This is a genomic window from uncultured Algibacter sp. (assembly GCF_947490405.1).
Taxonomy (GTDB): Bacteria; Bacteroidota; Bacteroidia; order Flavobacteriales; family Flavobacteriaceae; genus Algibacter_B.
Genome location: NZ_CANLGU010000005.1, coordinates 57672 through 288357, shown reverse-complemented (window position 1 = coordinate 288357; position 230686 = coordinate 57672). Strand labels below are relative to the sequence as shown.

The following is a 230686-nucleotide window of genomic DNA, read 5'->3' as shown; positions in this document are numbered from 1 at the left end:
TAAAAAAGTTAAAAACCTTAGCTAATGAGTTAGGTGTTAACGATAAGATTAAATGGAAGAATTATATTGCTGATGAAGATTTAGCAAATGTATATCGTTCGGCAAATATATTTGTAATGCCATCTAGATATGAGCCATTCGGTATGGTTGCTATTGAAGCTATGGCTTGTGGCACACCTAGCGTAGTCACAGTACATGGTGGTTTAAATGATTTGATTGATTTTGGTAATCAAGCATTATTTGCAGATCCTCATAGACCAGTAGAGTTTGGTGCTATGATGGCTATGCCTTTATTGTATCCAAACTTGAGAAATGAATTATCAGTTGAAGGAGCTCGTTTTGCACGACGAAATTTTGGTTGGACAGGTATAGCTAAGCGTATGTTGCAAGTTTTTAGAAATTCTATCAATCAACAAACTATGGAGTCTAACATTTTCTAAATAACATTATGTCTAAAATTGTTTGTTTTGGTGAAGTATTATGGGATGTATTTTCAAATGGAAATAAGAAAATAGGTGGGGCACCCTTAAATGTTGCATTACGCTTACATGCTTTTAATAATGAGGTAACTATGATAAGTGCTATTGGTAATGACCAAAATGGAATTGAGTTATTAGATTATTTAATTGAAAACAATTTAAGTGTTGAAGGTGTTCAAAAAAAAGTAGGTGTTTCTACTGGAGAAGTTCAAGTTACTTTAAATAATAAAGGTTCTGCTACCTATAGAATCTCGCACCCAAGTGCGTGGGATAAGATTGAGCTTACTAATACTATAGTAGAAAAAGTTAAGAATTCTGATGCGCTAGTTTTTGGTAGTTTAATAACTCGAGATGAGGTTTCTAGATATACGCTTTTTGAGCTTATTGATTTATCTAAATATAAAATTTTTGATTTGAATTTACGACCACCTCACTATTCAAAGGATATTTTAATCGCACTCATGGAGAAAGCAGATTTTATAAAGTTTAATGATGATGAACTTTATGAAGTAAGTAAATATTTTGGTTCTAAATATAATGGTCTTGAACAGAATTTGAAGTTTATTGCAGAACAAACCCATACTAAACATGTTTGTGTAACTAAAGGCGAGCATGGAGCTGTCTTATTATATAATGACAATCTTTATTATAATAGTGGTTATAAGGTGTCGGTAGTAGATACTGTGGGAGCAGGCGATTCTTTTTTGGGTTCGTTAATTAGTGAATTAATAGATAAAACTAACCCACAACAAGCTTTGGATTTTGCCTGCGCTGTAGGGGCTTTGGTTGCCCAAAAAGAAGGTGCTACTCCAAAGATTAGTCTAGATGAAATAGGAGTATTTATTAATCCTTAATACTAATTTTTAATTTTTTAAAATGGTATATGGATTTAAATGACCACGTTTCAAATTTTGACACATAATCAATGCTTTATCTATTCTGGTTTGAATATTTTTATATCTTGAAATAGCGTAAATTATACTTCTTTTTTTTCCTGCTGTTAGCGTTTCGAAGACTTCAAAAGCTTCAACATCACTCTTGAAAACTACTTCTAGTTCTTCTGGAACATCAACTCCATATTTTGAATTATCTTCAAATAACTGCATTTCAAAATAATCATTTTGGAAAACGCCTAATTCTTTTTGAAGGCGTTTGCCAAACATTATCTTAAAATCTGTAGTTTCCATATCTCTTTTTACAGCAGCATAAAATTCTATTGTTTTACTATGGAATGAAGCTTTTACTCTTACACGGTTGAGTTTAGCCTCAGCAAATGGTTTGAATATATTTTCAGGTATGAAAATGTGATATTGATGTAATAGACCAACATCAAAAATATTAGTTTTCATGATTTACCAATTATCTCGAGATTTAATATTTGTTTTACAAAGTCTAATGATTTCTGCGATTCGTTTTTGTCTAGTAGCGTCACGTTTGGCACTATGTAGCCAAGACAAATAACCTTTTCTATACCCTTTTGCAAAATTTTGATAGTTTTCAAAAGCTCTATCATTTTTATCAAAAGCATTCTGCAAATCTTCAGGAATAATACCATTTTCAACATCATCCATGGCTATCCAAGTTCCTGTTTCTTTTGCTAAATCAATCATTTTATAACCCGCTTCATGAATTAATCCATTCAATTCTAGAGCTTCAACATATTTTTTATTAAGAGCACTCCAAGTACTTTTTGGATTTCTTGGGCAAAAGTATTGACGTCTTTTACCATGACCTAAACTTTTTACTGTAGAATCAATCCAACCAAAACAAATAGCAACTTTAACGGCTTCTTCCCAACGCATAGTTGGGATATTCATTTCAAGCTTATAAAAGATGAGGTATACACCTTTTTTTGTATTATGATTATTAAGTAACCAATCATACCAGTCGGTATCACGTTCAAAATAAAGTTCTGGTAAATCTTTCAAAACTTATAGTTTTTTAGACTCCACATAAAAATCAATATCTGTTTTAAAAGTATTTATTTTCGATTCTAAAGATTCCTCTTTCCATTCAGCTTTTGGAAATATCCATTTTTCTTCATCATTTATTTTTATTTGAATAGGCATATCAAAACCATCTACAATATTTGTCCACCTATACTTTAAGGTTTTCTTTTTAATCTGGTATTCTAATGTAGGTACTTTGGTTGTTCTTAAATATTGATTAAAAAACTCAGTTAAGTCATAACCTGTTTCTCTGCTTAAAAAGTTTTCTATCTGTTGCGATGTTACCGTTTGATGATAAAACTCAACATTCATTTTACGCAATATTTTTCGCCATTTTTCATCATCTTCAATGAGTTGCCTTAGTGTATGAAGCATGTTTGCACCTTTATAGTACATATCACTAGAACCCTCTTTATTAACATTATAATAGCCAATTAATGGTCTATCGTTTTGTATGTTTTTACGAGTTCCTATAACATATTCTGCCGAGGCTTCTTTTCCAAAATGATAATCCAAATATAAGTTCTCAGAATAAGCCGTAAATCCTTCGTGAATCCACATATCAGCAACATCTTTATTGGTAATATTATTAGCAAACCATTCATGGCCAGCTTCATGAATAATTATAAAATCAAATTTTAAGCCCCATCCGGTACCAGATAAATCATTACCTAAATAACCATTCATATATTTATTTCCGTAGGTTACAGAACTTTGATGTTCCATACCTAAATAAGGTACTTCAACAAGTTTAAAACTATCTGCATAAAAAGGGTATTGACCAAACCAATGTTCAAAAGCTTTCATCATCATAGGCGCTTGTTTAAACTGTTCTTTAGCTTTTTCAAGATTATAACTCAAAACATAGTAATCCATATCAAGATTTCCAGCCATACCATCATATACCTCAGAAAAGTTTACATAGTCTCCAATATTAATGTTTACTCCGTAATTGTTAATAGGGTTTTTTACAACCCAATGGTACGTTTTAGTATCGCCTATACGCTCTACAAGTTGTAATCTACCATTTGAGACGTTTGTTAATTTATCAGGTACATTGACACTAATCTTCATGCTATCTACTTCATCATACATGTGATCCTTACAAGGCCACCAAACACTCGCACCTAAGCCTTGACAAGAAGACGCTATGAAGTGATTCTCGTTTTTATCTTTTTTCCATGAAATACCTCCATCCCAAGGTGCTCTTACCGCTTCTCTTGGGTGTCCTTCGTAATATACTATTATGTCGTTTATGTCATCAACATTTTGACTATCCATTAAAGAGATAAAATGTGCATTTCCATCATGTTTGATTTTTAACTCCTTACCATTTTGTGTGGCTTTTAAAAGCTTCATTGGTGGTTGTAAATCAATCTGCATCGCAGAATTTTCTTTTAAAACCTTGTATTGAATGGTGTTTTTTCCGGAAATAAATTTGTTGTCTGGATCTACTTTTATGTCTAAATGGTAATAGGTTAAATCCCACCATTCTCGTTCAGGGGTAATACTTCCTCTAATACTGTCTTGTCTTGTAAATATGTTTTTTTCAGATAATAGACCTTGAGCATTTAAAACATTAATTGGTATTAGTAATATAACTAGAAGTAAGTAAATAATATTTTTCATGGTTTTAATTTTGTCAAAATTTAAATAAAAAGCAAACTAATAAATTATTGAATGAATGTAACTTTCGAGATTTTGCCATCATTCACCTCATATATAGCAATGGCGTAAAAAATACTGCCATTGTACAAAACTTTTTCTTTGTCAATCACTTTGTTTCCAAGCACCATTCTATTTACTATTTGCGCATTTAAATCTAATATGGTTTCAAACATAGTGCCATATTGTTTGCGCATACTATCATGACCTTCTGAAATTAATTGATTCGGAAAGAAGTAGAGTTTTATATCGTTTGAGTAAGTTTCTATGAAGTTATCAAGTTCCCGATTATTGTAAGCTAAAAGCTGTTTATTTACAATTGACTCCGGGTTAGAAGTTGTTTTTCTATTACTAACAAAAGTCATCGACTTTATTTTTTCGTTACCCGTATTATAAATAGTTATATGTCTATTTGTTGAGTTGTTTACCACCCCTAACTCTTCATCTATAACCCAATTTTTAAGGGTCATTCTATTTAAAATAGATACGTGAGATTTTTTATTATTCTCAAAGAACTTTTTATAGTTTTCTTTTAACATATTCTTTCCTAAATACATCGTATCATTAGGAAATCGTTTTACCAGAACATCTTCATGGAAAACACCTAAAAAAGAGTCCAAATCTCTGTTATTGAAAGGCTTTATATGCTTTTGTACAATTTTTGCGGAAGCGCTATTTTCTTGAACTGTATCTGCCTGCGAAAAAACTAAAATAGAGAAAAGGAAAAAAAATACTTTAAATGTAAGTTTCATTATGAATGAATTAATATCATAAAGATAATAAAATAAAAAAACGCTTCGAACACATGTTTCGAAACGTTTTTTAAATTTGAGTTAGTCACTCTATATGTTCGGTTAAGCGTTAAAAACAATACTTGTTTTCTTTAATCACTTTTTCAGCAATAATATGTCTTAACTCTATAATGTTAGGCATGTTTACGTATTTAATATAACGTTTTAATCCCATAAGCATCATACGCTGTTCATCACCAGTTGAAAACGAAATAATTGAATGTTTACCAGCAGTTTCAATAACATCAATGGCATGAAATAAGTTTAGTTTTGCCATAGCAATTTGTTCTTTAACCCTATCTTCACCTTCCTTTTTTGCCATTTTTTCAGCACGAAGAATAGCAGATTCCGCAAGATAAACTTGAATTAAAATATCTGATGCTGCCAACATTAACTGTTGTTGCTCTTCAATTTTTTCACCATACTTCTTTAATGCAGCTCCAGCAACCATTAAAAATAATTTTTTAAGGTTTTTTATAATACTTTTTTCTTCAGAAAATAATTCAGAGAAATCTGGTACATCAAAAGAAGGAATTCCAACAAGTTCTTCTGCTACTGCTTGTGCAGGTGTTAATAAATCTACATGACCTTTCATGGCTTTTTTAATAAGCATACCAATGGAAAGCATTCTGTTGATTTCGTTTGTACCCTCATAAATTCTGGCAATTCTGGCGTCTCTCCAAGCAGATTCAATTGGAGTCTCTTCAGAGAAGCCCATACCTCCATAAATTTGAATACCTTCATCAGAACAATTTTGAATAAATTCTGAAACAGCTACTTTAAGAATAGAACATTCAATAGCGTATTCTTCAACACCTTTTAATTCCGCTTCTTGGTGAGTATCTTTTCCATTATTCTTTCTTATTTCTATGCGGTCTTCAATATTTTTTGAAGCACGATATGTAGCAGCTTCACCAACCCAACAATTGGTTGCCATTTCTGCTATTTTTTGGCGAATAGCACCAAAACTAGAGATAGGTGTTTTAAATTGAATACGCTCATTAGCATATTTAACAGATTCAGAAATAACACGTCTTTGAGCATCTAAACATGCAGCAGCAAGCTTAATTCTACCAACATTTAAGGCATTCATAGCTATTTTGAATCCATTACCTCTATCTGATAACATATTTTCAACAGGAACTACCGTTTCATTAAAAAACACTTGTCTTGTTGATGATGCACGAATACCTAATTTATGTTCTTCTTCACCCATCGTAATCCCATTAGGATTTTCAGGATCATATTCAACTATAAATCCAGTAATGTTTTTATCATCTTCAATACGAGCAAAAACAATCATCAAACTACAGAACCCTGCATTTGAAATCCACATTTTTTGTCCAGTAATTTTATAAGTCTTTCCATCAGCAGATAAAACCGCTTTTGTTTTGCCAGAATTGGCATCACTACCTGCACTTGGCTCAGTTAAACAATAAGATCCAAACCACTCACCAGATGCTAATTTGGGAACATATTTTTGTTTTTGTTCTTCATTTCCATATAAAGTAATTGGCATGGTTCCTATACCTGTATGCGCACCAAACGCAGTACTAAAAGACCCTGTAGCTCCTGAAATATAATCGCAAACTAAAACAGTATCGACAAAGCCCATACCCATGCCTCCATATTCTTCAGGTACAGATACACTTAAAAAACCAAGTTCTCCAGCTTGACGCATACAAGATTCGGTTAAAGCATAATCTTTCTTTTCAAATTGTGCTTTTTTAGCCCAAACTTCTCTGTCTACAAATTCAGTTACAGCTTCTTTCATCATTTCTTGATCTTCATTGAAATCTTCAGGGGTGAAAATATCTTCACAATCGATTTCTTTGACTAAGAATTGACCACCACGTAAAATGTCTTTTTCCATTTCTTTACTTTATTTTTTAATTTAAAAATTCAAAAATTCCGCAGGCACCTTGTCCAGTACCTACACACATAGTCACGGCTCCATATTTACCTTTCATATCTTGCTTACGCATTTCATCAAATAGTTGAACTGAAAGTTTTGCCCCTGTACAACCCAAAGGATGACCTAGTGCTATAGCACCACCATTTACATTCACGATATCTGGATTTAATCCGAGTTCCCGAATTACTGCTAAGGATTGTGAAGCGAAAGCCTCATTAAGTTCTATTAAGTTTAAGTCGTTTTGGTTTAGTCCTGCTTGTTTTAGTGCTTTTGGAATGGCTTTCACCGGACCAATACCCATGATTCTTGGCTCAACACCCGCAGCAGCATAACTTACTAATCTTGCAACAGGTTCTAGATTTAGCTCTTTAACCATATCTTCACTCATTACCATTACAAAAGCTGCACCATCACTCATTTGAGAAGAATTACCAGCAGTAACACTTCCGCCTTGAGCAAAAACAGCTCTTAATTTAGAAAGTACTTCAATACTGGTTCCAGCACGAGGCCCTTCATCTTTAGTAACGGTATATTTTTTAGTAGCTTTTTTTCCATTAGAGTCAATATAAATTTGCTCTACATCAATAGGAACAATTTGATCTTGGAAACGATTTTCAGCTTGAGCTTTTAAGGCTTTCATGTGTGAGTTGTATGCAAATTCATCCTGATCTTTACGAGAGACTTTAAATTGATTTGCTACCGCCTCAGCAGTATTTCCCATACCCCAATAATACTCTTCATGGCCAGCTTTTACGGTGTCATAATTTAATTCGGGTTTAAAACCCGTCATAGGCACAGAACTCATACTTTCAGCGCCTCCAGCAATAATACAATCTGCCATTCCAGCTTGAATTTTTGCAGTGGCTATACCTATAGTTTCAATTCCAGAAGAACAAAAACGGTTTACGGTTACACCTGGAACATCTACACTATTCAGCCCTATTAAAGAAATAAATCGGGCCATATTTAACCCCTGGGAGCCTTCAGGCATAGCATTACCAACAATAACATCATCAATTCTTGAGACATCAAGATTTGGTAATTCTTTCATCATGTATTGAATGGTTTCTGCACCCAACTCATCAGCTCTTTTAAATCTAAAAACACCTTTTGGTGCTTTTCCAACAGCTGTTCTATATGCTTTAACTATATATGCTTGTTTCATTTTTTTTAGTTTCTTAAAGGTTTACCAGTTTTCAACATATGCTGAATACGTTCTAAGGTTTTACGCTCTGTACACAAGCTTAAAAAGGCTTCACGTTCTAAGTCTAATAAGTATTGCTCGCTGACTAGAGTTGGTTCTGATAAATCTCCTCCAGCCATAACATAAGCCAATTTATTTGCAATTTTATGGTCGTGTTCACTAATATAATTACTAGCTTCCATAGCATCGGTTCCTACCAAGAACATACCAAGTGCCTGTTTACCAAGAACTTTTACATCCTTTCGTTTAACAGGTTGCGTATAACCTGATTCAGCCAATAATTTTGCATGTGCTTTTGCTGTAGCTATTTGTCGGTCTTTATTAACAACAACAATATCTTTTCCTTTTTGAAGAACTCCTAAATCAAAAGCTTCATAAGCAGATGTTGATACTTTTGCCATTCCTATGGTTAAGAAATATTCTTGTAATACATTCAATTCCACATCTCCTTTTTTAAACATATCAGAAGCACGAAGTGCCATTTCTTTTGAACCTGCACCTCCTGGAATAACGCCAACACCAAATTCAACTAATCCCATATAGGTTTCGGCAGCAGCTACAACTTTATCGGCATGCATGGACAACTCACATGCACCACCTAATGACATGCCGTGAGGTGCAGAAATTGTTGGTATAGACGAATAACGCATACGCATCATAGTATCTTGAAAGTATTTTATAGCGCCATTTAATTCCTGATACTCTTGCTCTACAGCCATCATGAAAATCATACCTATATTAGCTCCTACAGAGAAATTTGCCCCTTGATTACCAATAACCAAACCTTCGAAATCTTTTTCAGCTAGATCTACGGCTTTATTTAAACCTGCTAGAACATCACCTCCAATAGTGTTCATTTTAGATTGAAATTCACAGTTTAAAATACCATCTCCTAAATCCTCAATAACTACTCCAGAGTTTTTAAAGACCTCGTTGGACTTTCTAATATTATCTAGTATGATGAAAGCATCTTGACCTGGAACTTTTTGTTGTGATTTTGAAGAAATATTGTAAAAATAAGTTGCACCATCCTTTATGGTGTAGAATGATTCATTATTAGAAGACAACATATCATTAACCCAATCTGCAGCTTGTAAACCTTCAGCTTTAATTAATTCTAAACCTTTTTTTATACCAATAGCATCCCAGATTTGAAAAGGACCATGACCCCATCCAAAACCAGCTTTCATAGCATCATCTATTTTGTATAACTCATCAGAGATTTCTGGAATTCTATGCGATACGTAAGCAAATAAAGCCGCGAACGTTTTTCTGTAAAATTCTCCTGCTTTGTCTTTACCATTGATAAGTATCTCAAAGCGGTCTATGACATTATCGACAGTTTTAGTAAGCTCTAAAGTGGCAAATTTAGCTTTTTTAGAAGACCTATATTCTAGTGTGTTTAGGTCTAATGCTAAAATCTCTTTTTTACCATCTGTGACTTGTTTTTTATAAAATCCTTGACCTGTTTTGCTACCTAGCCATTTATTTTCAACCATGGTACTTATGAAACCTGGAAGCTTAAATAACTCTAAACGTTCATCATCTTTACAGTTATCGGCGATACCATTTGCAACATGTACCAACGTATCTAAGCCAACAACATCTACAGTTCTAAAAGTAGCCGATTTGGGTCTGCCTATAACAGGGCCGGTAAGTTTATCTACTTCTTCAACCGTTAAATCCATCTCTTTAACAGCATGGAACAAACTCATGATACTAAAGATTCCTATTCTGTTGCCAATAAAAGCCGGTGTGTCTTTGGCAATTACTGATGTCTTTCCAAGAAATTGTTCCCCATATCCGTTTAAAAAATCTAAAATAGACTGGTCTGTTTTTGGACCGGGAATAATTTCGAATAGCTTAAGATATCTAGCAGGATTAAAAAAATGTGTGCCACAGAAGTGCTTTTGGAAATCTTCTGAACGCCCTTCACTCATAAATTTTATAGGAATCCCCGATGTATTGCTCGTTATAAGTGTTCCTGGAGTTCTGTGTTTTTCGAGTTTTTCAAAGACTTGTTGTTTAATATCTAGACGTTCTACTACAACTTCCATAATCCAATCTACATTGGCAACTTTAACAATATCGTCTTCTAAGTTACCAGTAGTAATTCTATTGGCAAATTTTTGATGATAAATAGGGGAGGGTTTAGATTTTAATGAAGCTTTTAGAGCATCATTTACTAATCGGTTTTTAACCACTTTGTCTTCTAAGGTTAAACCTTTAGCTTTTTCTTTTTCATTGAGTTCCCTTGGAACGATATCTAAAAGCAAGACATCTACACCAATATTAGCAAAATGGCAAGCAATGCCACTTCCCATAATTCCAGAACCAATAATAGCTATTTTCTTAATTCGTCTTTTGCTCATTTTTTTAACTATCAGATTGATTGTATATTTTTTTATTGCAAACCATGTCGTTAATAACTTCTGCAACTTCATAAAAGTTTTTTAGTTGTTCTTCTGAAACGTTATTTCTTATTGCTTCATTGAACATTAAAACTTTTTCTCTTGAGTAATCTCGTTTTTCTATGCCAAAATCGGTTAAACAAATAATGACCCCTCTTCCGTCTTTTGGATTTGGTTTTCTTGTTATTAAACCTTTTTCTTCCATAGTTTTTAAGATTCTTGATAAACTTGTTGCTTCCATTCCCATTTTTGGTCCCAAGGCTGTTGAAGGCGTTCCTTTTTCTGGATCTATACTTAATAGTGTGAAGCCTGTTGCCATGGTACTTCCAAATTTAGAAGCTTCTTCATTGTACATTTTCTGAACCGATAACCAAGTGGTTCTTAGTACATAATCAATGGTTTTGTCTTTCATGTTTGTTGATTGGATTCCAAATATAACAAAAAAATACTATGCATGCATAGTATTTTTTTGTTAAATTATATTTACTGCTTTTAAATAAAGTAAAATAATTTACTTATTCGCCTAATTTACCATTTAAAGCACCAATAACAGCACCAATAATTGAAGTCATGATAACCGATATGCCAACATCTAGCGCAGCCAGTTGCAATTCTGCTCCTGGAATCATAGCCATATTAAAAAAGTTGTAAAACAAGCCAATAAATAGTCCTATAATCGCACCAGCTTTTGCTCCAGTTGAAGCAGTGGTTATTTGTGCCCATTTTGTGTAAATATAAGCTACAAATAGACCAAAAGTTAAGCACCCAAGAAAGATAAATAACATTGTACTACTACTTTCTTCTGGTTGAGGAAAAACATCTTTAAAAATGATACCGTAAAAGAGCCATCCTAAAAGGAAATCAACAATACCTCCGACAATACCTGATACTAAGAAATTTTTAGTTTTCATTTTATTAGTTTTAATTGGTTATGTCTAAATATACTAAAAAATGATTAACTGCTTAAATGTCATTGAGTTGAAGTATTAATATGGAAATCTTATTAATAGAATAAGTTATCTAAGATGGACGATATATTCTTTCAATTAAGGTGGTATACATGCTTTTAATCACATCTCTTTTCATTTTCATTGTAGGTGTAAGATGGCCGGCATCAATAGACCACTCCTCAGGGGTAATTTCAAACTTTTTAATTTGTTCCCATTTGCCAAACTTTTTGTTGCATTTGTCAACTTCTTTTTGAATTCGTTTTCGAACAATTTCTGAGTTTGCAATGTCTTCAAAGGTATTTAAGACAGAAAGGTTTTTCCGTTCAATCCATTCTTGAACAAATTCAAAATTAGGTTGAATTAAAGCAGCAGGCATTTTTTCACCTTCTCCTATAACTATTATTTGTTCTATAAAACGAGATTGTTTTAATTGGTTTTCAAGAAGTGTTGGGATAATGTATTTACCACCAGAGGTTTTAAACATCTCTTTTTTACGCCCAGTAATTTTTAAAAAACCATCTTCGTCAATTTCACCTTTGTCACCAGTATGAAAATATTCTCCGGTCATAACACCAGTAGTTTTTTCAATATCTTTATAGTAGCCCATCATAACATTAGGCCCTTTACAAAGTATTTCTCCATCTTCAGCAATTTTAACTTCAACATCATCTATAACTCTACCAACATATCCAATTTTCCAACCTCCATTTCTTCTATCGCTAGCAGAAATACCCGGTGAGGTTTCTGTTAACCCATAACATTCCATAATAGGCATACCAGCCGCACCAAAAATTCTTCCTAACCTAGATTGAAGTGCTGCGCTCCCTGAAGCCATAAATACAATTTCACCTCCTAACGCATCTTGCCACTTACTAAATATAAGCTTGCGCGCTATGGATAGCTTTAGCTCATATAAGAACCCGTTTTGTTTATAGGGTTTAAAATGCGAGCCTAATTCTACAGCCCAAAAGAAGAGTTTCTTTTTTAAACCATCTAAATCTGTGCCTTTATCCATAATCTTATCGTATACTTTTTCAATAAGTCTGGGTACAACCGTCATGGTGTGAGGTTTGATTTCTTTTGCATTGTCTCCTATTTTATCGATAGCTTCTGCATAATAGGTTTCAATACTTCTATATTGGTATAAATACGTAAAAACACGCTCAAAAATATGACATATGGGCAAAAAACTCAATGCTCTATGTTCTTCGTTTAATGGGAATCTATTTGAAGCAGATAATACATTTGAAACTATATTGTTGTGAGACAACATTACGCCTTTGGGTTTACCTGTGGTTCCAGAAGTGTAAATTATTGTTGCTAACTCTTCAGCTTTTACATTAGATTTAATAGTTTCAACCTCTGTTTGGTTTGAATCATCTGCTCCTAATTTTAATAATTCAGCGTAGTTTTTACATCCATTAATTTCATCAAATGAGTAAACTTCTTTAAGATTTGTTTTCTTTTTAACCTTGTTGATTTTCTCTAGTACCTCAGAGCAACTAACAAAACAATAAATAGCTTCACTATGGTTTAAAACATATTCATAATCTTCAGAACTAATAGTTGGGTAAATAGGTATACTTTGTGCACCAACTTGCAAGATGCCTATATCTACAATATTCCATTCCGTTCTATTATTAGAAGAGATAACAGCAATTTTATCATTCTTTTTAACACCTAATTTTAGTAACGCTCTACTTATTGCATTTGCTTTGTATAAATATTTTTCAGTAGATGTTTTTATCCAAACACCATTAACTTTTGTGTTAAGCGAAGCTTCCAATGGATGGTTTTCTAGCTGATAATATGGGAAGTCAAAAAGTCTAGTAATCTCTGTCATAGTTAATATAGATTATATCAATGCAAAGTATGAAAATAAATAAGATTTTCAAATGGCATTAATCTTTAGAGCGTAAAATACACTTTACTTTTTTAAATAAAAGTTTTATTAAAATAAAAAAATAACATTTATTATATTATAAGATTAGCATTTTTTTAACTCAAAAAATTAAAATAATTTAAAAAAAAGGTTTCGTTAGAACCATATGTTTTAGTTTATGCATAATTTAATTCCAAGTTGAAAAAATATTCATTTTCAGTGGTTTACTGACAATTGTCATAATTTATCATCTATTCTGTTTTTACTTTTGGATAGTCAAGTACTGACTAAAATTTTACAAAATATAAAATATATAGAGATGGAAGTAAAAGCATTTAAACCTGGAATTTGGATTGAAAAAATTGATGTAAGAGATTTTGTGTATAATAACGTTACACCTTATTATGGAACAGATGGGTTTTTAGTAGGCCCAAGTTTAAGAACAGAGCGCTTATGGGATATCTGTAAGGCAGCAACTAAAGAAGAGCGTCAAAATAACGGTGTTAGATCTTTGGATACGAACACTATTTCTACCGTAAGCGCATTTAACGCAGGATATATTGATGAAGCAAATGAAGTGATTGTTGGTTTACAAACCGACGAATTGTTGAAACGTACCATGAAGCCTTTTGGAGGTTTTAAAGTGGTGCAAAAGGCTTTAGCAGAACAAGGCGTAAAACCTAATGATAATTTAACCGAATTATTTTCTAAATATGTAAAAACTCATAATGATGGTGTGTTTTCTGCTTACAATGCTGAAATTAAAAAATTCCGTTCTTTAGGGTTTTTAACAGGTTTACCAGATAACTATGCTCGTGGTAGAGTTATTGGAGATTACCGTCGTGTAGCACTATATGGTATTAACGCTTTAATTGAAGCTAAGAAAAAAGATTTAGCAAATATTACAGGACCAATGACGGATGCTGTAATTCGTTTGCGTGAGGAAGTTTCAGATCAAATTAAAGCATTAAAAGACATGATTGTTTTAGGTTCTAAATATGATTTAGATCTAACTCGTCCTGCTGAAAATGCTAGAGAAGCTGTACAATGGACTTACATGGGGTATTTGGCAGCTGTAAAAGAGCAAGATGGTGCAGCGATGTCACTTGGTAATGTTTCTACTTTCCTTGATATTTATATTGAGAATGATTTACAAGAAGGTTTAATTACTGAAGAAGAAGCTCAAGAATTTATCGACCAATTTGTGATGAAATTGCGTATGGTACGTCATTTAAGAATGAGTGCTTACGATGAGATTTTTGCTGGCGATCCAACATGGGTTACAGAAGCTATTGGCGGTATGTTTGATGATGGAAGAACTAAGGTGACAAAAACCTCTTTCCGTTTCTTAAATACATTATACAACTTAGGGCCTTCGCCAGAACCAAATATGACAATTCTTTGGTCTAAAGAGTTGCCTCAAAACTTCAAGGATTTTTGTGCAAAAGTGGCAATCGATACTTCTTCAATCCAATTTGAAAATGATGAAATGATGAGAACCAATCGAGGTTCTGATGATTACGGTATTGCGTGTTGTGTGTCTTACCAAGCTCTGGGAAAGTCAATTCAATTCTTTGGCGCACGTACCAACTTAGCAAAAACCTTATTGTTAGCTATAAACGGAGGACGATGCGAGATTACTGGTACGCAAATGGTGGAAGGTATTGAACCATGTAATTGTGAGGTTTTAGATTTTGATAAAGTCATGGCAAACTTCAAAATTGCCATGAAAGAGGTTGCAAGAGTATATAATGATTCTATGAATATTATCCACTACATGCACGATAAGTACTATTACGAAAAAGCACAAATGGCTTTAATTGATACTAATCCAGAAATTAATATTGCTTATGGTATTGCAGGATTATCAATTGTAGCAGATTCACTTTCAGCTATTAAATATGCTAAGGTAAAACCAATTAGAAATGAGGAAGGTTTAACGGTCGATTTTAAAATTGAAGGGGAGTTCCCATGTTATGGTAATGATGATGACAGAGTTGATGTTTTAGCAGCAAAAGCTGTTGCTGATTTTAATGATGAATTGAAAAAGTTATCTGTATATAAAAACGCAGAACCAACGATGTCTGTATTAACCATTACCTCAAATGTGGTTTACGGTAAGAAAACTGGCGCTACACCAGATGGAAGATCTAAAGGCATACCTTTTGCACCAGGCGCAAACCCAATGCATGGTAGAGATTCTCATGGTGCTATTGCTTCTTTAAACTCTGTTGCTAAAATAGATTATAAAGATTCACAAGATGGGATTTCAAATACCTTCTCTATAGTTCCTAAATCATTAGGAACCAATGAAGAAGAAAGAATTGAAAATCTTGCATGTATCTTGGATGGCTATTTTTCTAAAAATGCCCAACATGTTAATGTGAATGTCTTGGACAAAGAAACATTACTTGACGCTATGGATCACCCAGAAGAATACCCACAGTTAACCATTAGAGTTTCAGGATACGCAGTAAACTTTGTGAGATTAACTAGAGAACAGCAAATGGAAGTGATTACTAGATCATTCCACGAATCTATCTAAACTCTATATATTTTGTAAGCATCTGAAAAAATGAAGTATATAAGCTTCTTTTTTCAGATGCTAATTTTAAAACCTAAAGTTATCCAGCACAAATACAACATATTACGAGTTCATTCTATAGAATCCTTTGGCACACATGATGGTCCAGGAGTACGAATGGTGATTTTTTTACAAGGCTGTAAATTAAAATGCTTGTATTGCCACAATCCAGATACTATAGATACCCATGGCGGTAAGGAATATCAGATTGAAGAATTAGTACAAATGGCCATAAAGGAGAAACCTTATTTTGGAAAAAAAGGAGGTGTAACCGTTTCTGGAGGAGAGCCTTTATTACAATCAAAAGAATTGGTGCCGCTTTTTAAAAGATTAAAAGAAGAAGGTATTCATACAAATCTTGATACCAATGGTCGCTTACTCAATCATTTTTCTGAAGAGTTATTGGATGAGTATACTGATTTGGTGATGCTTGATGTAAAACACATGACTGAAAAAGGCTATCAATATATTACTGGGCAGAAAAACAAAGACACCACTTTCAATTTTGCAAAGTATAGAGAGACTTCAGGGAAACCTATGTGGTTGCGTTATGTGCTCATCCCAGAAATAACGAATAAACCAGAATTATTACATCAAATGGGAGAGTATTTTAAAGATTACAAAACCATTGAGAAAATTGAAATTCAACCTTATCACAAATTAGGTGTTCATAAATGGGCTGCTTTAGGTTGGGACTATAAATTAAAGGATGCAAGAGAAAATACACCAGAAGAGATTGATGCAGCTGTTGAAATATTACAACAGTATTTTAAAGAAGTTAGAGTAAATTAATGAGTATAGCGAGAGCGATCTCAAACAATGAATATTATGAGTACACAAAAACTAAAAAACCGTTGGTTAATTGCTGCATCTGCAGTGGGAATACATATTTCAATTGGATCAGTTTATGCCTATTCGGTTATGACTAATCCTGTTAAAGATATTTTTGATGTTGATGGAAGCGTTATAAAATGGGCTTTTAAAATAGCTATTTTACTATTGGGTTTATCAGCAGCGTTTTTGGGAAGATGGGTGGAAAAAGTTGGCCCCAAAGTAAGTGGTACAACAGCTGGTATATTTTACGGCGTTGGTATTTTGGGTTCAGGACTAGCTGTTCAATTAGAATCCTTATGGTTATTCTATTTATGTTATGGCGTTATTGGAGGTATTGGATTAGGTTTAGGTTATATAACGCCAGTAAGTACTTTGGTAAAATGGTTTCCAGACAGACGTGGTTTAGCTACAGGAATGGCTATTATGGGCTTTGGTTTTGCAGCTTTAATTTTTGGACCTGTAATGCAATCCTTGTTTGAATCAGTAGGTGTTTCAAACGCATTTTACATTTTAGGATTGATTTATATGGTACTTATTTTATCTTCTGCAAGATATATTGAAAGACCACCAGAAGGTTATTTACCAGATGGTTTTAAACCTGGAGAAGGGAAAACCATTAAGAAAGATATGGCAAACATTACGGCTAATGAAGCCTTAAAGACACCACGTTTTTATTATATCTGGGTGATGATGTTTATTAATATAGCATGTGGTATCGCTATTATTTCTGCAGCAAGCCCTATGATGCAAGAAAAGCTAAATTATAGCCCCATGGAAGCCGCAGCAATTGTTGGGTTAATAGGTGTGTTTAATGGCTTGGGTAGAATCATGTGGTCTACACTATCAGATTATCTTGGGCGAGCAAATACTTATATCATTTTCTTTGCATTTCAAATTTTAGCATTTTATTTCTTGCCACAAATATCAATGGAATTAGCCTTCTTAATTGTGTTATTTACGGTAATAACCATGTATGGTGGAGGTTTTGCAACCCTACCAGCATTTTTAGGAGACTTATTTGGCACAAAACAATTAGGTGCTATTCACGGTATGGTATTAGCTGCGTGGGGATTAGCAGGCGTTGTTGGTCCAACCATTTACGATATGGTTAAAACAGCTACTGGATCTCTGGATACAACCTTGAAAGTATTTGCAGGCTTATTTATAATAGCATTTTTAGTATCGTTACTAATGAAGCGTACCGTAGTAAAAGCTTATCAAAAAAAAGATAAAAACGTTAATAAGAAATTAAAGTTCGCTTAGCGTTGCGAGTTTTATGATTGATTGATTTGTCATTAATTAGTAAGTAACCCTAAAACATGTGATATGTTTTGGGGTTACTTTATTTCTGTTCAATCCATTTTCTGGCATTCACAAAAGCTTCTAGCCAAGGCGAAACGTCATCTTTTCTACTATCAGGGTAGTTTGCCCAATTCCATTGGAATGTAGAACGCTCAATATGTGGCATCGTTACCAAGTGTCTTCCAGTTTTATCACTCATCATGGCGGTATTAAAATCTGAACCATTAGGATTATGAGGATAGCCTTCGTAACCATATTTAGCAACAATGTGATATTGGTCTTCACTATAAGGTAGATTAAATTTACCTTCACCATGCGAAATCCAAACTCCTAATGTAGTGCCTGCAAGTGTTGAAAGCATTACCGAATTATTCTCTTGAATTTTTACTGAAGTAAACGAACTTTCGTGTTTTTGTGACTCATTATGATGCATTTTACCATGAACTTCATGGTCTGGATTGATGAGGTCTAATTCCATCCAAAGTTGACACCCATTACAAATCCCTACAGATAATGTATCTTCTCTAGCAAAGAAGTTGTCAATAACAGCTTTTGCTTTATCATTATATTTTATAGCACCAGCCCAACCTTTTGCGGAACCTAAAACATCAGAGTTTGAGAAACCACCAACTGCTCCTAAAAACTGAATATCTTCTAAGGTTTCACGACCAGAAATTAAATCGGTCATGTGTACATCTTTTACATCAAAACCAGCTAAGTACATAGCATTTGCCATTTCACGTTCAGAGTTTGAACCTTTTTCACGAAGTATGGCAGCCTTTGGTCTATAACTTCCAGTTACAGGTAATTTACCCGTAAAATGTTTTGGGAAAGTATATTGTAAAGGTTGATTTTTATAATTATCAAAACGGTCTTGTGCTAAACCATTCGCTGTTTGTTTTTGGTCTAATAAAAACGATGTTTTGTACCAAACATCACGCAATCTTGAAACGGTTAAAGTAAATACATCAGTATTGTTAATGATGCTTAACGTATCGCTTTCAGTAACGTTTCCTATGTTGAAAAACTCAATATTAGCATCAGTTAAGATGTTTTCAATTGAACTGTCTTTCGCCTGAATTACAATACCAGAATTTTCAGAAAATAATAGTTTAACAGAATCACTTTCATTTAATGCAGAAAGATCTAATGCGGCACCTAAATTCGTGTCAGCAAAACAAAGTTCTAATAACGTAGTAATTAAACCACCAGAAGCCACATCGTGTCCGGCAATAATTTGCTCATTCTGTATTAATTCTTGAATGGTATTAAAAACGGTTTTAACATACCCAGCATCTTTTACGTTAGGTGCATCGTTTCCAATTTTATTCAGTACTTGCGCAAAAGAGCTTCCACCTAACTTAAAATCATCTTGAGAGATATTTATGTAATAAATACCGCCACCATTTTTCTTAAAAACAGGTTCAACTACTTTAGAAATAGCGTTACAATTGGCTGCTGCAGAAATAATAACGGTTCCAGGAGAAATCACATCCTCATTAGGATATTTTTGTTTCATGGAAAGCGAATCCTTTCCAGTAGGCACATTAATACCTAAGTCAATCGAGAATTCTGAAATAGCTTCAACAGCCTCATATAATCTAGCATCTTCCCCTTCATTTTTACAAGGCCACATCCAGTTTGCAGATAACGATACCGATTGTAAACCATCTTTTAAAGGCGCCCAAATGATATTAGTCAAGGCCTCGGTAATAGAATTTCTACTCCCAGCTACAGGATTAATCAATCCAGAAATAGGCGAGTGCCCAATAGACGTAGCAATACCTTCTTTTCCTTTATAATCTAAAGCCATAACGCCAACATTGTTTAGAGGTATTTGTAACGCGCCAACACATTGTTGTTTGGCTACTTTACCACCAACACAACGGTCTACTTTGTTAGTTAACCAGTCTTTACAAGCCACGGCTTCTAGTTGTAACACCTGGTCTAAATAGTCATGGAAATTATCAGAATTATAAGCAACATCAGCATAATTACGCTGAATCGTTTGGTCTGTCATCACCGTTTTTGGCGAACTTCCAAACATGTCTTCCATAGCTAAATCCATAGGTTTGTTACCTTTAGTTTTAGACTGAAACGTAAAACGATCATCACCAGTAACATCACCAACGGTATACATTGGCGAACGCTCACGGTCTGCAATTTTATTAAGTGTTTCTAAGTGTTTTTCGCTAATAACCAATCCCATACGTTCCTGAGATTCGTTACCTATTATTTCTTTATCAGATAGGGTAGGATCGCCAACAGGTAAAGCATCTAAATCAATTTTTCCGCCCGTATCTTCAACGAGTTCAGATAAACAATTTAAATGGCCTCCGGCACCATGATCGTGAATAGAAACGATAAAGTTTTCATCACTTTCTACCATACCGCGTACTGCATTGGCAGCACGTTTTTGCATTTCTGGGTTAGAACGTTGTACTGCGTTTAATTCAATTCCAGAGGCAAATTCACCAGTATCAGCCGATGATACCGCTGCACCACCCATACCAATACGGTAATTTTCACCACCAAGAATTACTATTTTATCACCCGTTTTTGGGGTGTCTTTTAAAGCTTGATTTGCTTTGCCGTAGCCAATACCACCGGCTTGCATAATCACTTTGTCAAACCCTAATTTTCTAGCATCTTCTTCATGCTCAAAAGTTAATACCGAACCACAGATTAATGGTTGCCCAAATTTGTTACCAAAGTCTGATGCACCGTTCGATGCTTTTATTAAAATATCCATTGGTGTTTGGTATAACCAATCACGTTCTTTAACACCTTTTTCCCAAGGTCTATTTTCTTCCAAACGAGAATAGGATGTTATATAAACAGCAGTTCCTGCTAAAGGTAAAGAGCCTTTTCCACCAGCAAGTCTATCTCTAATTTCGCCACCAGAGCCCGTTGCAGCACCGTTAAAAGGCTCAACAGTAGTAGGGAAGTTGTGTGTTTCTGCTTTCAAAGAAATTACAGAATCAAAATCTTCAGTAGTGTAATAATCAGGAACATCGGCGCGCTTTGGTGCAAACTGTTCTACTTTTGGCCCTTTAATAAAAGCCACATTATCTTTATATGCCGAAACAATATCGTTCGGGTTTTGTTTTGATGTTTCTTTAATTAATTTGAATAACGATGTTGATTTCTCTTCACCATCAATTACAAACGTACCATTAAATATTTTATGGCGACAATGCTCAGAATTCACCTGAGAGAATCCAAACACTTCACTATCAGTTAACGGACGCCCAATTTTCTTAGCAACACCTTCCAAATACGCCACTTCTTCATCGCTTAACGATAAACCTTCCTGCACGTTATACGCTGCTATATCCTCAATATCAAGAATAGATTCTGGTGTAATGTCAATCGTAAAAGAGCTTTGGTTCAAGCCCTTAAATTTCTCCGAAATCATCGGGTCAAAATCCTTAAAATTTTCAGCAACAACTTTAAATTCTTCTATTCGAATTATATCAGAAACACCCATGTTTTGGGTGATTTCAACCGCATTGGTACTCCAAGGTGTAATCATTGCAGCACGAGGGCCAACAAAAAAAGCATCCAAAGATGCTTGCTCAATTTTAGGCTGGTTGCCAAAAAGCCATGTTAATTTCGAGATGGTTTCGGTTGATAATTCTTTTGTTGTTTGAACAGCAAATACCTTGCTATTTACGTTTCCAAAGAAATGAATCATTATGTTCGGTTTGTGTGTTTAAAGAAAGTGCAAAAATACACTTTTTTAACGATTTGATATGGCTTTTTTCAGGAAAGCAGACACTCTTATTAACAGTATTTCAACAAATGAATTAATTAGTCATCCGCATCCATTTCCATAATTAAATTGGCAATTAGCGCTGTCCAACCAGTTTGGTGGGAAGCTCCTAGGCCTTTACCATTATCCCCATCAAAAAATTCATAAAAAAGATGTAAATCTTTAAAATGTTCTTCTTTAGTAAAATGCTTACCTGTATTATCAGAATGGTATTGGAATTTACCATCCTCATTAGCCTCAAACAATTTCACCAACCGTTTTGTAAGCTCGTTGGCAATCTGTTTAAGATTCAATTTTTTACCAGACCCAGTTGGAAATTCATATTGGTACTCATCGCCGTAAAATGTGTAATACTTTCGTAACGACTGAATAATCATGTAATTAAGCGGCATCCAAATAGGTCCGCGCCAGTTAGAGTTTCCTCCAAACATATTTGATTGACTTTCGCCAGATTCGTACTGAATTTGATGATGCCCATGATGTTGAAATACAAACGGGTGTTTTTCATGGTATTTAGACAACGACCGAATTCCGTAATCAGATAAGAATTCATCCTCATCCAACAAGCGTTTCAATAAATGTTCTAACCTAAAACCACGCATAATGGCAAATAGGTAATTCCCATCTTCATTAGGTGCATTTAAATTGGTAATTAACGACGCCAAATCAGGACGTGTTCTTATAATTTTATTTGCTCTATGTCTAAAATCTTCTAATTCTTCAAAGAGGTCTTTGTGCATAATCTCAGCAGCAAACATTGGAATAACCCCTACCAGAGATCTAACCTTCAGGCGATCGGTAGCACCAGAATCCATTTCAACAACATCATAGTAAAAGTTGTCTTCATCATCCCAAAGCGAAATATCTTTTTTCCCAATGTGGTGCATTGCCCAAGCAATATTTAAGAAATGCCTAAAGAATTTTGCGGCAGATTCCTCGTATATTTTATTGGTTTTTGCCAACTCGAAAGACATGCGCAGCATATTAAGCGAGAACATCGCCATCCAACTAGTAGCATCAGATTGTTGCATTCTGGCAATTCCAGGAGGCATATGGTTTCTATCAAAAACCCCAATATTATCCAATCCTAAAAATCCACCTTCAAATAAATCGGTGCCGTTGGTATCTTTTTGGTTTACCCACCAGGTAAAATTGATTAGTAGTTTTTGGAAGGCTTTTTCTAAAAATTCAATATCGCCTTCACCCGTATTGTTTTTATCCTTTTCGTAAACATTCCAAACCGCATACGAGTGTACAGGCGGGTTTACATCACTAAAATTCCATTCGTAAGCAGGAATTTGTCCGTTAGGATGCATGTAATTTTCTTTTAAAACCAAAAGCAATTGTTCTTTGGCAAAAAACGGATCTATTTCTACAAACGATGCCATATGAAAAGCCAAATCCCAAGCCGCATACCACGGGTATTCCCATTTATCAGGCATAGAAATTACATGCCTATTTGTTAAATGTTGCCAATTGTAATTTCGCATGTTAGACCTATGGGGTTTCGCTTCACCAGGACCACCAAAAAGCCATTTATGCACATCGTTATAGTAAAACTGTTTGGTCCATAATAAACCAGAAAACGCACTTTTAGCAATCGCTTGGTGGGTTTCTGGAATATCAGACTTAATGGTTTCATGGTAGAATGCCTCACATTCGGTAATTCTATCATGAAAAATGGCATCAAAATCTGCCCAAGGATTATCCAGTTTCGTTTTACTTAAACGCACTCTTATCGTTTTTTCCTCGCCAGCCTTCAAATTAAATTTGTGCCAAACAGCCATTTTCGAGCCGCTTTTTTTCGGGTTTACCGTTGGTTTACCATCAACAACATGGTCGTTAATACCATCTTTAACATAAGGCACATCATTTTTAAAATTGTAAATACGCTTATTGTTGGTTTCGTTATCGCAAAATAACTGCTCGCCGTTTTCATTATAAAAATAGTAGTTCCCATTTCTCTTACTTTTAGTAAGCACAGCACTATCAGAAACCGATTTAATCGTTGGGCGCGAGTGGCGCGTATTATGTTTCCAGAAATTACGAAACCAAAGGTGTGGCAACACATGAATTTCAGCAGCAGTATCACCACGGTTTACCACCGTAACTTTCATTAAAATATCCTCAATATCAGCTTTAGCATATTCAATATAACAATCAAAATACGCGTTGTTTTTAAACGCAGGTGTATCTAATAATTCGTATTCAGGTTGGTCCCTACCTGTTCGGTTTCTATTAACCAAATCGCCATACGGAAACGCATCATGCGGGTATTTATAAAGATATTTGCTGTAGGAGTGTGTTGGTGAAGATACCTGATGAAAATACAATTCCTTAACATCCTCTCCGTGGTTACCTTGGTTGTTAGTTAACCCAAACAAACGCTCCTTTAAAATGGTGTCTTTACCATTCCAAAATGCAGGCGCTAAACATAAAATTTCTTTATTATCGGTAAAGCCAGCAATCCCTTCTTCTCCCCAGCGGTAGGCGTTACTTCGTGCTTTTTCGTGGTCTATAAACTCCCAAGATTCACCGTGTTCACTATAATCCTCGCGTACAGTTCCCCACTGCCTTTCGGCTAAATACGGGCCCCATTTTTTCCATGTTTTATAAGTGTCTTCAACAGCTAAACGTTGTGCTTCAATACCTTTTTGAATCATATATGTTATAAATAAAAAAATGCAATTTACTAGTAACTCTGTGCAACACAATCATGCACTGTTAAGTACTTGTGTTTTTAGAGTTTAGAGCAAAAATAATGTTAATTGTTAAGAAAAGGTAAAGACCTTTTAAAGTATTAACTGATTGATTTTTTTGAAGCCTTACTTTACGATTTCTATCAAAAAAAGGCTTGAAAATTACAGAACTGATAGTCTTAAAACAACACTCACTCAGAAATAGAGAGTAATTTTAGTTATTTGGGCGTTACCCGAAAAGGGTCGGGCTTTCCGCTATATCTTTTTTAAATGTCATTGCGAGGAGTGAGCGACGTGGCAATCCGTTTAAGCTTAGTTTTAAGTATTAATTTCTGGTGTTTTTCAAAAAAAGGATGCCGCTGCAATCCCTAACGCAACCTATTTGCTAAGGTGTTTTCTCTGCGATAGGTAGTTTTTATTTTTTGTATATCCGGTTGCGACTCATTTGAGTAAGCACGATTTACTTATTTTTATTTTTTTCGACTGAGCAAAAGTTCGAAGCAAAAGTTGAGTGTTGCTTTAGTCAGTTTTGAGTTCCGTAATATTTGTTAAAATCAATTTATAAACCTTTCCCAATTAATATTGTTCCTTAAAAACTTGTAAATCGACGGAATTAATATAATTAAGAATAAAGCTAATAGACCTACTTTTTCATTGAAAAAGTAAGTCAACAATGCATAAGGTAGGAATATCAAAAACGAACCAATTAATAGGGTTAAAATAATTTGAATGATTCCAATTAAAATTCCAATCAATTCTTTCTTATCCATTTTTAGGAGCAATTGTTTACAACCATGTAATATATAAAGTTACGGGTTTGTGTGCGAGGATTTTCCAAGAAAAATCAGATGTTACAAATACGCACTAACCCTTGATTAAGCATAAAACTAAGCATTGTTTTTATACATTGTTGTAAGCAGATTTTATTCACACATTGCATTCAAATAAAAACTCAAATTTTGTCCTCCTTTATTCCAACTGTCCATTGCTTTTTCCCTGAAATAGGCTGTGTGTGTTGGTGAACTTGCAGTTGAAATGGCAAAATATTTACTCTTTTCATTTGCTTTTACACTTTCAAGCCATTGAATTGTTACTGCAACATCTTCGATTTCTTTGTTAAAATGAATTTCATAAGGTTCTAAATCAACTGTAAACCAACCAACAAAGTTGTCTTTTATTTCGAATACAATGTTCTTTTGAACTATCAAACCTGTAGGAAGTCCGTCTTTAATTTTATAAAAGTTTACCCTAAATTTTAATGATTTGAAATCATTTGAAGTTATATTAAAATTCAAATCTTTGATATGGCAATTTCGTCTCATTTTAAATTTCATCCCTCTTTCTTTACTCAAACGATCATCGACATCCTTTTCATAATATGAGTAAAAATTCGAGTGCATTAATCCAAGTCCTTTTGATGTCCTTCCAATTTTTTTAGATTTTAGTTTTATCTTTTTTGAACTCACAACGACTTCATCTAATTGCATATTTATTGGATGAAGTAAAATCGGTTCTTTTATTTTATTTAGTTCCGATACCAAATATTTTTCGCTTTTAAAACCAATGTATGAAAAAACAATAGTGTCTTTTGATGATACTTTGTCATTTAATGAAAGCTTGAATAATCCATTATTATTAGAAACTGTTCCTACCGTTTTGTTTTTAATTCCAATATTAACATAGGAGAGAGGTTCATTATTCTCGAAATCCCAAACTTTTCCAGTTATTGTTTTTTCTTGAGAATGAACAATTATACTTATAATAACGGATATTATAGAGAAGAAAATTTTCATAAAAATCGCCGATTTTTGTTTAGTTAGCAATGTTAAAAAATCAGAAATAATTTTTAGTTAAGAATTTAATAATTGGGAAAATCTTAAGATTTAGATACTAAATTTGTTGATTTTGAAGCTGTTCTTAAATTGCTTAGAACGTGCTTGTATAAGAATAGTGCGTAGTTTGGGTGCGAGGATTTTCCGAAGGAAAATCAGAATCTAGAAAACGGGCAACTAACATTGGTTTAGCTAAAAATTGCAATTTTTTTTATACGGTGTTAGCAAACGTTTTTTTAATCAGGATAATAACCCCATTTTTCACTTCTATGATAGTAGGAATGAGTCGTACCCTTAGTTCCTATATAATATTGGAGCACGAAGTCTTTCGAATCCATATCATAAGAAAAATTATCTGTTAATTGGTGATTTTCAAAATTGTAATCAGAAATACTCTCAGGAAATTCTCCGTTTTCTTTTTGGTAACGATAAATATATTCAACTAACATTGAAGATTCTTTTTTTAATTCGACCCATTTAGTAACTAAGAAAATCTGATAAGGAATTAATATTAAACCAATTATTAATCCAATCATGAAAGAGATAGTTTTAATTCTATATAGATATAATATCAACGGTATAATATTTAGAGATAGAATTAAAATACAAAAGAATTGTTTGACTTCTCCTAAAGTATAGTAAGCATAGCAGCACGCTACTATTTCTAAAAGGAATAGAGTTAATAGAATTAGTTTGAAATTCAGGTCATTTTTTTTCTTTAGTTCCGATTTCATATTAATGTTTGCCAACTCGTTATATAATAACTTTTATGTTTCATATCCCGTAAACTTATCAGGATATAACAAGTCTATGTTACAGTTATCTCGTAAATATAATTAATTTTTCCTACGAATAAATCAAAAAAATCCTGATAGTTTTCTATCAGGATTTTTAATAATGCTCATATGAAGAAGTTATAAAATTGAAACTTCTTGAGTGTTAAAAAAAGTAACCCACACTTAATTGGAATACGCCATTTTTATTTGTTGTACCACCCACATCGTTAATATTAGTTAAACCTAAAACATAGCGTGCCGTAAAATTAAGCCCATTATCTAGTTTATAACCAAGACCAAAGTTAACGCCAAAATCTGTTGTTTTAAAAAGGTCTTTATAATCTTGGGTACCGCCTTTAGTAGAGAGTAAAAAACCTATTTGTGGTCCTGTTTCCAGACTCAGTTTTTTTGTAAGATAGTATTTGGCAATTACCGGAATGTTTAAATAGTTTAGTGCTATATTACCCTCAGAAGCAACGCCAGTATCATAGCCTTGTCCAGAGTATAATATTTCGGGCTGCAAAGCAAATTTTTCTGAAATTTTAATTTCGGCCATGGCACCAAAATTAAAAGCAGTTACAGTTTGATCTTTTGAGGTGTTGTCTCCAATAAGTCTGGCAAAGTTTAAACCACCTTTAACTCCAAAGTCAATGTCTTGGGCGTTAACATGCGCTAAACCTAAAATGCTAATAGCTGTTACTAGTAATAGTTTTTTCATTTGTTTTAAATTTTTGATTATTTAAAACAAATCAACCGCTTTTTGTGGGTGTAAAATTCTGTTTATAATAGCTTTAACGTTTTTAACTAGTATTAACAAAAAGGTTTCTTAATTTAAGAAAAGTATTTCTTAAATTTTAGATAAAGTATTATCCTTTAGGGGCTAACAAGAGCTATATAAACCTACTAAAACTAGATTTGAGAGTAGATATATTTTTGTTTTTTTAGAGGAGGCGATAAGTAACAGAAACTAATTTATATTCACTAGGTTGAGGGATGTTTGGTAATATTGGATACTCTTTATCAAGAGTAAAAGTACAACTAGAGTTTGCTGAAATTTCGTTACAACGTGAAGTAGCATCTTGTTGATAGCTTGAAGAAAACGCAATACCATCAGCTTCAATCCTTAAAATAGGAAGCCCTTTTGCAATAAAGTTATTGTTATTATTTAATTTTATTTCAAATTGGACTTTACTGGTGTTATTTCCAGTGTCTGGCGTATAATTGAAACTGATTACATCGTAGGTGAAATTTTCTAATTCACTTCCTTCAACTGCGTTAGGGTCAACTAACTCTGGTTCAGGAAAATCACAGGGAACTTCTTGTGTAATTTCAGGTATGAAAGTTGTGCCTGAAGCTCCAGATATAGTTTGTTCATGTTGAACAATGATATCTTTTTTACACTCATCTTTAGAAGAACAACTAAATAAAATTGATAAAGCAGCTATTGAAAATATATGCTTTGAAAATCGTATCATGATAAATATTTTTAAATTATTTAATTGGTATTGAAATTATGCTTTACGCTCCATTAACGCCATATAAAACCCATCATAACCATTTTCGTGAGCTAGAATTTTTTTGTCTTTTACCAACTCAAAATTTGCCCCACCTTCAGATTTTAAAAAGGCTTTTACTTGATCTTGATTTTCTGATGGTAAGACTGAACAGGTTGCGTAAACTAATTTACCGCCTGCTTTTACCATTCTAGAATATTGTTGCAACACCTCTTGTTGGGTTACTCTAATGTTATCTATAAACTCAGGTTCTAGTTTCCATTTAGCGTCTGGATTTCTGCGTAAAACACCTAACCCTGAACATGGCGCGTCTATTAAAACCCGGTCGGCCTTATTGTATAATTTTTTGATTGGTTTTGTAGAATCAATCACTTTTAAATCGACGTTGTGTACACCGTTTCTGCGTGCTCTTACTTTTAGTTTTTTAAGTTTACTCTCGTAGATATCCATAGCCACAATTTGCCCTTTGTTTTCCATTAAAGAAGCTATGTGTAGTGTTTTTCCGCCTGCGCCTGCACAGGTATCTACGACCTTCATACCAGGCGCTACGTCTAGAAAATCGGCCACCAATTGCGAGGAGGCATCTTGCACCTCAAAATAGCCTTTTTTAAAGGCATCAGTTACAAACACATTAGCACGTTCTACTAATTTTAATGCAGAGTCATAACCTTTTATGAATTCGGTTTCTATACCTGCATCAGCTAAAATGTTTTGTAAATTTTCCTTGGTGGTTTTAAGGGTGTTGGTTCTTAAAATAACTTCTGCTTGTTGGTTTTGCATTGCTATTTCTTTGGTCCATTTGGTTTCGCCTAATTCGGCTAAACCTATTTCGTCCATCCAATCTGGAATGGATTCTCTTAATTTTCTAACTTTCGAGAGTTCATCAAAACGCCCTTTAATTTTACGTAATGGTGTGTTTTCAAAATATTTCCAGTCTGGTAATTTGATGCCTTTTAGTGTTGCCCAAACGGCAAACATGCGCCACAAGTTATCACGATCAAAAGGTTCTTTTACTTCTGCTATTTCTGCGTATAGACGTTTCCAGCGTACGATGTCGTATGTGGTTTCTGCTACGAAGCCTCTGTCTCGTGCGCCCCAACGTTTGTCTCGCTTTAGGAGTTGTTGAATCACTTTATCGGCGTATTTGCCTTCGTTAAAGATTTGGGTTAATCCGTCTATAACGGCGAAGCAAAGGTTTCTGTGTAATCGCATGGTGTTTTATTGAGGGTGCAAAGGTACGTTTTAATGTTGAATTTTTGATTTTTTTAGTGTTTATAAATGATTGATTTTTAGGTTGAAATTTGGTTGTTTGTCATGTCGACGATAGGAGACATCTCATATTATTGCTCAGTAATTTAATATCTCGCTGACGCTCGATTATTGCATTTTCTATTACGTTCATTTTGGCTTGATCCAAAACGAACCAAAAGATCACACCCAAGCCGAGGAATTTTTTAGTTTTTTAGAAAAACTAAAAACCGATTTAAAAACTCCGCGTCGGACTGTGTCCTCCTGTTCTCGGAGCTTTTAAATCTATTCTGCGCCTTGGGGGTTCAATTCTTTGAATTGATTAGGGTGTTGATTTTTTTTGCTGGGTTCGTTTTAATTCTATTTGTTATTTCTTTACATTGCTTACTCTTGCGGATTGGGTTTGACTTTGGATTAAGAAACTGCTTTTGCAGACTTGCCCGCGTTAAGGATTGCAGTGGATAGCCCACAGCCCGACGTAGGAGGTGCGAGGACTTGTAACGGAAAGCCTGACCCTTTAGGGTAACGCCAAAAAAAAAAATATTTTGGAGTGTGCAAGTTTTAATTTTTTTAGACATCTAAACCTCTGGAGGTTTAATTTACATATTTGACGGAAAACGAATTTATAACGGGATTGCGAAACCATAATGCGAATGCGTATGGGAGGTTGCTGGATGATTTTCAGCAGAAGGTGTTTGCGACCTGTATATCGTTTGTGCCCAACAAAGAGGATGCAGAGGATATTGCGCAGGAGGTGTTTGTGGAGGTGTTTAATTCGATTGGGAAGTTTAAAGGCAATTCGACATTATCGACGTGGATTTACCGCATTACAACCAATAAGTGTTTGGAATTTATTAGGAAGCGTAACACGAAAAAGCGGTTTGGGTTTATGCAATCGATTTTAGGGAACGCGATTCCTGTGGATAAGACAAGCTATTTTACAGAGATGAATCATCCGGGGGCTATTTTGGAGAATAAGGAGCGGAGCGAAACTTTGTTTTACGCGATTAACCAGTTGCCCGAAGCACAAAAAGTGGTGTTTACTTTGCATAAAGTAGACGGGAAAAGTTACCAAGAGATTAGTGATATTACGGAAAAGAGTTTGAGTTCGGTAGAGTCTTTAATGTTTCGGGCGAAAAAGAATTTACAGAAGCTTTTAGAGAATTTTTATAAAAATGAAAACTAGCGCAAGTTTTTAAAACTTGCGGCATCTAAATATTTGACATGGACAGAGATAGAAACATACAAAGCCAAATTAACGAGACCTTAAATGTTTTAGATAACATGGAAACGGTTAATGTATCGCCTTTTTTTAAGGATAAAACTATGAACGTTTTGTTTGCTGAAAAAGTTGAGATGAAAAATACGGCATGGACTTGGTTTACGCCTAAATTGCAACTAGCTACTTTGGCTTGTGTGGTGATTTTGAATGTGTTTGCGTTTACAAAACTTGAAGCGGCATCGACATACGAGGAGAATGTAACTGAGTTTGCTTCGTCTTACGGTTTATCAACTAATGATGAGGATACTTCAATTTTAAATAATTAATTATGCAAAAAAATTTACCCTTATATATTTTATTGCTCTTTTTGATTGTGGTGAATGCTTTCTTTCTCTACAATTACCTAGGAAGCAATGAGAAAGTAGACCAACCAGAGGCACGGAAACCTCCTGGTGCTTTTTTGGTTAAAGAGCTTGGTTTTGATGATACCCAAAAGGAGGAATTTAGAGTTTTAACCCGAACGCATCGTAGAACCATGCGAGGTATTTCGGATGAGATTAGAGTGTTGAAAGATGAGCTTTTTAGTGGATTATCTGATGCTACTTTGGATGCTGCAAATACAGATTCTATAGCTGCTTTAATTGGTAAAAAGGAAGCTGCGAAAGATTTAGAAGTATTGCGCCATTTTAAACAGGTACAGAAATTATGTAATACCAAACAAAAGGAAAAATTTAGTAAAATAATTAATGATGCGCTTAGGCGCGGTGGCAGGGAACAAGGGCCACCAAGAGGAGGAAGACCAAATGGAGATAGGCCGCCAAGGCCAGATGGCCCTCGAGGAGATAGACCACCGCCAAATCATTAAATGATTAACAGCATTTAGACCTTCAAAAATATTGAAGGTTTTTTTTGTGAATTTTTTAACAAGAAGCATCACAAGTTTAAAAAAATACGAGCATCTAAACATTTATAACAATAAAAACTAAAGATATGAAGATGGTTAATTTATTTAAAGTAATGGTGAAAACATGGTTACTAGTATTTTGTTTAGTAGCGCATATAGCATGTAGTAATGACGATGCTACAACAGAAGAAATTATTGTTGAGGTAGAAGAGGAGGAAGAGGAGCATGAAGAAGTTGTAATTGATGATACAGATTTTGAAGCCACAGACTGGACTACAGAAACGCATACTAAAGATATAGATCCTAATTTTGATGAAGTATTTCAGGATAATGCTGTGAAAAGGCTAGATATAGTAATTACAGAAGCACGTTGGCAAAGTATGTTAGATGATATGACTAGTAATTATGGCACTTTTGGTTCTGGTGGAGGAGAACCTGGAGGTGGCGGTTTAATTGAAACCGATGAAGATCCAATATTTGTGCCTGCTGAGGTGTTTTATGGCGGTAAACAATGGTATCGTGTTGGTGTTCGTTTTAAAGGAAATTCTAGTTTGCAGTCTAGTTGGAGAAACGGTATTTTAAAGCTATCATTCAAATTAGATTTTGATGAATTTGAAGATGATTACCCGCAGATAAAAAACCAACGTTTTTATGGCTTTAAGAAGTTTAGTCTTAAAAATAATTTTGATGATAGGTCTATGCTACGTGAAAAAGTAGCTGGTGATGTATTTAGGAATTCTGGATTAGTAGGTTCGCATACAGCATTTTATACACTTTATGTGGATTATGGAGATGGTCCTAAGTACTTTGGATTTTATACATTGGTTGAAGAGGTAGATGGCAGTGTTTTAGATACACAATTTACAAGTGATGATGGTAATTTATATAAACCTGATGGTGATGCAGCGAGTTTTGCTGCTGGAACTTATAATGAAGATGAATATGTGAAGAAAACTAATGAGGATGACACAGATTTCTCAGATGTAAAGGCATTATTAGCAGCCATCAATGATGATATTAGAACCACTGAAGCAACTACTTGGAGAGCCAATTTAGAATCTATTTTTGATACGGATGTTTTTTTAAAATATTTAGCTGCCAATACAATTATTCAAAACTGGGATACCTATGGGCGTATGACACATAATTATTATTTATATAATAACCCAGAAACAAACAAATTAATATGGATTCCATGGGATAATAATGAGGCACTTCAAGAAGGAAAACGACAAGGGGCTGCTAATTTGGATTTTTCGAATATTTCTTCTGCACAGTGGCCTTTAATTGGCTATTTGTACCAAGATAAGGTCTATAAAGCTAAATATGATGCGTATTTACAAGAAGTGATTGATGGTCCTTTTAACGACAGTAGTATACAAACACTTTACGATTCTTATGCCGCTCTTGTGGAGACTTATGCAACATCAGAAGTAGATGGTTATACATTTTTAAATTCTAGTGCTGATTTTCAAACAGCGATTAATCAGTTAAAAAGTCATGTGATTTCTCGAAATTCTGCAGTAAATACATATCTGAATGAATAGATAATAATTTGATTGAGTTGGTTTTTTAAAAGCTTCGTTTAAATCGAAGCTTTTTTATTTCAAAACACAAGTTTTTATCTAATAAAGCATCCTAATATTCATAGCTAATAAGTTTAAAAATGAAACACATATATATAGTTGCTTGTTTACTTGTAATAAGTTGTAATAGCAATAAAATTTTGGCACAGCATAGTCATAGTCAGAACGAGCACAGTCATGACAACCATAATCATAATGAAATTGTTTCTAATCACCTCACGACTTATTTTGCTGATTATGTTTTAAAAGATGAAAGTTTTGGGACAAATACATCCGTTACAATAAAGGATAATACAAGAATGATGGTTACTAATGCCCTGCCAAATCATAAAACTGGAGAATTTCCGGGTCCGGGAAACCCAAATACTATTTCTGCTCAAAAACGAACGTATAACTTTCCTGTAAACCCAAAATATACAGGAAACCCTCAATGGGTTAGAGAACCAGGAGTTGCTTTAAATGGTGTTAAGTTCGAGCCAGGAACCGCAGAGGTTGTAGCCTGTGATACAGGAGAGAACTATCGTATAGAAGCATTTCAAGAATTGGTTAATTTAGGTTTAGATTTTAATAATGCACACGTACAACCTACGGGAGCTTATCATTATCATGGATCTCCTACTTCAGTTATTGAAAAGTTTGATTCTGGTAAAGATTTAGTGCATGTTGGTTTTGCTCATGATGGGTTCCCGATGTATTATTCAAAAAGCGATAGATATAAACCAAGTTACAAGTTAATGGACGGTACTCGTGATGGAGAAGATTGTACTTATGAAACCAGACGAAATACTCTTGATATTGCAGTTGGAGGACATCATGATGGTACATATACTTCAGATTTTGAATATGTTGAGGGTTCAGGTGATTTAGATGAATGTAATGGAATTACCATTGATGGTAAATACATGTATTTAGTTACGAATGCATTTCCTTATGTAAGTAGATGTTTAATGGGTGAAGTGACATTAAATGAAAGGCGAGGCAGACCAAGTTTAGCTCAACTACTTGAACGTATGGATTCCAACAATGATGGAAAACTATCTAAAACTGAAACTAAAGGCCCTTTAGCTTTAAAGTTTTCGGAGTTTGATAAAAATGATGATGGATTTTTAGTTGAATCCGAACTAAAGAACCTGCCTAGGCCAAATAGAAGCCAAAGGCGTAGACAATAATTTTTTAACTCAAACGCAAGTTTTTTGTTTTAAAAGCATCTATATAAACAGTTATTAATATTAGCTCCATGAAAACCAAGAAAAACCCTTTGGTTGTCATTATATTAGTTTTAGTAATTATAATACTCATATTGAATATGATTTTAATTTCTAACTTGTGTAATTAGCCAAAAGTTGACTATTTTAAATTAAAAACTATGAAAAACCTATTTACAGCTACAGCTACATTTATATGCATTGTATTGCTATTCTCGATAACATTTCTTTCGTGTAGTAGTGATGAATCAGATGATACCACTCAAGAAGAGCAACAGGAACAAGAAGAAATGGAAGAGGAAATAGAAACCGCTTATGATATTAGTAATATTTTATCAAAGTTTGAAGGTACTGGATTATCTTACGCAGTAAACGGGAATGCAGTAACATTTACGACGCAAGACCTACCAAATCATACAAGCCCATATTGGCCAACAAACAACCCTTTGTATGAAGCTTATAACGGTACTAATTCAAATTTCAGAATAAACCCAAATAGAATTTCAGCTCAAAATATTGTGTTTACTATATCGTTAAATCCGGAAGAAGCTACTAATAAAGAGGCTACCCCTATGGGACCTATAGGTATTTCTAGAAATGGTGTTGTGTTTTTTAACCAATATGCAGCTGGAGGATCGCCATTAACTAATGAAATTGACTCTTTCGATCAGTATTTAGGGCACCCTGCAGGACAAGGTAATTACCATTATCATATAGAGCCAACCTATTTAACGGAGCAATTTGGTGAAGGTGCATTTTTAGGATTATTGGCAGATGGTTTTCCTGTATATGGTCCTCTAGAAAACGGAGAAACTGTTACTAATTCAGATTTAGATGATTACCATGGTCATACAGGTGTTACAACAGATTTTCCAGAAGGTATTTATCATTATCATATCACTAGTGAGGATCCATACTTAAATGGTAATGGGTTTTTTGGTACACCGGGTAATATTTCTCGTTAGTTGCGGTATTGGGTTATTCTAAATATCGGCTTTCTATTTTTAATTTTTACTTCTTGTGAGAAGCAGGATGCCATGGTTTTAGATGTTTCAAATAAACATTTAAACTTAAATAATGGTATTCTAGAATTTAATAAAAAGCCTTTTACAGGTAAAATAGTAAGTTCTTTTATTGATGGACAATTACAATCTGAAGTTTTCTATAAAGATGGTTTAAAAGAAGGCAAAGAAAAGCAGTGGAATATAGATGGAGCATTAGTTGTAGAAAGACTTTATGCTGAAGGAATAAAAACAGGAATACACAAGTCTTGGTGGGACAATGGCAACTTAAAATTTGAATATCATTTTAATAGTAAAGGCGAATTCCATGGCATGGTCAAGGAATGGTATGCCGATGGTTTATTGTTAATGGATTTTAATTATAAGAATGGAAAAGAAACAGGAAGCCAACGTCTGTGGAAACCAGATGGCAGTATTAAGGCTAATTATGAAGTTGTAAATGGTGAGCGCTTTGGATTAATTGGTTTGAAAAAATGTTATACCGTAACGGTTGATAAAAATGAAATTAAGTAAATTATATTTTATAGTGATGCCTTTAGTTTTTTGCTTTATTTCATGTAAAAATGAAACAAAGGGAATCGCTTCTAAAAAGGAAATTACAGAATTACCATATTTTAATTCGGCTGATTTTACTCCAGAATGGAATACACCAAGACATAAAATCCCTGAGTTTTCATTTATAAATCAAAATGGTGAAACGGTTAATAATAAAACATTTAAAGGAAAAATATATATAGCAGATTTCTTTTTTACGAGTTGTCCAGGTATCTGTCCGAAACTCACAAAGAATATGCAAACTATTCAAGAAGCTTATAAAAATAATAATGATATTATGTTACTCTCTCATACGGTTATGCCGTGGCGAGATTCAATTCCTTTATTAAAAAAGTATGCCGAAACATACCATGTTAACCCTAATAAGTGGCATTTAGTAACAGGTGATAAAGATGCGCTTTATGATATTGCAAGAACAGGATATTTTGCAGATGAAGATTTTACCAAAACGCAAGATGAAAGTAATTTTATTCATACTGAAAACTTTATCCTAGTAGATAAGCAAGGTTATATTAGAGGTGTTTACAACGGTACGTTACCTATTGATGTGGAGCGTTTAAAACGACACGTTGAAATATTAAAGAAAGAGATTTGATTTGATTAATAGTTATTTTTTCATGTAAAGCTCTATGATTGTTCATAGAGCTTTTCTATTTTTAAGGAAATTATAAAAGTTATGAAACAGTTTTGCTTAATAGTATTCTCCTTAACGTTTTTGTTTTCAGAAGTAAATAAAGATGAAGTTACATCAAGAGATTTTAGTAAAGTTGAAATAGAAACACTTGTACAAGATTCTACTTTAAATGTTCGTGCCTTAGAAATTATTAAAGCTGAGTTTTCTGCCCCGGCGTATTTAACATCTATTGGAGAATTTGGAATCATCTTTCCAAACTCTATTTTTAAGCATGTTGATTCGTTAAAAGGAAAAGCGTTTTACAATCATAAAATAAACTTGTCAAATGATACTTTAAAGTTAAATTTTAGAGCGCTTGGTGTTACCAAAAAAGGAGGATTTGGTATTACTATTGGTTCTCCGGCTTTGCTTTATAAACTTGATGCAGATTTAGAAAAAAATAAAGTGGTATACCAAGAATCTCACCCTAGTGTCTTTTACGATTCCATGGATTTTTGGAATGACCAAGAAGGAATTGCTATTGGAGATTCAGTAGAGGGGTGTTTGTCAATTATAATTACCAGAGACGGAGGAAGTACTTGGGAGAAATTGTCTTGTGATAATTTGCCAAAAGGTATTGAAAACGAAGGTGCTTTTGCTGCAAGTGATACCAATATTGCAATAGTTGGAGATAATACTTGGGTTGCAACTACAGCAGGACGCGTTTATTATTCGCCAGATAAAGGGAAAACTTGGGAGGTTTTCGAGACACCAATAGTTAAAGAAAAAGATACAGAGGGTATTTATTCTATAGATTTTTATGATGAATTAACTGGATTTGCCATAGGAGGTGATTATACCAAGCCCGATGATAATGCTGCTAATAAAATTAGAACTAATGATGGAGGTAAAACTTGGGAGTTGGTGTCGCAAAATCAAAACCCTGGATACAGAAGTTGTGTGCAATATATTCCTAACAGAGGTGGAAAAGAATTGGTAGCTGTTGGTTTTAAAGGTATTGATTATAGTAGTGATTCTGGAAGCTCATGGAAACATATAAGTGATGAAGGTTTTTATACCATTAGGTTTTTAAACGATTCTGTGGCTTATGCAGCTGGAGCAAGAAAAATATCCAAATTACTTTTTAAGTAATCAGTTTATCTAAAAAAATTACACTTAAGTGCTTGTTTTTTAATCTGGTAAGTATTTTTTATACTTTTAAGTTAGTTAATTAATCAAATTAAAAACCTTAAGTATTATGAAAAAAATTACACTACTATGTTTATTAATTCTCTCTACAATTTGTTACGGTCAAAACCAACTATTGTCTTCTATTGAAGAAGTAGATATTGGAGGAGGTACTTGGATAAATAGTTCAGGTTACAACTACGAATATGAAAATGGTAATTTAATAAGTGAAACAGATTTTTTTTGGAATGGCTTAAATTGGGAAGTTTCGGGAAAAGTTTCTTATACCTATAACGGAAGTAATAAGGTAACTGTTGAGGTTTATCAGAGTTATAATTCATCTACTGGTATGTATGAAAACGATGAAAGAATAGTTTATACTTACAACGGGAATGGTGATTTATCTTTAATTGAAAGTTATACTTGGGATACTGGTGCATGGGTTGCAGAGTCAAGATCAACAATTCTATATTCTGGTACAACATTAACTGGTGGTATTTCAGAGGATTATGATGGTTCTGTATGGACAAATACGTTTCAATCTACCGTATCTTATAATGGCAATGGTACTATTGATGAAATTATTGAAGAAGAGTGGAATGGAACTACTTGGGTGTTGGAAGGTAGAGATAGTTTTACCTACGATGGTAATAATAGAATAGCATCTGTGAAATTCGATATTAGAAATGGTATGGCTTGGGAAGAGGTCTTTACTACTTCATATGTAGTTGATGGTAATGGAAATAGAATATCAGAGACTGATGCTTTTGCTGGTGGTGGAGGTGGAGACGAAACAATTACTTATGCTTATGATATGACAGCTTTAATGAGTAGTTTCGATAATCCATTTGCTGATGACAACGGATTTGAATATTTATATGAAGACTATCCATACTTTAATAAAATACTTTCTGAAACAAGCACAAATAATTACAGAACGACTTACGATTACAATAATGTCTTAAGCTTGAATAAGGCTGTAAATAAGCAGGTTTCTATGGATATATTTCCTAATCCATCAAGAGATTATGTAACTATTAAATCTTCAGAAGCTATTGAGAAAATAGATATATTTAATACAGTTGGGACTAAAATACTATCAACATCTGATTTGAAGATAGATGTTAGTAATTTTTCAAATGGGCTTTATTTAATGAGTATTATTCTAGATTCAGGAGTAACTGTTTCTAAAAAAATAATTAAAGACTAATTTTAAATTTGTTTTCAAAAAAGAGAGAGGTTAACTAACCTCTCTCTTTTTTGCGTTTTTTTAGCTCATTGAGCATTTTCTTTTTAAAGTCTTCTTCTGCAACTTTGAGTTTAATTATTTTCTTTGCAGGTATAATATTAGAGAGTTTTTGAGGTAATTCCGTTCTTAATTTATGCATACTGTTTTCTGCTTTATTTAATCGTTCAATAAGCGCATTAGCTTCTGCATCAGTCATGGTATCTAGGTTTTCTTTAATGTCTTTTCTGATGGCTCTCATTTCTTTAAACCTAATATTATTCTTTTCTTGCTCAAAGGCATTGTATACTGGCCAGAAACTCTGTGATTCTTTCTCTGTTAAATTGAGTTGTTCTGTAATAAAAGCTACTTTCAGGGCTTTTATTTGTTCTCTTTTGTCTTTTTGAGCCATCATAGTGAATGACACAAAGCATATGGCTATAAGTATTATCTTTTTCATTTATTTAAGTGTTACTCTATCATTAAAGCCTCAATATCAGCATTGTTTAATAGATATTCTTTAAGGTTTTCCTCATCAAAATCATGTTCGACGAAATCGCTCTCATTAAGTAAATCAGTACTAAATAAGGATGCTATTTCATAAGAACTTATATTTTCGTCTAAGATATAATTTTCAACAGTTTCGGTTTCTAAATTATCAAAAGATGGATGATTATCAAAAATAGTTAGATTGAATAAAATCAAAATAGCAGCAGCAATACTTGAAATATAAATAACCGTTTTTTTGTTGATTAGTGAAATTACTTTAGTGTCCTGATCTTCTTCTGATAACCTTTCAGTAATACGTGATTCAATAGTATCAAAATAATTTTCTGGTACTTTAAAACTATTAGATTTAATGTTTTTTAAAGTATAACCACCATCAATTTTATTAAGAACCTTTTTCTCTAAAGTATCAAAATATTCTTCAGGAATTTTAAATCCAGATGATTTAATATTATGTAGATTCTTGTTTTTCATTGAGTATGCTCTTGTTTATTTGACTTATAAATTGTTGAAAGGTTTAATTTTCAGTTAAGTACGCTTCTATTTTTTTAACTGCAATATGATATGATGCTTTAAGGGCTCCTTCACTAGTTTCCAAAATATGAGACATGTCTTTGTACTTTATATCTTCAAAATATTTCATATTAAACACCAATTGTTGCTTTTCAGGTAATGTTGAAATAGCTTTTTGGAGTTTCAATTGAATAGCGTCACCTTCAAAATAGACATCCGATATTAAATTGTTTATTGTTAATTGCTGAACCTCTTCGTTAGTTATTTGTAATTGTTTTGCTCTTTTATTTATGAAGGTAATAGATTCATTAGTAGCTATTCTGTAAATCCAAGAAAACAATTTACTATCCCCTTTAAATTTATCAATGTTTTTAAAGATTTTGATGAATGTATTCTGAAGCACGTCATCTGCGTCATCATGAGATTTTACGATGTTTCTAATATGCCAATATAAACGTTCCTTGTAAAGGCCTAAGAGCTCTTTAAAGGCTTCGTTCTTATTAGTTTTAGATTGTAGTTGTTTTATAAGTTGTGCTTCGTCAATCACAAACAATTGTTTGGTATTTAGACTACTAAATATACTAAAAGTTTAAAGGTGTTTTTTGAATTATTTTACTATTCTGTAAATCAGAGCATTAAATTATTTTTTATCGATTAAGTGTAAACAATATACGATAAAATGCATTTTTTCTTGTAGTATAGGTTTTTATGTTATATGTTTGTATCAGAAACCTACTTATGTGTTAGTCTTCCCCAAGTCTAGCAAAAACAGAAAAGGATAGACGCCCCCAAATCTCTATCCTTTTTTTTATTTATAAAATTAAGATTGCTTAATCTAAACTTTGCATATCAACAAGCTTTTTGTAGGCCCCATTTTTTGCAATAAGTTCATCATGCTTACCTTGTTCAATAATTTCACCTTTATTTAATACCACAATGTTATCAGCGTTTTGAATGGTTGATAGTCTATGTGCTATTACGATTGATGTTCTGTTTTTCATCATGTTTTCTAAAGCTACTTGAACAACGCGCTCGCTTTCTGTATCAAGCGCTGAGGTTGCCTCATCTAAAATCATAATTGGAGGACTTTTTAATACAGCTCTGGCTATACTTAAACGTTGTTTTTGCCCACCAGATAATTTGCTTCCAGCGTCTCCAATGTTTGTTTCAATGCCTTCAGATAAATCTTTAACAAATTCCCAAGCATTGGCAATTTTTAAAGCTTCAATAACATCTTCATCTGTGGCATCTTGTTTTCCAAGTTTTAGGTTATTTACGATGGTATCATTAAATAAAATAGCATCTTGTGTAACGATACCAAGTTTATTTCTTAGAGAACTTGTAGTTAAATCATTAATGTTTATGCCATCAATTAAAATTTCCCCTTCATTAACATGGTAAAAACGTGTTATGAGATTTGCAATCGTTGATTTACCGCTACCAGACTGTCCTACTAAAGCTACTGTCTTGCCTTTTTGAATTGTTAAAGAGAAGTTTTTTAAAACATATTCTTTATCATATTTAAATGAGATGTTTTTAAACTCTATTGTGCTATCAAAACCAGTTTTTTCAATGGCATCAGGTTTATCTTTTATAGGGTTAGGAGCATCTATAATTTCTTGAATACGCTCTGCAGCAGCTCCTCCTTTTTTGATGTTGTAAATACCTCGAGTTATGGCTTTTGCGGGTGTTAGAATTTGATATGAAAGCCCAAGATATACCAAAAACATACTGCCATCCAGTACAGATTTTTGGTCTCCACTTAGTATTAAATTTCCGCCGTACCAAAGGATGCCAGAAATCATTAAAATACCAAGAATCTCACTTGTAGGTGATGCTAAGTTTTGTCGGTTCAATAATTTATTCCTAAAATGATATGAGCGATTTGTAGATTCTTGAAACTTATCATTAAAAGTCTCTTCAGCATTAAAGCCTTTTATAATACGCAATCCTGTTAACGTTTCTTCAAGCGTAGATAAGAAAACACCTTGTTCTCTTTGAACTCTTGTAGACTTGCGCTTTAAGCTTTTTCCAATTCTTGAAATTATAAAGCTCATTATGGGTATAAATATAAAAACGAACAATGTTAATTGCGGACTTATTATAAGCATAGCAATTATGGTAAAAATTATAGTGAGAGGTTCTCTTACAATAAGTTCCAAAACAGGTAAAAAGGAATATTGTAAATCATTAACATCTCCAGTAACTCTTGCAATTATATCGCCTTTGCGTTGCTCTGAAAAGAAAGATAATGGTAACTCAACAGTTTTCTTATACACCCTATTTCTTATATCCCTAATAACACCATTACGTAAAAATACCATGAAGTAGTTTGCTAAATACCCAGCAATATTTTTTAGTAAAAACATGGAGATTATTAGTGCAATCACAAAAACTAGGGCTTTGGATTTATCGCCACCAGTAAAATCATCCATGTAATAGATTAGAGCCTCTTCTGCATAATCTTTTATGTTATTTAAACCTTTAAATTCTGGAAAAGACTTTGGAGCCAATGTTTTTTTGTCAAAAATAACATCCAACATAGGCTTTAACGCTATAAACGATAAGGTGCCAAACAAGGCATAAAACACATTAGCTATTATATGCCCTAAAGCATATTTTTTATAGGGTTTAGCATATTTTAATATGTTGGTAAAATGTCCCACTAAATGAGATTCATATCCTTGAGAATGGTTTCAGCTTTAGAATCTAATTCTGATTCTAATGTTTTAAAACCATTGGGGCTATCCAATTTTGAATTCACACTTACATAAAACTTAATTTTTGGTTCTGTTCCGCTAGGTCTCAATGCTATTTGGCTACCATCTTCAGTGTAATAAATAATTACATTTGATTTAGGAATATCTATTGCACTAGTTTCTCCTGTTATTAAATTTTTAGAAGTGGCAGATTCATAATCTTCTATTTTAACAACTTTAGAGCCATTTACAATAGTTAATGGGTTTTGACGTGCATCAGTCATCATTTGCTTAATTTCTTCAGCGCCTTCAATACCTTTTTTGGTTAATGAAATCAGTTTTTCTTTATAACAACCATGTTCAACATAGAGTTTAATTAATTCTTCAAAGAAAGAGCTCCCATTTGCTTTTGTAATGGCTGCAATTTCACAGGCTAGAAGTGTAGAAGTTACAGCATCTTTATCTCTAACAAAATCGCCAACCATAAAACCAAAACTTTCTTCTCCACCACCAACAAAATCCAACTCAGGATAGTCTTTAATAAGTTTTGCTATCCATTTAAAACCAGTAAGTACAATTTTATTTTCAACACCATAAGCATCAGCAAGTTTATTTAGCATTGGAGTAGAAACAATGGTGGTTGCAATAAACTCTTTACCTTTTATTTTGTTTTCGGATTTCCATTTTTTCAATAGAAAATCAACCATCATAATCATGGTTTGGTTACCGTTTAATAATTGTAGTTCGCCTTCAGAGTTTCTTACAGCAACACCTAATCTGTCGCAATCAGGATCAGTTCCTATAACAATATCGGCGCCTTCTTTTTCTGCAAGTTCTAAAGCCATTTTTAGTGCAGCGGGTTCTTCAGGGTTAGGTGATTTTACCGTTGGAAACCCACCATCTGGTACTTCTTGTTCTTTTACTATAGATACATTTTTATAGCCAGCACGCTTTAAAGTTTCAGGAACTGCGGTTATGGATGTTCCATGTAGCGATGTAAATACCACTTTTAGGTTATCTTTAGCGTTTTGTGTTGCTCCTACTGTGCCGTTTTCTACAGAGGCATTGATGAATACATTATCAACATCTTTTCCTATGTAATGTATTAAATCACTGTTTTCTTCAAATTTAATATCAGCATAATCCAACGCATTGATTTTATTAATTACTGCACTATCATGAGGAGGGACTAATTGTCCTCCATCTCCCCAATATACCTTATAGCCGTTGTACTCTGGCGGATTATGAGATGCTGTTAAAACTATACCACAGTGGCAATTTAAATGACGAACCGCAAAAGATAATTCTGGCGTAGCACGTAAATCTTCAAATAAATAAACTTCAACACCATTAGCTGAAAAAACATCAGCTACAACCTTTGCAAGTGTTTTACTATTATGTCTACAATCAAAAGCTATAACAGCTTTTGGAGTTTCATTTGGGAATTGCTCATGTAGATAATCACTTAAACCTTGCGTGCTTTTTCCTAAGGTATATTTATTAATACGGTTAGTACCCACACCCATTATACCACGCATTCCTCCAGTTCCAAACTCCAAGTCTTTATAGAAACTTTCTTGAATGTCTTTAGGGTTATTAGCAATACTATCTTTTATGGTTTTCTGTGTGTCCTCATCAAAAGTAGGGATTAGCCACGTATTAATTCGCTCTAAGATTTTTGGTTCAATGTGTATCATAATAGTATTAGTGTATAGTAAGACAAAAGTAAGCATTTGCCTAAAGATAATGTTTATAAAGTACTGTTTAAGATTTGATTTTTAAAGTAAAATTAAAATTAGTAATTTATTTTTTAAAATGTTAATAGAAGTTAAGAATTGTATTAGAGATTACGCATTGGTTAGTATTTTTGAACTGATCAAATTTATGAATGATTAGTATCTTATGACTTGTAAAATCCTTGTTAATTTGATTCATTTAGCTAATTCCAGAAGCATACTGGCAAAAGTTCTAACCATTGGGTAGTACTTAATTAATTTAATACATCTTTTACTAAATAACGTTTTTTATCGGTTCTATTTCTAAGAATTAGTTCACCTAAAAAACCAGCCACAAAAAATTGTGTACCTATAATCATAGTTGCTAAAGCGATATAGAATTGTGGACGTTGAGTAATAAGCCTTCCTGTGGGATTGAGGAATAATTTATCTACCCCTAGATATGCTGCAAACATAAAGCCAATGGCAAACATAATAAAACCTAGTGCTCCAAAAAGGTGCATCGGGCGTTTCCCAAAGTGTGATAAAAACCAAATGGTAATTAAGTCTAAAAACCCATGTATAAATCGATTCATTCCAAATTTAGTTTGTCCATATTTTCTAGCTTGATGTCGTACTACTTTTTCACTAATATTGCTGAAACCAGCATTTTTTGCGAGTAGTGGAATATAACGATGCATTTCGCCGTTAACATCAATATTTTTAACAACCTCTTTTTTGTAAGCTTTAAGACCGCAATTAAAATCATGAAGTTTAACACCAGATGTACGTCTTGCAGCCCAATTAAATAATTTTGAAGGTAAGTTTTTTGCTATAATAGAATCGTAGCGTTTCTTTTTCCAACCAGACACTAAATCATAATCATCATTTGTAATCATGTTGTAAAGCTCGGGAATTTCATCAGGATTGTCTTGTAAATCGGCATCCATAGTAATAATCACATCACCTTGTGCTTTTTCAAAACCTGCATGCAATGCTTGAGATTTTCCAAAATTCTTTAAGAATTGAATGCCTTTAACATGTGAATTCTTGATAGATAGATCTGAAATAGTGTTCCATGAATTATCAGTACTTCCATCATCAATAAAAATGATTTCATATGAAAAATGATTGGATTGCATAACCTTTGCAATCCAATCATGTAACTCTTTTAATGATTCTTCTTCGTTTAGTAGTGGTATAACTACAGATATCTGCATTTAGAATGATTTCAAAATAATATTCAAAAATACAGAATTTATGCTTCGTCTGGGTTATTTTTTTTCATAGCAGCAGCAGCAATTAATCCAATAATACTAAAAAGTACTAATTGAAAAGCTAAACTCTTTAATATCCCTACAATACCAAATTGATTTTGAGATTCCATTTGCTCTACAGTTTTATCAATAGCATCAACAGGAGCATTAAAGCCTTCCATCATTTGAACAGTTTGTTCAATAGTTTTTTGTTTTAAGGTTTCAGCTGCACCCGTATCAATAACATTGAAAATTAAAAAAGAAACCACAGTACTTATCAATAAACCTATAAGTACAGTGATGAAGAAAGATGTAAAGGATTCTTTAAATGAAGCAAATCCGTTTTGAGATTGTTTTACTTTGGCAACTGCAATAATTCCGAACACAACAATAACAAGTAGTATAGCAATACCCAACCACATATTGGTTAGAAGTTCTAAATTAACAGCATAAGCTATTACAGTAATTAGCGCTAAAAACACACCTAAATATAAACCGTAATTTGTAGCAATAGACTTTAAAGATTTTTCCATGATATTTTAATTAATTTGTTAGTTGAAAGGTTAGTAACCAAAGATAGTAAAACGTTACATTTGAAATCAAATTAAAAAATAATAAAAAACATTGTGCATTAGTAAAAAATGGTTAAATTTGCACTTCCAAAATTGAAAGTAATAAAAGTATTTAGCGATGAGAAAAGGTATACATCCAGAAAATTATAGAATAGTAGCATTTAAAGACATGTCTAATGATGATGTGTTCTTAACAAAGTCTACTGCAGAGACAAACGAAACTCTTGAAGTTGATGGTGTTGAGTACCCACTCATAAAAATGGAGATTTCAAGAACATCACACCCGTATTACACTGGTAAATCTAAATTAGTAGATACTGCTGGTCGTATTGATAAGTTTAAAACTAAATATGCTAAATTTAAAAAATAAGTTTAGTCTAAAAGATATTTATAAAAAGCCTTTCTACTATAGAGAGGCTTTTTTACTTTTACAACAATCTATTATTGTTTAAATATTGAGTTTTAAGTATAAAGTAATAAGATTTTAGACTTTTAGCTTCAAATTTTCAAATTTTACTATGAATTACATTCTATTTGATGGCCCTTCACGAAACAGTTTGTTACCATTCACATTCACAAGGCCTGTAGCTGATATCCGAGTTGGTATTTTAACCATAAGAGAAAAATGGGAAGCTTACTTAAAAACCACAACAACAACGGTTACAGAAGATTATCTTTCTGATAAGTTCCCTATGGTAGAAATGGATGAAAACATTATGGTAAATGCATCTTATTTGCCAAACTTACAGTTGGTAGAAATGGTTAAAGATTTAAAAGAAAACCAAGCTATTTTTAAAGATGATGAAGTTATTGCGTTTTTTACCAAAGAAGCCCAAGATGATATTAATTTTGAAAATTATGATGCAATTGAGTTTACTCAAGATATTATTAAAATAGAAAATACTTGGGATATTTTTTCTAAAAATGGAGAAGCCATTCAAGAAGATTTTAACGTAATTACAAAAGATAGGGTATCGCAGCCAATTCCAGCAAGTAATAATGTTATTGCTCCAGAAAACATCTTTATAGAAGAAGGTGCAAAATTAGAATTCACAACACTTAACGCTACTAATGGACCAATCTATGTTGGTAAAAATGCCGAAATTATGGAGGGGTCTATCATACGAGGACCATTAGCATTATGCGAAAGTGCCGGTATAAAATTGGGGGCTAAAATTTACGGTCCAACTACCGTGGGGCCACATAGTAAAGTTGGCGGCGAGGTAAATAACTCGGTTATTTTTGGATATTCTAATAAAGGGCACGATGGCTTTTTAGGTAATTCCGTTTTAGGCGAGTGGTGTAATTTAGGTGCAGATACAAATAATTCAAACCTAAAAAACAACTATGCCGAGGTACGTTTATGGGATTATCAAACAGAAGGTTTTGCTAAAACGGGACTTCAATTTTGTGGTCTCATGATGGGAGATCATAGTAAATGCGGTATAAACACGATGTTTAATACAGGTACTGTGGTTGGAGTTAGCTCCAATATTTTTGGCAGTGGCTTCCCACGTAATTTCGTACCAAGTTTTAGCTGGGGAGGTAATAGCGGCTTCACAACTTACTTGACTAAAAAGGCTTTTGAAGTAGCCAAAGTGGTTATGGCAAGACGAAAAATGGAGTTTTCAGAGCAAGATCAAGCAATTCTCGAGCATGTTTTTGAAGCAACTAAAAAGCACAGACGAAATTAGTTTTGGCGTTACCACAAGGGTCGGGCTTTCACAAGTCGCTCTCTGCGAGGAGCTCCAACAATTGCTCAATCCCTAACGCGCTAATCAACAAATAAAAAGTTAGGCCTAATGTTTTTAGGTTATTTAGCAACTAGAAACCATAAGAATACAAAATACTATGTTAGGAATTTTATTAATCTACTTTATAGGGAAACGATTCTACGATTTATCTATTGAATATGATAAAAGTAAGTGGTTATATGCTATTTTAAGTGTTATTGTATATTATGCAGCAGGATTTGTTTTTGGTATAGCTTTAGCTCTTCTAGATATTTATATCTTTAATTGGGGTATAGATTATGAAAATAATTTTGGTATTAATTTACTGGGTTTACCTGTAGGCCTCTTAGCCGTTTGGGGGTTGTATGTCTCATTAGAGAAGAAATGGAAGAAATCTATACTATTGGTAAAAGATGAGATTGAAGATATTGGTAAAACTGCAGAAGAAAATTAATCCTTGCTCACATATCTCAAGTCCAATAAATTTATAGGATTAATCCCTAATCCTTTAACGTTTTTTCTAGTAAAACGTACTACTTCATCATAAAACAAAGGCACCATTAACGCTTTCTCCATAGCTAATGAATCCATAGTTGTATACAAAAGCTTTCGTTCATTAATATCAGTAATACTAAACGCCTTGTTGTACAAGCTATCAAATTTTGTACTCTTATAATGAAAATAGTTAGAGCCGTTGGGGGCAAAGTTTTTACTATAAAAAATAGATAAGTAATTTTCAGCATCCAGATAGTCAGCAACCCAAGAACTTCTAAACATATCCACTTTCCCGTTAGAACGTGCAGATCTTAAAGTGGCTTCAGGCATCACATCAACATTAATTGTTAAACCTGTTTTTTCTAATTCTCTTTGAATAAATTCACAAAAACTTAAGTAGTTACTTGTAGTTACTAAACTAATTTCAGGGTTTTTAATACCGCTTTCTTTTTTAAATTGCTTAACGAGTTGTTTTGCTTTCTCTGGTTGATAGGTAAACCCAACAGATTTATTATAACCAGGAAGGCCCATGGGAATAAAACCTCCATTCGCCGGATTTCCTATGCCATTTCGTAAATAAATCATCATTTTTTTTCTATCAAAACCATAGTTAATAGCTTTTCGGATTAATGCTGATTGTATTTCAGGAGTTTCAGAATCTAAATAAAACCCAAGATATTCAGTATTTAAATAAGGTCCTCTTATCATGTTTACAGATTCTGTATATTGCGATCTAAGCTTTCCATCTGCGGTTAATAATTGATCTTTATACGAGGCGTCTAAACCAGAAACATAATCTATATTGTTTTGTGCAAATTGTAAAAATTCGCTTTGTTTATCAGGTAAAAAAGTAACAGCAACGGCCTCTAAATAGGGTAGTTGAATTCCATTCTTATCGGTTTCAAAGTAATTTTCATTTTTTCTAAAAACAAGTTTGATATTTTCTTCCCAACGCTTAAATTTAAAAGGGCCAGTGCCAATTGGTTGCGATCTAAACTCAGTGCCATAATGGGTAACAACCTCTTTAGGAACCACAGAGCAATATTTCATGGTAAGCAAACCAATAAAAGCAGGAAATGGTTGCTTTAAAGTAATCTCAAAAAGAGTGTCGTTAACAGCTTTAAAATCATTAACCTTGTTTAAAACCCAACTTCCAGGAGCTGCAATTTTTTTATCTCTTAAACGGTTTAAGCTATAAGTAAAATCATCAGCTGTAACTGTTCTGGTAGAGTCTTTCCCGAATAATTCATGTTTATGAAAATAGACGTCATCACGTAATGAGAATGAATATTTTAAACCATCATCAGAAATTGACCATTTTTTAGCTATGGACGGTAAAATATTTAATGCGCTATCCAATTGAACTAAGCCATTAAATAATTGATTACAAACAGAATTGTCTTGTAAAGTTCTGGAGAAGGCAGGATCTAATGTGTTTATGTTGGCATACTCGTTATACCTAAAAACAAGATGGTCTTTATTAGAATTTAAATTATTTCCACAAGAAAAAAGAAAAACAAGGATGCAACTAATTGATAAATAGTGTATTATTTGATTAAAAAACGGTTTTATCATCTAACTTATTAGTTGTAAATTTGCACGCTCTTGTTAATTTTGATTGTCACACTGAGCGCAGTTGAAGTGCAAGTTATAAATAGTTCATTCTTTGTTAGAATGACAAATATAAATATAAAGAGATTTCTGTTTTCACGGAAATGAAAATATAATGAACAAAAAAGTTGCATTTTATACATTAGGTTGTAAACTGAATTTTTCAGAAACCTCTACAATTGCAAGAAACTTTAATGATGAAGGTTTTGATCGTGTAGATTTTTCAGAAAAAGCAGATATCTATGTGATTAATACCTGTTCAGTAACCGAAAATGCTGATAAGCGTTTTAAAACCATAGTAAAGCAAGCACAAAAAGCAAACCCTGATGCTTTTATAGCTGCTGTTGGTTGTTATGCGCAATTAAAACCACAAGAACTTGCAGATGTTAATGGTGTAGATTTAGTACTTGGAGCAACTGAAAAATTTAAAATCACAGATTATTTAAACGACCTCTCTAAAAATGATTTAGGAGAAGTACATTCCTGCGAAATAGAGGATGCCGATTTTTATGTAGGTAGTTATTCCATTGGGGATAGAACACGAGCGTTTTTAAAAGTACAAGATGGTTGCGATTATAAATGTACGTATTGCACAATTCCTTTAGCCCGCGGTATTTCCAGAAGTGATACCATGGAAAATGTTTTGAAAAATGCGCAAGACATTTCTAAGCAAAATATAAAAGAGATTGTTTTAACAGGAGTTAATATTGGTGACTACGGCAAAGGTGAGTTTGGTAATAAAAAACATGAACATACGTTTTTAGATTTAGTTGCAGAATTAGATAAGGTAGAAGGGATTGAGCGTTTAAGAATATCATCTATCGAGCCAAATTTACTTAAAAATGAAACGATTGATTTGGTTTCTAAGTCTAGGGCATTTGTCCCTCATTTTCATATTCCATTACAATCGGGAAGTAATGAAATTTTGAAAAAAATGAAACGCCGTTACATGCGAGAATTGTATGTAGATCGTGTTGCTAAGATAAAAGAAGTTATGCCTCATGCATGCATTGGTGTTGATGTAATTGTTGGCTTTCCAGGGGAAACAGAAGAATATTTTTTAGAAACGTATAACTTTTTAACCGAGTTAGATATATCGTATTTACACGTGTTTACTTATTCTGAAAGAGATAATACCGAGGCCGCTGAAATGGATGGTGTAGTACCAAGTAATGTGAGAAGCAAACGAAGTAAAATGTTACGAGGTTTATCTGTTAAAAAGCGCCGTGCATTTTACGAAAAACAACTTGGAAGTATACGTACTGTTTTATTTGAAAGCGAAAATAAAGGAGGGTATATTCATGGATTTACAGAGAACTACGTGAAAGTAAAAGCGCCTTGGAATCCAGAATTGATTAATACATTACATCAAGTTGAACTTACTAAAATTGATGATGATGGCATAGTTAGATTTGAGTTTTTACAAGTGCTATCAAACTAGTGTCTACAGAATTTCGACGAATAAACCCTGTATTTAAGTCGTTTAGCTTATTTTTTGTGAGAATCTTTTCTCTGATTATACATTTACAAGTAATTAATCATGCCCCAATATGAAAAAATTACTTTTAAGCCTATGTTGCGCTATACTACTGGTTAGCTTTACCAGTTGTTCTACGGATGATACACAAGATTCTAATGATTCATCAATTGTTGGCGTTTGGACACTAAATGCTTGGAATATTGAAGATGGATTAGATATGAATAATGATGGTATAGCAAGTACAAATCTTTTAGATGAGATTGATTGCTCTAGAAACGAAACCTTGTTTTTTGATAAAAACGGTGTAGTTTCATTGAATACAACATTTAATCCTGATTTAAATATTTCATTACTAAATAGCGAAACCAACACATATAATTTTGAAATTACTTGTGATACTGATGGAATTGTAAGTTTAGCTACTGAGTACACTATTGAAAATTCAATGATTACAATTGGAGAAAGTGTAGCAGAGATTGAAGGTGGTCAAATATTTTTAGTATTTGAAGATAGAATAAAAATTTACAATGAAGATTTTACTCAAGTAATAGAAACAAAAGATTTAACTTTGGTTTACAATAAGTAATCATTAAGCAAATAAATAAAATAAAAAGCCGAAACTTAGTAGTTTCGGCTTTTTATTGATAAGGCGTTTAGTGCCTCTATATTCTAACACCTACTGGAAGCATGCGTTTATATTTTCTATTACTTCTTACAAATTTAGCAATGGAAGGGCATGTTGGCATAACGCTTAAATTGCGTGATGCAACTTCTTCAAAAACAAGCGATAAAAATTCTTTTTTAAAATCTTCACTTTGTATGGATGCAGGTATTATTAATTTGGTTAAAAAGATTTTTCGTTCTTGTAGAGAGTATTCAATTATTGCTAAATCATTATCAACTTTAATTTCGAATTGACGTAAAAAATCATTATCAATTAATTCTGCAGCTTCAACCATATTGTATATTTTTAGTTCTAGGAAATTTAAAATAGTGAGTACTATTTCTCTAACTTTGTGCAAAATTACAAAAAAAAATCATTAAAAGAAAGTAAGTTAAAGGTTAATCCCTTATGGTTCAGCAGATAATACATGTTTATTTAATGCCAGGAATGGCAGCAAGCTCCAAAATTTTTGAGCATATAGAATTACCAGAAAATGCATTCCAATTGCATTATCTGGAATGGATAATACCGCTTGATAATGAAAGCTTGAATGATTATGCAAAAAGATTATCTCAAAGCATAAAGCATAAAGATATTGTTTTATTAGGGGTTTCTTTTGGAGGTGTTTTGGTACAAGAAATGAGTCAACATGTTTCAGTAAAAAAACTTATTATCGTATCAAGTGTTAAGAGTATGCGAGAACTACCAAAAAAAATGCTTTTAGTAAAAGCGACTAAAGCTTATTTGTTGGCACCTACACAATTGGCTAGTAAAATTGATGTTTTTGAGAAATATGCCTTTGGTAAAAATATAAAAAAACGTTTAGAGCTTTATAAGATGTATTTATCAGTAAACGATAGTAAATATTTAAGTTGGGCTATAAAAGAAATGGTGTGTTGGCAACAAGTTGCATTTCGTTCAGATATCATTCATATTCACGGTGATAAAGATTCTGTATTCCCAATAGAAAATATTAAAAATGCTATTGTTATTAAAAATGGCACTCATATTGCTATCATCAATAAATACAAATGGTTTAATGAAAATTTACCTCGACTAATTCTAGGTAGCTAAACTATTTTTTTTAATTTTAGGAAAAACTTATTACAATGAAGATTATACAGAAAGCTCTGGCGTTTGTGGGATTATTAAGTTTGTGTGCGCTATTTATTTATGCACTTCAAGACGCGCCTACCGATGAAAATTTTGAAACTAAATTAATAAATGATTATAATGTTTATGCGCTACAAGTTCCTGGAGATTTGAATTTTGCTGGCGAGCCTATGCCACTAGAGAATCCAGATATCTTAGAGCGTATGGATAGAGAATTACTTGTTAATACTTACTGGCAATCAAACGGTTTATTAATGTTTAAACGTGCTAAAAAATATTTTCCCGTTATAGAACCTATATTGGCTAGACATGGTGTACCAGATGATTTTAAGTATTTGGCAGTTATAGAAAGCGGATTAACTAATGCTGTTTCCCCTGCAGGAGCAAGAGGAGTGTGGCAAATTATGCCTGCAACAGGAAGGGAAAACGGATTAGAAGTAAATAAAAATGTTGATGAACGCTATCATTTAGAAAAATCTACAGAAGTAGCTTGTCAATATTTATTGGAGGCTAAAAATAAATTGGGGTCTTGGACTCTAGCTGCAGCAGCCTATAATGCTGGTAATGCAGGAGTCTCAAGACGTTTAAAGGAACAAGGGGTTTCAAATTATTACGATTTGCTTTTGGGAGAAGAAACAGGTCGTTATTTGTTTAGAATTGTAGCCTTAAAAGAAATATTGTCTAACCCTAAAAAGTATGGGTTCAATTTTAGAGATAAAGATTTGTATTCTTATGTTCCAACATATAGAGTTGAAGTTGATACTGCTGTAACAGATTTTACACAGTTTGCAGCACGTTTTGGAATTAATTACAAACTCTTAAAATTACATAATCCATGGTTGCGAGAGCCACATCTTAATAACAAATCTCGTAAACAATATTATGTTGAGATTCCCAAAGAAGGTTTTTATTCCTTAAATTAAAATAAATTTTAAAGTATAAGAGTTATAAGTTAGAGTAAGGTTTACCTTGCTCTTCTTTTTTGCGACCTGATAGAGCCACCTGCACCAAAATGCTGGTTAGGGCCAACAGCTTGTTTCATATTTTGCTTCATCATTTTTATCTGATCTGTTAGCATACCCTGTTTGTCAAGTTTTTGTGCTTCAGCGAGTAATTTCTGTGCCTCTTGTTTTCTACGCTTAGAAAATGCAATACCAGCTAAGTTTAATTTAGCCATAGCTAAGTCATGATCCATAGATAATCCTAACGAAATAGCTTTCTTAAAATACTTTTCTGCTTCATTCATATTATCTTGGGAAATCATAATACCATGTAAATAATTATAATAACCTTGTTGTTTCTTAACAAGTGCGGCTTCAGGATTTTTAATTTTATTCAACCACTTTTTAGCACCGGGAAAATCTTGTTTACGCAATCTTAAAAATGCTAATAATATAAATTCATTTTTAAAGTATAAGAAAACAAAGATTAAAGCTAGAAAAATTAATGCAATACCATTTCCTATATAACTTTCAGTAAATTGATACACTGCATAACAAAGAATTCCAGCAGCTATAATAAGTTTTATATTTTTATTGAACATGACGTGTTTTTAATGTAATTAAAAGCATCTTTGTTTATAATACAAACTGCTTTTGAGTTTAAAGACTGCAAAGAAACTAAATTTTTATCAAAATAGGCGCATTGGTATTTTATTAAATGTATGCTAATCCCAAATAAATAAAGGTTTACTAAGGTGTTTTAAACAAGTAAAAATATTTATTATTTTTTTTAAAAAATGATTTGCAAAGTAATAAAGGCTTTGTATATTTGCCCTCGGTTTTGATAAAGCCATCTATTTTAGAAATTACAATCAGTTTTAAAGATACAAGATAATGAGTAAAAGAACATTTCAGCCTTCTAAAAGAAAGAGAAGAAACAAGCACGGTTTCAGAGAAAGAATGGCTTCTGCTAATGGTAGAAAGGTATTAGCGCGTAGAAGAGCTAAAGGAAGAAAAAGATTATCTGTTTCATCTGAAACTAGACATAAGAAATAATGATTAACAATTGTTGATAATTTAAAGGTGTTACTTAAGTGTAACGCCTTTTTTTATATCTGCTGATTACTATTTTTGCAACACATTATAAACAACATATATAACCTCTAAAAAATGCCGAAAAATCCTAAATTAAAATCGATATTAATTATTGGCTCAGGACCTATTGTTATAGGACAAGCGTGTGAGTTTGATTATTCAGGGTCTCAATCTTTAAGATCCTTAAGAGAAGATGGAATTGAAACCATATTAATTAATTCCAATCCAGCAACCATCATGACAGATCCTTCGATGGCTGATCATGTGTATTTGTTGCCTCTTAATACAAAATCGATTATAAAAATTTTAAAGGAGCACCCTCAAATTGATGCGGTTTTACCAACCATGGGAGGTCAAACTGCTTTAAATTTATGTATTGAAGCTGATGAGAAAGGAATCTGGGAAGATTTTAATGTAGAACTTATAGGTGTAGATATTAATGCAATTAATATAACCGAAGATAGAGAGCAGTTTAGAGAGCTGATGGGTAAAATAGGTGTTGGTATGGCTCCACAGGCTACAGCAACATCTTTCTTGAAAGGAAAAGAAATTGCTCAAGAGTTTGGGTTTCCTTTATGTATTCGCTCGTCTTTTACTTTGGGAGGCGCTGGAGCAGCCATTGTTTATGAGGAAAAAGACTTTGATAAATTATTGCGTCACGGATTAGAGGTGTCTCCGATTCATGAAGTAATGATTGATAAAGCAATGATGGGCTGGAAAGAGTATGAATTAGAATTACTTAGAGATAGGAATGATAATGTTGTAATTATCTGTTCTATTGAAAATATGGACCCAATGGGGATTCATACAGGAGATTCAATAACAGTAGCTCCAGCGATGACACTTAGTGATAAAACGTTTCAAAAGATGCGTGATATGGCTATAAAAATGATGCGTAGTATTGGTGATTTTGAAGGAGGGTGTAATGTGCAATTTGCTGTTAGTCCTGATGAAAAAGAAGACATTATTGCTATTGAAATTAATCCACGTGTATCGCGCTCGTCTGCTTTGGCAAGTAAAGCAACAGGTTATCCTATTGCAAAAATAGCAACAAAATTAGCTATAGGCTACACGCTTGATGAATTAGATAACCAAATTACAAAATCTACTTCAGCCTTATTCGAGCCAACTTTAGATTACGTGATTGTAAAAATACCACGTTGGAATTTTGATAAGTTTGAAGGATCAGATAGAACTTTAGGACTTCAAATGAAGGCTGTTGGAGAGGTTATGGGAATTGGACGTTCTTTCCAAGAGGCACTTCATAAAGCTACTCAATCTTTAGAGATTAAAAGAAATGGCTTAGGAGCTGATGGTAAGGGGTATAGTGATTATAACCAAGTTATTGATAAGCTAACTAATGCAAGCTGGGATCGTGTTTTCGTTATATACGACGCTATTGCTATGGGAATCCCATTGAGTCAAATTTATGATATCACAAAAATAGATATGTGGTATTTGAAGCAATATGAGGAATTATTCCAGTTAGAAAAAGAAATTTCAAAATATACTATTGATACATTAGATAGAGACTTATTACTTGAAGCTAAGCAAAAAGGTTATGGAGACCGTCAGATTGCTCATATGCTAGGTTGCCTAGAAAGTCAAGTGTATAATAAGCGAGATGAATTTAATATTCAACGTGTATTTAAATTGGTTGATACTTGTGCTGCTGAGTTTACAGCAAAAACACCATATTACTATTCTACTTTCGAAAATACTATAGAAACTCCAGAAGGAGAAACTTATGTGCATAATGAAAGTGTAGTTACAGACAAAAAGAAAATAGTAGTTCTTGGTTCTGGACCAAATAGAATTGGCCAAGGTATTGAGTTTGATTACTGTTGTGTACATGGTGTTTTAGCGGCTGCTGAATGTGGTTATGAAACTATTATGATTAACTGTAATCCTGAAACGGTATCTACAGATTTTGATACAGCAGATAAATTATATTTTGAGCCCGTATTCTGGGAACATATTTACGACATTATTCGTCATGAAAAGCCAGAAGGTGTTATTGTACAACTTGGAGGGCAAACAGCGCTTAAACTTGCTGAAAAATTAACCAAGTACGGTGTTAAAATTATTGGTACTAGCTTTGAATCTCTAGATTTAGCTGAAGACAGAGGAAGCTTTTCTAAGTTATTAAAAGAAAACAATATTCCTTACCCAGAATTTGGAGTAGCTGAAAATGCAGATGAAGCCTTGGCTTTAGCAGATGAATTGGATTTCCCTATTCTAGTAAGACCATCTTATGTATTAGGAGGGCAAGGGATGAAAATTGTAATCAATAAAGAAGAGTTAGTAGAACATGTTGTTGATTTACTCAGAAAAATCCCTAATAATAAACTCTTATTAGATCATTATTTAGATGGCGCTATAGAGGCAGAAGCTGATGCCATTTGTGATGCAGATGGAAATGTTTATATCATCGGAATCATGGAGCATATTGAGCCATGTGGTGTGCACTCTGGTGATTCTAACGCTACTTTGCCAGCATTTAACTTAGGGGATTTAGTGATGCAACAGATTATAGATCATACACATACCATTGCTAGATCTTTGAACACAGTAGGATTAATCAATATACAATTTGCTATTAAAGATGATACGGTTTACATTATAGAAGCTAACCCTAGAGCTTCTAGAACGGTACCTTTTATTGCAAAAGCTTACAAAGAGCCTTACGTAAACTATGCAACTAAAGTGATGTTAGGCGAGAAGAAGGTAACGGATTTTGATTTTAAACCACGATTAGAAGGTTATGCTATAAAACAACCTGTATTCTCATTTAATAAATTCCCGAATGTAGACAAGCGTTTAGGACCTGAAATGAAAAGTACAGGGGAGAGCATTTTGTTTATAGATAGTTTAAAAGATGATGAATTTTACGATTTATACTCACGTAGAAAAATGTATTTGAGTAAGTAAATTTTATTCAAATAAAAAAAGCCGCATTAAGCGGCTTTTTTTTTATGGTAGTATGATAGAATTGGGGCTACCTCTTTTTCAAATCAAACTTATAAGTAATTTGTACCTCTTCAGATACCTTATCTCTGACTATTCTGGGAATTTTTATATCAAAATCAGATACAAGAACTTTAAAATTTCCTGAAGCTGAAATTAAATCATCTTCCTTATTTAGGCTAATAACCACATCATTAACCTGTTTCGTTTTTCCATGAAATGTTAATGTGCCATCTAACTTAAATTCCAATTCAGAATTCAACATATCCATAGAAAAGTCTTTGATTTTTCCTTTAAATGTGGCCTTAGGATACATATCGGATTCAGCATAGTTTTCATTAAAATGTTCTTCCATTAAAGCATTTTTAAAACGGAAACCTTTTACAAAAACCAAAGCTGCAAATTCGCCATTATCAGAATTTAATATAGCTGTAACTGAATTATTTTCAGCCTTTACCTCTTCAACAGAAGGCACAGATGCTTCAAAATTTATAGTACCAGTTTTAGTTAAATATTTTGACTGAGCAAAACTATTTATACTAATTAAGGCTATGAGATAGATTATTTTTTTCATATCAATTTTATTGATTTACAGCAAATTACTTGCCAATATGTTTAAACTACTATTCTTCTAATAATCCATCATCTTTCCATTGCTTAATCATGTCCCTTAATTCAATACTCATTAAACCAGCACGAGGCATAGGATTTGATGCATTATTTGTACGGGCTATAATACGATCTATTCTACCACTTACCTGACTGTAAGTTGTTAAAGAAAACGGAGCGCCATTAGTAGTTGTACTTCCATGACATTGATTACAATTGTTAGTCATAATACTTCTAATATCAGCATTATAAGTAATAGCTGTTGGATTTGGATCCATTTCTTCTTGTTGTTCCTCTTGCTCTTCTTGCTCTTCTTGTAAATCATCATTACTATCGCTAGAACAGTTGAAGATTATTAGACACAATGCTAAAGCATAAATTAATTTTGTAGATTTCATAGTTATTGTTTTTATTGTTATTATTTTTTAATTAGAATCTCCTGCTTAGATTAAACCCAAAATATACGTCACCATCTAACCAGTCACCTGTTCCTTGGCCTAAAAAACCATTGGTATTCATAGCTTGAGCATTAGAAAAATGCATTTGGAAAACGTGCCCTCCTGTTTCTAAATCAAGCCCTATTGATAATGGATTTTTAAATGGGGAGTTACTAGCTCTATTTAGGTGTAAACCATAATCAGCATTCACAGACCATCGCTTTCCTAATTTGTAACGACCACCAAAGCCTAAAGCAAATTGAGAATTACTTTGTTCATCCATTTGTACATAATTATCATGGAAAAATGTTGGGGCTAGTTCAATAGAAAAATCGGTATTTATTTTTCTTGAAATTAATATCTGAGCAGTATATCCTAATCTGTGTTTAAACTTTAATAAAGGTAAATTTTCTTTCTCCAAAGCTGTATTAATCAATAATGCGTTAAATCCAACTATTGTAAAAGGAAAGCCATTTTCTTCTTGTCTTACCAATCGATATTTAGCTGTAACATCGTAAATTTTCAGAAAAGAACTTCTAGAAACCCCAATATTTATAGCATCAGTAATTCCATAAACAAAATGAATTCGTGTTACTGCTTCATCTAATCCAAAAAAGGTATCTATACCATTTTTTACGCTTCCAAACCTATGGGATACTATAAAAGTAAGTTCGTCTTTAGCTACTAATTTTGTGGATTCAAAATTTACAATTTTCAGACCTTTAAAAGCGGCAGTTGCATATTGACCTTCTGTTGCATTTGTATCTATTTCATCAAGTAAATCATCTTGAGCATCAACAAAAAGTGGTGTTAATAGGAATATTATTAATAAGTACTTCATAAAAAATTAGTGTTTATAATTTAATCAACTTCTTTGTTTTAGCTTGTCCAAGAGTAGATACTTCTAACAAATAAATCCCTTTTTCTAATTTAGAAATATCAGCTTTTTCTTTATTACTAATAGTTTTATTTTCTACTTGTTTACCTAATACATCATAAATCTTTAATGTAGCTTTAGAAATATTCTGTGGAAGACTTAAATGAATATAATTGTTTGATGGGTTTGGGTACATAGAAAAATCAGACAATAAAAATTTTTCAGTACTTAAAGTACTGTAATTAACAGTAAGTATTGGAGCAATACCAGAGTCTTTACTTCCCAATTGTCTTGCGCTTCTATTATTACTCTCGTCTCCAATTAATATTAATCCGTTATTCATGCTTGGTGTGTCTAACCAATTTTGGACAACCGAGACAAAAGTTGGATTGGTTAAAAAAGTATAGTTTCCTGTGTCAACAAAATTTAATGAAGCCATGGGAGTATTAGAAAAATCGCCTCCGGGTGTTGTCCAAGTTGTTGAGCCTTGCATAGCGCTATTCCATGTAGCATCATTTGCACTAGCAGTACCCCCAGTTCCACCACCTGTAGAAGTGCCTTCTCCCCAATCTCTTGTAAGTTGATGAATAGTATAAGTTTGAGTGCCTGCACCACCTGAAGGAACTTTATTGACGTTAACCGTTAGGCTTACACTGCTTATATTGGCTCCAGAAGGGATGGACGATAAATCAAATTTTATTAAAGCTCTCCTATTATTATTTCCATTTCTACCACCCGTTTGACCAGAAAATAAATTTCCTAATGCATTGGAATTATTGTTTTCACTGTAAATGGAATTGTCTTTTTCTGGAGTTAAGTTTGCCGTTTGACTTGGCAAGTTTACAGAACAGCAAATAGCTATTAAGATTAATGATTTAAGTAAAATTGCTTTCATAAGAGTTTTGGTTTAATTAATAATATAGCATTGATCGAGTTTAACCTGTTCCAACAAATCATCATAACCAATGCAACGTCCTTTAATTTTAATATTTGCGTTTAATGAAGCATTTTGGTTTTGTAAAAACTGGCAAAATACATCATGGTTTAAAGTTAAATCTTTGCTATTCGATTCTGTAACAATACCAGTTAATTCAATAGTTTTATTTAGGTATTTTTTTTCTGAATCTTTTAAATTAGTCTTGAAGGTATTTACAATTTGCTCTGGTGTTATTGAAAATTCCGGTTCCTCTGAAGCAATATCACGATGGTCTTGATACATGTAATTGTAGGCAAGAAGAGTAATGGCTAATAGGGTAATAATAATTAGGATTTTCTTTTTCATGTTTTAGCTTATAATGCCTTTAATAATTTATTTTAAATACTGCTCCAGTTAATTAAAACCGAAGCAGTTTTTAGCTAGTTCCAAGGATTTAGGTAAAACTTGGGTGATGTTTTTTCTTTTTCATAGAAGCAAATCACTAGCTTAATATTTTATTTAATCACAAATGTTATTATATCGTAACCTGTCACTATTACCAACTCTAAAATCAACTCTTTTATTTGTATACTCGGACATCTCGTGCAATCTCCAAACATTGTTACATAATGGCAAACCAGGAATGTTTATCGTAACATTTATGTTATTGTGAGAGCCAGTCGCTATCCAAGTGCCATAAGCACTTGTGTTTCCCCAATAAACGCCTAAACTTCCGTCTGGAGAGAAGTTAAATCTGTATCCATTATAAGCATTGTCATAGTTTGTATTATCACGATCTAATTGATCTACCAGCCAACCATTACAGTTTGTTAGTGTGTGTGTTAATTCTTCTACATTACATGAGTCACAATCATCGTCATTATAATCAAAGTCATCATCTTCATCACAATCATTTTTATAATTATTAATGCTATTTTCAAGTTCAATTAAATTGTTTAGCATTAGTTCTGTACCATCAGAAAGTGTAACATCAATAGGAAAGTTAATTGTAGTAATTAGGTTTTGAGTTAGATTTTTTAAAAATTGGTTTAGCTCATAATCTGATGTAATCGATGCGGTTTCTATAGCTTCATTTTCTTTATTAAAAGTTGAAGTTGTTATGGGATATTTAAAGTCTAAACATTCAATATCATCATCAAATTCATTTTCGCCATTACAATTAATAGAATAACTATTAAGTTCAGTGTCATTATTTATTATGATTTCAGAAAAGTCTTCTGAAACTATGGTTATAGGGTAAGTAATTTCCAAAACATCAACATCATCGTCTTCATCATCAAAAATATATTCAATAATATTATATGCTTCAGATGAGTTTACAAGAATGTTCTCCCCGTTTACGGTTACATTCAAAGGAAATTTAATGCTAAAACAATTAGACTTATCAATTATATTATCAACAGAACCATCATTACTAGATACATTTTGCATTAAAATGGCAACAGACGAATTTGAAATTAAAGTCTCATCAGCCGGCGTTTCAATAAGCTCCATATCTTCTTTCCTACATGATGATACTATGATGCAGGAGAGAAGAAAGCATAGGGTTAATATCTTATAATGTACTTTCATATTTCAATTAGATAAAAGGCCTGTTTTATTATATAACAACTTCACCTTTAAAATTCCTGAAAGGTTTTAAAATATTTATATATATTTAGAAAAATTATTAATAAAACTTGCCAGAAAACCCTAGTAAAAATATTTGTGAAACGCGCATTTTTGAGGGTGTTTATAAAGCTCACTCCAAAGACCTGCATAATTTTTTATACTATAAATACGGATCACAAATTAATCCAGAAGATAAAACTCAAGAAGCTTTTGTTAAACTTTGGGATAGTTGTAAAACAGTTACTTTGGCTAAGGCAAAATCATTTCTGTTTACGGTAGCCAATAATTTGGTGCTAAATGATATTAAGCATCAAAAAGTAGTTCTAAATTATCAGAAGAAACCCCAAAAATCGTATACCAACGAAACGCCAGAGTTTCTTTTAGAGCAAACCCAGTTTATGGAAAAATATAAAAAGGCTTTGCAAAATTTAAGCGAAGAACAGCGTGTAGCGTTTTTATTGAATAAAGTTGAAGGCAAAAAACATGCTGAAATTGCAGAACAATTGGGTGTTACAAAAAAGGTTGTTGAATATAGAATTTATACTGCTTTTGGTAAACTAAAAGAAGCGTTAGAAAATTTTAACATAAAATAATCAGGAGTTTTAAAGATGAAGTTGTTACATAGTAAAGTGCTTTAGCATGGACAAAGAATATTTGATAAAAAAATGGCTTAATAATGATTTAACAGATGCCGAAAAAGATGCATTTGATAGTCTTGACGACTCCAAGCTTAATCTTGCTATTATTGAAACTTCAAAACAGTTTAAAGCATCTGAGTTTTCAAACGCTAAAGACTTTAACACCTTCCAGAAGCATTATAATTCGTATAAGAAACCTACTTTGAAATTGCATTGGCTTAAACCAATGTTACAAATGGCAGCTGCTTTTGTTATTGGTTTTGGAATTTATTATTACGCTTTTTACAACAATTCATCATCATATAAAACTTCAATAAGCCAGAATATGGATGTTATACTTCCTGATAATTCTAAGGTAAAATTGAATGCTAATTCTCAATTGGATTTTAATCAAGATAACTGGAAAGATAATAGACAGGTAAAACTGAAGGGTGAAGCCTATTTTGTTGTTGAAAAGGGAAAAAAGTTCGATGTTGTTACCAACAATGGGACTATAACTGTTGTGGGAACAGAATTTAATGTAAAGCAACGTAATAATTATTTTGAGGTTAAGTGTTTTGAAGGTATAGTAAAAGTAACCTCAAATACGTTAGAGAGAACTTTACATGCAGGGGAAACATTTCAGTTTTTAAACGGTGTTTTAGTTGAAGAAAAAACAACTTTAAAAACGCCACTTTGGCTTGCTGGTGTCAGTAGTTTTAAATCGGTGCCATTTAATCTTGTTATTGAAGAGTTTAAAAGACAGTATAGCATTAGCGTAACGTTTGAAGATGTCGATTTAACTAGACAATTTACTGGCGGTTTCAACCATAATAACCTAGAACAAGCACTTTTATCTATCACCAAGCCCATGGGTTTATCTTATGAACTAAGTTCATCGAACCATGTAATAATCCATGAAAATAAAGAATAGCCATTATTTTATTTTAAACTTATTTTTATTTGTATGTACTTTTGCAGGTAGCGCTCAAGAGCATGATGGAAAAGTAGCTTTAACATCTGTTCTAACTACTATTCAGGATCAATATGGATATCAATTCAATTATGCTAAAGATGTTGTAGAGACTTATAGAATTAGTTTACCATCAAAAGATTTAACGTTTGAGGAAGTCATACAGTTTTTAAAAAATCATACAGATTTAAAATATACCATTATTGGTAGTAGTTTCGTATTGGTAACGCCACCTAATAAAACCTTAAAAGATAACTTACAGCAATTACCAGAAGTCATTGTTCCAAGTTATATCATAAAGGGAATCAGTAAGTTGAATACAGGTGCATTTAAAATTGATTTTTCTAAATTCACAATGCTTCCAGGTTTGATTGAAGCAGATGTATTACAGTCTATACAGGCATTTCCAGGTATACAGAGTATAAATGAAAATGTATCAAATATTAGTATCAGGGGAGGAAGTCACGATCAAAATTTAATCTTATGGGATGGTGTTAAAATGTACCAATCAGGACATTTTTTTGGTTTGATTTCAATGTATAATCCACAAATAACTGAAGATGTTTTATTGTATAAAAATGGATCTGATGTTAGTTATACAGATGGTGTATCAGGAACTATTTTGATGAAAACTGATAACGAAATTAACTCTGACTTTAAGGGCAATATAGGTGTGAATTTTATTGATGCTAATGGTTTTGCTGATATTCCTATAAGTAAAAGATCTTCTATTCAAGTAGCGTTAAGAAAGTCTATTAGCGATTTTATTCAAACACCGGCTTATAACAATTTTTTTGATAAGATTTCTGAAGATACCGAAGTGGAAAACTCAATGAATACCGTTATGAATTCCGATCAGGAGTTTGATTTTTATGATGTGTCATTTAGATGGATATACAAGCTTAGTGATAAAGATGAGTTGCGTATTAATTTCATTAATGTAGCTAACGAATTAGTTTTTAATGAAAACACAGAGGATGAATCCAGACAAAGTAATGTAAATCAGAATAGTATTGCAGGTGCTGTTCATTACAATAAAATTTGGAACTCTAATTGGCAAACCGCTGTTGAGCTTTATGAAACAGATTATAAATTGAAGGCAGTAAACGCTAATATTGCTGATTCACAGAGGTTTTTGCAGGAAAATATTGTTTCTGAAACCAGTTTTAAATTGAAAAATCAGTATCAATTTTCTGAAAATATAAGTTTTCTTGGAGGTTATCATTTTGTAGAAACAGAAGTGACTAATTTAGATGATGTGGATGTACCAAGATTTAGGTCTTTAATCTCAGAGGTTGTTCGTACCCATGGTCTGTTTTCTCAATTAAATTATAACTCTTTTGATAGGCGAACAGTACTTAATGCAGGGTTAAGATTCAATTATATTGGTAAATTTAAAAAGCAAATATGGGAACCACGTTTAAACTTTTCTCATAAGTTTCTTGATGGTTTTAATGTTGAGGTTCTTGGAGAAATGAAGCATCAAAACACATCGCAAGTAATCAATTTTCAAAATGATTTTTTAGGCGTTGAAAAGCGAAGGTGGCAACTCTCAAACGACAAGGATATTCCTGTAATTAGAAGTCAACAAGTTTCTTTTGGTGTAAATTATAGTAAACGCGGTTGGCAAATTAGTGCTGATGCTTATTACAAAAAGGTTAAGAATATTACGGCACAAAGTCAAGGATTTCAAAATCAATTTGAATTCGTTCAGGCGATAGGGGATTACAAGGCTAACGGTGTTGATTTTATATTGAGAAAACAAGTAAATAATTTTAATATTTGGTTAAGTTATGCTTTTTTAAACAGCGATTATCAATTTGAGACATTCTCAGAAAATGAATTCCCAAGTAATTATAATATAAGGCATGCTACAACTTTAGGAACCACTTATACTAATAGAAATTTAAGAATTTCAACAGGATTAAATTGGTTTTCTGGTAATCCTACTACGCTTCCTGTTGCTGGAAATGAAATTGTTAATAATAATATTAATTTTGAACCTAGTAATAGCAGTGAGTTAAAAGATTATTTAAAGCTAGATATCTCCGCTTTATACCATATTAACCTAGGGCTAAAAACTAAAGCTGATATTGGAGCATCCGTTTGGAACCTTTTTAATAGAAACAACCAAATAAATAACTTTTTTAGAGTTAATAATAGTCAAGTAGACGAAACTTTACAGACATCTTTGGGTTTTTACCCTAACCTTTTAATGCGTGTTTATTTTTAAACTTATCAAGTTAATGAAGCTCAATTTTAGCGTTCTGAGTTTCAATAAACTCCAAATGCTCTTCCATTTTAAACGCCGAAGCATTAAATTTAGTAGATCGTTTTCTTGCTTGCTCTTGTCTAGCAATACTTCTAGCAAAACGACGAACACTTTGCTCAGTATCTAAAATTAAACCAGGAACCTTAGCATTTTTACCATTTTCATCTTTAGCTACCATTGTAAAATATGAAGAGTTACAATGTTTTATTTCTCCAGTTCTAATATTTTCTGATTCTACTCGGAGTCCAACTACCATAGAGGTTCTACCGGTATAATTTACAGAAGCTTTTAGTGTAACCAATTCGCCTACCTCAATAGGGTTTAAAAAATCTACTCTATTTACAGAAGCCGTTACACAATAATGATTAGAATGTTTAGAAGCACATGCAAATGCTATTTGATCCATGAGGTTTAAAATATGACCACCATGTATTTTTCCACTAAAATTTGAATGTGATGGTAACATGAGTTCGGTAATTGAAACTTGTGATTCTTTAGCGTGCTTAAACATAAACGAATTAATCTTTAATTGAAGGAGGTTTCAAAATAACAATATAAATTGATAAACATCAAGACCAGGTTTTATTTTTACTAAGTTGTAAATGATTTAGAAGTTAAAAAATGATTTTGATAGATATCAGAGATAAGGTTGTCAAAATCATAATTCATTTAGGGTTTAAAAATTATTCGTCCTCTTCAGCGCGTTTTATGATAGCTTCAGGTAATGATTTTTTAGCTTTAGCCCCCATTTTTTTTAGTTTTTCAACACTAGTGATCAGATTGCCTCTGCCTTCAACTAATTTGTTCATAGCTGAGGAATAATCGTTTTTTGCAGCGTCAATCTTTTTACCAACACCAGTTAAATCGCTAACTAATCCTTCAAACTTATCATAAAGAGCTCCAGCTTGTCGTGCTATTTCTATAGCGTTTCGTTGTTGTTTTTCATTATTCCACATGGTGTCTATGGTACGAAGCGTAGCTAGTAGAGTTGAAGGGGTTACAATTACAATATTTTTTTCAAATGCTTTATTGTAGATGGTATTGTCCTCATTAACAACAATGGCAAATGCAGGTTCTATAGGTATAAACATCAAAACAAAATCGGGAGATTCAATATCATATAAATCTTGATAATTCTTTGCTGAGAGTTGTTCTACATGTTTTCTAATAGAGTTTACATGGGCTTTTAAGTGGGCATCTCTATCGTCATCCTCTGCATTTACTAAACGTTCATAATCTGTTAAAGACACTTTGGAGTCGATAATCATTTTTTTACCATCTGGTAAATGTAATACCACATCGGGCATCACACGTGAGTTATCATCTCTTGTAAAACTTTGTTGCACAAAATACTCTCGGTCTTTCTCTAAACCCGATTTTTCTAAAACACGTTCTAAAACCAATTCACCCCAATTACCTTGCATTTTGCTATCGCCTTTTAAGGCTCTAGTTAAATTGGTAGCTTCTTTAGTCATTTGTTGGTTAAGGTCTTTTAAACCCAATAATTGCTCTTTTAAAGCAGAATGCATACTGATACTCTCTTTTTGAGAGGCTTCTACTTTTTTCTCAAACCCTTGTATTTTTTCTTGAAGCGGATTTAAAATGTTTTTAATATTTTCCTTATTCTGCTCCGTAAACTTATTAGATTTTTCTTCTAATATTTTATTGGCTAACAATTCAAAATCCTTTCGCAATTGCTCTTGGCGTTCTTCAAGCTCCTTATCGCGTTTTAAGTTTAGCTCTTGAAGGTTTTCATATTCTGAGTTTTTTCTAGCGAGTTCAGTATTTAAGAATTCTTTTTCACGACGAATATCTTCACGTTCATTTTCAATCTTGCTAAGGTTTTGTCTTAGCTCGTCAATAGTACTTTGCATTTGGTTTTGACGTTCTTCTAAAGTGCTTTGTTCACTTTTGTTTTTAAGTTTTGAGAAGTAGTTTCCTAAGAAAAAACCAATTGCTGCAAAAAGTATAGCAGCTAGAATTATGATTACATTATCGTTCATGTAACAAATATCAAATAACAAAAACCAAATTCCAAAAAGTAGTGAAGTTATATTTTATAAATACTCCTTTATCGCAAATGAATATTATTTCTTAACCCTAAAACTTCCCGTTTTTTCATCAAAAGCAATTAAATCTTTTGGAAACAAGTTTTGAAAAACACCTTTAGCAATTAAATTACAGGGTTCATCTGAGACAACGTTCTTGTCTGTCATTACAATTAAATTATCACAGAGTTGAATGGCTAAATCGATTTCATGAGAAGAAAATAAGATGGTTTTACCAGTGTCTTTAGTTAGTTTTTGAAGCAATTTTAAAGTATAGGCTTTATGATACATATCAAGATGGGTTGTTGGTTCATCTAGAATAATTAAATCAGTATCTTGAGCTAAAGCTCGTGCAATCATCACTTTCTGTAATTGTCCGTCACTAAGCTCATAGCATTTTTTGTTTTTTAGATTTTCGATATTTACTTGCGAAATAGCTTCATAGGTTACATTAATGTCTTCTTCTGATAGGTTTCCAACCCAATTTGTATAAGGTTGTCTGCCTAAAGAAACAAGCTCAAAAACAGACAGGTTTTTGGAGGCAACAGGTTCGGTTAAAACTAAACTCATCACCTTTGCTAAATCAATTTCTGAGTAATTTTCAAGTGGAACATTATTAATATCAATGCTTCCTTTGAGTGGATTTTGAACTTTGGTAAGGGTTCTTAGAAGTGTTGATTTTCCTATACCATTGGCACCTATTAAACCAATTAATTTTCCTTTTTCTAATGCAATATTTATATTAGAAGCAACAATAGTTTTTTTCTTTTTTGAAACATAGCCTACCTCTAGGTTTTTGGTTTTTAAGATGATATTTTTATTTAAATTATTCATTAAAAAACCATTTTTCGTTGTCTTATCAATAACCAAATAACTACTGGAGCACCAACTAAAGATGTTATGGCATTAATAGGTAAAGTAAAATCACTGTTAGGTAGTTGTGAAATACTGTCGCAAATAAGCATAACAATAGCACCGAATATGAATACTGCTGGCAATAATATTTTATGATTTGAGGTATTAAACACTTGCCTTGTAATATGCGGTATAGCTAGACCAATAAATGCTATTGGCCCTGTAAAAGCTGTTATTGTTCCGGCTAATAAACTGGTGGAGATGATAATAGTAAGGCGGCTTTTTTTGATATTTAAACCTAAACTTTTTGCGTAGTTTTCTCCTAGAAGTAAAGTGTTTAATGATTTTATAGATAGTATAGCTAATAAAATTCCAATACTATAAACTATTAAAAGCACAGAAACATCTTCCCATGATAAGTTGCCTAAACTGCCAAAACCCCAAAAGATATATTGTTGTAATTGTTCTGCTGAACCAAAATAGGAGAGTACGCTTACAATGGCAGCAGTAATGCTTGCAAACATTAATCCTATTATAAGAATTGCCATGGTGTCTCTAACTTTAAGGGATACAATTAAAACCGCAAGTAGTACTAAAAAACTTCCTAAACTCGCTGCAATTACTAAACCCCATTTTGAGATAAAAAGAGATGCTAAAACGCCACCAAAAATACTAGAACCTAGAATAACTAATGCAACGCCTAAACTTGCTCCAGAGCTAATACCTAAAACAAAGGGGCCAGCCAATGGGTTTCTAAATAAGGTTTGCATTAGTAAACCAGAAATTCCTAAACCAGAACCCACAATAATTGCAGTTAGTGCTTTTGGTAATCTGTAGTTTTGAATGATATGTTGCCAGGTTTCCTGATCTGTTGCGTTACCTAAGAGGCTGTTAAATATATATTTGAGAGGAATAGATACAGAGCCCAAACTAATATTAATGATAAAACACAACAGAAGAATACCTGTTAGAATAATAAAAGTAACTTGATATGTGTTTTTATTTGGCAATTATTCTAAAGGTTTGAAAAAATAAGGTTCATAGTTTTCTAGGAGTTCTGGGTGGCAAATTTTAATAATATCTTTTAAAACCAAATCAGGTCTAGCCATACCTAATTCATAATATATTACACCACCTTTATCTCCAGTTGTATTACTAAATGTATAAATATTTTTGTTTTTAAAAGCATCAAAAAGCTTGTGATTTTCGTTACTGTTTTTAAGGCTTTCCATACTAGAATAATTAGATGGACTCAACCAAATATCGGCTTTTTTAGCGTTTACAAAAACAGACTCAAAATTTAATTTTAGGCTTCCAGAACCTTCTGTGTCACCCCAAAGATAGTTTACATTGGCATCTTTTAAAAGTTGACCTTCAGTACTCGTGCCATTGGGTAAATACCATACATCATTATGCATAGCGCCGCTTAAAACTGTTGGTTTAGCTGTAATATTTTTTGCAAGTGCTTTGGCTTGTAAGTAATCTTTTTCTATTTGATTAAAAATTGAATCTGCCGCTTTCTCTTTGTTGTAAAGCACACCAAAAAACTTAATCCATTCGGCTTTTGCTAAGGGCGACTGCTCCACCCAATCGCCATTAAAAATAACTGGAATTCCAGATTTTTTTATAGTTTCCAAAGACCGATTTCCACCGTCTATACCAAAACCAACAATTACGTTTGGATTCAACTCTAATATAACTTCTGTATTTAAGCCCTCATTTTTACCCAGCTCTCTAATATTGCCCTTATCGATTAGTTGTCTTATGGATTTAGAAGAAATATAATCTGTTCCAGGAAAACCTACAAGCGTTTTTTGAACCCCCAGTAATTCTAATGCAGGAAGATGTGTTGTTGATGTAACTACTGCATTTTCGATTGGTGTTATAATAATACCATCATACGCATCCTTTATAAAAGAAGTTCTAGCTAGATTCTCTTTTGTTATAACCACATATTTATAACTTTTTTCAGCTTTAGGCCAAGGTTTTAACACTTCAACTAAAGTAAAATGGTCATGTTTCGTTATTGAAAACCCCTTTGAGTGTTTTAGTTTAATACGTTCTGTGTTAAAATTGGGTAATTTGGTATTAACTGTTTTTTCTTCTTTACAGGAAAAAATAATAGTTAATGCAAAAAATAAGACAAGCTTTCTCAAAATTCAATTTTTAATCTTTTCAAAAGTAATATTATTAAATGTTTTTAGTAATAGATTAAACATAATGTTTACTTTTGTTTCGAATTTGGTTTCTTTCGAAATGAATTAAAAGGGAATCTGGTTAAAATCCAGAACTGTTCCCGCAACTGTAAGCTATAAAGCTTCATGTTATACTTCTATGTCACTGTCAATTTGATGGGAAGACCAACATGAAGACGCAAGTCAGGAGACCTGCCATTTTCATCATCTAATAGAAACTCTCGGGTAAAGGGTTTTACAGATTATGAGACACAATATTTTTATACTATTATTATTTTCTACAGGTTTTTGCAATCTTGCTCAAGCACAACTAGATGCTATCCAAAAATTAGATGAAGTTGTTTTAAGTGATACTAAGTTGGTGCAATACACTACGGGAATTAAAGTTGAAAAACTTAAAGATTCTATAATTAATAAAAACCCCGTTTCTCTTACTGGATTACTTGCGTTTAATTCAAACTTATATTTTAAAGAAAATGGTTTTGGGATGGTCTCATCTCCTTCTTTTAGAGGTACAAATGCCTCACAAACTGCTGTAATTTGGAATGGGATAAATATTAACTCCCAATTAAACGGACAAACAGATTTTAATACCATAAATACCACAAATTTTGATGCTATAGATATTCGAAGTGGCGGAGGTAGTGTACAATACGGAAGTGGTGCTATTGGTGGCAGTATTCATTTGAATAATAATTTAGAATTTACATCTCATTTTGATACACAGCTTAGGTTGGCGTATGGCAGTTTTGATACTAGAATGACTAATATTTCTTCATCTTACGGCAATTCAAAATTCACTGTAAACGCAGGAATTGCCTATATAGATTCCGATAATGACTATAAGTATTTGGGGACAGATAGTGTTAATGAAAATGGTGCTTTTAACAATGTAAACTTCAATTTGAATTTAGGATATTTTATATCTGAAAAAGATGTTTTAAAACTATACCATCAAAGTTATAATGGCGAAAGGGAGTTTTCGGGTACTTTGGTAGCGCCTTCTAACAGCAAGTATGAGGATGAAAATTACAGAACCATGTTGGAGTGGACACGCATTTCTGGAGCGTTTAGTTCTAAATTAAAAGCTGTACACCTAAACGAACGTTTTAAGTATTTTGAAAATAAGGCGAATAATCTCTTTTCTTTTGGAAAGGTAAATACATGGCTTTTTAACCATAATTTAAATTATCGGGTATCAAATACATTACAGTTTAGGAGTATTTTAGAATTTAGCCGTTTTGATGGTGGTGGCAGTAGTTTTGGGGATCCTAGGCGTAATGCTTTTTCTGCCACAATGTTAATGAACCATAAGCCTACAACCCGTTTTGAGTATAATTTGAATCTTAGAAGGGATGTTACATCCGATTTTGAAAATCCGTTTTTGTTTTCGGTAGATGGTGCTTATCGAGTTTCAAATACATACGCCATTCAATTTAATGCCTCTAAAAACTTTAGAATTCCAACATTTAATGATTTGTATTGGCAACCAGGAGGTAATTTGGATTTAAATCCTGAGCAGTCGTATCAGTTAGATTTAGGGCATACTTTAGATTTTAAAGCCTTTAATTTTAAATTAAACACCTATTATATAGCTACTGAAGATTTAATACAATGGCGCCCTGATAATTCTGGGGATTGGATGCCAATTAATGTTGCTAAATCTCAGAGTTACGGTGCAGAAATAGAAGCGTTTTCTAAGATTAAATTAAAATTAAATCACCTTAGTTTTAGCGGGCGTTATTCCTATACAGTTTCAGAAAATATTGAGACAAAAAAACAACTCATTTATGTACCATTTCATAAAGGTAATGTATCGATTGCTTATAATCATGCCGTATTTTCTATGTTTTACCAACACCAATTTAACGGAGAAGTTTTAATTATAGGGGATAGGTTAAGTGGCTATAATGTGGGTAATATAGGTTTTGGATGTCTTATAAATAAAAACGGAAAGGTACACTATGATATTAATCTTAGAGTAAATAATTTTCGTGATAGAGAATATCAAAATGTGGCGTTACGGCCCATGCCAAATAGAAATTATCAAATAATAACAACAATTAAATTTTAAACAATGAAACTTAACAAATTATTACTTTTAACCTTTTCAATAGGTCTGTTTTTTACATCATGTACTAATGATGACGATACACCTGTACTTCCAAGAGGCGATTACGAAAACGGATTATTAATTTCTCATGAAGGGAGTTTTACTGATGGTGTAGGAACAGTTTCTTTTATATCAGATGATTTTACAACGGTAGAACACAATATTTTTTCAAATGTGAACGGTAGAACTTTGGGTACAGTTGTACAAAGTATGGTATTTAATGGTGACTTAGCTTATATTATTTCAAACGTATCTAACCGAATAGATATAGTTAACAGATACACTTTTGAATCTGTTGCAACTATTGATACAGGTTTAAGTAACCCACGTTATATGGCTGTTTCAAACGGAAAAGGCTATGTTACCAATTGGGGTGATTTTACACCTGCTGATGATGATTATTTAGCAGTAATAGATTTAACAACAAATACTATTATAGATACAATTAGCACGAGTTATTTGCCAGAAGAAATTATAGCGCAAGGTGATCAAATTTTTGTAGCTACAGGTGTTTTTGGTTTAGGTAATAGCGTTGATGTTATTAATACAATTACCGATACTTTAGAAGAAAGTATTACTGTAGGTAACTCACCAAACTCACTACAACTTGATGCTGACGGCGATTTATGGGTGTTGTCTTCAGAAAATTTAATTGAGATAAATACCACTACCAATGAGGTTATAAAAACTGTTGAATTAAATAATAGCATAACAGCACCGTCTAAATTGAATTTTGATAGTGGTAATTTATACCTGTTTTCAGGAGGTGCCGTTTATAAAATGGAAGCTACAGCTACTACACTTCCAGAAACTGCAGAAATTGAAGGTGTGAGTTTTTATGATATGAGTGTTAGAAACGGTGTGTTGTATGGTTTAGATGCCAAAGATTTTCAAAGTGCTGGTACGTTAACAACGTATGATTTATCTACTAATACTGAGATTAATACTGCAACATTAAGAATTATTCCTGGAGAGGTTTACTTTAACTAATATTGAAGACTTTTTACGTTTTTAAAACTAAGAGACTAAGATTTTATATAAAATAACCTATAAGGTCTTAAAGACCTTATAGGTTATTTATTTTTAAACAATTTTGAAACAGTTTTTTTGTGAAATGAACCTGATAAGTGAAAGTTTTATATGTAATACCGACTACACTAGCTAAATGACTACTTATGAAAATACTTGAATACTTAACCGGTCAAGGTGGTATAATGATTTTAGCCTTAATTGCTTTAACTGTATTTGTTTTTAGGAAATATAAAGAAAGGCGCTATTTTAAAAGTGTTGAAAAGCGACTGAACGAAAGAGATAAAAAACGGTTTGATAATTAATTTAAACCTTGTTTGTTGTTTAAGGTATCAAATCATAGCAACAAACTATATAATTTTTAAATACTTTAAGACCTATCAGTTTTTAAAACATACAGGTCTTTTTATTTCGGTATTAAGTCACAATACCAAACCCCATATTTTTCTGAATCACTTTTACAAACAGAATTATCATCAGTTTTAGGTGTATCATATTCTCGATATACTTTTTCTCCAATTTCAAATGCTATTGGACTTTTAAAAATAGGACCATCAAAGCAAAAGGTATGAAATTCACCGTTTTCACCGCAAGGGTCTACACCTTCGGGTAAGTTATCTATAAAGTGCTTGTCTATAATAGTACCTACAAAATCTTCACCAAAATATTTTGAATTAGCACAAACAATAGTGGTTTTAAAGTCTAAATCTAAAAACTCATATAACAACGCCTTAGTATCTCTTTTCCATAACGGATACACAGCTTTTAAATCTTGTTTAGCTAGTTGTTTATCTCGGTAATCTCTTAAATCTTCAAGAAAAATATCTCCAAATGCAGCATGAGTAAAACCGTTTTGTTTTAGCTTAGAAACAGTTTCAGAGATTTTTTGCTCATAAATAGCCATACTTGGCATTTCAGGAAGTTTAATAACATTAGCGGGAATGCCTATAGCGTTAGTTTGTTCTATGAGCAATTCACTTCTCAATCCATGCATAGATACACGATTGTAATGACTGTTTACGGTTGTAATCAATTCATCAACAGCATAGCGTTCATCTTGTAATAAGTGGTATAATGCTAAGGCAGAGTCTTTGCCAGAACTCCAATTGAAATAGGTTTTTTGTTTTTTCAAATAAATTGAAAATTATTGTTTTATGATACCAGTTGGTAATTCTTTGTTAGAATACAAACCTAACCCAGAAGGAATGTAATCTTTACTACTACTCGTAAACTGGATTGTGTTACTAACTTTTTGTTGGGTGAGTTTTCCGCTATTTCCAGTTATATCTGAAATTGCAGCTGCAAGGTAGGGCTCATTTTCATCGCCTAATACTCCTAAATTTCTAACTTGTTCACTTATAGTTATGTCTGGCTCTAAACCATCAAAATAGTCAGTTACACCGTTAGCGTTCAATGATTTATAAATTAAGGGAAGCATTGCGTAAGTGTGACCAGCATTAGCGTTTTCTCGACTAAAGTTAGGAGAATCATATACAATTCTTGATGCCTGATACTTTCCTGTAGTAGTTGTACCTATTTGTACAACGTTAATGTAGGGTCTTAGAGAGTTTATTACTAGTTCACTTGCAGAAGCACTTCTACCAGTTGTAAGTATGTATACTTTTGATAACTCTAAACTATTTATTGAAGCATTGTTTAATCTATCAGTAAATCTATCAATAAGAAATTCAGGGTTTTCATTTTCTATAGCTTCTTGAAATTGAGAATTCCATTCCTGAGTACTAAATATTTCTCCTGTAAACTGTCCAGTAATTAAGCTCGATAATAGAATAGCACTGTTAACAGAACCTCCTGAGTTGTAACGTAAATCTAAAACAAGCTCATTTATACCTGCACTTTTAAATGAGCCGAAAACATCATTTAGTTGTGAGTTATATTGGTCGGTACCAGTAAATCCGTTATACATTAAATATCCTATTTGTTTATTATCAATATTTAGAATGTTATTGATGTATATTGGATTTTCTGAATATTGTGCTTTTATTAGATCGATAGTTTCTGAAGTCGTTTCTACAGTATCATCTGTTGTTTCAGGAGTTCCATTGTTATTATAGGAACCTAGGTTAATCATATAACTGTTTTGACCTAGAAGCTGGGATATGTTTGACTCTGTAAGTTGTACACCATCAACACCATAAAAAATATCTCCCCTTTTTACACCTTGAAATTCAGCAGATGTATTTGGTAAAACATGAGTAACAATACCATATCTATTTGTTGTAGTTTCAGAAAACCTAAAAAGTTGAAATTCCATACCGTTTGTTGTGAAATTTCCATCTAGGAGCTGTTCCAAAGCGATATAATTTTCAAAAATTCTACTAAATCTATCTACTGTTTGGGGCTGGTATCTTAGCGCTTCAAATAAATCTCTAGGTGAAGTAAAGTCATTAAGATATGAAGCATATTCGTCATCACTAGAAAAACGATTATCAGCTAAATCTGGGACATCATCTTTATATAAATAAAAAAGGTTTAAACCTTTCCAAACAAAATCATTGATTTGATTTGCGGTAACACTTACATCATCGTTATCTTTAAAACAACTAACAGTATTAAGAGAAATAATGAATAATAGAAATAGGGCTTTATAATTTTTCATAGCTTATGTTCTTTTCAAGGGTTAGTCCTTAAAACCCTAAATTTACTTACATTATTGTGTAATAAAAAATAAACCCTAAGAATTTCGGTGAATGTAAGTTTAAGGCTTTAACAAATTAACATTGTAGTTGGCGTTATGCCATAATTTAGCTGATTTGCCCGCGTAAGGGATTGTAGTGGATAGCTTTTGGCGAGGCGAGCATCGAGCCAAAACTTGTAACGGAAAGCCCGACCCCTTGTGGGTTACGCCCCAATTTTTAATTTTTTTTACATGATGCTGTAACAAAACAAATATATGGTCGTCGTAATTATAAATAGCCGTAACTAAGCTGTTTTTAACCATACTAATACAACCGAGAAATGACTCAGAAAGAGTTTTTAAATATTGTAATGCCGTTTAAGGATAAGGTGTTTCGTTTAGCAAAGCGATTGCTGGTGTCTACAGAAGAGGCTGAGGATGCTACGCAAGAGGTGTTGTTGAAGTTATGGAATAATAAAAAGAAAATTGCTGAGTATAGAAATGTGGAGGCTTTTTCGATGACGATGACGAAGAATTACTGTTTTGATAAGTTAAAATCTAAACAGGCACAGAATTTGAAAATTGTGCATAGTAATTACGAGGAAAAAAATACGCCATTACAAAAGCAAGTTGAATTAAATGATAGTGTGAGTTGGGTAGCAAAAATTATTGAGGAGTTACCAGAGCAACAAAAAATGATAATTCAGCTTAGAGATATAGAAGAATATGATTTTGATGAGATTGCAAAAATGCTGGAAATGAATAATACAGCGGTTAGAGTAGCCTTATCTAGAGCAAGAAAAACAATACGAGAAAAATTAACTAATACACATAATTATGGTATTAAATAATATAGAAAAATTACTTGAGAAGTACGAAAACGGAGAAACAAGCCTGAAAGAGGAGCAAGTGTTAAAAAACTATTTTGCAAGTGACACTGTGGCGCCACATTTAGAAATGTATAAACCTATGTTTGCGTATTTTTTGGGAAACCAACAAGAGCGATTCACTAAAGACGTTCCATTAAAAACTAAGACAATTTTTAATTACAAATGGATTTCTGTCGCAGCTGTAGCGGTTCTTATGTTTGGTTTCTATTATGGAAATTCTATAAGTAATAATGATTTAGGTACTTATGAAGATCCGCAATTAGCTTTTAATGAGTTTTCGAAATCTATGGAAATGATTTCTTCAAAATTCAACAAAGGCGCATCAACGGTTAGCTATCTTAATGAAGTGAATAAAGGCACTTCTACCTTAGGGTATCTTAACGAAATTGAAAATACAACACGTATAATTTTTAAAAACTAATATGTGCTGAACTTGTTTCAGTATCAATTAAAAAACAATGAAAAATTCAAATAATTTAATAACAAGAACAATGAAAAATAAATTTATAGTACTAGTAATGGCCATTATGTTATTACCATTAACGGGAATGGCACAAAAGAATATTTTTGAAAAGTATAGTGAAAACCCAGATGTAACTTACGTTTCTATAAAGCCCAAAATGTTTCAAATGATTGCCAAAATGGGAATTAATGTTGAAGATGCAGAAGCTAAAGCTTATATGGATATGGTAAAAAGTATTACGAGTTTTAAAACTATTGTAACAGATAACAAGGCCATTTCTGCTGATGTTTCTAAATGGGTTAAATCTCGTTCTGGAGGTTTGGAAGAATTAATGGAAGTTAAAGATGATGGCACAGAGGTGAAGTTTTACGTAAAAGAAGGAAAGGATGCAGACCATGTAAAGGAACTTTTAATTTTTGTAAATGGTATTGATAAAATGATGGATGATAAGATTGAAATTAACGGAAAAGAACGTAAAATCGAAACTGTTGTTGTGTCTATGACAGGTGACATAGATCTTAATGAAATTTCTAAACTTACAGATAAAATGAATATCCCTGGTGGTAAGCACTTAGAAAAGGATAAATAAAAATAAAACATCAATCAATGCAACGAACAATCAAATATCTAGTATATACTTTATTTACCGCAGTTATTTTAACTAGCTGCGGTAATGATGTTAGCCTACAGAGCTACTATGTAGATAATCAAGAGGCTAAAAATTTTATATCTCAGGATTTACCACTTTCTATGATAGAAATTGATAAATCTGAATTTACAGAAGCACAGAAAGAAGCTTATGAATCTGTAAGTAAATTAAATTTTTTAGGCTATAAAGCTAGTGAAACAGATACTGAAACTTACAAAGCTGAAATAGCCAAAGTAAAAACTATTTTAAGTGATAGTAAATACAATGATTTAATGGAATTTAGTGATAGAGGTAACAAAATATCAGTAAAGTATATTGGGGATGACGATGAAGCAGATGAGGTTGTAGTATTTGGAAATGCTAAAGATACGGGCTTCGGGATTGTAAGGATTTTGGGTGATGATATGAACCCTGAAAAAATGGTTACTTTAATTAATGCATTGCAAAAAGCAAATGTAGAAGAGGGTCAAATAGAAGATATTATGAATTTCTTTAAATAATATAGTAATTATGTTAATGTTGAAAAACCCTAGATTTTACATCTAGGGTTTTTTTATATTATTTTTTTAAGTGTATAAAGTTTACTTAAAAAGAAAACTTTATTATTTAGAGGTGTTCTGTTCTGGAGTTGAATCTTTAGACTTATACTTAGAATAAAAGATGTTAATGACAACTGCGAAAAATATAATGGTAAGAAGTGTTAAAACCACAAAATTATCTAGGATATCTAGGATTCCAAAAACAAATATGCCACCTACCATAACTCCAGTAAGCGCTAAGGATTGTTTGTCGTTTAACATAAATTATTATATTCCAGTATAGTTACTTGGAGTAATACGTTTTAATTCCTGTTTTATTGTATCTGAGACCTCTAAAGTATCTATAAAGTTAGAAATCGAATCTTGATTTATTACAGAATTGGTTCGTGTTAAGCCTTTTAGAGCTTCATAAGGATTGGGATATGCTTCTCTTCTTAAAATAGTTTGAATAGCTTCTGCTACAACCGCCCAATTATTTTCTAAGTCTTCAGCAAATTTACTTTCGTTAAGTAATAATTTATCTAATCCTTTTAAAGTAGATTTAAAACCAACTAGCGTGTGTCCAAAAGGTACACCCACGTTTCGTAGTACAGTACTATCTGTTAAATCGCGTTGTAATCTTGAAACTGGTAATTTAGCAGATAAGTGTTCGAAAACGGCATTGGCAATACCTAAGTTTCCTTCAGAATTTTCAAAATCAATCGGATTTACTTTATGTGGCATTGCAGAACTTCCAACTTCACCAGCTTTAATTTTTTGTTTAAAATAATCCATAGATACATAGGTCCAGATATCTCTATCTAAATCTAGAATTATGGTGTTAATACGTTTCAAGGTATCAAATAAAGCCGCCATATGGTCGTAATGCTCAATCTGAGTTGTTGGAAAAGAGTGTTGTAAACCTAATTTCTCTTGTACAAATTGGCTTCCAAAAGCTTTCCAGTCAATATCTGGATACGCTACATGGTGTGCATTAAAATTACCAGTTGCTCCACCAAATTTGGCAGCACTAGGAATATCATTCAGTAAGTTAAATTGCTCTTCTAAACGCACTACAAAAACTTGAATTTCTTTACCAAGTCTTGTTGGAGATGCTGGTTGTCCGTGTGTTCTAGCCAGCATAGAAATGGCACTCCAATCTTTAGATAAACTTTTAAGTTTTTCTAAAACATTAAAATATTCAGGAACATAAACAGCGTTCATCGCTTCTTTGATACTCAAAGGGATAGCGGTGTTGTTTATATCTTGAGAGGTTAATCCAAAATGGATAAACTCTTTATACTCAGATAATCCTAAGGCATCAAACCGCTCTTTTATAAAGTATTCTACAGCTTTCACATCATGGTTAGTAACACTTTCAATTTTCTTGATAGCAGTTGCATCTTCAGCAGAAAAATCTTTGTAGATAGCTCTTAAATCATCAAAAATGGCATTATCTACTGATTTAAGTTGTGGTAACGGAATTTCACAAAGTGCAATAAAATATTCTATTTCAACTAAAACACGATATTTTATTAAAGCTTCTTCAGAAAAATATGGTGCTAGTTCACTAACTTTATTTCTGTAGCGTCCATCAATTGGAGAGATGGCATTTAATGCTGATAACGACATAATTTTGTTTGATTTTTTGAAGTTGCAAAGATATGTTTTTAAGACCGAAGACGGAAGTATGAAGCTTGAAGTTTTTAGTTTTTTGAAGATGCTTTTTTTATTTTTTTTAAAATATGTCTAGCTCTAGCTTTAAAAGCTGCGCTTTGTTTAGAAAAGTCATCTTCTAAAATTCGAGTTAATTCTGGATATACCCAATCATATTCTTTACCAAGAAAAAATAGCGTAGTCATAGAGTATGCTTTGGGGGCTACTTTTTCATCATTAATCATGTAATCAAAACAGTTTTCTATAATCCGTTCTTTATGCGTTTTAGTTAAAGCCGTTTTAATTTTGTTTTCTTCTTTATTTGAGTACGCCATGGTTATTAGTTCACAAATTTTAGCCACAGGTCTTACTGCAGAATCTAAATGTACTTTATGCATGTTTTTAGTAAATAAGTCTAGATAAGGTATTACAGCATTTATATTGGCACTGCACATAAACTCAAAAACCCAAGCTGCCCGTGGCGATATTTTATCATCTACTCTAAATAAAATATCTAAAAGATTAGGAACTAATTCAGGGTGCTTTTGCATCATTTGCGCATAAAACAGCCGTTTCTCTCTAGAATGGTTTACGTAATTTAATTCGGTATAGAGTTGCTTGGTAGTCAAAAGGTTTTCTTATTTTTAAAAACTCAAAAATGATATGATGAAAATAATAAAAAAAATACTGATAATATTACTAATCGCATTGGTAATTGCTCAATTTTTTGGGCCAGAAAAAAATGAAGGCGATATCGCTTCAATTGAAGCTTTTATGAAAGAAACGAATCCTCCAGAAGAGGTGAAAGTTATTTTAAAAGAAACCTGTTTTGATTGCCATAGTGATGTAACTCGTTATCCTTGGTATAACAATATTACACCTGTAAACTACTGGTTGAATAGCCATATTGAAGAAGGGAAAGAGCATTTTAATGTTTCTACATGGGAAGGAAACTCTATAAAACGTAAAGACCATAAGTTTGAAGAATTGATTGAAGAAGTAGAAGAAGGTGAGATGCCTCTAAGTTCTTATACATGGACACATGGTGATGCAAAATTAACAGCGGACCAAATAAAAGCTGTTATAGATTGGGCAAAACTTGTACGTATTAAATTTGGTTTAGAACCAAAGCCAGAATAGGTACCTATTAAGATAAATAATCTAATGAGAAAGCATCTTCTAATTATTGGTTTTGTATGGCCAGAACCAAAAAGTTCTGCTGCTGGTAGTAGAATGATGCAATTAATTGAGGCTTTACAATCTCAAAATTATAATATAACATTTGCTAGCCCTTGTGCTAAAAGTAACAATGCCTTTAATCTTGAAAGTATTGGGGTAGCTCAAACTTCCATCCAATTAAATCATACGTCTTTTGATGATTTTGTTGCAGAATTAAATCCAAGTGTCGTTTTATTTGACCGTTTTATGATGGAGGAACAATTTGGGTGGCGCGTTGCGGAACAATGTCCCAATGCATTGCGTATTTTAGATACTGAAGACTTGCATGGTTTGAGAAAAGGTAGGCTACAAGCGTTTAAAGATAGCAAGCCATTTGATAAAGCATATTTATTTAACGATACAGCTAAGCGTGAAATAGCAAGTATTTACAGATGTGATTTAAGTTTGATTATTTCTGAAGCTGAAATGGAAATATTGCAGCATGATTTTAATGTTGATAGGAGTTTATTAGTTTATTTACCTTTTATGATTGATCCAATTTCTGAAAATGAAATTGTGAACCTTTTAGAATTTAAAGATCGAAATCATTTTATAACGATAGGGAATTTTTTACATGAGCCTAATTACAATGCTGTTATATATTTAAAAGAAACTATTTGGCCTTTAATTAGAAAGCAGTTGCCAAAAGCAGAATTGCATATTTATGGCGCATATGTATCTCAGAAAGCAAATCAATTGCATAATGAAAAGCAAGGTTTTTTTGTAAAGGGTTTTGCTGAAGATGTAAACGATGTGATGCAAAAAGCTAAAGTTTGTTTAGCACCAATTCGATTTGGAGCTGGTTTAAAAGGAAAACTAGTTGATGCTATGAAAAACGGAGTGCCTTGTGTAACAACAGCTGTTGGGGCAGAAGGTATGTACGGTGATTTAGAAATAAATGGCTTTGAAGAAAACACTCCAGAATTATTTGCTAATAAAGCTATTGAGTTATATAAAGATGAAACTTTATGGAACTTAAAGCAACAAAAAGGATTTGATGTTATTAACAAGCGGTTTAATAAAAAAGTGCATCAAAACACATTTACGAGTACTATAAATGATATTTCTAAAGATCTTAAAAGTCATAGATTCCATAACTTTACAGGACAAATGTTACAGCATCAATCCATGCAGAGTACAAAATTTATGAGTAAATGGATTGCCGAAAAGAATAAAAATGAATAAGTTGTTAAACTTGATTTTGTTAAATAATCAATCTACATTCGTTCAATAAATATAGTTTGTCAATAATGCTAAAAAAGGTTTATAACTCAATTAAAAAGCAATATCGTAAAGTAAGAGTGTTTACTCAACCACACCCACTTTACACTACTATTGATAGAATTAAACTTTCAAAAATAGAACGGGATAACCCTAAAAAAGGATTTTTGAAATTGTATCTTAAAGGTTTAGAACATCCTATAAAAATTAGAAAGAATTTTATTGATAAAGAAGTTGTAGGCTATGTGTTTGCAGATAAATACCACTTACCACCCCAAAAAGTTACACTACCTGATAGCCCTATAATTTTGGATTTAGGAAGCAATATTGGTTTAACCGTAGTGCATTTAAAACAGTTATATCCAAATAGTACTATTTATGGCTATGAAATGAATACAAATAATTATTTATTAGCTAAAAACAATACCAAATTTTATAAAAACGTACATATACACAATCAAGCTATTTGGAAAGAAAATACTACGGTAAGCTATAATGCAGATTCTGATTTTGATGCATATTCCATTAAAGAAAATAATGATTCTGGCAAAAAAGTAACGATTCAAAGTACAACCATCCAAAGCATTATAGAGACTTATAATCTAACACATATTGATTATGTAAAAATGGATATTGAAGGTGCTGAAGAAGCTATTTTAGAGCAAGACGATTTACGATGGCTGCAATATGTTAAAGCAATAAATATTGAAATGCACTTAGATGAAAGCGAAGACATTAATACTTATATCAACATCTTAAAGGGGCAAGGTTTTAATGCTTGGAAAGATGATAAGCATTGGTCAAGTATTATGGCTTTTAAGAAGGATTAAATACCTCCATTAACTTACTCATACCAATTGTAGCTGTTTCAGGAATAACAGTTAAGTTTTCCTTACTAGCAATACTCGGTTTTGGGTCTATAAAATAGGTAGGTGTGTTTTGAGGGACATAATGCATTAATCCAGCAGCAGGATATACTTGCATAGATGTACCAATAATCACTAAAACATCGGCCGTTTCACAAATTTTAACGGCTTTTTCTATCATCGGGACATCTTCTCCAAACCAAACAATATGTGGTCTTAGTTGGTGGCCTTTAGAACAAGTATCGCCTAAGACTAAGTCTGTTTTCCATGTTTTAATATCGTTTTCGTTTTTTGTGCTTCTAACTTTTAACAATTCACCATGTAAATGGATGACGTTGGTACTCCCTGCGCGTTCATGTAAATCGTCTACATTTTGGGTTACTATAGTAACTTTAAAGTTGTTTTCTAATTCGGCTAAATCTAAATGTGCTTGATTTGGCTTAACTTCAAATAATTGTCTTCTTCGTTGGTTATAAAAATCTAAAACCAATTCTGGGTTTGCTTTAAAACCTTCAGGAGTTGCCACTTCCATAACATCGTGCCCTTCCCATAAACCATTAGCATCTCTAAAGGTTTTAATGCCACTTTCGGCACTCATACCAGCTCCAGTAAGTACTACAATGTGTTTCATAATATAAAAATAGTACTTTTTAATTTTTTTGTAATTACTGTAAAAAGAGAATATTTTAAAATTCTAGTTAGTTATTGGCTAGCTCTTAGTATTATTAACTCAATTAATCCAAAGCGTAATATTAGTAATCGTTACACAATGGAATAAAAATCACAGAATTTAATTCTTAAGATATATTCAAGTAGTTTTAGTTTTTATAAGTTCTTACTACATCTTATTTTAGAATAGAGGCTCTATAAACTTACAGTACAATTTTTTACTTAGAATTTACCCATTGGCGATAAATTCTTCATAGAACACGGCAAAAACTCACGGTATTAGTTTTGTATAAAATATCCTTTAATAAATTTGTTTAAATAATAACTATTTAAAGACTTCTTTAGTAATTCTCTCTAAAGTTTTATTGAACTCTATTGGTTTTTCAAGACTAGCATAGTGTCCACAGTTTTCAAACATAATTAATTCGCTATGAGACGATTTATCTACTAATTGTTTTAAATAGTTTAAGTTAACACTTGGGTCATGAGTTCCTGCTATAATATATTTTGGAATAGATAACTCTTTAAATATTTTAAATTCATTTAAAAACCCGTTTTCAGCAACATCAATACCTATAGCTTTTCTTACTTTTGGATTTGTTTGTTTAAAATCTTCAATAATATTAGAAGTATATCGTTTATAGAATACCGTCATTTCTGCTGCAGCATTAATATCTATTTCAGAAGGGTTTTCAGTAAAAAAAGTGTTTAATTCAGGTAAAAATACAAAAGCTTCATCTAAGTTTAAAGGTTTCTTTACTGGTGGTGTCCCAAAAATCAAAATACCTTTTAATTTATTTATATATGGAGCAATTTCAATAGCTATATGGCCTCCTAACGAATTGCCTACTAGTAAAACATTGTCATCAAATTCATTTACAAGTTTAATTAGTTTTGCTCTATAAGAATTCATAGAGAAATCCTCTTCATCCATATAATCGTTTACAGACTCTCCATGCCCAGGTAAATCAATCGCAATTTTGGTATGTGTAATTAATTTGGACTTTAAAACTTCATTATAAACAGAAGAGGAAGATGAATTACCATGAATAAAAATAATACTTCCTTTATCTTCTCCTTTTACAATATTATACTTCATATTAAACTAAGTTATTATCTTAAAATATGCTTTCTTACAAAATATTTAAAACCTTTCTTTATAGAACTGTTAGATAGCACCTTCTTGCAAGCATTTTGAAATAAGCTCTCTAGAGTTTTTACATTCAGATTTTTTTAGCATATTTCGTTTATGAGTATTTACAGTATGAACAGATATGTGCAAAATACGTCCAATTTCATTAGCTGTTTTTCCTTTAATTACAAGAGCAATTATTTCCTTTTCTCTTTTGGTAAATATATTTAAAGTAAATATTTCTGTTATTGGAAGATAAACATCGCCTTGTTTTGCAAAGTGAACATTCGGTTTATCTTTACATATAAAAGATATTTCATTTCTTATTGGAGGGTTTAAATGGGTTACATCCGTATGTACACCAATAACCGTTTGAACCTTTCCATCGTCGCTAACATTGATAACTTTAGCTTGATGTAAAATAGTTTTATAATTCCCACTAGAATGCCTCAATTTCATTAAGTAAGTTGTTTTATAAATCGATATGTCTTCTTTGGGAATATCTTTTAATTTAAATTTAATAGAAAGGGCTTCTTTTTCATGCCAGTTTTCAATTTCATTTGGGTGTATAATGTTAAAAAAAGTATCTATAGACCAATCTTCTGGTTTAATACCCAATACCTCCTCTATACCCTCATGTACAAAAGTCATTTTGTATGAAACAAAATCTAGGATGTAATAATAAAAAGAACCCGCGGCAAATAAAGAGGCTATCTGGTCTATAATTTCTATTACAGGTTCTTTATTGTTAGGGTTAGTTATTTTATTTTCCTGTTTCCAAAACTGAATTAGTTTTGTTGTGTTTTCATTGGTCATTGATAATAGCTAGATAAATGTTTGTACTTCAAAGATTAAAAAAATAATATAACTTTTCAAGCCTCTAGAATTTAAGTTGCTATGAGAAATAGTCGTTTATCCGAGTTGTTCATCCGTTTATAGAATTTGATTTTAAATATACCTAAAAGTAGGTATTGTTTGAAACATTAAAGAGAACTAATATTGAAATTAAAATAAACCATACTTTATGAAAACAAAATTACTTCTCGTATTTTTAATTACGTCACACTTTTATTTACAAGCCCAAGTAACAGATTTTGTAACAGGACTTACTAACGAACCAAGTCGTTTGATTATTGATGATAATGTTATTTACATTAAAGGTGTAGCTTCGCCAGGTGAATTAATTGAAATTGATTTGACAGATACCAATCCATCAACTAATGTATTATTTACAACATCTGTTTCATTTGGAATTGGCGGTTTGATTAAAGATGGTAATACTATTTATATTTCAGACGTTAACGATGCTACGGGAGAAAGTTCATTGGTAAGTTTTAACATTAATACACCAAGTGTTGTAACTACGATTGCTTCAGGTTTTGGCTATATTGCTACAATAGATTTGTATAACAATGAACTTTATTTTACAGATGAAAGTTTATCAGGAGGGGGAACATCCCTTAAAAAAATAGATGTTACCATTACTAATCCGCCAGTTAATACAGTATTAACAGGTTTAACAAATCCACAGGATATGGAGTTTAATGGTAATACTTTATATATTGGTGACAGAGATGCTGGTGGAGGCACTGGAATTATTTATTCTGTTGATGCTTCGCAAGTTACACCAACACTTAACTCATTTATCACCAATGTAAATGTAAGAGGTGTTTATGTGTATAATGATTTTTTGTATTTCTCTGACGCTGGAATTATTAAGAAAGTGCCTTTTTCTAATCCTTCTAACATAACAACAGAGGCTATGGATACAGGCAGTAGTACAGATTTTTTAAGGGATGTAGTAATTAGTGGTACTACTTTATACATGCCCCAAGAAAATTTTGGAAAAATAGTAACAAAAGAGGATTTTACCTTAAACGCTCAAATTACTGATGTTTTAAATCCAACAAATAGCGGCCTTACGGGATTCTTATTAGTGGGTAATGAATTGTATTATACTCAAAGTGATAATATTCTTAAAATAAATATTACGGATACTTCTCCTGTACCAAATACCATAATAAGTGGATTAAGTGAACCTACGGGATTACTATTGAATGGTAATGACTTGTATTTTGCTCAAGCAACAGCGAATAAAGTTTCTAAAATTGATATTTCTCTTTCGTTCCCTTCTGTTATCGACGTAGTAACTGGATTAAATGAACCAGCATTTTTAGAAATAAATGGTAATGATTTATATATTTCTGAACTAGGAGCAGGTAAAATTTCTAAAATAGATATTACAGCTAGTTTGCCAACTACAACTACTGATATTGCTACTGGGTTAACCACACCATTAGACATAGAATTAATAGGTAATGATTTATATATTGCAGAACCAGATGCTAACAAAATTTCTAAAATAGATATTACTTCTAGCCTGCCTACAACCGCTACAAATGTTGCAACTGGACTTAACAAACCATTACATTTAGCATTAAATGGTAATGATTTATATATTTCTGAAGCCGATGGTAATAAAATTTCTAAAATTGATATTACAGAAAGCCTACCTATAACAACTACTGAAGTCTTAACTGGTCTAAGTAATCCAGAGGTTTTAGCTGCAAATGGAAGTGATTTGTATTTTTCTGCAGACTCTTCTACCTCAGGACAATCGAGAATTGCAAAATATAGTTTTTCAATACTTTCTATAGCGAACCAATCCATTTTAGAAAACTATAAAGTATACCCTAACCCTACAGATGATTATATTCAAGTTTTAGGGTTGAAAGAAGAAGTAAATTATATAATTTATAATTCTCTAGGTAAAGAAATATTAAATGGTTCAATCTTTGATCAGAGCATAATTAATGTTGAAAACTTAAATAGTGGATTATATTTTCTAAAGGTTATAAACGGAAATACAACTAAATTCATTAAGAAATAAGTTTTAAAATCTCAGGTTAATATTTAATCTGAGATTTTTTAATTAATATGGATAATAAATAGCTAACCTATTTTTAGAATAGTGTGATAAATATAACCTTACAATTTGTTTTGAGCTAACTAAATAGTTACACTCTGTGTTTTTCATATTTAATTTACCCATTGTATTAATCTTTTGGTTCATAGACTAACAGGTAATTATTATTTTAAATTCTCTACTTTCTTAACTAACAAAAAATCTTAAAACTAGTATCTTTATGGTATAAAAATAGATATTATTTGTCATTCCAGTAAAGGCAGGAATCTACTCATTTTTATTAAATTAGATTTTTAGCATTATTATGACCGACCTTAAGCTCCTTGAACACTTAGAGACCTATTTAACAGAACATAGAAAACAACGTTTTGAAACAGTTCTATCACAACGTACAAAGCACTTTACAGTGGCTACGGAAGATGTGTATCAATTGCATAACACCAGTGCCGTAATACGAAGCTGTGATGTGTTTGGTATTCAAGAGGTAAATATTGTTGAAGAGCAAAACTCTAAACGTATTGATAGAGAAATTGCTATGGGCGCACAAAAGTGGGTAGATTTAAATCGTTATCATACAGTACATGATTGTATTTCAGATGTAAAACAAAAAGGGTATCAAATAGTTGCGACAACGCCTCATACTGATGATTGTGAATTACATGATTTTGACGTTACTAAAAAATCTTGTTTTTTCTTTGGAAGAGAAACCGAGGGACTTTCAAAAGAAGTTTTAGATCATGCCGATTGTTACTTAAAAATTCCGATGGTTGGCTTTACAGAGAGTTTAAATATTTCTGTTTCTGCAGCCATAATTTTACAGTATGTTACTACAAAATTGAAACAAACCGATATTAAATGGCAGTTATCTAAAAACGAAATTTTAGAGAAAAGAGTGGATTGGTGTAAAAAAACCATAAAAAGTTATGATGAGATTGTTGAGCGGTTTTATGCTAAGTAGGTTACTTTTTTAAGAGATTATAAAATAGTTGGTGAGATAATAAATCTGGCAGGTTTGCCCGCGTTAGGGATTGCAGCGGCATCCTTTTTTTTAAAACACCTAAAAATTTTATTTAGAATTAGGTTTAGGCAGATTGCCACGTCGAAAACTCCTCGCAATGACGTTAAAAAAGATATAGCGTAAAGCCCGACCCTTGGGTAACGCCCAAAAATTAAATTTTACGACTTCTGCCTCTACTTAATAGCTTGTACTCTTCGTAACACTCGCTAATGGCATCTAAGATTTGAAGATCGTTGGCAGTTTGTATAAAACCTCTAGAGTAGTTGCATTGACTAACAATTTCATCCAAATCTACACGTTCTACTTGTAGTAAAACAGTTAGCATTTCCCTATCAAAACGAGATGCTAATAGGTTTCGGATCTCATCATCTTCTTTCATCTTTTTGAGCTTACGCAGCTCGTTTGGTTTTTTGCCAAACATACGATGTAAAAAATCGGCAGGGTTAAAAATGGAGCCTATAACTTTGGTTAATCCAGATTTTTTACTTGCCTCGTAACCAGTGCCTTGTAAGCCAGAAATACTGTAACGGTAGTTGGTATTAATATCTGGCACTTGTTTTATGTCTACTTCTAAATAGCCCGTAAGCTTTAGTTGATTTACAACCACTTCTTCTAGTGCTAAAGCGAGTTCTGTAAGTTCAATATTTGAGCTTCCAAACTTTAACCAGTCATTAGTTACTCTAACTTTTATGGATTTAAAACCTAAATAGGAAAAGTGAAGCGTATCATTAACTTTAGCCGAAATTTGAAACTCTCCTTTTTTGTTCGTGGTTGTTCCTATAACTTGATTAAGGTTTACAATATTAACGTTTTCTAAGGCACTTTTATCAGCAGAATTAAGTACAATACCTAAAACCTTATCTGCTTCTTGTGCCATACCAATAACAGAAAAGCAAAACATAAAAATGATAAATAGGTAATACCTCATGAAATATTCAACGCTAATTTTTTTATAAAAGTACTAAAGAAAACTTTAGCAATAGAATTAAGCTTTTTATTTTGACTAAATATTAACAGAAAGGTTTAAACTTATCGTCTAGAACGTCTAGGTCTAGAACTTCCAAAATCACTAGAATTAGAACGTCTAGGTTTAGAGCCACTATCACTTCTGCGTCTATCACCTCTGTTTCCAGAGCTTTCTTTTCTGTCATCGCGTTTACCGCCACTACGTCTGTCGTCACGTCTTTTTCCACCATCACGTCTTCCACCGCCGCCGCGTCTATCTCCACGTCTTCCTCCACCACGGTTTTCTGAAACTTCAACATTTACAAAACGGCCTTCGTGTTTAAAGTCGGTAAAATGGGCTAATACTTTCTCTTTAAGTTCGTTTTCTGTATTAAAAAACGAGAAGCTGTCTTTAGTTTCCACTTTAAAGACATCATCTCTACCAAGTCCTAATTGCTCTTTTAAGAAGTCTTTTAACTTCATCCAATCAAAACCATCTTTACCACCAACGTTAATAAAGTAACGTGTAGATTTACCGCCTCTGTTTCTGCCTTCACTACTATCATAAGAACCTTCTGCTACATTAAGGTTTTTAGATTTGTTGTAGTAATTGTAAAAACGAGTAAACTCAACCGAGAAGAATTTTTTAATCAATTCATCTTTATCCGTATCAGCAAATAACTCATTAATATTAGCCAAATGCTTATCAATTTCATGATTAATTTCTGTGTTGTGTATTTTATTAGCCAAAGACATCAATTGCACTTCGCAAATATCAGCACCATCAGGAATTTCTTTTTTATCAAATTGGCGTTTAATAATGCGCTCAATACTTTTAATTTTACGCACTTCACTTTTAGAAACAATAACCATTGAAACTCCCGTTTTTCCAGCACGTCCTGTTCTACCAGAACGGTGTGTGTAGGTTTCAATCTCGTCAGGTAATTGGTAATTTATTACGTGTGTAATATCATCAACATCAATACCACGAGCCGCCACATCGGTAGCTACTAGCATTTGTATTTGTTTGTTTCTAAACGATTTCATCACGATATCACGTTGATTTTGACTCAAATCCCCATGTAAAGCCCCAGCACTATATCCATCTTCAATCAGTTTTTCAGCAACCTTTTGTGTATCACGTTTTGTTCTACAAAAAATAACCGAAAATATATCAGGGTTAGCATCACTTAAACGTTTTAATGCTTGGTATCTATCTCTAGCATTTACTAAATAATATTCATGAGATACATTACTTGTACTCTCATTCTTATTTCCAACAGTAATTTCCTGTGGGTTATGCATAAAGTTTTTAGCAATTCTAGATACTTCTCTAGGCATTGTAGCAGAAAACAACCACGTGTTTTTATCCTCTGGTGTGTGCGATAAAATATCAGTAATATCCTCTTTAAAGCCCATGTTAAGCATCTCATCAGCCTCATCTAAAACCGAATACTGGATTTTAGAAATATCAACCAAACGTCTGTTAATCATATCTTTCATACGGCCTGGAGTCGCCACAATTATTTGTGCACCACGTTTAATCTCACGTGCTTGGTCTGTAATACTCGATCCACCGTAAACCGCTACCACGTTAAGTCCTTTACAATATTTACCATACAATTTCATCTCGTTGGTAATCTGTAAACAAAGCTCTCTGGTAGGCGATAAAATTAAACCCTGCGTGGTTCTACTAGCTACATCAATTTTCTCTAACATCGGGAAACCAAATGCGGCGGTTTTACCCGTTCCGGTTTGGGCCAATGCCACTAAATCGGTTTCAGATTCTAATAAAATTGGGATTGCTTTTTCTTGTACTTCACTAGGTTTTTCAAATCCTAAATCTGTAATGGCTTGTAATAGGTCGTCATTAAGACCTAAATCTTGGAATGTGCTCATTATTGTTTAATGTATGCGATATTGTTATGTGGTGTTACATAAAGAAGCGCATCGACATACAGATACCTTTTTAACTTCAAAATAGCACTAATAAATTGTTTCTTTTTCGCCTGTTCTTCGTTAAAAAAGAGAACCGTAGCGATGCTATGCTTATATTTTTTGCCTCAAACAAACAAAAAATAATACAATTTCTATACGCACTATTTCAAAATTAATAAGGTATTAACCTTAAACTTCCAGTAACACATCCTCACCCTGAGGAGTAAACTCATTTTGAGTTTCAAGGCGCAAAGATACACTATTATTTGACTTGTCATTCCTGCGAAGGCAGGAATCTCATTATAAGGCGTTTAATTATAATTATTTGGGCGTTACCACAAGGGTCGGGCTTTTCGCTATATCTTTTTTAACGTCATTGCGAGGAGTTTTCGACGTGGCAATCTGCCTAAACCTAATTCTAAATAAAATTTTTGGGTGTTTTAAAAAAAAGGATGCCGCTGCAATCCCTAACGCAAGTATCTGCCAACGTCATTGCCAAGGAGGTACGACTGTTCTAATCTGTTTAATGCTTTTTGTGTAATTTTGAAGTTTCGTTTAACGTTGTTGTGTATGGTTAGTTGCGTGGTTAAGCAACTAAGTTAGCAAACAAATCACAGATAGAAAATTCCAGCGGAATTTTCGTAAGTCGGCAGTGACCTAGCAATTAATTATACACGTTGTTATATTTAGTTGTTTTTAGACTTTTGATTATTCAACAACCAATTTCTTTATTGACTGTGTAAAATTATTTTGGATTTTAATAAAATAAATTCCAGATTTTAAATCTTTAACGCTGAAATATATTTCAGAAATTGAGTCTTTTATAATTTCTAAATCAACTTGTTTTCCTTGAACATCGAAAATTAAAATATTAGAAATTGTATTTGAAGATTTTATTGTAACTAAATCATTGGAAGGGTTGGGAAACATTTTGAAGTTCAGTTTTTTAAATGATAAGATACTTAAGGCTACATTCGATTCCAAATAATCTGGAATTCCACTATTATCCGTGTCATCGTCTGTCGGGTCTCCATTATTATTGTAGTCTTCATCTATTGTTAAGATTCCGTCATTGTCATCATCATTGTCTAAATAGTTTGCTAAACTATCCATATCTGTATTATCATCCTCTAAGTTGCCATTAGAATTTAAATCCTCCTCAAAATCTATAACACCATCTGAATCTGTATCTATACAATCGATTTCTTGGATTGTAAATCCATCTTGAATTGAACATGCAGTTACGTTAGAATATTTAGTTACAATTACAGCATAATTTCCAGCTTGGTCAATTGTTAAAGTACTTGAACTTTCTGGAAGAAAAGAACCGTTTAAAGTCCATTCATACGTATAATTTGTTTCAGCTGGATTGGTATCTATGATAGTTGTTGAACCTGTATTACAAATAAAAAAATCGCCACTCAAATTAATATTAGGTAAATTATTTACGATTAAAGTTATTGTTGTAGTGTCAAAATTTGAGGAACTATTTTCACTAACTCTACCAAATATTGTCTCAGGATTAGAAGTATTTGTATATAATATTGGAAGAGGATTTATATTATTATCCGCATCTATTTGCGTTAAATGGTAGCTTACTGTGAAACCTGAAGGGTTTTGACTTCCTAATATTTGGAAATCCAATGAACTTAAATCGAATTGGACAGAATCATTAGATAAATCACCATCAGACTCTACGTTATCATCGCATGTTTCATAAACCAAAGGTCCATTCGCAATTTGAGAATAAGTTATATTCCAGCATAAAAGTGTTGATAAAAGGAAGAATAAAGTTTGTTTCATTATTTGAATGTTAGTTCGGATTTTTTTTCAATTAAATATAACTTATGCGGATATGACAACGTTTTAATGTTTTATATCCGACGTTAAACGAAGGTAGATGAAAATTTTTACAAATTCAACTTTAAACCAAAACAAAAACCATGCGATTTCTCCTATCGTCGAAATGACTAAAACCGTATTGTCATGTCGAAATGAGGTACGATTGAGACATCGCATATATCTTAATTAAAAAGATAGCAAAATTGAACTAAAGTAAGTATTTTCGCTTTATATTTTATATAAAGTCGTTCCAAATGAAAAAATTTATTGCACTACTATTTGTATTATTAGCTTTTAACTCTTGCGGAGAAAGCGATGCTTCAAGTGATGATATGGTCTCTGAAGATCATGATAAGAATGATGATAAAACAGAAATTTATGAAGCACCTAGAGTGTTGTCTTACGTTACATATATTTCGCAACAGTCTGTAACTTTAAACGGTTTCATAGATTATTCTAATATATTTTTCCAAGAGTCCGATGCATATAATGTAGGGTTTATATTTAGGTCTGGTGATGAAAATGATTCAAGTAATGACCAAGTTATAACGCTTGAAGGTGAAGTTCCTTATTTTAATGGAACTTATAATTTTGATCATAACATTGATAGTTTAGAGCCCAATACTACATACTATTATTCTGCATTTACCAAAAACGGATCTAGTGAAAAAGATAATTGGAAGTCATTTACAACTTCAGAAATACCTTGTGATCATGTACAGGATAATTATTATAGTGTTTCTGGCGAATGGAGAAATGCTACTGTAGAAATTACAGATCCATTATGTTGTAGCGATGGAAATGTTGGTTTTAGATTTGGAAGATGGCCAGATATATATGAAATTAATTTTAATGAACAAGACAACGGTTATCCTAAGACTGGGCAATATTTTGGTGTTGATTACGAGTTTGATATTACTAATATTCAAAGAGAATTAGTAAGATCTACTAATCAAGTGTTAATGCCTGAAACTGATTCAACACCAGAAACTGAATTATTTGTTAATAATGATGGTAAAACCATAACAATAATTTTTTGTAATACTACTTTAAGAAATGGAGATGTCTTAAACGGTAAGGTTTCTGTAGAAATACCTTAGTTTTGCACTAGAAAATTCTATAAAAATTATAGCTAAAAATTTGTGTAAACTTTTTTAAGCAATTACTTTATTTATCATTCAGTTATAGCGTCTTTTGATTCCATAATTTCGCAACGTGTACCATCAAGATCGTGCACATTGCATACCCAGCGGTTGTTACGAGCAATCATGGGCTCATAGCGTTGAAGATCAGACAAGCCATTCAATAACAAATCGCGATGCGCTTTTTGTATTTCATCAGTTAAAAGGCACATATGATGCATTGTGCCCATTTGCCTTCTACTTAGTTCCATATTGTTTATAAGAATATACTCAACGTAGTCACCGTTATCTCCCGGTAACTGCATATTCACCCAAGCATCTGGACCACCATCTTTACGCGATCCGCGCCAAATCTCTTTAAATCCTAAAGCATCTCGATACAATGTGTTTGCAGCCTTTTCATCAGTAATAGTGATGCCTACATGCAGCAAACGATCGGAAACCCGTTTAGACCCAAGATACTTGCCTTTAGCTAATGTTTGCTTGGAGCTGGATGTGTATTCAACAAATATAAGGTTATGCCCGTCTGGATCTATTAGAGTACTAGCTAAGGTACCATCGGAATTTTTTTCTACAGGCGTTGGGTTGAGCCCTCTGTCTTTGAGCATAGCAATAGTAGTCTCGATATCTGAAACTTGAAATGCGATTTCAACTAACCGGTTGTCATCCGTTCCCTCAGGCTTTGAGACTAACTTCACAAACTGGTCGTCGTTTATTTTTAAATACCAAGCCTCTTGATCTTCATACGCAGCAAATGCAAATTCAAATCCATAAAAAGCCGTATAGAATGCACGCGATTGCTCTAAACTTGATACTTGAAACGCCACATGGGCTATTCCTAAGATGGGGAGTGCTTTTTCAGCTTTTGTTCCCATTGATAGACAAGATAGTATTAGAATTAAAAGGATTGCTCTCTTCATATATTTTGCGATTTGCATTGGATTTGAAAATTTCAATGATTAAGTTAAGATACTAAATATTATTAGATATGTAGTTATGATTCAAAAATGAGAAAAGAAATTACTTGTAATAAATTGTGTTGTTCGAAGCTGTAATTGCAAGCAATGGCCCGTAGATTTGTGTCCTTTTAATACTAAAATAAGTTCAGTAGAAGATACTTTAACCTCAACGTTAAATGAAGCAAGCCGAAATCTTTTAAACAAATAAAGTAAATCAAAATCATTTTACAACTTGTTGATATAAAATTTTCTGAGATTATATCGTGCCTCGCAATGATCTTATTTCCTCAAATTCCCAATCCGTTGCAAAAGCGTAGGATGCGAATAATGCATAAATACATAAGCAGGATGTGGCGTTAAATTACTTAAACTATTTTTAGAAAGTTTTTTTAGTGATGTAATAAGTGGTTCGCTCTTATACGTGTTTTTAGCATAATCATCCGCTTGGTATTCAAACTTCCTAGAAAATACATTCATAATCAACCCAGTAATTTCAGAAATAGGCGAGTAGAGTAGCCCAAAAGCAATAAGTCCAATATGAAAACTAGGAATTTCAACACCCAAAGCTTGAGATAATAATGGGTTTGAAATAAACAACGATAAAATATAAAGCGTCAACCCCGTCAATAAAATAGAAGCAAACAAATTAAAAATAATGTGTTTCTTTTTGTAGTGTCCAACTTCGTGTGCCAGAACAGCCACAATTTCTTCATCTTCTAAATCGTTAATTAGAGTGTCATAAAGCGTTACACGTTTTTCACTTCCAAACCCAGAGAAATAAGCATTGGCTTTGGTACTACGTTTAGAGCCATCAATTACAAAAATCTTATCTAATTTAAATCCAACCGTTTCTGCGTATGTCGAAATTTTATCGCGCAACGTGCCCTCTTCTAAAGGTGTTTGTTTATTAAAAAGCGGCACAATAAGCTTGGAATAAAACATATTCATAAACAAAGTGAAAACCGCCACTAGAGCCCAAGCATATAACCAAAAGTGTTTCCCTGTAGCTTGATAAAACCAAATAATCAACGCCAGAATACCACCGCCAACAATAGCCATCATTAACCAACCTTTAATTTTATCTAAAAAGAAAGTTTTTACTGTGGTTTTATTAAACCCAAATTTTTCTTCAATAACAAAGGTGCTGTAATAGGAAAATGGTGTGGTTAAAATATCACTACCAATCATAATGATACCAAAGAAAATGAGTGCTACAACAATCGGATTTTTACTATAACCTCTAGCAATAGTATCTACAAACTCAAAACCATCAAACCATAAAAACCCTAAAGTTAAAAGAAGTGAAAATGTTGAGGTTAGTAGCCCAAATTTATAATTTGTAGCCTTATAGTTTTGCGATTTTTTATATTCAGCATCATCATAAACATCTTGTAATTCTGCAGGTAGTGTATCATTAAAATGTTTTGCATTTAACGCGTCAAGTACTTTATCAACTATAAAATTGATAACAATAATGGCGATGATGATGTAAAATAGATTAGTTGAATTCATGTTATATATTTGAGAGGCTAAATTAAACTATTCTGTCACACTGAGCGTAGTCGAAGTGCATGATAATTCCGTTTTTTAATGTGTTTCGACTGCACTCAACATGACACAGTTAAAGCTTTTGAATATGGTAGTTTTTAAATTTAGATAATGTCAAGCTAATTCGATGTGCTTATTTACCTCTATATTTATAATGAGTTGCATTTCTGCACTCAGCCAATATTTGAAGCATATCAAAATCCCCATCAATTAAGGCTTTTTTCTTTGCACGTGTCCACCTTTTTATTTTCTTTTCAAAATATATGGCTTGCAATACATCATTAAAAGTTTCGTAAAACTTAACTTCTATTGGTCTTCGCTTATAAGTGTAACAATCTCTATATTTTCCGTAGGTATGTTCTTTAATTCGTTTATCTAAGTCATTGGTTATTCCCGTGTAATAAGAATTATCAGAACATTTTAAGATATAGACGTAATAGAAATACATGTTTATAGTCTATTTAAATCCTCTCTGCCTCTTAGCTTCAAAAATAAGAATTCCTGCAGCAACCGAAACATTCATAGAATCTATTTCACCTTGCATGGGAATTATAATATTTCGAGTCGAGTTTTCTAACCATGCATCGCTCAAACCAGTAGCTTCAGTACCAACAACAATAGCAGTTGGTTTTTTAAAATCTTGAGTATGATAATCCACAGAAGTTTGTAACGCTGCACAATAAATAGCAATGTTTTTTGATTTCAAAAAATTAATAATTTCAGAAGTATTTCCAGTAGCAATTTGATTGGTAAACACGCAGCCTACACTAGAGCGAATAATATTAGGATTGTATAAATCCGTTTTCGGGTTAGCAATAATTACCGCATCTACATTGGCAGCATCAGCGGTTCTTAAAATAGCACCAATATTTCCAGGTTTTTCTGGAGCTTCAGCGATTAGAATTAATGGGTTTTTCGTTTCAAAACTCAAATCACTTAAACTATTTGTCTTTGATTTTCCAACTGCTAAAACACCTTCAGTAGTATCGCGGTAAGCTAATTTTTGATAAACTTCTTTTGAAACTTCAATACAGTTTAATTGGGTTTCGACTGCGCTCAACATGACATTCGAAGTTAGATCGTTTAGTTGTTCCAATGAAAACAAATCTGGATAAAATAAAATGGTTTCTAACTCGTATCCACCCTTAATAGCAAGAGTAATTTCGCGCATACCTTCAATTAAAAAAAAGCCTGTTTTTTTGCGTTCGCGCGACTTATCTTTTAACTGAACAAGTTGACGAATAAATGAGTTTTGTGTACTTAAAATTGTTTTTGTAGTCAATTATTTACTAGGTTTGTTTGTGCAAATTTACTATAAACTATGAGACAGACTTTTCTTTTCTTTTTTATATTTATTCTTTTTAATGTTGAGAAAATCGCTGCTCAATGCGAATTCCCTACTATTTTTGACCAAGAAGTAATTAAGTGCGACGATGATATCGCTGATGGAATAACGGTTTTTTCTATAAATGACATCAATTTTTACTCTCCAGATTCATTGCATAGAACCTTCTCCGATGCCAACCAAGGAATTAATCCTTTGCCGTCCAGTTTTTCGAATATAACTCCTTATCGTGATAGGGTGTTTGCTCGTTTAGATCAAGGAAATTGCGTTGAGACTGCTATAATTTATCTTGAAGTCCAGTCATTTCCTGTTTTTGAAAATGAAGTCTACGAAATATGCGAGGCAAATTCTGATGGTATTGCCACCTTTTATTTGGGATCAATCCGTAACAAAATCAGACAAGAAACAGGTCATTATGTTTCTTTTTTTCCAACAATGGAAGATGCCTCAAGAGGGCGTAATGCTATTCCTTTAATTTATGAAAACACTTCTAACCCAGAAACTATCTATATGAAATCTGGAAGTAATTGTGCAACAATAAAGGAATTGGAAATTAGTGTAAATAACATAGAACCACCTATAATTAATGATCTGCCAACACAATTTTACTGCCCCACCGAAGTTGGTGCTTATGATTTAACAGCCTACGTGCCCCAACTAGTTGAAAATACCGAAGGTCTTACGTTTTCTTATTACAATGATTTTCTCGATATGCTTGGTAAAACTAATCCAATCGAGAACCCCAGTACCTTTGAATTTACTTTTGGCACAAAAGAAATTTTTGTTAGAGTTGATGACAACCAATCTGGTTGTTACAACTATACAAGTTTGTTTTTCAATTTTAACGCATCATGCGAGGTAGAATGTGGGGAAACATTTAACTTGAATTTTTGTCAAACCTCGGATGATAGAAGCTATACCTTTATTAATACTGGAGGTTCACCTTTAACGTTTGAAATTGTAGATGGTACGATTGATACTTTTGGCTCTAATTCAGGTTATATAGTGGTCAGGGATTCTGACGGAACGGAGTTGTATAATGGAAATGGAACACCAACCTCTACTAATCGCGTTAATACATTAAAAGGGCTTGCGTTCCAGTCTACAGGAAACAAGATTACTCTTGAATTTTATTCAATTTTAAATACCTGTAATAGAAATCCTGAAACCTATATACCAATAGATATTAATGTTAATTGTTCAAGTGATGTTGGGCTTATCGAGTTGTCAGCATTTTTGGATAGCAATATGAATGGAAGTTTTGATGTTGATGAGTTATATTATTCTAGAGGAACCTTTAGTTATGAAAAAAATAATGATGGTATAATTACTGAAATTGTATCCTCTAATGGACAAGCTATAATAGTAGCCGATAAAGAAACGGATATTTTTAAGATTAGCTATGAGCTTAATGAAGAATCATTAAATTGTTTTAACAATCCCATAAGTGTTTTCGATAATATTAGTGTTTCACCGAGCAGTACTTATGAGATTGACTTTCCAATTGTGGAAATTGAAGATTGTGAAGATTTAAGTGTTTATCTTATAAATGATTTTGCTGCACCAAGGCCGGGTTTTGAGCATCAGAACTACCTTGTTTTACAAAATTTGGGCACTACGCATATTTCTTCTGGAACAATAGAATTCGTAGCAGATTCGCAACTAACGTTCGTTAGAGCAGAGAGTGATAATTTGAATTATTCGTTTCTTCAAAATATAAATGGATTTAATTTAGATTTTGTGAATTTGAGCCCTGGAGATACAGAGTATATTCAAATTTTTATGACAAGTCCGACAGATATAGAACTTGGAACTATTGTTACAAATACCTCGGCTTATGTTACTCAAGACAATGACAATTATTTGGAAAACAACACCTCAATTTTATCCGAAGTAGTCATCGGCTCCTACGATCCCAATGATATATTAGAATCTCACGGACCAGAAATTCTTCATAGTAGTTTTGGTTCAGAAGATTATCTATATTATACAATTAGATTCCAAAACGTTGGAACAGCTGATGCTATTAATGTTTCTATTGATAATACTTTAGATTCTAGATTAGATAAATCAACCATCCAAATGCTCAGTTCTAGTCATGCAAATGTATTTACAAGAACTAATAATCAATTAAACTGGCAATTTGATGATATCTACTTACCAAGTGAAGATATGGACGAACCCAATAGCCATGGTTATCTACACTACAAAATAAAACCATTAGCAGGTTATAGCGTTGGAGATATTATACCAAACACTGCTGAAATTTATTTTGATTTTAATCCAGCTGTAATAACTAATACGTTTGAAACTGAATTTACTACAACACTTTCAAATACAGAAATTAATAGTTCTGTTTTCTCTATATATCCAAATCCAACACGTAGTTTTATTGAGTTAAATTTTGGTAAAGGCATCAATAAAACAATTAAAATAAATATTTATGATATTCAGGGAAAACGTGTTTTTGATAAAACTAATGAAGTTGAAGATGCATCATTAAAAATTGATGTATCTCAATTAACAAAGGGCATGTACTTTTTAAAAGTTGATGATGGTACTTCAAAAACCACAAAAAAGCTTATTGTTAAATAAGTACTTATATAATTAAATTAAAAGCTTCAGATAATATCTGAGGTTTTTTTGTTGTAATTATATTCTACTAACTTCGTCAAAGAAGTAAACTAAAGAAAACTTAAAAAATGAAAAAATCACTCCTCATAGTTCTAGCAATCTCAATATTAGCTTGTAAAAATAAAACAGCACCAAAAGTTGATTATTCAGAAGAAACACTTGATGTAACTACTAGTATCTACCCAGAAAACATTACAAAAGTATTTGATGCTCACGGGAGTTTAGATAAATGGAATACCATGAAATCTCTAGAGTTCACCATGAAAAAACCAAATGGCGATGAGATTACAACCACCAACTTAAAAAATAGAAAATCTCTGATTGAGATGCCAAATCACACTATTGGTTTTGATGGTGAAACCGTTTGGCTAAAAAATAAAGATACAGCAACGTATAAAGGCAATGCAAAATTCTATTATAATTTGATGTTCTATTTCTATGCAATGCCATTTATTTTAGCAGATGATGGAATAATATATGAAGATGTAGCAGCATTAGAATTTGAAGGGAAATCATATCCAGGAATTAAGATTTCTTATGAAAGTGGCGTAGGTGAATCCCCAGAAGATGAATACATTTTATATTACGATTCTGAAACCAACAAAATGGCATGGTTAGGTTATACAGTAACCTATTTTTCAAAAGAAAAAAGTAAAGAATGGCATTTTATAAAATATAGTGATTGGCAAACCCTAGAAGGTTTAAGACTACCAAAAACGCTAACTTGGTTTAAAGTAGAGAATAATTTACCAGTATCTAAACGTAACGATTTAGAATTTACAGATATTAAAATTTCAACAGAAAAACCAAACTCAAGTATTTTTGAAGCACCAGCAGGAGCAACAATTATAGAATAATTACAAAGGGTGTTTTTCCAAATAGTTAACCAATAAAGCTACCACATAATTATAGCTTTGCATGCCCTTACTTTGGTTATTGGCTTTTAAAAAATTACCATAAAACAATTTAAAAAATGGTTCAACAGGATTTTCATGGGCATCCCAAAAATCTCGAATCTCTTTATAGTTTTTTAAAATACCAGTATTCACATTTGGGATAATGGTTTCATATAAATCAGCATCCCGTCTATAAATTTCATTAAGGAAAAAACGCAACGCAAACGTGTACCCCGTATATTTAAAATAGATGTTATCGTGGCTTGTGGTAGCCATAAAGCCTATAAAATTGGCTTCATTTTCTGCGGCATATCCTAACTGATGCGCTACTTCATGAGAGGAAGTAGTGGGGAATTTATAGACAGGAATCAACCCATCTACCTGTGCTTCATTGGTAAAAGGATTTAAATACCCACTAAATCCCATATAAGTTAAAGGATAACTATATATCGATTTCTTTAAACTTTTTGGGTAATATTCTAAGTGCGGAAACGTATTTTTTAAGTTCTCATAGCCTGCAGGCACCATTTTAAAAATTTCACCTTTGCTCAAAGGAACATCAACTTTAATAGTATCATTTTTTGTGATTTCAAAATGTAAAGCATTCGATTTATTAATCAAAGATTCGGTCACTTTAACTAATTGTTCCGTTGTATAATCATGTGATAAATTCAAACTTCTATGCAGCGGTAAACGGTAGTAATTTAAGCCCCAAAACAAATGAAAAACTCCGTAGAATATGGCAATAGCTGCAGCAATATCCACCAGCCAACGTCTTGTGTCTTTACGGCATCGTCTTCTGTTTTTGTATAACCATCTTAACGCATAAACACTTACGGCGGTGTATATTAAATCCCCAAAAGAAAAGGGCATCCATCCTAAAGTAAATCTAAAAATCTTCGAAATTATTGGGTACAAACCATTGCTATAATAGCACTCCACAAACTCAGGAAAGTGCGATAATAGTTTCACCAATAAAACTTGTGGAATTAACGATAACGCTATAATCGTTTTTTTCTCTTTCATCATGCTCAAAAATAATAAAAATTTGAACCCTAACACTTGGGTTTATCTACTTAAGTTTCTTCCTGCTTTCCACTGTATCTTTATGCGAAGCAATCACAAACTTGTTTCAAAGTTTCATTAAGTTTATGCTTTTGCAGGTTCATTTAGGGTATACTATTTGGTTCGCATAAAGGATGCCGTTTCAATCAGGAGTAGCTGCCAAATTCCGTGTCTATTTGCAATTGTTATATTTTAGACCATTCAGGTTTTTAAAACCTGAATGGTCTTTCTATCTTTGTTTAAAACATTCTCTAAACCATGAGTACAGAAATAAGACAGTTAGAACCCAAAGCATTGTGGAATAAATTTGCTGATTTAAACGCAGTACCACGTCCATCAAAAAAGGAAGAACGCGTCATAGCTTTCATGAAAGATTTTGGTAAAAGTTTAGGTTTAGAAACCATAGAAGATGAGGTCGGGAATGTTATCATCAAAAAACCAGCAACAGCTGGAATGGAAAACAGAACAACTGTGGTTATGCAGTCCCATTTAGATATGGTTCATCAAAAAAACAACGATACTGTTTTCGATTTTGACACTCAAGGTATAGAAATGGTTATTGAAGGCGATTGGGTAAAAGCAAAAGGCACAACTTTAGGAGCAGATAACGGTTTAGGCGTTGCAACAATCATGGCTGTTTTAGAAAGTACAGATATTCCACACCCAGCAATTGAAGGGTTGTTTACTATCGATGAAGAAACAGGTATGACGGGAGCTATGGGATTAAAAGGTGGATTACTTTCTGGTGGTATTTTACTTAATTTAGATACTGAAGAAGATGATGAAATAGGAGTAGGTTGCGCTGGAGGAATAGATGTTACAGCAACAAGAACCTATGAAGAAGAGGAAACACCTGAATTTAAAATTGGCTATAAAATAGAAATTAAAGGATTACAAGGCGGACATTCAGGAATGCAAATTCATGAAGGTTTAGGAAACGCGAATAAAATCATGAATCGAGTATTGTTTGATGGTTTTGAAAACTTTGGGTTGCGTATTTCAGAAATTGATGGTGGAAGTTTACGAAATGCCATTCCAAGAGAAAGCAATGCCATTGTAGCCATAGATGCCATTCACGAAGATGCTTTTTTATTAGAAATGGCATTAATTTCTACAACTATCAAAAAAGAGTTTAAAACCATGGAGCCCGATTTAGAAATTAACATTTCTAAAACTGATACACCAAAAAAAATTATGGATTTAGGGGTTCAAGAAGGACTTACAAGAGCTATATATGCTGCCTTAAATGGCGTGTATAGAATGAGTGCAGATATTCCAGAATTAGTTGAAACTTCAAATAATATTGCCAGAGTTATTGTTAAAGATGGTCATATTAAAATAGGATGTTTAACACGCTCTTCGGTTGAAAGCTCAAAATTAGATTTAGCAAACACCCTTCGTGCTACTTTTGAATTAACAGGTTGTGAGGTTGAATGTTCTGGAGATTATCCAGGGTGGACACCCAATATGGATTCAGCTATTTTAAAAGTGATGACACAACTATACGAAGATTTAAACGGAGAAAAACCGCATGTAGCTGCTTGTCATGCTGGATTAGAATGTGGTATTCTTGGGCAAAATTATCCAGAAATGGACATGATAAGTTTTGGGCCAAATATTAAAGGGGCGCACTCTCCCGATGAACGTGCTCAAATTTCATCGGTTCAAAAATATTGGAAATTTGTTTTGGAGATTTTAAAGGCTATTCCTGTTAAATCCTAGTTTTTTTATATGGACCAAGACAGACATCATATTTTATTGTTTCTAAATTTTTTATGATTTTTTTTGATTGTGCATTAATCTATAGAATCAAACGTCTTTATTTAGTGCCAACAAAGTCTACAAAAGCACCTATATCTCCGCCATCACTTGCTGAGTTTTTACCCAAAGAATTACTTGTTAGTTTATAATCTATAGGAGTATGGTCTCCATTAAATACAGCTATACCGCTAATAGAATTTTTATCTTGACCATTTGGAACAGCATTTGTTTGCCATTGCGATAATGTGTAGTCATTATATTGGTAATAAATCCGTCCTCCTATTAATTCATAGTCAGAAACATTGGTATTTATATGGTTACTATATCTAAGTAATTCTAAATCTCCAATAATGATGTTATTCTCTAAAGTAGCATTAATTACAGGGTCATTGCCTTTATCTAAGATTAAGTTTGATAAAAAGGTGTTGTGTGAGATAAAATGCCCTTCTGGTTGTTCAGAACCCCCACCGTTAGATATCTTAACATTACTTGCGAAAATATTATTTGAAATTTCAAAAATCCCTCCTTGTGCTCTTCCTGCAAAAAAACACGATTCACCTATGGATGTTTCTTGCTGAAAATTATTTTTAAAATGTATATCTGCAGCTCCTCGTTCTGCTTTATTGGAATGTTTGAAATAGAAAGGCCTAGGAGCGTTTGTGAAAATATTATTTTCTATCCGCATATGCGAAATTCCAAAAGCAATGATATTAGATGTATTTCCATGAACACCATCTATTCCTGGTCCCTTGAAATCACAATTAAATACACCAAAATAGTCAGCATTACTGTTAAGAGCTTGAAAAAAGCCGTGGTTATCTCCACCCTCTCCAGTCATTACACCACTAATATTTCTAATAGTGTGGTGATTTGTTCTTAAATCTTGACCTAAATTAATGCCTTCAGAACCTTTCATGTTAAAACCATACCATAACCAGTTTTGTTGTCCATCTATTTCTACTCTTGCGTTTAAAGTTATGGTGACTGGTATAGATAGTGAAGGTAAACTTCGTATATAAACATATTGAGAAGGAGTTCCAGGACCACCACCATAGAATTTAGTGTCAATAAAATCGTTAACCGCTATATCTGATGCTATATTTAAACAGTACCAAGTTTTAGATGCACATAGTTCTTGTAGTGCTTTATTAAAACTTGCCCATGGTGCATTTTGCGATCCGTCATTAGAATCACTAGCATTTGTACCACCTAAAAACCTTTGATTTGATATTAAGATTTCTTCTTTTGGAATCTCAGGATAATCTTCGTTGGAAAAAATCACAAATTCTTCAGTTGATTCCTTATTTTCAGGTTCTGTAGTATGGTCTTCATTTGAGCAAGAAATAAAAAATAATACAAGAAGAAGGGGGGATTTAAAAGTAGGTTTCATTTTAAAAATGATTGGGTTAGAAAGTAAACTTACGAATTTAATAATAAATTTCTTTCATAAATTAAAATAGAATTTATTAATAAGTTTTAAAGTTGTTGGGTAGTAATCGGAACCTTTTAAGACAATAGGGTATTAATAAAATGTAAGGTGTACATTTCTAACGAACATACGAGCTTGCGCGATGGCATTTTTTAGTTGTCATCCTTATCTGGTACTGGGGCATAACCTGAACCTCCCCAAGGGTGGCAACTAAAAATACGTTTCACAGCCAACCAACCACCTTTAAATAAACCATGTTTTTTTAAAGCTTCTTTGGAGTAATGAGAACAAGTTGGATTGTATCTACAAGTAGCTGGTGTTAAGGGTGATATCAAGGTTTGATACACTTTAATCAAAAATAAAAATGGTGCTATGAGTAGTTTTTTTAACATAAGGCTTGTCATTCCTGCGAAAGCAGGAATCTTATTAATATAATTCTAGTTTATAATGGATTCCGCATCAAGTGCGGAATGACAAAACACTTAATAATAAATGACTTTCACAAGAAGAACAACCAAACTAATTCACAGAAAACGTAGTCCCGTCTTTACCATCTTTAAGTTGAATACCAACTTCAGCAAGTTCATCTCTGATTTTATCAGACAAGGCAAAATCTTTATTTGCTCTTGCGTCTTGTCTTAATCTTATTAAAACATCCACAGCACCAGAAAGTTTATCTGTTCCAGAATCTGTTTTAACAATATTTTTAAGACCTAAAATGTCGTAGACAAAATTGTTAATGGTGTTTTTAAATAGATTTAAATCGTTAGAAGACAAAGTCTCAGACCCCTCTTTAACTTGATTGATATATTTCGCAGCTTCAAATAAATGCGCTATTAATATTGGTGAATTAAAATCGTCATTCATAGCATCATAACATTTCTGTTTCCATGCTAGAATATCAATTGAAGATGAAGAAGATGCTTTTAAACTATTCATAAGATTAATAGCATCCATCAATCTGTAAAATCCTTTTTCGCTTGCTAATAAGCCATCATCGGTTAAATCTAAAACACTTCTATAAGAAGACTGTGCCATAAAAAAACGAATAACGCTAGGGGAGTAAGCTTTACTCATTTTATCGTTGTCTCCAGATAGTAGTTCGTTTGGATTTATTGTATTACCAGTGGTTTTAGACATCCGTTGTCCGTTTAACTCTAACATATTGGCATGCATCCAATAATTTACTGGAGATTTTCCAATGGCTGCCTCATTTTGAGCAATTTCACATTCGTGATGTGGAAATTTTAAATCCATACCTCCACCATGAATATCAAACTGTTCTCCTAAATATTTTGTGCTCATGGCTGTACATTCTAAATGCCAACCAGGGAAACCATCACTCCAAGGAGAGGGCCAACGCATAATGTGTTGGGGTTCGGCTTTTTTCCATAACGCAAAATCTTGAGGATTCTTTTTATCGCTTTGTCCGTCCAATTCACGGGTGTTGTGAATTAAATCTTCAAGTTTACGTTTGCTTAATTTTCCGTAATCATTGGTTTTATTAAACTTGTGTACATCAAAATAAACAGAGCCATTAACTTCATAAGCAAATCCATTTTCAATAATCTTACTTATTAATTCTATTTGTTCAATAATATGACCGGTTGCTGTAGGTTCTATACTAGGTGGTAGAAAATTAAGTGTATTTAAAATATTGTGAAAATCAACAGTGTAACGTTGAACCACTTCCATAGGTTCAATTTGTTCTAAACGTGCTTTTTTTGTGATTTTATCTTCTCCAGCATCCGCGTCATTTTCTAAATGTCCAGCATCTGTAATATTTCTAACATAACGCACTTTATAGCCTAAATGTTTCAAATAACGAAATACCATATCAAAAGACATAAAGGTTCTTACATTACCTAAATGAACGTTACTATAAACTGTAGGACCACAAACATACATGCCTATATGTCCTTCATTTATAGGTTTAAATGTTTCTTTTTTTCCAGTAAGAGAATTGTATATTTTTATTTGTTGTTCTTTGTAGAGTTGCATAGCTGTTAAGTCGTTAGGACTTTAGAAAATGATTTCGTAATGAATTAATCTTATTCGTTATAGATTCAAGTTCAAATCTAATATTTTTATAGTTTTCTTCTGAAATAAATCCCAATTCTTTTTAAAAGAATAAATATGTGTGTTTTAAGGTTAAGTTGTTTGTCGTTTAGTTAAAAACTTGATTGTTTGATTCGACTCTTTGTCTTACACAAATAAACATCAAACTCATGTTCTATGGCTAAGTAGTTTCTCATTAAATTACCTAATTGGTTATTTCTACTCAACTTAGCGACTTAACAACAAACGACTAACAATTGTTTTAAAACTTAGTATCTAATTTAATGTAATCAAGAAACTCGCGGCGTGTAGCCATATCTTTAAATTTTCCTCCAAACTCTGAAGTTACTGTGCTACTCTCAATATCTCTTATACCTCTGGAGTTTACACAAAGGTGTTTTGCATCAATAACACAAGCCACATCTTTTGTTCCTAAAACCTCTTGAAGTTCTCTAACGACTTGGATGGTTAAGCGTTCTTGTACTTGTGGTCGCTTTGCAAAATAATCGACAATACGATTCATTTTGGATAAACCTACAACAGTTCCATTAGAAATGTATGCTATATGAGCGCGTCCAACAATAGGCAAAAGGTGATGCTCACAGGTTGAGTATACTGTAATGTTTTTTTCAACAAGCATCTCTCCGTACTTATATTTATTATCAAATGTAGAGGCACTTGGTTTTTTATCAGGATCTAAACCGCCAAAAATTTCATTAACAAACATTTTGGCTACACGGTTAGGGGTTCCGTTTAAGCTATCGTCTGTTAAATCTAAACCCAGGGTTTCCATGATATGGCGAACATCATCTTTAATGATGTCTATCTTTTCCTCATGAGTTAGTTTAAAAGCATCACTACGCATTGGTGTATTTTCAGAAGTACCAATGTGCTCGTTTCCTAATGCGTCAAAATCTTCTATGTTGCTATCAAAAGCCATGATTTATAAGTAAAAATTTAATTGGCAAAGATAAGCATTTCACTTTTCTTATGCTTGAAGTTAATAAATAATTAATAGTTATACTTAGTCTATAAACCCAACGTATAATTACAGATTAAACAAAAAAAGCTTGAACTTTAAGTTCAAGCTTTTTTTATATTTTCTAATTATTCTTAAATATTAAAACTCAACGACAACGTGATGTTTGAGTTTTGTCTGTCTATAGTAGCAGTGTCAATAAGGCCAACATTATATAAAGGGGTTTCATCAGTACGTTTCCATTTATCATAAGTAACATCTAGCCTAGTATTACCAAAATTATAACCTAAACCAAGAGAATGACCTGTTAAATCTCCAACAGTTACTCCATCAGTATATGGGCTTTCTTCAAAACGGTAACCGCCTCTAAAACTGAACTGTTTGTGTTTGTATTCAGCACCTAATCGGTATGTTGAAGCATCTGTTAATACATCACTTATAGCAGCATTTAAATCAGAGAAATCGCCTTCTGGATTAAATTTAGTATTACCATAATTTTTTTTAGAATAATCAAAACTGATTAAACCTTTTTTAGCAAACACATAAGCCAAACTTCCTGTAATCTTTGCTGGAGTTTGTAATCTATATCTAGGGTAAATATTTACTACACCTCCAATAAAATCCAAATCAGCATCAGCTTCATTAGTGTCTATAAATTGTGTTGTTTCCTCTTCAATAGAATACCAAATAGGAGAGTCGTATGTAATACCAGCTCTTAGCTCTGGTGATAATTTCATAATGCCACCAAGTTGAAAAGAAAAGCCATTGCCTGTTGTTGAAAGTGTGTTGTCAAAATCGATAAATTCTATTAATCCACCATTTGAATTATCTTCTTGTAAAGACGTTGTACGTTGATAGTCTATAAAGTGAGAATTTAAATTAATTCCTATGTATAAATTATCATCGTATTGTGCGGCTAGATTGAATGAAATTTTTCCATTGTAACCAGTGCTTGTATATAGATAGTCATGATCAAAATTTCCATCTGCTAAGTTTGAGAAATACGTTGTATTGTTGTCATCATCAATATTGTCTGGCTCGAGTATAAATGCTTGGAATCCAAGATATGCTTGTTGATCAGCAAAGCCAAAATCATTTCCAACTCTTTGATATCCTTCTTCAACAAACTCACCGTCTAAACGTGATATATCCCCTAACGGAACACCATCAGCGTAGTTTAAGAAATATAAATCTATGGATTGACTATTAGTATTAGTACCTATAGCATTCCAAACATCATCGTAGTTATTTGTTCTGTCATATGCTATACCTAAAGTAAATTTTCTCCATGGAGAATTCGTATTTCTATTTGCAAAAACAAAAGCAGCTCCACCTTGATTGATATCAAAATTTGATGTGCTATTTGTAGTTAACCCATTAAAATAACCTGTGTTATTTTCTAGATCAACATTAGAACCTGTGAAAGAGGCGTGACTTTGACTAAAAACCGCAGAACCAGCAGGATTTGCACTAACAGCACTCATATCACCACCCAGAGCTCCAAAGGCTCCACTTAAGGCTCTAAAACGAGCTGTTCCTTGAATTTCGTTTTGCGAGTATCTTAATGCATCACTAATGTCTTGAGCGTAAATTGTAGACATAGATAGTAAACCTATGAATAGTATATTTAACTTTTTCATATGTAGATTTTTAATTTTTAATGAATGATGAGATTAACGTCTTCTTCCACCACCAGAAGATGATCTTGAACTTCCTGAACTTCTGCTGCTACTAGAAGATCTTGAAGCACTGCTAGACCTAGAACTGCTGCTTGATCTACTTGGGGTATAACTTCTGTTATTTGAAGATGAAGATCTTCTGTAACTATTAGAACTAGATGAGTTATTCCTTGTAGGTTGTCTATAAACTGTACTTGAACTCCTTCTTGCTGTTGAAGATGAATTTCTAGCAGTTGAATTTGTAGACGGCGTTCTTGCTACTGTAGAACCTCTTGTTACCGTAGAGCGTCTTGTAACACCAGAAGATGTACGTGTGCCATTAGGGTTGTAAGTTCTTCTATTTGTTGTAGTAGAAGTAGCGTTCCTATTTATGCTGCCTCTTCTATTTGTATTATATTTTGATATTGTTCTACTGTCGCTGTTTTGAGAATTTACAGAGCTACGTCTGTTCAAGCTATTACTGCTACGTCTATTCAAATTATTGTTGTTGCTAACGCCTCTTCTTGAGTTATTTGATGCATAGCTATTTCTTCTGCTTGCACTATAAGACAGACCTCTGTTGTTAAAACGACTTCTGCTATTGTAAAAACCTCTGTTGTTGAAACCTCTATTAAAAGCCCATGCATTACCGTAAAATGGTGGACACCAAAATGGGTCATTAAATCCCCAGCCAAAGCCACCGCCCCAACCAGCATTCCAACCCCAATTGTTCCATCTATTCCATCGGTTCCAACCCCAGTTATTCCAGCCCCAGTTGTTCCAACCCCAGCCGAAGCCACCGCCCCAACCAGCATTCCAACCCCAGTTGTTCCAACCGTTGTCTATATAGTTAATGGTAACACTGTTGCTATCTTGACCCCAACCAGCATAGCCTTGATAGTTATTTTGTAGGGTGTCATTCTCAACATAATTTGGACCTTCATAAGAATCTATATCCGTAAAAATTTCATCACCTGTATAAACATTTTCAGACTCTATTGATTTTGTTCTGAAATAGTCTTTATAAAAGTTACTGTTATTTTCGTTTGGCACTTCAACAACTGTACCTGTATTTGTATTTTGAACCTGTACAGGCGCATCACCATAAATTCCATCATTGTCTACACCAACGTATTGGTAAGAGCCACAGGAAACTAAGCCAAATAGTAAACCAAGTAGGGCTACAAATGGCACTTTTCTTTTTAGGTAGTTGTTAAATTGCATATCTCTATAATTTTATTGTTGAACATAACAAAAATAGTTAGTTTTGCTGAACTATTTTTTATTTACAATAGTCACAATATTTGTGCCAAAAAAAAGATATGAGCAAAAAACTTACTAGTAGAGCAGAAGATTATTCAAAATGGTATAACGAATTAGTTGTTAAGGCTGACTTAGCAGAGAATTCAGCAGTTAGAGGATGTATGGTAATCAAACCCTATGGTTATGCTATTTGGGAGAAAATGCAGGCTGAATTAGATAAAATGTTTAAAGAAACTGGACATCAAAACGCATATTTTCCTCTTTTTGTTCCGAAAAGTTTGTTTGAAGCTGAAGAAAAAAATGCGGAAGGTTTTGCAAAAGAATGTGCAGTTGTAACACATTATAGGTTACAAAACGACCCTGATAAACCAGGTAAACTTCGTGTAGACCCTGAAGCTAAACTAGAGGAGGAACTAGTGGTAAGACCAACTAGTGAAGCTATTATATGGAATACCTATAGAGGTTGGATTCAATCTTACAGAGATTTACCATTATTAATTAACCAATGGGCTAATGTAGTACGTTGGGAAATGCGTACCCGTTTGTTTTTAAGAACTGCTGAGTTTTTATGGCAAGAAGGCCATACTGCTCATGCCACTAAAAAAGAAGCGCTTGATGAAGCAGCATTAATGAATAATGTGTACGCCACTTTCGTGGAAAAATTCATGGCTATTCCTGTAATACAAGGATTGAAAACGGAAAGTGAGCGTTTTGCAGGTGCAGATGAGACTTATTGTATAGAAGCTTTAATGCAAGATGGAAAAGCGTTACAGGCAGGAACCTCTCACTTTTTAGGACAAAACTTTGCTAAAGCTTTTGATGTTAAGTTTGCTAATAAAGAAGGGAAGCAAGATTATGTTTGGGCAACTTCTTGGGGCGTGTCTACACGATTGATGGGAGCTTTGATTATGACGCATAGTGACGATCAAGGTTTGGTGTTACCTCCTAATTTAGCACCATATCAAGTGGTTATTGTGCCAATTTATAAAAATGATGAGCAATTTGAGGCCATTAGTAAGGTAGCTGAGGATATTATTGGAGATTTAAGAGATAGAAATATTTCTGTTAAATTTGATAAACGTGATACGCTAAGACCAGGTGCAAAATTTGCGCAACATGAGTTACAAGGTGTTCCATTACGAATAGCTATAGGGCCGAAAGATTTAGAAAATGAAACTGTTGAAGTTGCTAGAAGAGATACCTTAAGTAAGCAAACGGTGATTTTAGATAGAGTTAGTGTTGTTGTAGAGGATTTGTTAGAAGAAATTCAAACAAGTTTATTTAAAAAGGCTCTAGTTTTTAGAAGTGAGCATACTACTGAAGTAAATACGTTTGATGAATTTAAAACGGTATTAGAAACCAAAACAGGTTTTATTTCAGCACATTGGGATGGTACTAATGAAACTGAAGACAAGATTAAAGAATTAACAAAAGCCACAATTAGATGTATTCCTTTGGAAGGTAAAGAAGAGGATGGTGTTTGTGTATATTCAGGAAAGCCTTCAAAACGCAGAGTATTATTTGCAAAAGCCTATTAGAATAGACTGAAAATGAGGCTAAAATATTTTTTTTTAAAAAAAGATTATTTACCTCTTGCAACATTTAAAAATAGTTGTATTTTTGCATCCGCAATGGAAACATTGTATGTTATTTGAAAGATTATTGTAAGTATAGATTTAATATTTATATTTGCACACTCAAAAAACTAATGGCCCGTTCGTCTATCGGCTAGGACGCCAGGTTTTCATCCTGGTAAGAGGGGTTCGATTCCCCTACGGGCTACAATTAAAAAATTAAGAAAAAAACAACATGGCAAATCATAAGTCAGCATTAAAAAGAATCAGAAGTAACGAATCAAAACGCTTGATTAACAAGTATCAGCACAAGACTACTCGTAACGCAATTAAAAAATTGAAAGAGTTAACTGATAAGAAAGAAGCGGAAAAAATGTTTCCTACTGTAGTTTCTATGTTAGATAAATTAGCAAAGAAAAATGTTATTCATGCTAACAAAGCTGCTAACCTTAAATCTGGTCTAGCACAACATATAGCTGCACTTTAAAAAAAATAAAGCATACAAAAGTTAAAGCTTCTCATTTCTGAGAAGCTTTTTTTATGATTTTTTTTAAGGTAGATATAGTGTAAAAAGAATTTTAAAAATTTAAATTTGTAAAATCATAATAACCTTATAATATTACCCTCTTGGAAAATAAAAAAGCTTTAAAATTAATTGATAAGATTCTTACGGATCTAGATAAGAATGGTATCAATACAGACAAATTAATTGATGACATAAAGGAACTAAGAACTTATGCTTTAGAAGCTCAAATTCCTTTAGTAGTAAAAGTACTTAGGTTAACCTATGAGCATATTGAGGCTAATAATTCGTTTTATATTCCTATACCTGATGATGAAGCTATAGATGAAGAAGGAACGGTTGATGCTAATGAAGATGCTTTACCTGTAGATAGTCTTAAATACTTAATTTCGTTGATTCGTAACATTAATAATAAATCTAATATTGCTGATTTAAAAGAGTACAGAGATGCTTTAAATAATTATTAATTTTAACAAATAAATATATCCTTAATATATAATAAAAGCTCTAACAATTTGTTAGAGCTTTTATTATTAAATAAATAGATTCTTTACATATTAAGTTTATGTTAGTAAGTTTTATTTAAGTAACGCACTCGCGTTAGGGATAGTAGAGGAAAGCCCACAGCTTTTGCGCCCTAGCGCAGAAGTGAGGACTTGTAACGAATAGCCCGACCCTTGCGGTAACGCCCAAATTTTAAAAATAAAAAAGCCTTAACAACGTATGCTAAGGCTTTTTCTGATTATATTTAGTTTGCCGTCTACACGGGAATGGAATATTTATCCATTCATAGATATTAAAAATTCTTCGTTGTTTCTGGTTTGTTTGAAACGATCATTAATAAATTCCATAGCTTCAACAGGGTTCATATCTGCAAGGTATTTACGCATTACCCACATACGTTGAATAGTATTATCATCTAATAGAATATCATCACGACGTGTACTTGAAGATGTTAAATCGATTGCAGGGAAAATTCTACGATTAGATATTTTTCTATCCAATTGTAGCTCCATGTTACCAGTTCCTTTAAACTCTTCAAAAATAACTTCGTCCATTTTAGATCCTGTTTCGGTAAGCGCTGTAGCAATAATGGTAAGCGAACCTCCATTCTCTATGTTACGAGCAGCACCAAAGAAACGTTTTGGTTTGTGTAATGCATTGGCATCTACACCACCACTTAATATTTTACCAGAGGCAGGTTGTACTGTATTGTATGCTCTTGCTAAACGTGTAATAGAATCTAACAGAATTACTACATCATGACCACATTCTACCAAACGTTTTGCTTTTTCAAGAACTATATTTGCTATTCTTACATGCTCATGGGCTTCTTTATCAAAAGTAGAAGCTATTACTTCTCCACGAACATTACGTTGCATATCTGTAACCTCTTCTGGACGTTCATCTATTAATAAAATCATTTGATAAACTTCGGGATGATTCGCAGCTATAGCATTTGCCACATCCTTTAGTAACATGGTTTTACCTGTTTTTGGTTGTGATACAATCATACCACGTTGCCCTTTTCCAATTGGCGAGAATAAGTCCATAATTCTAGTAGAAATAGTACTTTGGCGTTCTGCTAAATTGAATTTTTCTTGTGGAAATAATGGTGTTAAATGCTCAAAAGACACACGGTCTCTAACCACATTTGGGCTTTGCCCATTAATTTTACTTACCTTAATTAAAGGGAAATATTTTTCACCTTCTTTTGGAGGTCGTACATGGCCTAAAACCGTATCTCCAGTTTTTAAGCCAAATAATCTTATTTGTGATTGGGATACATAAATATCATCAGGAGACGATAAATAATTATAGTCAGATGAACGTAAAAATCCGTAACCATCCTGCATAATGTCTAAAACACCTTCACTTTCAATAATGGCATCAAACTCATAATCAGGTTCGCGGTAACGATTTCTGTTATCTTTATTGCCCTTATCCACATTACCATTTTTCTGGTTTCTGTGTTGGTTCTTATTATGTCTTTGGTTAGACTTATGCTGGTTGTCGTTTTGTGGTCTTGGATTTGGTTTATGTACCGGTTTCTTCTCCTCCTTTTGCTGCGGTTTAGGTGCTTCGTTTTTTGGAGCACTTTCAACTTGTTTATCCAAAGCCGACGTATCCTTACTATCCTTACTACTATCATTTTTAGCAGGTTTTTGTACACGTTGTCTTGGTTTTCTTGCAGTTGGAGCAGGTTTAGCCTCTTCTGTTTTAGCTTCTGCAGCATCGGCAGGAGCTACAACAGCTTTAACCGCTTTTGGGTCGGCTGCTTGTTGATCTAGTATTTGGTAAACTAAATCTAATTTTTTTAATGAACGGTACTTTGGGACGCTCAATTTTTTTGCAATCTCCTGTAAATCAGTGAGTTTCTTCTCTTTTAATTGTGAAATTTCAAACATTGATGTTTAATTGGGTATTTTATGTAGAATACTATTTTAAGTAATTCAGAAATATAATTTTTAATCTTGAAGAATTAACCGCTTGTAAATGCGGTTCTTGTGAATTATTACTGCAATAATACAACTTTATTTTATTTTTTACCGTTAAATCTATTATTTTTGCGGTCTAGTTTAAAAAAAGTATGCTACAACGTATTCAAACCATATACCTATTATTAGCAGCAGGAGTATCTGCTGGTCTTATATTTGTATGCCATTTATGGATTACAGATGCTGGTATAAGTGTATATGCAAAAGATGAGTTATTGTATTTAGGTTTTTTCTTGGGTTCAGCAATCTTGTCGATAGTAGCCATTTTTATGTACAAAAATAGGAAGTCTCAATTTGTATTGGGTCGACTTAACATCATATTAAACTTTATTTTATTAGGATTTTTCGTGTATCAATCACTAAATGTATCTGGAGAAACGGCGGTTTCAGAGAAAGGTATTGGGATGCTTCTCCCTATTGTTTCTATCGTGTTATTGGCATTAGCCAATAAGGCCATCAAGAAGGATGAAGATCTTGTAAAATCTGTTGATAGGTTACGTTAAAAACCTTATATCTTAGTAGTATTAGTGCGTAAAACCCAGAGCGAAAGCTTTGGGTTTTTTTATTTTATGGGCGTTACCCTAAAGGGTCGGGCTTTCCGTTATATCTTTTTTAAGCGTCATAGCGAGGAATGAGCAACGTTGCTATCTGTTTACTATTTATTTAAAAGCTAGTTTTTTGCTAGTTAATTTAAAAAAGGATGCCACTACAATCCCTAACGCAGGTGTCTGCCAAGGTTATAGCTTAACCAATGTTCTATCATTCCTGCTAAGGCAGAAACTCACAGATAAAGGCAACAAAAAAAGTCTGAAATACATTTCAGACTTTTTTAAATATGTATAAAACTTAAATATTATTTAATCTCAACAAGCTCTAACTCAAAAGTTAAATCATGTCCAGCTAATGGGTGGTTAGCATCCACAACAATATAGTCTTCTTTAACTTCAGCAACTCTAAACTGTACTTCTCTACCATCTTCACCCTTAGATGCAAGTCCCATACCAACCTCAGGAGTCATTTCTGGCGGAAGTTGTTCTTTCTTCACATCGTAAAACAATTCTTTTTGTACCTCGCCATAAGCCTCAGCAACCGGAATATTTATGGTTTTCTTCTCGTTAACCTCCATAGCAAGAATACCTTTTTCAAAACCAGGGATAAGTGCACCTTGCCCAAGCGTAACCTCTAATGGTTCTCTTTCAAGCGAACTATCAAAAACTTGCCCGTTGCTTAATTTTCCTGTGTAGTGTACTTTTACTGTATCATTCTCTTTTACTTGACTCATAACTAATACTATTTTCTGTTTTTTAAATAAGTCTGCAAATTTACAACTAATAAAGTAAAAAGCCACCCTTAATCCCTCCAAAGGAGGCAAACTGTGTAGGATAAAATATTGCATGTTTTGAGGTTGAATGATTGCTTTCTTTTCAGACTTTTTTTTAGTAATAAGCCTATGCGAGCCATGGAAATTAACCCATCCCTAACCCTTTCCAAGAAGGGAACACTCAGATCCATAAAATTTTAAAAGAATTGTTTTAGAAAATAATATACCGAAACAGTAAGCAAGTCCTCCCTATTTGGGGAGGATTTAGGAGGGGCTTCCCTTCGGATGCCTTACAGGAAACTCAATAACCTCAAGATTATCAATTTTTTTGCCATCAATCGTAAAACGGAGCATGGTTCTGGTTTTATGGAACCCATGTTTACCAACTGCCCCAGGATTCATGTGGATGAGGTTTAACTTTTTATCTGGCATCACTTTTAAAATATGCGAATGTCCGCAAATAAAAAGTCGTGGTGGATTTTGTTTTATCGTTTCAGCAACACGCATATTGTATTTTGGCGGATAACCACCAATATGGGTTATCCAAACATCAACATCCTCACACATAAACCGGTTATGCTCTGGGAATTCTACACGCACCTTGGCATCATCAATATTACCATAAACACCACGTAAAGTTTTTAATGCTTTTATAGCGTCAGTAACTTTTAAACTGCCAATATCGCCAGCATGCCATACTTCATCAGCTTGTTTTACGTACTTTAAAATGTCGTTGTCTATATAACTATGTGTATCTGAAAGCAGGAGGATTTTGGTCACTTGTGCTGAATTTAGTTCAGTATCTCTACATTATACATTTAAGATTGTAAAGTTATTGATAATTCATTTAATGTGTTGGGAATGGAGATTATTAACTTGAATTTGTAAAAATTTTCAGCTACCTTCGTTTACCGTTGGATATAAAACACCTGTGCTGAACTTGTTTCAGTATTAAAACGATTTCATATCCGCGAAGCATTGGCAGTAAGCTGAGGAAACCCATTATGAAATTAGCTTAATATGTTTTTTTGTTCTATTTTTGTAAACAACTTACAATTTTAGACTAAAAAATTATGATAATTAATTTTAGTGTAGAGAATTTCGGCTCTATTAAAGAAAAACAAACTCTTTCTTTTGAGGCAACTAAATCGAATGATTTAGAAGATTACTATATAATCCACTCAGAAAATGACATTAGACTTTTAAAACTTGCTTTAATTTATGGAGCAAATGCTTCAGGTAAAACTACAGTTTTAAAAGCATTAGATTACTTTAGAGATTTGGTTTTAGAACCACAAAAAAAGAAAACTGATACTTTAGATTTTAACCCATTTCTTTTTGATGAAAGCACATTAAATAATAGTACTACTTTCTCAATCGACTTTATTCAAAATAAAGTTAGATATTCATATGTAGTTGAATACTGTGAAAAAGCTGTAATAAGTGAGGAATTAAAATTTTATGACCCAAATAAAGCTAGTGTTTTCAAAAGAACAACTGACATAAATAAACAATTCACTGAAATTACTTTCGGCAGTAAAATAAAGAAAGATAAAACATTTGAAAAAAACCTTGAAGCAAATACCCTTTGGAACAATACTGTTTTAGGTGGTTTTATGAAAACAAATATTGAACTTTTTCATCTAAAAGAAGTCACTGATTGGTTCACCGAATACCTTAGGCCTTTAGTTCAAACTAAAACAGAACTTGATGGGTACATTACTTCTCAAATAGAAAAATCAAAATTAAATAAAGATGCTTTAGTTCATATACTTAAAAAAGCTGATTTTAATATTTCTGACATTCTAATAAATGACGAAAAGAAGGAATTGGATGATAAAATGTTAAGAGTGTTTGAAGCACTAGAGCTTCCAGAAGATATGATTGAAAAAATTAAATCTAATCCACTTAAAAAATTGGAGCTTGAGCACACTATTGATGGTAAAAAATATTCACTTCCTTTTAATTTAGAATCTCAAGGAACTCAAAGATATTATGGTTTTGCAGGGTTATTGAGTTTATTGGTAAATTCTAGTATAGCTTTTCCGATTGATGAATTAGAGGATTCATTACATCCTGATTTATACATACATTTCCTTTTATCTTTTTTAGTCAATTCTAAAAACTCACAAATCATAGCAACAACCCATAATAGAGAAATTTTAAACAATAAAGATTTATTTAGGAATGATATAATTTGGTTTACAGATAAAAATGAATCCTGCTCTACTCAATTATATTCATTATCAGATTTCGATAGTTCAATTGTAAGAGATACAACTAATATATTAAATGCTTACAAAGCTGGAAAACTAGGTGGAACACCAAATCTTGGAGATTATTACTTGAATTTTGAGAATGAGAACTAAAAGAAATACACCCAAAAGAAAACCTAGATATGCTTTTATAGTTGAAGGCGAATGTGAATTTTGGTATATTCAAATGCTAAAAAGAAATGAACGCTCTTTAAGAGTGGATTTAATACCTGAAATTCCTCAAAAGAAAAAACTTAAAGACCAGTATAAAAAGGTAATTGAGTCTTCTAAGGAATATGACAAAGTTTTTTGGATAATAGATTTTGATGTTTTGATAAAAGAAAGTAGAGAAACTAAAAAAGGAGATAAAACCCCTATACAGTTTCTAAAAGAATACACTCAAAAAATCTCTTCTAAGCACAAAAATGTAGAGGTTATAATTAATAATCCTTGTGTAGAATTTTGGATTTTACTTCATTTTGAAAGAACTGGAAAATTTTTCAATAATTGTGAGAATGCTATTAAGCAATTGAAAAAGCATTTACCTGATTATGAAAAAACTCAAAAATATTTTACTAAACAAAATAATGACATCTACAAGAAATTAAAGCCACATTTAGATGTAGCCATAGATAATTCAAATAGAGTAAATGATTTTGATTTCAATAATCCCGAAAGCGGAACTTGTCAAATGCATTCTATTTTTGAAACGAAATCAGTAAAGGATGGACTTGAAAAATAAAGCCTACTGCCAACACCGTGTATAATTAATTGCTTAGTTATAGCTTACTTACGAAAATTCTCGCAGATTTTCTATTCGATTTTTATTTACTAAATTATGTGCTTAAACACGTAACTAACCATACACAAGCACGGTAAACGAACCTTCCCAAGAAAAGTCAATTTCTTTTTAAAAAACAAAATAAACAAATATACCCGCGTTAGGGATTGAACTGCATGTTTGAAATCCTTTTTAAAGCTTTGAAACTGTATTTTGATTGGGGATAAAATTTTATAGATTTCTACAGTTTTTCTTTCTAGGCGATGACGCTTTAAAAAGATTGAGTAGTGAAAGCCCGACCCATGTGGTAACGCCAAAAACATAAAATTTATTTTTAATATTTAATTAAGATTGCAGGTTTCTTAAGACCCATAAATCTCGCTATCTTTGTGTTTTATAAAAGCAGTGAAACGGGTTGAGATATTTTATAGCAATTTCTTATAATGGTAAAGCGTATCATGGTTGGCAGATTCAGCCCAATGCCATAACAGTTCAGGAGGTTTTAGAGCAGGCTTTATCTACTTTATTAAGCGAAACACTTGCTGTGGTTGGTGCAGGACGTACCGATGCCGGTGTGCATGCTACGGAACTGATAGCGCATTTTGATACGGATGCTACTTTTGATGTAAACCAGCTTGTTTTTAAACTGAATTCGTTTTTACCTCAAGATATTTCAATTACCAAAATTTACAAAGTAAAATCTGATGCGCATGCACGTTTTGATGCTGTAAGTAGAACATATTTGTATCGCGTAGCTTTGAAGAAAAATGTGTTTACTTATGATAATACTTATGCGATACGACAAGTATTGGATGTAGATAGGATGAATGCGGCTTGCAAAATTTTATTTGAGTATAAAGATTTTCAATGTTTTTCTAAGTCGCAAACCGATGTAAAAACGTATTATTGTGATATTATGCATGCAGCATGGGTTTTAGAGGGTGATGAGTTGCATTTTACCATTAAAGCAAATCGGTTTTTAAGGAACATGGTTAGAGCTATTGTGGGAACCATGGTGAATATTGGTTTAGGTAAAATGGACGTTGATGATTTGCATACCGTTATACAATCTAAAAGCAGGAGTGAAGCTGGGTTTTCTGTTCCGGCACATGGCTTGTATTTAACACAAATTGAATATCCTGAAGATATAATATTATAGATGAGTAAACCGAAAGAAAATATTTTTGATTTTAAACTTTTTAAGCGCTTGTTTGAATACATTACCCCTTATAAAGGTGTTTTCTTTGGATTGATTTTATTGGTGGTTTTATTAGCTGTTTTTAGTGCAGCAACACCTTATATTACAAAATATGCTATTGATGATAGTATAGAAGCTTATGATGCTAAAGACTTTTTGTTTTACATTATGTTGATGCTTGGTGTTTTAATTTTTCAAACGGTTTTCCAGTTGCTTTTTGTTTATTACGCGGCTTGGTTGGGGCAAAACTTGGTAATGGATGTACGTGTAAAACTCTTTGATCATTTACTTAAATTTAAAATGAAGTACTATGATAACTCTTCGGTTGGGATACTTATAACACGCGCTGTGACAGATATGGAGCGTATTGCTGATATTTTTGGACAAGGGCTTTTTATGATTTTTAAAGATTTATTAGCTATGACTGTGGTTTTTGGGGTTATGCTATATTTAAATTTGAAGTTGAGCCTTATTGTTTTAATTATGTTACCCATTTTACTTTACGCCACACGTCTTTTTCAGAAGTATATGAAAAAGGCTTTTGAGGAAGTTAGAACGGAGGTTTCAAATTTAAATTCGTTTGTGCAAGAGCGCTTAACGGGTATGAAAATATTACAATTGTTTACCAGAGAAACTATTGAATTAGATAATTTTAAAGCCATTAATGAACGCCATAAAAAAGGCTGGGTTAAAACGGTTTGGTATAACTCTATATTTTTTCCGTTGCCAGATTTGGTTTCATCAATTTGTATAGGTTTGGTAACTTGGTATGGTGGTTTAAATATTATACTTGCAAATAGCTCTGTAACTCAAGGTGATTTAATTGCGTTTGTAATGTTTATGCCGATGCTCTTTAGACCATTACGACAAATTGCTGATAAATTTAATACCCTACAAATGGGAATGGTTGCAGCTACACGTGTGTTTAAAGTGATTGATACGACGTCTCAAATTGATGATAAAGGCACTTATAATGCTGAATCGTTTAAAGGAAGTATAAAGTTTGATGATGTGCATTTTAGTTATGTGGAAGATGAGGAAGTGCTTAAAGGGATTTCTTTTGATGTAACACAAGGCGAAACGGTTGCTATTGTTGGTGCTACGGGTGCTGGAAAATCTACGATAATAAACTTATTAAATCGGTTTTATGAAATTAAAGATGGTGTGATTTCTGTGGATGGGATTGATATAAAGGATGTGACTTTAGCTTCCTTAAGAACGCAAATTGCTGTTGTTTTACAAGATGTGTTTTTGTTTGCAGATACGATCTTAAATAATATTACTTTAAACCATCCAAAGATTACTGAAGACGAAGTGTATCAAGCTGCTAAAGATATTGGGATTCATGATTTTATTATGACGCTTCCTGATGGTTATCATTACAACGTAAAAGAGCGTGGTGTGATGTTATCTTCTGGCCAGCGTCAACTGATTTCGTTTTTACGTGCTTACGTAACAAACCCTAGTATTTTGGTATTGGATGAAGCTACATCTTCTGTGGATTCGTATTCAGAACAATTGATTCAAAATGCTACAGATAAAATCACGAAAGGCAGAACATCTATAGTTATAGCGCACCGTTTAGCTACAGTGAAAAAAGCAGACAAAATTATCGTTATGGATGCTGGTAAAATTGTAGAGCAAGGTACTCATACAGAGCTTCTTAAAAAGAAAGATGGTTACTATAAGAACCTCTATGAAGTTCAGTTTTTACAAGAGGCCGAGGTGGCTTAGTTTTTTATTTAGTTGGCATAAAATCTTGAACAGATATTTCTCCAGTGATAAATAAGGCTGCAAAGGTTAGTATGGAAACCCCCATATATCCAATTAAAAAGATGAATAAAAACATTGGTATCCTCCAAAATAAGGATTTTAAGCTGTTTTTTGAATTTTTATAAGCCACATAAATACAAAATAGTACCATGATAAAGGAGTATAAAAGTGCTGTTTCAAAATAAAACTGCGGACTTACAAATAATGTGGGAATGGCATAGAGGGAGCCTATAATACCAAAACTGGTTAAAGCATATATAGCGGTAACCGTATGCTCTGCGAAATTGTATTGCTTTTTGTTGAAAAAAAGAAAACTAGCAAAGGCTAAAACAGGAATGTAAAATAAAAAAAGTATTGAGCCATATTCCATAGTTGCAGACATGATTTTTTCAGTGCCTGCACCTCCAGAACTTGTTTGCGCATAACTTATTTTTGAAAAGTCAATTGAACTCCAAGCCAACTTTTTGGTTAAAAAGATAACGAATCCAGAAAGCGTTAACGAAATAGCCAGCATACTAACTGGATTTAAATATTTTTTACGAATACCAGATATATAACCACCACAAACACTTTCAGGCTTAACAATCATATGCCAAAGTGTTTTTAAAAAGGTGTTATCTAGGTTAAAATAACGCTCTATAACATCAAATATCAAGCTTTTAGGTGTTAACCTGTTTCTAATGATCTTGGAACCACAATCTGGACAATAGCTAAAATCTGTTCTTAAAGTGTTGTTACAGTTTCTGCAAGTCATTAAGCTAAATCGGTTTTAATCATACTATTTAATTCATTAGAGTCTTCAAATACCACAAACTCACCATCTTTAAAATAAGAAATATGCCCTGTTTCTTCACTAACAACTAAGGCTAAGGCATCGGTTTTCTCCGTAACGCCTATAGCGGCTCTATGGCGTAAACCAAAACGTTGAGGAATGTGTTTTTCGTTATTAACAGGAAGAATAACACGTGTTGCTTTAACCACATTATTACTAACAATAATAGCACCATCATGCAGCGGACTATTTTTAAAAAAAATACTTTCTATGATGGGTTGAGTAACTTTAATATTCATTTCATCTCCAGAGGATGATAAGAAGTCTAAATTGTTATTACGCTCAAAAACAATTAAAGCACCAGTTCTTGAAACAGACATTTTAGAACAAGCAGAAATTATAGCGTCAACATCGGTTTCACTGGTTTGCTCAGTTTTTAAGAAATTAATTTGCTGAAAAAACTTTTTACGCCCTCCAAAATTTGTAGAGCCAACCATAAGTAAAAACTTTCTTATTTCAGGTTGAAACACTACAATTAAAGCTATAATACCTACTTTCATAAAACCACCAAATATACTGGTTAGAAGTTCCATGTTTAAAAAATCGGTAAGCATCCATGCACCGTAAATGATTATAATTCCAATAAAAATATTGATAGCAACGGTGCCTTTAATGAGTCGGTAAATATAGTAGAGTAGTAGTGCTACTAATATAACATCAATAATATCGACTACGGTAAATTTTAAAAGGTCTTTAAAAATATCCAAAGTGGTGGGTTTTGGTAAATTTAATAAAATAAGACTAATTAAATATAAATTCTTTGTTTGATATTTTGGCGTGTTTTAAATCTGTTTTGTTCGTAACGTACTTGAAGTCAATATAACTTTGAAAAGATAAATCTTCATTAAAATTCAAGAAGATAATGCCATTAATTGTGTCGCACTTTTTTAAGTAAAATGATAAGCTGTCTTTTGAGGTTTCAGTAATTATGGATTTTAGGACAGTACTTGCTATAACAATAGTGTTATTTTTCTCAAAGGCTATGGCTGTAGAATTGGTAGTATCTTCAAGGTTTGAAAGCACACCAGAATAATCATTCAAGGATTCATTTTGATAAACCACATTAGTAAACTCCAAAAACCCTAAATTATTATTATTTAGATCATGACATGTAAAATAGTTTTTAGCATTTTTATTTTTATGACTGGAATTAGACTTTTTGTCTTGAAGGAATTTAATTTTAGGAATGGCTTGTTTTAACGTTAAACGTTTATCTACATTAATGAGCCAATTGGTAGTGCTTATTAGATTTTTTCTATTTAGGTCAATATGATTAGGTTGTGTTTCGTCATAGAATAAATACGCGTGTGAAACATCTTTGATTTCAGTAATTCCAGAATAATCAATTTCTGGTAATTGTAGTACTTTTTCATTTCCGCAAGAAAAAATAAAAACCATAATAAAAAGTAAGAGTAATTTTTTCATAATCAGTGACGAATAAACAATTTAAGAGTTCAGTGATTCAATAAGTTTGATGCATTCCATAGCTTCTTTTACATCATGAACTCTTAAAATAGAAGCGCCTTTTTGTAGCGCTATGGTATTTAAAACGGATGTTCCGTTGAGTGCTTCTTGAGCTGAAGACTCTAAAGTTTTATAAATCATAGATTTTCTGGAAACACCTGCGAGTAGCGGTTTTTCAATAATTTTGAATAATTCTAACTTGTTTAGCAATTCAAAATTCTGTTTTAAAGTTTTTGCAAAACCAAAACCAGGATCTATAATGATATCTATAATTCCTAAAGTTCTTGCGGCTTCAATTCTTTCAGAAAAATAAAATAAAATATCTTTAACTAAATCATCATAATCCGTTAAGGTTTGCATCGTTTGTGGCGTACCTTTCATATGCATCATAATGTAAGGTACGCGTAATTGAGCAATAGTCTGTAACATGTTTTTATCCAATAAACCTGCAGAGATATCATTAATTAAGCAAGCTCCTGCTTCAATACATTGTTTAGCAACTTCACTTCTAAAGGTGTCAATAGAAAGTAAAGTTTTAGGGAACGTTTTTAGAATTAAATTAACAATAGGAATGATGCGTTTTAATTCTTCATCTTCACTAACATGGTCGGCATTTGGTCTAGAGCTGTAGGCGCCTACATCAATAAAAGTAACACCTTCATTAAGCATTTGCTCCACATGATTTAAAATTGCTTTCTCGTTTTTGTGAGTGCCACCATCATAAAAAGAGTCTGGGGTGATGTTTAATATACCCATGACTTTTGGCGATGATAAATCTATAAGTTTGCCTTTGCAATTAATAGTCATTTATACTGTTTTGTAAGGTGTTGGTACATGGTTTAAAACTTTAAACCATAAACCTTGAAGGTTTTAATTATTTATGCGAAATTTACGCAAAATAGAATTTATAGATGCAAGATACTTCAAAACAATACGATGCGGTAATAGATACCTGTAAAAGTTTATTTATTAAGAAAATGAGTGATTACGGAAGTGCATGGCGAATTTTAAGATTACCATCATTAACAGATCAAATTTTTATAAAAGCACAGCGTATCAGAGGTTTGCAACAAAATGCTGTTCAGAAGGTTGATGAAGGTCAAGAAAGTGAGTTTATTGGTATTATTAATTACTGTATTATGGCTTTAGTTCAGTTAGAAAAAGGTGTTGTTGAGCAACCAGATATGTCTACTGAGGAGGCTACCAACTTATACGAAGAAAAAGTTGCGATTACCAAACAGCTTATGCAAGATAAAAACCATGATTATGGTGAAGCATGGCGAGATATGAGAGTAAGCAGTTTAACTGATTTAATTTTACAAAAGTTACTTCGAGTAAAACAAATTGAAGATAATCAAGGTAAAACATTGGTAAGCGAGGGTATTGATGCAAATTATCAAGATATGATAAATTATGCAATTTTCGCTATGATTCACTTATCGGAAAAGTAAATTTGAATGTCACCTTGAGCGCAGTCGAAAGGTCTGAATAATAAATCAAAAATGAAAACATTAGTTAATATTTCAAGAGGGTTAGTAGGGTTACTTTTTATCTTCTCAGGGTTTATAAAATTGAATGACCCTCTGGGTTTTTCGTATAAACTGCAAGAATACTTTAGTCCAGATGTGTTAAATATTCCTTTTTTAGAACCTTATGCTTTACTGATTTCAGTTTTTGTTGTTGTTTTTGAAGTGGTTCTTGGGGTGTTTTTACTCATTGGGTATAAACCTAAATTTACGGTTTGGAGTTTATTATTAATGATAGTATTCTTTACGTTTTTAACCTTTTATGCAGCTTATTTTGAAAAGGTGAAAGATTGTGGTTGTTTTGGTGATTTTATAAAATTAAAACCTTGGGAAACTTTTTGGAAAGATGTTGCACTATTAGTGTTGATATTAATTTTATTCTTTGGAGTAAAACATATTAAACCTGTTTTTGGAAAATTACCAACAACGGTATTAGCATTACTTGGGTTTATTGTGAGTTTATGGTTTGGATATCATGTATTGATGCATCTACCAACTATAGATTTTAGAGCTTATGCTATTGGAAAGAATATTCAAGAGGGAATGACTGTTCCAGAGGATGCTCCCAAGCCCATTCAAGAATACAGTTGGAAATTTAATGTTAATGGAGAGGAAAAGGTTTTTAAAACAAGTGGCTCTTACCCATCAGTGGAAGGCGATTTTATTGGAGTTGAAACCAAAGTGATACAAGAAGGTTATACACCTCCTGTAGTAGATTTTTCGATTGAAAGTGACAATGAAGACTTAACAACACACTTTTTAGAACAAGACAATTTAGTTGTAGTAGTATCTTATAGCTTAGAGAAAATTGAAAGAGATGGTGCACTAAAATTAAAAGCATTACAAGATACAGCTAGAAAAAACAACTATCAAATTATAGGTTTAACAGCTTCTGGAGCAGATGCTAAAAAGCGTATAAATGAAGCTTATAATTTAGACTTAGAGTGGTATTTGTGTGATGAAAAAGCTCTTAAAACTGTAGTGCGGTCAAACCCAGGAATTATTGAGTTAGATAAAGCTACCGTGAAGCAAAAAGTGCATTGGAATGATATTGAAGATTTGAAATTACCAAAAGTTGAAAGAAAACCTGAGCCAAAGAAGGCGGAAGAAATTATAGCGTATTTCATTAATGGAGAAATTTCAACAAAAGAGGACGTTGAAATGATTGAGTCTGCCAAAATTGAGAGTGTTAATGTTATAAAAGATTCAATTCAATTAAAAGAGCTAAATACTCAAAACAGTACATTTTATACTTCAGTCATTGAGGTTAAACTTAAAGATGAATAATTTTCTAACCACTAACCACTGATAAACTACTTCCTAAATAAAACCTTCTACGCACTACTCACATTATTTGGGGTAGTAACGGTTATTTTCTTTTTATTTAGTGTGCTTCCAGGAGATCCTGCCCAAATGATGATGGGACAAAATGAGGATAGTGAACAATTAGCTATTGTCAAAAAAAAATACGGATTTGATAAACCTATTTCTACACAGTATTTGTACTATTTAAATGATTTATCTCCAATTTCGTTTCATTCACAAAACTCAGAAGATTATACATTTTTAAAACCAGGGAAGTATAGTGCAACCAAATTGTTATCTCTAGGGAATACCACAACAGTAATTAAAAAACCTTATTTAAGAGAATCGTTTGCTAAACAAGGAAAACGCGTTAGTGAGGTGCTTGCTGAAACCTTACCCAATACATTTGTTTTGGCAGTTTCAGCTATTGTAATTGCTATGGTTTTAGGTATTCTTTTAGGCATTGTTTCTGCACTTTACAAAGATAAGTGGCTCGATAAAACCATTCAAGTTCTAAGTACATTTGGCATGAGTATTCCATCATTTTTTAGTGCCATTTTATTTGCTTGGTTTTTTGGTTACATCTTGCATGAATACACCAATTTAGAAATGACAGGCAGCCTTTATGAACTTGATGATTTTGGAGAAGCCATGCATATTAAATGGAAGAATTTAATATTACCAGCTATAGTTTTAGGAATTCGCCCCTTAGCAGTGGTTATTCAATTAATGCGTAATTCATTACTAGAAGTTTTTAATCAAGATTATATACGTACTGCCAGAGCTAAAGGCTTAAGCGAATTTCAAATCATCAAAAAACACGCAGTTAAAAACGCATTAAACCCTGTTGTAACGGCTATTTCAGGTTGGTTTGCTTCGATGTTGGCAGGAGCGGTATTTGTAGAGTATATTTTTGGGTGGAACGGACTAGGAAAAGAAATAGTAAACGCTCTAAATACTCTAGATTTGCCAGTAATTATGGGTTCGGTGTTAATTATCGCGGTAATGTTCATAATTATCAATATTTTTGTAGACTTAATTTATGTTTGGTTAGACCCAAAGGTCAAGTTAGAATAGTTTGATTTGGGAATAAGAATTCAACAGAATATAGAATGAAAAAAATATATTATCTCCTAGCTCTACTTATAACCATTACTAGCTGTAACTCCCAAGTACCAACTCAATTTTCAGAAGAAGCTCTAAACGATACTTTTATAGATTTAGAAGGTAACTCTATTACATTTCAAAGTATACTAGATAATCAAGAAAAAGAGACTTTAGTTATAGATATTTGGGCATCATGGTGTGGTGATTGTATTAAAGGCATGCCTAAGGTAAAAGTTTTACAAAAGAATTATCCAGAAGCAGCCTATGTTTTTCTATCACTAGATAAAACTCAAGGCGCTTGGAAACGAGGAATAAAAAAATATAAAGTTCAAGGCGAACATTACTTTATGGCATCTGGTTGGAATGGTCCTTTTGGGGAATTTGTAGATTTAGATTGGATACCAAGGTACATGGTAGTTAATAAAAATGGAACCATTAAATTATTTAAGGCTATTAAAGCTGATGATAGTAACATAAAACAAAATTTATAATAACTAATAAAATCCCTTAGCTATTAGGGTAACAAAAATGAGAAAACAAATTGTAGCCGGAAACTGGAAGATGAATAACGATTTAGCACAAACTGAATCACTAATTACGGCTTTAAAAAACCAAGCTAAAACTACCGATGCAGAAGTTATGATTGCGCCTACATCAACTAACTTATGGGCAGCAAACAATGCGTTAAAGCAATCTAGTATTGAAGTTATTGCACAAAACATGCATTTTGCTGAAAATGGAGCATATACAGGAGAAGTTAGTGCAAGTATGTTAAAAAGCATAGGAGTAAACACGGTTATTCTTGGGCATAGTGAGCGTCGTGAGTATTTCAATGAAACCGATGAGTTATTAGCAAAAAAAGTTGATGCGGCACTTGCAAAAGGGATGCGTGTTATTTTCTGTTTTGGTGAAGAATTAGCCGATAGAAAAGCAGGAAACGAAGAAACCATTGTAGGCAATCAAATCAAAAATGCTTTATTCCACTTGGGTGCTGCGGCTTTCCAAAACATCGTATTGGCTTACGAGCCTGTTTGGGCTATTGGTACTGGCGAAACAGCAAGTCCAGAGCAAGCTCAAGACATGCATGCATTTATTAGAAAAACTTTGGCTGATAAATACGGAAACGATATCGCAGAAACCGTGTCTATTCTTTACGGTGGAAGTGTAAAACCTGCCAATGCCGAAGAGATTTTCTCTAAACCAGATGTTGACGGTGGCTTAATTGGAGGCGCTTCATTGAAAGCAGAAGATTTCTTTGCTATTGTAAACGCATTTTAAATAAATAAAAATTTGGGCGTTACCCCGATGAAAAGTCGGGGTCGCGCTTTACGTTACAAGTCCTCGTTCGTTCCTCACTGTGGGCTTTCCACTGCAATCGCTAACGCGGGCAAACCCGCAAACATAATACGCGTACCATGTCCAATACTATCTATATAGGGTATTACTTCAAAGTACAACCTCTACAACCAGCCGTAGAAATTCTTATTGCCGAATTAGGTTATGCAGGTTTTGAAAGTTTCGTAGAAACTGAAGAAGGTGTTACTGCATATATCCAAAAAGAAGACTGGAAGGAAGATATTTTAGAGGATATTCAAATATTAATTTCAGATGAGTTTGAAATATCTTTTACGTTTGAGGAGATTGAGCAAACCAACTGGAATGCAGAGTGGGAAAAGAATTTTAACCCCATAGTAGTTGATGAGGTTTGTGCAGTTCGTGCTCCATTTCACGAATCTTTCAATACTCAATACGATATTGTTATAGAACCTAAAATGAGTTTTGGCACGGGGCATCATGAAACTACACACATGATGATTCAGCATATTCTAAAAAACGATTTTAAAGATAAATCGGTCCTTGATATGGGTTGCGGTACTGGAGTTTTAGCAATTCTTGCAGAACTCAAAGGAGCAAAACCTATTGATGCTATAGACTATGATAACTGGTGTTACCTAAATAGTCTTGAAAATGTAGAACGAAATAATTGTAAACACATTACCGTTATAGAAGGCGATGCATCTGTTTTAGGTGAAAACAAATATGATATAATTATTGCCAACATAAACCGTAATATTTTAATGCAAGATATGGGAACTTATATATCCTGTTTAAATAAAAATGGGATGTTATTTTTAAGTGGATTTTATGCTGAAGATATACCTATGATACAATCTGAGTGTGAAAAGCATTTGTTAAAATTTGCAGAAAAATTACAAAGAAACAATTGGGTATCGTTAAAATTTTTAAATTAGTACTATAATTAATCCCCAAGATTATTAGCTATGAGTACAAAAGAAAAAACTTCAGAGGAATTATTGCTAAAAGAAGCAACAGTTACTCAAAATGAAATTGTATTACATAATGACGATGTTAATACGTTTGATCACGTTATTGAAACGCTAATTCATGCCTGCGAGCATACAGCAGAACAAGCAGAGCAATGCGCTATTCTAGTTCACTACAAAGGAAAATGTACTGTAAAAACAGGTTTGTATGATGATTTAAAACCACGTTGCTCTATCCTTTTAGAAGCAGGTTTAAGTGCCGAAATTATTTAATTATTTAGTCTTCCAATAGCACAACTCACAAAAGATTTTGCTTTTGTGGTTAATGCATTTTTATCACCTGCAATAGGATACCCTATACTATTTAGTAGTTCTTTTACTTCTGCTAGTGTTTTTTCGTTTTCGTAATAAAATGAAACGGTATCATTGTCAAGACTCACTTCTAATTCATTTAGGTCTTTAATATCAGATAATTTTTTCATGATGGTGTTAGAGCATCCACCACATTTCAAATTTTGTATTTTAAGACTTGTTTGCATTTTTTATTTTACATGAATTAATTCCTAAAATGGTGTACAAAGGGCAAAAATTAATAAAACTTGTTAGTAGAAAAATAATAGCCACTGCCATTAATACATATGCTAATGTGCCAGAAATAACATTAAAATAGTATAATAATGCTATTGCAATAGCAACAGTTATTCTAATCCCTTTGTCTAAAGATCCCATGTTTTTTTTCATAATGTATATAGTTTTTATTGTTATTTATAAAGTTGATGGACAAACAAAATCAGTAGTTGGTAAATCTGTTTTTTTAATAGCACCAAAGCCACCTGCAATATCTATTAACTTATTAAAACCCCGTGCTTTAAGTATAGAAGCAGCAATAACAGAGCGATAACCACCAGCACAATGCACATAATACGTAGTGCCTTTATCAATGGTATTCATGTTATCATTAATATAATCTAGAGCAAAGTGTTGTACATGGTTACCTTCCAAATGTTCAGATTGGTATTCACCATCTTTTCTAACATCAAGTACTTTAACACTTTTATTTTTGTAATCACTAGAAAAATCTTCAGCAGAAATCGATATAATAGTTTCAATATCTTTTCCAGCGTCTTTCCACGCATCTAAACCACCCTTTAAGTAGCCTAGTGTATTATCATAGCCAACACGAGATAAACGCGTAACGGTTTCTTCTTCTCGCCCTTCAGGTGTTACTAATAAAATAGGTTGTTTTAAGTCGGTTATTAAAGCGCCAACCCAAGGTGCAAAACCACCATTAATACCAATAAAAATTGAGTTTGGAATATGCCCCTCAACAAATTCTTTTTGTGTACGAACATCTAAAACCAGAGCGTCTTCATTATTTGCTACAGTTTCAAAGTCTTCTGGACTAAGCGGTGTATCTCCTTTTTTAAGTACCGCTTCAAAAGCATCATAACCCACTTTATTCATCATCGCATTTTTTGCAAAGTATTGCGGAGGGGGAGCAATACCATTTAAAACTTCCTTAACAAACTCTTCTTTGGTCATATCTGCTCTCAATGCATAGTTTGTTTTCTTTTGTTCACCTAAAACACCAATCGTTTCTTTACTTAAATTTTTACCACAGGCAGAACCTGCCCCGTGTGCTGGATATACAATAACATCATCAGGAAGTGTCATGATTTTGTTACGAAGTGAATCAAACAACATACTTGCCAAATCCTCTTTAGTTAAATCAGATTTTATTGCCAAATCAGGTCTTCCCACGTCACCTAAAAATAAAGTGTCGCCAGAAAAAATAGCGTGCTCTTTTCCATTTTTATCTAATAATAAAAATGTTGAGGATTCTAGAGTATGACCAGGAGTATGTAATACCTTTATGGTTAGATTACCTAATTTAAATTCTTCATTATCTTTAGCTTCGTGCATGTTATATTCAGTTTTAGCTCCAGGACCAAAAACAATTGTAGCTCCTGTTTTTTTTGCTAAATCAATATGGCCAGAAACAAAATCTGCATGAAAATGTGTTTCAAAAATATATTTAATTTTTGCATTTTCTTTAGTTGCTTTGTCAACATATTGTTGGGTTTCACGTAATGGATCGATTATGGCAACTTCACCATTGGATTCAATGTAATAAGCGCCTTGAGCTAAACATCCAGTATATATTTGTTCTATTCGCATAATTTTATTTTTGTTATTCCCTCGAAGCAGGGAATCTCTTTAATTACATATTCAATCAAAATTACAAAACATCGGTATCTTGGTTTGTAACTTATATTACTTTTAAAACTATTTTAACTCTTTGTAAATAATGTAAGTAGCCATTATTAAAACAAAGTATCCAAAGCTTTTTTTAAGTTTTTTTCCACTTATAAATTTAGATAGAAACACACCGAGTATAATACCCAAAATGGAAATGCCAGTAAAAATTAAAAGGAAAGTCCATTGAATATCCAAGGTTTGAACATCTCCAATGAACCCTATTAACGAGTTAATAGTAACTATGATTAATGAGGTACCAACCGCTTTTTTCATGGGAATATTAGCCCATAATACCAAAGCAGGTACGTACAAAAAACCACCGCCAGCTCCAATAATTCCAGTTATTGTACCAATTGCTAAACCTTGAATAAATGTTTTATAGTATGGTTGACTTCCAATAGTTTCAAGGTTTTCTTTTCTGTTTTTTATCATAGAGTAAGAAGCAAGTATCATAATAATTGCAAAGAAAATCATGATACCCATACCTTTTGTTAAGCTAAAACCCCCAATACTTAAGAGTGTTTCTGGAATTCCTGGAACTAAATAACGACGTGATAAATACACAGCTAGAAATGATGGAAATGAAAAGGCTAATCCTGTTTTAAAGTCGACTAAACCCTTTTTGTGTTTTTGATAAGTACCTACCATAGAAGATGTACCTACAACAAACAAAGAATATGCGGTTGCTATTACCGGATTGTATCCTAAAAGATACACCAAAAGCGGTACTGTTAGAATAGACCCACCACCACCTATAAGGCCTAAAACTAAACCAACTATTAACGCACCAATATATCCTAATACCTGAATTGAATCCATTTAGTGTGGCAGTTTGCTTTTAAGGAGCCCATAAATGAATGTTCCTAAAATAGCTGCAGCAATAACGATAAGCATGCTCCAAACGCCTGTACCTAGAAGAATATACATTGGTCCTGGACAGGCGCCAATAAGTGCCCATCCTAAACCAAAAATAGTACCTCCAAGGATGTATCTAATTAATCCATTTTCTTTCTTTGGAACGACAATATTTGTACCTTTTATACTTTTTATATACCCTTTTTTTGAAATTTGTAAAAAGATGATTCCTGATGCAATAGCAGTTCCTATAATACCATACATATGGAAAGACTGAAATCTAAACATTTCATAAATACGATACCAAGAAACTGCTTCAGATTTCACTAAAACGATACCGAAAAATATACCAACTATAAGAAATTTTAAAACTTTCATATACTTAAAAAATTAGGGGTAAAATAAAATTAGTCATAATCAATCCTCCAATAAAAAAACCAATAACAGCTATTAAGGATGGTTTTTGTAAGCTACTTAGCCCTGTAATGGCATGCCCCGATGTACAACCACCAGCATAACGTGTACCGAAACCAACCAGTAAGCCACCAACAACTAATAGTATTAGTGCTTTTGGTGATGCAAGAATTTCTAAGCTATACATTTCATTGGGAACAAGTGTTTGTCCTGGATTATTGAACCCCATATTTTGAAGTTCTGTTACAGTTGTTGGGTTTAAGTTTGTTACGGAATTGTTTGATAGTAATTGTACCGCTATAAACCCACCAATAATGGCTCCTAGAACCACGATTAGATTCCAAACATGGTCTTTCCATCTAAAATTAAAGAAGTCAGCAAATTTACCTGCACCCACCATAGTACACATGGTTCTTAGGTTTGATGACATGCCAAATGTTTTTCCAAAGTAGAGTAGGAGCGCCATGACTAAGGCTATTAATGGACCAGATATGTACCAAGGCCATGGATTTAAAATGTATTCCATAATTGTAAAATTTAGTGCGAATTTATATTGAAGGTTTAATTTGTATTGTAATAAATGTTACTTAACAAGTTTGTAAAAGGTAATGAAATTAGAATAAACATTAATGAGTAGTTGCGCTAGGGATTGCAGTGGAAAGCCCACAGCCCGACGAAGGAGGAGCGAGGACTTGTAACGAAAAGCCCGACCCTTGTGGTAGCGCCCAAATTATTTAAAGCACTTCTATTTTGTTTCTGCTGAGTTTGATTTTGTTTTGATTTTCTAATTGTTTTAGGAGTCTGGAGATAACCACGCGCGATGTATGGAGGTCTTCAGCGATATCTTGGTGTTTTACAATGATGGTTTTTGAGCTGTGAAGTTTGGTTTTGTTAATGAGATATTTAATTAACCTTTCGTCCATTTTTATGAAAGCGAGGTTATCTATGGCTTCGAGCATTTCGTCAAAACGCGTTTGATAACTTTCTAGTATGAAGTTGCGCCAACTAGCGTTCTCGTGAAACCATTTTTGCATATTTTGCACAGGTATCATGATGAGTGTTGAGTCTTTTTCGGCTACTGCTCTTATTTTACTTTTTGAGGTGCCCATACAGCAAGTGAGCGACATGGTACAGGTTTCACCAGCTTCTAGGAAATAGATGAGAAGTTCGTTACCGTCTTGATCTTCACGGAGAATTTTAATGTTTCCACTTAATAAAAGTGGGATGTGTTTTAGGGTTTGATTGATATCTATGATGATATCGTTTTTTTTGTACGTAACTAATTTGCCAATGGTTTCTATTTCTTTTATCAGCGAATTATCGAGGTTTTTATTGAATTTTTCTTGTAGGAGTGTGTGAGCCATATTCAAAAGTAAGAATTTAAAAAATTGAAAGAAATTGTTTGGTGGAGTTTTAATAAAAAATGTATATTTGCACCCACGAAAAAAGGCCATGTGGCGCAACTGAATAGCGCACTTGATTACGGCTCAAGAGGTTGCAGGTTTGAATCCTGCCATGGTCACGAATAAAAAGAAAAGGAGAAAAATAGTTTGAGCTTGCTCAGAGATTATTTTTCTCCTTTTCTTTTTTCAAAGCGGAGCTTTATCAGGATATACAATCCTTCAAATAATAAAGCTACCTTTAAATGTACTATTCCATATTCCTTGAATTTATAAGCTGGAGTTTTTGTTTTCAAAGTGGTGCGCTGTTTAGGTGTAATTCTATCAAGATTTTAAAAAAGTTTAAAACACCAAACTAAAAGCGGTGCCTTCTCCCTCAACACTTTTTACCAATATTCGGCCTTTGTGCAGCAACATAATTTGTTTACAAAGACTTAACCCAATACCGCTACCAGTAGCTTTACTAGTAAAGAATGGTACAAAGATATTCTCTAAAATATCCGATGGAATACCAGAACCATTATCGTATACTTTGATAATGATGTCTCTGTTTGGGTTTTGAGATGCTAAAACCTTAATTTGTGCATCATCTTTATTTTTACAAGCATCAACTGCATTTAATATTAGGTTTATAAGTACTTGTTCAATAAGGTGAGTATCTATATCTAGTTGAAGCTTTGGACTAGAAATGTTAAATTGAATATCAATATTTTTGGCTTTGATAGATGGCGCCATGAGTAATTGAATATTATTAAACAATTCTGAAATTTTTACCCGTTGCAAATTCAATTTAGTTACTTTGCTTAAACTGCGATATGTTTTAGCAAATTTTAAAAGTCCTTCACTTCTTTTCTTAATAGTTTTTATACCTGAGTTTAAATCTTCTAGCTCTAAAGGTGTTTTTTTAGGTGCTTCTATAGCTAATTGTAAGTTCTTTTGTAACGTGTCTGCTAATGAGGAAATAGGCGCGATAGAATTCATTATTTCGTGAGTCATAACACTCAATAGTTTTTTCCAAGATTCTGACTCGTTTTTATTTAGAGTGTTATCTATATCTTGAATAACAATAAGTTTGAAAGCATCTTCATCCACTTGAAAAACAGTATCAGAAATTAGTATTTTAATACTTTCATTTTGTAAAGCAATAGATATTGAATTTGGTTCTCTATGATAAGTCTCAAAGATGGTGTTGAATAATTCTGGCTTTCTCTTTTCTACAAATCCAATATTCTTGAAAGATGGCATGTCTAAAATTTCTCCAAAAGAGTCGTTGCTCCATAAAACTATGCCAGTTTCTAAATTAAAAGCAATAATACCAATATCTACCATTTCTAAAATCTTTTGTAGATAAACATATTGCGCTTGATTTTGAGAATTAATCTCTTTAATTGTTCGGTTTATTTCATTAAAACCTTTATATAAAAAACGAATGTCTTTTGGACCTCTGTCTTCTGGGAACCACCTTGAGAAATCGCGATACTTTACAGCTTCAAAAAAATCATCCATTGCCACAAATCTTCGTTTTACAAAGCTATAAGTGTTAACTAGTATATATATTAAACCAATACTAGATACTACAATATATGCTACATGAGATTTGTATATAGAATAGCCTAAAGCCAATATAATACTAACAAGAAGCAGTATTCTGAAGAATAAACTGAAGATGTATGTCTTATAGTTCATACTTATCTAGTCTTCTGTATAAAGCAGCTCTAGTAATACCAAGTTCTTTGGCAGATTTTGAAACGTTTCCTTTGTTCTTTTCCAATACAGTTAGGATAGCATTCTTTTCAATATCGTCTAAATTTAAACTTGTATTTTCTATGGTTTTATTTGTGGTGGCGTGTTCTATAGAAGAAAAGACTAAATCTTCTGATTTTAAAACGTTACCATCTGTCATAATCACTGCGCGTTCTAAAACATATTGTAGCTCTCTTACATTACCTGGAAAAGGATGCTTTTTTAGTTTTGAAATAAAACCAGAATCAAAAGAAAAAGCATTTTTATTATATTTTTCTGTATAAAGTGAAACAAAGTGATGTGATAGAGCTGTAATATCTGTACCACGTTCTCTTAATGGAGGTACAGTAATATCTACGGTGTTTATTCTGTATATTAAATCTTTCCTAAATTTATTCTCATTTGCCAAGGTTTTAGGATCAATGTTAGTGGCACAAATTAACCTGATATCGATTGGTATAGATTGGTTTGAACCTAATGGTGTTACTTGCCTATTTTGAAGAACAGTTAATAATCTAACTTGTTGCCCTAGGCTGATGTTTCCTATTTCGTCTAAAAATAATGTACCACCATTAGCAGCTTCAAAGCGTCCTTTTCTATCTTCTCGAGCATCAGTAAAAGCACCTTTTTTGTACCCAAACAATTCGCTTTCAAAAAGTGTTGAGGTTAAAGCGCCAACATCTACTTTAACAAAAGGTTTGTTTCTTCTATTAGAGTTTTCATGAAGTGCACGAGCTATTAAATCTTTACCTGTGCCGTTTTCTCCTAAAACAAGAACATTAGCATCAGTTGGAGCAACTTTTTTGAGTTTTAGAAATACATCTTCCATAACACTACTCTCACCAATAATTTCAACACTATCAGAATTGAGGCTTTTCTTTTTTGAAGATATAGATTTTTTGTTACTAAGAATAGTTGTAATCGTTTCAATAATTTTTTCGTTCTTCCAGGGTTTCATAAGAAAGTCAGATGCGCCTTCTTTTAAACCTCTAATCGCTAAATCAATATCAGCATATGCCGTCATTAAAATTACAGCAGTTTCAGGTTTTTGTTTTCTAATTTTATTTAACCAAAAAATACCTTCATTACCAGTGTTTACTAACCCATTAAAGTTCATGTCTAGTATGATAATATCATAATGAGCACGTTCTATTTGCGCAGTAATATTACTTGGGTTTTTTTCAGTTTGAACATCTTTAACTAAAGGTTTGAGAAGTAATCGGAGTGCCGTTAATACATCTGCATCATCATCTATTATTAATATTGTAGCGTTTTTTAAAACCATTACTCGATAATCGAGATTAAATTAATAGAAAGTTTACCTCATAGGTGCCTGTTTTTTTGAAATAATCATTTAAACTTACTCTATGTGGTAGTATTACAATATTACGATTTTATATTCAGCTTAAAAAGACTCTCAAATCAAAAATATATTGGTGATTAAAAGTGTACAGTTTCGAACATAAAGTGTATCAAAATCGGACACTTTTATTTCTAAACAAAAATATAACTAATTGATTTTAAACTGTTTGTATTTGTGGCATTATCTTCACTATGGTATAAGTGTCAAAACAATATACAAATGGACGTACCAATTCAAAAGAAAAAATTCTCTAAACAAAAACTAATACTCATCGGAGGTGTATTAGCTATCATAGCATTAATCATTTATGTGTTTATCAAAACCTCTGGTGGCGCAAAATTGAATGTGGATAAAGAAAGGATTTCTATTAATACCGTATCTAAAGATGTTTTTCAAGAAAATATTCCAGTTAATGGTATTGTTTTGCCAATAACCACAATTTATTTAGACGCATTAGAAGGAGGGCGTGTAGAAGAAAAGTTTGTTGAAGATGGTGCGATGTTAAAAAAAGGTGAACCAATTTTGAGATTATCTAATACAGATTTAGAATTAAGTCTTATTAATCAAGAAACTTCAGTATATAACTTACTAACGCAAATGCAAATTTCTCAGAATGCTGCACGTCAGAACACAATAAATAGACAAAACCAATTTACGGACGTTGAGAATGGTCTTATTGAAGCAGAGCGCATTTATAATTTAAACAAACGCTTGTATGAAAAAGATGCAATTGGAAGACAAGATTTTGAATCTTCTAAAAACAACTATGAGTATCAAAAAGAACGTATGCGATTAGCTAAACAAGTACTTTCTGAAGATTCATTATCATCAAAACTTGAGATTAATCAAGCAAGAGATTCTTATGCCAGAACGCAGAGTGCCTTGGAGCTTATGCGAAAAAAAGTAGGCGACTTAGTTGTACGTGCACCCATTGATGGTCAATTAACATCTTTAGATGCTGAAATTGGTCAATCTATAACCAAAGGAACACGATTGGGGCAAGTAGATGTTACCAGCGGTTATAAAGTTAGAGTAGATATAGATGAACATTATATTTCAAGAATTTATAATGGACAAACAGGAACATTCACTTTTAATAATAAAGCCTACACTTTAGTTATTAAAAAAGTTTTTACTCAAGTAACCAATGGCCGTTTTCAAGTAGATATGAAGTTTGAAGGCGATGTTCCCGAAGGTATTAGGAGAGGGCAAAACTTGCAGATTCGTGTAGCACTAAGTGCAGAAAAACAAGCTTTATTAGTAGCCAAAGGCGGCTTCTTTCAAAAAACTGGAGGAAACTGGATATTTAAAATAAGTGAAGATGGTGATACAGCCTATAAAGTTAATATAAGATTAGGAAGTCAGAACACAGAATATTATGAGGTTATAGAGGGATTGAATCCTGGCGATAAAGTAGTAACATCAAGCTATGATTCCTTTGGAGATGTAGAAGAGTTAATTATAAAATAAAATACAATCAATAAAAATGAATACAATGATACAGATTACGGATTTAGAGAAGTTTTACCGAACAGAAGAAGTGCAAACTATTGCTTTAAACAAATTGTCTTTTGATGTAAAACAAGGTGAGTTTGTTGCCATCATGGGACCTTCAGGTTGCGGAAAATCTACTTTATTAAACATTCTTGGGTTATTGGATGATCCAGATGGAGGCAGTTTTATATTTAATGGAACTGAAGTCGCTGGTTATAATGAGCGTAAACGTTCTGAACTGCGAAAACATAACATAGGTTTTGTGTTTCAAAGTTTTAATCTTATAGATGAACTTACCGTTTTTGAAAACGTAGAGTTACCATTAATCTATACTGGCGTAAAACCAGCAGAACGTAAAAAACAAGTTGAGGCTGTTTTAGAAAAGATGCAAATTATGCATCGAAGAAATCATTTTCCACAGCAATTATCTGGTGGTCAGCAACAACGTGTAGCTGTAGCAAGAGCGGTTGTAAATAATCCAAAACTAATCTTAGCAGATGAGCCAACAGGAAACTTAGATAGTACCAATGGTAATGAGGTTATGGATTTGCTTATCGATTTAAATGAAGCTGGGACTACTATAATTATGGTTACACACAGTGAACATGATGCAAAATATAGTCATCGTATTATAAGAATGTTAGATGGTCAAAAAGTAACAGAAAACATTTTGGCTTAAATCGACTTTCATCAATCAATCAGGTGGAAAGCACTTTAGTATAAAATCAATCAACTAATCAAATATTTATACTGAAGTGTTGAAGTCAAATCAATAAAATAACGAACAGTAACACAAAGAATTATGCTTAGAAATTATTTCAAAATAGCGTGGCGAAGCCTTAAGAAAAATAGGCTTCAAACTAGTATTAATTTATTAGGACTTACTGTTGGAACTGTATGTTGTATAAGTATTCTTGTTTATGTTTTTGCTCAGTTTGGATATGATACACATCACGACGACGCGCAATCTTTGTATCGTGTAAGATCAAATATTAAAAGTATAGGTAATACTAGTATTAATTCTACTTGGGCGGCTTCAGGGCCACCTATTGTCTTTGCCATGAAGGAGGATTTTCCAGAAGTAGAAGATGCCTGTCGTATTGTTTATTTTGGAGAAGGCGACAATGCTTTATTAAGAGCAGAAGGTAGTACAGAAGGGTACTATGAACCCCGAGGATATGTTGCCGATTCTACATTTTTTGAATTTTTTAAATATTCTTTTTCAGAAGGTAATCCTTCGAGTGCATTGAATGCTCCAAATACTGTAGTGCTTTCATCAAAATTAGCAAAGAAACTGTTTGGCACAGAAAAAGCGTATGGTAAAGAAGTTATTATGGGTGATGGTGATGATGCGCTTAATCTAATAGTAAAAGGTGTTTTCAATGAACAAAGCGGTAAATCACATCTTAATCCCAATTATGTGATGACTATGTTTACCCCAGGTGTCGGACAATTTGTAAGAGAAAATCAGAATTATGCCAATCAAAATTTTGTTTATAGTTATGTGAAATTAACATCTGGAGTTAATGCTTCGGAATTAGAAGGAAAACTACCTGAATTTCTTCAGACTCGTGGTGCAAAGGATTTAAAGAGGTCTGGATTTGATAAAACACTTTTGCTTCAGCCTGTTAAGGATATTCATTTATTTTCTAAAGGCATTGAAAGTCAAATAGACCCTGTTTCAGATATTCAGAATTTATATGTGTTATTGTTTCTAGCAGGACTTATTTTACTCGTAGCTTGTGTTAATTTTGTTAACCTGAGTACAGCACGTGCAAAAAATCGAGCTAAGGAGATAGGCGTGAGAAAGGTTGTAGGTGCTAGTAAAAATTCACTAATCAATCAGTTTTTGTGTGAATCCGTTTTACTCTCTTTAATTGCTACACTAATTAGTATTCCAATTGCCATTTTAGTTTCTCCTTTTTTAAATGAGCTTACTCAAGGTGATCTTACTTTTGTTGATTTCCTAGATTATAAAATTCTTTTACTCATTTCCGCAATAGGTTTTCTCACAGGAATAATAGCAGGTGTTTATCCAGCTTTAATACTTTCTTCAATAAAACCTGTAAAAGTGCTTAAAGGTGTAGTTAGTGCAAAGTCTGGTCATGCCATGTTACGTAAGTCTTTGGTAGTGTTCCAGTTTGTTGTGTCTATTGGATTGATTTCTTCTGTAATTATCGTTATACAACAGCTTAAATATACTCAGCAGAAGGACATGGGGTTTGATAAAGAACAACTACTTGCCATTCGGTTAGGCACAGATGTAGTTTCACAACGCTATGGTGCTATAATGACGGAGATGAAGTCTGTTGGAGGTGTAGCTGCCATTGCTGGTAGTGATTATTATCCGTCACAACTTATTCGTGGTGATGTTGGATTGCATTTACCTAGTGCAGATCCAACGATACAAACAAAGGTGATGTATAATTCAATAACACCTGATTATTTTAAAACCACAGGTATAAAATTACTAGCAGGAAGAGAATTGCGTGCTCAAGATAGTACTCAGGTTGTTGTAAATAAAACAACGATAGACGTTTTTAATATAAAGCTTGATAGTGCTATAGGTTCGATTATATCCCAAACTTATGAAGGTAGAAGACAAGATTTTGAAATTGTAGGAGTTTCTGATGATTATCACTTTGCTTCTCTTAAATCTGTAATAGAACCACTTATTCTTTTTAACGAATCACAGCCTAACTGGATGATTTTGCGTACGAATTCAAATGATTTTAAATCCTTGCTTGTTAACCTAGCAGCCAAATGGAAAATCACGAATCCTAACATCCCATTTGTGTATACTTTCGTCGATAAAGAAGTTGAAAAACTTTATGTAGAAGAGCAACGACTTAGTAAAATATCTATTCTGTTTACTATGCTAGCTATAATAATAAGCTGTTTAGGTCTTTTTGGTTTAGTGTCTTATGTAGCCGAACAAAAAAGAAAAGAGATAGGTATTCGTAAAGTACTTGGAGCTAGTGTGCAAACGGTGGTTAAATTATTGACTAAAGATTTTGTCTTACTTGTAGGTATAGCTTTTGTTATTGCAGTACCCTTAGCTTATTTTACAATGCAAAATTGGTTACAGGATTTTACCTATCGTATAGATATAAGTTTATGGGTCTTCTTTTTGGCTGGGTTTGTTGCTTTGATTATAACGCTTTTAACTGTAAGTTTTCAAGCGATTAAAGCCGCCATAGCGAATCCTGTAAAATCATTAAGAACAGAATAATTAATCATCAATCAAAAAACGAACAGTAATTCTTTAGAAATCATGCTTAAAAATTATTTCAAAATAGCGTTTAGGAATCTTATCAAAAACAAAGTGTATTCATTTATTAATATTTCTGGATTAGCTATAGGTATGGCAGTTGCAACCATGATAGGTCTTTGGATTAACGATGAGTTAAGTCACAACGATTATTTTACAAATAAATCTACTGTTGCCCAAATGATTCAAAGTCAGACTTTCAACGGGAAAACTGGAACAGGATCAGCAATTCCAAGGCCTTTAGAATTTGAGCTACGCCAAAATTATGCAGATTACTTTAAGCATATTGTAATGTCTTCTTGGAATAACTCTGTGTACCTCCAAGTTGGGGATAAAAGCCTCTCAAGGGAAGGGAGTTTTATGCAAGAAGGAGCGCCAGCTCTACTGGATTTGAAAATGATTAAAGGCAATCATAAGGCATTAAAAGAAGTTAATTCCATAATGTTATCAGAAACTTTAGCTAAAGATTTATTTGGTGATGAAGATCCTATAGGAAAGCCCGTTACTGTTAATTATGAGGGAGACTTAATGGTTACTGCTGTGTATGAAGATATTCCAGAAAATAATTCTTTTAACAAATTATATTATATAGGTAACTGGGAAATGATGATGCAGACTTATGATTGGATGAGAAATGCAAAAGATTCGTGGGGTAATAATTCGTTTCAACTATTTGTCCAAGTTCAAGAAAATACAACTATAGCAGCTGTTTCTGAAGTTATAAGAGATGCTAAAAAGAAAGTTGCAGGTAAAGATATAGAAGAGTTTAATCCGCAACTAATGTTATTACCAATGAAAGATTGGCACCTACGTAGTAATTTTGAAGATGGTATACAAACAGGAGGACGTATTGAAAATGTTTGGCTTTTTGGTATTATAGGTGTTTTTGTTTTACTGTTAGCTTGTATCAATTTTATAAATTTAAGTACTGCGCGTTCAGAAAAAAGAGCTACAGAAGTCGGTATCAGAAAATCTATTGGTTCTAACCGTAGCCAATTAATTATTCAATTTTTAAGTGAGTCATTTTTAATAGTTGCATTCGCATTTGCTTTGGCTATTGGTATCGTATTATTGTTTTTAAATGGCTTTAATACTTTGGCAAGTAAGGCTATTGTTTTTCCATGGTCGAATACAAATTTCTGGATGCTATCATTAATATTTATAATATTTACGGCGTTAGTTTCTGGAAGTTACCCAGCATTATATTTATCGTCTTTCAATCCAGTAACAGTCTTAAAAGGTACATTTAAAGCAGGACGTTATTCAGCGTTGCCACGTAAAGTTTTAGTAGTCATGCAATTCACCTTTTCGGTAGCATTGATTATTGGAACGATGGTAGTCATGAGCCAAATTCAATATAGTAAAAACCGTCCTATAGGATACGATAAAGAGGGATTAGTTCAATTGCCAGTGATGAGTCCAGAATTTGAAGGTAAAGCAGATCTTATTAGGAGCCAATTATTAGAATCTGGCGCCATTATTAATATGTCTACTTCCAGTAGTCCAGCAACACAAGTTTGGTCCAACAGGAGCGGTTATACTTGGGAAGGCAAACCAGAAGGGTTTCAAGAAGATTTAGCATTTACATCTGTATCTTATGAATTTGCAGAAACCATGGATGTAGAACTTATTGCAGGTCGTGGATTTTCACGTGAGTTTGCAACGGATAGTACAGCTGTTATTTTAAATGAAACCGCAGTAAAGTATATGGGTTTGCAAAACCCTATAGGAATGCTTATTAAAGATTCTGATGTTGAAGATCCAGCACCAACATTAAAAATTATAGGTGTAATTAAAGATATGATTGTGCAATCTGCTTATCATCCTGTAAAGCAAGCCATGTATGTTTTTGATGCTCATGAAAATGCGAGCTATTATAATTTACGTTTGAATCCTAATAAAAGCGTAAGTGAAAGTCTAAGTGTGATAGAAGCTGTATTTAAACGTAATTTTCCGAGTATACCTTTTAAATATCAGTTTGTTGATGAAGAGTATGGGAAAAAGTTTAAAGCAGAAGAGCGTATAGCAAGTTTAGCTAAAGTCTTCACAATCCTTGCTATTTTTATTAGTTGCCTTGGTTTGTTCGGTTTGGCATCTTTTGTGGCAGAACAGCGTACTAAAGAAATTGGTGTTAGAAAGGTGTTAGGCGCTTCTATAAGTCAATTATGGTTATTACTTTCAAAAGACTTCATTACTCTGGTAGTTATATCAATTTTAGTAGCATCTCCATTGGCATATTATGCTATGGGACAGTGGTTGCAGAAATTTACCTATAGAACAGCATTAGGTTGGGATGTCTTTGCTATAGCTTGCTTAGGGGCTATAATAATTACACTTATTACTGTTAGTTTTCAGGCAATTAAAGCAGCTATTGCTAATCCTGTAAAATCACTGAGAACAGAATAATTATCCATCAAAAAACGAATTATCATGATTAAAAATTATTTCAAAATAGCATTTAGAAACCTACTAAAACATAAAGGGTTTACAGCTTTAAATATTAGTGGCTTAGCCATAGGAATGACTGCTGGGTTTCTTGTTTTGATGTATGTAGGTTTTGAATTGAGCTACGATAAAATGCATAGTAAAGCAAACTCAATTTATAGAGTAGTTGCAGATATAAAAACACCTTCTGAGACTATAAATGCAAACAAAGCAGCATGGGCTGTTGCACCTAATTTAGAAAAAGAATTTCCAGAGGTATTAAAGGCTACTCGTATCACGAATTTTAATTTGGTTGTGGTAAGGGATGATAAAAAAAATATTGAGGAAAATGTTATAGCAGTTGATTCTGCATTTCTCGATATTTTCGATTTTAAATTAATCAAAGGTGAAAAGAAAACGTTATTTAAGAACCCTCATAACCTAGTAATTTCAGAAGAGATTGCAGAGAAATATTTTGGTGATGTTGATCCAGTTGGAAAACAACTGGATTTAGACGGATATGATGATCCTGGTTTAATTATGGGAGTTATGGAAAAAATTCCTGAAAATTCCCATATTCAGGCGGATATAATTATGTCCATGATAACTTTTACAGCACCGCCAGATAATCGAGATGAGCACTGGAGTAATTATAATCCTTATAGCTATATACTAGTTGCAGATGGTACTGATCCTAAAAGATTAGAATCTAAATTTCCTGAGTTTCTTGAGGAGAAAAATGGAGATCAAATGCGAGAACTCCAAATGTTCGTTACACTTTTTCTGGAACCATTTTCCGATGTGTATTTAGCATCAGATAGAGGTGGCGATATTACGGGTAACATTAATAACGTATATATCTTCTCAATAATAGGCATTTTTATACTCTTAATTGCTAGTATTAATTTTATTAATCTTTCAACGGCGCGCTCTGTTGAAAGAGCCCGAGAAGTGGGCATACGTAAAGTTATTGGAGCTGGAAAAAATCAACTCGCGTTTCAATTTATTGGAGAATCTATAATTGTATGCTTGCTTTCTTTTTTAGTAGCACTCGGTTTAGCTTCTTTAAGTTTACCATACTTTAATGATTTGGCTGGTAAAACGGTTAGTACAGGCATTTTTATCGAACCCATTAATGTGTTTTACCTTTTTGTAATAGCACTTTCAATTGGTGTTATTGCTGGGATATATCCAGCTATAGTGCTTTCTGCATTTAAACCTGTTAGTGTATTAAAAGGGAGCTTTTCTAAAGGTAGTAAAGGTGTTTTACTCAGAAAGAGTCTTGTGGTTGTACAATTTACCATTTCTATTGCCTTAATTATTGGAACCATTGTTATTTACAAACAAATGCATTTTATGCGAAATCAAGATTTAGGTTTTAATAAAGAACACACTTTGGTTATTCCAACTGAAACTGGGAGTTCTCAGGAAGCACTACGTAATAGAATTGAACAAATTGCTGAGGTAGAAGGTACAGCTCTTACTTCTAGTGTACCAGGAACTGGTAATCCAGCAGCGTATTCTGAAGTTGAAAACCAAAATGGAGATATGCAAGTTGCCAATTTGGACTTGTATTTTGTTAACGAAGATTTTATTGAACAACTGGGAATGGAGGTTATAGCAGGAAGAGGTTTTTCAAGAGATTTTCCTTCCGATTCTTCAAAAGCCATGGTTATTAATGAAAAAACTGTAGCACTACTTGGGTATTCAAATCCTGAAGATGCTGTTGGTGCTCGTTATGATCAATGGGGAAGTAATGGGCAAGTTATAGGGGTGATTAAGGATTTTAATTTTAGATCACTACAACAAGATATTAGCCCATTAACTATGCGTTTAGATCCAACTAGTACAAGTCTTGTTACAGTAAAAATACAAGGACAGAATATCTCCAAAGGGCTAAGTTCTATAGAAGATGTTTGGAAATCTATGAAACCTGCAGATCCTTTTGAATATTATTTTTTAGATGAGCTTTTTGATGCGCAATATGAAGCAGAAGAAGACTTTGGAAACTTATTTTTGAGCTTCGCGTTATTAGCCATATTTATTTCATGTCTAGGTTTACTAGGTTTAGCCGCTTACAGTACGGTACAACGGAAAAAAGAAATTGGAATTCGTAAAATAATAGGTGCTTCTGTAGTAAACATTGTGAATCTGCTCTCAAAAGACTTTTTAAAATTGGTAGGCATATCTTTTATAGTTGCCGCTCCCATTGCTTGGTATGCAATGCAAAGTTGGTTGGAAGATTTTGCTTATAAGATAAATGTTGAATGGTGGATGATAGCTTTAGCTGGGGCAACTGCCATTATTATTGCTCTAGTAACTGTTAGTTTTCAAGCTATTACTGCAGCAGTTGCAAATCCAGTTAAGTCGTTACGAACAGAGTAATCATCAATCAAAAAAGGAATGTTATGATAAAAAATTATTTCAAAATAGCTTTCAGAAATCTTCTTAGGAATAAGGGACTCACCTTTATAAACCTAGTAGGTTTAGCAACGGGTTTTGCAATTACATTGCTTATAGTTCAATATGTGCAATTTGAAAGAAGTTATGAGAACACACATCAGAACGCTAATAGAATTGTTAGACTGACATTAAATTATTTAACTGGAAATACAGTAACTACTCAAGACAGTGAAATGTATCCAGCAGTGGGTCCCAAACTAAAAGCTGAAGTGCCTGCAGTAGAAAAATATACACGGGTTTATGATATTGGTGAGCCCAATTCGCCAATGCAAGTTGGCGAACAACAATTTTTAATGAAAAACTTGTATGCTGTTGATGCAGATTTCTTTAATATGTTTAATTATGAGTTGTTATACGGCACTAAAGAAAACCTTTTTCAGAAACCTAATGAAGCCGTTATTACTGAATCTAGTGCTTTAAAATACTTTAATCGTACAGATGTTGTTGGAGAAGTTTTAAAATCACCCGGACCTAACGGAGATATTTTATATAATATAGTTGGGGTTACTCATGATAGTCCTTCTAATACCCATCTTAAAGTAGATATGCTTATTTCTTATTCTACCATGCTTACAGATGCAGAAATGTTAAGACGACATGGAGAAAAGAAGGATAATTGGAATAATAACAATTCCTATATGTATGTTCAGTTAACAAATGGAGCAGATTTTAATCATTTTGCAAGTTCATTAGATGATTTTAGTAAAAGATTGATTGATGAAAAAAAGATAAAAAGTGAAGCTATAGTTGGGCAAAAAATAACAGATATTCACCTGTATTCTAAGAAAACATTTGAACCAGAGCCTAATGGAGACGCTAATTCAGTTTATTTTCTTTTTGCAGTTGCGATATTAATCATAGTAAGTGCCTTTGTAAATTATATAAATTTAACTACATCTCAGGCATTAGATAGAGCCAAAGAGGTAGGTGTAAAAAAGGTATTAGGGTCTACTAAAAGTCAGCTAAGAATTCAATTTTTAGTAGAATCGTTAGTGTTAAATATACTTGCAGGAGGTTTAGCAATAGTACTTGTAGCTATGGTGAAATCTAAGTTTATCGGACTTTCAGGATTGCCAGAAAGTTTTAGCCTTTTTAATAATTTGTTTTTCTGGTTGTTACTTCTATCTTTTATTGTTTTTGGGGGATTACTTTCTGGATTATACCCAGCTTTTGTATTGTCTTCTTTCAAGCCGTCAACCATTCTAAAAGGAAATTTTTCGCATTCCATAAAAGGGAATTTGTTACGTAAAGGTCTTGTAGTTTTTCAATTTGCAATTACTACAATTTTACTAATCCAAACCTTTACAGTTAATGAACAAATTGATTTTTTAAGAGATTTAGATAGAGGTGTTAATGTAAAACAAAGTATTGTTGTAGAAGCACCAGCTAAAAATGCAGCGCAAAATTATTCAGCATTCAAACAAAACTTATTGGCTAATTCAAACGTAAAAGCAGTTGCTTTGTCGCATACCGTTCCAGGGCAGCCATCAGGAGCTTTATCTACTACAGCAGATATTCATATTACTGGAACTACTCCCGATGCGTATCATAACTTTTATCTCACATTTGTAGATAAGGATTACGTGCCTTTGCTAGGAGTGGAAATGATTGCGGGATCTAATTTTGAAGAAAATACCACACCACAAAAGCGCCATGTTATTGTAAATGAAAAAGCGCTTGAAAAATGGAATATAACAGACCCTAAAGATGCGATAAATAAAAAACTATCATTTTGGGGAGGCGAGTGGACAATTAAAGGTGTTGTAAAAAATTACCACCAGCAATCACCAAAATCACCTATGCTACCTCTAATTCATATATTTAATAATGCATTTAGAAGTTTGGCAACTGTTCAATTTATAGGAGGTTCTCCAAAAGATAACCTTAAACAGGTAAAAGAAACATTTAACACAATTTATCCAGGAGCACCATTTTCGTACTTTTTTATGGATCAGGAATACGATAAGCAGTTTAAAGCAGAAGATCGTTTTAAAAATGTATTTATGATTCTTACAGCTTTTTCAATACTCATAGCGTGTTTAGGCTTACTGGGGTTAGCATCTTTTTCTGTAGCTAAAAGAAGAAAAGAGATTGGTATTAGAAAAGTAGTTGGAGCTAGCACTACAGCAATTTTAGTGTTACTCTCAAAAGATTCGCTTAAAACAGTAATGATTTCTGTAATTATAAGTGTACCTATTACTTATCTTTTATTACAAAATTGGTTGGAAAATTTTGCTTATAAAATTGATTTACATATCTGGTTATTTCTGCTACCAGTTCTCATCGTTTTCTTGCTGGTGCTTTTATCTATAAGTTTAAAAACGGTAAAAACAGCTATAACCAATCCAGTAGAAAGTTTAAAAACAGAATAAGATATACACATTATTAATATCAAAATGGCAAATAAAATATTAAAATTAAGTCAAGCAACACGCGAAGTCAATTCTGGAAGTAACAAAATAGCTTTGTTGGACAGTATAGATATGGAAGTTAAAGAAGGTGAGTTTATCTCCTTAATGGGGCCCTCAGGTTCAGGTAAATCTACACTATTAAATTGCATTGGGATGCTAGATAATTTTACTGATGGTGGCTATGTGTTTTTAGGAGAGCCCGTTCATAGTATGAAAGAAAGAAATAGATCAAAGCTCTATAAAGAATATATAGGGTTTGTATTTCAGGCATATCATTTAATTGATGAACTTAATGTTTGGGAAAATATTGAAACTCCGCTTTTATATAAAAATGTAAAATCTTCTGAACGAAAAGCTTTGGTTGCTGATATGTTAGACCGATTTAATATTGTAGGTAAAAAAGATCTTTTCCCAATGCAATTAAGTGGAGGGCAACAGCAATTGGTTGGAATTGCAAGGGCATTAATTGGAAACCCAAAGTTGATTTTAGCTGATGAACCTACAGGTAATTTAAACTCAAAACAAAGTACAGAAATCATGGAGTTATTTTCTGAATTAAATAAAGAGGGTGTAACTATTATTCAGGCTACACACTCAGAACAAAACGCTTCTTATGGTTCCAGAATTATTAATTTATTAGATGGACGCATCGTATAATATTGACTTAAATATCATGAAAAATAATCGTTTTTTATTAGTGTTCATTCTTTTAGTAGGGTGGTTAGCGAATAGTCAAGATTTTAATCAAAAAATCTATACTTTGGATGAATGCATTACTCTAGCTTTAGAAAATAATCTGGATTTAAAATCAGTTAATTTACTGGCTAATTCTGCTAAAGTTAATCACCAACAATCTAAAGCAAATTTATTGCCAAGTGTTAATGGTCGTTTTAATTTAGGTGTCAATGATGGTAGAAGTATTGATCCTTTTACTAATGATTTTATAAACCAGGAATTAACCTTTTCAAACATGGGTTTAAGTATTGATGCTACAATTTTTAATGGTTTTAGATTGCTTAATACAGCAAGACAAAACCGTTTAAATAGAAAAGCTTCTGAACTCGAGTTAGAAGCAGCTAAGCAAGATTTAGTATTGAATGTAACGTTAGCTTATCTTCAAGTATTAAATAACAAGGCTGTTTTAGAATTAAATAGAGCTAGGTTTGAAACCACAAAAGAACAGCTTAAAATTCAAGAAGGATTTTACAAAAATGAGTCTGGAAACCCAGCTGATTATGCTGACATTTTAGGACAAATAGCTAATGATGAAACTAATATTTTGGTTTCTGAATCTAATTTTAACAATGCAAAAATCGCACTTGCAAGGTTGTTGAATTTAAAAGGAGGTGTTAAAGTTGATGCTGCTACCCTTATGTTAGAGTTTGATAAATATAGTTTGACCTCTGATGAGGTTTATAATGAGGCATTAGAAAATTTAGCAACCTTTAAGGCCAGAGAACTACGAATAGAAGCAGCTAAGAAAGGTGTTAGTGTAGCTAAGTCTCAGTTTACACCCGAAATTTCAGTATTCGGAGGTATAAATACTAATTATTCCAGTGCTGCTGAAACTTTTACCTCATCTGGAACTAGTATTATAGAAACAGGCGATTTTGTTACTGTAAATGGGCAAGATTTACAAATAATGACAGAACAAACATCGTTTTCTCCTGAAAGTATAAGTTACAAAGATCAATTAGATAATAACTTAAATACAGTTGTAGGTGTTGCTCTTAACGTACCATTATTCAATGGTTTTAGAGCAAAAAGTAATGTAGCTTTAGAGAAAATTAGGTTGGAGGAATCTATCTTGGATTTAGAACGTACTAACCTTGATATAAAGAATACGATATCTCAAGTTTATTTTGATATGGAAGCTGTTTATAACCGCTACCAAAGTTTATTAAGGCAAGTTGAAGCTTACAAAGAATCTTATCGAATAAACGAAATAAGATTTAATAATGGCGTTTCAAACTTTCTTAATTATGTCACAAGTAAGAACAATTTGGATAATGCAAAAATCAATCTTGAAAATGCTAAATACGAGTATTTGTTACGCGTTAAAGTTTTAGATTTTTATAGAGGAAATATGATTGAGTAATAAGATTATTTACTGAATACACTTCAACTTGTCTATGAAGAACTCTTTGTATTGAATATAATTTATTTGTTTTGATCCTTCTGTTCCTCTCAGTAAAATGGATTTTATTGGAGATTCTCCTAATGAATTCATTTGCGCATTTGATAATCTAGCTTTGAATAAAAACTGACCACATTCAATATCCCAAGAATGATAAAATGCTATAGTTATGTTGTTTTCTAGTGTAACTTTTACACTTGATCTTTGGTTAGGTAAATAGGACGCACATCCTAAATCACCATCATAATTAAAGAATACCTCTGTTTTTCTATTTTGCTTGTATAGTTCAGCTGTTAAGTTGTTACTCAAGGTATATGCTTCAGTTCTAATAGTGGTAACATTATAAAACTTGTCATAATCGTTAATTTGATAATGACATGAATCTCTAAACTTCATTCTCTCTATAAGGGCAGCTTCTTTTTTAGCTTTTTCACGAGCTTCTTTAGAAATAGCGTCTTGCTGTGAATTATTAGCTTGCTGTCTTTTATTATTAAGTTTAGTTATGGAGTCCCTTTTTCTTAATGCGATTAGCTCTTGGCGCTCTATTTCAATAACTCTAGCAATAGAATCGCTTTTTCTTCTAAGTTGAAGAAGTTCTTTCCTTTCTTTTTCTTGAGCCTTAATAATGGAATCATATTTTCTTTTTTCTTCCTTAAGTAAGCTTGCTTCACTGGCTTGTTCGATGGAGGCGGAGGTGTTTTTTCTTTTCTCTTCTAGTTTTTTGGCTTTAGCTGTAGAGTCATTTCTTTTTCTTAAAAGTTTTAAAGCCTCTTCCTTTTCTTTTTTAGCTATTGCTATAGAATCTTTCTTTCTCCTTTTAATAGTTTTTTCAAACTCTGCTTTTGCATTAGCTACGGAATCGTTTTGCCTTTTTAGTAATTCCAGAGCTTTTTCTTGTTCTTGTTTAACTCTAGCAATCGAATCTTTTTCTCGTTTTTTTGCTACTTTCTTTTGTTCTGCTTTTACTTTGGCTATAGAATCGTTACGCTGCTTTAATAGTTTAAGTGCCTCATTAGCTTTATTAATTGAGTCTGTTTTGCGTTTTTCGAACTTCAATCTATTTTGTTCTTCAATAACTTTGGATATAGAGTCTTTTTTTCTTTGCGCTACTTCTAAACGTTTTTGTTCCGCCTCCACTAGCGCAATGGAGTCGTTTCTTCTTTTAATAAGCAATTGCTTTCGGGCTTCTTCTTTAACTTTAGCAATAGAATCTACTTTACGTTTTTCAGCTAAAAGTCTATTTTGTTCTTTAATGGCATGAGCAATAGAATCCTTTTTTCTTAGTTCAGCTTCAAGACGTTTTTGTTCTATTTTGGCTTTTGCTATAGAATCATTTCTTCTTATTTCGTCTAACCTTCTTTTAGCTTCCGCTTCAATCATGGCTATAGAGTCTCTTTTTCGTTGTTCAATGCGTTCTTGTTCTTCTTTCGCTTTTCTAGCAATAGCCTCAATCTTTTCCTGTCTTTGCTTCCTCTCAGCTATAGCTTTTTCTCTTTGCTTTTCTTCATGATCAAAATATAAATCCATCATTTTTTCATTCACAAATAGATATTGGTCTTTAACAAAACCAATAGCATTATTATATTTTACTTTATAAGTATAATTGCCTAAAAATGCAGTTACAATACATTTTTGGTTTTCTTTAAACTCGGAAATCACTTCAGAATTACTTACATCGAGGTATAGGTTACCGTCCTGAGCAAATTTTGTAGCTATACTAGCTTCTTGTGAAAGTAAATTTATAGTAAAACTTAGTAATACTATTAATGGATAAATATACTTAACCATAGGTGTTTAGATTTGTGGGCTTATTAATAGCCGTAAAAGTAATCTATGTGTACCCTAAAATAAAAAAATTAAGATAAAACGTTAGTTTTCATCTATCAATCTAATGCATTACGAGTCACATACCATTTCCAGCCAATAATTGCCATCTGTAATTTTGTGGCTTTTGCTAAATCCAGTTGTTTTTTGGAATAACTTGGTAACATGAATTTATTAACCTTAGCTAAAAACCTGAAAACTTGCTTTCTCACTTTAATGTTTTGTTAGAAGAACAAAAATAGTAAAACTTATTCTAGACTAAGTTTTACTGTTTTGGAGATTATATAATTGAAATAATAAAGAGTATTACATCAATTACAATTTTGGCAAGTGTTATCATATTTTTACGGTTTAAAAAGTTAGTAAATAAGGTTATTTATATCAATGTTTTTTGAAGATATGTATTTGCAGATATGTTAACCAAACACTTTTATGAAAATCGATGAATTTGAATACTTATTTGTAAGTATAAAAATAGAATTGGTTTCAATTAATATGTGACACTCTTTAATGAAGTTATTAAATGTAATTATTTAATACTTATTTAGTTGTAATTAGTAATAATTATAGGGGTTTTTTGTACGGGTTTTTAAAATTCAAGGGGCATTTTGTTTACAAATAGCTGGTTTTTTAATATTTCATCTTTTAATTAAGTTATAATAACAAAAAAAGACACTCAATCTAGAGTGCCTTTTAAACATATAAAAATGTGATAGTGAATATCTAAAACATTATTCTTTGGTTGTAATTTCTACTACGCCATTTTTGGCTTTTTCTCCGTGTTTTTTCACTGCAGCCTCACCTTTTAAAACATTTACAGTTTTAATATCGTCACTATTTAAAGTTTTAAAATCTTTAGGTTTAACTACTTTTCCATTTACAATATAGATTGGTTCCGTTCCATCATCAGATTTAATAACTATTTTTTTACTGTCTTTGTTTTGACCAATAGCTTTAACCTTGTAAGATTTTCCCCCAGAGTTATTGCCTTTAACAGTAATAACATCTTCTTCTTCACTTAAGCCTTCATTTTTAACTATGATTTCAACAGTATCTCCATCGTCTTTATTTTTTCTAACATCCACTTGCTTTATACGCTTTTTGAATTTATTGTTCCCTTTATCTCCAGAAATAAAGCGTACTGAATCACCTTGAATTTCATAAACGGAATCTTCATTAGTAATAAAAATATTTTCAGTTCCATTTCCAGCACCTTTTACTTCATGAATTTTATCACCATCTTTAATCACATAGGTAATAGACTTCTTCTTTGCATCTGCATTACCAATTGAAATGTTTTTTCCGTTTTCACTAAAAGTTATTTTAATTGGAGTAATAGTTTCATCAGAATTTAGATGATAACTTGCATTAGATTCTTTTCCGGAGGCTTCAATTTTGATGGATATAATCTCACCTTCAGTATTTCGTTTTACACTCTTAAATTTTAAAGTAACGCCTTTATTTTTAGCTTTTTTAATGATACCATCAAGATCTGAATCAGAAGTTTTTTTGGTGATAATAAACGCCTCAATATCTTTTTTTGAAGTAAGTTTGTTGCTATTAACAGATTGTTTCTCTGTTTTAGATTTACTTTTAACTACAGGTTTTTCTACAATTTTATCTTCAGCAGATTGCAAGTATTCAGGAATAGTATTAGAAACCATATCAACTATAGGTTCAGCCTTTTCAATATAAATGTCTTTGGTATTAAAACTCATAAGAAAAACAACTAATAAAGGAATAATCAACGCGTATTTAAGCTTATTAATTTGTTTTGATTTTGATTTTTGTAACATAACGATTCGTTTTTTGATTAATGAATTATAAAAGTTATTGCTCAATGCCAATTGATGAGAAGGCACACTTGTTTTAAGCAATGTATATTGATAGCTTTTTTTACATGTTGTATCGTTTACCGTATTAGAATCTGCTAAAAACTCTAAATTTTGTTTTAACTCATTGTTGTATAGCCATATAAACGGATTAAACCAAAGCGCAATACTCGCAAGATGAGTCAGTAAAATATCTATACTATGGTATTGTTTAGCATGTACTTTTTCGTGTGAGATGATTTGATCTAATTCCGTTTTATTGAATTGCTCTGGGTTGTAAACAATCCAATTAAAAAATGAAAACGGAGAAATATCCGCATTGGTTTCTACATAAATATATTTATTGCGTATGTCTTTTTTGTTTTTAATAATCACTTTAGCTAAGGAAGCTATTTGTATTAAAAACCTAATAGAGAAAAAAGTAACACCTAAAACGTAAGCAATCATTACATAATCAAAAATGTCTAGACCAGTTTTTGTAGGTGTATTAGAAACTTCATTAAAAGTTAAATGAGACACATCTATGGGTGTATATTCTATGTAAATTGGAATTACAACCATGGGTATACAGAGTGCAACCAATAAACCTATTAACAAAAAACATCGATTATATTGAAAAAATGTATCGCGTTGCAGAAACACTTTGTAAAATAGATAAAATATAGCCACAACTGCACTCGCCTTAATTAAATATTCCATGGTTATTTCTCTTTTTCAATTAGTTTAATAATCTCCTTTAACTCATCAACACTTATCTTTTCTTCCTTGGCAAAAAACGAGACTACACTTTTATAAGAGTTATTAAAATAATTATCAATCGCCATATTCATAAACCGTTTTCTATAATCTTCTTTCTTTACAATAGGGTAGTACTGGTGTGTTTTACCGTACGCATTGTAAGCCACATAGCCTTTGTCTTCTAAGTTTCTAATAATAGTAGATAAGGTGTTGTAGTGTGGTTTCTCGCCTTTAATTTCTGCAAGAACATCTTTTACAAAAGCCTTTTCAAGCTTCCATAAAATATGCATTATCTCTTCTTCTTTATTAGTTAATTTTTCCATGTTTAAAAAATCATTTGGGCGTTACCACAAGGGTCGGGCTTTACATTATTAGTTTTGGCTCGATGCTCGCCTCGCCAAAAGCTAGCCATTACAATCCCTAACGCATAACAAACTTATAACTATTTTTATAGTTACACAACTAAATATATAGTTATTTAACTAAATTTTAAGTTTTCAAAAAATCTTTTCACTTTTCACTTTTCACTTTTTTACTTTCATTTATCTTCGCAAGAAAAATAGTTTTATGAGTATCCTTTGGGTTGTTCTTGGTTTTGCATTATTAGTTGTAGGAGGTGAGTATTTGGTGCGTTCATCAGTAGCGTTATCATTCAAGTTCGATATATCTAAAATGGTCATAGGTATGACGGTGGTATCCTTTGCAACCTCTGCACCAGAATTATTGGTAAGTTTGCAAGCAGCCTTATCGGGTTCTCCTGCAATAGCTATTAATAATGTGGTGGGTTCCAATGTAGCTAATATTGGTTTAGTATTGGGTATAACAGCTATGGTTGGCTCTATTGCAGTAGATAAATCGTTTTATAAACTCAATTGGCCAGTGATGATGGTGTTTTCCATTGTATTATATTATTTTTTAAAAAATGATAATGTATTAACAGCCATGGAAGGCGGTATTTTATTTACAGGATTAATAGCATTTTTAGTTTACCTCATTCGAAGTGCAAAAAAGGACACGGTATCAGAAGAAGTTGATGATGCCTTAGCAACGGTTTCAAACTTTAAAATTGGTTTATGGCTATTAATTGGAGCAGCATCACTTTATTTTGGTAGTGAATGGTTGGTTGATGGCTCTAAAGAGATAGCACGTTCTGTTGGCGTGAGTGAAGCAGTAATTGGAGTGTCTTTAATTGCCATTGGTACCAGTGTACCAGAACTAGCAGCATCTGTTATTGCTGCTGCAAAACAAGAAAAAGCCATATCCTTAGGAAACCTAATTGGCTCAAATATTTTTAATATTGCGTCGGTGCTAGGTTTAACGGCTTTAGTAAAACCAATACCTGTTACAGAACCGCAAATATTATCAAGCGATATTTTTTGGATGCTTGGTTTTTCAGCAATCCTAATTCCGTTAATCTTTCTTCCTAAACGTTTACAAATTAGTAGAGCTAAAGGATTCTTTTTAGTAATTGGCTATGGCGTGTTTATGTTTTTGGTATTTACTCATGGGAAGCTTTAAAAAGAAAAACCTCCTAATTCAAAAAAAAGAATAGGAGGCTATGGTTTAGATTTTGAAGAATTTAATCAACTTTCAGTTTAATGATTCTTCCATTTTTCTTTCGTTCACCTAACAAGAAAACAGTTTTCTTATCTAAATTCGGAATACCATTATTTACTTTATAATAAACTTTTGACTCTTTATCATCAATTAATTTTTTGTAATCATAGTTTCCGTTTTCATCAAGAGAAATCATATATAGATTAGATTTTTTTGATGATGTTTGACCAAAATAAATTTTGTCTTTGCTAACTTTTTTTATTTTATCTGAGCAGTTTATAAAAAAGTAAGTAGACTCGTTTACAGGTAGTGTGGTAAAAGAACTAGTTGTAAAACCTGTTTGAGCTTTATTAATATTTCTTGCCCATTTTAAGTCGCCATTAGCATCTAACCTCAGAGTCATAATATCATTAAAGTGATATACTGTATAAGTTCTCATACCTCCATTAGCATTCATCATTGTATGTGTCGTCATAAAAAACTCTTCGGCATTTATTACAAGGTCATTATTGCCCATTAAATAAACACCTTTAAATTCTATATTATCAATTCCTTTTTCCTTTTTTCGTTTCTTTTTTCTGCTTTTATCTCCGTATTTGTCACTCAAGAATTTTTCTGAAAAATCATTGAATTTACTATAGTTAATTTCTAGCGTAGTCGGATTTAAATCATAAATGCAAACACCATTGATTTTATGTTCTTTATCATTTCCAAAAAAACCAGTACAAATTAACCTATCTTCATTTTTTAATAATTGTAAAGATTCTATTAATTTTCCAGTAGTTTTAAAACTAGTGCTTTCAACAGATTCTGCATTAACTTTATATAATTCAAAATGGTAATTTACTTTTCCACCTTTTTTAATTCTTTTTGAATTTTTTTCAAAGGATTTACCAAGAAAATATACCGTACCATCTTCATCATCTACTTCAAAACTATTATATTCAAATAGCCTGTCTTTAATATTTTTAGTAATTAGTTTGTCATAAACAAGCTCAAAATTATCATTAAAAACAAATACTTTATGGGTTTCTTTGTCCTTATTTTTAATATCAAAATTTATGGCAAAAAACTTTTTATTTAATGAGAAAATAACCTCACCCATATGATTGCCATCAGCTTGCCCCCAACCATTATTTATAAAAAAGGGAAATATAAATACTCCAAAATAGTCTTTGATGTTATCTTCAGAAAACTTAAGTAAGTTTTGAGATGAAAAACTCAAACTATTAATTTCTGAGGACGATATATTTATTGCAATAGATTTTTCCTTTTTAAGCTCTTCAATTTCAATGAGATGTAGCTTGTCGTTTTTTAAAAAAGCATTTTTTATAGTTTTATTTTTAACCTCGTAATCAAGAGTTTTAACTTCCTTAAGGTTGCTATCAAAATATTGAATGTAATAGCCTTTAAGTTTTTGTTGCATACCTCCATAGTATGATCTTATAGTTACTATACCTCCATCATCTGCTTCAAGCGTAAATGATAAATATGAGTTTTTTTTCTTGTCCTTAAAAATGGCACTTTTTGTAATAGAAACATCTTGTGAAAAAGACATTGTGACAAATAGCAATAGAATTAATGTAAATAGTTTTTTCATTATAATTGGTTTGTTTATGAGTGTGCAAATCTAAAAAAATAATTGTAAGAATTCATTTAATAATATTGAACGTATAAATGGCTTTGTGAAAAAAACTGATACCTTCGTTTAACGTCGGATATAAAGTGCATATGCTGAACTTGTTTCAGTATTAAAACGATTTTATATCCACGAAACATTAAACGAACCTCCCAAAACAGACCCAAAACCACAGTTTAAACCCCTAAGCCAGCAAGCACACCCGCGTTAGGGATTGTAGTGGCATCCTTTTTTAAAATGGACTAGTAGTAAATTAGCGTTTAAGTAAATAATAAACAGATTGCCACATCGCTCATTCCTCGCAATGACGTTTTAAAAAAGATATAACGGAAAGCCCGACCCTTGTGGTAACGCCCAAATTATTACACATAAAAAAAACGCTAACAAATTAATGCTAGCGTTTTGTTTATGAACAAAATCTGTTGCTAAATTATATTTTAGCTGATTTAACAGTCTTAATAATTCTACCTGCAATCTTGTAAGGATCTCCGTTAGATGCTGGTCTTCTATCTTCTAACCAACCTTTCCAACCTTTCTCTACAGTAATAATAGGAATACGAATTGAAGCGCCTCTATCTGATACTCCATAAGAGAAATCTGTGATAGCAGCAGTTTCATGATCTCCAGTTAAACGTTGATCGTTAAACTCACCATAAACAGCAATGTGCTCTTTTACAACAGGACGGAAAGCTTCACAAATTGCTTCGTAAGTTTCTTTAGATCCACATGTTCTTAAAACTTCGTTAGAGAAGTTTGCGTGCATACCAGAACCATTCCAATCCATATCTTTACCTAATGGTTTTGGGTGGTACTCGATGTAGTATCCGTACTTTTCAGTTAAACGGTCTAGTAAATATCTAGCAATCCATATTTCATCTCCTGCTTTTTTTGCACCTTTAGCAAACAATTGGAATTCCCATTGTCCTGAAGCCACCTCTTGGTTAATACCTTCAAAGTTTAATCCAGCATCAATACATAAATCTGCGTGCTCTTCTACTAAATCTCTACCGTGTGTGTTTTTACCACCTACAGAGCAGTAATACATACCTTGAGGAGCAGGGTAACCACCAACAGGGAAACCTAATGGTAATTGCGTTTTAGTATCCATTATAAAATACTCTTGCTCGAAACCAAACCAGAAATCATTGTCATCATCATCAATAGTAGCTCTACCATTTGATACGTGTGGCGTTCCATCAGCATTTAAAACTTCAGTCATAACTAAATATCCATTGATTCTATCTGGATCTGGATAAATAGCTACAGGTTTTAATAAACAATCAGAAGATCCTCCTTCAGCTTGTCTAGTTGAAGACCCATCAAAAGACCAGTTTCCTAATTCTTCTAATGTACCTTGAAAGTTTTCGTGCTCTTCTACCTTAGTTTTACTTCTTAGGTTTTGCGTTGGGTAGTACCCATCTAACCAAAGGTATTCTAATTTAATTTTTGCCATAATTAATATTTTATAGTTGTAATATTGATAATAATATCACAAATATAATTTTTTATGCTTTTACTTTGAATATATAGGGGGTATTTTAGTAAAAGTGTGAGTTATTTTTATTTATACCCTATTTTTTTAAGGTTTATTTTAAAAAAAGACTATTATTTTATAAAAAAACTGAAAAAATCTCAAAAGATTTTTTACTTTCAAGGTTATAAAGTATAAGGTTTTTATTTTTGCTTAGTAATTCAAAATCAACTGTTTTTAATACCATATAAGAATGTCTATATTAAGATTTCATGCGATAAAAGAATCGCTTAAAAACAAACCAGTTTTAGTTGAAGAGAAAGAGCGTCGTTCCGATTTATTTGGAAAAAATGTATTTAATGAAAATACAATGCGACACTATTTGACTAAAGATGCTTTTGTTGGTGTAATGAATGCCATTCAATATGGGAAAAAGATTGATAGAAATGTAGCAGACCAAGTTGCTTCTTCAATGAAAGATTGGGCTTTAGGAAAAGGTGTAACGCATTACACGCATTGGTTTCAGCCACTAACTGGTGCCACAGCTGAAAAGCATGATGCTTTTTTTGAAACTGTAAGTGGTGGAATGGCTATTGAAAAATTTGGTGGTAGTCAATTGGTTCAACAAGAACCTGATGCATCTAGTTTTCCTAGTGGAGGCATTAGAAATACCTTTGAGGCTAGAGGCTACACTGCTTGGGATCCAACATCACCGGCTTTTATTTATGGTACAACGTTATGTATTCCAACTATTTTTGTGGCATATACTGGAGAGGCTTTAGATTACAAAACCCCTTTGTTAAGAGCACTACACGCTGTAGATGATGCTGCTACTGCAGTGTGTAAATATTTTGATAAAAATGTAAAAAAAGTAACCTCCTCATTAGGTTGGGAACAAGAGTACTTTTTAATTGATAAATTAATGGCTGCAAGTCGTCCAGATATTGCTTTAACAGGACGTACACTTTTAGGGCATTCTGCAGCAAAAGGACAGCAATTAGATGATCACTATTTTGGCTCAATTCCTAACAGAGCTTTAAATTTTATGCGAGAATTGGAAACCGAATGTATGCTTTTAGGAATTCCTGTAAAAACAAGACATAATGAGGTGGCTCCTAACCAATTTGAAGTGGCTCCTATTTTTGAAGAAGCTAATTTAGCAGTAGATCATAACGCTTTATTAATGGATATTATGGGACGTGTAGCATCACGACATAATTTTAAAGTATTGCTACATGAGAAACCTTTTGCTGGCGTAAATGGCTCTGGTAAACATAATAATTGGTCTCTATCTACAGATACAGGAATTAATTTATTAGCCCCTGGAAAAACTCCGATGAGTAACCTGCAGTTTCTCACCTTTTTTATAAATACTATAAAAGCAGTACACACGCACGAAGCACTTTTAAGAGCCGCTATTGCATCAGCAAGTAACGACCATAGATTGGGGGCTAATGAAGCTCCACCCGCAATTATTTCTGTATTTATTGGTGAGCAACTTACTAAAGTATTAGAGGAGCTAGAGGGTGTAACTAAAGGTAAATTGTCCCCTAAAGAGAAGACCGAATTAAAATTAAACGTTGTTGGTAAAATTCCAGATGTTTTGCTAGATAATACGGATAGAAACAGAACATCTCCTTTTGCCTTCACAGGTAATAAGTTTGAGTTTAGAGCTGTTGGTTCTACAGCCAATTGTGGAAACCCTATGACGGTTCTAAATACAATAGTAGCTAAACAATTAAAAGACTTTAAGAAGGAAGTAGATATTTTAGTAAATAAAAAGGATTTAAAGAAAGACGAAGCGGTTTTTAATGTACTTAGAGAGTATATAAAATCTTCAAGAGATATTTTATTTGAAGGGAATGGCTATGGAGAGGCATGGGAGAAAGAAGCCAAAAAACGTGGTTTAAGCAATAATAAAACGACACCGGAAGCTTTAAAAGCCAGAATATCTAAAGAAACTATCGCATTGTTTGAAGAAATGCAAGTGATGAGTAAAATTGAAACCGAAGCTCGCTATGAAATAGAGGTTGAAGCTTATATAAAACACATTCAAATAGAAAGTAGAGTTTTGGGTGATATAGCCCGAAACCACATAGTGCCAACAGCTGTTAGATACCAGAATATTTTGGTTGAAAATGTTAAAGGTTTAAAAGAAATTTTTGAAGAAAAATACAATAGTGTTTCCAAAGAACAAATCAATTTAATAGAGGCTATTTCAAAACACATCGAAGGTATTAATGCCAACGTTACCAAAATGCTAGAAGCTAGAAAAAAAGCAAATGCTATTGATGATGTAGAAAAAAAAGCATATGCCTATTGCAATTCTGTAAAACCGTTTTTTGATGATATCCGTTACCATTCCGACAAGCTTGAATTATTGGTTGATGATGAAATTTGGCCATTAACGAAGTACCGAGAAATGTTGTTTACTAGATAGTTTTTAATTTGGGCGTTACCCTATGGGTCGCGCTTTACGTTACTAGTTTTGCCTCGATGCACGCCTCGGCAAAAGCTAACCACTACAATCGCTAACGCGGAGTGTGTTTGCTAGCTTGGTTTATTATATTATATAGTAATTTTTTGAGAGGTTCGTTTAACGTGATTGTGTATGGTTAGTTGCGTGTTTAAGCAACTAATTTAGTAAACAAAAACGAACGCGAGAAAATTCCGAAGGAATTTTCCAAATAAGCACTTGCCAAAGCAATTAATTATACACGTTGTTGGCAGTAGTATTTTGTTCAGTTTGTAATTTAAAATCGATAAATGAAATCAAATTCCACAATCCTTCTGGTGGTAGCATAGTAGATTCAATAGTTTTTGAGTACTTATTCGTTATTATATTAAATTCATAGTCAGCTCCATCAGAAATATAGAATTCATATTTGTCTTTATATTCGTCGAATTTCAAAATTTTTAAATATGTTTCTAACTGATGAAATGTTGAATCAGAAAAGATTGCAGTTTCTAATTTCTCTTCATTTCTTTCTTTTCTGTAAGTGATTTTTTTGTCATTTGTTATAGTGATTTCTCTAAAACCTGAATAATAAAAATTTGGTGTTACTTTTAGATGTAATTTTTGAAGTTTTAAATCAGTTGTTTTAATTGAGTCAGCATTAATTAAAGTCAGATTATCATTGTATTCGTCTAAAGGTTTAAATACTAATTTCCCATTTTGTTTACTTTCCAGAAAATATTTTTCAATATCATCATTTCCGTTGTTAAACTCTAATTTAATTAAACTATCAGATTTCAATTTTCCAATTGGGTCAAGAAAGAAATTTTCTTGATATAACAGCCTTTTTGAAATAATGGAATCCTTGAAATGAAATTCATTACAAAGTGAATCAATCCAAACAGTATTTTTTAAATCATTAAACGTGTTCAGTTTATCTGATTTTCCATTACAATTTGAAAACAGAATACAAATAAATAAAACAACAATTATTCTCATAGATTGGGTTTTCGATATTACTGCCAATGTTTTTACGGAAATGTGTCGTTTTAATGACTTATATCCGACGTTAAACGAAGTTATCGTTTTTTTCTGACAAAGTCAAGAAAAGTAAGGCACTCTTACAGCCAATTAAAATTTGGTGAAAACCCGTTAATAAAACTCATTTCATATTTTCAATAAAATCAATTATTTTTTAAAATATTCCTTTTCTTTGCATCACATTATAATACTATGAGTCAAGAAGTTTCAAAACGTTATGCACAACGAGGTGTTTCTGCATCAAAAGAGGATGTACACAATGCTATAAAAAACATAGATAAAGGCTTGTTTCCTAAAGCATTTTGCAAAATAGTCCCTGATTATTTAACCAATGATGATGATTATTGCTTGATTATGCATGCTGATGGCGCGGGAACAAAATCATCCTTAGCCTACATGTACTGGAAAGAAACAGGTGATGTTTCTGTTTGGAAAGGTATTGCGCAAGACGCACTTATAATGAATATAGACGACTTGTTGTGTGTTGGAGCTACAGATAATATTATGCTGTCTTCTACTATCGGAAGAAATAAAAGTTTAATTCCAGGAGAGGTGCTTTCGGCTATAATAAATGGTACCGAAGAATTACTTGAAGATTTAAAATCGTTTGGTGTAACCATACATTCAACAGGTGGTGAAACTGCTGATGTTGGTGATTTGGTTAGAACCATTATTGTAGATTCTACTGTAACAGCTAGAATGAAACGCAGCGATGTTATTGATAATGCCAACATTAAAGCTGGTGATGTTATTGTTGGTTTAGAAAGTTTTGGGCAGGCATCCTATGAAAAGGAGTATAATGGTGGTATGGGAAGTAATGGATTAACTTCAGCTAGACACGATGTATTTAGTAAATATTTAGCTAAAAAATATCCAGAAAGTTTTGATGCTGCTGTTCCGGAAGACCTTGTGTATTCTGGAGGTGTAAAATTAACAGATGTTGTTGAAGACTCTCCAATTGATGCTGGTAAGTTAGTGTTGTCGCCAACAAGAACCTATGCGCCAATTATAAAGGATATACTATCCAAATATAACAGTAACAACATCCATGGTATGGTGCATTGTTCTGGAGGTGCTCAAACAAAAATTCTACATTTTGTAGATGAGTTTCATATTGTAAAAGATAATATGTTTCCTATTCCGCCGCTATTTAAACTGATACAAGAGCAATCAAAAACTGATTGGAAGGAAATGTATCAAGTATTCAATTGTGGGCACAGAATGGAGTTATATGTCTCTCCAGAAATTGCTGAAAATATTATAGCAATCTCAAAATCTTTTAATGTGAATGCCCAAATCATTGGTAGAGTAGAGGCTTCAGAAACAAAAAAACTTACAATAAAATCAGAGTACGGAGAGTTTAGTTATAAATAAAAAAAAGTACTCCTTAAAGCAAAGCTTTGAGGTTGCTTTTTAAATTGTCATTCCCGTGAAAACGGGAATCTAAATAAAGTTTTAATTAAAACTTTATTCTAGTTTTTCATCTTAATGGAACAATTTTTGATGAATAATGAAATTTATAAAATAACCTAACATAACCATGAAACATCTGCAAATAATCTTTCTTTGTCTATTTTTTAATTTAAGTTTTGCTCAACCTGATTCACTTTTCATAAAAGAAAAGAAACAAAAATATACAGGGCCGCAATGGATTCAAAAAAACAAAGGTACGGTTGATATTAACCAAGTATCTTTTACAAATTGGAATGCTGGAGGAAGTAGTTCTATTTCTGGCTTATTAGGTTTAATATCTTCCATAAATTATAAAGACAAATTTTTTAATTGGAAAAATAATACTTCCATCCGATATGGTATTAACAAGCAAGAGTCTAGAGAACTCAGAAAAACCGACGATTTATTTGAACTGAACTCTAATTTAGGTTATAAGCCTAATAGCTCATCAGATTGGTTTTATTCTGCAAGATTAAACTTCAGAACGCAATTAACCAATGGTTACAATTATCCAAATACCGAAGAGCCCATTTCAAGATTTTTAGCACCAGGTTACTTGTTCTTTGGTGGAGGTATGGAGTATGGGAAAAATATTGATGAGTTATCGTTTTACTTTTCTCCAATAACATTAAAAGCCACTTTTGTTTTAGACGAAGATTTAGCAAATGCTGGTTCTTTTGGAGTTGAAGCTGCTGTTCTAGATGATGATGGAAATATTATTGTCCCAGGTGAGCGTGTTAGAAGAGAATTTGGAATGTTATTGACTAACAGTTATGAAATGGAAATTTTGGAAAATATTAACCTCAGGCAACAGGTAAGTTTGTATTCAGATTACATCAATAATTTTGGGAACGTGGATGTAGATTGGAGGTTAGATTTCGATTTTAAGGTAAACTCATTTGTGAGAGCAACTTTAGGTTCGCATTTACGATATGATGATGATGTGAAAATTATAAAACCAACAGATGTTGAAGGTGAGTTTGATGAATCTGGAGCTAAAGTGCAATGGAAGCAGTTTTTAGGTGTAGGTTTTGCTATGGATTTTTAAAAGACTTCAATTATTAATCTTTTTAAAATTTGTTAACTTTTTTATGTTGACAAAATTGTAATTTATTAAAAATCAAATAATTATATTTTTTTATTGTAAACTTTGTGATTTTTATCATGTTTTAAGTTGTAAATTTATGGTTTATTTATACCTTTATTTATAAATCCATTAAACTTAAAATCCTAAAGTATCAATGAAAACTAATATTGCCCAAAATACACCTCAAACCTTTTCTCAAGATGATGCTTTTAATGCGTCGCTAGAATATTTTAAAAATGATGACCTCGCTGCTCGTGTATGGTTAAATAAATACGCGCTTAAAGATTCTGAAGGAAATATTTATGAACAAACACCTAACGATATGCATAAGCGTATTGCTAAAGAAATTGCTAGGATTGAAATAAAATATAACAACCCGTTAAGCGAAGATGAAATTTTCGATTTAATAAAAAACTTTAAATACATTGTGCCTCAAGGAAGCCCCATGGCAGGAATTGGTAATCCATATCAAATAGGCTCTTTATCTAATTGTTTTGTGATTGGTAATTCTGGAGCGTCAGATTCCTATGGCGGTATTATGAAGATTGATCAAGAACAAGTTCAACTCATGAAGCGCAGAGGTGGTGTTGGTCATGATTTGTCACATGTGCGCCCTAAAGGTTCTGCAGTTAAAAATTCAGCGCTAACATCAACAGGTTTGGTGCCTTTTATGGAGCGTTACTCTAATTCTACAAGAGAGGTTGCTCAAGATGGCAGGCGCGGTGCATTGATGCTTTCAGTTTCTATTAATCATCCAGACTCAGAAGATTTTATTAATGCAAAATTAGAACAAGGAAAAGTTACTGGTGCGAATGTCTCGGTTAGGATTGACGACAGTTTCATGAAGGCTGTAAAAAATGGTACTGATTACACTCAAAAATATCCTATTTTTAGTGAGAACCCTAAAGTGTCTAAATCTGTTGATGCAAATGGGCTATGGAAAAAAATAGTGCATAACGCATGGAAATCTGCAGAACCTGGAATTTTGTTCTGGGACACTATAATCAATGAATCGGTTCCTGATTGTTATGCAGATTTAGGTTATAAAACAGTTTCTACTAATCCATGTGGAGAGATTCCATTATGTCCTTACGATTCTTGTAGATTATTGGCGATTAATTTATTTTCTTATGTAGAAAATCCGTTTACATCGCATGCTAAATTTAACTTCGATTTGTTTAAAAAACACGTGGCTTATGCGCAACGTATAATGGATGATATTATCGATTTAGAACTTGAAAAGATTGATAAAATTTTAAAGAAAATTGATGAAGACCCAGAAACTGACGAAGTTAAAGCTACAGAGCGCAACTTGTGGTTAAATATACAGCGCAAAGCAGAAGAAGGCAGAAGAACAGGAGTAGGTATCACAGCTGAAGGTGATATGTTAGCTGCACTAGGTATTCAGTACGGAAGTAAAAAAGGAAATGCATTTTCTTTAGAAGTTCATAAAACCATTGCTGTTGAAGCATATCGTGCGTCGGTACATTTAGCCAAAGAACGAGGTGCATTTTCAATTTTTGATGCAGAACGTGAAAAAAATAATCCGTTTATTCAAAGATTGAAAGAAGCTGATAGTCAATTATACTACGAAATGTTAGAGTATGGAAGACGAAATATTGCATTGTTAACTATTGCGCCTACTGGTACAACGAGTTTGATGACACAGACCACTTCTGGAATAGAACCCGTTTTTATGCCAGTTTATAAGCGTAGAAGAAAAGTAAACCCCAATGATAAAGAGGTACGTGTTGATTTTGTTGATGAGGTTGGTGATTCATGGGAAGAATATGTAGTATTCCATCATAGGTTTAAACAATGGATGGAAGTTAACGGTATTGATACATCAAAAAACTTTTCACAAGAAGAAATTAATATGTTAATTAAAAAATCGCCTTATTACAAAGCGACTTCTAATGACGTAGATTGGTTGAGTAAAGTGAGTATGCAAGGTGCTATCCAGAAATGGGTAGATCATTCCATAAGTGTTACTATTAATTTACCAAATGATGTTACTGAAGATTTGGTAGGCGAACTCTATTTGAAAGCTTGGGAGGTAGGCTGTAAGGGTGTTACAGTTTATAGAGATGGTTCCCGTTCTGGAGTGCTTATTTCTAATGATGACAAGAAAGAAGAAAAGGAAGAAAAAAATGAGGCTGGATTTCCAAAGAAACGACCTCAAACATTAGAAGCTGATGTGGTTCGTTTTCAAAATAGCAAAGAAAAATGGATTGCCTTTATTGGTTTAATTAATGATAAGCCTTATGAGATATTTACAGGTTTAGCGGATGATGAAGATGGAATTTTAATTCCTAGATGGGTAAACAAAGGTCTTATAATAAAAAATAGAAATGAAGATGGAAGTTCGCGCTACGATTTTCAATACAAGAACACAAGAGGTTATAAAACCACGATTGAAGGCTTGTCGCATAAGTTTAATCCAGAGTTTTGGAATTATGCAAAACTCATTTCAAGTACACTGCGTCATGATATGCCTATTGATAAAATTGTAGATTTAATAAATAGTTTACAATTAGATAGCGAATCAATAAATACATGGAAAAATGGAGTGGGTAGAGCACTAAAGCGTTATGTAGCAGACGGTACAAAAGCAAAAGGGCAAACTTGTACTAATTGTGAATCTGAAAATTTAATTTATCAAGAAGGCTGTTTAACTTGTAAAGATTGTGGTTCTTCTAAGTGCGGTTAAATCATGTTTTAAATAAAAAGGAGGTTATTAACTTCCTTTTTTGTTTAAACAAACTCTTTCAAGATTACAAGAAAAGGAAGTGAGAATACAGCATCGATAACAAAAACAAGAGAGAATAGTTTTATCATTGACACCCCAAGTTTTTTATAGAAAATGAGTTTTCGTTTTGCATGTGTTTCACTCAGAAAATGCCAAAGCGAAAAAATAAGCAAGAGTTTGATGATGAGTATGGTGATAATTTCAAATTTTATAAATGAAAGCACCATATTAATAATCAAAGACCAAACAATAAATGGTCTGTAAAACATGAATATGGACATTAACTGTTGCATAAGTATCTATAATAACGTCGATTGGTAAAGAATATTTTTTTTTTTGTTAAGAACGGCGGGATGTAATCCTTGAAAATTCATAAATTATCGTATTTTTGGTTTCCAATTAAAAAGGCAGATGTTAGAGAAATTACAGATAGTAAAACAGCGTTTTGATGAGGTTAGTGATTTGATCATCCAACCTGATATTATTACAGATCAAAAACGATATGTTGCCCTAAACAGAGAATACAAAGACTTGCGAATTCTTATGGATAAGCGTGAGCAATACATTGAACTTAGCAATAATTTAGCTGAGGCTGAAGAGATTATTTCTGATGGAAGTGACTCTGAAATGGTAGAAATGGCCAAAATGCAATATGATGAGGCTAAAACTGGAATACCTGTATTAGAAGAGGAAATTAAAGTACTTTTAATTCCTAAAGATCCTGAAGATGCCAAAAATGCTGTAGTCGAGTTACGCGCTGGAACAGGTGGAGATGAAGCTAGTATTTTTGCAGGTGATTTGTTTAGAATGTATACTAAATATTGCGAGGGTAGAGGTTGGCGAGTAGATACAGTAGATTTTAGTGAAGGCACAAATGGAGGTTTTAAAGAAATTCAGTTTGAAGTTTCTGGAGATGATGTATATGGCACTTTAAAATTTGAGGCTGGAGTACATCGTGTACAGCGAGTACCTCAAACTGAAACGCAAGGACGTGTGCATACTAGTGCAGCAACCGTGATGGTTTTTCCTGAAGCTGAAGAATTTGATGTTGAGATAAATCCTAAAGACGTAAGAATTGATTTTTTCTGTTCTTCTGGTCCTGGTGGACAATCTGTAAATACTACTTACTCTGCTGTTCGATTAACGCATGAGCCAACTGGTTTAGTGGCACAGTGTCAAGACCAGAAATCGCAGCATAAAAATAAAGAGAAGGCTTTTAAAGTATTGCGTTCTCGTTTATATGATTTAGAATTAGCTAAAAAAATGGAAGAGGATGCTGCTTTACGTGGCACTATGGTAACTAGTGGTGATAGAAGTGCGAAAATTAGAACTTATAATTATCCCCAAGGGCGTGTTACAGACCATAGAATTGGATTAACACTTTATGACTTGTCAAATATTGTAAATGGTGATATTCAAAAAATTATAGACGAATTACAATTGGCTGAAAACACTGAGAAGTTGAAGGCTAGTAATGATGTGATTTAAAATAAAACAAGTGACTACAAGCCAACTCGTTCAGCAAATCAAAAAAAAGAAATCCTTTCTATGTATTGGATTGGATGTTGATTTAAATAAAATTCCTCAACATCTTTTAAAAGAAGAGGATCCTATTTTTGCTTTCAACAAAGCTATTATTGATGCAACACATCATTTATGTGTTGCTTATAAGCCCAATACGGCTTTTTATGAAGCTTATGGTATAAAAGGATGGCAAGCTCTTGAAAAAACAATAAATTACTTAAATAAGAATCATCCAGATATTTTTACTATTGCTGATGCTAAACGTGGTGATATTGGTAACACAAGTACCATGTATGCTAAAGCATTTTTTGAAGACTTAGCTTTTGATTCAGTTACCGTTGCTCCTTATATGGGAAAAGATTCGGTAGAACCTTTTTTAGCTTTCGAAAATAAACATACTATCCTTTTAGCACTTACATCAAACCAAGGTGCTTTTGATTTTCAAACTAAAAGCATTGATGGTAAAGAAGTTTACAAACATGTATTGGAAACTTCTAAATCTTGGAAAAATTCTGAAAATTTAATGTATGTTGTTGGTGCAACAAAAGCAGAGTTTTTAGCTGATATTAGAAACATTATTCCAAATAGTTTTCTTTTAGTACCGGGTGTTGGAGCTCAAGGTGGCAATTTGCAAGATGTTTGTAAATATGGAATGAGTGAGAACATAGGTTTATTGATAAACTCTTCTAGAGGAATTATATATGCTTCAAATAATACTGATTTTGCTCAAGCTGCTGCTAAAAAGGCTGAAGATTTGCAGCAAGCTATGGCAATTGAATTGAAACATCATTGATAGAAATCATTGTAGTAATGACGTAAGAGTCTCTTTTTATGATATTCAAAGACCAACTTAAAAGAGATATTCATTTTACAGAAACCCCTAAACGTATTATTTCATTAGTGCCAAGTCAAACAGAATTACTCTGCGATTTGGGGTTGGAAACTAATATAGTTGGTGTGACCAAATTTTGTGTTCATCCAGATTATATAAAAACAGATGCAGCTGTAGTTGGCGGAACAAAACAAATTCATATTGAAAAAATAAAAGCACTTAAGCCAGATATTATTCTTTGTAATAAAGAAGAAAATACAAAAGCTATTGTTGAATTATGCGAACTCATTTGTCCTGTTCATATCTCAGATATTTACAATATTAAAGATAGTTTAGAGTTGATTAAGCAATACGGTAAGATATTCAATTGTGAAACCCGAGCAGGAACTATTAAAAGACGTATAAAGGACGAACTAAAAATTTTTAAAGATTTTATTAGAGGTAAGCAGGTATTAGAAGCTGGATATTTTATTTGGAAAAATCCATGGATGGTAGCAGGAAATAACACTTTTATTAATCACTTATTACAGTTAAATAAGTTCGAAAATATTTATTCTCAAAAATCGCGTTACCCAGAAATTATTTTAAATAAAAGTGAAGAAAACAATAGAGTAAATGTTATTATGCTTTCTTCAGAACCTTTTCCTTTTAAGGAAATTCATAAAGAAGAGTTACAAGAATTTTACCCCAATGCAACTATTGTACTGGTTGATGGCGAAATGTTCTCTTGGTATGGCTCTAGATTAGTAAAAGCGTTTGCTTATTTTAAAACGCTCCGTTTAAATCTTCAGAATAATGCACTTTAGTAGTGTCGTCTACAAAATTTGCTATTCTTTTTTCCAATTCCTTTAAACTGATTGATTTACTTAGGTTGGGTTTAATTTTTCCAACTCTACAAAATTGTGTGTTCATTTTTTTGTTCTTTATTTATATATAAAGTACGTGGTAATGAAGGTTTTAGATGTTTTGTAAAGGTTAAAAAAATGCTAAATAATTATGCGGATTCAAGTTGCTCTCTTTTTAAGTATTTTAATCGATTTAGCTTATTTAGTAATTTAATTGCTTTAAACTCAGAAATATCACTTAATGCAGAATCTGTTTGTTTTAAATTATAGGCTTGTTCAATTAATACCTTATACTTATTGTAAAGTTTTATTTCTTTAGTTCTAACATCTGTGATTTGTTTCATGAGCGTTTGATAAACAGGTACTTAAATATACATATTTTATCTATACGGTATAAAAATATTCTTAATTTTTGAACAATAATATTTATGTTTAATGTGCTTTTAGGTGCCGTTTATCAAAAATATTAAATGATTATAACAGTTTATTAAGATTGTTGAAACATCTTTCCCAATAATATGATAGCTGCTTTAAGCCTTGTTGTATGGTATAAAAAAACCGAATAGCTAGTATTCGGTTTTTAATATTTTATTATGGTGTTTTAGTTTAATCTTGAAGTGCAAAAACTTTCCTCAATAAATCTGTAGTTCTTGAAGGTATTTTGGTTCTAATATCTTGTTCTTCAACAGCAATCATAGTATAAACACCTTTTAGTGCTTCACCTGTAACGTAATCAGTTAAATCGGGGTTTACATTATTTGTAAAAGGGATACTGTTATACTTATTAATTAAATTGTTCCAGATTTCATCAGCTCCTACCTTGCTAAACGAATTTTTAATAACTGGGTTAAATTTAGCATAAAGCGCTGTTTCCGTTTTTGAGGTCAAGTATTGTGTTGCTGCATTATTACTGCCTAGTAAAATATTTTTGGCATCGTCAAAGGTTATACCTTTTACGGCATCTACAAAAATAGGGGTAGCTTCTTTTACGGCATCTTCAGCTGCTCTGTTAAGCACTTTTAAACCTTCGTCTGCTAAATTGTCTAATCCTATATCTCGTAATGTTTTATCAACCTTTCTGAGTTCTTCAGGTAATAAGATCTTAACAAGTTCATTTTTAAAGAATCCATCTTTTTGAGTGAGTTTGGTTACTTGCTTATCAATACCAAAGTCTAAAGCTTGTCTTAAACCTGAGGCTATTTCTGTGTTACCGAGTACACCACCACCTTGAGGTAATTGGCTAACAACTTGCTGCAATTCAGCGCAAGAAGAGAGGTTAAATATTAAGAAAAGCACTAATAATTTTCGTGTCATGATTTTGGGTTTTCTATTTAAACAAAGATAATTTTTCCTTTTGATTATGGTATATTATAAAAACTATATTTAATAAAATACTATTTTAGCACAATGTTTGTTATGTATACTATTGTATAGCATATATAAAGTTTAAGGATATATCAACATGAAATTTAATAAGTCAATACTTTATCTTTTTTGTTTTTTAAGTTCGTCATTTATTTTCGGACAAATAAGAGTTTCTGAATACATTCAACCTTCGGTAATTTCTAAAACCTCTGATAATCAGTTGTATTTTATTGATTTTTGGGCAACATGGTGTGGACCTTGTATTCATGCTTCAAAATATGTTGAGTCGCTCCAGAAACAGTATCCAGAAAATTTTTATGTTCTCTCATTATCTCAAGAGAGTCCAGATGTTGTTAAGCGTTTTATGCTTAAGCATAAAAATGGTTTAGCTACTGCTATTGATTATGAAGGTGAAACATTTTCAAAGAATAAAGTGATGAGCTTACCGTATAGTATTCTATACAATGCACAAGGTGTAAAGCTTTGGGAGGGGCATCCAGCAGATTTTAAGTCTTACCATGTTGATCAATATTTACGCGATAACAGAAGCACTATTGCTAAACATAAAATGATTGTTACTCAAGCTTATCAAAAAGTAGAGACCATTCAAAATTTAGAAGTACCTCCAAAGAAGGATTTTTTAGTTGAAAAATTGAATAAGAATTGGGATAACAGTTTACAAATTACTCAAAAGGATACTTATTTAGAGTTAAAAGGAAGGCTTCAAGATATTTTGGCCTATGCATTGGATAGTCATAAGAGCCAAATTAATATGTCTTCTGAATTAGATGAAGCATATCGTGTTCGAATAAAAAATAACACAAAAGCTTCTTATGAAAAATCAAAGTATATTTTGAAAGCACTTAAGCTGAAAAAAGCAAACCAAGATAAACGAGGAGAAGTTATAGTGTTTGATGTTAATGCACCAAGATTTTGGGATACGAATCAAATAGATTGGGGGCAAGATACTCAGCATTTTTTAATTGGAGATGCAGAGATTAAAGCTGATAATGTTACATTAAGTCAAGTTAAATATCAGCTTTCTAATGTGTTAGAAACCCCGATAATACTGGTTCAAAATAATGTTGATAGTGCAATTCATGATTGGGATATACATTACAAATATTACGATTTAATGGTTTCTGCAATGAAGGATAGCTACGGAATTGATATTAGTAAAAAAGTTGTAGAATACCCTGAATATGTTATTACTAAGCGAGGTCGCTAATAGAATAGTATAACCCCTTTTTTGCTAAACTTTAAGTTTTAAAATAGATTGTTTTTAAGCTAGAATTCTAACTCTAGGTTTAATGCCTTTATTTGTTTTATTGAAACAAGAAAATTAAATTCTTCTAAAAATGTAGTTTGTTTTTTAAGCAAAACTCAACACAATAAAAATCTCTTTTAGTGGTGTTTGGATATTTTTTTACAAAGTTTAAACGATAACAAATTGACTTAGTATTTTGTTTTAAGCCATTATTAAGGCAGATATACCCGAGTTAAGGATTGTAAAGGAAAGCCAGCAGCGTAAGAACGGAGCGAGGACTTGTATTGAAACATTTATGCTCATGAATTCAAAAAAATAAAATAGAAATACATGAATTAAAGCCTGCCCCCTTTGGGTCATGCCCAAATAAATATAAATTATGTGTATGGGCTATAAACTAATGTATTTATTAATCTTAAATGCAATATAAAAGATAATAAAAAAGGCACCCATAAGGATGCCTTTAATTATTTGTAAGAAGGTTTAGTTCTTAGTTGTTTAAAACTCTAAACTCTGTTCTTCTGTTTCTTTGGTGCTCATTTTCTGAACACTCAACACCATTAGAACAACGGTTAACTAATCTAGATTCACCATATCCTCTAGCAGATAAACGGCTTCTGTTAATACCTTTAGATACTAAATAATTTACAACAGAATTAGCACGTTGTTGTGATAAAGACATGTTGAAATCATCATTACCTCTAGAATCTGTATGAGACATTAATTCAATATTTACAGGCTTGCTGTTTAATAATGGTAATAAAGTTTCATCAATGATTTTCTTAGATGCACCAGTGATACGTGCGCTACCTAACTCATAAAAGATTGGTAAAACGTTAGCATCAAATAATCCACAATCAACTTCTTCCCATGTTGTAATCCCTCCTTTTTTAGCCAATACAGTTCTAGTAACTGTTTGTGATTTAGATGGAACTGTAACACTTCTTGTACTTGCAGGTGTAGCTACAACTTGACGCTTTATTGTTTTGTACTCAGCAGGAATTTCAATTTGATCCATTCTTGCAGGAGTTTTAACAACACGTTTTTTGTATGTTGCTCCTTGTTCTGGAACAGGAACGTTACTTACAGTTGCATCTTTTGCTAAAGTAGTAAAGCTAACATCTCTAAATTGTGCTGGATAACCTACGTAACAAGCTACCATACAGTCTTCTTTGTTTGGAGAATCACAAGCAGTTTCCTTGTACTCCCATCCAGAAGTTGCAGGATAAACTTCAAAAGTTCTTGAGTTAGATCCAAAAGTAGCAGGACTAATGCTTAAGTCACTTCTTCCGTCTTTCTTAGTGTAAGGTACATCTACTGTTTCATAAACTGCAGGTACATAAACGAATTTTTTTGAAGCTTCTTTTACTAATACTCTGTCTTCAACTGTTTTGTAAGTTGCAGGAACTACTTCTAATTTAGTGTAAGCAGGATATACTTCAATAGTTTCAGAAACTTCTTTGAATTCGTCCTTTGTAATACATTTTACATAACACTTCCCAGGTTCTGGGTTCGAGGGTAAGTTTTGAGCTTGAGCAAAACCTAAGCCTAATAAAAAAGTTAGGCATAAAAATAAATTTGTTTTCATAAAAAATTAAAATTTAGTTAATGGTTAATATTTCCACGTCTGTGAGACACACAAAAAATGGATAGGTCACAAAAATAACTAATATTAACATTTGTTAATCATAATTTGTGAATTTAATCATAATTTTTTTTGGGGAGGGTTAAGAAAAGATTACTGTCTTGTTATTAAAAACCATTACTTTTCTGTTAGCGTGTAGCTTAACGGCATTTGCTAAAACAATTTTTTCTAGATCACGTCCTTTTGTAATTAAGTCTGATATAGCATGTGCATGCGTAACCCTTGTAACGTCTTGTTCTATTATCGGTCCAGCATCTAATTCTTCAGTAACATAGTGACTTGTTGCTCCAATAATTTTAACACCTCTCTTATAAGCAGAATGGTAAGGTTTTGCTCCAACAAAGGCAGGTAAAAAAGAGTGATGAATATTAATAATCTTATTTGGGTACTTGTCTATAAGTTTACTAGATACAATTTGCATGTATCTAGCTAACACAATAAAATCTATATTATGTTTTTGTAATAGTTCCAGTTGTTCGTCTTCAGCTTGTTGTTTAGTATCTTTAGTAACTGGAATATGAAAAAATGGTATTTTGAAGTTATCAGCTATAGGCTTTAAATCTTTGTGATTACTTATGATGAATGGAATTTCTAAATTAAGTTCACCTGAATTATAGCGTCCTAATAAATCATATAGACAATGGTCGTATTTTGATATAAAAAGTGCCATTTTCGGCTTTTTTTCAGAGGAATAAACACGCCATTTCATTTCAAAAGTATCAGCTAAATCACTTTTAAAAGCCAACTTGAAACTTTCAGTTGAGAAAACTTCAGATGTAAATTCACTTTCTAAGCGCATAAAGAAAATATCTTGCTCTCTATCAACATGCTGATCTATGTAAACAATATTTCCACCATTTTTGGCAATAAAATTAGTTACAGATGCAATAATATTAGGTCTGTCTTTGCAGTGTATTAAAATGGTAATCTTGTTCATAGAGTATAATTATTCGGTGCTAAAATTAGTTTAAAAATGACGTTTAAGATTGTGATGATTTAAATTTTATATAATCATTTACAATTGATTGATTTTTTTGAATATTTCGTAAATTGCATCACTTAAAACTGAGAATTTTTACGAATGAATCAACAAGATATTTATAAGCCAAAGCATAAAGTTAGGATAGTAACTGCAGCATCACTTTTTGATGGGCATGATGCGTCTATAAATATAATGAGACGAATAATTCAAGCTACAGGGGTTGAGGTTATTCATTTGGGCCATGATAGAAGTGTTGAAGAGGTAGTTAATACAGCTATTCAAGAAGATGTGAATGCTATATGTTTAACCTCTTACCAGGGTGGGCATAATGAGTATTTTAAGTATATGTTTGATCTTTTGAAAGAAAGAGGTGCGGAACATATCAAGATTTTTGGCGGTGGTGGCGGTGTTATTTTGCCTTCCGAAATAAAAGATTTGATGGATTATGGTATATCTCGAATTTATTCACCAGACGATGGTCGAGAAATGGGATTACAAGGTATGATTAACGATTTGGTTGAGCAATCTGATTTTGCAATAGGCGATATATTAAATATTAAAGTAGACACTCTAAAAAATAAAACCCCAAAATCTATAGCAAGAGTGATTTCTTCTGCTGAAAATTTTCCTGAAATAGCGAACAATATTTTAGATGAAATTCATTCTAAAAATGAAAATTCAAAAACTCCAGTTCTTGGAATTACGGGTACAGGAGGGGCTGGAAAATCTAGTTTGGTTGATGAGTTAGTGAGACGTTTTTTAATTGATTTTCCTGAGAAAACGGTAGGTATTATCTCCGTAGATCCTTCTAAAAGAAAAACAGGTGGCGCTTTGTTAGGCGATAGGATTAGAATGAACTCTATTAATAATTCTAGGGTTTACATGCGAAGTTTAGCTACACGTCAATCCAATCTGGCTTTGTCTAAACATGTTAACGAAGCCGTTGAAGTTTTAAAAGTTGCAGAATACGATTTAATTATTCTGGAAACTTCTGGAATTGGGCAAAGCGATACAGAAATTATTGAACATTCAGATGTGTCACTTTATGTTATGACTCCTGAATTTGGAGCTGCAACGCAACTCGAAAAAATTGATATGCTAGATTTTGCTGATTTAGTAGCTATAAATAAGTTTGATAAAAGAGGGGCGCTTGATGCTTTACGAGATGTAAAAAAACAATACATGCGTAATAACAACCTTTGGGATACTCCACAAGAAGACCTTCCTGTTTTTGGTACCATTGCGTCTCAGTTTAATGACCCAGGAATGAACACGCTTTACAAAGCGGTTATGGACAAGCTGGTTGAAAAAACGGATTCAGATTTGAAATCAACATTCACTATTTCAAATGAAATGAGTGAAAAGATTTTTGTAATTCCGCCAGCTAGAACACGATACTTGTCTGAGATAGCCGAGAATAATCGCGCTTATGATGCAAAAGCCCTAGAACAAGCGGAAGTTGCTCAAAAGCTTTATGGAGTTTTTAAAACGATTTGCTCAGTAGCTAATGTTACCTTGAGCACAGTCCAAAGGTCTTTTATTGGAAAATTAGCTTTAAATAATGATGCGATATTAAAACAAGTTCAGGACAATAATAAAGATTTTATAAAACTATTAATTTCTGAATTTGATAGAATAAAACTCGACTTAGACCCACACAATTGGGAAATTATTACAAGCTGGAATGAAAAAGTAAGCAAATACAAAAATCCCATTTATACCTTTAAGGTAAGAGACAAGGAAATCAAAATTGAAACGCAAACAGAATCCTTATCGCATACACAAATTCCTAAGGTTGCACTACCAAAATACCAAGCATGGGGAGATATTCTAACATGGTGTTTACAAGAAAATGTTCCTGGAGAGTTTCCATTTGCATCTGGCTTATATCCATTCAAACGTACAGGAGAAGATCCAGCGAGAATGTTTGCAGGTGAAGGCGGGCCAGAGCGAACTAACAAGCGTTTTCATTATGTGAGTGCTGGATTACCTGCAAAACGTTTATCAACAGCCTTTGATAGTGTTACACTTTATGGAAACGATCCTGATTACAGACCAGATATTTATGGTAAAATTGGTAATGCAGGTGTTTCTATCTGTTGTTTGGATGATGCCAAAAAACTGTATTCTGGTTTTGATTTAGCTAACCCAATGACTTCGGTAAGTATGACAATTAATGGGCCTGCGCCAATGTTGTTAGGGTTTTTTATGAATGCCGCTATAGACCAACAGTGCGAAATTTACATCAAAGAAAATGCTTTAGAAAAAGAAGTTGAAGCCAAAATAGTTGAAATTTATAAGGATAAAGAACGCCCAAAATATAATGGTGAGTTGCCAGAAGGGAATAATGGCCTTGGGTTAATGTTACTTGGTGTAACTGGTAATCAAGTATTGCCTGAAGCTACTTATCAAGATATAAAAACAAAAACTATTGCTCAAGTAAGGGGAACTGTTCAGGCAGATATACTAAAAGAAGATCAAGCTCAAAATACCTGTATATTTTCTACAGAATTTGCTTTGCGCTTGATGGGAGACGTACAAGAATATTTTATAGAAAATAATGTGCGAAACTTTTATTCAGTTTCTATTTCTGGATATCATATAGCCGAGGCTGGTGCAAACCCAATTACGCAGTTAGCTTTAACTTTATCAAATGGTTTCACTTACGTAGAATACTATTTAAGTCGAGGGATGGATATTAATAAATTCGGACCCAACTTATCTTTTTTCTTTTCTAATGGAATAGACCCAGAATATGCTGTTATTGGTCGCGTAGCCCGTAAAATTTGGGCAAAGGCTTTGAAGCATAAATACGGTGCAAATGCAAGAGCACAAATGCTTAAATACCATATTCAAACATCAGGACGAAGTTTACATGCTCAAGAAATTGATTTTAATGATATAAGAACCACACTTCAAGCGCTTTATGCCATATACGATAATTGTAATTCACTACATACAAATGCTTATGATGAAGCTATAACCACACCTACAGAGGAATCAGTGCGTCGTGCTATGGCTATTCAACTCATCATTAATAAAGAGTTAGGCTTAGCTAAGAATGAAAATCCTATACAAGGCTCTTTTATTATTGAAGAATTAACCGATTTGGTTGAGGAAGCTGTATTATTAGAGTTTGATAGAATTACTGAACGTGGTGGTGTATTAGGAGCTATGGAAACTATGTATCAACGTTCAAAAATTCAAGAAGAGAGTTTGTATTATGAAACCTTAAAACATAATGGGCAGTTCCCAATTATAGGAGTAAATACCTTTTTAAGTAGTAAAGGGTCGCCAACAATTTTACCTGCGGAAGTTATACGAGCTACGGAAGAGGAGAAAGAATTTCAAATAAAAACCCTTAAAAATCTTCATGAAGTAAATGATACTTCGCAGTTGTTAAAAGATTTACAGAAAAAAGCGATTAATAACGAAAATATTTTTGAAGTATTAATGGAAGTTTGTAAAGTGTGTTCTTTAGGGCAAATTACTAAAGCCTTGTTTGAAGTAGGAGGGCAGTATCGTAGAAATATGTAAGCAGAGAACCACTTTTTCTATTTCAGAAAAAGTGAGTGAATCGCTTATCCCGAGCGTTGTCTCGGGATCTGTTAGATGTAAGTTAAGATTATTGGTGCTTTTTCTATTTCAGAAAAAGTGAGTGAATCGCTTATCCCGAGCGTTGTCTCGGGATCTATTAGACGTAAGTTAAGATTATTGGTGCTTTTTTTGCTTTAGAAAAGTGAGAGAATCACTTATTACTAGCACATTCTCAGGATATCAATAAATGTTAAATAAGCTAGATTTTAGTTTTATTATCCAAAATACGCAACCATTCCCAATTTAAGTCATCTACTAAAAAAGAAAACCTATTAAAATGAAAAAGTTACTATTTACTATTTTAACCTTAGTGTTTTTAAGTTGTTCATCAGACGATGCTAAACCTTCAGACGAAACCGAATTAGTTGGAAAATGGCAACTTATTGAGCAATATCTAGATCCTGGTGATGGAAGTGGCGATTTTCAATCTATAGATAGTGAAAGAATTATTGAGTTTTTTAGTGATAATACTGTTGTAATAAATGGTGAATTATGTTTTATATCTTCTGAAGTTGGGGCTAAAGAGACTGGAAGTTATATGTTGAATACAGATTCTAACAATGATTTTCAATATGATGGTGAAATTATTCCAAATACATGTAGTTCACGTTCAGCTAAAGTGTATTTTGACTTACCTGTAAGTGGTAATTTAATTTTGTGGTATCAATGTATAGAAGGGTGTGGACAAAAATTTAAAAAAATATAGGCGATTTTACAAAGTAAGCATCCAAGTACTTTGAAGTTTTTTAAACTTTTTTAACTCACTTCTAAGAATAGGTAAAAAGTCTTTACCATTACTGTTCGATTTCTCTAAACGATACGAATTTTTGTATAGCTTATTTGTTAGTTTTCTTAGAGAAGCTAAATGTTTATGTTTTTTTTCAGAGGAACGTTCCATTTCTGCATTCATAATTTCAGGAACTAAAGAGACCGATTGTTGTACAATATCTCCAGAAAAATAAATGTTTGAATCTTCTGAGCCGTCTGATTTTAAATTAGATAGATCATGATTTAGATATGTAGATATGTTTTGCGATAGCGCAAAAATCTCTAAGGCTTTTTGATAAACCGGTAAATCCGATAGATTTGGTGGGGTATTGTGTAACATCTTCTAAATCAATAAGCAATTTTATCAAAATTACTCACAAGTAGTGAGATTCTTCTTTAGATTTTAAAGTAAATATGTATATTTGCTTTAATAATTAAATATTTTACAACGAAATTCTTTAAATGACTTTGGATTCGATTAACAGTAAGATTTTAAAGTGCTTACAACTAAATGCTAGACTATCTAATGCCGAAATAGGAAGGCAAGTTGGTATAAGTTCTCCAGCAGTTTCAGAGCGCATTAAAAAGATGGAAGACATGGGAGTTATTGAAGGTTTCAAAGCACTGGTTTCACCATTTGAAATGGGATATCAGTTAAAAGCTATTATTACTTTACGTGCTTTTATGGGGAAATTAAAACCATTTTTGGAGAAAGTGAAAACTTTTGATGAGGTAATAAATTGTTATAGAATTACTGGAGACGAAAATATAGTTATGGAAGTGGTTTTAAAAAATAATAAACATTTAGAAGCTTTTATTGATAATTTAATTATTTATGGAGAATCAAAAACTCAAATTGTTTTATCCAGGGTAGTTAAGCAAAAGGAAGTTATTCCCATAAAATAACGTTTTTAATATCTGATTTAAAAAACGGTTTCATACTATACTTAAAGGGTGTTTTCAATGTGTGAAGCAATCAATTTGGCATGAATTCTACTATTCTCAATAAACCATTTATGTGTTTCCATACCACCACAAATTACTCCAGCAAGGTAAACACCTTCTACATTACTTTCCATAGTTTCAGGATTGTAGTAGGGTAATTTTTTATCATCTTTAGAAAGCGAAATTCCCACTTGATTTAATAATTCAAAATTAGGTTTATAACCTGTTAGTGCTACTACAAAATCATTGGCTATTGTTTTTTTACCATCAGGCGAATTAAAAGTTATTTCGTTTTCTTTTATTTCGGTAATTTCAGAATGGTAATAGGCTTTTATATGCCCTTCTTTAATCCGGTTAATAATATCTGGACGTACCCAATATTTAACACGCTCTCCAATATTTTCACCACGAATAATCATGGTTACATAACCACCTTTTCTCCAAATTTCTAATGCCGCATCAACAGACGAATTACTGGCGCCAACAATAGCAACATGCTGCATGCTATACGGATGCGCTTCCTTGTAATAATGTGTTACTTTGGGTAACGTTTCACCTGGAATATTTAATAAGTTTGGAATATCATAAAACCCTGTTGCAAGTATAATCTTTCTAGAGGTATAAGATGATTTGTTTGTTTTTACAACAAACGTATTCTGTACTTTTTGTAGGTTCTCAACAGTTTCAAATAAGTTAATGTTAATTTTATTTGATGTAGCTACACGCCTATAATACTCTAAAGCTTCATCCCTGTTGGGTTTGGGGTTTTTACTAATAAACGGAATGTTATCAATTTCTAATTTTTCTGAAGTTGAGAAAAACGTCATATGCTTCGGGTAGTTAAAAAGGGAGTTGGTTAACGCTCCCTTTTCAATAACTATATAATTCCAATGCTGTTTTTTACACTCTAAGGCACAAGCTATTCCAATTGGTCCGCCTCCAATAATTAATACGTCTGTCATTTTCAACCTAACTACGTTTTAAGTTTAAGTGTGCTTTTAAAATAAGTAATAAAAGTACACAAAAACCGCCTATAAGTGTTACCATATACCATGTATTATCAAAGCCCCAGCCATCAACCATTTGCATTCCAGCTTTGTGTCCGAAAATATGTGCCATAGAAAATGCAATAGAATACAATGCCATATATTCACCTTGATTTCCCTTTTTAGCACGTTCCATAGCAAAGGCATTAGAAAACGGAAAGGCAATCATTTCGCCAATAGTCATTAAAAACATACCAACAATTAAAATACCCGACCATGTTGTTATATTTAAAATAATAAAACTAGCAGCTGTTAATACGGCTCCAAACAACATGAGTTTTGTTTTAGAGAATTTACTGTTTTCCAACCATTTTATTAGAGGCATTTCTAGCAAGAAAATAATAAACCCATTAGCACCTAAAAGAAGGCCTATTTCTAATTCAGATAGCATATGTACTTCTCTATAGTATATAGGCATGGTAGAAAAATATTGTAAAAAGATAACGCCAAATAAAAACATAGCAACTAGAAATATAGTAAACGCTTTATCTTTATAAGCCGAATCTGGATTAGCCACCACAACGTCATCCAAAACGTTAGATTTTTTAGGGTTTAAAACTATAAAAAGTACTACTGTAGCCAATATACAAGTAATACCATCAACCCAGAATAAGCCACTATAACCAAGCGTGGTAATAATTAGCCCGCCAACAGCAGGTCCTGCAGAAAACCCTAGATTTATAGCTAATCGAATAAGCGTTACGCTACGTGTTTTATTTTCAGGTTTGCTATAAGCGCTAAGTGCCACAAACATAGCGGGACGAAACATATCTGCTACAAGCATTACTAAAAATATACCCAAACAAAGCGTATAAAACGTATTTAGAAATTGCAAAGCAATAAAAAGGATACCTGTACTCACAAGGCTTCTAACCATAACTTTATAATAGCCAATAGTATCAGTAAGTTTACCTCCAAGCCAAGAACCAGCCACAGAACCCAAACCAAAACACATCATAATGGTACCAACATTTCCCAAAGTAAACTGCAAATCTTCTGTTAGGTATAATGATAAAAAAGGAATGACCATGGTACCAGCTCTATTAATAAGTGTAATTAAAGCAAGCCACCATACTTCTTTTGATAATCCTTTAAAGGTGTTTAGGTAATTGTTAAATAAAGTTTTCATGAGTTCTAGTTGTTCAGTTTTCTACATACTTGATAATTAATTTGAATTTTTTTTCAAAAAAAAAATCCGACTGTGAAGTCGGACTTTTTAAATTATTGCAATATTTTATATCTATATCACCACAATAAATAAATAGCCCAACAACTTGTCTTTAAACAAGAGGTCCATTGCTTTCTATAAATAGTGACGTTATTACGCATTTTTGTTTATTTTGATTTTCCAAAGCTAGATAAAATAATCGTAAGTTGTATTTTTGAAATGTAATTTTTTAAAATGAAGAAAATAATAATTGTATTAAGCCTATGTTTTTTAATGTTTTCCTGCGGAAGCAGCTTTCAAAGCTTCTATAATAACCATAAGGCAGACTTGGGTGTAACAGCATTCCAAGTACCTAATTTCATGAAAGCGGTTTTAAGCAATATTTCGCCAGAAGTTAAACATGCTATTGGCAACATTTCAGATTTTAAATACATAAAATTCGAAAACATAAATACATTTAAGCGCCAGAGTCTAATCACAGAAATGAATGCTGTAACTAACAACGGATTTACAGATGTTTTCAGAAAAAACGATGCAACCAATACCCGAATCATTTCAGTTGGAGAGGTAGGCGTAGTAGTTACAGACGTTATTATTTTTGCCAGCTCAGAAACCGAAACCACTGCCTATTACCTACAAGGCAATTTCGATCCAGAAAAAATAAAATCATTTGCTAATGAAGAAACTTTTGATACCTTTTCAAACGATTTATTACAGATGTATCAAAACAATTTAAACCCATCTTTTAATCCAGAGAACTAATGAGAAAACTAGCTATAAAATTATTTGGGCGTTGCCCACAAGGGGTCGGGCTTTCCGTTCCAAGTCCTCGCTCCTGCGTCGCTGTGGGCTTTCCTCTACAATCCCTAACGCGGGCATATCAGCTAGCAATAGATAAAGGTTTTTTTTCAGTAATACTTGCTTTAGTAATAGTAAGCACAAGTTGCGCACAAAAAAAACGCCCAATACAAGGCGAAACCGAATTCCAAAAGGAAATAAATTCCGATTATAAAGATGCTAGTAAATCTCCATTAAAAGAAAAGGATAGAAAAAACTTTGAAAGCTTAGATTTTTTTAAATTCGATTCAGCCTATGTAGTTATAGCCAATTTTAAAAGAACACCCAACGAAAAGCCTTTTAAAATGAAAACTACTACCGCTAGAAGGCCAATATATGTAAAATACGGTGAGTTAACATTCAATTTAAAAGGAGAATCGTTTAAGTTGAATATTTACCAAAACCAAGGACTAATAGAAAAAGAAGGCTACGAAAACTATTTGTTTTTACCATTTTTAGATGAAACCAACGGACTAGAAAGCTACGGTGGCGGACGCTATATAGATGCTAGAATCCCAGAAGGCAGTACTATGATTATCGATTTTAATAAAGCCTACAATCCCTATTGTGCATATAATGATAAATACTCTTGCCCAATTGTACCGCGTAAAAATTATCTAAAAACCAGAATAGAGGCTGGAGTTAAGGCTTTTGATAAGCATTGATATCTATGTAAGTTTTGAATAGGTTCGTCGTTTAACGTTTTTGTGCTTACGTTATTTATAATTTAATCATACTGAGTTTCCTGAAGAATTTTATCAATCAAAAGGTCTAATTCTATAAACAGTTTTTTGTTATCTACCATCCAGTATAAAAACCCGTCAGTAAGATTTTCGAATTCAATTTCTTTAAAAATTTGAAGTTTATTCACCTTCAGGTTCGATTTTTCTTTCCAATTTAATGGACCATATGTATCGATATCTTTATAGGAATATTTTTTTGTTAAGTAGGGAAAAATATCGTTATCAATTAATGTAGTAAATCTTGCTGTTCTATCTGTCAACGACTTCATCGTTCGTCCCCAACTATATATTAAATTAACTAATTCTTTATTTTGTAGCAAATCCAAACGTCCCGATTGTATGAGACCAGAAATGGTGTTTTCTGAGGGTCTGAATATAGGAGGGTCAAAGGCAATAAAAAGTAAACTGTCGACATTTTGCTTTTTAAGATAATCTTCGTCTTTGCCTATAATATTCATTAATTGTTTAAGGGCTGCTTCACATAATTCAGCTTCCTCAATTCTTTTTTTTATAATCGTTTTATTTTGCAAATGTTCAGTATAGATGTTCTTTACAATGGTTTGTTCTTCATTTTTCTGGATTCGTTCTTCGTTCCAATTATTGATTGATAATGCAATCAAAATTCCAATTACAACAAGTACAATTTCACCAATCGCATAAATCAGATATTTACTGAATTTGTTTTCAGTCAGCATTTTTTGGCGGATTGTTCTAAAGAATTTTATCATTGGTTATTGGTTGGTTATAATGAAGCACAATGTTTTACGGATATGTGTATTTTTAATGAGTTATACCCTACGTTAAACGAATTTAGTTGATTTTTTTACAAAGCCAAGTCCTTATTTCACAAAATAAATCCCAGCAAAAACAGCCAAAAATCCAATAACAAAACTCGCAATAGTGTAAACTGCAAAACCCATAAAATCACCAGATTTTAAAAACACATGATTCTCGTAAGCAAAGGTTGAAAAGGTGGTAAAGCCACCACAAAAACCAGTAGCTAATAATAGCGTTTGGTTTTGCGAAAGCGCATCATTTTTAGCAGCTAATCCTAAAATAATACCAATTAATAAACTTCCCAGAATATTTGCAGCAAAAGTGCCATACGGAATACCGTTTTCAGCACTATTTAAATATTTTCCAATAACATAACGTAAAACGCTACCAAAACCACCACCAACAAAAACTAATAAAAGTTGCTTCATTTATGTTTCTATTCTTTTATAGGAATATATATTTCGGTAATCCAATTTGCAGGGTTTGGTTCGCTCATAGGATCCGTTTGATAAACCTCTAAAGCAGACGCATTGTGTAATTCTTCAAGGTTATTATCTTTTATATATTTAGCTGCAGTTTCCCAAGCTTCTTTTAAATTGGTATAATCACCTTTTAAGGTTGTTTTAACTGCTTTAAAGGGTTTTAATTGTCCTGTTAAAATATCGGGCTCTGAAGAAATTATTTTTTCAGTAGTTGGTACACAGCAAGAAAACATAACAGCATTATTCTCTATATCCCATTTATGATAACTTGTAAAAGCAGAACCCGCCATTTTAATATTATTATTCATAGCATACATACCAACTTTAGGCATCATTTCTTGCATTTTATTAGCTAAATCTGATATTTTACACGATGTTGTGTTGTAAATATAATAGCCACCACCGTGTTGAGTGATTCCGTTTACGGTTACATCATATTTTTTCATACTAGCAACTACAACACTGTCTAATTTTTCTAAACTACGCTCGTAATGTGGTCCAATTTGTTTTTCCATCCCACCCATTAAAGTAGCAAATGCTTTAAAACCAAATGGTAATTCTTTACCAGAAATGGTCCATTTTGCGCTAGTTGTACCGTCTTCGTTTGGTGTAAAATTCCATGAAATATCAGAAGGTGGGAAATCTGCAAATTGCATCTGTTGCTTTATATATTTATTCGCGACAGCTTCAACAGTCTTCATAGTTCCAACCCCATCTTTGTCTTCCCAAGAATACGAGCCATCAATACCTTTTGTTTTATCAGAAAGCGTAATTTTCATATCAGGATCCATTTCAGCCCAAGACGACCAAGTTTCCCAATTTTTAAAGTCAATAACATTGTCGTAAACCACAGGAGTAGGAGCGCTTATAGTTCGTGTTCTGCTTACTTCAAACTCATTTGGTTGTACAGCAATATATATGGCCAAACCTATAGTTAGAATCAACAATAAGAATAAAATATATTTAAAAGCTTTCATGAAAAATATTTTAATGAATTATTGAAATCAAAGATAATCAATTTTAAATTTCATTAAATACAGTTCTATTTTGAAAGAAAAGTGAGTTGTAAATAAAAAGAGTGGCGTTAGATAATTAAAGGCTCAGTTTTTTTATTTACACTAAAAAAGAGAAGAAATCCGTTAATAGCAATTAAAAAAATAATGATTATAAAAATGCTCATGATGTCTTAGTTATAGTTTACGTATATACATCTTTAAAGCATAAAAATGTCATCATAATTATTCAAGGATCTGTTTTTTTGTTTACACTAAATGTTAAGAGAATTATGTTAATGACTATTAAAATAGCAATAATTAATATAAAATTCATTTCTAGTTTGGATTAGTTACTAATTAGATGCACTACATTTAAAAAGGTTGCGTGAAAAAATAAATTTTATTTTTTTTGGTTTAAAAGGATGCTTTTTTCTAACTTTTATTGTGTTTCGAAATTGTAAAGTTGTTTATAATGGCATATTCAATAAGTTTCCCTTTACCTATTAAACCTAATTTTTTTCGAATATTTTTTCTGTGAGTTTCAATAGTAGAAATACTTAAGTTTAAGTTATTAGCAATGTTTGTGGAGTTTATTCCATTTCCAATACATGTTAAAACTTCCAGTTCACGAGTTGTTAGCGAACTGATTTTATTTAAATTGTGTTTATCCAATCTTTTAAAAAATGAAATACAAGTATTTAACATGTCTTCGTTTTTTGAAATTGATTTGGTAGCTTTTAGCATGCTTATTAGCTCTTCTTCTGAGATAAATTCACCTTGTTTTTTAATATTGGAAATGGTATTTAGTATTGCTTTTAATGGTGTCATTATAATGACTACAGTTTTATTTTTGGTTAAAGATTAAGGTAAAAAAACAATACTGTTTATATTGTTTTGATTTTTAATTGGTTAAATTTTTATAAAGCGTTTAGTTGTAGACCTATTATTTATTTTAATATTTATGAAATAAACCCCAATTTCCAATTTTGAAACATTAACTCTTTTGTCAGAGTTGTTTTTGTGGTTATGAACAGAAATTAGTTTTCCTGTTAAATCATAAATAGATGATGTAAAATCATCAAAATTATTATTTAAAGTTATTTTAAGGAATTCTTTAGTTGGGTTAGGAGATAAAGAAAATAGTGATTCATCTAATTCAATGTCATTTATTCCTAATGTTGAGCAATTTGAACTATATACGGTAGTTTCATCTTTTATCCAGTTAGAATTATTTTGAGCATTACTTACATTATCAACAGTAATACAACTCAAGTTAGGATTATCAGTTATAAAAATAGAATTAAGATTATTGTTATTGCCATTTTTTAAATTTAGGATGCTTAACTCTCCAGAGTAAGATATCAACTCTTTTAGATTTGGATGGTTTGACAAATCTAAATTGGATATTCCAGTAGACCATGAGCTTAAAACTTCTAAAGCAGTATTTTGAGATAATTCTAATGTATTTATAGGATTATTACCAATACGGAATGTTTTTAACTGTGGATTACCACTGATGTTTATAGCTGAAATATTGTTAGAGCTTAAGTCTAGTAATGAAAGGATACTATTTTGTGTTAAGTCAATATTATTAAAGGTTAAACCAGATGTATTTGAAATTATCAAATCTGTTAGTAATGGATTTTGAGTAAGATTTATTGAAACTAATGGGTTATTATAAATAGTTACTTTTTTTAAGTTGGTATTGGAACTAAAATCTATATTTGAAACTGAATTTAGGAATAGAGAAAACTCTTCTAAATCTGTAAAGTCTTCAATACCATCAAGATTAGAAATGGGCATATTAGAAATATTTGAACTAGGTATGTCTAAAACTGTAACGTTGTCTATGTTAGCAGTTGGTACTTCACCGTCAATGTTACCAGAGTCAAAGCCTAAGTTTATTAGTAACTGCTCAAAGTTAGGATCTGCAATTTGCGTTGTTGCTACGGGCTCATATTTATGAAGTTCTATACCTAAGCCATTTCCGTCATTTGCACCAAAATATAATATATTATTAAAACCGAATTTGTAAAAGGAATTTGAACCAACACTGCCAGAATAATAGTCATCTATGATTTGAGCAAATGCTCCAGAAGTATATCTATATAATTCATAACCAGTACTTGGCTTTGATACATTAAAGTATAAAGTACCATTTAGTACCTCAAAAAAGTTTATCGCAGTAGCATCTTCGGATGGATTAGAAAGTGTAATGAACGTTCGATTATCATTTGTATCTAACTTTGCTAATTGATTTATGTTTGTGTTAGTATTTCGATCAGAATAATATAATTCGTTATTAAAAACTTTCATGTCATTATTCAAAATAATACCAAAGGCTGTTGCTGTAGAAGAGGATGTCTCTAGTTTAAAAAGCTGAATATTACTAGTTTCATTTAAAAGACCAAAGTATAAGAATCCGTTATAAGAAGTCATGCTAACTGGAAAACTACTGTTTGGTCCTAGAAGGAACTCATAAGCTAGTGAAACAGATGTTCCGTTGGTCTTGTATAACTCATAACCATTTTCGCTAGTAAAGCCTCGAAAGTATAATTCATTATTATGAATTGCAAAATCTTGCGGATTAAAATCTCCTGAAGGATTTACAGCTTCAACCAATGTAACAGTTGTTCCGTTATATCTATAAAGCTGTTTAAAACCATTTGTTAGACAACTTGTAGAAGCACTTAAATACACTTCATTGTTAAAGATGTATGAATCGTAAACATGAAAAAAATAATTCCCGCAAAAAGGGCGAATTCTTTCGTCAACACCAAAAAAGTTTATACGCCAAATTTCTGGCTCTGAAAAGTCACCAGTTGGCTGAATGATTGACCTTACTGTAGCATAAAGTTGGTCATTTAATGGAATTAATTTAAGGATCTTTACAGAAAAATTAAATGTATTAGCTTCAGTCACATTGCCGTTTATATCAATAGAAAAAATACTATTATTTCCAGCAGAATTGTCAGCAATAAAATAGACTTTATTTTGAAATTCAATAAACCCTCTTGGATTACTTGAATCAGCACCAAGTCGAATGTCTTCAATAAACTGAATTTGAGAAGAAACTTTAGAGGTAGAGAGGATTGAAATTATTAATAATAGTAATAAACGATTCATATTTAATGGTTTTAATTATTAATTGAGATGTAAACCTACAAAAGCGATGAAAAGTAAAAAATCCCCAATACTGGGGATTTTTATTTACTTACTGAGTATTAAATTAGTTAATCTGAGTTTTTTATTAGCTTAGTTAATTTTATTAATATAGATAGTTAGATTTTCCTTATTACCATTTTAATGATCTACTATTTATCTAATTTTAAGTAATAAGGATTTGCTTATGTAACTATTACTTGAATCATTTTTAACCCTTCAATTTGAATAAAAAGGAATAAATCAGGATATTTATTTAAAAGAGAGATATGTCTAAATCATTTTTTGTGGGTATATTTATCGTTAACGCTTATGTGTTTAATTTGGTTTATGTATAAAAAAATGGCGTAATAATTACACTAAATGGAATAATATTTTTTAAAATATTACCAGTAAAAGGTAAATTCTAAAACTTATATTTTTTCTCTAAAGCATAGCGTAATAATTCACCTTTACCTTGAAGCCCTAAAATACGTACCATGTTTTTACGATGTGTATCAACCGTATGAATGCCTATAAAAAGTAAATCGGCAATTTCTCTGGATGTTTTTCCCTGACCTATAAGTTCTAAAATTTCTATTTGTCGCTTAGTTAGAACCCCTTTTGACTTATTTTTTGATTCAGAGTTTAAAGCATTTGTATTTATGTTGGCATCAAAATAGGTTTCGCCTTTTGCAACAGTTAATATCGCATTATGGACCTCATTAAGTGATGAGTTTTTTAAAATATAACCTGAAGCGCCAGCATCAATCATTTGTTGTATGGCTTCAACCTGGTCGAACATGGTAAATGCCAATACATTGGTTTTAGGGTAGTTTTTTTTGATTTGTTTTGTAGCTTGTATACCATCCATTTTTGGCATTCTTATGTCAGTTAAAACTACGTTAGGTTGTTTTTTGTTTACAATTTCTAAAAGAGCTTCACCATCATTTGCAGTACCAACAATGGAAATATTATCTTCATATTCTAGAAGGAGTTTTATACCGTCAATTAATGACTGATGATCTTCTGCTATGGCTAATCGTATCATGTTGGTATATCTATTATTATGGTTGTTCCTTTATTGCGTTCAGACTCAATAGTCATGTTGCCATTTAAATGTTCAACACGTTTATCAATACTACTAATACCCATGCCTTTGTTTTTGGTTGTTATTTGCCTTACATTAAAGCCTTTACCATTGTCTTCAATCATAATGTTTAATGTATCCTCATGATTGGTTAAATGTATTATTGCTTCTGTAGCATCAGCATGTTTTATAACGTTAGTTATCAATTCTTGAATAATCCTAAAAATGGTGAGTTCTAAGCTGTTTTTAAGTCTATTTTCTAATCCATGATCAATAACATCAACAGTAATTTTATTAGAAACAGATATCTTATTAGCCATATTTTGTACAGCTTTTAGTAAACCTTGTTTAGCAATTACACCAGAGTTTTTTGCATGTGCTATACCACGTATTTTATTGTAAGCCTCATCCAAGAGATTATTAGTTTTGTCGAATAATTCTGGTGTTTGTTTGTCTTTTAAAACATTAAAATGAAGCTTTACAGTAGCCATTAATCCACCCAAATCGTCATGTAAATCGTTAGCTATTCGTTGTCGTTCTTTTTCTTGCCCTTCAATCATGGCATCAATACTCTTGAGTTCTTGCTCTTTTAAAACGGTTGCGAGTTTTTGGGTTTCAAGCGTTTTTTCTTGTTCTGCTAATTTTTGTTTTTTTCTAGTGTTTTTTTGTATTAGGAATGCTGTTATAGATCCAAAAAGAAGAATAATTAACGAGCCAATTAATAAACCACGTTTTTGTTGTTGTTCTTTTTCAATATTTGTTTTTAATAGTAAATTTTCTTTTTCTTTTTTTTCAGTATCATATTTAGTTTGGATATCTTCAATTTTTTCAACAATTGATTTTTCTTTTATTGTTTCATTAATATTATGATATTCTGAATAATATTTGAAAGCATTTTTAAAATCATTCTGGACTTGATAATTATCTGCTAAGGCTAGATATATGTCTCTTTCAAGAGGTTCGTATGGGTCTGTTTTTATTAACCTTAAGGCATTAATTAAAAGTATGTTTTCTTCTAAGTGACTACTTTTACTCTTATGAATTTTTGATATGTAATAGTCAATATGTGCTAATGTTCTATTAGAACTATTGTTATTTTTAGCTTTGTTGAAATAGTATAAAGCTGAATCTTGATTTTTAAATGCGTCTAAATATAAAGTGCCAATGTTTTGATATACTCTATTTTTGGTTGCCCCATCTTGAAATTTATTTAATGCTTTTTGAAAATAGTTTAAAGCTACTTTAGTGTTGTCTTCTTCTTGATAGTACAATGCCAAATTGTTATATGCAGTGGCTATGTAATATGAATTATCAGATTTTTTTGATTCTTTTAAATACTTTTTTAAAAAATGCAAATGTCTCTGATTATCAGAAATTTGTCTATATATAGAATATAATCCTGCATAAATCCTTGCTCGGTAAGCTGAATATTGGCTTGTGTCTTTTTCAAAATAACGCAATGATTTGTTAAAATATAAAGCAGAAGAGTCTAATTGATTTTTACTCTTAAATAAATAAGCCAAATCATAATAATAATTATTTAAATTTTGGTTTGATAGTTTATCAGTATTTATTTGTTTTATATAATAGGAGCAACTATCTAAGTTCTTATTTTTATAATAGTAAATAAAATAGTTTTTATTTACCCAATAATTTGATTCATCAGAATCCTTAAAACTTACGAGTTTATCATTTAAAATTTTAGCGCTGTGAAAATCACGACTTCCAAACAATGATTGAATAGAGTCATTAAGCACTTGAAAATTTAAATCTTGAGCTTTAGTAATACTAGAAAAAATTATTAAAGTAAAAAAAACTAAAATGTTTTTACTCATATTTACAAATTAAGGCATAAATGGTGGGTAAGGATCTATTGGGTCTCCTGGACTTCTACTAAAATTTGAAACACCTTCTACAGGGTCTATAACAGTTTCCAAAACAGCATATTTATTACCAAATAATTTTTTGAGAGAATTATGACTTTCCTCTGATATAATAACTTGCGAAATAACATTTTTACCAGGATGTGCTCCATCTACTTTGTTTTTTAACTGAATACAAATTTTGAATAATTTATGCTTTTGAGTTAAATTTAGATTTGTTTCTGGTATGCTAATAACGTCTTGGTGTGTTTCAAAACTTTGAATAGATACTTTATCTACCACAGTATTTTCATTTGATAGGTAAAGAATTTTAATGTAATGTAATTTTGTAACTTCAATATCTTCAATTAATCTGACGGATGGCGCAAATAATTCACCGAATAAAGAATTTCCATTTATTGGGTTATCTTGATTACCAAAATCATCTTCAATAGTGTAGTGTTCGGATTTACACTCAATTTCTTCAGTTTGATTTTTGCTCATAATTAGTGGTTTATTAGTTAATAATACAAATCTCCAAAAAAGAGGCTTGTAAAAACATACCTAGTATTGGGTATATTTATCTATTAATTTATGAAACCAATGTTTTAAAAACTTAAATCACAGATTAAAAGCAAAAAAAACCGAAATAAGGTTTTATTTAAAGAAAAACTTAATAGCAGAAATAAATAATATAAAGGAAATAAAGGCAATTAAAATCCAAACACTACCAGCGTAAAACCGTCTGTGGAGTTTTAAATCTTTCCGGTAAGTGTAAGCTATAATTATTGAAAAGACTACAAAAAATATTATTCCAAAAATGATTTGACCTTTACTAAACATATAGTTACTTTTATACAAATTTATAGAATATTAATGAGATTCCCCATCTTGCTAAGGGATAACAAATAGATAATAATGAAAAATAAAATTGAAGCTGTTAAAGCATTTCATACTGCTTTTAAAATTGGACACAGAGAAACACCAAAAGCCGATTTAGGAGAAGACAAAAACAAACTCCGTTTCAACTTAATGAAAGAAGAAAACGAGGAGTATTATGAGGCTGCAAATAATAATGATTTAGTTGAGGTTGCAGATGCTTTAGGAGACATGCTTTACATTTTATGCGGAACTATAATAGAACATGGTATGCAACATAAAATTGAAGAAGTGTTTGAAGAAATTCAACGAAGCAACATGAGTAAACTTGGGGAAGACGGTCAACCTATATACAGGGAAGATGGTAAAGTTTTAAAAGGCCCCAACTATTTTAAACCAAATATTCAATCTATCTTAGATAAATAAAAAGAGTAAAAAAAAGAGAAGCAATTTGCTTCTCTTTTTTTTACTCTTCAATTAAAATAATTTTAATTTCTTTTAAAAATGTAAGTGTCAGAATAACTATCATCACCATCAGAGTAACTATCTGTTATAAATAACTCACCAGAAATAACTCTTGCTTTTGTATTGGTACCATCAAAGTAAACTGATCCGTTTTCATAGGTCTCATTTTGAGAAGCGTCTAATAAGTTCTCATACTTAAAATCTATAATAGTTAGTGTTTTTTTATCTTCATTGTATGCCCATTTTCCAGAATATTTATCGTTATAATTTGATTCATTATAGACAGCAGAACAACTAGATTGAGTAGCTTCGTAATTTAGGTACTCTTCAGAGCCTTCATATGTTTCATAGTAACTACCGTCAGCATTTAAAGCTAATATCCAAGTTTCATCTTCCTCACCAACATAACTTACAATTATGGTATCCCCATTTTCACAGTTAACCTCTGTTTCATCCTCATCATCAAAATCCTCATCATATCTGTCAAATAACCATTCACCAACAATTTCTGAGTTTCCTCCCCAAGCTTCTACTTCTACACAGATTTCTTCTATAACACTTATGTTACCGCTTTCATCGTATAAACAAATTTCATAGCAAAATGTTCCAGGTAAAATATTATCAAAATCAACATCTATTGTATATTCGTTTTCATTAAACGTTTTGTTTTGTTTTGATAATTTAGCATGTTTTTTTGAAGCTACTTTACCTTCCAATGCAGATAATGGAACATCTAGATAGTTTTCCAGTTTATTACCATCACTATCCTGAAACAAGATATATACGCCTTCAATATCATCTAGAGTAGAAAATTTAATATCCAGACCAGCCTCTTGAAACGCTTCTTGTTTTTCAGTATTTATCTGAAAATCTAATTTTCCGTTTGGAGAAGGAGGTGTTCCGAGTTCAGATGTTGAGCCATCAATTCGAATACCACTTTCTAATTCAGAAGTAGGAATTACTCTATTTTCTGTTTCATTTTGTTCTTGGGCTAATTCATCTTTAGAGTCAGATGAGTTATCATCGCTACTGCTACATGAAAAAGTAAAACATGCAATAGCGGTAATTAAGAGAGTACTTTTAAAAAAATTCATAAGTTTGTTTTTTGTTAATACGCAAACTTAAAAAAAATATAAATTACTGAATGAATTTTCTTATTTATCTGTCTATAAACAATAAAATTAGAGTAGTTTATCGATAAAAACTATAGTAACGGTGCTCTGTTTGTAGTATTTAAATCCAAATACAATACGAAAATGCCATAAACTGGGTGACACATCAATGTATTTAAAAAAAGAGAGAGCTAAAACAGCTCTCTCTTTTTTCTAACTATACTATGAAACTTCATAACGCCACCCAAAAGGGTCTTTGGCCTTATTAGTTTGTATATCGGTAATACGTTTTTTCAAATAGCTAGCATACGTATCATCAAGTTTTGGTAACTCATAATCGGCATCCTTAAAACCAAAGCCAGCAATAGGAGAAATCACTGCAGCAGTTCCTGCACCAAACATCTCTTTAAGCGATCCGTTTTTAGCAGCCTCAACAACCTCACTAACCGTTATTTTTCTAACTTCAACATTAATACCTTCAGCTTTAGCAAGCTCAATAATACTTTTTCGAGTAATACCATCAAGAATTCTATCACTGGTAGGCCCTGTAATTAGTGTATCATCAATACGAACAAAAATATTCATAGCACCAGCCTCTTCAATATACTCGTGGGTATTATCGTCTGTCCAAATTACTTGTTGGTAGCCTTTTTTAATAGCTAATTGTGTAGGATAAAATTGTCCAGCATAATTACCACCAGCCTTAGCAAAACCAACACCACCATTTGCAGAACGCGAATATTTTTCTTCAATTAAAACCCTAACTTCACCTGCAAAATAAGCTCCAGAAGGCGCCGTACAAATAATAAATTTATATGCATCAGCAGGAGATGCATGGAATCCTTGACCAGAAGCAAAAACAAATGGTCTTATATATAAGGAACTTCCATCTTTTCTTGGAATCCAATCTTTATCTACTTCTAATAAAGCCTTTAAACCATCCATAAAATAGTTTTCTGGTAATTCAGGAATTGCCAAACGCTTCGAAGAAATATTCAATCGTTTAAAATTTTCTAACGGACGAAATAACCAGACATTCTCATCTGCATCTTTGTAAGCCTTCATGCCTTCAAAAATAGACTGCCCATAATGAAAAATTTTGGCAGAAGGTTCCAAGGTAATAGGTTGATAAGGAATCACTTTTGGTGCTTCCCACTTACCATTTTTAAAATTACATTCTAGCATATGATCAGAGAAAACATGCCCAAATTTCAAATTATCAAAATCTACGTCGTTGATTTTCGAGGTTTTAGCCCTTACAATCTCAATATCATTGATTATAGCGTTCATAAGTCTCGTTATTTTACATTACAAATTTAACTAAAAACGTTTTTAAAAAAGCGGTATATTTACATAAATCGATTAAAATTGAAATATTTATACCATGAAGTCAATAAGCTTAGCAATAATATGTATTTTGATGTTAAATTCTTGTAAAAACAAAAGTCAAGAAGTAACTAAAAACCAAACAGAAACAGAGAAAACAAAATACGCCTCATTCGGTAAAGAAATTATTGCTAATGATGCCATAGAAGCCAAATCTATGGCAGCTCATTACAAAACTATGGCATCAGGAGATAGTATAAATTCTAAAATGATAGCCAAAGTCAACAATGTTTGTCAAGCTAAAGGCTGCTGGATGCGTTTAAGTTTAGACGATAGTAGCGAGGTTATGGTGAAATTTAAAGATTATGGTTTTTTTGTACCCAAAGATATCGCTGGCAAAGAGGTAATTATAAATGGTAAAGCCTATGTAAAAGAGGTGTCGGTTGATGAGCAGCAACATTACGCAGAAGATGCAGGAAAATCTCCCGAAGAAATAGCTGCAATTATTAAACCCAAACGCACGTATTCTTTTGAGGCCGATGGCGTTTTGGTAGCCCAATAAAATTATTTGGGCGCTACCCAAGGGTCGGGCTTTCCGTTACAAGTTTTGGCTCGATGCACGCCTCGCCAAAAGCTATCCACTACAATCCCTAGCGCGCACATACGCCAAAGTCAAACAACTAAAAAGCGCTTGGGGTCATTTGTAAAAGCAATTAAAAATTAATGAAACGCGAAATAATACAAACCGCAGACGGTTCTACAACCATACACCTCCCAGACTGGAATGAGCAATACCATTCCAAACACGGAGCCATTCAAGAAGCGTATCATGTTTTTATAAAGCATGGGTTGCACCATTATTATCATTCAGAGCAAAGCGAAGAATCACAAAAAGATATTACAATACTAGAAATTGGTTTCGGTACAGGTCTCAACGCTTTCATAACCCTTTTAGAAGCACAAAAACTAAAATTAAGTATAAACTATAAAGGCGTAGAAGCGTATCCCGTTTCAGAAGATGAAATTAAAGCCTTGAATTATATTGATGCTTTAAAAGCAAAAAAAAACGAAACAGACTTTCAAAAACTTCACGATGTATCATGGGAAGAAAAACATCAAATAAATAACAACTTTATATTAATAAAACAAAAGCAATTCTTTTCAGAAATCAAAGATTCAGAAGTACATAATATTATATATTTTGATGCCTTTGGAGCCAGAGTACAACCCGAGTTATGGACAGAAGCTATATTTAAAATCATGTTTAAAGCGCTAAAGCCAAATGGAGTTTTGGTAACCTATTCAGCAAAAGGAAGCGTGCGTAGAGCAATGCAAGCAGTTGGGTTTACAGTAGAAAGACTTCCTGGGCCACCAGGAAAACGAGAAATGTTGAGGGCAATAAAACATTTAGAGACTCTAAAGAAATAAAATGTTTAGCTAAATGCTTAGAGCTATCAAAGAAGTTTGAATAACTTATATTCCTGTGTTTGTTTTTTGTCTTAAAGAATCTGTTAAACCTTAGCTAAAACCTTAGTTAGGCTATTTATCATTCCGTAACTTTATAAAAAAAAGAAAATGCGAGTTTTAATAACAGGAGCTACAGGTTTAATCGGACAAGAAATTGTTAAACGCTGCCATGAAAAAGATATTAAAGTTAATTACCTAAGCACTAGTAAATCTAAAATATCTCAACAAGAAAATTATAAAGGGTTTTATTGGAATCCTAAAAATAATGAAATTGACAAAAACTGCTTTAAAGATGTAGATGCTATAATCCATTTAGCAGGAGCTACAATTTCAAAGCGTTGGACATCCAGTTATAAAAAACAAGTTATTTCGAGCAGAACTGAAACCAAGGCTTTATTAATTAATACACTTAAAAATATAGAACATAAAGTACAACAAGTAGTTTCAGCCAGCGCTATTGGTATTTATCCAGACTCATTAACTAATTATTACGATCAAACACATAACGAAATCAATTCCTCCTTTTTAGGGCAAGTCGTTTCCGTTTGGGAACAAGCCGTAGATGAATTTTCAAAACTCAATATTGCCGTTTCCAAAATAAGAATTGGTTTAGTTTTATCTGAAAAAGGTGGCGCATTAAAAGAAATTGTAAAACCTATTAAGTTAGGTTTAGGAGCTGCTTTTGGCTCTGGAAAGCAGTGGCAGTCTTGGATTCATATTCAAGATTTGTCAAACATGTTTGTTTATCTATTACAAAATAAGATTGAAGGTATTTATAATGGTGTTGCTCCAAACCCTGTAACAAATACAGAGTTAACAAAAACCACTGCAAGTGTTTTAAATAAACCCTTGTTTATGCCTAATATTCCTAAGTTTTTAATGAAACTCGTTTTAGGCGAAATGCATATTATATTGTTTGAAAGCCAACGAGTAAGTTCTAAAACCATAGAAAATAAAGGTTTTCTTTTTGAATATAATTGTTTGGAACCTGCTTTGAAGAGTTTGTTGGAGTGATTTTTGGAGGTTCGTTTAACGGTCTTGTGTATGATTTCGTTGCGTGTTTAAGCACTAAAGTTAGCAAATAATCACAGGTAGAAAATTCCAGCGGAATTTTCGTAAGTAAGCCTTTACTAGCAATGAATTATACACATTGTTATCTCTCGTTATTTATCAGAGGTTCAATGTTACCTCCAATATATTTTAAACTTTTCATTCCGCGTAATTTTTGGAATTCCTTTTTTGGATAATTAGTTGAGCTTTGTATCATTTCGAGATTTGACAATTTAGATATTGCATCAAAATTTTTAGTTTTTCCTCTCGAATTTGTGAAGGTCAAGTACTTTAAATCAGCTAATGAATTAAGAAAATCAAAGTTCTCTATAATCTGAGCTGTATACATATCACCATCAATTTGTAATCCACGTAATTCAGTCAATTCAGAAAGTTGGCTAAAATCTGTTACTTTTTTAAAATTCTCTATCATCAAAGTTTGAAGACCTCTTAATTTGCAAATTGGTTTAATGTCGTCAATTTTAGTTAAGCTCAATAAACCAAGATGTTTTAACTTTTTCAAATTTGATAAAGCTGATAAGTCAGTTATTCGGTTTGAATGAACACAAAGCGATTCAAGATTTTTTAGTCCGCTTATTACATCAAAGGTTTCTTGTTTAATACTGTAAACCCAAAGTACTTTAACATTATCTAGTGTTTTCGGGATGTCAGTTATGTATGAATTCTCACGTTTTTTAGTTTGAGTGTAACTTTCATTGCCTTTTGAACATATCAAATTCAATTTTTCTTCTCCATTATATTCTTCAAGTAACTTTCCATTTGGCGGAAAATTATCAGTTCGGTTAAAGTACCAATATCCTTTTTTTATTTGTTCTTCTGTTAGTTGCATCTAATGAGAGATAATGTTTTTACGGATATGTGCCGTTATGTAATGGCTTATATCCGACGTTAAACGAATTTAGGTGAAAATTTTTACAAAGTCAAGTTTATTAAAAAAAAAACCACCTTATTTTTAAGGTGGTTTTTGTAAAAAATATAATTTATCAATTAAGCCTTAGCAGCCTTAACCATAACTTTTAATTCCATATCATCATTAATAAATTTATCACCTAAATTATCAAAGAAAGATTTTGAGCCATATTTTACATTCCACTTACTTCTGTCAATAGTAAACGTTTCGCTGGTAAGTGTTATGGTTCCGTTGTCATTATTTACAGTTACTGGAAATGTTACATTGTTCTTAGCATCTTTAAGCGATAAGTTTCCAGAAAGCATTGTTTTACCTTCAACAACTTCCAAACCTGTAATGGTAAAGCCAGCACTTGGGTGGTTTTCAACATCAAAAAAGTCGGCACTTTTTAAATGTCCAGCAAGTTTTGCATTTCCTTTTTCTTCTGCAGGTATATCTGTTACCACAATAGAATTCATATCAATTAAGAAAGTACCACCAACAATTTTTCCGTTGGCTATTTCTAATACACCGTTTTCAATAGCAATAGTTCCATTGTGAGATCCAGTAGGTTTAAAACCCTTCCATTCAATAGTAGAAGCATCAGCATTTACACTGTAAGATTCTGCATTTACAGTTTCTTCAACTTCTTCCGCAGCTGTTGTAGTAGCTTCTTTAGCTTTGTCTTTACAACTCGTTAACTGTAAGCAAACAAAAGCTATTAATAATGTAGTAGAAAAAATATTTTTCATAATAATTAAAGTGTTTTATGGTTAAAATGTAAAATTAAACAAATTGTTCTATTAGTTTCTTAAAATGTTAAACAAAATTTTGTTAAAAGTTTTTAATGACATTATGACATTTTTACAATATTGGCAGTACTTTTGCCAACTTAAATTGAGATTGAAATAAATTGGATTTACCATGAGTAAAAAAGATAAGAAAGATATAGAAAAAGAAGTTGTAGAAGCAACACAAACAGAAACTGTTGAGGTTGAGGAGCAAGCTGTTGAAGAACAGACCAAAGAAGAAAAACTTGAAGGTGAATTAAAGCAAGAAAAAGATAAATTTCTACGCTTGTTTGCTGAGTTTGAAAATTATAAGAGGCGTACAGCTAAAGAGCGTATAGAATTATTTTCAACAGCTAGTGAAGATGTTATGAAAACATTACTTCCAGTTCTTGATGATTTTGAGCGTGCATTAACTCATATTGAAGAAGATAAAGAAGCTGAAGAGTTGCGTAAAGGCGTGTTATTAATTTATCAAAAATTAATAAAAACCTTAGAGCAAAAAGGACTAAAGCCTATGGAAGTGAATAAAGGTGAAACGTTTAATGCGGATAATCATGAGGCTATTACGCAAATACCAGCGCCAAGTGATGACATGAAAGGTAAAATTATCGATATTGTTGAAAAAGGATATGTTTTGGGCGAAAAAATTATTCGTTTCCCAAAAGTAGTTATAGGGCAATAAAATTAAGATATGGCTAAAAGAGATTATTACGAAATATTAGGGATTAGCAAAGGTGCAAGTGCTGCTGAAATAAAAAAAGCTTACAGAAAAAAAGCGATTGAGTTTCATCCAGATAAAAACCCTGATGATAAAACTGCCGAAGCAAAATTTAAAGAAGCGGCTGAAGCTTATGAGATTTTAAGCGATGATAATAAAAAGGCACGTTACGATCAGTATGGGCATCAAGCCTTTGAAAATGGTGGTGGTTTTGGCGGCGGCGGTATGAATATGGATGACATATTCAGTCAGTTTGGTGATATTTTTGGCGGCGGCGGTTTTGGTGGTGGTTTTTCTGGTTTTGGCGGTGGCGGTGGTCAACGTCGTGTAAAGGGCAGCAACCTACGTATTCGTGTTAAACTTACTTTGGAAGAAATTGCCAATGGTGTTGAAAAGAAAGTTAAAGTAAAACGTAAAGTTCAAGCCCCAGGAACTACTTATAAAACTTGTGCTACCTGTAACGGGTCTGGACAAGTAACTCGTGTGGCTAACACCATTTTGGGTAGAATGCAAACATCTTCTCCGTGTAATGTTTGTGGAGGAGCTGGACAAACCATTGATAAAAAACCTAGTGATGCTGATGCACAAGGTTTAAAAGTTGCTGAAGAAACGGTATCTATAAAAATACCTGCGGGTGTTGTTGATGGTATGCAACTTAAAGTATCAGGAAAAGGGAATGAAGCTCCTGGTAATGGAATTTCTGGAGATTTAATAGTAGTTATAGAAGAGGAGGAACACGATAAATTACAACGTGAAGGTGATAATTTACATTACGATTTATATGTAAGTTTCCCTGAAGCTGTCTTAGGAACATCAAAAGAGATTGATACTGTAACAGGTAAAGTGAGAATTAAAGTTGAAGCTGGTGTGCAATCTGGTAAGATTTTGCGCTTACGCGGAAAAGGAATTCCAAGTATAAATGGCTATGGAAAAGGAGATTTATTAGTGCATGTAAATGTTTGGACACCTAAAACGTTAAATAAACAACAAAAAGAATTCTTTGAATCCATGCAAGAAGACGAGCATTTCTCGCCTAAACCAGAAAGTTCAGACAAATCTTTCTTTGAGAAAGTAAAAGACATGTTTTCGTAAAAAGAAGATAACAAAAATGAGAAATCCGCTTTTCAAGGCGGATTTTTTGATTTAAAATCACAAGATATTTAATAGTTTTGCTATTAGTATTGAAAAAAAAACTATATTTGAATATCACTAATTTATATTAGTGGTAATTTTTCTTTTTCATAGCAATTTTTTTCCCATCCTTAATTTATTAAGGGTGGGTTTTGTTTTTTTAGAGTATTTTATTATCACAAGACTTTCAGGTGAACTTAAAACTGAAAGTTAATATTGTTTAGAATTTATAAGGGAATACTTTTGTATTACAAGTCTCTAATCCTGATTTTTTAAATTATATTTATTCTCAATGCATTAAGTATCTACCTTAAACATTTAATATATTTACAAATTACTAGTGAAATAAAAATATAGTATGAATAACCTACTTGAAGTTAAAAATGTTTCAAAATATTTTGGAGATTTTAGGGCTTTAAATGATGTTTCTGTAAATATACCACAAGGTAGTATTTTTGGGTTGTTAGGGCCTAATGGCGCAGGAAAAACAACACTTATTCGAATTATAAACCAAATTACAATACCAGATTCTGGATCAGTACGGTTAGCTGGCGAATTGCTGAATCAAAATCATATTAAAGATATCGGATATTTACCTGAAGAACGTGGTTTATACAAGTCTATGAAGGTAGGGGAACAGGCTATTTATTTGGCGCAATTAAAAGGGTTAAGTAAAGCAGAAGCAAAAACACGTTTAAAATATTGGTTTGAGCGACTTGAAATAGGAGACTGGTGGAACAAAAAAATTCAAGAGCTCTCTAAAGGGATGGCTCAAAAAATACAATTTGTTGTTACCGTACTTCATGAGCCCAAATTATTGATTTTTGATGAACCTTTTTCTGGATTTGATCCTATAAATGCTAATTTAATAAAAGATGAAATCTTAAGATTAAGAGAAAATGGAGCCACCGTTATTTTTTCTACACACAGAATGGAGTCTGTAGAGGAGTTATGTGATGACATTGCATTAATTAATAAGTCGAATAAAATCTTAGATGGTAAATTAGTTGATGTTAAGCGGCAATACAAAATAAATACTTATGAAGTTGGAATTAGAACCAACAATAACTTTGAGTTAGAAAAAGAACTATCCGAAAAATTTAGTGTTTCTAAAGCTAGTTTTAGAAGTTTAGAAGATGAGTTGAAGCTAAATATTAAGCTTCAACAAAATGAAAGCCCTAATAGATTATTAAATTATTTAACTAACAAGGGAGAGGTGTCTCATTTTGTTGAACTCATACCAAGTGTTAACGATATTTTTATTCAAGCGGTTAAGAATAATTAATTTATGAACCATTTACCACTTATTATAAAACGAGAATATTTAACGAAAGTTAAAAACAAATCGTTTATTATAATGACTTTTTTGAGTCCTATAATATTTATTACGCTGATAGCTGTAGTTGCTTATTTATCGCAAGTAAATAGTGATAAGGTTAGAGTTATTTCTGTATTAGATGAGTCAGGTTTAATTGAAAATACATTAAAAAAATCTGAAAACACCTCTTATAATGTATTGCCAGAAATGACTCTGGAAGATGCCAAAGAATTGGTTAAAGAATCAGAAGGTTATGGCTTATTACATATTCGCAATTTTTCAGAAAGAAAACCAAGTTCAAAAGATTTTACTTTTTATTCGGAAGAATCACCATCTATTACTTTAATCTCAGATATAGAATACGAAATTCAATCAGAGTTAACTTTAAGAAATAGAGCTAACAAAGGTATAGATGTTGAAACACTAAAATCAACTAAAGTTAATATTGATATTACTCAAGAGAGTTTTGCAGGTGAAAAAACATCAAAAGTAGATAGTATAGTTAAACTTATTTTTGGATGTGCAGCCGGTTATTTGCTATTTATGTTCATCATTATTTATGGTAATATGATTATGCGTAGTGTTATTGAAGAGAAAACAAGTAGAATTATTGAGGTTATTATTTCTTCTGTAAAACCTGTACAATTAATGCTGGGGAAAATTATTGGAACTTCATTAGCAGGAATTACACAACTGGTAATATGGATTATTCTTGGTGGCTTTTTAATGTTAATTGTCTCTTTAGTTATTGGCATAAATTTGTTTGAAACTCAGACGCCACAACAAGAGATTATGCAACAATCTTTAAATGGATTCAATTTTGATATCGAATCTTTAAAAATTGCATTTTGGAGTTTACCACTCGTTAATTTAATTATTGCGTTTATTTTATTTTTTATAAGTGGTTATTTACTATATAGTTCGTTATATGCTGCTATTGGAGCTGCAGTAGACAATGAAACCGATACACAACAGTTTATGTTGCCCATAATTATGCCTCTTATTCTTGCGGTTTACATCGGGATATTTACAGTAATTGAAGACCCGCATGGGACGGTTTCAACGGTATTTTCATTTATACCTTTAACATCTCCCGTAGTTATGCTTATGAGAATTCCGTTTGGAGTTCCGCTTTGGCAACAAGCACTATCTTTACTTATCTTAGTAGGATCGTTTATGTTCACCGTTTGGTTTGCTGCAAAAATATATCGTGTAGGTATCTTAATGTATGGAAAGAAACCTAGTTATAAAGAGTTGATGAAATGGATAAGGTATTAATATTATGGAAAAACTAAAAAGCATACTTAATTACACATTTAATTTTACTGATGGTATCAGTATTTCGGTTAAGGGTTTGTTATTGGTAATTACAGTAATTTTTTTAACATCCATTTTTCTGAATCTTTTTAGAAGGATACTAACCAGAAGACTTCCAAACGATGATAAAGCAAAATTTAAAATACTATTTGGTTACGGGAAATGGATTGTTTATTTGGTAATATTATTAATAACCTTTCATGGTATAGGCGTTAATGTTACAGCAGTTTTTGCAGCATCAGCAGCACTCTTAATTGGTGTTGGTTTAGCATTACAAACCTTATTTCAGGATATTATTGCAGGTGTTTTAATTTTAATTGATCAAACCATTCATGTTGGAGATATTATTGAAATAGATGGGAAAATAGGTCGAGTTGATGAAGTTAAATTAAGAACAACAAGGGCTGTAACTATTGATAATAAAGTACTGATAATACCACACCATTTGTACTTAACAAATAGCTTGTATAATTGGACTCAAAATGGATCTACCACACGCGAATCGGTTACAGTAGGAGTTGCTTATGGTACTGATGTTCAATTGGTAAAAAAAATACTAATACAGGCAGCCGACAGTCATGATTTGATTTTAAAACATCCAGCTCCATATGTGTTTTTTACAAATTTCGGGGATAGTGCCTTAGAGTTTAAACTAGTTTTTACTTTAAATGATAGTTTTAAAGGAGCCATACCAAAAAGCGACTTGCGTTTTGAAATAGATAAACTCTTCCGAGAGCATAATATTAGCATTCCATTTCCTCAAAGAGATATACATATTATTCAAAAACCTCAATAACTAAATTTAAAAATATCAATACGTTGATGCATCAAATAAAAAGGAAGAAAATAAAATATATACTAATATGTTTCTTTCTTGGGTGTAATTTTTTAAATGCTCAACTTACTGATATTGCTAGGTTAGAGTACTCTTTTATACCGAAAAGTAATTCTGAAAGTCAGTATACTAGACTAAGAGCTATATTAAACTATCCCATCAAAGTTAAAGATGGTAATTATATAATTGTTGGAGGCGAATATAACCGAATCATACTTAATCTGGAGGAGAATTTACCATTTGATACCTCAATAATAGATAATATTCATGTAATTGATTTCAATGTTGGCTATACCTTTAAATTAAATAATCAAAAACGGTTAGGGTTTAAGTTAAACCCTAGAATAGCATCTACATTAACAAGTGCATTAAGCTCTGATGATTATTTTATGAATGGTGGTGTTTTTTATATTAATGATAGAAGAAAAGAAGCAGATTTAAAACGACCTTATCGCTTAATTTTAGGATTAACATACAATGCTACAACAGGTTTACCTTTTCCGCTTCCTTTTGTAAGTTATTTTAGGGAAATTAATGAGTCTTGGAGTTTTAATGCAGGAGTTCCTAAATCGAATTTAAAGCATATTATAAATGAAAAAAATAATGTGCAAGCATTTGTAGGTTTAGATGGCTATTTGGCTCATTTACAAAAAACTACTATTGTAAATGGAGAGGAAATAGATCATATTTCATTATCCGTTATTGTAGGAGGATTGGGTTATGAATATTTGTTTACAAAACATTTGGTAGGGTATTTGTATACTGGTTATACGTTTAGATTAAATAACGTATTACGTAATGAAAATAGAGATGAAGTTTTTAAATTAGACGACGTAAACGCGTTCTATTTAAGAACAGGAATAAAATTTAAAATTTAACGTATGTCAAAAATATTAGTAATTGAAGATGAAGCTGCGATAAGACGTGTGCTAGTTAAAATTCTTTCAGAAGAAAATGATGCTTATAAAGTTGATGAAGCAGAAGACGGACTATCGGGTATTGAGAAAATAAAGAATGATGATTTTGATTTAATTCTTTGTGACATTAAAATGCCAAAAATGGATGGTGTTGAGGTATTAGAGGCTGTTAAAAAAATAAAACCTGAAACGCCTATAGTCATGATTTCTGGTCATGGAGATTTGGATACTGCAGTAAACACGATGCGATTAGGAGCATTCGATTATATTTCAAAACCACCAGATTTAAATAGACTTTTAAATACAGTTAGAAATGCCCTAGATAGAAAAGAGCTGGTTGTAGAAAATAAAATTCTGAAGAAAAAGGTAAGCAAGAAGTACGAAATGATAGGAGAAAGCGATGGTATTTCTCAAATTAAAAACATCATTGATAAAGTAGCACCTACAGACGCTAGAGTTTTAATAACAGGACCAAACGGAACAGGAAAGGAATTAGTAGCACATTGGTTACACGAAAAGAGTGACCGTTCTAAAGGAAATTTAATAGAAGTTAACTGTGCAGCAATTCCAAGCGAGTTAATTGAAAGTGAGTTGTTTGGGCATGTAAAAGGTGCGTTTACAAGTGCCAATAAAGACCGAGCAGGAAAATTTGAAGCAGCTAATGGAGGAACCATTTTTTTGGATGAAATAGGCGATATGAGTTTATCTGCACAAGCCAAAGTATTACGCGCTTTGCAAGAAAGCAGGATTCAACGTGTTGGTAGTGATAAGGATATAAAAGTAGATGTTAGAGTAGTAGCTGCAACAAATAAAAACTTAAAAAAGGAAATTGAAGAAGGAAATTTTCGTGAGGATTTATATCATCGTTTGGCTGTGATTTTAATAAAAGTACCAGCTTTAAATGATAGAAGAGACGATATTCCGTTATTAATAGAACACTTTTCAGGAAAAATAGCAAGTGAACAAGGCACTGCAAAAAAAGCATTTTCAGAAAAAGCGGTTAAGTTGTTACAAGAATATGACTGGACAGGGAATATAAGAGAGCTCCGAAACGTTATTGAGCGTTTAATTATTTTAGGAGGAGCAGAGGTAAGCGAGCAAGATGTTAAACTGTTTGCTTCAAAATAAAATAAAAAAGGCAATATTTATATTGCCTTTTTTATGGTTTCAACAAAATGATGCAACCTATTTTTTACTTCATCATTAATTGTATCATTTTCAATATAAGTATGTATGTCTCCTAAGTAATTCATGCCTAAATAATTAGCAGATTCAATAAAAGGCATAGTAAAACCAGTTTTTAAATCATCGTGGTTACTGGTGCTAATCATAGCCATATTTTTGCCTCGTAACTTCCTGCCAGTATCTTTATGTATTCGAATTAAATCAGAAATTCTATCAAAAAACACTTTAAGAATACCACTCATACTATACCAATATACAGGAGTCGCGAAAATTATAGTGTCGTATGTATTAATAATATCAGTTATCAATGGGATAAAATCGTCATTTTTATTTTTATAGTTGTAATCGTAGTGTCCAATATGTTTAGTAGCTAAATCAATAATATCAGCATCGCTGTATTCAGCTATGTAACTAACAATTTTGTTGGTATCACCATCGCTTCTTGAGCTTCCTTGTATAATAACAGTCCTATTCATAAATACAAAATTAAAATTTTAGGCACTACAGAATTCCATTTTCAGATAGAAACAATTAATACAAAGTATGATAAAATCGATAGCATTTTTATATATTTAATCCAGATAAAATTTATACCATGGATAACTACAAAGTCACCTCTAACATAGCCTTAAAAGACACTAAAACCAAAGTTGTAATAGACGATGCAAAGAAAAAACTTAAAGAAACCAGAAAGCAGTTAGGAGAACTTCAAGACACCATTTATGCACATGGGAAGTATGCAGTTTTAGTATGTTTACAAGGTATGGATACAGCAGGAAAAGACAGTCTAATTCGTGAGGTTTTTAAAGATTTTAATGCACGAGGTGTTGAGGTACATAGTTTTAAAGTGCCAACAGAATTAGAATTAAAGCATGATTATTTATGGCGACATTACATAGCACTCCCTGCTCGTGGAAAGTTTGGAGTTTTTAATAGAACGCATTACGAAAATGTGTTAGTTACGCGCGTACACCCAGGGTATATCATGGGTGAAAATATTCCAGGTGTAGATTCAGTAGATGAGGTAAATGATGATTTTTGGAAACAGCGTTTTGAGCAGATTAATAATTTCGAAAAGCATATTGCAGAAAATGGAACACTTATTTTTAAATTCTTTTTAAACCTTTCAAAGGAAGAACAAAAAAACAGATTACTCCGTCGTTTAAATAAGCAAGAAAAAAACTGGAAATTCTCACCAGGAGATTTAAAAGAACGTAAGCTTTGGGACACGTACCAAGAGTGTTATGAAGATGCTATTAACAGAACATCAAAACCACACGCACCTTGGTATACAATTCCAGCTGATGATAAACCCTCAGCGAGATATATGGTTGCTAAAATCATGTTGGATGCATTAAGCACTTACCAAGACATTAAAGAACCAGAGTTAGATGATGATGTAAAATCTAATTTAGAACTGTATAAACAACAACTAAATAACGAATAATTTTAGGGCGTTTTAACACGCTTTCACTACTCAATCTTTTTGCGAAAAAGCAAAAAGGATTTCAGACATGCCGTTCAATCGTTAACGCAATAGCCTCATGATATTAACACAAATTTATATGTAGAGCTACTATTCAACAGTAAAGAAATACTATCTTTAAACATAAAATAATTATATGAAAATTTTAAAGTCAATATTACTTGTTGTTTGTATAATATTCACAATTAACCTTACTGCTCAAACTGATAAAGAAGTTCTAAAAACTATTTATAAACAATCATTAACTAATGGAAAAAGTTACGATTGGTTAAACCATTTGTCCAACCAAATAGGAAGTCGTTTATCAGGATCTTTAGGGGCAGAACGTGCTGTAGCTTACACTAAAGAAGAATTGGATAAACTAGGCTTAGATAAAGTTTGGTTACAGCCAGTTATGGTGCCAAAATGGGTTAGAGGTAGCAAAGAGTTTGCCTATATTGAAAGCGAACCAGGTAAAACTACTAACGTTAATATTTGTGCTTTAGGTGGCTCTGTTGCAACTCCAGCATTAGGGTTAAAAGCAGAAGTTGTTGAGGTAAAAAACTTCGAAGAGTTAGAAGCACTCGGTCCCGAAAAGATTCAAGGTAAAATAGTGTTTTATAATCGCCCAATGCAAGCAGATTTAATTCACACTTTTGAAGCTTATGGCGGATGTGTAAATCAACGTTATGAAGGCGCCTTAGAAGCTACAAAATATGGAGCCGTTGGTGTTATCGTTCGCTCTATGAATTTAAGATTAGATGATTTGCCACATACTGGAAGTATGACTTATGATAATTTGCCAGTAAACAGACGCATTCCTTCTGCAGCAATTAGTACTAACGATGCAGAGTTGTTAAGCACAATGTTAAAGCTAAATAGCAGTATAAAATTCTTTTTTAAGCAAAGTTGTAAGCAATTACAAGATGTGAAATCTTATAATGTAATTGGAGAAATAACTGGAAGTGAACATCCTGATGAATATATGATTGTGGGTGGTCATTTAGATTCCTGGGATCTGGGAGATGGCTCTCATGATGATGGTGCTGGTGTAGTACAATCTATGGATGTATTAAGACTTTTAAAAGCATCAGGAATAACACCTAAGCGTAGCATTAGGGTTGTCTTGTTTATGAATGAGGAAAATGGTTTGCGTGGTGGAAAAAAATATGCTAGAATAGCTAAAGAGAAAGCTGAAAACCATGTGTTTGCTTTGGAAAGTGATTCAGGAGGATTTACACCGCGAGGCTTTAGTTTTGATTGTAGTGATGCAGCTTTTGATCAAGTATTGAGTTGGCAACCTTTATTCAAACCGTATCTCATTCATTATTTTGAAAAGGGAGGAAGCGGAGCAGATGTTGGCCCTCTTAAAACAGACTCAAATGTTTTGGCTGGTTTACGTCCAGATTCTCAGCGTTATTTTGACCATCATCATGCCAGTAATGATACTTTTGACGCTATTAATAAACGCGAGTTAGAATTAGGAGCAGCAACCATGACAGCACTGGTGTATTTATTCGATAAGTATGGTGTTAATCCAATTTCTAATCAAGCAACAATTAAAAATTAGTGCCAAATAAATGAAAAATATAATATCAATACTAGCCTTAATATTAACAACTATTACAATGGCACAAAGCGAAGAGAAATTACCGTATCATGAAATTGGACCCTATTCTAAAACTTATACGCAAGGTACTGTAGCAGCAAGAATGGTTGATGGCTTAGGTTTTCGTTATTATTGGGCAACTGAAGGTTTACGACCAGAAGATTTAAACTACAAACCAAGTGAATCTGGACGAACTTCTGCTGAAACTATAGAGCATTTATATGGACTTTCTAATTTTATTTTAAGCTCAATATCAAGTGATGAAAAACAAAATAAAGCTTTAGAAATGACTTTTGATGAGAAGCGAAAACTAACACTTCTTAATTTTAAAAAAGCGTCAGATATTTTAAAAGCGACAGATGATGTATCTCAATTTGATAATGACAGATACCCGTTTTGGAATGTTATAAACGGGCCTATCGCAGATGCCTTATGGCACTGTGGGCAGATTGTTATGTTGCGTCGTGCTTCTGGCAATCCCTTTAACTCTAAAGTTTCTGTTTTTCAAGGAAAGCTAAAAGAATAGCTTTTCTTAGTGTTTTTTTTTGAATCATCTTAAAGATAGCTCAACCACCATTTATCTTTATTATTAGCTTTATAAATCATATACCTTTTTGAAGGGTAGTAAAGTAACGCAATAACACCAAGCCAAACTATGTATACAACCAAAAGGGAGTAACCATAATTTATGAGTTTTGCATTCATAAAAACATCTGCTGAAAGAATCATATTTTTCCAATTACCTCCAAATATTATGATACCTAATATGGCTAAAATATGAATAACTAAAATATGGAGGAAGTAATAGAATAATGGTACACGACCAAACACCAAAAAGAAATCAGTGATTTTGTTTTTTACAGTTTCAATGGCGTATAAGAATAGTAAAGATGGTCCAATAGTTATTAGCAAATAAACTAATGATGGAGGATATTTGGTAACTTTAAAAAATGACAAAATTGTTTTGGTGGTTGTATCTTGAACTGACCAAGGTGTTAAATCTCCATATGCATTTATACCTCTAATGACAAAGAATAAGCCTATTGCTGCAACTCCAATTGTAATTAAATATTTTTTTCTAAGTTCAGCATTAAAGTCTTTTGCATAAAGTTTGCCAAAACAATATCCAGTGATAATTAAACCAAACCAGGGTATAATTGGGTATGCAAAAGCAAACATTTTACTGCCTATTTGAATGAATTGTCGTTGGTGCAGAATGTACCAAATGATGGATGAAAAGCTTGTGCCTTTTACCACTATGCCATCTAGTAAATTATGTCCTGCCATTAGAATTATTCCAATAACTAAAAGCACTTTTAGTGGTAAATAAACGACAAAGGATAATAGTACCATACAAAGCCCAATTGCCCAAATAACTTGAAGCACTATAAAACTGTAAGTAACATCAAACTGCCATAAAAAATTATTTAAAATAACAGATAAAAAAATAAGCCACAGCCCTCTAGTTAATACAAATTTAAAAAGCTGAGATTTCGTTTTTTTACTGCCATATAAAAATGCTGAAGTACCCGCTAGAAAAATAAAAATAGGAGCACAATAGTGTGTTATAAAACGGGTGAAAAATAAAAATGGAGTTGTGGTTTCTAAATTTGTTGGGTCTACAAAAAATGATCCGTAATGAAAATAGTCTCTAACATGGTCTAATGCCATAATTACCATAACAACACCTCTTAAAATGTCTATGGATTCGATACGATTAGTTTTTATTTGCATAAGACTGTATTTGCTTTTTAATACAACTTGAGGAAGTTAAAAGTAGTTAAAGAATACAGCCATAACAAATAATAATTAGATTATATTTTCAAAGTATTGAAGGATTAATTTACTTAATATATGTACGCATACATATAATGAGCATCATAACCTTAAAAAGCGCATTTATATCTAGTATAGTACTGACTTTCATTTATGTTTTTTAAATTTATTAGATTCAAAAGAATGCTATGGAATTAAAGTTAACTATTTTTTTGTGGTTATTAGGCTTTGCTGTTTATTCTCAATCCCCTATTATTGATTATAATAGTACTGATGGATCTAGATACACCATAATCAATAACACTTTAGATCACAGTTCTTCAGGAGCAAATATAGTATGGGATTTTACGAGTCTGACCAAAAGTGGAGAATCTACCGATACTTATAATAATGCAACTCCACAAGAATCTGCCGATTATCCAAATACAACAAATGTATTTACGTCAATTAAAAATGGGGCAGCTGTAAAGTTTTTTTATTCCAATAATGGTGGGGCATTTTCAATAACAGGATTTGAAGGAGAGGGTTTAATTTTAAATTATAATAATTCTTCGCAAGGAGGGAATGCTCTAATTGGTAATTTTCCATTAAGCTATACAATGCCAATTACTATAAACACTGATAATGTTGCAGGGAACTTTAATTATATTCCTTTTAGTGTTAATGGTACCTTTACAGGAACAGTTACGAGTGAGGTTGATGCCCATGGAACATTAACTGTAAGTGGAACCGATATTACTTCGTTTAGTGGCGCAGTTACAAGGCTTAAGATTATTCAGGATTTGAACCTCTCTTTAGCTAATGGAAAGATAATACAAACAACATACAATTATTATAATGATAGTAATGGAGATCTTATATTTAGAACATCAACTTTAGAAATTACTTCCTTTTTATTTAATGATACTTCAGAGATTACAGAAAGCTTGTTAGAAGAGACATTAGGAGGTGCCACTAAAACAAATAATTCTAAAATAACTTTAAGTATTTACCCGAATCCTGTTAGGAATAGTTTAAGTTTTAATTTTCCAGATAACATTAATATTTTTGAGACTAAGATATTTGATATTATGGGGAAACAAATTTTAAGTTCAAAAACAAGTTTGGGTAATACCAATATCAATACATTAAAATCTGGTACTTACATTTTGACTGTTTTGACGAGTAAAGGTGTACTTTCAAGAAAGTTTATAAAAGAATAATTATATCGTTAAACCTCATATAATTAAATTTTGAAACATATATTAGAGTTCATTAATAATATGTTTTTTTTGTTTTAGTAGAAGCTTTTGCTGTTGTTTTATAGTAAGCGTGCTGCCATCATGACTCCAACCAGGAGGAGCAAAAGCATACATGAATTTATGATACCAGTTTTTTGATTTTTTCATGTCATTCCATATATCTTTGTACTCGTGTGTAAGAATAACTAGTGGATTATAAGAATTTGGAGGTTTGGTTACACCGTATTTTATATCGATATTTTCGTCTAGCTCTTTCCAAGTTCCAAAAATTTTATCGAAAATATTTAGAAAGCCACCGTGGTTTTTATCCATATACTCAATATTTTGAGCATGATGCACTTGGTGCATGGTATGTGTGTTAAAAACTTTTTCGATGATACCCAATTTTGGAATGTATATAGAGTGCAGTTGGAATTGCCACAGTGCCTCGATACCCAGACAGACAACAAGCATTTCTGGTGGGAAACCTATAGCTGGAATCCACATATAAAAGAAAGGTTTATAAAAAATGGTGAACCAACCGTTTCTTACTGCTGTGCCCAAATTGAATTTATCTGATGAGTGATGAACCACATGTGCCGCCCATAAAAATCTAACATTATGGTTTTGTCTATGAAACCAATAATAACTAAAATCGTCTGCTAATTGACATAATAACCAAACGTACCAAGCGTATCCGAAAGATTCCCAACCCATAATATTTGTACGAATGCCGTTAATTTCAGGATTAAAGACATTGTAAACAAAATTAAACAGAACAATTGCAGCAATAGTTTTGGTAAGCGGTGCTATTATAGTGGAGCCAATGCCCATAGTTAGGCTTGCGGTTAAGTCTTTCCAATCGTAAAGGTCTTTTTTTTCTTTATGATGTTTACTGTACGATAATTCCAGTAAAATTAAACCAAGGAAACAAGGTACACCATAAACTAGTGGGTTAGTAAAATCCATTAAAAATAATATGTTTGCTCAAAAATAAACCGATTTTGTTACTAAACTTCAATAAGTTGAGTTATTTTCAAAAAAAAACCTCTTTAGAGCTCATTTAGCTCTGAAGAGGTTTAATAGTTATTTAGAAAAACTTTATTTTACTAAAGCAGCCTTCTTTTTGGTATTAAAATCAACTTCAATTTGATTATTTAAAATATCTTCAAAAGTTTCTCTTTTTCTTATTAAATGTGCCTTATCGTTATGCCATAATACTTCGGCAGGTCTGTATCTTGAATTGTAATTACTTGCCATGGAGAAACAATATGCACCAGCATTTTTAAAGCATAGAATATCTCCCTCATTAATTTCGTTAATACGCCTGTTGTTTCCAAAAGTATCAGTTTCACAAATATAACCTACTACGGTATAAAAACGTTCTCTACCTTTTGGGTTTGATATGTTAACTATATCATGATGAGATCCATAAAGCATAGGGCGGATTAAATGATTAAAACCAGAATCAACTTGTGCAAAAACAGTTGAGGTAGTTTGTTTTACAGCGTTTACTTTGGTTAGAAAGAAACCAGATTCACTCACTAAAAATTTACCAGGTTCAAAAGCTAGAGTTAATTCTTTACCATATTCTTTGCAAAAGGCATTAAATCTTGAAGATAGTTTTTTTCCTAATTCTTCAATATTAGTCTCTATATCTCCTGTCTTGTATGGAACTTTAAAGCCAGATCCGAAATCAATAAAATCTAAATTTTTAAATTGTTTTGCTGTGTCAAATAATATTTCACTGGCATATAAAAATACTTCTATATCTAAAATATCACTGCCTGTATGCATGTGTATACCGTTAATGGTCATTTTAGTGTTTTCAACAATTCTTAAGATATGTGGTATTTGATGTATTGAAATACCGAATTTAGAATCAATATGTCCAACAGAAATATTTGCATTTCCACCAGCCATAACATGCGGGTTAATACGAATACAAACAGGAATTTTTGGATGCTTTGTACCAAATTGTTCTAATATTGATAAGTTATCAATATTAATTTTCACACCTAGTTTTGCGGCTTGTTCTATTTCATCTAAAGAGACACCGTTTGGGGTAAAGATTATTTGATCTGGTGAAAAACCAGCAGCTAAACCTAGTTGAACCTCTTGAATTGAAACGGTATCAATACCTGAACCCAAAGATTTAAAAAGTTTTAAGATAGATATGTTTGATAATGCTTTAACAGCATAATTAAGTTTTAGTTTTTTAACGCCATTAAATGCATTAGTCAACCTTTTGTACTGACTTTCAATTTTGTCAGCATCATAAACATAAACGGGACTTCCAAAATCTTGTGCAATTTTTTGCAACTGATTATTTAACATAGTTATTGTAATTTTTGCCAAAGATATTTCTTTGTAGGTTAAAACAAATAAATAAATAAAAAATATTACAAATTAAACAATTTGTTAATTATTTAACAATAGTGTTTTGTACTTATAATTTATAAAAGTTTTCACAATTAAATATTAGGGTAAGTAAAGGCGTTTATTTACATTTGTGAATCTTAAAATAGAAGTTAAATTATGAACTTACACGAATATCAAGGTAAAGAAATATTAAGCAGTTTTGGAGTACGCATCCAACGTGGTATAGTTGCCCAAAATGCTCATGAGGCAGTAGCAGCTGCAAAGCAATTAACTAGTGAGACAGGAACAAGCTGGCATGTTATAAAGGCTCAAGTTCACGCAGGAGGTAGAGGTAAAGGTGGAGGCGTTAAGCTTGCAAAAAATTTACAAGAAGTAGAGGATATTGCAGGACAAATTATTGGTATGGATTTGATTACACCGCAGACTTCTGCTGAAGGCAAGCGTGTGCATCAAGTTTTAGTTGCTGAAGATGTTTATTATCCTGGTGAAAGTGAAACTAATGAATTTTACATGTCTGTTCTATTAAATAGAGGAACAGGTCGTAATATGATTATGTATTCTACTGAAGGTGGAATGGATATTGAAACTGTAGCAGAGGAAACACCACATTTAATTTTTACTGAGGAAGTTGATCCAGCTGTTGGATTAATGCCTTTTCAAGCTAGACGTGTTGCGTTTAACCTTGGTTTGTCTGGTGGTGCATTTAAGGAAATGACAAAGTTTGTTACGGCATTGTACACAGCTTATGTAAAATCGGATTCATCTTTATTTGAAATTAATCCTGTTTTAAAAACCAGTGACGATAAAATCATGGCTGTTGATGCGAAAGTAACCATTGATGATAATGCCTTATTTAGGCATAAAAACTATGTAGATTTACGTGATGTACGTGAAGAAAGTGCCATAGAAGTTGAAGCAGGGGAGCTTGGGTTAAATTATGTTGATCTTGATGGAAATGTTGGCTGTATGGTAAATGGAGCAGGATTAGCCATGGCAACAATGGATTTGATTAAACAAGCAGGAGGTGAGCCAGCTAACTTTTTAGATGTTGGTGGTACTGCTGATGCAGCACGTGTTGAAGCTGCGTTTAAAATTATTTTAAAAGACCCAGCTGTAAAAGCAATTCTAATTAATATTTTTGGAGGTATTGTAAGGTGTGACCGTGTTGCTCAAGGAGTTATTGATGCTTATAAAAACATGGGGACTATAAATGTTCCAATTATTGTGCGTTTACAAGGTACCAATGCTGATATTGCAAAAGAGTTAATTGATAATTCTGGATTGGATGTAATGAGTGCTACCGAGTTTCAAGAAGCTGCAGATAAAGTACAACAAGTACTATCTTAAGGAAGAAAATATAATTACTAGAAAAAAGAGCAACAAGTTATTTGTTGCTCTTTTTTTGTTCGTTACTTTTTTCTCCTCTTTTGGGTATGGGGCCTCTGAGATGAATTACAAGTCCGTTTAGAAAATTGCGTAATATTTGATCCCCACATTCCATATATTTAGGATGATCCTCTCTTCTAAAGAAAGCACCAAGTTCACTTTTGGAAATTCTGAAATCAACGAGCTCTAAAATTTTCACAATTTCATCATCTCTTAGTTTCAGAGCTACTCTCAATTTTTTTAATATATCATTATTTGTCATCTTAATTTTAATTGTTTGTTTGGTGTATGCATTTCATCGATTTTGATTATGAGCTTTTACCAAATTGACGTTTTTGCTTGCGTTGTAAAGATACTTAAAATGTATACAGCTTAGGTTACCAATATTAATTGCATAGTTGTGATATAAATATCTGTAAATCATTTATTTATGTCTGTTAAATTAAACTTTAAAATTGGTTTAACTCAAGACCAAACGCAAATTTTTAAGTTTAATAAAAATGGATTATTGACGAACTTGATAAAAAACACGACTAAAAGCGTACTGTTTTTCGATAAGTTACATTATATACACGATTATAAAAAGGTTCTTATATGTAAATTTATAACAAGTTAATTCATCCCAAAGAAAAACCCTAAAAATGATAAATAGAGTAGAAAAATTAAGCCTATTATCTGAAATGATTGCTTTTGCTAAATACGATAAGGATATTAAACGTATAGAGTTTAATTTTTTATTGGGTGTTGCGAAGCAATTAGATATTTCTCGTGAAGATTTTGAGTATTTACTTGAAAATCCTGTTTCTTATACTCATTTAAAATCTCATAGCGAACGAATTGTTCAGTTTCATAGATTAGTATTATTAATGAATATTGAGCAGGAGCATAATGAAGATAATAATTCAACTGGTGTAATAAAATTATACAATTTTGGATTGAGAATGGGGTTAAGCCATGAATCCATAACGAAGGTGTTATATTTAATGGAAAGTTTTCCAAATAAAATTGTACCTCCAGATGTATTGATAGACATCTTCAAGACGCAATACAATTAAAACTAATCCCTATAAATGATTTTACATAAATAAAATCTAGTGTTGATTATAATTTACATTTTGTAAATTATCGAAAAGCTAAAAGTTTATACTTTTAGCTTTTCTAGTTTATTTTGATAACTTTTTATTTCGTCACGGAGTTTAGCGGCTATAATAAAATCGAGAGCTTTTGCCGCTTCCTCCATAAGTTTACGCTTTTCTCTTATTTTCTTTTCTAATTCTGGTTTAGATAAATACTCACTTTCTGGTTCGGCAGCTTTTGCAGCTTCTAATTCGTAACTATAGGTGCTTACAGAGTTTTTCGATAACGCATTATCCAAACTTTTATTTAAGGCTCTAGGTTTAAGCTTATGTTTGGTGTTGTAAGCTATTTGTTTTTCGCGCCTGTATTCGGTTTCATCAATAGTTTTTTGCATACTGTTAGTTATTTTATCAGCATACATAATAGCTTTACCATTTAAGTTTCTGGCTGCTCTACCTACAGTTTGTGTTAACGATCGGTTAGAACGTAAAAACCCTTCTTTGTCAGCATCAAGAATGGCAACAAGTGAAACTTCTGGTAAGTCTAAACCTTCACGAAGTAAATTAACACCAACCAAAACATCAAATAAACCTTTGCGCAAATCTTGCATAATTTCTACACGTTCTAAAGTATCAACATCACTATGAATGTAACGGCATCTAATTTGAATTCTATCTAAATATTTAGTCAATTCTTCTGCCATACGTTTTGTAAGCGTTGTAACTAAAGTACGTTCGTCTTTTTCAACCCTAACTTGAATTTCTTCAATTAAATCATCAATTTGATTTAAACTTGGGCGCACTTCAATAATTGGGTCTAGCAAACCCGTAGGGCGAATAACTTGCTCTACATAAACACCATCTGTTTTCTGTAACTCATAATCAGCAGGTGTGGCACTTACATAAATCACTTGGTTTTGCAACGCTTCAAATTCTTCAAACTTTAAAGGACGGTTGTCCATTGCCGCAGGTAATCTAAATCCATATTCTACCAAGTTTTCCTTTCTACTTCTATCACCACCATACATGGCATGTACTTGGGATATAGTAACATGGCTTTCATCAACCACCATCAAATAATCGTCAGGAAAATAATCTAACAAACAGAAAGGCCTTGTACCTGGTAATCTGCCATCTAAATAGCGTGAATAATTTTCAATACCAGAACAGTAACCTAATTCTCTAATCATCTCTAAATCAAACTCAGTACGTTCTTTTAAGCGTTTTGCTTCTAAATGCTTTCCAATATCTTTAAAATAATCGTGTTGTTTTACTAAATCGTCTTGAATGTTTTTTATGGCACCTTGTAAAACTTCAGGAGACGTTACAAACATATTGGCAGGATATATATTTAGGCGGTCGTATTTTTCTACAACTTGATTGGTTTGAATATCAAAAGACTCAATATCTTCAATTTCATCACCAAAAAAATGAATGCGAAATGCATCATCCGCATAACTAGGAAAAATATCCACGGTATCGCCCTTTATTCTAAAATTACCATGTTTAAAATCGGCTTCGGTTCTAGAATATAAACTTTGTACTAATTGATGCAATAGTTTAGTTCTAGAGATAACTTGATCTCTTTCTAAAGTAATTACATTTTTTTGAAATTCTATAGGGTTACCAATACCGTATAAACACGATACTGAGGCCACAACCAATACATCTCTTCTTCCAGAAAGTAATGAAGATGTTGTACTAAGTCGCATTTTTTCAATTTCCTCATTTATAGATAAATCTTTTTCAATATAAACTCCAGAAACTGGGATGTAGGCTTCAGGTTGGTAATAGTCATAATACGACACAAAATATTCTATAGCATTATCAGGGAAAAATTGTTTAAACTCAGAGTATAATTGTGCTGCAAGCGTTTTGTTGTGTGCTAATACTAGCGTGGGGCGTTGTACTTCTTCAATAACATTAGCTACCGTAAATGTTTTTCCAGAACCTGTAACGCCTAATAGAGTTTGATATTTTTCATTAGAAAGAATACCATTTTTTAGTTGTTTGATAGCTTCTGGTTGATCTCCAGTTGGACTAAATTCTGATTCAATTTTGAATTTCATTTAGCAAAATTACGGAAAATATGTGGTTATCGTTTTAATGTAAAATGCCCCATAAATGTTCTGCCATCTTGTAGATTTACTTTAAACCAATAGTCTTCGGTTGGCATAAGTTGCCCATTAAACGTACCGTCCCAACCTCTAGAGCTTGGTGAGAGTTGTTTTAGGAGTTTGCCATACCTATCAAAAATATAGATGAGACTATTGGGCTGTATATTGTTACTTATACCTTGTATTTGCCAAAAATCGTTTACACCATCTCCATTAGGTGTAAAAAATCTTCTGCTACCAATTACTGAAAATGGTATTTCTATTTCACCACAAATTTCTTCTCTAATAAATAGGGTGTAGAATCCAGCTCTAACATTTGTAAATATAGGTTCAGTTTGGTAATCTATAAAATTAGAACCTTCTTCGACTAGCGCATATTCGTAGGTACCACGGCCTATATTTGCGGTATCTATGCTTACCGTATTGTTTTGAGAAATATCGTTAATGGTAATATCTTCTAAAGTAATATTTGCAGCTTCCGATGAATTCACAGCAATATCCCTGGTTCTTGAACATCCTGTGCCGTCAGTTTTAGTTAGTGTTATGGTATAAGTTCCTGGTGCAGATACATTTTCTAAAACCGCATTTGTGGAAATTACACTGCCTTCAAAATTCCATTCGTAGGTATAAGTTTCTCCTGAATTTGATTCTATAGGCTCTAAGTCGATACTAAATGTTGGGTTGAATGTACATACAATTCTTGGGCTTTCAACTTCAAATTCTGGTAAAGGATTTACAATGAAGTCTATAGTAGTTGTTACAGAACATGAAGAATTTATAGTATTAAAAACCTCCACTGTTATTGTTTGATTTCCTGAGTTTAAAGGATTGGGTAGTGTGTTACTAGAAACGTTATTTCCATTTTCATCTCTGTAGTTGTAAATGATTCCCATCCCTGTTTGTGAACCTAAAATAGTAGTTGTAAATGATGTGGTTGGGAATGGAAAGAAACCGTCATCATCGATATCACCAGCGTTACCATCACATTCAATTTGCTGCGGTATAGAGTTTGCTATTACAGGTTGTTCGTCTACAGTAAAATTTATTGTGGTTTCATCAAAACATGCACCATCAGGATCTTGTGTATTATTATTAGTAACTCTAACTATAATATTTTGATTTTCGGTTAGAAAAACGGGATCAATTGGACTTGTAACTTGAGTACCGTCATTATACAATAGCGGATCTCCGTTTTCAGTAAAATAAGTTATG

General features: G+C 32.4%; 206 protein-coding genes, 2 tRNA genes and 1 riboswitch (2 of these 209 only partly in view). Of the genes, 99 read left to right on the top strand and 109 right to left on the bottom strand.

Features of this window, described 5'->3' with window-relative positions; all coding sequences use genetic code 11:
• Both Q0772_RS12755 and Q0772_RS12750 read left to right on the top strand, forming a co-directional pair.
• On the top strand, positions 1-440 hold the 3' portion of the coding sequence (locus Q0772_RS12755; protein ID WP_298345414.1) for a glycosyltransferase. 835 nt of this gene lie to the left of the window's left edge; 440 of the gene's 1275 nt are visible here — the last part of the coding sequence; its start codon lies off the left edge, out of view; its stop codon occupies positions 438-440.
• An 8-nt stretch (positions 441-448) separates the two neighbouring features.
• The gene (locus Q0772_RS12750) at positions 449-1333 is read left to right on the top strand and encodes a carbohydrate kinase (RefSeq protein ID WP_298345411.1); all 885 of its coding nucleotides are present in this window, start codon (positions 449-451) and stop codon (positions 1331-1333) included.
• A 9-nt stretch (positions 1334-1342) separates the two neighbouring features.
• Here Q0772_RS12750 and Q0772_RS12745 read toward each other — a convergent pair whose 3' ends face one another.
• From Q0772_RS12745 to Q0772_RS12700, 10 genes are all read right to left on the bottom strand, one after another.
• Positions 1343-1828 (bottom strand): YdeI/OmpD-associated family protein, encoded by a 486-nt coding sequence (locus Q0772_RS12745; protein WP_298345408.1) that lies wholly within the window; start codon positions 1826-1828, stop codon positions 1343-1345.
• 3 nt (positions 1829-1831) lie between these two features.
• Positions 1832-2407 (bottom strand): YdeI/OmpD-associated family protein, encoded by a 576-nt coding sequence (locus Q0772_RS12740; RefSeq protein WP_298345405.1) that lies wholly within the window; start codon positions 2405-2407, stop codon positions 1832-1834.
• A gap of 3 nt (positions 2408-2410) precedes the next feature.
• The gene (locus tag Q0772_RS12735; protein WP_298345402.1) at positions 2411-4057 is read right to left on the bottom strand and encodes a M1 family metallopeptidase; all 1647 of its coding nucleotides are present in this window, start codon (positions 4055-4057) and stop codon (positions 2411-2413) included.
• A 44-nt stretch (positions 4058-4101) separates the two neighbouring features.
• On the bottom strand, positions 4102-4845 hold the full coding sequence (locus Q0772_RS12730; RefSeq protein ID WP_298345397.1) for a nuclear transport factor 2 family protein: 744 nt from the start codon (positions 4843-4845) through the stop codon (positions 4102-4104).
• Positions 4846-4954: 109 nt separating this feature from the next.
• Complete coding sequence (locus Q0772_RS12725) at positions 4955-6757, bottom strand: acyl-CoA dehydrogenase family protein (protein WP_298345392.1); 1803 nt, start codon at positions 6755-6757, stop codon at positions 4955-4957.
• A 16-nt stretch (positions 6758-6773) separates the two neighbouring features.
• Positions 6774-7964, bottom strand: a complete 1191-nt coding sequence (locus tag Q0772_RS12720) for an acetyl-CoA C-acyltransferase (protein ID WP_298345389.1) — start codon at positions 7962-7964, stop codon at positions 6774-6776.
• A gap of 5 nt (positions 7965-7969) precedes the next feature.
• Positions 7970-10375, bottom strand: coding sequence for a 3-hydroxyacyl-CoA dehydrogenase/enoyl-CoA hydratase family protein (locus Q0772_RS12715; protein ID WP_298345386.1), 2406 nt, complete (start codon positions 10373-10375; stop codon positions 7970-7972).
• Positions 10376-10379: 4 nt separating this feature from the next.
• Positions 10380-10826, bottom strand: coding sequence for a MarR family transcriptional regulator (locus tag Q0772_RS12710; protein ID WP_298345383.1), 447 nt, complete (start codon positions 10824-10826; stop codon positions 10380-10382).
• 103 nt (positions 10827-10929) lie between these two features.
• Entirely contained in the window at positions 10930-11325 is a 396-nt protein-coding gene (locus tag Q0772_RS12705; protein ID WP_298345380.1) for a DUF1761 domain-containing protein, read from the bottom strand.
• Positions 11326-11434: 109 nt separating this feature from the next.
• Complete coding sequence (locus tag Q0772_RS12700; RefSeq protein ID WP_298345377.1) at positions 11435-13207, bottom strand: long-chain fatty acid--CoA ligase; 1773 nt, start codon at positions 13205-13207, stop codon at positions 11435-11437.
• 358 nt (positions 13208-13565) lie between these two features.
• Here Q0772_RS12700 and pflB point away from each other — a divergent pair, with 358 nt between their 5' ends.
• The 3 genes from pflB to Q0772_RS12685 are packed head-to-tail and all read left to right on the top strand — an operon-like array spanning position 13566 to position 17927.
• Positions 13566-15791, top strand: coding sequence for a formate C-acetyltransferase (pflB, locus tag Q0772_RS12695; protein ID WP_298345374.1), 2226 nt, complete (start codon positions 13566-13568; stop codon positions 15789-15791).
• 30 nt (positions 15792-15821) lie between these two features.
• A complete protein-coding gene (pflA, locus tag Q0772_RS12690) occupies positions 15822-16622 on the top strand; it encodes a pyruvate formate-lyase-activating protein (protein WP_298345371.1) in 801 nt (266 codons plus the stop codon).
• 36 nt (positions 16623-16658) lie between these two features.
• Positions 16659-17927, top strand: coding sequence for an OFA family MFS transporter (locus tag Q0772_RS12685; RefSeq protein WP_298345368.1), 1269 nt, complete (start codon positions 16659-16661; stop codon positions 17925-17927).
• 79 nt (positions 17928-18006) lie between these two features.
• On the opposite strand, the gene purL is transcribed toward Q0772_RS12685, so the two are convergent.
• The 7 genes from purL to Q0772_RS12650 all read right to left on the bottom strand — a co-directional run bounded on the left by purL (position 18007) and on the right by Q0772_RS12650 (position 29774).
• On the bottom strand, positions 18007-21663 hold the full coding sequence (gene purL / locus Q0772_RS12680; protein ID WP_298345365.1) for a phosphoribosylformylglycinamidine synthase: 3657 nt from the start codon (positions 21661-21663) through the stop codon (positions 18007-18009).
• A 116-nt stretch (positions 21664-21779) separates the two neighbouring features.
• Positions 21780-24404 carry a glucosidase gene (locus tag Q0772_RS12675; RefSeq protein ID WP_298345362.1) on the bottom strand — a complete coding sequence of 875 codons (2625 nt, stop codon included), beginning with the start codon at positions 24402-24404 and terminating at the stop codon, positions 21780-21782.
• Between the two features lie 959 nt (positions 24405-25363).
• Positions 25364-26233 carry a carboxypeptidase-like regulatory domain-containing protein gene (locus tag Q0772_RS12670; RefSeq protein WP_298345359.1) on the bottom strand — a complete coding sequence of 290 codons (870 nt, stop codon included), beginning with the start codon at positions 26231-26233 and terminating at the stop codon, positions 25364-25366.
• 275 nt (positions 26234-26508) lie between these two features.
• Entirely contained in the window at positions 26509-26847 is a 339-nt protein-coding gene (locus Q0772_RS12665; RefSeq protein WP_298345356.1) for a hypothetical protein, read from the bottom strand.
• A 364-nt stretch (positions 26848-27211) separates the two neighbouring features.
• Positions 27212-27766, bottom strand: a complete 555-nt coding sequence (locus Q0772_RS12660) for a porin family protein (RefSeq protein ID WP_298345353.1) — start codon at positions 27764-27766, stop codon at positions 27212-27214.
• A 223-nt stretch (positions 27767-27989) separates the two neighbouring features.
• A complete protein-coding gene (locus Q0772_RS12655; protein ID WP_298345351.1) occupies positions 27990-28523 on the bottom strand; it encodes a hypothetical protein in 534 nt (177 codons plus the stop codon).
• A gap of 36 nt (positions 28524-28559) precedes the next feature.
• The gene (locus tag Q0772_RS12650; protein ID WP_298345348.1) at positions 28560-29774 is read right to left on the bottom strand and encodes a methyltransferase domain-containing protein; all 1215 of its coding nucleotides are present in this window, start codon (positions 29772-29774) and stop codon (positions 28560-28562) included.
• A gap of 643 nt (positions 29775-30417) precedes the next feature.
• On the opposite strand from Q0772_RS12650, the gene Q0772_RS12645 reads away from it, so the two are divergent.
• The 10 genes from Q0772_RS12645 (at position 30418) to Q0772_RS12600 (ending at position 39315) form a co-directional block, all read left to right on the top strand.
• Positions 30418-30996 carry an RNA polymerase sigma factor gene (locus Q0772_RS12645; RefSeq protein ID WP_298345346.1) on the top strand — a complete coding sequence of 193 codons (579 nt, stop codon included), beginning with the start codon at positions 30418-30420 and terminating at the stop codon, positions 30994-30996.
• A gap of 38 nt (positions 30997-31034) precedes the next feature.
• Positions 31035-31358: a hypothetical protein gene (locus Q0772_RS12640; protein ID WP_298345342.1), complete on the top strand. Its 324-nt coding sequence runs from the start codon at positions 31035-31037 to the stop codon at positions 31356-31358.
• 2 nt (positions 31359-31360) lie between these two features.
• On the top strand, positions 31361-31897 hold the full coding sequence (locus tag Q0772_RS12635; RefSeq protein WP_298345339.1) for a hypothetical protein: 537 nt from the start codon (positions 31361-31363) through the stop codon (positions 31895-31897).
• A gap of 125 nt (positions 31898-32022) precedes the next feature.
• Positions 32023-33483 carry a CotH kinase family protein gene (locus tag Q0772_RS12630; protein WP_298345336.1) on the top strand — a complete coding sequence of 487 codons (1461 nt, stop codon included), beginning with the start codon at positions 32023-32025 and terminating at the stop codon, positions 33481-33483.
• A gap of 119 nt (positions 33484-33602) precedes the next feature.
• The gene (locus Q0772_RS12625) at positions 33603-34691 is read left to right on the top strand and encodes a YHYH protein (RefSeq protein WP_298345333.1); all 1089 of its coding nucleotides are present in this window, start codon (positions 33603-33605) and stop codon (positions 34689-34691) included.
• A gap of 197 nt (positions 34692-34888) precedes the next feature.
• The gene (locus Q0772_RS12620; protein ID WP_298345329.1) at positions 34889-35692 is read left to right on the top strand and encodes a YHYH protein; all 804 of its coding nucleotides are present in this window, start codon (positions 34889-34891) and stop codon (positions 35690-35692) included.
• Between the two features lie 72 nt (positions 35693-35764).
• Positions 35765-36262 (top strand): hypothetical protein, encoded by a 498-nt coding sequence (locus tag Q0772_RS12615; RefSeq protein WP_298345326.1) that lies wholly within the window; start codon positions 35765-35767, stop codon positions 36260-36262.
• Positions 36249-36899, top strand: coding sequence for an SCO family protein (locus Q0772_RS12610; protein ID WP_298345323.1), 651 nt, complete (start codon positions 36249-36251; stop codon positions 36897-36899). The genes Q0772_RS12615 and Q0772_RS12610 overlap by 14 nt, the downstream gene beginning before the upstream one ends.
• Positions 36900-36980: 81 nt before the next feature.
• Positions 36981-38069, top strand: a complete 1089-nt coding sequence (locus tag Q0772_RS12605) for an oxidoreductase (protein WP_298345321.1) — start codon at positions 36981-36983, stop codon at positions 38067-38069.
• Between the two features lie 106 nt (positions 38070-38175).
• Positions 38176-39315, top strand: coding sequence for a T9SS type A sorting domain-containing protein (locus tag Q0772_RS12600; protein ID WP_298345318.1), 1140 nt, complete (start codon positions 38176-38178; stop codon positions 39313-39315).
• A gap of 34 nt (positions 39316-39349) precedes the next feature.
• On the opposite strand, the gene Q0772_RS12595 is transcribed toward Q0772_RS12600, so the two are convergent.
• The 7 genes from Q0772_RS12595 to Q0772_RS12565 form a co-directional block, all read right to left on the bottom strand.
• Positions 39350-39790: a sensor of ECF-type sigma factor gene (locus Q0772_RS12595; RefSeq protein WP_298345315.1), complete on the bottom strand. Its 441-nt coding sequence runs from the start codon at positions 39788-39790 to the stop codon at positions 39350-39352.
• Positions 39791-39801: 11 nt separating this feature from the next.
• A complete protein-coding gene (locus tag Q0772_RS12590) occupies positions 39802-40311 on the bottom strand; it encodes a hypothetical protein (RefSeq protein WP_298345312.1) in 510 nt (169 codons plus the stop codon).
• A 43-nt stretch (positions 40312-40354) separates the two neighbouring features.
• A complete protein-coding gene (locus tag Q0772_RS12585; RefSeq protein ID WP_298345309.1) occupies positions 40355-40897 on the bottom strand; it encodes an RNA polymerase sigma factor in 543 nt (180 codons plus the stop codon).
• A 283-nt stretch (positions 40898-41180) separates the two neighbouring features.
• A complete protein-coding gene (locus Q0772_RS12580) occupies positions 41181-43016 on the bottom strand; it encodes an ABC transporter ATP-binding protein (RefSeq protein ID WP_298345307.1) in 1836 nt (611 codons plus the stop codon).
• Entirely contained in the window at positions 43016-44746 is a 1731-nt protein-coding gene (locus Q0772_RS12575; RefSeq protein ID WP_298345304.1) for a phospho-sugar mutase, read from the bottom strand. Before Q0772_RS12575 ends, Q0772_RS12580 begins: the two co-directional genes overlap by 1 nt.
• 293 nt (positions 44747-45039) lie before the next feature.
• Positions 45040-45984, bottom strand: coding sequence for a glycosyltransferase family 2 protein (locus tag Q0772_RS12570; RefSeq protein ID WP_298345302.1), 945 nt, complete (start codon positions 45982-45984; stop codon positions 45040-45042).
• A 38-nt stretch (positions 45985-46022) separates the two neighbouring features.
• Positions 46023-46553 (bottom strand): DUF4199 domain-containing protein, encoded by a 531-nt coding sequence (locus tag Q0772_RS12565; RefSeq protein ID WP_298345299.1) that lies wholly within the window; start codon positions 46551-46553, stop codon positions 46023-46025.
• Positions 46554-46710: 157 nt separating this feature from the next.
• On the opposite strand from Q0772_RS12565, the gene Q0772_RS12560 reads away from it, so the two are divergent.
• The 3 genes from Q0772_RS12560 to Q0772_RS12550 all read left to right on the top strand — a co-directional run bounded on the left by Q0772_RS12560 (position 46711) and on the right by Q0772_RS12550 (position 48779).
• Positions 46711-46962, top strand: a complete 252-nt coding sequence (locus tag Q0772_RS12560; RefSeq protein WP_298345296.1) for a type B 50S ribosomal protein L31 — start codon at positions 46711-46713, stop codon at positions 46960-46962.
• A 148-nt stretch (positions 46963-47110) separates the two neighbouring features.
• On the top strand, positions 47111-48286 hold the full coding sequence (locus Q0772_RS12555; protein WP_298345293.1) for a putative sugar nucleotidyl transferase: 1176 nt from the start codon (positions 47111-47113) through the stop codon (positions 48284-48286).
• Between the two features lie 157 nt (positions 48287-48443).
• Positions 48444-48779, top strand: coding sequence for a hypothetical protein (locus Q0772_RS12550; RefSeq protein ID WP_298345291.1), 336 nt, complete (start codon positions 48444-48446; stop codon positions 48777-48779).
• Here Q0772_RS12550 and Q0772_RS12545 read toward each other — a convergent pair.
• Entirely contained in the window at positions 48776-50395 is a 1620-nt protein-coding gene (locus Q0772_RS12545; RefSeq protein ID WP_298345288.1) for an ABC transporter substrate-binding protein, read from the bottom strand. The two genes, Q0772_RS12550 and Q0772_RS12545, sit on opposite strands and share 4 nt — an antisense overlap.
• Positions 50396-50546: 151 nt before the next feature.
• Here Q0772_RS12545 and mtaB point away from each other — a divergent pair, with 151 nt between their 5' ends.
• Both mtaB and Q0772_RS12535 read left to right on the top strand, forming a co-directional pair.
• Positions 50547-51872 carry a tRNA (N(6)-L-threonylcarbamoyladenosine(37)-C(2))-methylthiotransferase MtaB gene (gene mtaB / locus Q0772_RS12540; RefSeq protein ID WP_298345285.1) on the top strand — a complete coding sequence of 442 codons (1326 nt, stop codon included), beginning with the start codon at positions 50547-50549 and terminating at the stop codon, positions 51870-51872.
• A 109-nt stretch (positions 51873-51981) separates the two neighbouring features.
• On the top strand, positions 51982-52497 hold the full coding sequence (locus Q0772_RS12535) for a hypothetical protein (RefSeq protein WP_298345283.1): 516 nt from the start codon (positions 51982-51984) through the stop codon (positions 52495-52497).
• Between the two features lie 76 nt (positions 52498-52573).
• Here the strand turns inward: Q0772_RS12535 and Q0772_RS12530 are convergent, their stop codons facing one another.
• Positions 52574-52870: an N-acetyltransferase gene (locus Q0772_RS12530; RefSeq protein ID WP_298345280.1), complete on the bottom strand. Its 297-nt coding sequence runs from the start codon at positions 52868-52870 to the stop codon at positions 52574-52576.
• 113 nt (positions 52871-52983) lie between these two features.
• On the opposite strand from Q0772_RS12530, the gene Q0772_RS12525 reads away from it, so the two are divergent.
• Together Q0772_RS12525 and Q0772_RS12520 are read left to right on the top strand one after the other, a co-directional pair.
• A complete protein-coding gene (locus tag Q0772_RS12525; RefSeq protein WP_298345277.1) occupies positions 52984-53649 on the top strand; it encodes an alpha/beta hydrolase in 666 nt (221 codons plus the stop codon).
• A 35-nt stretch (positions 53650-53684) separates the two neighbouring features.
• Positions 53685-54611, top strand: coding sequence for a lytic transglycosylase domain-containing protein (locus Q0772_RS12520; protein WP_298345274.1), 927 nt, complete (start codon positions 53685-53687; stop codon positions 54609-54611).
• 41 nt (positions 54612-54652) lie between these two features.
• Here the strand turns inward: Q0772_RS12520 and Q0772_RS12515 are convergent, their stop codons facing one another.
• A complete protein-coding gene (locus Q0772_RS12515; RefSeq protein WP_298345271.1) occupies positions 54653-55231 on the bottom strand; it encodes a DUF2892 domain-containing protein in 579 nt (192 codons plus the stop codon).
• Positions 55232-55523: 292 nt separating this feature from the next.
• Between Q0772_RS12515 and rpmH the strand changes: the two genes are divergently transcribed.
• Positions 55524-55685, top strand: coding sequence for a 50S ribosomal protein L34 (gene rpmH, locus Q0772_RS12510; protein ID WP_042244185.1), 162 nt, complete (start codon positions 55524-55526; stop codon positions 55683-55685).
• Positions 55686-55799: 114 nt separating this feature from the next.
• Entirely contained in the window at positions 55800-58655 is a 2856-nt protein-coding gene (gene carB / locus Q0772_RS12505; protein ID WP_298345263.1) for a carbamoyl-phosphate synthase large subunit, read from the top strand.
• A gap of 67 nt (positions 58656-58722) precedes the next feature.
• On the opposite strand, the gene Q0772_RS12500 is transcribed toward carB, so the two are convergent.
• The 6 genes from Q0772_RS12500 to Q0772_RS12475 form a co-directional block, all read right to left on the bottom strand.
• Complete coding sequence (locus Q0772_RS12500) at positions 58723-59265, bottom strand: YceI family protein (protein WP_298345260.1); 543 nt, start codon at positions 59263-59265, stop codon at positions 58723-58725.
• Between the two features lie 49 nt (positions 59266-59314).
• Positions 59315-59698, bottom strand: a complete 384-nt coding sequence (locus Q0772_RS12495; RefSeq protein ID WP_298345257.1) for a hypothetical protein — start codon at positions 59696-59698, stop codon at positions 59315-59317.
• Positions 59699-59729: 31 nt separating this feature from the next.
• Positions 59730-60578 carry a DUF5777 family beta-barrel protein gene (locus Q0772_RS12490; RefSeq protein WP_298345254.1) on the bottom strand — a complete coding sequence of 283 codons (849 nt, stop codon included), beginning with the start codon at positions 60576-60578 and terminating at the stop codon, positions 59730-59732.
• Positions 60579-60591: 13 nt separating this feature from the next.
• Positions 60592-61509: a DNRLRE domain-containing protein gene (locus Q0772_RS12485; protein ID WP_298345251.1), complete on the bottom strand. Its 918-nt coding sequence runs from the start codon at positions 61507-61509 to the stop codon at positions 60592-60594.
• Positions 61510-61521: 12 nt separating this feature from the next.
• The gene (locus tag Q0772_RS12480; RefSeq protein ID WP_298345248.1) at positions 61522-61896 is read right to left on the bottom strand and encodes a hypothetical protein; all 375 of its coding nucleotides are present in this window, start codon (positions 61894-61896) and stop codon (positions 61522-61524) included.
• A gap of 153 nt (positions 61897-62049) precedes the next feature.
• The gene (locus Q0772_RS12475) at positions 62050-63123 is read right to left on the bottom strand and encodes a hypothetical protein (protein ID WP_298345243.1); all 1074 of its coding nucleotides are present in this window, start codon (positions 63121-63123) and stop codon (positions 62050-62052) included.
• A gap of 107 nt (positions 63124-63230) precedes the next feature.
• Between Q0772_RS12475 and Q0772_RS12470 the strand changes: the two genes are divergently transcribed.
• Genes Q0772_RS12470 through Q0772_RS12460 form a run of 3 tightly spaced genes read left to right on the top strand, consistent with a single transcriptional unit; the run spans position 63231 to position 66985 of the window.
• The gene (locus tag Q0772_RS12470; protein WP_298345240.1) at positions 63231-63755 is read left to right on the top strand and encodes a sigma-70 family RNA polymerase sigma factor; all 525 of its coding nucleotides are present in this window, start codon (positions 63231-63233) and stop codon (positions 63753-63755) included.
• A 46-nt stretch (positions 63756-63801) separates the two neighbouring features.
• A complete protein-coding gene (locus Q0772_RS12465; protein WP_298345237.1) occupies positions 63802-64713 on the top strand; it encodes a FecR family protein in 912 nt (303 codons plus the stop codon).
• Complete coding sequence (locus Q0772_RS12460; RefSeq protein WP_298345235.1) at positions 64697-66985, top strand: TonB-dependent receptor plug domain-containing protein; 2289 nt, start codon at positions 64697-64699, stop codon at positions 66983-66985. Before Q0772_RS12465 ends, Q0772_RS12460 begins: the two co-directional genes overlap by 17 nt.
• Positions 66986-66995: 10 nt before the next feature.
• On the opposite strand, the gene Q0772_RS12455 is transcribed toward Q0772_RS12460, so the two are convergent.
• The 5 genes from Q0772_RS12455 to Q0772_RS12435 all read right to left on the bottom strand — a co-directional run bounded on the left by Q0772_RS12455 (position 66996) and on the right by Q0772_RS12435 (position 72083).
• Positions 66996-67535, bottom strand: coding sequence for an acyl-CoA thioesterase (locus tag Q0772_RS12455; protein ID WP_298345232.1), 540 nt, complete (start codon positions 67533-67535; stop codon positions 66996-66998).
• Between the two features lie 172 nt (positions 67536-67707).
• Positions 67708-69027, bottom strand: coding sequence for a DNA recombination protein RmuC (gene rmuC, locus Q0772_RS12450; RefSeq protein ID WP_298345229.1), 1320 nt, complete (start codon positions 69025-69027; stop codon positions 67708-67710).
• An 84-nt stretch (positions 69028-69111) separates the two neighbouring features.
• On the bottom strand, positions 69112-69906 hold the full coding sequence (locus Q0772_RS12445; RefSeq protein ID WP_298345226.1) for an ABC transporter ATP-binding protein: 795 nt from the start codon (positions 69904-69906) through the stop codon (positions 69112-69114).
• Complete coding sequence (locus Q0772_RS12440; RefSeq protein ID WP_298345223.1) at positions 69906-70937, bottom strand: iron ABC transporter permease; 1032 nt, start codon at positions 70935-70937, stop codon at positions 69906-69908. Before Q0772_RS12440 ends, Q0772_RS12445 begins: the two co-directional genes overlap by 1 nt.
• Positions 70938-72083, bottom strand: a complete 1146-nt coding sequence (locus Q0772_RS12435) for an ABC transporter substrate-binding protein (RefSeq protein ID WP_298345221.1) — start codon at positions 72081-72083, stop codon at positions 70938-70940.
• 69 nt (positions 72084-72152) lie between these two features.
• A riboswitch (cobalamin riboswitch) is annotated at positions 72153-72337 on the top strand.
• A gap of 29 nt (positions 72338-72366) precedes the next feature.
• On the opposite strand from Q0772_RS12435, the gene Q0772_RS12430 reads away from it, so the two are divergent.
• The 3 genes from Q0772_RS12430 to Q0772_RS12420 all read left to right on the top strand — a co-directional run bounded on the left by Q0772_RS12430 (position 72367) and on the right by Q0772_RS12420 (position 75569).
• Positions 72367-74196 carry a TonB-dependent receptor gene (locus tag Q0772_RS12430; RefSeq protein WP_298345219.1) on the top strand — a complete coding sequence of 610 codons (1830 nt, stop codon included), beginning with the start codon at positions 72367-72369 and terminating at the stop codon, positions 74194-74196.
• 3 nt (positions 74197-74199) lie between these two features.
• Positions 74200-75225 (top strand): DUF5074 domain-containing protein, encoded by a 1026-nt coding sequence (locus Q0772_RS12425; protein WP_298345217.1) that lies wholly within the window; start codon positions 74200-74202, stop codon positions 75223-75225.
• A gap of 185 nt (positions 75226-75410) precedes the next feature.
• Entirely contained in the window at positions 75411-75569 is a 159-nt protein-coding gene (locus tag Q0772_RS12420; protein WP_298345214.1) for a hypothetical protein, read from the top strand.
• Positions 75570-75670: 101 nt separating this feature from the next.
• On the opposite strand, the gene Q0772_RS12415 is transcribed toward Q0772_RS12420, so the two are convergent.
• Positions 75671-76396, bottom strand: a complete 726-nt coding sequence (locus Q0772_RS12415) for an adenine nucleotide alpha hydrolase (RefSeq protein WP_298345212.1) — start codon at positions 76394-76396, stop codon at positions 75671-75673.
• Positions 76397-76408: 12 nt separating this feature from the next.
• Positions 76409-77884, bottom strand: a complete 1476-nt coding sequence (locus Q0772_RS12410; protein WP_298345209.1) for a S41 family peptidase — start codon at positions 77882-77884, stop codon at positions 76409-76411.
• A 359-nt stretch (positions 77885-78243) separates the two neighbouring features.
• On the opposite strand from Q0772_RS12410, the gene Q0772_RS12405 reads away from it, so the two are divergent.
• The 4 genes from Q0772_RS12405 to Q0772_RS12390 all read left to right on the top strand — a co-directional run bounded on the left by Q0772_RS12405 (position 78244) and on the right by Q0772_RS12390 (position 80404).
• Positions 78244-78753: an RNA polymerase sigma factor gene (locus Q0772_RS12405; RefSeq protein WP_298345207.1), complete on the top strand. Its 510-nt coding sequence runs from the start codon at positions 78244-78246 to the stop codon at positions 78751-78753.
• On the top strand, positions 78740-79213 hold the full coding sequence (locus tag Q0772_RS12400; RefSeq protein ID WP_298345204.1) for a hypothetical protein: 474 nt from the start codon (positions 78740-78742) through the stop codon (positions 79211-79213). Before Q0772_RS12405 ends, Q0772_RS12400 begins: the two co-directional genes overlap by 14 nt.
• 70 nt (positions 79214-79283) lie before the next feature.
• The gene (locus tag Q0772_RS12395) at positions 79284-79844 is read left to right on the top strand and encodes a DUF4252 domain-containing protein (protein WP_298345201.1); all 561 of its coding nucleotides are present in this window, start codon (positions 79284-79286) and stop codon (positions 79842-79844) included.
• Positions 79845-79861: 17 nt separating this feature from the next.
• Positions 79862-80404 (top strand): DUF4252 domain-containing protein, encoded by a 543-nt coding sequence (locus Q0772_RS12390; protein ID WP_298345199.1) that lies wholly within the window; start codon positions 79862-79864, stop codon positions 80402-80404.
• Between the two features lie 102 nt (positions 80405-80506).
• Here the strand turns inward: Q0772_RS12390 and Q0772_RS12385 are convergent, their stop codons facing one another.
• The 3 genes from Q0772_RS12385 to Q0772_RS12375 all read right to left on the bottom strand — a co-directional run bounded on the left by Q0772_RS12385 (position 80507) and on the right by Q0772_RS12375 (position 82707).
• Positions 80507-80704 (bottom strand): hypothetical protein, encoded by a 198-nt coding sequence (locus Q0772_RS12385; RefSeq protein ID WP_298345196.1) that lies wholly within the window; start codon positions 80702-80704, stop codon positions 80507-80509.
• 6 nt (positions 80705-80710) lie between these two features.
• Positions 80711-82054, bottom strand: a complete 1344-nt coding sequence (gene purB, locus Q0772_RS12380) for an adenylosuccinate lyase (protein ID WP_298345194.1) — start codon at positions 82052-82054, stop codon at positions 80711-80713.
• Between the two features lie 74 nt (positions 82055-82128).
• A complete protein-coding gene (locus tag Q0772_RS12375; protein ID WP_298345191.1) occupies positions 82129-82707 on the bottom strand; it encodes an adenylosuccinate lyase in 579 nt (192 codons plus the stop codon).
• 37 nt (positions 82708-82744) lie between these two features.
• Here Q0772_RS12375 and Q0772_RS12370 point away from each other — a divergent pair, with 37 nt between their 5' ends.
• The 3 genes from Q0772_RS12370 to Q0772_RS12360 all read left to right on the top strand — a co-directional run bounded on the left by Q0772_RS12370 (position 82745) and on the right by Q0772_RS12360 (position 85347).
• Positions 82745-83218, top strand: coding sequence for a heme-binding domain-containing protein (locus Q0772_RS12370; RefSeq protein ID WP_298345188.1), 474 nt, complete (start codon positions 82745-82747; stop codon positions 83216-83218).
• Positions 83219-83242: 24 nt separating this feature from the next.
• Positions 83243-84481, top strand: coding sequence for a glycosyltransferase family 4 protein (locus tag Q0772_RS12365; RefSeq protein ID WP_298345185.1), 1239 nt, complete (start codon positions 83243-83245; stop codon positions 84479-84481).
• A 65-nt stretch (positions 84482-84546) separates the two neighbouring features.
• Positions 84547-85347, top strand: coding sequence for an FkbM family methyltransferase (locus Q0772_RS12360; RefSeq protein WP_298345182.1), 801 nt, complete (start codon positions 84547-84549; stop codon positions 85345-85347).
• Here the strand turns inward: Q0772_RS12360 and Q0772_RS12355 are convergent.
• The 3 genes from Q0772_RS12355 to Q0772_RS12345 all read right to left on the bottom strand — a co-directional run bounded on the left by Q0772_RS12355 (position 85334) and on the right by Q0772_RS12345 (position 88000).
• Positions 85334-86014, bottom strand: a complete 681-nt coding sequence (locus Q0772_RS12355) for an NAD-dependent deacylase (RefSeq protein WP_298345179.1) — start codon at positions 86012-86014, stop codon at positions 85334-85336. The two genes, Q0772_RS12360 and Q0772_RS12355, sit on opposite strands and share 14 nt — an antisense overlap.
• A gap of 363 nt (positions 86015-86377) precedes the next feature.
• The gene (locus Q0772_RS12350) at positions 86378-87151 is read right to left on the bottom strand and encodes an alpha/beta hydrolase (protein ID WP_298345176.1); all 774 of its coding nucleotides are present in this window, start codon (positions 87149-87151) and stop codon (positions 86378-86380) included.
• A gap of 69 nt (positions 87152-87220) precedes the next feature.
• Positions 87221-88000, bottom strand: a complete 780-nt coding sequence (locus Q0772_RS12345; protein WP_298345173.1) for a LuxR C-terminal-related transcriptional regulator — start codon at positions 87998-88000, stop codon at positions 87221-87223.
• Between the two features lie 208 nt (positions 88001-88208).
• Here Q0772_RS12345 and Q0772_RS12340 point away from each other — a divergent pair, with 208 nt between their 5' ends.
• Both Q0772_RS12340 and Q0772_RS12335 read left to right on the top strand, forming a co-directional pair.
• On the top strand, positions 88209-90074 hold the full coding sequence (locus Q0772_RS12340; RefSeq protein ID WP_298345170.1) for a T9SS type A sorting domain-containing protein: 1866 nt from the start codon (positions 88209-88211) through the stop codon (positions 90072-90074).
• Between the two features lie 340 nt (positions 90075-90414).
• Positions 90415-91068 (top strand): RNA methyltransferase, encoded by a 654-nt coding sequence (locus Q0772_RS12335; RefSeq protein WP_298345167.1) that lies wholly within the window; start codon positions 90415-90417, stop codon positions 91066-91068.
• A gap of 211 nt (positions 91069-91279) precedes the next feature.
• On the opposite strand, the gene Q0772_RS12330 is transcribed toward Q0772_RS12335, so the two are convergent.
• The 3 genes from Q0772_RS12330 to Q0772_RS12320 form a co-directional block, all read right to left on the bottom strand.
• Positions 91280-92056 (bottom strand): carboxypeptidase-like regulatory domain-containing protein, encoded by a 777-nt coding sequence (locus tag Q0772_RS12330; protein ID WP_298345165.1) that lies wholly within the window; start codon positions 92054-92056, stop codon positions 91280-91282.
• 101 nt (positions 92057-92157) lie between these two features.
• Positions 92158-93972 (bottom strand): DEAD/DEAH box helicase, encoded by a 1815-nt coding sequence (locus Q0772_RS12325; protein ID WP_298345162.1) that lies wholly within the window; start codon positions 93970-93972, stop codon positions 92158-92160.
• A 747-nt stretch (positions 93973-94719) separates the two neighbouring features.
• Positions 94720-95814, bottom strand: a complete 1095-nt coding sequence (locus Q0772_RS12320; protein WP_298345159.1) for a T9SS type A sorting domain-containing protein — start codon at positions 95812-95814, stop codon at positions 94720-94722.
• 293 nt (positions 95815-96107) lie between these two features.
• Here Q0772_RS12320 and Q0772_RS12315 point away from each other — a divergent pair, with 293 nt between their 5' ends.
• Entirely contained in the window at positions 96108-96953 is an 846-nt protein-coding gene (locus Q0772_RS12315; protein ID WP_298345156.1) for a hypothetical protein, read from the top strand.
• Between the two features lie 74 nt (positions 96954-97027).
• Here the strand turns inward: Q0772_RS12315 and Q0772_RS12310 are convergent, their stop codons facing one another.
• The 4 genes from Q0772_RS12310 to Q0772_RS12295 form a co-directional block, all read right to left on the bottom strand.
• Complete coding sequence (locus Q0772_RS12310; RefSeq protein WP_298345153.1) at positions 97028-97870, bottom strand: VOC family protein; 843 nt, start codon at positions 97868-97870, stop codon at positions 97028-97030.
• A 363-nt stretch (positions 97871-98233) separates the two neighbouring features.
• Positions 98234-99466, bottom strand: coding sequence for a M48 family metallopeptidase (locus tag Q0772_RS12305; protein WP_298345150.1), 1233 nt, complete (start codon positions 99464-99466; stop codon positions 98234-98236).
• Between the two features lie 169 nt (positions 99467-99635).
• Complete coding sequence (locus Q0772_RS12300) at positions 99636-99950, bottom strand: GIY-YIG nuclease family protein (protein WP_109351152.1); 315 nt, start codon at positions 99948-99950, stop codon at positions 99636-99638.
• Positions 99951-99959: 9 nt separating this feature from the next.
• Positions 99960-100784, bottom strand: a complete 825-nt coding sequence (locus tag Q0772_RS12295) for an RNA methyltransferase (protein WP_298345146.1) — start codon at positions 100782-100784, stop codon at positions 99960-99962.
• Between the two features lie 39 nt (positions 100785-100823).
• Here Q0772_RS12295 and Q0772_RS12290 point away from each other — a divergent pair, with 39 nt between their 5' ends.
• Together Q0772_RS12290 and Q0772_RS12285 are read left to right on the top strand one after the other, a co-directional pair.
• Complete coding sequence (locus Q0772_RS12290) at positions 100824-103442, top strand: T9SS type A sorting domain-containing protein (RefSeq protein WP_298345144.1); 2619 nt, start codon at positions 100824-100826, stop codon at positions 103440-103442.
• 107 nt (positions 103443-103549) lie between these two features.
• Positions 103550-104338 (top strand): DUF6503 family protein, encoded by a 789-nt coding sequence (locus tag Q0772_RS12285; protein ID WP_298345141.1) that lies wholly within the window; start codon positions 103550-103552, stop codon positions 104336-104338.
• Here Q0772_RS12285 and Q0772_RS12280 read toward each other — a convergent pair whose 3' ends face one another.
• Complete coding sequence (locus Q0772_RS12280; protein ID WP_298345139.1) at positions 104339-105406, bottom strand: DUF3810 domain-containing protein; 1068 nt, start codon at positions 105404-105406, stop codon at positions 104339-104341.
• Between the two features lie 294 nt (positions 105407-105700).
• Between Q0772_RS12280 and Q0772_RS12275 the strand changes: the two genes are divergently transcribed.
• Positions 105701-107164 carry an aminoacyl-histidine dipeptidase gene (locus Q0772_RS12275; RefSeq protein WP_298345137.1) on the top strand — a complete coding sequence of 488 codons (1464 nt, stop codon included), beginning with the start codon at positions 105701-105703 and terminating at the stop codon, positions 107162-107164.
• A 97-nt stretch (positions 107165-107261) separates the two neighbouring features.
• Here the strand turns inward: Q0772_RS12275 and Q0772_RS12270 are convergent, their stop codons facing one another.
• The 6 genes from Q0772_RS12270 to Q0772_RS12245 form a co-directional block, all read right to left on the bottom strand.
• Entirely contained in the window at positions 107262-108593 is a 1332-nt protein-coding gene (locus Q0772_RS12270; RefSeq protein WP_298345135.1) for a hypothetical protein, read from the bottom strand.
• Positions 108594-108784: 191 nt separating this feature from the next.
• Positions 108785-109024, bottom strand: a complete 240-nt coding sequence (gene yidD / locus Q0772_RS12265) for a membrane protein insertion efficiency factor YidD (RefSeq protein ID WP_298345133.1) — start codon at positions 109022-109024, stop codon at positions 108785-108787.
• 127 nt (positions 109025-109151) lie between these two features.
• Positions 109152-110633, bottom strand: coding sequence for a cysteine--tRNA ligase (gene cysS, locus Q0772_RS12260; protein WP_298345130.1), 1482 nt, complete (start codon positions 110631-110633; stop codon positions 109152-109154).
• Between the two features lie 319 nt (positions 110634-110952).
• Positions 110953-111630 (bottom strand): GTP cyclohydrolase I FolE, encoded by a 678-nt coding sequence (gene folE / locus Q0772_RS12255; protein WP_298345127.1) that lies wholly within the window; start codon positions 111628-111630, stop codon positions 110953-110955.
• Between the two features lie 173 nt (positions 111631-111803).
• Entirely contained in the window at positions 111804-113309 is a 1506-nt protein-coding gene (locus Q0772_RS12250; RefSeq protein ID WP_298345124.1) for an outer membrane protein transport protein, read from the bottom strand.
• Positions 113310-113342: 33 nt separating this feature from the next.
• The gene (locus Q0772_RS12245; RefSeq protein WP_298345121.1) at positions 113343-114551 is read right to left on the bottom strand and encodes a hypothetical protein; all 1209 of its coding nucleotides are present in this window, start codon (positions 114549-114551) and stop codon (positions 113343-113345) included.
• 98 nt (positions 114552-114649) lie between these two features.
• On the opposite strand from Q0772_RS12245, the gene proS reads away from it, so the two are divergent.
• The 4 genes from proS (at position 114650) to Q0772_RS12225 (ending at position 117154) form a co-directional block, all read left to right on the top strand.
• Positions 114650-116128 carry a proline--tRNA ligase gene (proS, locus tag Q0772_RS12240; RefSeq protein WP_298345118.1) on the top strand — a complete coding sequence of 493 codons (1479 nt, stop codon included), beginning with the start codon at positions 114650-114652 and terminating at the stop codon, positions 116126-116128.
• 172 nt (positions 116129-116300) lie between these two features.
• Positions 116301-116372 (top strand) — tRNA-Glu (locus Q0772_RS12235).
• Between the two features lie 27 nt (positions 116373-116399).
• A complete protein-coding gene (gene rpsT / locus Q0772_RS12230; protein WP_298345115.1) occupies positions 116400-116651 on the top strand; it encodes a 30S ribosomal protein S20 in 252 nt (83 codons plus the stop codon).
• Between the two features lie 140 nt (positions 116652-116791).
• Positions 116792-117154 carry a hypothetical protein gene (locus Q0772_RS12225; RefSeq protein WP_298345112.1) on the top strand — a complete coding sequence of 121 codons (363 nt, stop codon included), beginning with the start codon at positions 116792-116794 and terminating at the stop codon, positions 117152-117154.
• A 312-nt stretch (positions 117155-117466) separates the two neighbouring features.
• On the opposite strand, the gene rho is transcribed toward Q0772_RS12225, so the two are convergent.
• Positions 117467-119095: a transcription termination factor Rho gene (rho, locus tag Q0772_RS12220; protein ID WP_298345108.1), complete on the bottom strand. Its 1629-nt coding sequence runs from the start codon at positions 119093-119095 to the stop codon at positions 117467-117469.
• A 182-nt stretch (positions 119096-119277) separates the two neighbouring features.
• Between rho and Q0772_RS12215 the strand changes: the two genes are divergently transcribed.
• Entirely contained in the window at positions 119278-119688 is a 411-nt protein-coding gene (locus Q0772_RS12215; RefSeq protein WP_298345103.1) for a DUF4293 domain-containing protein, read from the top strand.
• A gap of 350 nt (positions 119689-120038) precedes the next feature.
• On the opposite strand, the gene Q0772_RS12210 is transcribed toward Q0772_RS12215, so the two are convergent.
• Complete coding sequence (locus Q0772_RS12210) at positions 120039-120467, bottom strand: peptidylprolyl isomerase (RefSeq protein ID WP_298345100.1); 429 nt, start codon at positions 120465-120467, stop codon at positions 120039-120041.
• A gap of 303 nt (positions 120468-120770) precedes the next feature.
• Positions 120771-121286: a metallophosphoesterase family protein gene (locus Q0772_RS12205; protein ID WP_298345097.1), complete on the bottom strand. Its 516-nt coding sequence runs from the start codon at positions 121284-121286 to the stop codon at positions 120771-120773.
• A gap of 293 nt (positions 121287-121579) precedes the next feature.
• On the opposite strand from Q0772_RS12205, the gene Q0772_RS12200 reads away from it, so the two are divergent.
• The 4 genes from Q0772_RS12200 (at position 121580) to Q0772_RS12185 (ending at position 126474) form a co-directional block, all read left to right on the top strand.
• On the top strand, positions 121580-122875 hold the full coding sequence (locus Q0772_RS12200) for an ATP-binding protein (RefSeq protein ID WP_298345094.1): 1296 nt from the start codon (positions 121580-121582) through the stop codon (positions 122873-122875).
• Positions 122865-123503: an RloB family protein gene (locus Q0772_RS12195; protein ID WP_298345091.1), complete on the top strand. Its 639-nt coding sequence runs from the start codon at positions 122865-122867 to the stop codon at positions 123501-123503. Before Q0772_RS12200 ends, Q0772_RS12195 begins: the two co-directional genes overlap by 11 nt.
• Before the next feature lie 454 nt (positions 123504-123957).
• The gene (gene truA, locus Q0772_RS12190; protein WP_298345088.1) at positions 123958-124701 is read left to right on the top strand and encodes a tRNA pseudouridine(38-40) synthase TruA; all 744 of its coding nucleotides are present in this window, start codon (positions 123958-123960) and stop codon (positions 124699-124701) included.
• Positions 124702-126474: an ABC transporter ATP-binding protein gene (locus Q0772_RS12185; RefSeq protein WP_298345086.1), complete on the top strand. Its 1773-nt coding sequence runs from the start codon at positions 124702-124704 to the stop codon at positions 126472-126474.
• A gap of 4 nt (positions 126475-126478) precedes the next feature.
• Here the strand turns inward: Q0772_RS12185 and Q0772_RS12180 are convergent, their stop codons facing one another.
• Genes Q0772_RS12180 through folP form a run of 4 tightly spaced genes read right to left on the bottom strand, consistent with a single transcriptional unit; the run spans position 126479 to position 129616 of the window.
• Positions 126479-127267 carry a DUF3667 domain-containing protein gene (locus Q0772_RS12180; protein WP_298345083.1) on the bottom strand — a complete coding sequence of 263 codons (789 nt, stop codon included), beginning with the start codon at positions 127265-127267 and terminating at the stop codon, positions 126479-126481.
• Positions 127267-128052 carry a diadenylate cyclase CdaA gene (gene cdaA, locus Q0772_RS12175; protein ID WP_298345082.1) on the bottom strand — a complete coding sequence of 262 codons (786 nt, stop codon included), beginning with the start codon at positions 128050-128052 and terminating at the stop codon, positions 127267-127269. The genes Q0772_RS12180 and cdaA overlap by 1 nt, the downstream gene beginning before the upstream one ends.
• Before the next feature lie 34 nt (positions 128053-128086).
• A complete protein-coding gene (locus Q0772_RS12170) occupies positions 128087-128770 on the bottom strand; it encodes a hypothetical protein (protein WP_298345079.1) in 684 nt (227 codons plus the stop codon).
• A gap of 21 nt (positions 128771-128791) precedes the next feature.
• Positions 128792-129616, bottom strand: a complete 825-nt coding sequence (folP, locus tag Q0772_RS12165; protein WP_298345077.1) for a dihydropteroate synthase — start codon at positions 129614-129616, stop codon at positions 128792-128794.
• A 104-nt stretch (positions 129617-129720) separates the two neighbouring features.
• Here folP and Q0772_RS12160 point away from each other — a divergent pair, with 104 nt between their 5' ends.
• The 7 genes from Q0772_RS12160 to Q0772_RS12130 all read left to right on the top strand — a co-directional run bounded on the left by Q0772_RS12160 (position 129721) and on the right by Q0772_RS12130 (position 135305).
• Positions 129721-130260, top strand: coding sequence for a DUF1599 domain-containing protein (locus tag Q0772_RS12160; RefSeq protein ID WP_298345074.1), 540 nt, complete (start codon positions 129721-129723; stop codon positions 130258-130260).
• Between the two features lie 51 nt (positions 130261-130311).
• Positions 130312-131622, top strand: coding sequence for a BT_3928 family protein (locus Q0772_RS12155; protein ID WP_298345071.1), 1311 nt, complete (start codon positions 130312-130314; stop codon positions 131620-131622).
• Between the two features lie 18 nt (positions 131623-131640).
• Positions 131641-132717, top strand: coding sequence for an ABC transporter permease (locus Q0772_RS12150; RefSeq protein ID WP_298345483.1), 1077 nt, complete (start codon positions 131641-131643; stop codon positions 132715-132717).
• Positions 132718-132752: 35 nt separating this feature from the next.
• A complete protein-coding gene (locus tag Q0772_RS12145) occupies positions 132753-133238 on the top strand; it encodes a thioredoxin-like domain-containing protein (RefSeq protein ID WP_298345068.1) in 486 nt (161 codons plus the stop codon).
• Positions 133239-133275: 37 nt separating this feature from the next.
• Positions 133276-134025 carry a triose-phosphate isomerase gene (gene tpiA / locus Q0772_RS12140; RefSeq protein ID WP_298345065.1) on the top strand — a complete coding sequence of 250 codons (750 nt, stop codon included), beginning with the start codon at positions 133276-133278 and terminating at the stop codon, positions 134023-134025.
• A 137-nt stretch (positions 134026-134162) separates the two neighbouring features.
• Positions 134163-134999, top strand: coding sequence for a 50S ribosomal protein L11 methyltransferase (gene prmA / locus Q0772_RS12135; RefSeq protein WP_298345062.1), 837 nt, complete (start codon positions 134163-134165; stop codon positions 134997-134999).
• A 30-nt stretch (positions 135000-135029) separates the two neighbouring features.
• Positions 135030-135305 (top strand): ATP-dependent Clp protease adaptor ClpS, encoded by a 276-nt coding sequence (locus Q0772_RS12130; protein ID WP_298345058.1) that lies wholly within the window; start codon positions 135030-135032, stop codon positions 135303-135305.
• Here Q0772_RS12130 and Q0772_RS12125 read toward each other — a convergent pair.
• From Q0772_RS12125 to Q0772_RS12095, 7 genes are all read right to left on the bottom strand, one after another.
• Complete coding sequence (locus Q0772_RS12125) at positions 135302-135571, bottom strand: heavy-metal-associated domain-containing protein (protein WP_298345056.1); 270 nt, start codon at positions 135569-135571, stop codon at positions 135302-135304. The genes Q0772_RS12130 and Q0772_RS12125 overlap by 4 nt on opposite strands.
• A complete protein-coding gene (locus Q0772_RS12120) occupies positions 135555-135773 on the bottom strand; it encodes a DUF2892 domain-containing protein (protein WP_298345054.1) in 219 nt (72 codons plus the stop codon). Before Q0772_RS12120 ends, Q0772_RS12125 begins: the two co-directional genes overlap by 17 nt.
• Positions 135774-135797: 24 nt before the next feature.
• A complete protein-coding gene (locus Q0772_RS12115) occupies positions 135798-137210 on the bottom strand; it encodes an MBL fold metallo-hydrolase (RefSeq protein WP_298345051.1) in 1413 nt (470 codons plus the stop codon).
• Between the two features lie 108 nt (positions 137211-137318).
• The gene (locus tag Q0772_RS12110; RefSeq protein WP_298345048.1) at positions 137319-138110 is read right to left on the bottom strand and encodes a sulfite exporter TauE/SafE family protein; all 792 of its coding nucleotides are present in this window, start codon (positions 138108-138110) and stop codon (positions 137319-137321) included.
• Positions 138111-138524: a DUF6691 family protein gene (locus tag Q0772_RS12105; RefSeq protein ID WP_298345045.1), complete on the bottom strand. Its 414-nt coding sequence runs from the start codon at positions 138522-138524 to the stop codon at positions 138111-138113.
• Between the two features lie 4 nt (positions 138525-138528).
• Positions 138529-139086: a YeeE/YedE thiosulfate transporter family protein gene (locus tag Q0772_RS12100; RefSeq protein ID WP_298345042.1), complete on the bottom strand. Its 558-nt coding sequence runs from the start codon at positions 139084-139086 to the stop codon at positions 138529-138531.
• 208 nt (positions 139087-139294) lie between these two features.
• Complete coding sequence (locus Q0772_RS12095; RefSeq protein ID WP_298345039.1) at positions 139295-139924, bottom strand: Crp/Fnr family transcriptional regulator; 630 nt, start codon at positions 139922-139924, stop codon at positions 139295-139297.
• Positions 139925-140008: 84 nt separating this feature from the next.
• On the opposite strand from Q0772_RS12095, the gene Q0772_RS12090 reads away from it, so the two are divergent.
• Positions 140009-140082, top strand: a tRNA-Arg gene (locus tag Q0772_RS12090).
• Between the two features lie 220 nt (positions 140083-140302).
• Here Q0772_RS12090 and Q0772_RS12085 read toward each other — a convergent pair.
• Both Q0772_RS12085 and Q0772_RS12080 read right to left on the bottom strand, forming a co-directional pair.
• Positions 140303-141646: a HAMP domain-containing sensor histidine kinase gene (locus Q0772_RS12085; protein ID WP_298345036.1), complete on the bottom strand. Its 1344-nt coding sequence runs from the start codon at positions 141644-141646 to the stop codon at positions 140303-140305.
• Positions 141636-142988: a sigma-54 dependent transcriptional regulator gene (locus Q0772_RS12080; protein WP_298345033.1), complete on the bottom strand. Its 1353-nt coding sequence runs from the start codon at positions 142986-142988 to the stop codon at positions 141636-141638. Before Q0772_RS12080 ends, Q0772_RS12085 begins: the two co-directional genes overlap by 11 nt.
• Positions 142989-143285: 297 nt before the next feature.
• On the opposite strand from Q0772_RS12080, the gene Q0772_RS12075 reads away from it, so the two are divergent.
• The 8 genes from Q0772_RS12075 to Q0772_RS12040 all read left to right on the top strand — a co-directional run bounded on the left by Q0772_RS12075 (position 143286) and on the right by Q0772_RS12040 (position 157227).
• Entirely contained in the window at positions 143286-144536 is a 1251-nt protein-coding gene (locus Q0772_RS12075) for an efflux RND transporter periplasmic adaptor subunit (protein WP_298345030.1), read from the top strand.
• Positions 144537-144561: 25 nt separating this feature from the next.
• A complete protein-coding gene (locus tag Q0772_RS12070; protein ID WP_298345027.1) occupies positions 144562-145239 on the top strand; it encodes an ABC transporter ATP-binding protein in 678 nt (225 codons plus the stop codon).
• Between the two features lie 123 nt (positions 145240-145362).
• Entirely contained in the window at positions 145363-147792 is a 2430-nt protein-coding gene (locus Q0772_RS12065) for an ABC transporter permease (protein WP_298345023.1), read from the top strand.
• A 42-nt stretch (positions 147793-147834) separates the two neighbouring features.
• Positions 147835-150237 (top strand): ABC transporter permease, encoded by a 2403-nt coding sequence (locus tag Q0772_RS12060; protein ID WP_298345021.1) that lies wholly within the window; start codon positions 147835-147837, stop codon positions 150235-150237.
• Positions 150238-150261: 24 nt separating this feature from the next.
• Positions 150262-152640 (top strand): ABC transporter permease, encoded by a 2379-nt coding sequence (locus Q0772_RS12055; protein ID WP_298345018.1) that lies wholly within the window; start codon positions 150262-150264, stop codon positions 152638-152640.
• Positions 152641-152663: 23 nt separating this feature from the next.
• A complete protein-coding gene (locus Q0772_RS12050; protein ID WP_298345015.1) occupies positions 152664-155090 on the top strand; it encodes an ABC transporter permease in 2427 nt (808 codons plus the stop codon).
• A 24-nt stretch (positions 155091-155114) separates the two neighbouring features.
• Positions 155115-155786 (top strand): ABC transporter ATP-binding protein, encoded by a 672-nt coding sequence (locus tag Q0772_RS12045; RefSeq protein WP_298345011.1) that lies wholly within the window; start codon positions 155115-155117, stop codon positions 155784-155786.
• Positions 155770-157227 (top strand): TolC family protein, encoded by a 1458-nt coding sequence (locus tag Q0772_RS12040; protein WP_298345007.1) that lies wholly within the window; start codon positions 155770-155772, stop codon positions 157225-157227. Before Q0772_RS12045 ends, Q0772_RS12040 begins: the two co-directional genes overlap by 17 nt.
• A 9-nt stretch (positions 157228-157236) precedes the next feature.
• On the opposite strand, the gene Q0772_RS12035 is transcribed toward Q0772_RS12040, so the two are convergent.
• The 4 genes from Q0772_RS12035 to Q0772_RS12020 form a co-directional block, all read right to left on the bottom strand.
• Complete coding sequence (locus tag Q0772_RS12035) at positions 157237-159054, bottom strand: hypothetical protein (RefSeq protein WP_298345004.1); 1818 nt, start codon at positions 159052-159054, stop codon at positions 157237-157239.
• Between the two features lie 95 nt (positions 159055-159149).
• A complete protein-coding gene (locus Q0772_RS12030; protein WP_298345001.1) occupies positions 159150-159302 on the bottom strand; it encodes an SsrA-binding protein in 153 nt (50 codons plus the stop codon).
• A 519-nt stretch (positions 159303-159821) separates the two neighbouring features.
• Complete coding sequence (locus tag Q0772_RS12025; RefSeq protein WP_298344998.1) at positions 159822-161621, bottom strand: M56 family metallopeptidase; 1800 nt, start codon at positions 161619-161621, stop codon at positions 159822-159824.
• Between the two features lie 2 nt (positions 161622-161623).
• Entirely contained in the window at positions 161624-161983 is a 360-nt protein-coding gene (locus tag Q0772_RS12020) for a BlaI/MecI/CopY family transcriptional regulator (protein WP_298344995.1), read from the bottom strand.
• Positions 161984-162227: 244 nt separating this feature from the next.
• Between Q0772_RS12020 and Q0772_RS12015 the strand changes: the two genes are divergently transcribed.
• Positions 162228-163178, top strand: a complete 951-nt coding sequence (locus tag Q0772_RS12015) for a calcium/sodium antiporter (protein ID WP_298344993.1) — start codon at positions 162228-162230, stop codon at positions 163176-163178.
• Positions 163179-163239: 61 nt separating this feature from the next.
• On the opposite strand, the gene Q0772_RS12010 is transcribed toward Q0772_RS12015, so the two are convergent.
• Together Q0772_RS12010 and Q0772_RS12005 are read right to left on the bottom strand one after the other, a co-directional pair.
• Positions 163240-164817 (bottom strand): hypothetical protein, encoded by a 1578-nt coding sequence (locus Q0772_RS12010; protein WP_298344991.1) that lies wholly within the window; start codon positions 164815-164817, stop codon positions 163240-163242.
• 469 nt (positions 164818-165286) lie between these two features.
• On the bottom strand, positions 165287-166309 hold the full coding sequence (locus tag Q0772_RS12005; RefSeq protein ID WP_298344988.1) for a glutamine synthetase beta-grasp domain-containing protein: 1023 nt from the start codon (positions 166307-166309) through the stop codon (positions 165287-165289).
• 271 nt (positions 166310-166580) lie between these two features.
• Between Q0772_RS12005 and Q0772_RS12000 the strand changes: the two genes are divergently transcribed.
• Positions 166581-168767: a glutamine synthetase III gene (locus Q0772_RS12000; protein ID WP_298344985.1), complete on the top strand. Its 2187-nt coding sequence runs from the start codon at positions 166581-166583 to the stop codon at positions 168765-168767.
• Between the two features lie 267 nt (positions 168768-169034).
• Here the strand turns inward: Q0772_RS12000 and Q0772_RS11995 are convergent, their stop codons facing one another.
• A complete protein-coding gene (locus tag Q0772_RS11995) occupies positions 169035-169781 on the bottom strand; it encodes a hypothetical protein (RefSeq protein ID WP_298344982.1) in 747 nt (248 codons plus the stop codon).
• 234 nt (positions 169782-170015) lie between these two features.
• Here Q0772_RS11995 and Q0772_RS11990 point away from each other — a divergent pair, with 234 nt between their 5' ends.
• The 6 genes from Q0772_RS11990 to Q0772_RS11965 all read left to right on the top strand — a co-directional run bounded on the left by Q0772_RS11990 (position 170016) and on the right by Q0772_RS11965 (position 178273).
• Positions 170016-171197 (top strand): AIR synthase related protein, encoded by a 1182-nt coding sequence (locus Q0772_RS11990; RefSeq protein WP_298344979.1) that lies wholly within the window; start codon positions 170016-170018, stop codon positions 171195-171197.
• A gap of 166 nt (positions 171198-171363) precedes the next feature.
• Entirely contained in the window at positions 171364-172323 is a 960-nt protein-coding gene (locus Q0772_RS11985) for a DUF3078 domain-containing protein (protein ID WP_298344976.1), read from the top strand.
• Positions 172324-172516: 193 nt separating this feature from the next.
• The gene (locus Q0772_RS11980) at positions 172517-175072 is read left to right on the top strand and encodes an adenosylcobalamin-dependent ribonucleoside-diphosphate reductase (RefSeq protein WP_298344974.1); all 2556 of its coding nucleotides are present in this window, start codon (positions 172517-172519) and stop codon (positions 175070-175072) included.
• A 450-nt stretch (positions 175073-175522) separates the two neighbouring features.
• Positions 175523-176599: a peptide chain release factor 1 gene (gene prfA / locus Q0772_RS11975; RefSeq protein ID WP_298344971.1), complete on the top strand. Its 1077-nt coding sequence runs from the start codon at positions 175523-175525 to the stop codon at positions 176597-176599.
• Positions 176600-176609: 10 nt separating this feature from the next.
• Positions 176610-177428: an orotidine-5'-phosphate decarboxylase gene (gene pyrF, locus Q0772_RS11970; RefSeq protein WP_298344968.1), complete on the top strand. Its 819-nt coding sequence runs from the start codon at positions 176610-176612 to the stop codon at positions 177426-177428.
• 38 nt (positions 177429-177466) lie between these two features.
• On the top strand, positions 177467-178273 hold the full coding sequence (locus Q0772_RS11965; protein ID WP_298344965.1) for a helical backbone metal receptor: 807 nt from the start codon (positions 177467-177469) through the stop codon (positions 178271-178273).
• 188 nt (positions 178274-178461) lie between these two features.
• Here Q0772_RS11965 and Q0772_RS11960 read toward each other — a convergent pair whose 3' ends face one another.
• Together Q0772_RS11960 and Q0772_RS11955 are read right to left on the bottom strand one after the other, a co-directional pair.
• Complete coding sequence (locus tag Q0772_RS11960; protein ID WP_298344962.1) at positions 178462-178656, bottom strand: Lacal_2735 family protein; 195 nt, start codon at positions 178654-178656, stop codon at positions 178462-178464.
• Positions 178657-178918: 262 nt separating this feature from the next.
• Complete coding sequence (locus tag Q0772_RS11955) at positions 178919-179626, bottom strand: DUF4197 domain-containing protein (protein WP_298344960.1); 708 nt, start codon at positions 179624-179626, stop codon at positions 178919-178921.
• A gap of 148 nt (positions 179627-179774) precedes the next feature.
• Here Q0772_RS11955 and Q0772_RS11950 point away from each other — a divergent pair, with 148 nt between their 5' ends.
• Positions 179775-180905, top strand: a complete 1131-nt coding sequence (locus Q0772_RS11950; protein ID WP_298344956.1) for a TlpA disulfide reductase family protein — start codon at positions 179775-179777, stop codon at positions 180903-180905.
• Between the two features lie 529 nt (positions 180906-181434).
• On the opposite strand, the gene Q0772_RS11945 is transcribed toward Q0772_RS11950, so the two are convergent.
• Together Q0772_RS11945 and purU are read right to left on the bottom strand one after the other, a co-directional pair.
• Positions 181435-182532 carry an OmpA family protein gene (locus Q0772_RS11945; RefSeq protein ID WP_298344952.1) on the bottom strand — a complete coding sequence of 366 codons (1098 nt, stop codon included), beginning with the start codon at positions 182530-182532 and terminating at the stop codon, positions 181435-181437.
• Between the two features lie 139 nt (positions 182533-182671).
• Positions 182672-183526 carry a formyltetrahydrofolate deformylase gene (gene purU, locus Q0772_RS11940; protein WP_298344947.1) on the bottom strand — a complete coding sequence of 285 codons (855 nt, stop codon included), beginning with the start codon at positions 183524-183526 and terminating at the stop codon, positions 182672-182674.
• Positions 183527-183670: 144 nt separating this feature from the next.
• Between purU and Q0772_RS11935 the strand changes: the two genes are divergently transcribed.
• Positions 183671-187108: a methylmalonyl-CoA mutase family protein gene (locus Q0772_RS11935; RefSeq protein WP_298344944.1), complete on the top strand. Its 3438-nt coding sequence runs from the start codon at positions 183671-183673 to the stop codon at positions 187106-187108.
• A gap of 337 nt (positions 187109-187445) precedes the next feature.
• Positions 187446-187874, top strand: coding sequence for a hypothetical protein (locus Q0772_RS11930; protein WP_298344941.1), 429 nt, complete (start codon positions 187446-187448; stop codon positions 187872-187874).
• 6 nt (positions 187875-187880) lie between these two features.
• Here Q0772_RS11930 and Q0772_RS11925 read toward each other — a convergent pair whose 3' ends face one another.
• On the bottom strand, positions 187881-188276 hold the full coding sequence (locus Q0772_RS11925; protein WP_298344938.1) for a hypothetical protein: 396 nt from the start codon (positions 188274-188276) through the stop codon (positions 187881-187883).
• A 122-nt stretch (positions 188277-188398) separates the two neighbouring features.
• Between Q0772_RS11925 and Q0772_RS11920 the strand changes: the two genes are divergently transcribed.
• A complete protein-coding gene (locus Q0772_RS11920) occupies positions 188399-188842 on the top strand; it encodes an Lrp/AsnC family transcriptional regulator (protein WP_298344935.1) in 444 nt (147 codons plus the stop codon).
• Between the two features lie 41 nt (positions 188843-188883).
• Here the strand turns inward: Q0772_RS11920 and Q0772_RS11915 are convergent, their stop codons facing one another.
• Both Q0772_RS11915 and Q0772_RS11910 read right to left on the bottom strand, forming a co-directional pair.
• Positions 188884-189843: a YpdA family putative bacillithiol disulfide reductase gene (locus tag Q0772_RS11915; protein WP_298344932.1), complete on the bottom strand. Its 960-nt coding sequence runs from the start codon at positions 189841-189843 to the stop codon at positions 188884-188886.
• A 7-nt stretch (positions 189844-189850) separates the two neighbouring features.
• Positions 189851-191056: an MFS transporter gene (locus Q0772_RS11910; RefSeq protein ID WP_298344929.1), complete on the bottom strand. Its 1206-nt coding sequence runs from the start codon at positions 191054-191056 to the stop codon at positions 189851-189853.
• A gap of 273 nt (positions 191057-191329) precedes the next feature.
• On the opposite strand from Q0772_RS11910, the gene Q0772_RS11905 reads away from it, so the two are divergent.
• Together Q0772_RS11905 and Q0772_RS11900 are read left to right on the top strand one after the other, a co-directional pair.
• On the top strand, positions 191330-191857 hold the full coding sequence (locus tag Q0772_RS11905; protein WP_298344926.1) for a DUF4252 domain-containing protein: 528 nt from the start codon (positions 191330-191332) through the stop codon (positions 191855-191857).
• Positions 191857-192597, top strand: a complete 741-nt coding sequence (locus Q0772_RS11900; protein ID WP_366105670.1) for a DUF1684 domain-containing protein — start codon at positions 191857-191859, stop codon at positions 192595-192597. Before Q0772_RS11905 ends, Q0772_RS11900 begins: the two co-directional genes overlap by 1 nt.
• A gap of 62 nt (positions 192598-192659) precedes the next feature.
• Here the strand turns inward: Q0772_RS11900 and Q0772_RS11895 are convergent, their stop codons facing one another.
• From Q0772_RS11895 to Q0772_RS11860, 8 genes are all read right to left on the bottom strand, one after another.
• Complete coding sequence (locus Q0772_RS11895; protein WP_298344924.1) at positions 192660-193370, bottom strand: DUF6090 family protein; 711 nt, start codon at positions 193368-193370, stop codon at positions 192660-192662.
• 144 nt (positions 193371-193514) lie between these two features.
• The gene (crcB, locus tag Q0772_RS11890) at positions 193515-193880 is read right to left on the bottom strand and encodes a fluoride efflux transporter CrcB (RefSeq protein WP_298344921.1); all 366 of its coding nucleotides are present in this window, start codon (positions 193878-193880) and stop codon (positions 193515-193517) included.
• An 8-nt stretch (positions 193881-193888) separates the two neighbouring features.
• On the bottom strand, positions 193889-194911 hold the full coding sequence (locus tag Q0772_RS11885; protein WP_298344918.1) for a GyrI-like domain-containing protein: 1023 nt from the start codon (positions 194909-194911) through the stop codon (positions 193889-193891).
• 450 nt (positions 194912-195361) lie between these two features.
• Entirely contained in the window at positions 195362-195757 is a 396-nt protein-coding gene (locus Q0772_RS11880) for a LuxR C-terminal-related transcriptional regulator (RefSeq protein ID WP_298344915.1), read from the bottom strand.
• Between the two features lie 81 nt (positions 195758-195838).
• Positions 195839-198055, bottom strand: coding sequence for a T9SS type A sorting domain-containing protein (locus tag Q0772_RS11875; RefSeq protein WP_298344911.1), 2217 nt, complete (start codon positions 198053-198055; stop codon positions 195839-195841).
• A gap of 442 nt (positions 198056-198497) precedes the next feature.
• Positions 198498-199121, bottom strand: coding sequence for a response regulator transcription factor (locus tag Q0772_RS11870; protein WP_298344907.1), 624 nt, complete (start codon positions 199119-199121; stop codon positions 198498-198500).
• On the bottom strand, positions 199118-200995 hold the full coding sequence (locus Q0772_RS11865; RefSeq protein ID WP_298344904.1) for an ATP-binding protein: 1878 nt from the start codon (positions 200993-200995) through the stop codon (positions 199118-199120). The genes Q0772_RS11870 and Q0772_RS11865 overlap by 4 nt, the downstream gene beginning before the upstream one ends.
• Positions 200996-201004: 9 nt before the next feature.
• The gene (locus Q0772_RS11860) at positions 201005-201526 is read right to left on the bottom strand and encodes a hypothetical protein (protein ID WP_298344901.1); all 522 of its coding nucleotides are present in this window, start codon (positions 201524-201526) and stop codon (positions 201005-201007) included.
• Positions 201527-201940: 414 nt separating this feature from the next.
• Here Q0772_RS11860 and Q0772_RS11850 point away from each other — a divergent pair, with 414 nt between their 5' ends.
• Positions 201941-202327, top strand: a complete 387-nt coding sequence (locus Q0772_RS11850; RefSeq protein ID WP_298344895.1) for a nucleoside triphosphate pyrophosphohydrolase family protein — start codon at positions 201941-201943, stop codon at positions 202325-202327.
• Between the two features lie 62 nt (positions 202328-202389).
• On the opposite strand, the gene Q0772_RS11845 is transcribed toward Q0772_RS11850, so the two are convergent.
• On the bottom strand, positions 202390-203460 hold the full coding sequence (locus Q0772_RS11845) for a hypothetical protein (protein WP_298344893.1): 1071 nt from the start codon (positions 203458-203460) through the stop codon (positions 202390-202392).
• Between the two features lie 240 nt (positions 203461-203700).
• Positions 203701-204768: a branched-chain amino acid aminotransferase gene (locus tag Q0772_RS11840; protein ID WP_298344888.1), complete on the bottom strand. Its 1068-nt coding sequence runs from the start codon at positions 204766-204768 to the stop codon at positions 203701-203703.
• Positions 204769-204862: 94 nt separating this feature from the next.
• Here Q0772_RS11840 and Q0772_RS11835 point away from each other — a divergent pair, with 94 nt between their 5' ends.
• The 3 genes from Q0772_RS11835 to Q0772_RS11825 all read left to right on the top strand — a co-directional run bounded on the left by Q0772_RS11835 (position 204863) and on the right by Q0772_RS11825 (position 207285).
• On the top strand, positions 204863-205366 hold the full coding sequence (locus Q0772_RS11835) for a DUF4920 domain-containing protein (protein ID WP_298344886.1): 504 nt from the start codon (positions 204863-204865) through the stop codon (positions 205364-205366).
• Between the two features lie 161 nt (positions 205367-205527).
• Complete coding sequence (gene mnmD / locus Q0772_RS11830) at positions 205528-206232, top strand: tRNA (5-methylaminomethyl-2-thiouridine)(34)-methyltransferase MnmD (RefSeq protein WP_298344883.1); 705 nt, start codon at positions 205528-205530, stop codon at positions 206230-206232.
• A 147-nt stretch (positions 206233-206379) separates the two neighbouring features.
• Entirely contained in the window at positions 206380-207285 is a 906-nt protein-coding gene (locus Q0772_RS11825) for a TIGR01777 family oxidoreductase (RefSeq protein WP_298344879.1), read from the top strand.
• Positions 207286-207424: 139 nt separating this feature from the next.
• Here the strand turns inward: Q0772_RS11825 and Q0772_RS11820 are convergent, their stop codons facing one another.
• Positions 207425-208171, bottom strand: coding sequence for a leucine-rich repeat domain-containing protein (locus tag Q0772_RS11820; protein ID WP_298344876.1), 747 nt, complete (start codon positions 208169-208171; stop codon positions 207425-207427).
• 158 nt (positions 208172-208329) lie between these two features.
• The gene (locus tag Q0772_RS11815) at positions 208330-208983 is read right to left on the bottom strand and encodes a YceI family protein (protein WP_298344872.1); all 654 of its coding nucleotides are present in this window, start codon (positions 208981-208983) and stop codon (positions 208330-208332) included.
• Between the two features lie 172 nt (positions 208984-209155).
• On the opposite strand from Q0772_RS11815, the gene Q0772_RS11810 reads away from it, so the two are divergent.
• The 7 genes from Q0772_RS11810 to Q0772_RS11780 all read left to right on the top strand — a co-directional run bounded on the left by Q0772_RS11810 (position 209156) and on the right by Q0772_RS11780 (position 216386).
• Positions 209156-209704, top strand: a complete 549-nt coding sequence (locus Q0772_RS11810; RefSeq protein WP_298344869.1) for a nucleotide exchange factor GrpE — start codon at positions 209156-209158, stop codon at positions 209702-209704.
• Between the two features lie 9 nt (positions 209705-209713).
• Positions 209714-210832, top strand: a complete 1119-nt coding sequence (gene dnaJ, locus Q0772_RS11805; protein WP_298344866.1) for a molecular chaperone DnaJ — start codon at positions 209714-209716, stop codon at positions 210830-210832.
• 397 nt (positions 210833-211229) lie between these two features.
• Entirely contained in the window at positions 211230-212156 is a 927-nt protein-coding gene (locus Q0772_RS11800; RefSeq protein WP_298344861.1) for an ATP-binding cassette domain-containing protein, read from the top strand.
• A 3-nt stretch (positions 212157-212159) separates the two neighbouring features.
• Positions 212160-213467, top strand: coding sequence for an ABC transporter permease (locus Q0772_RS11795; RefSeq protein ID WP_298344858.1), 1308 nt, complete (start codon positions 212160-212162; stop codon positions 213465-213467).
• A 4-nt stretch (positions 213468-213471) separates the two neighbouring features.
• Positions 213472-214302, top strand: a complete 831-nt coding sequence (locus Q0772_RS11790) for a mechanosensitive ion channel domain-containing protein (protein WP_298344855.1) — start codon at positions 213472-213474, stop codon at positions 214300-214302.
• 26 nt (positions 214303-214328) lie between these two features.
• On the top strand, positions 214329-215219 hold the full coding sequence (locus tag Q0772_RS11785) for a DUF6268 family outer membrane beta-barrel protein (protein WP_298344852.1): 891 nt from the start codon (positions 214329-214331) through the stop codon (positions 215217-215219).
• 3 nt (positions 215220-215222) lie between these two features.
• On the top strand, positions 215223-216386 hold the full coding sequence (locus Q0772_RS11780) for a sigma-54 dependent transcriptional regulator (RefSeq protein ID WP_298344849.1): 1164 nt from the start codon (positions 215223-215225) through the stop codon (positions 216384-216386).
• A gap of 17 nt (positions 216387-216403) precedes the next feature.
• Here the strand turns inward: Q0772_RS11780 and Q0772_RS11775 are convergent, their stop codons facing one another.
• Positions 216404-216919: an NAD(P)H-dependent oxidoreductase gene (locus tag Q0772_RS11775; protein ID WP_298344845.1), complete on the bottom strand. Its 516-nt coding sequence runs from the start codon at positions 216917-216919 to the stop codon at positions 216404-216406.
• 119 nt (positions 216920-217038) lie between these two features.
• Between Q0772_RS11775 and Q0772_RS11770 the strand changes: the two genes are divergently transcribed.
• The 3 genes from Q0772_RS11770 to Q0772_RS11760 all read left to right on the top strand — a co-directional run bounded on the left by Q0772_RS11770 (position 217039) and on the right by Q0772_RS11760 (position 220043).
• Positions 217039-217890, top strand: a complete 852-nt coding sequence (locus tag Q0772_RS11770) for a PPK2 family polyphosphate kinase (protein ID WP_298344842.1) — start codon at positions 217039-217041, stop codon at positions 217888-217890.
• A 175-nt stretch (positions 217891-218065) separates the two neighbouring features.
• A complete protein-coding gene (locus Q0772_RS11765; protein WP_298344840.1) occupies positions 218066-219478 on the top strand; it encodes a M20/M25/M40 family metallo-hydrolase in 1413 nt (470 codons plus the stop codon).
• Positions 219479-219488: 10 nt separating this feature from the next.
• A complete protein-coding gene (locus Q0772_RS11760; RefSeq protein ID WP_298344837.1) occupies positions 219489-220043 on the top strand; it encodes a hypothetical protein in 555 nt (184 codons plus the stop codon).
• Positions 220044-220072: 29 nt separating this feature from the next.
• On the opposite strand, the gene Q0772_RS11755 is transcribed toward Q0772_RS11760, so the two are convergent.
• Positions 220073-221251, bottom strand: coding sequence for a heparan-alpha-glucosaminide N-acetyltransferase domain-containing protein (locus tag Q0772_RS11755; RefSeq protein WP_298344834.1), 1179 nt, complete (start codon positions 221249-221251; stop codon positions 220073-220075).
• A gap of 230 nt (positions 221252-221481) precedes the next feature.
• Here Q0772_RS11755 and Q0772_RS11750 point away from each other — a divergent pair, with 230 nt between their 5' ends.
• Entirely contained in the window at positions 221482-222495 is a 1014-nt protein-coding gene (locus Q0772_RS11750) for a T9SS type A sorting domain-containing protein (RefSeq protein WP_298344831.1), read from the top strand.
• A 42-nt stretch (positions 222496-222537) separates the two neighbouring features.
• Here the strand turns inward: Q0772_RS11750 and Q0772_RS11745 are convergent, their stop codons facing one another.
• Entirely contained in the window at positions 222538-223482 is a 945-nt protein-coding gene (locus tag Q0772_RS11745) for a sterol desaturase family protein (RefSeq protein WP_298344827.1), read from the bottom strand.
• 132 nt (positions 223483-223614) lie between these two features.
• The gene (lysA, locus tag Q0772_RS11740; RefSeq protein ID WP_298345478.1) at positions 223615-224850 is read right to left on the bottom strand and encodes a diaminopimelate decarboxylase; all 1236 of its coding nucleotides are present in this window, start codon (positions 224848-224850) and stop codon (positions 223615-223617) included.
• A 201-nt stretch (positions 224851-225051) separates the two neighbouring features.
• Here lysA and sucC point away from each other — a divergent pair, with 201 nt between their 5' ends.
• Positions 225052-226242 (top strand): ADP-forming succinate--CoA ligase subunit beta, encoded by a 1191-nt coding sequence (sucC, locus tag Q0772_RS11735; protein ID WP_298344824.1) that lies wholly within the window; start codon positions 225052-225054, stop codon positions 226240-226242.
• Positions 226243-226279: 37 nt separating this feature from the next.
• Here sucC and Q0772_RS11730 read toward each other — a convergent pair whose 3' ends face one another.
• Positions 226280-226543 carry a DUF1456 family protein gene (locus Q0772_RS11730; RefSeq protein ID WP_298344821.1) on the bottom strand — a complete coding sequence of 88 codons (264 nt, stop codon included), beginning with the start codon at positions 226541-226543 and terminating at the stop codon, positions 226280-226282.
• A gap of 379 nt (positions 226544-226922) precedes the next feature.
• Between Q0772_RS11730 and Q0772_RS11725 the strand changes: the two genes are divergently transcribed.
• Positions 226923-227336, top strand: a complete 414-nt coding sequence (locus Q0772_RS11725) for a TerB family tellurite resistance protein (RefSeq protein WP_298344818.1) — start codon at positions 226923-226925, stop codon at positions 227334-227336.
• Positions 227337-227422: 86 nt separating this feature from the next.
• Here the strand turns inward: Q0772_RS11725 and uvrB are convergent, their stop codons facing one another.
• Both uvrB and Q0772_RS11715 read right to left on the bottom strand, forming a co-directional pair.
• The gene (gene uvrB, locus Q0772_RS11720; RefSeq protein WP_298344815.1) at positions 227423-229426 is read right to left on the bottom strand and encodes an excinuclease ABC subunit UvrB; all 2004 of its coding nucleotides are present in this window, start codon (positions 229424-229426) and stop codon (positions 227423-227425) included.
• Between the two features lie 26 nt (positions 229427-229452).
• A protein-coding gene (locus tag Q0772_RS11715) for a T9SS type B sorting domain-containing protein (RefSeq protein ID WP_298344812.1) crosses the window boundary here: on the bottom strand, positions 229453-230686 show its 3' end. Its footprint extends 3938 nt past the window's final position; only the last 1234 of its 5172 coding nucleotides appear in the window; the start codon falls outside the window, past its right edge — the gene reads right to left on this strand; it ends in the stop codon at positions 229453-229455.

Excerpts from the sequence above, each read along its gene's own strand:
- Q0772_RS12395 (WP_298345201.1), top strand. The coding sequence starts at position 79,284 with ATGAAAAATAAATTTATAGTACTAGTAATGGCCATTATGTTATTACCA.
- Q0772_RS12370 (WP_298345188.1), top strand. The coding sequence starts at position 82,745 with ATGAAAATAATAAAAAAAATACTGATAATATTACTAATCGCATTGGTA.
- Q0772_RS11925 (WP_298344938.1), bottom strand. The coding sequence starts at position 188,276 with ATGTTACACAATACCCCACCAAATCTATCGGATTTACCGGTTTATCAA.
- Q0772_RS12615 (WP_298345326.1), top strand. The coding sequence starts at position 35,765 with ATGGTTTTAGATGTTTCAAATAAACATTTAAACTTAAATAATGGTATT.
- Q0772_RS11825 (WP_298344879.1), top strand. The coding sequence starts at position 206,380 with ATGCGAGTTTTAATAACAGGAGCTACAGGTTTAATCGGACAAGAAATT.
- Q0772_RS12750 (WP_298345411.1), top strand. The coding sequence starts at position 449 with ATGTCTAAAATTGTTTGTTTTGGTGAAGTATTATGGGATGTATTTTCA.
- Q0772_RS11950 (WP_298344956.1), top strand. The coding sequence starts at position 179,775 with ATGAAATTTAATAAGTCAATACTTTATCTTTTTTGTTTTTTAAGTTCG.
- Q0772_RS12455 (WP_298345232.1), bottom strand. The coding sequence starts at position 67,535 with ATGTTTAAGCACGCTAAAGAATCACAAGTTTCAATTACCGAACTCATG.
- Q0772_RS12120 (WP_298345054.1), bottom strand. The coding sequence starts at position 135,773 with ATGAAAAAAAACATGGGATCTTTAGACAAAGGGATTAGAATAACTGTT.
- carB (WP_298345263.1), top strand. The coding sequence starts at position 55,800 with ATGCCGAAAAATCCTAAATTAAAATCGATATTAATTATTGGCTCAGGA.
- crcB (WP_298344921.1), bottom strand. The coding sequence starts at position 193,880 with ATGAAGCAACTTTTATTAGTTTTTGTTGGTGGTGGTTTTGGTAGCGTT.
- mtaB (WP_298345285.1), top strand. The coding sequence starts at position 50,547 with ATGAACAAAAAAGTTGCATTTTATACATTAGGTTGTAAACTGAATTTT.
- Q0772_RS12215 (WP_298345103.1), top strand. The coding sequence starts at position 119,278 with ATGCTACAACGTATTCAAACCATATACCTATTATTAGCAGCAGGAGTA.
- Q0772_RS12635 (WP_298345339.1), top strand. The coding sequence starts at position 31,361 with ATGCAAAAAAATTTACCCTTATATATTTTATTGCTCTTTTTGATTGTG.
- rmuC (WP_298345229.1), bottom strand. The coding sequence starts at position 69,027 with ATGAACGATAATGTAATCATAATTCTAGCTGCTATACTTTTTGCAGCA.
- Q0772_RS11875 (WP_298344911.1), bottom strand. The coding sequence starts at position 198,055 with ATGAATCGTTTATTACTATTATTAATAATTTCAATCCTCTCTACCTCT.
- Q0772_RS12270 (WP_298345135.1), bottom strand. The coding sequence starts at position 108,593 with ATGAAACCTACTTTTAAATCCCCCCTTCTTCTTGTATTATTTTTTATT.
- Q0772_RS12520 (WP_298345274.1), top strand. The coding sequence starts at position 53,685 with ATGAAGATTATACAGAAAGCTCTGGCGTTTGTGGGATTATTAAGTTTG.
- Q0772_RS11755 (WP_298344834.1), bottom strand. The coding sequence starts at position 221,251 with ATGCAAATAAAAACTAATCGTATCGAATCCATAGACATTTTAAGAGGT.
- Q0772_RS12085 (WP_298345036.1), bottom strand. The coding sequence starts at position 141,646 with ATGAACTATAAGACATACATCTTCAGTTTATTCTTCAGAATACTGCTT.
- Q0772_RS11725 (WP_298344818.1), top strand. The coding sequence starts at position 226,923 with ATGATAAATAGAGTAGAAAAATTAAGCCTATTATCTGAAATGATTGCT.
- Q0772_RS12605 (WP_298345321.1), top strand. The coding sequence starts at position 36,981 with ATGAAACAGTTTTGCTTAATAGTATTCTCCTTAACGTTTTTGTTTTCA.
- Q0772_RS11835 (WP_298344886.1), top strand. The coding sequence starts at position 204,863 with ATGAAGTCAATAAGCTTAGCAATAATATGTATTTTGATGTTAAATTCT.
- Q0772_RS12465 (WP_298345237.1), top strand. The coding sequence starts at position 63,802 with ATGGACAAAGAATATTTGATAAAAAAATGGCTTAATAATGATTTAACA.
- purL (WP_298345365.1), bottom strand. The coding sequence starts at position 21,663 with ATGATTCATTTCTTTGGAAACGTAAATAGCAAGGTATTTGCTGTTCAA.
- Q0772_RS11820 (WP_298344876.1), bottom strand. The coding sequence starts at position 208,171 with ATGCAACTAACAGAAGAACAAATAAAAAAAGGATATTGGTACTTTAAC.
- Q0772_RS11990 (WP_298344979.1), top strand. The coding sequence starts at position 170,016 with ATGAGTCAAGAAGTTTCAAAACGTTATGCACAACGAGGTGTTTCTGCA.
- Q0772_RS12670 (WP_298345359.1), bottom strand. The coding sequence starts at position 26,233 with ATGAAAATTTTCTTCTCTATAATATCCGTTATTATAAGTATAATTGTT.
- Q0772_RS12160 (WP_298345074.1), top strand. The coding sequence starts at position 129,721 with ATGCAAGATACTTCAAAACAATACGATGCGGTAATAGATACCTGTAAA.
- Q0772_RS12360 (WP_298345182.1), top strand. The coding sequence starts at position 84,547 with ATGCTAAAAAAGGTTTATAACTCAATTAAAAAGCAATATCGTAAAGTA.
- Q0772_RS12710 (WP_298345383.1), bottom strand. The coding sequence starts at position 10,826 with ATGAAAGACAAAACCATTGATTATGTACTAAGAACCACTTGGTTATCG.
- Q0772_RS12350 (WP_298345176.1), bottom strand. The coding sequence starts at position 87,151 with ATGAAGTATAATATTGTAAAAGGAGAAGATAAAGGAAGTATTATTTTT.
- Q0772_RS12080 (WP_298345033.1), bottom strand. The coding sequence starts at position 142,988 with ATGGTTTTAAAAAACGCTACAATATTAATAATAGATGATGATGCAGAT.
- Q0772_RS12050 (WP_298345015.1), top strand. The coding sequence starts at position 152,664 with ATGATAAAAAATTATTTCAAAATAGCTTTCAGAAATCTTCTTAGGAAT.
- proS (WP_298345118.1), top strand. The coding sequence starts at position 114,650 with ATGAGCAAAAAACTTACTAGTAGAGCAGAAGATTATTCAAAATGGTAT.
- Q0772_RS12385 (WP_298345196.1), bottom strand. The coding sequence starts at position 80,704 with ATGTTAAACGACAAACAATCCTTAGCGCTTACTGGAGTTATGGTAGGT.
- Q0772_RS11920 (WP_298344935.1), top strand. The coding sequence starts at position 188,399 with ATGACTTTGGATTCGATTAACAGTAAGATTTTAAAGTGCTTACAACTA.
- Q0772_RS12250 (WP_298345124.1), bottom strand. The coding sequence starts at position 113,309 with ATGAAAAAGTTAAATATACTATTCATAGGTTTACTATCTATGTCTACA.
- Q0772_RS12005 (WP_298344988.1), bottom strand. The coding sequence starts at position 166,309 with ATGGCAAAAATTAAATTAGAATACCTTTGGTTAGATGGGTACTACCCA.
- Q0772_RS12015 (WP_298344993.1), top strand. The coding sequence starts at position 162,228 with ATGAGTATCCTTTGGGTTGTTCTTGGTTTTGCATTATTAGTTGTAGGA.
- yidD (WP_298345133.1), bottom strand. The coding sequence starts at position 109,024 with ATGTTAAAAAAACTACTCATAGCACCATTTTTATTTTTGATTAAAGTG.
- Q0772_RS12480 (WP_298345248.1), bottom strand. The coding sequence starts at position 61,896 with ATGAAAAAGAAAATCCTAATTATTATTACCCTATTAGCCATTACTCTT.
- uvrB (WP_298344815.1), bottom strand. The coding sequence starts at position 229,426 with ATGAAATTCAAAATTGAATCAGAATTTAGTCCAACTGGAGATCAACCA.
- Q0772_RS12535 (WP_298345283.1), top strand. The coding sequence starts at position 51,982 with ATGAAAAAATTACTTTTAAGCCTATGTTGCGCTATACTACTGGTTAGC.
- Q0772_RS12660 (WP_298345353.1), bottom strand. The coding sequence starts at position 27,766 with ATGAAAAAACTATTACTAGTAACAGCTATTAGCATTTTAGGTTTAGCG.
- Q0772_RS12475 (WP_298345243.1), bottom strand. The coding sequence starts at position 63,123 with ATGAAAGTACATTATAAGATATTAACCCTATGCTTTCTTCTCTCCTGC.
- Q0772_RS11730 (WP_298344821.1), bottom strand. The coding sequence starts at position 226,543 with ATGACAAATAATGATATATTAAAAAAATTGAGAGTAGCTCTGAAACTA.
- Q0772_RS11885 (WP_298344918.1), bottom strand. The coding sequence starts at position 194,911 with ATGAAAGCTTTTAAATATATTTTATTCTTATTGTTGATTCTAACTATA.
- Q0772_RS12155 (WP_298345071.1), top strand. The coding sequence starts at position 130,312 with ATGAAAACATTAGTTAATATTTCAAGAGGGTTAGTAGGGTTACTTTTT.
- rpmH (WP_042244185.1), top strand. The coding sequence starts at position 55,524 with ATGAGTAAAAGAACATTTCAGCCTTCTAAAAGAAAGAGAAGAAACAAG.
- purB (WP_298345194.1), bottom strand. The coding sequence starts at position 82,054 with ATGTCGTTATCAGCATTAAATGCCATCTCTCCAATTGATGGACGCTAC.
- Q0772_RS12025 (WP_298344998.1), bottom strand. The coding sequence starts at position 161,621 with ATGGAATATTTAATTAAGGCGAGTGCAGTTGTGGCTATATTTTATCTA.
- Q0772_RS12145 (WP_298345068.1), top strand. The coding sequence starts at position 132,753 with ATGAAAAAAATATATTATCTCCTAGCTCTACTTATAACCATTACTAGC.
- Q0772_RS11930 (WP_298344941.1), top strand. The coding sequence starts at position 187,446 with ATGAAAAAGTTACTATTTACTATTTTAACCTTAGTGTTTTTAAGTTGT.
- rho (WP_298345108.1), bottom strand. The coding sequence starts at position 119,095 with ATGTTTGAAATTTCACAATTAAAAGAGAAGAAACTCACTGATTTACAG.
- Q0772_RS12410 (WP_298345209.1), bottom strand. The coding sequence starts at position 77,884 with ATGAAAAATTATAAAGCCCTATTTCTATTATTCATTATTTCTCTTAAT.
- Q0772_RS11910 (WP_298344929.1), bottom strand. The coding sequence starts at position 191,056 with ATGAAAACTTTATTTAACAATTACCTAAACACCTTTAAAGGATTATCA.
- Q0772_RS11850 (WP_298344895.1), top strand. The coding sequence starts at position 201,941 with ATGAAAAATAAAATTGAAGCTGTTAAAGCATTTCATACTGCTTTTAAA.
- cysS (WP_298345130.1), bottom strand. The coding sequence starts at position 110,633 with ATGCAACTCTACAAAGAACAACAAATAAAAATATACAATTCTCTTACT.
- Q0772_RS12280 (WP_298345139.1), bottom strand. The coding sequence starts at position 105,406 with ATGATGAAAGAGAAAAAAACGATTATAGCGTTATCGTTAATTCCACAA.
- Q0772_RS12590 (WP_298345312.1), bottom strand. The coding sequence starts at position 40,311 with ATGAAAAACAAGAATCTACATAATATTAAATCATCTGGATTTAAAATT.
- Q0772_RS12555 (WP_298345293.1), top strand. The coding sequence starts at position 47,111 with ATGAATTACATTCTATTTGATGGCCCTTCACGAAACAGTTTGTTACCA.
- Q0772_RS12330 (WP_298345165.1), bottom strand. The coding sequence starts at position 92,056 with ATGAGGTATTACCTATTTATCATTTTTATGTTTTGCTTTTCTGTTATT.
- Q0772_RS11815 (WP_298344872.1), bottom strand. The coding sequence starts at position 208,983 with ATGAAAAATATTTTTTCTACTACATTATTAATAGCTTTTGTTTGCTTA.
- mnmD (WP_298344883.1), top strand. The coding sequence starts at position 205,528 with ATGAAACGCGAAATAATACAAACCGCAGACGGTTCTACAACCATACAC.
- Q0772_RS11795 (WP_298344858.1), top strand. The coding sequence starts at position 212,160 with ATGAACCATTTACCACTTATTATAAAACGAGAATATTTAACGAAAGTT.
- prfA (WP_298344971.1), top strand. The coding sequence starts at position 175,523 with ATGTTAGAGAAATTACAGATAGTAAAACAGCGTTTTGATGAGGTTAGT.
- Q0772_RS11800 (WP_298344861.1), top strand. The coding sequence starts at position 211,230 with ATGAATAACCTACTTGAAGTTAAAAATGTTTCAAAATATTTTGGAGAT.
- Q0772_RS12180 (WP_298345083.1), bottom strand. The coding sequence starts at position 127,267 with ATGACTTGCAGAAACTGTAACAACACTTTAAGAACAGATTTTAGCTAT.
- Q0772_RS11860 (WP_298344901.1), bottom strand. The coding sequence starts at position 201,526 with ATGAGCAAAAATCAAACTGAAGAAATTGAGTGTAAATCCGAACACTAC.
- Q0772_RS12320 (WP_298345159.1), bottom strand. The coding sequence starts at position 95,814 with ATGAAACAAACTTTATTCTTCCTTTTATCAACACTTTTATGCTGGAAT.
- Q0772_RS11895 (WP_298344924.1), bottom strand. The coding sequence starts at position 193,370 with ATGCTGACTGAAAACAAATTCAGTAAATATCTGATTTATGCGATTGGT.
- Q0772_RS12490 (WP_298345254.1), bottom strand. The coding sequence starts at position 60,578 with ATGAAGTACTTATTAATAATATTCCTATTAACACCACTTTTTGTTGAT.
- pflB (WP_298345374.1), top strand. The coding sequence starts at position 13,566 with ATGGAAGTAAAAGCATTTAAACCTGGAATTTGGATTGAAAAAATTGAT.
- Q0772_RS11865 (WP_298344904.1), bottom strand. The coding sequence starts at position 200,995 with ATGAGTAAAAACATTTTAGTTTTTTTTACTTTAATAATTTTTTCTAGT.
- Q0772_RS12565 (WP_298345299.1), bottom strand. The coding sequence starts at position 46,553 with ATGGAAAAATCTTTAAAGTCTATTGCTACAAATTACGGTTTATATTTA.
- Q0772_RS12390 (WP_298345199.1), top strand. The coding sequence starts at position 79,862 with ATGCAACGAACAATCAAATATCTAGTATATACTTTATTTACCGCAGTT.
- Q0772_RS12500 (WP_298345260.1), bottom strand. The coding sequence starts at position 59,265 with ATGAAAAAAATAATCTATCTCATAGCCTTAATTAGTATAAATAGTTTT.
- Q0772_RS12685 (WP_298345368.1), top strand. The coding sequence starts at position 16,659 with ATGAGTACACAAAAACTAAAAAACCGTTGGTTAATTGCTGCATCTGCA.
- Q0772_RS12650 (WP_298345348.1), bottom strand. The coding sequence starts at position 29,774 with ATGCGATTACACAGAAACCTTTGCTTCGCCGTTATAGACGGATTAACC.
- Q0772_RS11945 (WP_298344952.1), bottom strand. The coding sequence starts at position 182,532 with ATGAAAACAAATTTATTTTTATGCCTAACTTTTTTATTAGGCTTAGGT.
- Q0772_RS12405 (WP_298345207.1), top strand. The coding sequence starts at position 78,244 with ATGACTCAGAAAGAGTTTTTAAATATTGTAATGCCGTTTAAGGATAAG.
- Q0772_RS11955 (WP_298344960.1), bottom strand. The coding sequence starts at position 179,626 with ATGACACGAAAATTATTAGTGCTTTTCTTAATATTTAACCTCTCTTCT.
- Q0772_RS11935 (WP_298344944.1), top strand. The coding sequence starts at position 183,671 with ATGAATCAACAAGATATTTATAAGCCAAAGCATAAAGTTAGGATAGTA.
- Q0772_RS12620 (WP_298345329.1), top strand. The coding sequence starts at position 34,889 with ATGAAAAACCTATTTACAGCTACAGCTACATTTATATGCATTGTATTG.
- Q0772_RS12720 (WP_298345389.1), bottom strand. The coding sequence starts at position 7,964 with ATGAAACAAGCATATATAGTTAAAGCATATAGAACAGCTGTTGGAAAA.
- Q0772_RS12040 (WP_298345007.1), top strand. The coding sequence starts at position 155,770 with ATGGACGCATCGTATAATATTGACTTAAATATCATGAAAAATAATCGT.
- Q0772_RS12485 (WP_298345251.1), bottom strand. The coding sequence starts at position 61,509 with ATGAAAGCAATTTTACTTAAATCATTAATCTTAATAGCTATTTGCTGT.
- Q0772_RS12200 (WP_298345094.1), top strand. The coding sequence starts at position 121,580 with ATGATAATTAATTTTAGTGTAGAGAATTTCGGCTCTATTAAAGAAAAA.
- Q0772_RS12460 (WP_298345235.1), top strand. The coding sequence starts at position 64,697 with ATGAAAATAAAGAATAGCCATTATTTTATTTTAAACTTATTTTTATTT.
- Q0772_RS12400 (WP_298345204.1), top strand. The coding sequence starts at position 78,740 with ATGGTATTAAATAATATAGAAAAATTACTTGAGAAGTACGAAAACGGA.
- tpiA (WP_298345065.1), top strand. The coding sequence starts at position 133,276 with ATGAGAAAACAAATTGTAGCCGGAAACTGGAAGATGAATAACGATTTA.
- Q0772_RS12545 (WP_298345288.1), bottom strand. The coding sequence starts at position 50,395 with ATGATAAAACCGTTTTTTAATCAAATAATACACTATTTATCAATTAGT.
- Q0772_RS12285 (WP_298345141.1), top strand. The coding sequence starts at position 103,550 with ATGAAAAAATCACTCCTCATAGTTCTAGCAATCTCAATATTAGCTTGT.
- Q0772_RS12420 (WP_298345214.1), top strand. The coding sequence starts at position 75,411 with ATGAAAATACTTGAATACTTAACCGGTCAAGGTGGTATAATGATTTTA.
- Q0772_RS12300 (WP_109351152.1), bottom strand. The coding sequence starts at position 99,950 with ATGTATTTCTATTACGTCTATATCTTAAAATGTTCTGATAATTCTTAT.
- Q0772_RS12170 (WP_298345079.1), bottom strand. The coding sequence starts at position 128,770 with ATGAAAAAATTACTCTTACTTTTTATTATGGTTTTTATTTTTTCTTGC.
- sucC (WP_298344824.1), top strand. The coding sequence starts at position 225,052 with ATGAACTTACACGAATATCAAGGTAAAGAAATATTAAGCAGTTTTGGA.
- Q0772_RS11765 (WP_298344840.1), top strand. The coding sequence starts at position 218,066 with ATGAAAATTTTAAAGTCAATATTACTTGTTGTTTGTATAATATTCACA.
- Q0772_RS12000 (WP_298344985.1), top strand. The coding sequence starts at position 166,581 with ATGTCTATATTAAGATTTCATGCGATAAAAGAATCGCTTAAAAACAAA.
- Q0772_RS12310 (WP_298345153.1), bottom strand. The coding sequence starts at position 97,870 with ATGGGAACAAAAGCTGAAAAAGCACTCCCCATCTTAGGAATAGCCCAT.
- Q0772_RS12630 (WP_298345336.1), top strand. The coding sequence starts at position 32,023 with ATGAAGATGGTTAATTTATTTAAAGTAATGGTGAAAACATGGTTACTA.
- Q0772_RS11995 (WP_298344982.1), bottom strand. The coding sequence starts at position 169,781 with ATGAGAATAATTGTTGTTTTATTTATTTGTATTCTGTTTTCAAATTGT.
- Q0772_RS12640 (WP_298345342.1), top strand. The coding sequence starts at position 31,035 with ATGGACAGAGATAGAAACATACAAAGCCAAATTAACGAGACCTTAAAT.
- Q0772_RS12110 (WP_298345048.1), bottom strand. The coding sequence starts at position 138,110 with ATGGATTCAATTCAGGTATTAGGATATATTGGTGCGTTAATAGTTGGT.
- Q0772_RS12560 (WP_298345296.1), top strand. The coding sequence starts at position 46,711 with ATGAGAAAAGGTATACATCCAGAAAATTATAGAATAGTAGCATTTAAA.
- Q0772_RS12495 (WP_298345257.1), bottom strand. The coding sequence starts at position 59,698 with ATGAAATCTACAAAATTAATTTATGCTTTAGCATTGTGTCTAATAATC.
- Q0772_RS12600 (WP_298345318.1), top strand. The coding sequence starts at position 38,176 with ATGAAAAAAATTACACTACTATGTTTATTAATTCTCTCTACAATTTGT.
- Q0772_RS12725 (WP_298345392.1), bottom strand. The coding sequence starts at position 6,757 with ATGGAAAAAGACATTTTACGTGGTGGTCAATTCTTAGTCAAAGAAATC.
- Q0772_RS12700 (WP_298345377.1), bottom strand. The coding sequence starts at position 13,207 with ATGACAGAGATTACTAGACTTTTTGACTTCCCATATTATCAGCTAGAA.
- Q0772_RS11750 (WP_298344831.1), top strand. The coding sequence starts at position 221,482 with ATGGAATTAAAGTTAACTATTTTTTTGTGGTTATTAGGCTTTGCTGTT.
- Q0772_RS12275 (WP_298345137.1), top strand. The coding sequence starts at position 105,701 with ATGAGTACAGAAATAAGACAGTTAGAACCCAAAGCATTGTGGAATAAA.
- Q0772_RS12705 (WP_298345380.1), bottom strand. The coding sequence starts at position 11,325 with ATGAAAACTAAAAATTTCTTAGTATCAGGTATTGTCGGAGGTATTGTT.
- Q0772_RS12610 (WP_298345323.1), top strand. The coding sequence starts at position 36,249 with ATGAAATTAAGTAAATTATATTTTATAGTGATGCCTTTAGTTTTTTGC.
- Q0772_RS12315 (WP_298345156.1), top strand. The coding sequence starts at position 96,108 with ATGAAAAAATTTATTGCACTACTATTTGTATTATTAGCTTTTAACTCT.
- Q0772_RS12125 (WP_298345056.1), bottom strand. The coding sequence starts at position 135,571 with ATGCAAACAAGTCTTAAAATACAAAATTTGAAATGTGGTGGATGCTCT.
- Q0772_RS11845 (WP_298344893.1), bottom strand. The coding sequence starts at position 203,460 with ATGAATTTTTTTAAAAGTACTCTCTTAATTACCGCTATTGCATGTTTT.
- Q0772_RS11840 (WP_298344888.1), bottom strand. The coding sequence starts at position 204,768 with ATGAACGCTATAATCAATGATATTGAGATTGTAAGGGCTAAAACCTCG.
- Q0772_RS12055 (WP_298345018.1), top strand. The coding sequence starts at position 150,262 with ATGATTAAAAATTATTTCAAAATAGCATTTAGAAACCTACTAAAACAT.
- Q0772_RS11760 (WP_298344837.1), top strand. The coding sequence starts at position 219,489 with ATGAAAAATATAATATCAATACTAGCCTTAATATTAACAACTATTACA.
- Q0772_RS11775 (WP_298344845.1), bottom strand. The coding sequence starts at position 216,919 with ATGAATAGGACTGTTATTATACAAGGAAGCTCAAGAAGCGATGGTGAT.
- Q0772_RS12245 (WP_298345121.1), bottom strand. The coding sequence starts at position 114,551 with ATGCAATTTAACAACTACCTAAAAAGAAAAGTGCCATTTGTAGCCCTA.
- Q0772_RS11745 (WP_298344827.1), bottom strand. The coding sequence starts at position 223,482 with ATGGATTTTACTAACCCACTAGTTTATGGTGTACCTTGTTTCCTTGGT.
- Q0772_RS12575 (WP_298345304.1), bottom strand. The coding sequence starts at position 44,746 with ATGATACACATTGAACCAAAAATCTTAGAGCGAATTAATACGTGGCTA.
- Q0772_RS12445 (WP_298345226.1), bottom strand. The coding sequence starts at position 69,906 with ATGAATAATTTAAATAAAAATATCATCTTAAAAACCAAAAACCTAGAG.
- Q0772_RS12715 (WP_298345386.1), bottom strand. The coding sequence starts at position 10,375 with ATGAGCAAAAGACGAATTAAGAAAATAGCTATTATTGGTTCTGGAATT.
- Q0772_RS12195 (WP_298345091.1), top strand. The coding sequence starts at position 122,865 with ATGAGAACTAAAAGAAATACACCCAAAAGAAAACCTAGATATGCTTTT.
- Q0772_RS11905 (WP_298344926.1), top strand. The coding sequence starts at position 191,330 with ATGAAGAAAATAATAATTGTATTAAGCCTATGTTTTTTAATGTTTTCC.
- Q0772_RS12115 (WP_298345051.1), bottom strand. The coding sequence starts at position 137,210 with ATGCGAATAGAACAAATATATACTGGATGTTTAGCTCAAGGCGCTTAT.
- purU (WP_298344947.1), bottom strand. The coding sequence starts at position 183,526 with ATGAACAAGATTACCATTTTAATACACTGCAAAGACAGACCTAATATT.
- Q0772_RS11900 (WP_366105670.1), top strand. The coding sequence starts at position 191,857 with ATGAGAAAACTAGCTATAAAATTATTTGGGCGTTGCCCACAAGGGGTC.
- Q0772_RS12730 (WP_298345397.1), bottom strand. The coding sequence starts at position 4,845 with ATGAAACTTACATTTAAAGTATTTTTTTTCCTTTTCTCTATTTTAGTT.
- Q0772_RS12735 (WP_298345402.1), bottom strand. The coding sequence starts at position 4,057 with ATGAAAAATATTATTTACTTACTTCTAGTTATATTACTAATACCAATT.
- Q0772_RS12210 (WP_298345100.1), bottom strand. The coding sequence starts at position 120,467 with ATGAGTCAAGTAAAAGAGAATGATACAGTAAAAGTACACTACACAGGA.
- Q0772_RS12340 (WP_298345170.1), top strand. The coding sequence starts at position 88,209 with ATGAAAACAAAATTACTTCTCGTATTTTTAATTACGTCACACTTTTAT.
- Q0772_RS11810 (WP_298344869.1), top strand. The coding sequence starts at position 209,156 with ATGAGTAAAAAAGATAAGAAAGATATAGAAAAAGAAGTTGTAGAAGCA.
- folP (WP_298345077.1), bottom strand. The coding sequence starts at position 129,616 with ATGACTATTAATTGCAAAGGCAAACTTATAGATTTATCATCGCCAAAA.
- Q0772_RS11780 (WP_298344849.1), top strand. The coding sequence starts at position 215,223 with ATGTCAAAAATATTAGTAATTGAAGATGAAGCTGCGATAAGACGTGTG.
- Q0772_RS11790 (WP_298344855.1), top strand. The coding sequence starts at position 213,472 with ATGGAAAAACTAAAAAGCATACTTAATTACACATTTAATTTTACTGAT.
- Q0772_RS12100 (WP_298345042.1), bottom strand. The coding sequence starts at position 139,086 with ATGGAATACATTTTAAATCCATGGCCTTGGTACATATCTGGTCCATTA.
- Q0772_RS12130 (WP_298345058.1), top strand. The coding sequence starts at position 135,030 with ATGAGTACAAAAGAAAAAACTTCAGAGGAATTATTGCTAAAAGAAGCA.
- folE (WP_298345127.1), bottom strand. The coding sequence starts at position 111,630 with ATGGCTTTTGATAGCAACATAGAAGATTTTGACGCATTAGGAAACGAG.
- Q0772_RS12305 (WP_298345150.1), bottom strand. The coding sequence starts at position 99,466 with ATGAATTCAACTAATCTATTTTACATCATCATCGCCATTATTGTTATC.
- Q0772_RS11965 (WP_298344965.1), top strand. The coding sequence starts at position 177,467 with ATGATATTCAAAGACCAACTTAAAAGAGATATTCATTTTACAGAAACC.
- pflA (WP_298345371.1), top strand. The coding sequence starts at position 15,822 with ATGAAGTATATAAGCTTCTTTTTTCAGATGCTAATTTTAAAACCTAAA.
- Q0772_RS12325 (WP_298345162.1), bottom strand. The coding sequence starts at position 93,972 with ATGAGCACATTCCAAGATTTAGGTCTTAATGACGACCTATTACAAGCC.
- Q0772_RS12595 (WP_298345315.1), bottom strand. The coding sequence starts at position 39,790 with ATGAAAAAGATAATACTTATAGCCATATGCTTTGTGTCATTCACTATG.
- Q0772_RS12035 (WP_298345004.1), bottom strand. The coding sequence starts at position 159,054 with ATGGTTAAGTATATTTATCCATTAATAGTATTACTAAGTTTTACTATA.
- Q0772_RS12655 (WP_298345351.1), bottom strand. The coding sequence starts at position 28,523 with ATGATACGATTTTCAAAGCATATATTTTCAATAGCTGCTTTATCAATT.
- Q0772_RS12345 (WP_298345173.1), bottom strand. The coding sequence starts at position 88,000 with ATGACCAATGAAAACACAACAAAACTAATTCAGTTTTGGAAACAGGAA.
- Q0772_RS12010 (WP_298344991.1), bottom strand. The coding sequence starts at position 164,817 with ATGAAAAAACTATTTACATTAATTCTATTGCTATTTGTCACAATGTCT.
- Q0772_RS12355 (WP_298345179.1), bottom strand. The coding sequence starts at position 86,014 with ATGAAACACATTGTAGTACTTACTGGAGCTGGTATGAGTGCCGAAAGT.
- Q0772_RS12745 (WP_298345408.1), bottom strand. The coding sequence starts at position 1,828 with ATGAAAACTAATATTTTTGATGTTGGTCTATTACATCAATATCACATT.
- Q0772_RS11870 (WP_298344907.1), bottom strand. The coding sequence starts at position 199,121 with ATGATACGATTAGCCATAGCAGAAGATCATCAGTCATTAATTGACGGT.
- rpsT (WP_298345115.1), top strand. The coding sequence starts at position 116,400 with ATGGCAAATCATAAGTCAGCATTAAAAAGAATCAGAAGTAACGAATCA.
- Q0772_RS11915 (WP_298344932.1), bottom strand. The coding sequence starts at position 189,843 with ATGACAGACGTATTAATTATTGGAGGCGGACCAATTGGAATAGCTTGT.
- prmA (WP_298345062.1), top strand. The coding sequence starts at position 134,163 with ATGTCCAATACTATCTATATAGGGTATTACTTCAAAGTACAACCTCTA.
- Q0772_RS12430 (WP_298345219.1), top strand. The coding sequence starts at position 72,367 with ATGAGACACAATATTTTTATACTATTATTATTTTCTACAGGTTTTTGC.
- Q0772_RS12290 (WP_298345144.1), top strand. The coding sequence starts at position 100,824 with ATGAGACAGACTTTTCTTTTCTTTTTTATATTTATTCTTTTTAATGTT.
- Q0772_RS12425 (WP_298345217.1), top strand. The coding sequence starts at position 74,200 with ATGAAACTTAACAAATTATTACTTTTAACCTTTTCAATAGGTCTGTTT.
- lysA (WP_298345478.1), bottom strand. The coding sequence starts at position 224,850 with ATGTTAAATAATCAGTTGCAAAAAATTGCACAAGATTTTGGAAGTCCC.
- Q0772_RS12335 (WP_298345167.1), top strand. The coding sequence starts at position 90,415 with ATGACCGACCTTAAGCTCCTTGAACACTTAGAGACCTATTTAACAGAA.
- Q0772_RS12675 (WP_298345362.1), bottom strand. The coding sequence starts at position 24,404 with ATGATTCAAAAAGGTATTGAAGCACAACGTTTAGCTGTTGAAGACACT.
- Q0772_RS12060 (WP_298345021.1), top strand. The coding sequence starts at position 147,835 with ATGCTTAAAAATTATTTCAAAATAGCGTTTAGGAATCTTATCAAAAAC.
- Q0772_RS11770 (WP_298344842.1), top strand. The coding sequence starts at position 217,039 with ATGGATAACTACAAAGTCACCTCTAACATAGCCTTAAAAGACACTAAA.
- Q0772_RS11980 (WP_298344974.1), top strand. The coding sequence starts at position 172,517 with ATGAAAACTAATATTGCCCAAAATACACCTCAAACCTTTTCTCAAGAT.
- Q0772_RS12020 (WP_298344995.1), bottom strand. The coding sequence starts at position 161,983 with ATGGAAAAATTAACTAATAAAGAAGAAGAGATAATGCATATTTTATGG.
- Q0772_RS12095 (WP_298345039.1), bottom strand. The coding sequence starts at position 139,924 with ATGGCTCACACACTCCTACAAGAAAAATTCAATAAAAACCTCGATAAT.
- Q0772_RS12105 (WP_298345045.1), bottom strand. The coding sequence starts at position 138,524 with ATGAAAGTTTTAAAATTTCTTATAGTTGGTATATTTTTCGGTATCGTT.
- Q0772_RS12185 (WP_298345086.1), top strand. The coding sequence starts at position 124,702 with ATGAGTAAACCGAAAGAAAATATTTTTGATTTTAAACTTTTTAAGCGC.
- Q0772_RS12625 (WP_298345333.1), top strand. The coding sequence starts at position 33,603 with ATGAAACACATATATATAGTTGCTTGTTTACTTGTAATAAGTTGTAAT.
- dnaJ (WP_298344866.1), top strand. The coding sequence starts at position 209,714 with ATGGCTAAAAGAGATTATTACGAAATATTAGGGATTAGCAAAGGTGCA.
- Q0772_RS12075 (WP_298345030.1), top strand. The coding sequence starts at position 143,286 with ATGGACGTACCAATTCAAAAGAAAAAATTCTCTAAACAAAAACTAATA.
- Q0772_RS12065 (WP_298345023.1), top strand. The coding sequence starts at position 145,363 with ATGCTTAGAAATTATTTCAAAATAGCGTGGCGAAGCCTTAAGAAAAAT.
- Q0772_RS12070 (WP_298345027.1), top strand. The coding sequence starts at position 144,562 with ATGATACAGATTACGGATTTAGAGAAGTTTTACCGAACAGAAGAAGTG.
- Q0772_RS11880 (WP_298344915.1), bottom strand. The coding sequence starts at position 195,757 with ATGACACCATTAAAAGCAATACTAAATACCATTTCCAATATTAAAAAA.
- Q0772_RS12515 (WP_298345271.1), bottom strand. The coding sequence starts at position 55,231 with ATGTTCAATAAAAATATAAAACTTATTATAGCTGCTGGAATTCTTTGT.
- Q0772_RS12570 (WP_298345302.1), bottom strand. The coding sequence starts at position 45,984 with ATGCAGATATCTGTAGTTATACCACTACTAAACGAAGAAGAATCATTA.
- Q0772_RS12550 (WP_298345291.1), top strand. The coding sequence starts at position 48,444 with ATGTTAGGAATTTTATTAATCTACTTTATAGGGAAACGATTCTACGAT.
- Q0772_RS12530 (WP_298345280.1), bottom strand. The coding sequence starts at position 52,870 with ATGGTTGAAGCTGCAGAATTAATTGATAATGATTTTTTACGTCAATTC.
- Q0772_RS12045 (WP_298345011.1), top strand. The coding sequence starts at position 155,115 with ATGGCAAATAAAATATTAAAATTAAGTCAAGCAACACGCGAAGTCAAT.
- Q0772_RS11960 (WP_298344962.1), bottom strand. The coding sequence starts at position 178,656 with ATGAAACAAATCACAGATGTTAGAACTAAAGAAATAAAACTTTACAAT.
- Q0772_RS12365 (WP_298345185.1), top strand. The coding sequence starts at position 83,243 with ATGAGAAAGCATCTTCTAATTATTGGTTTTGTATGGCCAGAACCAAAA.
- Q0772_RS12525 (WP_298345277.1), top strand. The coding sequence starts at position 52,984 with ATGGTTCAGCAGATAATACATGTTTATTTAATGCCAGGAATGGCAGCA.
- Q0772_RS11785 (WP_298344852.1), top strand. The coding sequence starts at position 214,329 with ATGCATCAAATAAAAAGGAAGAAAATAAAATATATACTAATATGTTTC.
- Q0772_RS11985 (WP_298344976.1), top strand. The coding sequence starts at position 171,364 with ATGAAACATCTGCAAATAATCTTTCTTTGTCTATTTTTTAATTTAAGT.